214 protein-coding genes, 1 tRNA gene and 1 other RNA gene (2 of these 216 running past the window's edge) are annotated in these 227,289 nt (G+C 72.1%); 147 read left to right on the top strand and 69 right to left on the bottom strand.

What is annotated here, in order from left to right; all coding sequences use genetic code 11:
- Both MUB56_RS24750 and MUB56_RS24745 read left to right on the top strand, forming a co-directional pair.
- A protein-coding gene (locus tag MUB56_RS24750; RefSeq protein ID WP_244929669.1) for a dienelactone hydrolase family protein crosses the window boundary here: on the top strand, positions 1 to 315 show its final stretch. The gene continues 447 nt to the left of window position 1, outside the view; the window shows 315 of its 762 coding nt (coding positions 448–762); its start codon lies beyond the left edge, outside the window; the stop codon is at positions 313 to 315.
- Between the two features lie 182 nt (positions 316 to 497).
- Entirely contained in the window at positions 498 to 1,079 is a 582-nt protein-coding gene (locus tag MUB56_RS24745) for a DNA starvation/stationary phase protection protein (RefSeq protein WP_244929668.1), read from the top strand.
- Between the two features lie 3 nt (positions 1,080 to 1,082).
- Here the strand turns inward: MUB56_RS24745 and MUB56_RS24740 are convergent, their stop codons facing one another.
- A complete protein-coding gene (locus MUB56_RS24740) occupies positions 1,083 to 1,766 on the bottom strand; it encodes an HAD family hydrolase (RefSeq protein WP_244929667.1) in 684 nt (227 codons plus the stop codon).
- Between the two features lie 86 nt (positions 1,767 to 1,852).
- Here MUB56_RS24740 and MUB56_RS24735 point away from each other — a divergent pair, with 86 nt between their 5' ends.
- Together MUB56_RS24735 and MUB56_RS24730 are read left to right on the top strand one after the other, a co-directional pair.
- Positions 1,853 to 2,179 carry a plasmid stabilization protein gene (locus MUB56_RS24735; protein ID WP_244929666.1) on the top strand — a complete coding sequence of 109 codons (327 nt, stop codon included), beginning with the start codon at positions 1,853 to 1,855 and terminating at the stop codon, positions 2,177 to 2,179.
- 104 nt (positions 2,180 to 2,283) lie between these two features.
- Positions 2,284 to 3,084, top strand: a complete 801-nt coding sequence (locus MUB56_RS24730; RefSeq protein ID WP_244929665.1) for a sigma-70 family RNA polymerase sigma factor — start codon at positions 2,284 to 2,286, stop codon at positions 3,082 to 3,084.
- Between the two features lie 152 nt (positions 3,085 to 3,236).
- On the opposite strand, the gene MUB56_RS24725 is transcribed toward MUB56_RS24730, so the two are convergent.
- Both MUB56_RS24725 and MUB56_RS24720 read right to left on the bottom strand, forming a co-directional pair.
- Positions 3,237 to 4,115, bottom strand: a complete 879-nt coding sequence (locus tag MUB56_RS24725) for a crotonase/enoyl-CoA hydratase family protein (RefSeq protein ID WP_244929664.1) — start codon at positions 4,113 to 4,115, stop codon at positions 3,237 to 3,239.
- Positions 4,112 to 5,380 (bottom strand): LCP family protein, encoded by a 1,269-nt coding sequence (locus tag MUB56_RS24720; RefSeq protein WP_244929663.1) that lies wholly within the window; start codon positions 5,378 to 5,380, stop codon positions 4,112 to 4,114. The genes MUB56_RS24725 and MUB56_RS24720 overlap by 4 nt, the downstream gene beginning before the upstream one ends.
- A 23-nt stretch (positions 5,381 to 5,403) precedes the next feature.
- Here MUB56_RS24720 and MUB56_RS24715 point away from each other — a divergent pair, with 23 nt between their 5' ends.
- The 9 genes from MUB56_RS24715 (at position 5,404) to MUB56_RS24675 (ending at position 11,826) form a co-directional block, all read left to right on the top strand.
- Entirely contained in the window at positions 5,404 to 5,913 is a 510-nt protein-coding gene (locus MUB56_RS24715; RefSeq protein ID WP_244929662.1) for an acyl-CoA thioesterase, read from the top strand.
- Positions 5,914 to 5,936: 23 nt separating this feature from the next.
- A complete protein-coding gene (locus MUB56_RS24710; protein ID WP_244929661.1) occupies positions 5,937 to 6,500 on the top strand; it encodes a GNAT family N-acetyltransferase in 564 nt (187 codons plus the stop codon).
- A gap of 155 nt (positions 6,501 to 6,655) precedes the next feature.
- The gene (locus MUB56_RS24705) at positions 6,656 to 8,104 is read left to right on the top strand and encodes an LCP family protein (protein ID WP_244929660.1); all 1,449 of its coding nucleotides are present in this window, start codon (positions 6,656 to 6,658) and stop codon (positions 8,102 to 8,104) included.
- Positions 8,105 to 8,142: 38 nt separating this feature from the next.
- On the top strand, positions 8,143 to 8,622 hold the full coding sequence (gene smpB, locus MUB56_RS24700; protein WP_244929659.1) for an SsrA-binding protein SmpB: 480 nt from the start codon (positions 8,143 to 8,145) through the stop codon (positions 8,620 to 8,622).
- A complete protein-coding gene (locus MUB56_RS24695) occupies positions 8,615 to 9,499 on the top strand; it encodes an amidohydrolase family protein (RefSeq protein WP_244929658.1) in 885 nt (294 codons plus the stop codon). Before smpB ends, MUB56_RS24695 begins: the two co-directional genes overlap by 8 nt.
- Positions 9,500 to 9,516: 17 nt before the next feature.
- The gene (locus MUB56_RS24690) at positions 9,517 to 10,428 is read left to right on the top strand and encodes a hypothetical protein (protein ID WP_244929657.1); all 912 of its coding nucleotides are present in this window, start codon (positions 9,517 to 9,519) and stop codon (positions 10,426 to 10,428) included.
- A gap of 55 nt (positions 10,429 to 10,483) precedes the next feature.
- Positions 10,484 to 10,854: a transfer-messenger RNA gene (gene ssrA / locus MUB56_RS24685) on the top strand.
- Between the two features lie 255 nt (positions 10,855 to 11,109).
- The gene (locus MUB56_RS24680) at positions 11,110 to 11,469 is read left to right on the top strand and encodes a hypothetical protein (protein ID WP_244929656.1); all 360 of its coding nucleotides are present in this window, start codon (positions 11,110 to 11,112) and stop codon (positions 11,467 to 11,469) included.
- 9 nt (positions 11,470 to 11,478) lie between these two features.
- Entirely contained in the window at positions 11,479 to 11,826 is a 348-nt protein-coding gene (locus MUB56_RS24675) for a hypothetical protein (RefSeq protein ID WP_244929655.1), read from the top strand.
- 75 nt (positions 11,827 to 11,901) lie between these two features.
- Here the strand turns inward: MUB56_RS24675 and MUB56_RS24670 are convergent, their stop codons facing one another.
- Entirely contained in the window at positions 11,902 to 12,666 is a 765-nt protein-coding gene (locus MUB56_RS24670; RefSeq protein ID WP_244929654.1) for a hypothetical protein, read from the bottom strand.
- A gap of 120 nt (positions 12,667 to 12,786) precedes the next feature.
- On the opposite strand from MUB56_RS24670, the gene MUB56_RS24665 reads away from it, so the two are divergent.
- From MUB56_RS24665 to MUB56_RS24655, 3 genes are all read left to right on the top strand, one after another.
- Positions 12,787 to 13,227, top strand: a complete 441-nt coding sequence (locus MUB56_RS24665; protein ID WP_244929653.1) for a DUF6325 family protein — start codon at positions 12,787 to 12,789, stop codon at positions 13,225 to 13,227.
- Positions 13,228 to 13,241: 14 nt separating this feature from the next.
- A complete protein-coding gene (locus MUB56_RS24660) occupies positions 13,242 to 13,541 on the top strand; it encodes an SHOCT domain-containing protein (protein WP_244929652.1) in 300 nt (99 codons plus the stop codon).
- Between the two features lie 164 nt (positions 13,542 to 13,705).
- Positions 13,706 to 15,196: an MFS transporter gene (locus tag MUB56_RS24655; RefSeq protein WP_244929651.1), complete on the top strand. Its 1,491-nt coding sequence runs from the start codon at positions 13,706 to 13,708 to the stop codon at positions 15,194 to 15,196.
- Between the two features lie 21 nt (positions 15,197 to 15,217).
- Here MUB56_RS24655 and MUB56_RS24650 read toward each other — a convergent pair whose 3' ends face one another.
- Entirely contained in the window at positions 15,218 to 16,744 is a 1,527-nt protein-coding gene (locus MUB56_RS24650; RefSeq protein ID WP_244929650.1) for a Ppx/GppA family phosphatase, read from the bottom strand.
- 358 nt (positions 16,745 to 17,102) lie between these two features.
- Between MUB56_RS24650 and MUB56_RS24645 the strand changes: the two genes are divergently transcribed.
- From MUB56_RS24645 to MUB56_RS24615, 7 genes are read left to right on the top strand one after another with little or no spacing between them, the layout of a single operon-like run.
- Positions 17,103 to 18,356 (top strand): MFS transporter, encoded by a 1,254-nt coding sequence (locus MUB56_RS24645; RefSeq protein ID WP_244929649.1) that lies wholly within the window; start codon positions 17,103 to 17,105, stop codon positions 18,354 to 18,356.
- A complete protein-coding gene (locus tag MUB56_RS24640; RefSeq protein ID WP_244929648.1) occupies positions 18,353 to 22,114 on the top strand; it encodes a nitrate reductase subunit alpha in 3,762 nt (1,253 codons plus the stop codon). Before MUB56_RS24645 ends, MUB56_RS24640 begins: the two co-directional genes overlap by 4 nt.
- 17 nt (positions 22,115 to 22,131) lie before the next feature.
- The gene (gene narH, locus MUB56_RS24635) at positions 22,132 to 23,781 is read left to right on the top strand and encodes a nitrate reductase subunit beta (protein ID WP_244929647.1); all 1,650 of its coding nucleotides are present in this window, start codon (positions 22,132 to 22,134) and stop codon (positions 23,779 to 23,781) included.
- Complete coding sequence (gene narJ, locus MUB56_RS24630; RefSeq protein WP_244929646.1) at positions 23,778 to 24,488, top strand: nitrate reductase molybdenum cofactor assembly chaperone; 711 nt, start codon at positions 23,778 to 23,780, stop codon at positions 24,486 to 24,488. The genes narH and narJ overlap by 4 nt, the downstream gene beginning before the upstream one ends.
- Positions 24,485 to 25,213, top strand: coding sequence for a respiratory nitrate reductase subunit gamma (gene narI / locus MUB56_RS24625; protein ID WP_244929645.1), 729 nt, complete (start codon positions 24,485 to 24,487; stop codon positions 25,211 to 25,213). The genes narJ and narI overlap by 4 nt, the downstream gene beginning before the upstream one ends.
- Before the next feature lie 28 nt (positions 25,214 to 25,241).
- Positions 25,242 to 25,703 carry a hemerythrin domain-containing protein gene (locus MUB56_RS24620; RefSeq protein WP_244929644.1) on the top strand — a complete coding sequence of 154 codons (462 nt, stop codon included), beginning with the start codon at positions 25,242 to 25,244 and terminating at the stop codon, positions 25,701 to 25,703.
- Between the two features lie 14 nt (positions 25,704 to 25,717).
- A complete protein-coding gene (locus MUB56_RS24615; protein WP_244929643.1) occupies positions 25,718 to 26,074 on the top strand; it encodes a cupin domain-containing protein in 357 nt (118 codons plus the stop codon).
- Positions 26,075 to 26,179: 105 nt separating this feature from the next.
- On the opposite strand, the gene MUB56_RS24610 is transcribed toward MUB56_RS24615, so the two are convergent.
- Entirely contained in the window at positions 26,180 to 28,048 is a 1,869-nt protein-coding gene (locus MUB56_RS24610; RefSeq protein WP_244929642.1) for an ATP-binding protein, read from the bottom strand.
- Between the two features lies 1 nt (position 28,049).
- The gene (locus MUB56_RS24605; RefSeq protein ID WP_244929641.1) at positions 28,050 to 30,374 is read right to left on the bottom strand and encodes a DUF4157 domain-containing protein; all 2,325 of its coding nucleotides are present in this window, start codon (positions 30,372 to 30,374) and stop codon (positions 28,050 to 28,052) included.
- Between the two features lie 131 nt (positions 30,375 to 30,505).
- Here MUB56_RS24605 and MUB56_RS24600 point away from each other — a divergent pair, with 131 nt between their 5' ends.
- From MUB56_RS24600 to MUB56_RS24580, 5 genes are all read left to right on the top strand, one after another.
- Positions 30,506 to 31,921, top strand: coding sequence for a M15 family metallopeptidase (locus MUB56_RS24600; protein ID WP_244929640.1), 1,416 nt, complete (start codon positions 30,506 to 30,508; stop codon positions 31,919 to 31,921).
- A gap of 52 nt (positions 31,922 to 31,973) precedes the next feature.
- Positions 31,974 to 33,866, top strand: a complete 1,893-nt coding sequence (locus MUB56_RS24595; RefSeq protein WP_244929639.1) for a hypothetical protein — start codon at positions 31,974 to 31,976, stop codon at positions 33,864 to 33,866.
- 9 nt (positions 33,867 to 33,875) lie between these two features.
- Entirely contained in the window at positions 33,876 to 34,286 is a 411-nt protein-coding gene (locus MUB56_RS24590; RefSeq protein ID WP_244929638.1) for an HIT family protein, read from the top strand.
- A gap of 46 nt (positions 34,287 to 34,332) precedes the next feature.
- Positions 34,333 to 35,088, top strand: coding sequence for a glucose 1-dehydrogenase (locus MUB56_RS24585; protein ID WP_244929637.1), 756 nt, complete (start codon positions 34,333 to 34,335; stop codon positions 35,086 to 35,088).
- 126 nt (positions 35,089 to 35,214) lie between these two features.
- Positions 35,215 to 36,231 (top strand): DUF3048 domain-containing protein, encoded by a 1,017-nt coding sequence (locus MUB56_RS24580; RefSeq protein WP_244929636.1) that lies wholly within the window; start codon positions 35,215 to 35,217, stop codon positions 36,229 to 36,231.
- Here MUB56_RS24580 and MUB56_RS24575 read toward each other — a convergent pair whose 3' ends face one another.
- Positions 36,232 to 36,939: a TetR/AcrR family transcriptional regulator gene (locus tag MUB56_RS24575; protein ID WP_244929635.1), complete on the bottom strand. Its 708-nt coding sequence runs from the start codon at positions 36,937 to 36,939 to the stop codon at positions 36,232 to 36,234. It abuts the gene before it with no gap.
- Between the two features lie 130 nt (positions 36,940 to 37,069).
- Here MUB56_RS24575 and MUB56_RS24570 point away from each other — a divergent pair, with 130 nt between their 5' ends.
- From MUB56_RS24570 to MUB56_RS24550, 5 genes are all read left to right on the top strand, one after another.
- Entirely contained in the window at positions 37,070 to 37,600 is a 531-nt protein-coding gene (locus MUB56_RS24570; RefSeq protein ID WP_244929634.1) for a hypothetical protein, read from the top strand.
- Positions 37,601 to 37,661: 61 nt separating this feature from the next.
- Positions 37,662 to 38,219 carry a YqgE/AlgH family protein gene (locus MUB56_RS24565; protein ID WP_244929633.1) on the top strand — a complete coding sequence of 186 codons (558 nt, stop codon included), beginning with the start codon at positions 37,662 to 37,664 and terminating at the stop codon, positions 38,217 to 38,219.
- Positions 38,220 to 38,367: 148 nt separating this feature from the next.
- Positions 38,368 to 38,643: a DUF3039 domain-containing protein gene (locus tag MUB56_RS24560; RefSeq protein WP_244929632.1), complete on the top strand. Its 276-nt coding sequence runs from the start codon at positions 38,368 to 38,370 to the stop codon at positions 38,641 to 38,643.
- Positions 38,640 to 40,451: a DEAD/DEAH box helicase gene (locus tag MUB56_RS24555; RefSeq protein ID WP_280637335.1), complete on the top strand. Its 1,812-nt coding sequence runs from the start codon at positions 38,640 to 38,642 to the stop codon at positions 40,449 to 40,451. The genes MUB56_RS24560 and MUB56_RS24555 overlap by 4 nt, the downstream gene beginning before the upstream one ends.
- A 99-nt stretch (positions 40,452 to 40,550) precedes the next feature.
- Complete coding sequence (locus tag MUB56_RS24550; protein ID WP_244929631.1) at positions 40,551 to 41,213, top strand: helix-turn-helix domain-containing protein; 663 nt, start codon at positions 40,551 to 40,553, stop codon at positions 41,211 to 41,213.
- Here MUB56_RS24550 and MUB56_RS24545 read toward each other — a convergent pair.
- Positions 41,189 to 41,707, bottom strand: coding sequence for an Lrp/AsnC family transcriptional regulator (locus MUB56_RS24545; RefSeq protein ID WP_244929630.1), 519 nt, complete (start codon positions 41,705 to 41,707; stop codon positions 41,189 to 41,191). The two genes, MUB56_RS24550 and MUB56_RS24545, sit on opposite strands and share 25 nt — an antisense overlap.
- A 95-nt stretch (positions 41,708 to 41,802) precedes the next feature.
- Between MUB56_RS24545 and hppD the strand changes: the two genes are divergently transcribed.
- A complete protein-coding gene (hppD, locus tag MUB56_RS24540; RefSeq protein ID WP_244929629.1) occupies positions 41,803 to 42,996 on the top strand; it encodes a 4-hydroxyphenylpyruvate dioxygenase in 1,194 nt (397 codons plus the stop codon).
- Positions 42,997 to 43,107: 111 nt separating this feature from the next.
- Here the strand turns inward: hppD and MUB56_RS24535 are convergent, their stop codons facing one another.
- Both MUB56_RS24535 and MUB56_RS24530 read right to left on the bottom strand, forming a co-directional pair.
- Positions 43,108 to 43,773, bottom strand: a complete 666-nt coding sequence (locus MUB56_RS24535) for an SIMPL domain-containing protein (protein ID WP_244929628.1) — start codon at positions 43,771 to 43,773, stop codon at positions 43,108 to 43,110.
- Positions 43,774 to 43,808: 35 nt separating this feature from the next.
- On the bottom strand, positions 43,809 to 44,459 hold the full coding sequence (locus tag MUB56_RS24530; RefSeq protein ID WP_244929627.1) for a slipin family protein: 651 nt from the start codon (positions 44,457 to 44,459) through the stop codon (positions 43,809 to 43,811).
- 341 nt (positions 44,460 to 44,800) lie between these two features.
- Between MUB56_RS24530 and MUB56_RS24525 the strand changes: the two genes are divergently transcribed.
- The gene (locus MUB56_RS24525) at positions 44,801 to 45,331 is read left to right on the top strand and encodes a DUF1697 domain-containing protein (RefSeq protein ID WP_244929626.1); all 531 of its coding nucleotides are present in this window, start codon (positions 44,801 to 44,803) and stop codon (positions 45,329 to 45,331) included.
- Here the strand turns inward: MUB56_RS24525 and MUB56_RS24520 are convergent.
- The 4 genes from MUB56_RS24520 to MUB56_RS24505 all read right to left on the bottom strand — a co-directional run bounded on the left by MUB56_RS24520 (position 45,294) and on the right by MUB56_RS24505 (position 49,520).
- Positions 45,294 to 46,559, bottom strand: a complete 1,266-nt coding sequence (locus MUB56_RS24520) for an MFS transporter (protein WP_244929625.1) — start codon at positions 46,557 to 46,559, stop codon at positions 45,294 to 45,296. The genes MUB56_RS24525 and MUB56_RS24520 overlap by 38 nt on opposite strands.
- 252 nt (positions 46,560 to 46,811) lie before the next feature.
- A complete protein-coding gene (locus MUB56_RS24515) occupies positions 46,812 to 47,573 on the bottom strand; it encodes an enoyl-CoA hydratase-related protein (protein WP_244929624.1) in 762 nt (253 codons plus the stop codon).
- Positions 47,566 to 48,141: an isochorismatase family protein gene (locus MUB56_RS24510; RefSeq protein ID WP_244929623.1), complete on the bottom strand. Its 576-nt coding sequence runs from the start codon at positions 48,139 to 48,141 to the stop codon at positions 47,566 to 47,568. The genes MUB56_RS24515 and MUB56_RS24510 overlap by 8 nt, the downstream gene beginning before the upstream one ends.
- A gap of 80 nt (positions 48,142 to 48,221) precedes the next feature.
- Positions 48,222 to 49,520, bottom strand: coding sequence for a nicotinate phosphoribosyltransferase (locus tag MUB56_RS24505; RefSeq protein WP_280637334.1), 1,299 nt, complete (start codon positions 49,518 to 49,520; stop codon positions 48,222 to 48,224).
- 25 nt (positions 49,521 to 49,545) lie between these two features.
- Here MUB56_RS24505 and clpS point away from each other — a divergent pair, with 25 nt between their 5' ends.
- Complete coding sequence (gene clpS / locus MUB56_RS24500) at positions 49,546 to 49,839, top strand: ATP-dependent Clp protease adapter ClpS (RefSeq protein WP_244929622.1); 294 nt, start codon at positions 49,546 to 49,548, stop codon at positions 49,837 to 49,839.
- 7 nt (positions 49,840 to 49,846) lie between these two features.
- Entirely contained in the window at positions 49,847 to 50,434 is a 588-nt protein-coding gene (locus MUB56_RS24495; protein WP_244929621.1) for a DUF2017 domain-containing protein, read from the top strand.
- A gap of 185 nt (positions 50,435 to 50,619) precedes the next feature.
- On the opposite strand, the gene gdhA is transcribed toward MUB56_RS24495, so the two are convergent.
- The gene (gdhA, locus tag MUB56_RS24490) at positions 50,620 to 51,957 is read right to left on the bottom strand and encodes an NADP-specific glutamate dehydrogenase (RefSeq protein WP_244932468.1); all 1,338 of its coding nucleotides are present in this window, start codon (positions 51,955 to 51,957) and stop codon (positions 50,620 to 50,622) included.
- A gap of 264 nt (positions 51,958 to 52,221) precedes the next feature.
- On the opposite strand from gdhA, the gene MUB56_RS24485 reads away from it, so the two are divergent.
- From MUB56_RS24485 to MUB56_RS24460, 6 genes are read left to right on the top strand one after another with little or no spacing between them, the layout of a single operon-like run.
- Entirely contained in the window at positions 52,222 to 52,689 is a 468-nt protein-coding gene (locus MUB56_RS24485; RefSeq protein ID WP_244929620.1) for an NUDIX domain-containing protein, read from the top strand.
- Between the two features lie 44 nt (positions 52,690 to 52,733).
- A complete protein-coding gene (locus MUB56_RS24480; RefSeq protein ID WP_244929619.1) occupies positions 52,734 to 53,210 on the top strand; it encodes a MarR family winged helix-turn-helix transcriptional regulator in 477 nt (158 codons plus the stop codon).
- Positions 53,211 to 53,263: 53 nt separating this feature from the next.
- Positions 53,264 to 54,508 carry an MFS transporter gene (locus MUB56_RS24475; protein ID WP_244929618.1) on the top strand — a complete coding sequence of 415 codons (1,245 nt, stop codon included), beginning with the start codon at positions 53,264 to 53,266 and terminating at the stop codon, positions 54,506 to 54,508.
- On the top strand, positions 54,502 to 54,936 hold the full coding sequence (locus MUB56_RS24470; RefSeq protein ID WP_244929617.1) for a M67 family metallopeptidase: 435 nt from the start codon (positions 54,502 to 54,504) through the stop codon (positions 54,934 to 54,936). Before MUB56_RS24475 ends, MUB56_RS24470 begins: the two co-directional genes overlap by 7 nt.
- A gap of 27 nt (positions 54,937 to 54,963) precedes the next feature.
- Complete coding sequence (locus MUB56_RS24465; RefSeq protein ID WP_244929616.1) at positions 54,964 to 55,242, top strand: MoaD/ThiS family protein; 279 nt, start codon at positions 54,964 to 54,966, stop codon at positions 55,240 to 55,242.
- Between the two features lie 4 nt (positions 55,243 to 55,246).
- Positions 55,247 to 55,810, top strand: coding sequence for an NYN domain-containing protein (locus MUB56_RS24460; protein ID WP_244929615.1), 564 nt, complete (start codon positions 55,247 to 55,249; stop codon positions 55,808 to 55,810).
- A 91-nt stretch (positions 55,811 to 55,901) separates the two neighbouring features.
- Here the strand turns inward: MUB56_RS24460 and MUB56_RS24455 are convergent, their stop codons facing one another.
- Genes MUB56_RS24455 through MUB56_RS24440 form a run of 4 tightly spaced genes read right to left on the bottom strand, consistent with a single transcriptional unit; the run spans position 55,902 to position 59,482 of the window.
- The gene (locus tag MUB56_RS24455; RefSeq protein WP_280637333.1) at positions 55,902 to 56,540 is read right to left on the bottom strand and encodes a response regulator transcription factor; all 639 of its coding nucleotides are present in this window, start codon (positions 56,538 to 56,540) and stop codon (positions 55,902 to 55,904) included.
- Entirely contained in the window at positions 56,537 to 57,781 is a 1,245-nt protein-coding gene (locus MUB56_RS24450) for a sensor histidine kinase (protein ID WP_244929614.1), read from the bottom strand. Before MUB56_RS24450 ends, MUB56_RS24455 begins: the two co-directional genes overlap by 4 nt.
- Positions 57,782 to 57,794: 13 nt before the next feature.
- On the bottom strand, positions 57,795 to 58,550 hold the full coding sequence (locus tag MUB56_RS24445; protein WP_244929613.1) for an ABC transporter permease: 756 nt from the start codon (positions 58,548 to 58,550) through the stop codon (positions 57,795 to 57,797).
- Positions 58,547 to 59,482, bottom strand: a complete 936-nt coding sequence (locus MUB56_RS24440) for an ABC transporter ATP-binding protein (protein WP_244929612.1) — start codon at positions 59,480 to 59,482, stop codon at positions 58,547 to 58,549. Before MUB56_RS24440 ends, MUB56_RS24445 begins: the two co-directional genes overlap by 4 nt.
- Before the next feature lie 89 nt (positions 59,483 to 59,571).
- Between MUB56_RS24440 and MUB56_RS24435 the strand changes: the two genes are divergently transcribed.
- From MUB56_RS24435 to dtd, 3 genes are read left to right on the top strand one after another with little or no spacing between them, the layout of a single operon-like run.
- Complete coding sequence (locus tag MUB56_RS24435) at positions 59,572 to 60,519, top strand: pyridoxal-phosphate dependent enzyme (protein ID WP_244929611.1); 948 nt, start codon at positions 59,572 to 59,574, stop codon at positions 60,517 to 60,519.
- On the top strand, positions 60,510 to 61,619 hold the full coding sequence (locus tag MUB56_RS24430) for a DUF3152 domain-containing protein (RefSeq protein ID WP_244929610.1): 1,110 nt from the start codon (positions 60,510 to 60,512) through the stop codon (positions 61,617 to 61,619). Before MUB56_RS24435 ends, MUB56_RS24430 begins: the two co-directional genes overlap by 10 nt.
- 1 nt (position 61,620) lies before the next feature.
- Positions 61,621 to 62,052, top strand: coding sequence for a D-aminoacyl-tRNA deacylase (dtd, locus tag MUB56_RS24425; RefSeq protein WP_244929609.1), 432 nt, complete (start codon positions 61,621 to 61,623; stop codon positions 62,050 to 62,052).
- Here dtd and MUB56_RS24420 read toward each other — a convergent pair.
- The 3 genes from MUB56_RS24420 to MUB56_RS24410 are packed head-to-tail and all read right to left on the bottom strand — an operon-like array spanning position 62,024 to position 64,638.
- Positions 62,024 to 62,701 carry a PAS domain-containing protein gene (locus tag MUB56_RS24420; protein WP_244929608.1) on the bottom strand — a complete coding sequence of 226 codons (678 nt, stop codon included), beginning with the start codon at positions 62,699 to 62,701 and terminating at the stop codon, positions 62,024 to 62,026. The genes dtd and MUB56_RS24420 overlap by 29 nt on opposite strands.
- Positions 62,698 to 63,741, bottom strand: a complete 1,044-nt coding sequence (locus tag MUB56_RS24415) for an alkaline phosphatase family protein (protein ID WP_244929607.1) — start codon at positions 63,739 to 63,741, stop codon at positions 62,698 to 62,700. The genes MUB56_RS24420 and MUB56_RS24415 overlap by 4 nt, the downstream gene beginning before the upstream one ends.
- Before the next feature lie 39 nt (positions 63,742 to 63,780).
- Positions 63,781 to 64,638 (bottom strand): SDR family oxidoreductase, encoded by an 858-nt coding sequence (locus tag MUB56_RS24410; protein ID WP_244929606.1) that lies wholly within the window; start codon positions 64,636 to 64,638, stop codon positions 63,781 to 63,783.
- 95 nt (positions 64,639 to 64,733) lie between these two features.
- Between MUB56_RS24410 and MUB56_RS24405 the strand changes: the two genes are divergently transcribed.
- The 4 genes from MUB56_RS24405 to MUB56_RS24390 all read left to right on the top strand — a co-directional run bounded on the left by MUB56_RS24405 (position 64,734) and on the right by MUB56_RS24390 (position 69,473).
- Entirely contained in the window at positions 64,734 to 65,123 is a 390-nt protein-coding gene (locus MUB56_RS24405; protein ID WP_244929605.1) for a helix-turn-helix domain-containing protein, read from the top strand.
- 96 nt (positions 65,124 to 65,219) lie between these two features.
- Positions 65,220 to 66,008: an MBL fold metallo-hydrolase gene (locus MUB56_RS24400; protein ID WP_244929604.1), complete on the top strand. Its 789-nt coding sequence runs from the start codon at positions 65,220 to 65,222 to the stop codon at positions 66,006 to 66,008.
- Positions 66,009 to 66,060: 52 nt separating this feature from the next.
- Positions 66,061 to 67,719: an ABC transporter ATP-binding protein gene (locus tag MUB56_RS24395; protein ID WP_244929603.1), complete on the top strand. Its 1,659-nt coding sequence runs from the start codon at positions 66,061 to 66,063 to the stop codon at positions 67,717 to 67,719.
- The gene (locus MUB56_RS24390; RefSeq protein WP_244929602.1) at positions 67,716 to 69,473 is read left to right on the top strand and encodes an ABC transporter ATP-binding protein; all 1,758 of its coding nucleotides are present in this window, start codon (positions 67,716 to 67,718) and stop codon (positions 69,471 to 69,473) included. Before MUB56_RS24395 ends, MUB56_RS24390 begins: the two co-directional genes overlap by 4 nt.
- 101 nt (positions 69,474 to 69,574) lie before the next feature.
- On the opposite strand, the gene MUB56_RS24385 is transcribed toward MUB56_RS24390, so the two are convergent.
- The gene (locus MUB56_RS24385; protein WP_244929601.1) at positions 69,575 to 70,228 is read right to left on the bottom strand and encodes a response regulator transcription factor; all 654 of its coding nucleotides are present in this window, start codon (positions 70,226 to 70,228) and stop codon (positions 69,575 to 69,577) included.
- A complete protein-coding gene (locus tag MUB56_RS24380; RefSeq protein ID WP_244929600.1) occupies positions 70,225 to 71,379 on the bottom strand; it encodes a histidine kinase in 1,155 nt (384 codons plus the stop codon). Before MUB56_RS24380 ends, MUB56_RS24385 begins: the two co-directional genes overlap by 4 nt.
- A 132-nt stretch (positions 71,380 to 71,511) precedes the next feature.
- Between MUB56_RS24380 and MUB56_RS24375 the strand changes: the two genes are divergently transcribed.
- The 4 genes from MUB56_RS24375 (at position 71,512) to rdgB (ending at position 74,709) form a co-directional block, all read left to right on the top strand.
- Positions 71,512 to 72,426, top strand: coding sequence for an ATP-binding cassette domain-containing protein (locus MUB56_RS24375; RefSeq protein ID WP_244929599.1), 915 nt, complete (start codon positions 71,512 to 71,514; stop codon positions 72,424 to 72,426).
- Positions 72,423 to 73,220 carry an ABC transporter permease gene (locus MUB56_RS24370; protein WP_244929598.1) on the top strand — a complete coding sequence of 266 codons (798 nt, stop codon included), beginning with the start codon at positions 72,423 to 72,425 and terminating at the stop codon, positions 73,218 to 73,220. Before MUB56_RS24375 ends, MUB56_RS24370 begins: the two co-directional genes overlap by 4 nt.
- Before the next feature lie 143 nt (positions 73,221 to 73,363).
- Positions 73,364 to 74,080, top strand: a complete 717-nt coding sequence (gene rph / locus MUB56_RS24365) for a ribonuclease PH (protein ID WP_244929597.1) — start codon at positions 73,364 to 73,366, stop codon at positions 74,078 to 74,080.
- Positions 74,077 to 74,709: an RdgB/HAM1 family non-canonical purine NTP pyrophosphatase gene (rdgB, locus tag MUB56_RS24360; RefSeq protein WP_244929596.1), complete on the top strand. Its 633-nt coding sequence runs from the start codon at positions 74,077 to 74,079 to the stop codon at positions 74,707 to 74,709. Before rph ends, rdgB begins: the two co-directional genes overlap by 4 nt.
- Here the strand turns inward: rdgB and MUB56_RS24355 are convergent.
- Complete coding sequence (locus MUB56_RS24355; protein WP_244929595.1) at positions 74,660 to 75,541, bottom strand: bile acid:sodium symporter family protein; 882 nt, start codon at positions 75,539 to 75,541, stop codon at positions 74,660 to 74,662. The genes rdgB and MUB56_RS24355 overlap by 50 nt on opposite strands.
- A 65-nt stretch (positions 75,542 to 75,606) precedes the next feature.
- Between MUB56_RS24355 and MUB56_RS24350 the strand changes: the two genes are divergently transcribed.
- Positions 75,607 to 76,194, top strand: a complete 588-nt coding sequence (locus MUB56_RS24350) for a lysophospholipid acyltransferase family protein (protein ID WP_244929594.1) — start codon at positions 75,607 to 75,609, stop codon at positions 76,192 to 76,194.
- Positions 76,195 to 76,203: 9 nt separating this feature from the next.
- Here MUB56_RS24350 and MUB56_RS24345 read toward each other — a convergent pair.
- Positions 76,204 to 76,277, bottom strand: a tRNA-Leu gene (locus tag MUB56_RS24345).
- Positions 76,278 to 76,357: 80 nt separating this feature from the next.
- On the opposite strand from MUB56_RS24345, the gene MUB56_RS24340 reads away from it, so the two are divergent.
- From MUB56_RS24340 to MUB56_RS24325, 4 genes are all read left to right on the top strand, one after another.
- Positions 76,358 to 81,208: an NAD-glutamate dehydrogenase gene (locus MUB56_RS24340; protein WP_244929593.1), complete on the top strand. Its 4,851-nt coding sequence runs from the start codon at positions 76,358 to 76,360 to the stop codon at positions 81,206 to 81,208.
- 168 nt (positions 81,209 to 81,376) lie between these two features.
- Positions 81,377 to 82,069 carry an excalibur calcium-binding domain-containing protein gene (locus MUB56_RS24335; protein WP_244929592.1) on the top strand — a complete coding sequence of 231 codons (693 nt, stop codon included), beginning with the start codon at positions 81,377 to 81,379 and terminating at the stop codon, positions 82,067 to 82,069.
- 75 nt (positions 82,070 to 82,144) lie between these two features.
- Positions 82,145 to 82,978, top strand: coding sequence for an ABC transporter ATP-binding protein (locus MUB56_RS24330; RefSeq protein ID WP_244929591.1), 834 nt, complete (start codon positions 82,145 to 82,147; stop codon positions 82,976 to 82,978).
- Complete coding sequence (locus MUB56_RS24325) at positions 82,975 to 84,054, top strand: ABC transporter permease (RefSeq protein WP_244929590.1); 1,080 nt, start codon at positions 82,975 to 82,977, stop codon at positions 84,052 to 84,054. The genes MUB56_RS24330 and MUB56_RS24325 overlap by 4 nt, the downstream gene beginning before the upstream one ends.
- Before the next feature lie 108 nt (positions 84,055 to 84,162).
- On the opposite strand, the gene MUB56_RS24320 is transcribed toward MUB56_RS24325, so the two are convergent.
- Positions 84,163 to 84,921 (bottom strand): sulfite exporter TauE/SafE family protein, encoded by a 759-nt coding sequence (locus tag MUB56_RS24320; RefSeq protein WP_244929589.1) that lies wholly within the window; start codon positions 84,919 to 84,921, stop codon positions 84,163 to 84,165.
- Positions 84,918 to 85,628 carry a FadR/GntR family transcriptional regulator gene (locus tag MUB56_RS24315; RefSeq protein WP_244929588.1) on the bottom strand — a complete coding sequence of 237 codons (711 nt, stop codon included), beginning with the start codon at positions 85,626 to 85,628 and terminating at the stop codon, positions 84,918 to 84,920. The genes MUB56_RS24320 and MUB56_RS24315 overlap by 4 nt, the downstream gene beginning before the upstream one ends.
- Positions 85,629 to 85,736: 108 nt before the next feature.
- Here MUB56_RS24315 and MUB56_RS24310 point away from each other — a divergent pair, with 108 nt between their 5' ends.
- Genes MUB56_RS24310 through MUB56_RS24300 form a run of 3 tightly spaced genes read left to right on the top strand, consistent with a single transcriptional unit; the run spans position 85,737 to position 89,676 of the window.
- Entirely contained in the window at positions 85,737 to 87,056 is a 1,320-nt protein-coding gene (locus MUB56_RS24310; protein ID WP_280637332.1) for an SLC13 family permease, read from the top strand.
- A 5-nt stretch (positions 87,057 to 87,061) separates the two neighbouring features.
- Complete coding sequence (locus MUB56_RS24305; protein ID WP_244929586.1) at positions 87,062 to 88,249, top strand: CoA transferase; 1,188 nt, start codon at positions 87,062 to 87,064, stop codon at positions 88,247 to 88,249.
- On the top strand, positions 88,246 to 89,676 hold the full coding sequence (locus MUB56_RS24300; RefSeq protein WP_244929585.1) for a carboxyl transferase domain-containing protein: 1,431 nt from the start codon (positions 88,246 to 88,248) through the stop codon (positions 89,674 to 89,676). Before MUB56_RS24305 ends, MUB56_RS24300 begins: the two co-directional genes overlap by 4 nt.
- A 193-nt stretch (positions 89,677 to 89,869) precedes the next feature.
- On the opposite strand, the gene MUB56_RS24295 is transcribed toward MUB56_RS24300, so the two are convergent.
- On the bottom strand, positions 89,870 to 91,666 hold the full coding sequence (locus tag MUB56_RS24295; RefSeq protein WP_244929584.1) for a hypothetical protein: 1,797 nt from the start codon (positions 91,664 to 91,666) through the stop codon (positions 89,870 to 89,872).
- An 83-nt stretch (positions 91,667 to 91,749) separates the two neighbouring features.
- On the opposite strand from MUB56_RS24295, the gene MUB56_RS24290 reads away from it, so the two are divergent.
- Entirely contained in the window at positions 91,750 to 92,511 is a 762-nt protein-coding gene (locus MUB56_RS24290; protein WP_244929583.1) for a MerR family transcriptional regulator, read from the top strand.
- A 213-nt stretch (positions 92,512 to 92,724) separates the two neighbouring features.
- Here MUB56_RS24290 and MUB56_RS24285 read toward each other — a convergent pair whose 3' ends face one another.
- The 4 genes from MUB56_RS24285 to MUB56_RS24270 are packed head-to-tail and all read right to left on the bottom strand — an operon-like array spanning position 92,725 to position 96,864.
- Positions 92,725 to 93,672, bottom strand: coding sequence for a Ku protein (locus MUB56_RS24285; RefSeq protein ID WP_244929582.1), 948 nt, complete (start codon positions 93,670 to 93,672; stop codon positions 92,725 to 92,727).
- Positions 93,673 to 93,677: 5 nt separating this feature from the next.
- Entirely contained in the window at positions 93,678 to 94,610 is a 933-nt protein-coding gene (locus MUB56_RS24280; RefSeq protein ID WP_244929581.1) for an SDR family oxidoreductase, read from the bottom strand.
- Complete coding sequence (locus tag MUB56_RS24275) at positions 94,607 to 95,536, bottom strand: bile acid:sodium symporter family protein (RefSeq protein ID WP_244929580.1); 930 nt, start codon at positions 95,534 to 95,536, stop codon at positions 94,607 to 94,609. Before MUB56_RS24275 ends, MUB56_RS24280 begins: the two co-directional genes overlap by 4 nt.
- Positions 95,533 to 96,864 carry an NAD(P)-binding domain-containing protein gene (locus tag MUB56_RS24270; protein ID WP_244929579.1) on the bottom strand — a complete coding sequence of 444 codons (1,332 nt, stop codon included), beginning with the start codon at positions 96,862 to 96,864 and terminating at the stop codon, positions 95,533 to 95,535. Before MUB56_RS24270 ends, MUB56_RS24275 begins: the two co-directional genes overlap by 4 nt.
- Before the next feature lie 1,513 nt (positions 96,865 to 98,377).
- Here MUB56_RS24270 and MUB56_RS24265 point away from each other — a divergent pair.
- From MUB56_RS24265 to MUB56_RS24230, 8 genes are all read left to right on the top strand, one after another.
- Positions 98,378 to 99,091: a hypothetical protein gene (locus MUB56_RS24265; RefSeq protein ID WP_244929578.1), complete on the top strand. Its 714-nt coding sequence runs from the start codon at positions 98,378 to 98,380 to the stop codon at positions 99,089 to 99,091.
- 122 nt (positions 99,092 to 99,213) lie between these two features.
- The gene (gene ligD / locus MUB56_RS24260) at positions 99,214 to 100,134 is read left to right on the top strand and encodes a non-homologous end-joining DNA ligase (protein ID WP_244929577.1); all 921 of its coding nucleotides are present in this window, start codon (positions 99,214 to 99,216) and stop codon (positions 100,132 to 100,134) included.
- Positions 100,131 to 100,868: a L,D-transpeptidase family protein gene (locus MUB56_RS24255; protein WP_244929576.1), complete on the top strand. Its 738-nt coding sequence runs from the start codon at positions 100,131 to 100,133 to the stop codon at positions 100,866 to 100,868. Before ligD (MUB56_RS24260) ends, MUB56_RS24255 begins: the two co-directional genes overlap by 4 nt.
- A complete protein-coding gene (ligD, locus tag MUB56_RS24250; protein WP_244929575.1) occupies positions 100,868 to 101,764 on the top strand; it encodes a non-homologous end-joining DNA ligase in 897 nt (298 codons plus the stop codon). The genes MUB56_RS24255 and ligD (MUB56_RS24250) overlap by 1 nt, the downstream gene beginning before the upstream one ends.
- A 186-nt stretch (positions 101,765 to 101,950) precedes the next feature.
- Positions 101,951 to 102,442, top strand: coding sequence for a hypothetical protein (locus tag MUB56_RS24245; RefSeq protein ID WP_244929574.1), 492 nt, complete (start codon positions 101,951 to 101,953; stop codon positions 102,440 to 102,442).
- A gap of 173 nt (positions 102,443 to 102,615) precedes the next feature.
- On the top strand, positions 102,616 to 103,311 hold the full coding sequence (locus MUB56_RS24240; RefSeq protein WP_244929573.1) for a response regulator transcription factor: 696 nt from the start codon (positions 102,616 to 102,618) through the stop codon (positions 103,309 to 103,311).
- Entirely contained in the window at positions 103,304 to 104,503 is a 1,200-nt protein-coding gene (locus MUB56_RS24235) for a histidine kinase dimerization/phospho-acceptor domain-containing protein (protein WP_244929572.1), read from the top strand. The genes MUB56_RS24240 and MUB56_RS24235 overlap by 8 nt, the downstream gene beginning before the upstream one ends.
- A 21-nt stretch (positions 104,504 to 104,524) precedes the next feature.
- Positions 104,525 to 105,256, top strand: a complete 732-nt coding sequence (locus MUB56_RS24230) for a hypothetical protein (protein ID WP_244929571.1) — start codon at positions 104,525 to 104,527, stop codon at positions 105,254 to 105,256.
- 21 nt (positions 105,257 to 105,277) lie between these two features.
- On the opposite strand, the gene MUB56_RS24225 is transcribed toward MUB56_RS24230, so the two are convergent.
- Positions 105,278 to 105,871, bottom strand: a complete 594-nt coding sequence (locus MUB56_RS24225) for a TetR family transcriptional regulator (RefSeq protein WP_244929570.1) — start codon at positions 105,869 to 105,871, stop codon at positions 105,278 to 105,280.
- A 48-nt stretch (positions 105,872 to 105,919) separates the two neighbouring features.
- Here MUB56_RS24225 and MUB56_RS24220 point away from each other — a divergent pair, with 48 nt between their 5' ends.
- Positions 105,920 to 106,795, top strand: a complete 876-nt coding sequence (locus MUB56_RS24220) for an oxygenase MpaB family protein (RefSeq protein ID WP_244929569.1) — start codon at positions 105,920 to 105,922, stop codon at positions 106,793 to 106,795.
- Between the two features lie 162 nt (positions 106,796 to 106,957).
- Positions 106,958 to 108,925 carry a glycoside hydrolase family 18 protein gene (locus MUB56_RS24215; protein WP_244929568.1) on the top strand — a complete coding sequence of 656 codons (1,968 nt, stop codon included), beginning with the start codon at positions 106,958 to 106,960 and terminating at the stop codon, positions 108,923 to 108,925.
- Here the strand turns inward: MUB56_RS24215 and MUB56_RS24210 are convergent.
- Positions 108,908 to 109,753: a fused MFS/spermidine synthase gene (locus MUB56_RS24210; RefSeq protein ID WP_244929567.1), complete on the bottom strand. Its 846-nt coding sequence runs from the start codon at positions 109,751 to 109,753 to the stop codon at positions 108,908 to 108,910. The genes MUB56_RS24215 and MUB56_RS24210 overlap by 18 nt on opposite strands.
- A gap of 179 nt (positions 109,754 to 109,932) precedes the next feature.
- Between MUB56_RS24210 and MUB56_RS24205 the strand changes: the two genes are divergently transcribed.
- From MUB56_RS24205 to MUB56_RS24170, 8 genes are all read left to right on the top strand, one after another.
- Positions 109,933 to 114,078, top strand: a complete 4,146-nt coding sequence (locus MUB56_RS24205) for an Ig-like domain-containing protein (RefSeq protein ID WP_244929566.1) — start codon at positions 109,933 to 109,935, stop codon at positions 114,076 to 114,078.
- Between the two features lie 161 nt (positions 114,079 to 114,239).
- The gene (locus tag MUB56_RS24200) at positions 114,240 to 115,505 is read left to right on the top strand and encodes an ATPase, T2SS/T4P/T4SS family (RefSeq protein ID WP_244929565.1); all 1,266 of its coding nucleotides are present in this window, start codon (positions 114,240 to 114,242) and stop codon (positions 115,503 to 115,505) included.
- The gene (locus tag MUB56_RS24195; RefSeq protein ID WP_244929564.1) at positions 115,505 to 116,374 is read left to right on the top strand and encodes a type II secretion system F family protein; all 870 of its coding nucleotides are present in this window, start codon (positions 115,505 to 115,507) and stop codon (positions 116,372 to 116,374) included. The genes MUB56_RS24200 and MUB56_RS24195 overlap by 1 nt, the downstream gene beginning before the upstream one ends.
- A complete protein-coding gene (locus tag MUB56_RS24190) occupies positions 116,371 to 117,303 on the top strand; it encodes a type II secretion system F family protein (protein WP_244929563.1) in 933 nt (310 codons plus the stop codon). Before MUB56_RS24195 ends, MUB56_RS24190 begins: the two co-directional genes overlap by 4 nt.
- A gap of 22 nt (positions 117,304 to 117,325) precedes the next feature.
- Positions 117,326 to 117,523, top strand: coding sequence for a hypothetical protein (locus MUB56_RS24185; protein WP_244929562.1), 198 nt, complete (start codon positions 117,326 to 117,328; stop codon positions 117,521 to 117,523).
- Positions 117,520 to 117,906 carry a TadE/TadG family type IV pilus assembly protein gene (locus MUB56_RS24180; RefSeq protein ID WP_244929561.1) on the top strand — a complete coding sequence of 129 codons (387 nt, stop codon included), beginning with the start codon at positions 117,520 to 117,522 and terminating at the stop codon, positions 117,904 to 117,906. The genes MUB56_RS24185 and MUB56_RS24180 overlap by 4 nt, the downstream gene beginning before the upstream one ends.
- Positions 117,903 to 118,355, top strand: coding sequence for a hypothetical protein (locus tag MUB56_RS24175; protein ID WP_244929560.1), 453 nt, complete (start codon positions 117,903 to 117,905; stop codon positions 118,353 to 118,355). Before MUB56_RS24180 ends, MUB56_RS24175 begins: the two co-directional genes overlap by 4 nt.
- On the top strand, positions 118,352 to 118,798 hold the full coding sequence (locus MUB56_RS24170) for a pilus assembly protein TadG-related protein (RefSeq protein ID WP_244929559.1): 447 nt from the start codon (positions 118,352 to 118,354) through the stop codon (positions 118,796 to 118,798). The genes MUB56_RS24175 and MUB56_RS24170 overlap by 4 nt, the downstream gene beginning before the upstream one ends.
- Before the next feature lie 11 nt (positions 118,799 to 118,809).
- Here the strand turns inward: MUB56_RS24170 and MUB56_RS24165 are convergent, their stop codons facing one another.
- Both MUB56_RS24165 and MUB56_RS24160 read right to left on the bottom strand, forming a co-directional pair.
- On the bottom strand, positions 118,810 to 119,163 hold the full coding sequence (locus tag MUB56_RS24165) for a VOC family protein (protein WP_244929558.1): 354 nt from the start codon (positions 119,161 to 119,163) through the stop codon (positions 118,810 to 118,812).
- A 9-nt stretch (positions 119,164 to 119,172) separates the two neighbouring features.
- Positions 119,173 to 120,342 (bottom strand): glycoside hydrolase family 6 protein, encoded by a 1,170-nt coding sequence (locus MUB56_RS24160; RefSeq protein ID WP_244929557.1) that lies wholly within the window; start codon positions 120,340 to 120,342, stop codon positions 119,173 to 119,175.
- A 117-nt stretch (positions 120,343 to 120,459) separates the two neighbouring features.
- Here MUB56_RS24160 and MUB56_RS24155 point away from each other — a divergent pair, with 117 nt between their 5' ends.
- The 5 genes from MUB56_RS24155 (at position 120,460) to MUB56_RS24135 (ending at position 125,241) form a co-directional block, all read left to right on the top strand.
- Positions 120,460 to 120,855 (top strand): SgcJ/EcaC family oxidoreductase, encoded by a 396-nt coding sequence (locus MUB56_RS24155; protein WP_244929556.1) that lies wholly within the window; start codon positions 120,460 to 120,462, stop codon positions 120,853 to 120,855.
- A 93-nt stretch (positions 120,856 to 120,948) separates the two neighbouring features.
- Positions 120,949 to 121,392 carry a CAP domain-containing protein gene (locus MUB56_RS24150; protein ID WP_244929555.1) on the top strand — a complete coding sequence of 148 codons (444 nt, stop codon included), beginning with the start codon at positions 120,949 to 120,951 and terminating at the stop codon, positions 121,390 to 121,392.
- Between the two features lie 45 nt (positions 121,393 to 121,437).
- Positions 121,438 to 122,556, top strand: a complete 1,119-nt coding sequence (prfB, locus tag MUB56_RS24145; protein ID WP_244929554.1) for a peptide chain release factor 2 — start codon at positions 121,438 to 121,440, stop codon at positions 122,554 to 122,556.
- Positions 122,557 to 122,827: 271 nt separating this feature from the next.
- The gene (locus MUB56_RS24140) at positions 122,828 to 124,114 is read left to right on the top strand and encodes an HNH endonuclease signature motif containing protein (protein ID WP_244929553.1); all 1,287 of its coding nucleotides are present in this window, start codon (positions 122,828 to 122,830) and stop codon (positions 124,112 to 124,114) included.
- Between the two features lie 293 nt (positions 124,115 to 124,407).
- Positions 124,408 to 125,241 (top strand): DUF72 domain-containing protein, encoded by an 834-nt coding sequence (locus tag MUB56_RS24135; protein ID WP_244929552.1) that lies wholly within the window; start codon positions 124,408 to 124,410, stop codon positions 125,239 to 125,241.
- Positions 125,242 to 125,247: 6 nt separating this feature from the next.
- Here the strand turns inward: MUB56_RS24135 and MUB56_RS24130 are convergent, their stop codons facing one another.
- From MUB56_RS24130 to MUB56_RS24105, 6 genes are all read right to left on the bottom strand, one after another.
- On the bottom strand, positions 125,248 to 126,321 hold the full coding sequence (locus tag MUB56_RS24130) for an aldo/keto reductase (protein WP_244929551.1): 1,074 nt from the start codon (positions 126,319 to 126,321) through the stop codon (positions 125,248 to 125,250).
- On the bottom strand, positions 126,318 to 127,664 hold the full coding sequence (locus tag MUB56_RS24125) for an LLM class flavin-dependent oxidoreductase (RefSeq protein WP_244932466.1): 1,347 nt from the start codon (positions 127,662 to 127,664) through the stop codon (positions 126,318 to 126,320). The genes MUB56_RS24130 and MUB56_RS24125 overlap by 4 nt, the downstream gene beginning before the upstream one ends.
- 2 nt (positions 127,665 to 127,666) lie before the next feature.
- Positions 127,667 to 128,446, bottom strand: a complete 780-nt coding sequence (locus tag MUB56_RS24120) for an ABC transporter ATP-binding protein (RefSeq protein WP_244929550.1) — start codon at positions 128,444 to 128,446, stop codon at positions 127,667 to 127,669.
- On the bottom strand, positions 128,422 to 129,258 hold the full coding sequence (locus MUB56_RS24115; RefSeq protein ID WP_244929549.1) for an ABC transporter permease: 837 nt from the start codon (positions 129,256 to 129,258) through the stop codon (positions 128,422 to 128,424). The genes MUB56_RS24120 and MUB56_RS24115 overlap by 25 nt, the downstream gene beginning before the upstream one ends.
- Positions 129,258 to 130,349: an ABC transporter substrate-binding protein gene (locus MUB56_RS24110; RefSeq protein ID WP_244929548.1), complete on the bottom strand. Its 1,092-nt coding sequence runs from the start codon at positions 130,347 to 130,349 to the stop codon at positions 129,258 to 129,260. The genes MUB56_RS24115 and MUB56_RS24110 overlap by 1 nt, the downstream gene beginning before the upstream one ends.
- Positions 130,350 to 130,460: 111 nt before the next feature.
- Positions 130,461 to 131,096 carry a hypothetical protein gene (locus tag MUB56_RS24105; protein WP_244929547.1) on the bottom strand — a complete coding sequence of 212 codons (636 nt, stop codon included), beginning with the start codon at positions 131,094 to 131,096 and terminating at the stop codon, positions 130,461 to 130,463.
- Positions 131,097 to 131,165: 69 nt separating this feature from the next.
- On the opposite strand from MUB56_RS24105, the gene ftsE reads away from it, so the two are divergent.
- The 10 genes from ftsE (at position 131,166) to MUB56_RS24055 (ending at position 143,473) form a co-directional block, all read left to right on the top strand.
- The gene (ftsE, locus tag MUB56_RS24100; protein WP_244929546.1) at positions 131,166 to 131,855 is read left to right on the top strand and encodes a cell division ATP-binding protein FtsE; all 690 of its coding nucleotides are present in this window, start codon (positions 131,166 to 131,168) and stop codon (positions 131,853 to 131,855) included.
- Positions 131,856 to 131,907: 52 nt separating this feature from the next.
- On the top strand, positions 131,908 to 132,822 hold the full coding sequence (ftsX, locus tag MUB56_RS24095; RefSeq protein WP_244929545.1) for a permease-like cell division protein FtsX: 915 nt from the start codon (positions 131,908 to 131,910) through the stop codon (positions 132,820 to 132,822).
- A gap of 54 nt (positions 132,823 to 132,876) precedes the next feature.
- Positions 132,877 to 134,145, top strand: coding sequence for a M23 family metallopeptidase (locus tag MUB56_RS24090; protein WP_244929544.1), 1,269 nt, complete (start codon positions 132,877 to 132,879; stop codon positions 134,143 to 134,145).
- Positions 134,146 to 134,218: 73 nt separating this feature from the next.
- Entirely contained in the window at positions 134,219 to 135,142 is a 924-nt protein-coding gene (locus MUB56_RS24085; RefSeq protein WP_244929543.1) for a glycosyltransferase, read from the top strand.
- The gene (locus MUB56_RS24080; RefSeq protein ID WP_244929542.1) at positions 135,139 to 136,041 is read left to right on the top strand and encodes a glycosyltransferase family 2 protein; all 903 of its coding nucleotides are present in this window, start codon (positions 135,139 to 135,141) and stop codon (positions 136,039 to 136,041) included. The genes MUB56_RS24085 and MUB56_RS24080 overlap by 4 nt, the downstream gene beginning before the upstream one ends.
- A 6-nt stretch (positions 136,042 to 136,047) precedes the next feature.
- Positions 136,048 to 137,244, top strand: coding sequence for a UDP-galactopyranose mutase (gene glf / locus MUB56_RS24075; RefSeq protein ID WP_244929541.1), 1,197 nt, complete (start codon positions 136,048 to 136,050; stop codon positions 137,242 to 137,244).
- Positions 137,241 to 139,268, top strand: a complete 2,028-nt coding sequence (locus tag MUB56_RS24070) for a glycosyltransferase (protein WP_244929540.1) — start codon at positions 137,241 to 137,243, stop codon at positions 139,266 to 139,268. The genes glf and MUB56_RS24070 overlap by 4 nt, the downstream gene beginning before the upstream one ends.
- Entirely contained in the window at positions 139,261 to 140,157 is an 897-nt protein-coding gene (locus MUB56_RS24065; RefSeq protein WP_244929539.1) for an ABC transporter permease, read from the top strand. The genes MUB56_RS24070 and MUB56_RS24065 overlap by 8 nt, the downstream gene beginning before the upstream one ends.
- Entirely contained in the window at positions 140,154 to 140,939 is a 786-nt protein-coding gene (locus MUB56_RS24060) for an ABC transporter ATP-binding protein (protein ID WP_244929538.1), read from the top strand. The genes MUB56_RS24065 and MUB56_RS24060 overlap by 4 nt, the downstream gene beginning before the upstream one ends.
- Positions 140,940 to 141,289: 350 nt before the next feature.
- Positions 141,290 to 143,473 carry an N-acetylmuramoyl-L-alanine amidase gene (locus MUB56_RS24055; RefSeq protein ID WP_244929537.1) on the top strand — a complete coding sequence of 728 codons (2,184 nt, stop codon included), beginning with the start codon at positions 141,290 to 141,292 and terminating at the stop codon, positions 143,471 to 143,473.
- Positions 143,474 to 143,490: 17 nt separating this feature from the next.
- On the opposite strand, the gene MUB56_RS24050 is transcribed toward MUB56_RS24055, so the two are convergent.
- Complete coding sequence (locus tag MUB56_RS24050) at positions 143,491 to 144,228, bottom strand: TIGR03089 family protein (RefSeq protein WP_244929536.1); 738 nt, start codon at positions 144,226 to 144,228, stop codon at positions 143,491 to 143,493.
- Between the two features lie 52 nt (positions 144,229 to 144,280).
- On the opposite strand from MUB56_RS24050, the gene MUB56_RS24045 reads away from it, so the two are divergent.
- A complete protein-coding gene (locus MUB56_RS24045) occupies positions 144,281 to 145,381 on the top strand; it encodes a sugar phosphate nucleotidyltransferase (RefSeq protein ID WP_244929535.1) in 1,101 nt (366 codons plus the stop codon).
- Between the two features lie 167 nt (positions 145,382 to 145,548).
- Here MUB56_RS24045 and MUB56_RS24040 read toward each other — a convergent pair whose 3' ends face one another.
- The 4 genes from MUB56_RS24040 to cofD form a co-directional block, all read right to left on the bottom strand.
- Positions 145,549 to 146,490, bottom strand: coding sequence for a hypothetical protein (locus MUB56_RS24040; protein WP_244929534.1), 942 nt, complete (start codon positions 146,488 to 146,490; stop codon positions 145,549 to 145,551).
- Positions 146,491 to 146,812: 322 nt separating this feature from the next.
- Positions 146,813 to 147,580, bottom strand: coding sequence for a DUF3105 domain-containing protein (locus MUB56_RS24035; RefSeq protein ID WP_244929533.1), 768 nt, complete (start codon positions 147,578 to 147,580; stop codon positions 146,813 to 146,815).
- Between the two features lie 75 nt (positions 147,581 to 147,655).
- Entirely contained in the window at positions 147,656 to 148,618 is a 963-nt protein-coding gene (gene cofE / locus MUB56_RS24030) for a coenzyme F420-0:L-glutamate ligase (protein ID WP_244929532.1), read from the bottom strand.
- Positions 148,615 to 149,613, bottom strand: coding sequence for a 2-phospho-L-lactate transferase (gene cofD / locus MUB56_RS24025; RefSeq protein ID WP_244929531.1), 999 nt, complete (start codon positions 149,611 to 149,613; stop codon positions 148,615 to 148,617). Before cofD ends, cofE begins: the two co-directional genes overlap by 4 nt.
- A gap of 196 nt (positions 149,614 to 149,809) precedes the next feature.
- Here cofD and MUB56_RS24020 point away from each other — a divergent pair, with 196 nt between their 5' ends.
- The 3 genes from MUB56_RS24020 (at position 149,810) to MUB56_RS24010 (ending at position 154,412) form a co-directional block, all read left to right on the top strand.
- Positions 149,810 to 150,067 carry a WhiB family transcriptional regulator gene (locus MUB56_RS24020; RefSeq protein WP_244932465.1) on the top strand — a complete coding sequence of 86 codons (258 nt, stop codon included), beginning with the start codon at positions 149,810 to 149,812 and terminating at the stop codon, positions 150,065 to 150,067.
- Positions 150,068 to 150,153: 86 nt separating this feature from the next.
- The gene (locus tag MUB56_RS24015) at positions 150,154 to 153,036 is read left to right on the top strand and encodes a glycosyltransferase family 2 protein (protein ID WP_244929530.1); all 2,883 of its coding nucleotides are present in this window, start codon (positions 150,154 to 150,156) and stop codon (positions 153,034 to 153,036) included.
- Positions 153,033 to 154,412 carry a DUF5719 family protein gene (locus MUB56_RS24010; protein ID WP_244929529.1) on the top strand — a complete coding sequence of 460 codons (1,380 nt, stop codon included), beginning with the start codon at positions 153,033 to 153,035 and terminating at the stop codon, positions 154,410 to 154,412. Before MUB56_RS24015 ends, MUB56_RS24010 begins: the two co-directional genes overlap by 4 nt.
- A 2-nt stretch (positions 154,413 to 154,414) precedes the next feature.
- Here MUB56_RS24010 and MUB56_RS24005 read toward each other — a convergent pair whose 3' ends face one another.
- Positions 154,415 to 154,867 carry a metallopeptidase family protein gene (locus tag MUB56_RS24005; protein WP_244929528.1) on the bottom strand — a complete coding sequence of 151 codons (453 nt, stop codon included), beginning with the start codon at positions 154,865 to 154,867 and terminating at the stop codon, positions 154,415 to 154,417.
- Between the two features lie 49 nt (positions 154,868 to 154,916).
- Between MUB56_RS24005 and MUB56_RS24000 the strand changes: the two genes are divergently transcribed.
- From MUB56_RS24000 to secA, 15 genes are all read left to right on the top strand, one after another.
- On the top strand, positions 154,917 to 155,276 hold the full coding sequence (locus tag MUB56_RS24000; protein ID WP_244929527.1) for a DUF3499 domain-containing protein: 360 nt from the start codon (positions 154,917 to 154,919) through the stop codon (positions 155,274 to 155,276).
- A 123-nt stretch (positions 155,277 to 155,399) separates the two neighbouring features.
- Positions 155,400 to 156,776: a phosphomannomutase/phosphoglucomutase gene (locus MUB56_RS23995; RefSeq protein ID WP_244929526.1), complete on the top strand. Its 1,377-nt coding sequence runs from the start codon at positions 155,400 to 155,402 to the stop codon at positions 156,774 to 156,776.
- On the top strand, positions 156,773 to 156,964 hold the full coding sequence (locus MUB56_RS23990; protein WP_244929525.1) for a Trm112 family protein: 192 nt from the start codon (positions 156,773 to 156,775) through the stop codon (positions 156,962 to 156,964). The genes MUB56_RS23995 and MUB56_RS23990 overlap by 4 nt, the downstream gene beginning before the upstream one ends.
- 17 nt (positions 156,965 to 156,981) lie before the next feature.
- Positions 156,982 to 158,013 carry an SIS domain-containing protein gene (locus MUB56_RS23985; RefSeq protein WP_244929524.1) on the top strand — a complete coding sequence of 344 codons (1,032 nt, stop codon included), beginning with the start codon at positions 156,982 to 156,984 and terminating at the stop codon, positions 158,011 to 158,013.
- Positions 158,014 to 158,043: 30 nt separating this feature from the next.
- Positions 158,044 to 159,147 carry an acyltransferase family protein gene (locus MUB56_RS23980; RefSeq protein WP_244929523.1) on the top strand — a complete coding sequence of 368 codons (1,104 nt, stop codon included), beginning with the start codon at positions 158,044 to 158,046 and terminating at the stop codon, positions 159,145 to 159,147.
- 92 nt (positions 159,148 to 159,239) lie between these two features.
- Complete coding sequence (locus MUB56_RS23975) at positions 159,240 to 160,187, top strand: DUF808 domain-containing protein (RefSeq protein ID WP_244929522.1); 948 nt, start codon at positions 159,240 to 159,242, stop codon at positions 160,185 to 160,187.
- Between the two features lie 113 nt (positions 160,188 to 160,300).
- Positions 160,301 to 161,731 (top strand): adenosylhomocysteinase, encoded by a 1,431-nt coding sequence (gene ahcY / locus MUB56_RS23970; RefSeq protein WP_244929521.1) that lies wholly within the window; start codon positions 160,301 to 160,303, stop codon positions 161,729 to 161,731.
- Positions 161,732 to 161,796: 65 nt separating this feature from the next.
- Positions 161,797 to 162,516, top strand: a complete 720-nt coding sequence (gene mtrA, locus MUB56_RS23965) for an MtrAB system response regulator MtrA (protein ID WP_244932464.1) — start codon at positions 161,797 to 161,799, stop codon at positions 162,514 to 162,516.
- Positions 162,517 to 162,518: 2 nt separating this feature from the next.
- Complete coding sequence (gene mtrB, locus MUB56_RS23960) at positions 162,519 to 164,147, top strand: MtrAB system histidine kinase MtrB (RefSeq protein WP_244929520.1); 1,629 nt, start codon at positions 162,519 to 162,521, stop codon at positions 164,145 to 164,147.
- On the top strand, positions 164,144 to 165,898 hold the full coding sequence (locus tag MUB56_RS23955) for an LpqB family beta-propeller domain-containing protein (RefSeq protein WP_244929519.1): 1,755 nt from the start codon (positions 164,144 to 164,146) through the stop codon (positions 165,896 to 165,898). The genes mtrB and MUB56_RS23955 overlap by 4 nt, the downstream gene beginning before the upstream one ends.
- Positions 165,899 to 165,964: 66 nt before the next feature.
- Positions 165,965 to 166,684 (top strand): phosphoribosyltransferase family protein, encoded by a 720-nt coding sequence (locus MUB56_RS23950; protein WP_244929518.1) that lies wholly within the window; start codon positions 165,965 to 165,967, stop codon positions 166,682 to 166,684.
- A gap of 380 nt (positions 166,685 to 167,064) precedes the next feature.
- Positions 167,065 to 167,694: a ribosome-associated translation inhibitor RaiA gene (gene raiA, locus MUB56_RS23945; RefSeq protein WP_244929517.1), complete on the top strand. Its 630-nt coding sequence runs from the start codon at positions 167,065 to 167,067 to the stop codon at positions 167,692 to 167,694.
- A gap of 115 nt (positions 167,695 to 167,809) precedes the next feature.
- A complete protein-coding gene (locus MUB56_RS23940; protein ID WP_244929516.1) occupies positions 167,810 to 168,490 on the top strand; it encodes a response regulator transcription factor in 681 nt (226 codons plus the stop codon).
- A 165-nt stretch (positions 168,491 to 168,655) separates the two neighbouring features.
- Positions 168,656 to 169,885, top strand: coding sequence for a crosslink repair DNA glycosylase YcaQ family protein (locus tag MUB56_RS23935; protein WP_244929515.1), 1,230 nt, complete (start codon positions 168,656 to 168,658; stop codon positions 169,883 to 169,885).
- Positions 169,886 to 169,938: 53 nt separating this feature from the next.
- On the top strand, positions 169,939 to 172,758 hold the full coding sequence (gene secA / locus MUB56_RS23930) for a preprotein translocase subunit SecA (protein WP_244929514.1): 2,820 nt from the start codon (positions 169,939 to 169,941) through the stop codon (positions 172,756 to 172,758).
- 217 nt (positions 172,759 to 172,975) lie between these two features.
- Here the strand turns inward: secA and MUB56_RS23925 are convergent, their stop codons facing one another.
- Positions 172,976 to 173,509: an Rv3235 family protein gene (locus MUB56_RS23925; protein WP_244929513.1), complete on the bottom strand. Its 534-nt coding sequence runs from the start codon at positions 173,507 to 173,509 to the stop codon at positions 172,976 to 172,978.
- Positions 173,506 to 174,147, bottom strand: coding sequence for a LysM peptidoglycan-binding domain-containing protein (locus MUB56_RS23920; RefSeq protein ID WP_244929512.1), 642 nt, complete (start codon positions 174,145 to 174,147; stop codon positions 173,506 to 173,508). The genes MUB56_RS23925 and MUB56_RS23920 overlap by 4 nt, the downstream gene beginning before the upstream one ends.
- Before the next feature lie 103 nt (positions 174,148 to 174,250).
- Between MUB56_RS23920 and MUB56_RS23915 the strand changes: the two genes are divergently transcribed.
- The gene (locus MUB56_RS23915; RefSeq protein WP_244929511.1) at positions 174,251 to 174,787 is read left to right on the top strand and encodes a hypothetical protein; all 537 of its coding nucleotides are present in this window, start codon (positions 174,251 to 174,253) and stop codon (positions 174,785 to 174,787) included.
- Positions 174,788 to 174,791: 4 nt separating this feature from the next.
- Here the strand turns inward: MUB56_RS23915 and MUB56_RS23910 are convergent, their stop codons facing one another.
- From MUB56_RS23910 to MUB56_RS23885, 6 genes are all read right to left on the bottom strand, one after another.
- Positions 174,792 to 175,127, bottom strand: coding sequence for a sec-independent translocase (locus MUB56_RS23910; protein WP_244929510.1), 336 nt, complete (start codon positions 175,125 to 175,127; stop codon positions 174,792 to 174,794).
- A gap of 3 nt (positions 175,128 to 175,130) precedes the next feature.
- The gene (locus MUB56_RS23905) at positions 175,131 to 176,294 is read right to left on the bottom strand and encodes a P-loop NTPase (RefSeq protein WP_244929509.1); all 1,164 of its coding nucleotides are present in this window, start codon (positions 176,292 to 176,294) and stop codon (positions 175,131 to 175,133) included.
- Positions 176,295 to 176,305: 11 nt separating this feature from the next.
- On the bottom strand, positions 176,306 to 176,833 hold the full coding sequence (locus MUB56_RS23900) for a DUF1003 domain-containing protein (RefSeq protein WP_244929508.1): 528 nt from the start codon (positions 176,831 to 176,833) through the stop codon (positions 176,306 to 176,308).
- On the bottom strand, positions 176,826 to 178,109 hold the full coding sequence (locus MUB56_RS23895) for a CBS domain-containing protein (RefSeq protein WP_244929507.1): 1,284 nt from the start codon (positions 178,107 to 178,109) through the stop codon (positions 176,826 to 176,828). The genes MUB56_RS23900 and MUB56_RS23895 overlap by 8 nt, the downstream gene beginning before the upstream one ends.
- The gene (locus MUB56_RS23890) at positions 178,106 to 180,067 is read right to left on the bottom strand and encodes an alkaline phosphatase family protein (RefSeq protein WP_244929506.1); all 1,962 of its coding nucleotides are present in this window, start codon (positions 180,065 to 180,067) and stop codon (positions 178,106 to 178,108) included. The genes MUB56_RS23895 and MUB56_RS23890 overlap by 4 nt, the downstream gene beginning before the upstream one ends.
- A 99-nt stretch (positions 180,068 to 180,166) precedes the next feature.
- Positions 180,167 to 181,249, bottom strand: a complete 1,083-nt coding sequence (locus tag MUB56_RS23885; protein ID WP_244929505.1) for a glycosyltransferase family 2 protein — start codon at positions 181,247 to 181,249, stop codon at positions 180,167 to 180,169.
- A 242-nt stretch (positions 181,250 to 181,491) separates the two neighbouring features.
- Between MUB56_RS23885 and MUB56_RS23880 the strand changes: the two genes are divergently transcribed.
- Positions 181,492 to 183,063 carry a class I SAM-dependent methyltransferase gene (locus tag MUB56_RS23880; RefSeq protein ID WP_244929504.1) on the top strand — a complete coding sequence of 524 codons (1,572 nt, stop codon included), beginning with the start codon at positions 181,492 to 181,494 and terminating at the stop codon, positions 183,061 to 183,063.
- Complete coding sequence (locus tag MUB56_RS23875) at positions 183,060 to 183,275, top strand: DUF6752 domain-containing protein (protein WP_244929503.1); 216 nt, start codon at positions 183,060 to 183,062, stop codon at positions 183,273 to 183,275. The genes MUB56_RS23880 and MUB56_RS23875 overlap by 4 nt, the downstream gene beginning before the upstream one ends.
- 48 nt (positions 183,276 to 183,323) lie before the next feature.
- Here MUB56_RS23875 and MUB56_RS23870 read toward each other — a convergent pair whose 3' ends face one another.
- Entirely contained in the window at positions 183,324 to 184,559 is a 1,236-nt protein-coding gene (locus MUB56_RS23870) for an endonuclease/exonuclease/phosphatase family protein (RefSeq protein WP_244929502.1), read from the bottom strand.
- A gap of 157 nt (positions 184,560 to 184,716) precedes the next feature.
- On the opposite strand from MUB56_RS23870, the gene MUB56_RS23865 reads away from it, so the two are divergent.
- The 5 genes from MUB56_RS23865 to MUB56_RS23845 all read left to right on the top strand — a co-directional run bounded on the left by MUB56_RS23865 (position 184,717) and on the right by MUB56_RS23845 (position 189,336).
- Positions 184,717 to 185,913 (top strand): acyl-CoA dehydrogenase family protein, encoded by a 1,197-nt coding sequence (locus MUB56_RS23865; protein WP_244929501.1) that lies wholly within the window; start codon positions 184,717 to 184,719, stop codon positions 185,911 to 185,913.
- 5 nt (positions 185,914 to 185,918) lie between these two features.
- Positions 185,919 to 187,016 carry a hypothetical protein gene (locus MUB56_RS23860; protein WP_244929500.1) on the top strand — a complete coding sequence of 366 codons (1,098 nt, stop codon included), beginning with the start codon at positions 185,919 to 185,921 and terminating at the stop codon, positions 187,014 to 187,016.
- A gap of 46 nt (positions 187,017 to 187,062) precedes the next feature.
- Complete coding sequence (locus tag MUB56_RS23855) at positions 187,063 to 188,451, top strand: phospholipase D-like domain-containing protein (protein ID WP_244929499.1); 1,389 nt, start codon at positions 187,063 to 187,065, stop codon at positions 188,449 to 188,451.
- A 98-nt stretch (positions 188,452 to 188,549) separates the two neighbouring features.
- Complete coding sequence (locus MUB56_RS23850) at positions 188,550 to 188,735, top strand: DUF5302 domain-containing protein (protein WP_244929498.1); 186 nt, start codon at positions 188,550 to 188,552, stop codon at positions 188,733 to 188,735.
- 79 nt (positions 188,736 to 188,814) lie between these two features.
- Positions 188,815 to 189,336 carry a MaoC family dehydratase gene (locus MUB56_RS23845; protein WP_244929497.1) on the top strand — a complete coding sequence of 174 codons (522 nt, stop codon included), beginning with the start codon at positions 188,815 to 188,817 and terminating at the stop codon, positions 189,334 to 189,336.
- 36 nt (positions 189,337 to 189,372) lie between these two features.
- Here MUB56_RS23845 and MUB56_RS23840 read toward each other — a convergent pair whose 3' ends face one another.
- Positions 189,373 to 190,647: an MFS transporter gene (locus MUB56_RS23840; protein ID WP_348536703.1), complete on the bottom strand. Its 1,275-nt coding sequence runs from the start codon at positions 190,645 to 190,647 to the stop codon at positions 189,373 to 189,375.
- Between the two features lie 26 nt (positions 190,648 to 190,673).
- Here MUB56_RS23840 and MUB56_RS23835 point away from each other — a divergent pair, with 26 nt between their 5' ends.
- The 5 genes from MUB56_RS23835 to MUB56_RS23815 all read left to right on the top strand — a co-directional run bounded on the left by MUB56_RS23835 (position 190,674) and on the right by MUB56_RS23815 (position 195,205).
- On the top strand, positions 190,674 to 192,644 hold the full coding sequence (locus tag MUB56_RS23835; protein WP_244929495.1) for a hypothetical protein: 1,971 nt from the start codon (positions 190,674 to 190,676) through the stop codon (positions 192,642 to 192,644).
- Positions 192,645 to 192,740: 96 nt separating this feature from the next.
- Positions 192,741 to 192,995, top strand: coding sequence for an amphi-Trp domain-containing protein (locus MUB56_RS23830; RefSeq protein WP_244929494.1), 255 nt, complete (start codon positions 192,741 to 192,743; stop codon positions 192,993 to 192,995).
- Between the two features lie 22 nt (positions 192,996 to 193,017).
- The gene (locus MUB56_RS23825) at positions 193,018 to 193,578 is read left to right on the top strand and encodes a histidine phosphatase family protein (RefSeq protein WP_244929493.1); all 561 of its coding nucleotides are present in this window, start codon (positions 193,018 to 193,020) and stop codon (positions 193,576 to 193,578) included.
- A 32-nt stretch (positions 193,579 to 193,610) separates the two neighbouring features.
- Entirely contained in the window at positions 193,611 to 194,246 is a 636-nt protein-coding gene (locus MUB56_RS23820) for a DUF6758 family protein (RefSeq protein WP_244929492.1), read from the top strand.
- Positions 194,247 to 194,329: 83 nt separating this feature from the next.
- Positions 194,330 to 195,205 (top strand): PHP domain-containing protein, encoded by an 876-nt coding sequence (locus MUB56_RS23815; protein WP_244929491.1) that lies wholly within the window; start codon positions 194,330 to 194,332, stop codon positions 195,203 to 195,205.
- Between the two features lie 61 nt (positions 195,206 to 195,266).
- Here the strand turns inward: MUB56_RS23815 and MUB56_RS23810 are convergent, their stop codons facing one another.
- Entirely contained in the window at positions 195,267 to 196,055 is a 789-nt protein-coding gene (locus MUB56_RS23810) for an SDR family oxidoreductase (RefSeq protein ID WP_244929490.1), read from the bottom strand.
- 59 nt (positions 196,056 to 196,114) lie between these two features.
- Between MUB56_RS23810 and MUB56_RS23805 the strand changes: the two genes are divergently transcribed.
- Together MUB56_RS23805 and MUB56_RS23800 are read left to right on the top strand one after the other, a co-directional pair.
- Positions 196,115 to 196,906, top strand: coding sequence for a ParA family protein (locus tag MUB56_RS23805; RefSeq protein ID WP_244929489.1), 792 nt, complete (start codon positions 196,115 to 196,117; stop codon positions 196,904 to 196,906).
- Positions 196,903 to 197,589: a L,D-transpeptidase gene (locus tag MUB56_RS23800; RefSeq protein WP_244929488.1), complete on the top strand. Its 687-nt coding sequence runs from the start codon at positions 196,903 to 196,905 to the stop codon at positions 197,587 to 197,589. The genes MUB56_RS23805 and MUB56_RS23800 overlap by 4 nt, the downstream gene beginning before the upstream one ends.
- 112 nt (positions 197,590 to 197,701) lie before the next feature.
- Here the strand turns inward: MUB56_RS23800 and MUB56_RS23795 are convergent, their stop codons facing one another.
- Entirely contained in the window at positions 197,702 to 199,087 is a 1,386-nt protein-coding gene (locus tag MUB56_RS23795; protein ID WP_244929487.1) for a DEAD/DEAH box helicase, read from the bottom strand.
- A 256-nt stretch (positions 199,088 to 199,343) separates the two neighbouring features.
- Between MUB56_RS23795 and MUB56_RS23790 the strand changes: the two genes are divergently transcribed.
- The gene (locus tag MUB56_RS23790) at positions 199,344 to 200,069 is read left to right on the top strand and encodes a ferritin-like fold-containing protein (protein ID WP_244929486.1); all 726 of its coding nucleotides are present in this window, start codon (positions 199,344 to 199,346) and stop codon (positions 200,067 to 200,069) included.
- Positions 200,070 to 200,096: 27 nt separating this feature from the next.
- Here the strand turns inward: MUB56_RS23790 and MUB56_RS23785 are convergent, their stop codons facing one another.
- The 3 genes from MUB56_RS23785 to MUB56_RS23775 form a co-directional block, all read right to left on the bottom strand.
- Positions 200,097 to 200,372, bottom strand: a complete 276-nt coding sequence (locus MUB56_RS23785; protein ID WP_244929485.1) for a hypothetical protein — start codon at positions 200,370 to 200,372, stop codon at positions 200,097 to 200,099.
- Between the two features lie 16 nt (positions 200,373 to 200,388).
- Positions 200,389 to 200,610 (bottom strand): DUF3107 domain-containing protein, encoded by a 222-nt coding sequence (locus MUB56_RS23780; RefSeq protein ID WP_244929484.1) that lies wholly within the window; start codon positions 200,608 to 200,610, stop codon positions 200,389 to 200,391.
- Positions 200,611 to 200,674: 64 nt separating this feature from the next.
- The gene (locus MUB56_RS23775) at positions 200,675 to 201,262 is read right to left on the bottom strand and encodes a TetR/AcrR family transcriptional regulator (RefSeq protein ID WP_348536733.1); all 588 of its coding nucleotides are present in this window, start codon (positions 201,260 to 201,262) and stop codon (positions 200,675 to 200,677) included.
- Between the two features lie 227 nt (positions 201,263 to 201,489).
- Here MUB56_RS23775 and moeZ point away from each other — a divergent pair, with 227 nt between their 5' ends.
- From moeZ to MUB56_RS23760, 3 genes are all read left to right on the top strand, one after another.
- On the top strand, positions 201,490 to 202,689 hold the full coding sequence (moeZ, locus tag MUB56_RS23770) for an adenylyltransferase/sulfurtransferase MoeZ (RefSeq protein ID WP_244929482.1): 1,200 nt from the start codon (positions 201,490 to 201,492) through the stop codon (positions 202,687 to 202,689).
- Between the two features lie 114 nt (positions 202,690 to 202,803).
- Complete coding sequence (locus tag MUB56_RS23765) at positions 202,804 to 203,112, top strand: MGMT family protein (RefSeq protein ID WP_244929481.1); 309 nt, start codon at positions 202,804 to 202,806, stop codon at positions 203,110 to 203,112.
- Positions 203,113 to 203,228: 116 nt separating this feature from the next.
- The gene (locus MUB56_RS23760; protein ID WP_244929480.1) at positions 203,229 to 203,822 is read left to right on the top strand and encodes a DoxX family protein; all 594 of its coding nucleotides are present in this window, start codon (positions 203,229 to 203,231) and stop codon (positions 203,820 to 203,822) included.
- Between the two features lie 58 nt (positions 203,823 to 203,880).
- Here MUB56_RS23760 and MUB56_RS23755 read toward each other — a convergent pair whose 3' ends face one another.
- The 4 genes from MUB56_RS23755 to MUB56_RS23740 all read right to left on the bottom strand — a co-directional run bounded on the left by MUB56_RS23755 (position 203,881) and on the right by MUB56_RS23740 (position 209,856).
- A complete protein-coding gene (locus MUB56_RS23755) occupies positions 203,881 to 206,244 on the bottom strand; it encodes a hypothetical protein (RefSeq protein ID WP_244929479.1) in 2,364 nt (787 codons plus the stop codon).
- A 71-nt stretch (positions 206,245 to 206,315) separates the two neighbouring features.
- The gene (locus MUB56_RS23750; protein ID WP_244929478.1) at positions 206,316 to 207,734 is read right to left on the bottom strand and encodes a DUF1116 domain-containing protein; all 1,419 of its coding nucleotides are present in this window, start codon (positions 207,732 to 207,734) and stop codon (positions 206,316 to 206,318) included.
- The gene (locus MUB56_RS23745; RefSeq protein ID WP_244929477.1) at positions 207,731 to 209,137 is read right to left on the bottom strand and encodes an FdrA family protein; all 1,407 of its coding nucleotides are present in this window, start codon (positions 209,135 to 209,137) and stop codon (positions 207,731 to 207,733) included. The genes MUB56_RS23750 and MUB56_RS23745 overlap by 4 nt, the downstream gene beginning before the upstream one ends.
- Positions 209,134 to 209,856, bottom strand: a complete 723-nt coding sequence (locus MUB56_RS23740) for a DUF2877 domain-containing protein (protein WP_244929476.1) — start codon at positions 209,854 to 209,856, stop codon at positions 209,134 to 209,136. Before MUB56_RS23740 ends, MUB56_RS23745 begins: the two co-directional genes overlap by 4 nt.
- A 76-nt stretch (positions 209,857 to 209,932) precedes the next feature.
- On the opposite strand from MUB56_RS23740, the gene MUB56_RS23735 reads away from it, so the two are divergent.
- From MUB56_RS23735 to MUB56_RS23675, 13 genes are all read left to right on the top strand, one after another.
- Positions 209,933 to 211,204 carry a helix-turn-helix domain-containing protein gene (locus tag MUB56_RS23735; RefSeq protein WP_244929475.1) on the top strand — a complete coding sequence of 424 codons (1,272 nt, stop codon included), beginning with the start codon at positions 209,933 to 209,935 and terminating at the stop codon, positions 211,202 to 211,204.
- Between the two features lie 193 nt (positions 211,205 to 211,397).
- Positions 211,398 to 212,756 carry a solute carrier family 23 protein gene (locus tag MUB56_RS23730; protein ID WP_244929474.1) on the top strand — a complete coding sequence of 453 codons (1,359 nt, stop codon included), beginning with the start codon at positions 211,398 to 211,400 and terminating at the stop codon, positions 212,754 to 212,756.
- Positions 212,753 to 213,592 (top strand): FAD binding domain-containing protein, encoded by an 840-nt coding sequence (locus tag MUB56_RS23725; protein ID WP_244929473.1) that lies wholly within the window; start codon positions 212,753 to 212,755, stop codon positions 213,590 to 213,592. Before MUB56_RS23730 ends, MUB56_RS23725 begins: the two co-directional genes overlap by 4 nt.
- Positions 213,589 to 214,122 carry a (2Fe-2S)-binding protein gene (locus tag MUB56_RS23720; protein WP_244929472.1) on the top strand — a complete coding sequence of 178 codons (534 nt, stop codon included), beginning with the start codon at positions 213,589 to 213,591 and terminating at the stop codon, positions 214,120 to 214,122. Before MUB56_RS23725 ends, MUB56_RS23720 begins: the two co-directional genes overlap by 4 nt.
- Positions 214,119 to 216,530: an aerobic carbon-monoxide dehydrogenase large subunit gene (cutA, locus tag MUB56_RS23715; protein WP_244929471.1), complete on the top strand. Its 2,412-nt coding sequence runs from the start codon at positions 214,119 to 214,121 to the stop codon at positions 216,528 to 216,530. Before MUB56_RS23720 ends, cutA begins: the two co-directional genes overlap by 4 nt.
- Positions 216,527 to 217,165 carry a carbon monoxide dehydrogenase subunit G gene (locus tag MUB56_RS23710; RefSeq protein WP_244929470.1) on the top strand — a complete coding sequence of 213 codons (639 nt, stop codon included), beginning with the start codon at positions 216,527 to 216,529 and terminating at the stop codon, positions 217,163 to 217,165. The genes cutA and MUB56_RS23710 overlap by 4 nt, the downstream gene beginning before the upstream one ends.
- A 133-nt stretch (positions 217,166 to 217,298) precedes the next feature.
- Positions 217,299 to 218,717: an amidase gene (locus tag MUB56_RS23705; RefSeq protein WP_244929469.1), complete on the top strand. Its 1,419-nt coding sequence runs from the start codon at positions 217,299 to 217,301 to the stop codon at positions 218,715 to 218,717.
- Between the two features lie 18 nt (positions 218,718 to 218,735).
- Entirely contained in the window at positions 218,736 to 220,025 is a 1,290-nt protein-coding gene (locus tag MUB56_RS23700; RefSeq protein ID WP_244929468.1) for a cation:proton antiporter, read from the top strand.
- A 13-nt stretch (positions 220,026 to 220,038) separates the two neighbouring features.
- On the top strand, positions 220,039 to 220,398 hold the full coding sequence (locus tag MUB56_RS23695; RefSeq protein WP_244929467.1) for a hypothetical protein: 360 nt from the start codon (positions 220,039 to 220,041) through the stop codon (positions 220,396 to 220,398).
- A 130-nt stretch (positions 220,399 to 220,528) separates the two neighbouring features.
- Positions 220,529 to 221,200, top strand: a complete 672-nt coding sequence (locus MUB56_RS23690; RefSeq protein ID WP_244929466.1) for a lysophospholipid acyltransferase family protein — start codon at positions 220,529 to 220,531, stop codon at positions 221,198 to 221,200.
- A gap of 162 nt (positions 221,201 to 221,362) precedes the next feature.
- Positions 221,363 to 223,441, top strand: a complete 2,079-nt coding sequence (locus MUB56_RS23685; RefSeq protein WP_244929465.1) for a hydantoinase/oxoprolinase family protein — start codon at positions 221,363 to 221,365, stop codon at positions 223,439 to 223,441.
- 7 nt (positions 223,442 to 223,448) lie between these two features.
- Positions 223,449 to 225,359, top strand: coding sequence for a hydantoinase B/oxoprolinase family protein (locus tag MUB56_RS23680; RefSeq protein WP_244929464.1), 1,911 nt, complete (start codon positions 223,449 to 223,451; stop codon positions 225,357 to 225,359).
- Between the two features lie 186 nt (positions 225,360 to 225,545).
- On the top strand, positions 225,546 to 227,289 hold the 5' portion of the coding sequence (locus MUB56_RS23675; RefSeq protein WP_244929463.1) for a M14 family metallopeptidase. It continues 1,520 nt past the right edge of the window; only the first 1,744 of its 3,264 coding nucleotides appear in the window; the start codon lies at positions 225,546 to 225,548; the stop codon falls past the right edge of the window.

Raw genomic sequence — 227,289 nt, 5'->3', positions numbered from 1 at the left:
GGCTTCCACGGTGGCGGCCTGGTCACCGACGCCCCCGACAGCCCGCACCGCGCGGTCGCCGGTGCCCGCGCCGAGTTCCTCTTCGGCCACGCCGACCAGGACGCCTCGATGCCGCCGGAGGCGATCGAGGCCCTGGCGGCCGCGCTCGACGAGGCCGGGCTCGCCCACCGGGAGGCCGTCTACCCGGGGGCCCGGCACGGCTACACGATGGCCGACTCCATGTCGTACGACGAGGCCGGCGCGGAGCGGCACTTCGTCGAGCTGCGCGAGCTCTTCGACCGGAGCATCGGCGCGGTGGTCCAGACCGGCGCATAGGCGGCCGTCGACGGGGTACGACGAAGCTGGGCCGGGACCGCCCGATACCCCCCACTTCGGCGGTCCCGGCCCGTTTCGCTGTCCCGGACCCAGCCCGGCCCAGCCCGGCCCCGAGCCGGATTGTCGGCGGCGGCGGGATTCGAGGTCGTTTCCCGGCTCGCGGGCCGGGTTACTGACAGGTCATGACGACCTCCAAGCTGAAGTACACCGTTCCCGGCATGACCGAGGCCGACGCCGAGCGTGTCGTGACCCTGCTGCAGAGCCGCCTGAACGCGGCCAACGACCTCCACCTCACGCTCAAGCACGTGCACTGGAACGTCGTCGGCCCGCACTTCATCGCCGTACACGAGATGCTCGACCCGCAGGTCGACGCCGTGCGCGGCTTCGCCGACGACCTGGCCGAGCGGATCGCGACCCTCGGTGGCTCCCCGGTCGGGACCCCCGGCAAGCTCGTCGCGGCCCGCACCTGGGACGAGTACAGCATCGGCCGGGCCACCACCCAGGAGCACCTCGGGGCGCTCGACCTGGTCTACCAGGGCGTGATCACCGAGTACCGCGACGGCATCAAGGAGCTCGAGGAGCTCGACCCGGTCACCCAGGACATGTTCGTCGCGCACACCGAGCAGCTGGAGCTGTTCCACTGGTTCATCCGCGCGCACCTGGAGGACAAGGGCGGGAACCTCTCGACCACCGGGGCCACCACCGAGAAGGCCGCTGCGAAGAAGGCCTCCACCAAGAAGACCGGCGGCAAGAAGGCCGGCTGACCGCTACGTCCGACGACTGGCCCGCGCGGCCTGGTCGAGTGCCTCGTCGAGGTGCTCGGTCAGGCCGCGCGGGTCGTCGTACACCGCGACCGCACCGGCCTCGATGAGCTCGGCCGCGCCGACGCCACCGCTGCGCAGGCCGAGCGTGGGGATGCCGCGCTGCTGGGCCGCGGCCACGTCCCAGACCGAGTCGCCCAGCATCACCGCGCGCCCGCCGCCGACCCGGTCGAGGGCGACGTCGAGGAGCTCGGGGTCCGGCTTCGTCTCCGACGCATCGCCCGCCGTGGTCCACGCGTCGGTCCGAGACCGGGCGTCCAGCAGCTCCAGCGCGTGCTCCGCGTGCCGGGGGATGCTGGAGCTGGCCAGCACCACCGCCAGGCCGGCGCCGCTCAGGGCGTCGAGCAGACCTCGGGCGCCGTCGAGGAGCACGGTCTCGTCGATGAGGCCGTCGTACTCCTGCTCCCAGCGCTCGCGCACCTCGTCGCCGACCCGCGCCTCCGCCTCGTCGCCGGCCACCGCCGTCACCAGGCGGTCGCCGCCCATGCCGAGGTGCCGGTGGATCCGCCACACCGGGACCGGGTGGCCGACATGTGCGAAGGCGCGCGACCACGCCAGCGCGTGGTGGTAGTTGGAGTCCAGCAGGGTGCCGTCGATGTCGACGATCGCGGTGTCGAGGTCGTGGGACATGGCGGACCGTTACCCCGCTCCGGGCCCGGGTACCGGCCGGCGTACGACGGGGGCAGTCGGGGGCAGTCGTGGGCAGGAGGAGACCGATGCCGCAGCAGGCCTGGAGCAAGAAGCGCGAGCGCCAGTACGAGCACATCAAGGAAGGCCTGGAGGACCGCGGGCGGAGCGGGGAGCAGGCCGAGGAGATCGCGGCCCGCACCGTCAACAAGGAGCGGGCCCGCGCCGGCGAGGCCGAGCAGCGCAGCCGCACCTCCACCGACGACCTGTCCTCCTCGCGCCGGGGCGGCCTGCGCTCGCACCGTGGCGCCGGGGGGCGTACCAAGGCCCAGCTGTACGCCGAGGCGAAGCGGCAGAACGTCAAGGGCCGCTCCTCGATGAACAAGGCCGAGCTGGAGCGAGCCGTCGGACGTTGACTCGCTGATCCTGTCGGTCGGTTGTCTCCCGATCGCCGCGTCTGCGACGATCTGCGGGCGGGGTCCGTAGCCGGGCCGGTCATGGGACGCACCAGGGGGAGGGTGTGTTCGTCGTGGGGTCGGACCGTGATGCCCGGGGGGCGACGGCGCTCGCCGATGCCCGCCGTCGCGCCGAGACCGCCCGCCTGCTGTCCCGCGCGCGGGCCAGTGCCGGCGAGGTCCGCGCCCACTACGAGAACGACGCCGTCCGCCTCAACCTCGGGGTGGCCGCCGACGTCGCCCGCCGCTACCACGGCCGCGGTGTCCCCGACGACGACATCGACCAGGTCGCCTGCCTGGGGCTGGTGAAGGCCGTCCGCGCCTTCGACCCGACCCTGGCCGAGGACTTCCTCAGCTACGCCGTGCCCACGATCCGCGGCGAGATCCGCCGCTACTTCCGCGACGCCGGCTGGACCGTCCGGCCTCCGCGCTCGGTCCAGGAGATCCAGAGCCGCGTCGCCGAGGCCGAGTCCACCCTGACCCAGCGGCTCGGCCGCACCCCCCGGCCCTCCGAGATCGCGGTCGATCTCGACGTCCCGCTGCTGCTCGTCCTCGACTCCCTCGGCGCCACCGGCTGCTTCGCCCCCATGTCCCTCGACGCACCCCGCCCCGACGACGACCGGACCGGCCTCGCCGACCTCCTCGGCGGCCCGGACCCGGCCTTCGCCTCCGCCGAGGCCCGCCTGGCCCTCCAGCCCCTGATGCGCGACCTCACCGACCGCGAGCGCACCATCATCGAGCTGCGCTTCTTCGACAACCGCACCCAGGCCGAGATCGGGGCCGAGGTCGGCGTCAGTCAGGAGCAGGTCTCCCGCCTCCTCACCGCCATCCTCGCCCGGCTGCGGGAGCGTCTCGCCGTCGCCTGAGCCCTCCCGCCCGCCGACCTGTCACTTTCTCGGCACTTTTCGCGGTGTGTCGTGGCACGAGTGACGGTTCGCTCAGAGGTACGTCGTACGTCGCTCACCGAACCGTCAACCCTGCGGTGACACGCCGCAATTTCTGCCGAGAAAGTGACGGGTCAGCGCTCGGGATAGATCCGAGGCAGATCTGAGGCGCGGCCGGAGAACGAGGGGGGACGCTTCTCGAGGAACGCCGCCACGCCCTCCTTCCCGTCGGCCAGCGAGGTGTAGTACATCGCGAGGGAGTCGGAGAGGTGGGCCTCGAGGGGGTCGGCGGCGGCGCCGTTGCGGTAGAGCAGCTGCTTGGCCAGGCCGAGGGCGACGGGGGAGCGGTCGACGACGAAGGAGCGGGCGAGGTCGAGGGCCGCGGGGAGCAGGTCGTCGGGCTCGTGCAGCGAGCGCACCAGGCGGCCGGCGAGGGCCTGCTCGGCGGTCAGGATCTCGGCGGAGTAGATCCATTCCAGGGCCTGCTGGATGCCGACGATGCGCGGCAGGAACCACGACGAGCAGGCCTCGGGGACGATGCCGAGCCGGCCGAAGACGAAGCCGATCCGGGCCTTGGTGGAGGCCAGCCGGAGGTCCATCGCGAGGGTCATGGTGGCGCCGATGCCGACGGCCGGGCCGTTGATCGCCGCGATGACGGGCTTGGGCAGGGCGTGGATGGCCAGGGTGACCTTCCCGCCGGTGTCGCGGACGCCGGCGTCGTACGGCGCCTGGTCGTACGACGCCCGGAACTCCTCGGGGGAGGGGAGGAGCGACTCGTCGAGGCCGAAGACGTTGCCCTCGGCGGACAGGTCCATGCCGGCGCAGAAGGCGCGGCCCGCGCCGGTCACGACGACGGCGCGGACGGCGTCGTCGTGGGCGTCGGTGCGGAAGACCTGCTCGAGCTCGCGGGCCATCGTCAGGTCGAACGCGTTGAGCTGGTCGGGCCGGTCCAGGGTGAGGGTGGCGACGCCGTCGTCGTCGACCGACCAGCCGAGGGTGTCGTACGACCTCATCCCGTGACCGACTTGGGCAGGCCGGTGGGCGTGCACAGACTCTCGTCCAGCTCATCGACCTTGTCCTCCTTGATCGCGCTGAACATCTGCGCGGAGCGCTCGTCGTCCCAGTGCACGGCGAGGTCGGCGATCGGGATGGTGCAGGTCAGGCCGTTCTCGCCGTTGACCCGGGTCATCGCCAGCGCCCACATGCCGGCGCGGACCGGGCCGGTGCCCTCGCCGAACCCGAAGAAGCCGGGGATGGCGTCGTTGAGCTGCCAGTAGCGGACCGGGTTGAGGACGGTCCACGGGGAGAGGACCTTCTTGCCGACGGCCGAGACGACCTCGCGCTGGTGCTTGACCCGGGTGATGTCGCCGAGGGCCGCGTCACTGTGCCGGGAGCGGGCGTAGCCGAGGGCGGTGACGCCGTCGGCCTCCTGGCAGCCCTTCTTGATGTCGAGGTTGGCGAGCTTGTCCTTCATGTCCTTCTCGGGACAGATCTCGATGCCGCCGACCGCGTCGACGACACCGGCGAGGCCGCCCATCCCGATCTCGACGTAGTGGTCGACGCGGATGCCGGTGTTCTCCTCGATGGTGCGGGTCAGCAGCTTCGGTCCGCCGAAGGCGTAGGCCCCGTTGATCTTCCCCGTGCCGCGTCCGGGGATGGGCACGATCGAGTCGCGGGGGATCGACATCAGCAGGTTCGGGCCGGAGCCCGTGTGCAGCAGCATGATCGTGTCGGTGCGCTGGCCCTCGGCGCCACCGGTGCCGAGCCGCTTGCGCTCCTCCTTGCTGAGGTCGCCGCGCGAGTCGCTGCCGACCAGGAGGTACGTCGTGCCCGGCTGGTCGTCGGGCCGGTTGCCGCTGGGCTCCCACTCGATCTTGTCGACGCTGGTCCAGGCGTAGATCGGCACACCGACGAGGAAGACGAGCCAGGCCAGGAGTACCAGCAGGACGTAGCGGAACCGGAAGCGGGGCCGTCGCAGCCGGGGCCCGGAGCCGCCGGCACCGGAGGGAGGCGGCGGCGTCGGCGCGGGGCGCGGCGCCCGCGGGGGAGCCGGGGGAGCCGGGGGAGCCGGGGGAGCCGAGCGAGGCGGCTCGGAGCCGGACGGCTGGACCCGCATCACCCGGGTCTCGTCGGGCCGCGGCTCGCGCTGCTGGCGGGGAACGGGACGGGTGGGACCGGGGTCCCTGCTGGTGTCACTGTCGGGCTGGTCCTTGCCGTAGAGCCAGCCGAACTCCGGGTTCCCGCCCCCGGAGCCGTCGTTCCGGGGACGGTCTGCCATGGCGCTGACGCTACCGTGCGTGCATGACCTCGGAGCTGACCGCCAGGTCGCCGTCCTTCGCCCGCGTGTCGCTGGCGATGATGACGTCGGCCCGCGAGGCGAACCTGCTCGGCAACATCCACGGCGGCGAGATCGTGAAGCTCGCGGACTCCACCGCGGGTGCCGTGGCCCAGCGGCACAGCGGCGGGCCGGCGGTGACGGCGGCCCTCGACGAGATGGCGTTCCTCGCGCCCGTCCACGTCGGCGACATCGTGCGCACGCAGGCCCAGGTCAACTGGGCGGGCCGCTCGTCGATGGAGATCGGCGTACGGGTCGAGGCGCAGCCGTGGAACGACCCGTCGGAGACCGGGCTGCACGTCGCGTCGGCGTACTTCGTGTTCGTGGCGATCGATGCCGAGGGTCGGGCGCGCGACGTGCCGCCGCTGGCACCGGAGACGCCCGACGAGGTACGCCGGCTGCGCGAGGCCGAGATCCGGCGCGCGCACCGACTGGCGAGACGCCAGGAGATCGAGTCGGGACGAGCGGGTACCTAAGCCATGTGATGAAGTGGCGGCACGTGCGCACCCAGCGACTCTGGCTCGACGTGGCGACCGAGGGCGACGTCGACGACCTCCACCAGATCCACGCGGACCCGCAGTCGTGGGTGCACTTCCCGCCGGGCCGGCACGCGGACCGGTTGATGTCGGAGCAGATGATCGTCAACGGCGCCCGGCAGTGGGCGACCCACGGGCTCGGCTACTGGTCGGTGCGCGACCGCGAGGGCGGGGCGGTGGTGGGTCGCGGTGGCTGCGCCGTACCTCCCGGCCGGCCGTGGTGGAACCTCTACTACCGCTTCGACACCGCCGTGCAGGGCCGGGGCTACGCGACCGAGATGGCGCGCGCGGCGATCGAGGCGGCCCACGACGTCGGCCCGGAGCTGCCCGTGCTGGCCTACCTGCTGGAGCACAACGTGGCGTCCCGGCGGACGGCGGAGCGGCTCGGTCTCGGGCTCGTCTGGCGCGGCCCCGACGCGGGCAATCCCGACCGCGGCGCGGTCCGGCTCGTGTACGTCGACCGCGAGCCCGGCGCCGAGCTGATGGAGGCGATCTCGTTCCATTGCGGGCCGCCCGGCGCGTCGTGACCCGATGTGACGGGTGTGGCTGGTGATACTGACCGGGCAGCACTGACCTTCCCTTCAGTACTCACCAGCAGTACGCAGCACAGAGAGGCATCTCGATGCCTACGCCACCCGCTCCTTCCCCCGGGTCGGACCACGCCGGACCCACGCGCGGCCCCGTGCGGGTCTCGGTCGCCGAGCGCGCCGCCCGCGTGCGGTTCCGTCGGGCCCTGTCCCTGATGGCGATGACGCTGCTCGTGCCCGGCTCGGCCCAGCTCAGCGCCGGCAACCGCCGGGTGGGCCGGATCGCCGTGGCGACCTGGCTGGTGCTGGTGGCGGTCGGCCTGGTCACCGCCCTCGTCCTGGCCGTGCACCCGACCAGTGCGGTCTCCCTGGCGACCAAGCCGGGGCTGCTGCTGCTGGTCCGGCTCGGTCTGATGGTCGGGGCGATCGCGTGGGCGTACCTCTTCGTCGACGCCTGGCGGATCGGCCAGCCGCTGACCCTCGGCCTCGGCCACCGGCGGGCGATCGTCGGCGTCAACGGGCTGCTCTGCTTCACCGTCGCGGGCGTGATGCTCTTCGGCGCCCACCTGGTCGCGGTGCAGCGCGACTTCATCCTCACCACCTTCGGCAACGGCTCCGCGAGCGACGCGGCCGACGGCCGCTACAACGTGCTGCTGCTCGGCGGCGACTCCGGTGCCGACCGCTGGGGGCTGCGCCCCGACTCGATGACCGTCGCCTCGATCGACGCCGAGACGGGCAAGACCGTGCTGATCGGGCTGCCCCGCAACATGGCGAACTTCCCGTTCCGCAAGGGCACGGTGATGCACGAGCAGTTCCCCGACGGCTTCGACTGCGACGGCTGCTACCTCAACGGCGTCTCTACCTGGGCCGGCGACAACACCGAGCTGTTCCCCGACTCCGAGAACCCCGGCGTGGACGCCACGATCATGGCCATCGAGGGCATCACCGGGCTGGAGATCAGCTACTGGGCGATGGTCAACATGAAGGGGTTCAAGAACCTCGTCGACGCGGTCGGCGGCGTGACCCTCAACGTTCGCTCCCGGATCCCGGTCGGCGGCCTCGGCAGCGACGTCACGGGCTACATCGAGCCCGGCACCCGCAAGCTCACCGGCTTCGAGACGCTCTGGTACTCCCGGGCCCGCGAGGGCTCCGACGACTACTCGCGGATGGCGCGGCAGAAGTGCGTGATGAGCGCGATGCTCGGCGAGATCAGCCCGCAGGTCGCCGTACGCAACTTCGAGAAGATCGCGAAGGCCTCCTCGGCGATGATCTCCACCAACCTGCCGGCCTCCGAGATCGACACCTTCGCCTCGCTCGCGATGAAGACCCGGGACCACAAGATGGCCTCGCTGTCGCTGGTCCCGCCGCTCGTCAACACCGCGCACCCGGACGCCAAGAAGATCCGCGCCCAGGTCCGCAAGGCGATCGACCGCTCCGAGGGCGACGCACCGAAGCCGAAGAAGCCGAAGGACACCGCGCAGGCCGGGCAGGACAAGCCCACCACGCCCTCCGGCACCCAGACCCCGGTCACGGGCGGTTCGCTCGGCTCGCTGAAGCAGGGGTACGCCGCGAACCAGGCCGAGGACCTCTCCGCCGCCTGCTGAGTGTCAATCCGATTGCCTGACTCTGGGACACTGGGGACATGGCGAAGGAGCAGGGGCAGAAGATCGTCGCGCAGAACAAGAAGGCGCGCCACGAGTACGCCGTCGAGGACACCTTCGAGGCCGGTCTGGTGCTCCAGGGCACCGAGGTGAAGTCGCTGCGCCAGGGCCGGGCGTCGCTGGTCGACGGGTTCGTCGACATCGACGGCGGCGAGGCGTGGCTGCACAACGTGCACATCCCGGAGTACTCCCAGGGCACCTGGACCAACCACTCCGCCCGCCGCAAGCGCAAGCTGCTGCTCAACCGGGTCGAGATCGACAAGATCGAGCGCCGCGTCAACGAGAAGGGCCTCACGGTCGTCCCGCTGTCGCTCTACTTCAAGGACGGCCGGGCCAAGGTCGAGATCGCGCTCGCCAAGGGCAAGAAGTCGTGGGACAAGCGCCAGTCGCTCGCCGAGCGCACCGCCAACCGCGAGAAGGAGCAGGCCCTCGGGCGGCACCTGAAGGGCATGAGTGACTGACGACCGGCGCGGCGACGTCCCCGCGGTCCGCTCCTTCTGGGAGGGGCTCGGCCTGCCGGGGCTGTACGACGTGCACGTGCACTTCCTGCCGCCGAACATCCAGCGCGCCGTGTACGCCGTCTTCGACGCGGCCGGGCCGAAGATCGGCCGGGAGTGGCCGATCCGCTACCGGCAGTCGCACGAGGACCGGGTGGCCCTGCTCCGCGATCTCGGCGTACGCCGGTTCCCGACGCTGCCGTACGCCCACAAGCCCGGCGTCGCGGCCTACCTCAACGACTGGGCGCGCGGCTTCTCCGCCGACGTGCCGGAGTCGCTGTGGTCGGCGACCTTCTTCCCCGAGCCGTGGGTCGGGGCGTACGTCGCGGACCTGGTCGGCGCCGGCGTGGAGATCTTCAAGGTGCACCTGCAGGTGGGGGAGTTCCACCTCGACGACCCGCTGCTCGACCAGGCGTGGGGCGTCCTCGAGGACAGCGGCACCCCGGTCGTCGTGCACGCCGGCTCCGGTCCGGTCGCCAGCGACTTCACCGGGCCGGAGTCGACCGCGCGGCTGCTGCGCCGCTTCCCCCGGCTGACCCTGGTCCTGGCGCACATGGGCGCACCCGAGTGCGCGGAGTTCCTGGCGCTGGCCGAGACGCACGAGCGGGTGCACCTGGACACCACGATGGTGTTCACCGACTTCTTCCCGCCGTACCCCGCCGACCTGGTGCCGCGGCTGGTCGACCTGCAGGACAAGGTGCTGCTCGGCAGCGACTTCCCGACCATCCCCTACCCCTACGCCCACCAGCTGGACGGCCTGGCCCGGCTGGACCTGGGCGACGACTGGCTGCGGGCGGTCTGCTGGGGCAACGGGGTGCGGCTTCTCGGTGCGCCGGCGTGACGTGGCACCGTGACGTCATGCGATCGACGAGCGCCCGGACCTCCGGCTCCTTGTTCGCCGCTCTGGTGCTGCTCGTCGGCACCACCTTGACGGGGTGCAGCGGAGGCGGGGACCAGTCCGACTCGGGTCCCGAGGGCTCCCCGGGGGCGACGACCAGCGCGCCGCCGAGGCCCACCGACGCCGAGTACGACGAGGCGTACGCGCTCTACCACGGGCTCGCCGGGGTGCTGAACGAGACGAACAAGCGCTCCTCGGCGTACCAGGACCTCGTCCGGAAGGCGTGGCAGCAGGACCCGGAGGGCTTCCGGAAGGCACCGCGGGTCATCAAGGCGGTCCGCAAGCAGCGGGCCGCGGCCGCCGACCGCGACGCCGCGCTCGCCGCTCTCGCGGCGCAACCGGCGATGGCCGACGCCGAGCTCGGCGCGGCGTACCAGACCTTCGCGACGCAGTACGCCGCCGCCGCGGCGTACCAGGACGGCTTCGACGACTCCTTCCCGCTCTTCCTCGCCGTCGGGACCCAGTGCCAGCAGATCTTCGGGGTGGAGGCGACCGAGGCGGAATCGTTCGAGGCCTACGCCACCACCTGGCTGGAGCGGCACCGCGAGGCCTCGGCCCCGTGCCTGAAGCAGGGCGCGGGCCTGGCCTCGTCCGGGAACGAGGACGTGGCCCGGCTCCCGGCCCGCTACGCGCGGCTGGTCGAGGAGCGGAAGGCGGCCGTCGTCGGGCTGCGTGACCAGACGGCGACCGCGCAGCAGTCGCTGAAGGCGCTCGCGAAGGCCGACAAGCGCTTCACCCGCGACTACGCGCGGCTGACGAGGTTCAGCGAGCGGCTGGCCGAGCTGGTGCCGGTGGCCGCCTACGAGGCGGTGGACCCGATCTTCGAGGATCGGGTGGGGGAGACCCCGTCCGCGGACCCGACGCCGGAATAGTGGTTCGACCGGCGCCGTTGGACCCGTAGACTGCTTCGTGCAGGACAACTCAAGAGGGGCTGATCGGTTTCGACTTGGGACGTTAGTTCCAGGGGAAGCGGGTCGAGAAGCCAGCGCCATCTCGTAAACGATCGCTGGAAACTTATAACTGCCAACAACACTCGCAGTTCCTTCGCTCTCGCTGCCTGAGCAGTGATCGAAGCGTCAGACCGGGCATCCGTCTCCGTCCCGGACCCTGGCGTCATCTAGGAGACTTGCTGGTCACTTTCCGTCAGGAGGGGTGACCGGGACTTTTTCCTGACTGGGCCTGTCGGCGACGTGTCTGTGCGAGCGCCGGGGCCGAGAAAAGCGACAACACTGACTGCACCCGGAGAAGACCTGGATCGACGCTCGAGGACCGGGGTTCGATTCCCCGCAGCTCCACCACCACAGTGCTCTTCGCAGCATTGCCGGTCCCGGTGACGGTGGTTGAGGAGGTCGCGCAGCGACCGGCTCGACACCCCGCCGAGAGCCAGCCCTCTTGAACGAGAGCCGCTCCGACAGCAGTCGGAGCGGCTCTCGTCTTCTGTGCCGGACGGCGTGCGGCGTGGCGCTGGCCTGCGTCGCCGACCCGGCGTGAGCTTGGTCGCGACCGGGCGTGAACTCGCGCCGGCTCGGCCCGTTTCTGGGACGCTTCGGCGCGTGGACGACGACCTCACCCTCAAGCAGTACTTCGTGCCGGACTACGTGCTGGTCAGCGTCATCATCGAGGTTGCGGCCTGCGTCGGCGTCCTGGTGGCGTGCCTGGTGCTGGTGCGACGCGGTCGGGCGGCTCGCCTGGGCGCCCTCGGCGCATTGCTGGCCGGAGCCTCGACGACCCTGGCGCTCGCCAACATCCTGGCGATCCTCTACCGCGACGACGGACCGTGGCAGTGGTCGGACTGGGTCTGGTACCTGGTGAACTACGGCAGGTCGGGCGGCCTCGCACTCATCGGCTTGGCGGTGCTGCTCGCGCTCGCCCGGACCAGCCGGCCAGCGCCCGCGCCCCTCGTGTCGGCGTAGGAGGCTGCCGTGGAAGACGAGACCCAGGCGACCTTCCTGGACGTCCCGATCTACGTTCTGGTCAGCGGCCTCATCGAGATCGTCGGCTGCCTGCTGGTCGTGGTCGCCTGCCTGACCGTCGTACGGCGAGGTCCGGCCGCCCTGCTCGGGGCTCTCGGCGCGCTGCTGGCCGGGGCCTCGAACGCTCTGACCCTGGCCGCCTACCGCAACGACGAGTGGTGGCTGCACGAGCGCTTCTGGGAGCTGACGACGTACGGCCGGGCCGTCGGCCTCGCCGTGCTCGGCCTGGCCCTGGTCTTGGCCCTCCTCCGCGCCCGCCGAGTCAGCACAAGCAGCGGGCCGAGTCAGCACCAGTAGTGCTGACTCGGGCATCCACTTCTGCTGACTCGGCGATCAGGGGGGTGAGGGTGGAGGGGGTGGTGAGGGTGCGACTCACTCCTGCGCGAGGGTGGCGGCGAAGACGGCTAGCGCGGTCTGGGTCTTCGCCTCCTGGGGCGCGTCGAGGTCGATGCCGCGCCCGGCGAGGAACACCTTGGTCTCTGCGGCCGCCTGGAGCGCCTGCGCGGGCTCGGCCTTCGTGGACAGCTCGAGGATCCGGCCGCCGTCGGGCAGGAACCAGACCTCGGCGACCATCCGACGCGGGTAGCCCTTGGGGGCGAACTTGCCCTTGAGCAGGTGCACGGGCCCCAGCACCCGCAGGTCGGCCGGCGCGACGCCGTCGGGCAACCGGGCGGCCAGCAGGTCGCGCTGGTCGCGGTCGAGCACGTCGTCGAGCGTCCGGGTGCCGGCGAACAGGCGCTTGACCTTGCGGTCGGAGACCTCCGCGGTCAGGGAGCACGAGCAGGTGAATCCCGCCGGGGAGGCGTCCACCTCGACCTTGAAGCCGCGGAGCGTGCGCAGCCCCTCCGGGGCTTCGTCCGGGAGCATGGGACGCAGCTTCACGGTCACGTCGCCCGGCTTGCGCTGGGTACGCCGCGCCCGGACCACCAGACCCGCGGCGGACAGCCGCAGGTCGGGCGTGTCGAAGAACGCGACCTGGCGGATCTCGGCGTCGAGGGAGTCGATGCCGAGGCTGCCGAGCACGCGGCGCTGATCGGCATCGGGGACGGTGAGCTTCAGCTCGACCGCGTCCACGTCGGGCAGGAGCGCCAGCACGGCGGCGAGTTGGTCGGCGTCGTACGTCGGCAGGGTGCCCATGTCCTCGATGGTGACGGCGTCGCGGGTGGTCCCGCCTCACCCGTGCCGGGGTGGGGTCGAACCACCCGGGTGCATGTGAGCGTGAGCGCGTCAGGATCACATCGGCCGAGGAGGAACCCGATGACCCAGCTCGACGTAGGACCGATCGACTATCTCGCCGTGGAGCTTCCCGGCGCGAAGCTCCAGGGGAAGGGCCTCGCCGCACTGATCGACCTGACCGAGCAGGGGATCATCCGGATCCTCGACCTGGTCGTCGCCACGGTGGCCGACGACGGCAGCGTCGCGGCGCTCGCGCTCGCCGACCTCGACGGTGACGGGGAGCTGGACCTGACGCTCTTCGAGGGCGTCCGGTCCGGACTGCTCGACGATGACGACGTGGCTCAGAGCGCCGCGCTGCTGGCGCCCGGCGACGCCCTCGCCCTGCTCGTCTACGAGAACACCTGGGCCGGTCCCTTCGTCACCGCGATGCGGGAGGCCGGCGCCGAGGTCATCGCCAGCGGCCGGATCCCGGCCGACGACGTACTCGCGGCGCTCGACGCGCTCGAGACGGCCCAGGCCTGAGAGGAAGGACCGACATGGGACTCATCGGTGGAATGGCCCGCACGGCCGTCGTCGCCGGCACCGCCACGGCGGTGTCCAACCGCGTGTCGCGCCGTCAGGCCGGCCGCTGGGCTGCGCAGGACCAGCAGCAGACGGACCAGCAGTACTACGACCAGCAGCAGAACCAGGCGCCGGCGTACGCAGCCCCTCCGCCGGCCGCGGCGGAGCCTGACGACCTGATCGAACAGCTCCAGAAGCTGGGCGGGCTGCGCGACCAGGGGATCCTGACCGACGCCGAGTTCGCGGCGCAGAAGGCCAAGCTGCTCGGCGGCTGACGCGTGGCTGACCTACCCGCTGGCGGGTGGTGTCGGCCCGCCCCGCCCGGCCCTACCGTCCGCGGCATGATCGGCATGAGGCGACGGCGCGCGAGGACGGTTCGGGAGTCCGAGCCGATCCGGTCGAGGGTCCTGGCTCGTGGCCTCGACGGCGCGGTCGGCCGATGACCGGGGGCAGCCGGACCGGGGTGCTCCTGGCCACCTGCATCTCGACGCTGGTCGTCAACGCGAACACGTCCGCGGTCGCCATCCTGCTCCCGGCGATCAGCGAGGACACCGGCACCTCGGTGAACACGCTGCAGTGGGCGGTCACCGGCTACTCCCTGGTCGGCGCCGCCGTGATCATCACCTCGGGCTCGCTCGGCGACGTCTTCGGCCGCAAGCGGATCTTCCAGCTCGGGCTGCTGCTCTTCGTCGCCTCCTGCGTGCTGATCGCCCTGGCCGGGTCCGGCGAGATGGTGATCGCGGGCCGGATGATCCAGGGCGCCGCGGGGGCGACGATCCTCGCCTGCGGGATGAGCCTGCTGACGGTCGCCTACACGGGGCAGGAACAGGTGCGCGCCGTGTCCCTGTGGGGCGCCGCAGCGGCGGTCGGAGCGGCGGCGGGCCCGCTCGTCGGCGGGGTCCTCGTCGACACCACGGGATGGCAGGGCCTGTTCTGGATCGACGCCGCGATCGCGGTCGGCTGCATGGGACTCACCTTCGCGACGGTCGTCGAGTCCCGGGACGCCGACCGTCCGCGTTCGGTGGACTACGTCGGCACCGTCCTGGTCGCCCTCACGCTCGGGCCGCTCATCCTCGCGCTCAGCCAGGGCGGCGACTGGGGGTGGGTCTCGGGCCGGACGATCGGGTGCGTGCTCGTGGCGCTCGCCGCCGGCGTCGGGTTCGTGGCGGTCGAGCGCCGGATCGCACTCCCACTGCTCGACCTGGGGCTGCTGCGCAACCGGGTGCTCGTCGGCGCCACGGTCGCCATCCTGATCGGAGCCGGCACCATCAACGCGCTCATGTACGTGCTCAGCCTGTACTTCCAGGACCCGAGCACGCTCGGCTTCAGCCCGCTGGAGGCGGGCCTCGCGACCCTGCCCGCCACGGTCGGCCTGGTGATCTCGGCACCGCTGGTGCCGCGGCTGGCCGCGAAGCTCGGCGGTCGTCAGGTCGTCGGCATCGGCTTCCTCGTCACCACCGTCGGCTTCGCCTGGATCGGGTTCGCGGACCAGTCCTGGGCCTACGGCGCGTTCTTCGTGCCCCTCATCGCCGTCGCCGTCGGCATGGGACTGTCCAACGGCCCGTCGTCGGCCGCCGCGACCGCCACCGTGCCGGCCAACCAGGTCGGCGAGGCGTCCGGCGTCTCCAACATGGCGCGGTACGTCGGCGCCGCGGTCGCCACGGCCCTCGCGGCGACCATCTACAGCAGCGTCACCGCGAACCGGGTCGCCGACGGCGACACCTCCGCGGTGGCCCTCAGCGCCGGGTTGGGCACGACCGCGTGGGTGATGGCGGCCCTCAGCCTCGCCGGAGTGGTGATGGCCGTCGTGATGGGCCGGCACCCCCAGGCGCGCGGCACCCTGGGCGACTCGGCTGCCGCGGCCGCCTCGTCCGCCCACACCCTTCCGACCACCGCGACCCCGACCCTGGAGCCCGCCGCGACCTCCTGAGCGCGGCCCGAGGTGGCGGCCTCAGACGTGCGCCGCGAGCCGCTCGGCCGCGACGCCGTGCCGCAGGCCGCGGTCGCTGACCGTCAGCCGGTCCTGACCCGAGATCGTCACGATGGTGCGCACGATGCAGGCACCGGCGAGGATCACGGCCGCCCGCGCCGGCTGCAGTCCGAGGATCTCGCGCCGCTCCTGCGCCGACCGGCACCGGTACAGCTCGATCTGCCGGTCCACCTCGGCCAGGTCGACGACCGTGCCGTGGACCACGTCGGGGTCGTACACCGCGAGTCCGCGGCTGACTGCCGCGAGGTTGGTCGAGGTCCCACCGATGGCGATCACCGTGTCCGGCCGCGGTCGCCCCGCCAGCCGGACCAGCTCGGTCTCGACCGCGGCCAGGGCGGCGTCGACCGTGTCGCGCGAGACGGCGCCCGTCAACGCGAACCGGTCGGTGAGGTGCACCGCGCCCACGTCGAGGCTGAACTGCTCCGCGATCGCGTCCGGGCTGCCGAACGTGAACTGGCTGCTGCCGCCCCCGGAGTCGAAGACCAGCAGGCGCCCGCCGGTCCGGGGCAGGCTGGACACGGCGGCGCGGTAGGCGAGACGGGCCTCCTCGGGCCCTGAGATCACCTGCACCACCACGTCGGACCGGGCCAGGACGAGGTCGAGGAAGTCGCCGCGGTTCGGCGCCTGGCGCAGGCCCGCCGTACCCACGGCGACGATCTCGGTCGGTCCCTCCGCGCGGACGGTCTCCACCAGGCGAGCGATGGCGTTGCCGGTACGGCGCATGGCCGCGGAGCTCAGCCTGCCGGACTCCGCCTGTCCTTCGCCGAGCCGGGTGACGACCGCGGTGTCGAGCTCGGTGCGGGGTACGCCGCCGTCGCGCCGGTCGCTGACGTTCAGCTTGACCGAGTTGGTGCCGACGTCGAGGACGGCGAGCCGCGTCGGCTCCCAGCCCAGGAGCGACCGGAGGCCCTTGGCGACGCAGGTGTTGGGTCGCCCGTCGAGTCCGAGTCCGCGGATGGTCGCGGACACCAGCTCGCTGTCGGGAGACTCGACGGCGACGGTGCGGGTGGTGAGCCCGTCCGCGGTGAGCTCGGTGTACTCCACCATGCAGCCGTCCAGGACGGAGCGGTGCCTGGACTTGTGGACGTCCAGGACGCGCACGTCGTCGCGTGATCCGAGGGCTTCGCGGACGAGCTCCTCGAGGGTGTACCGAGGCCGTCGAGGCGTCGGCAGGCCGAGCGCCTCGAACGCCGTGGCGGCCGCGCCCTCGCTGACGGGGAATCCGGCCTTCAGCGTCGGCACCCACAGCTGCAGCCCGGCTCCGTCCACGTGCTGGAGGACCTTGAGGTCCAGCAGACCGGCGCGAACCTTGACCGAGGCGTCCCGGGACCGCGACAGGAGATACGTCTCGTCACTCGTCACGGCGGGGTGCGCCCGCAGGGACGCCAGCACGTCGAGGGCCTCGTCGAAGTTTCCGAAGCCGCGCCACTCCCACCGCGGCACCACTCCGGGCGCCACGGGGTCGTTCGGGTCTGTGTCTGCGTTCATCTCGTCCCCTCCTCGGGAGTAGGGGTGCAGCCGGCCTCTGATCGGCACCAGGGCCCGCCATGGCGTCTGGATGGAACCGGCACGGTTCTGGCTCACGAACGCTCACTCCCACGCCCGCCGCGGAAGCCGGGGCTCTCCGAGAGTCGCGCCCGAGCAGGTGGACCCGCACCACCCCCGGGCGGGTGGCTTTCGGGCAGCGCCGGGCAGGTCGGGACCAAAGACCCTGACGGGCGGACGGTCGGCGGACGAGGCTGAGACCAGACACTCTCCGATCGCCTCGGGTTCGTGCCAGGGTCATCCCTCTGTGCCAATCTATGGGCTCCGTGTGATCGGGCACACATAAGGAGACAACACAGTCGTGAGCGACGCCGTCGAGACCCATCGAGTGCCACCAGCCGCACCGGACGGGTCGTCGTCGGCCTGGCTGATGCTCACCGTGGCGACCATCGGGTTCGCCCTCAACTTCTGGGCCTGGGCGCTGGTCAGCCCGCTCGGCCCGCTGTTCCGCGACAACGGCCGGCTGGGGGAGCTGAGCGAGTCCGACGTCTCGCTGATGGTCGCCGTGCCGGTGATCGTGGGCTCGCTCGGTCGGATCGTCGTCGGCGCGCTCACCGACCGGTACGGCGGGCGGGTGATGTTCCCCCTCGTCTCGGCGGCGACCGTGGTGCCGGTGCTCTTCCTGGCGTTCTTCGCCCTCGACTCCTACGCGCTGATCCTGCTGGGCGGCTTCTTCCTCGGCATCGGCGGCACGGCCTTCGCGGTCGGTGTCCCGTTCGTGAACGCGTGGTTCCCACCGGCCAAGCGCGGCCTCGCGGTCGGGATCTTCGGCGCCGGCATGGGCGGTACGGCGATCAGCGCCCTCACCACCGTGCGCCTCTTCGAGGACGTCGGTGAGACCGCGCCGTTCCTGATCACCGCTGCCGCGCTCACGATCTACGCGATCGTGGCCTGGCTGGTCCTGCGCGACGCACCGGGCCGGGTCGTGCCCACCACGTCCCTCGCGACCCGGCTCTCGGCCAACGCACGGTTGAGCATCACCTGGCAGGCCTGCATCCTCTACGCCGTCGCCTTCGGCGGGTACGTCGCGTTCTCGGTCTACCTCCCGGCGTACCTCAAGACGGCCCACGACCTGAGCGCCACCGATGCCGCCAACCGGATGGCCGGCTTCGTGGTGGTGGCCGTCCTGATGCGCCCGATCGGCGGCTGGCTGGCCGACCGCCTGGGTGCGATCCCGGTGCTCAGCGCGGGCTTCGCCGTCGTCGTCGTGGGGGCCGCCATCTCGGCGGGCACCCCGCCGCTGGACGGGATCGGCACCGTCGCGTTCCTCGCGATGGCGGCCGCCCTCGGGTCCGGGAGTGGCGCGACGTTCGCCCTGATCGCCCAGGTCAGCGAGCCGTCCCGGGTCGGTGGCATCACCGGCCTGGTGGGCGCGGCGGGCGGCCTCGGCGGCTTCGTCCCGCCGCTGATCATGGGCTACGTCTACGGCCGCACCGACTCCTACGCGATCGGCCTGTGGCTGCTGGTGGTCGCGGCCGCGCTCGCCCTGCTGCTGACCGTCACCGTCGTCCGCCGTACCGCCCAGCAGTCCACCGACGAGAGGACTCCCGCGTGACCACGCACTCCGACGACACCCGCCGACCCGGCCTGGACGGCCCCCTGTCCGAGGCGCTCGTGGGGAGCCGCAGGTTCTTCACCCGCGGGGAGGTCTCCGCGGACCGGCGCACGCTGAGCAAGAAGGGCGGCCGCGAGGCCGACGACTTCTACCGGGACCGCTGGAGCCACGACAAGGTGGTGCGCTCCACCCACGGCGTCAACTGCACGGGCTCGTGCTCGTGGAAGGTCTACGTCAAGGACGGGATCATCACCTGGGAGACCCAGCAGACCGACTACCCCTCCGTCGGGCCCGACTCCCCGGAGTACGAGCCCCGCGGCTGCCCGCGCGGCGCCGCGTTCTCCTGGTACACCTACTCGCCGACGCGGGTGCGCTACCCCTACGTCCGGGGCGTGCTGCTGCAGATGTTCCGCGAGGCGAAGTCGCAGCACGGCGGAGACCCGGTCAAGGCCTGGGAGCACATCGTCGAGAACCCGCAGCGAGCCAAGGCCTACAAGTCGGCCCGCGGCAAGGGCGGCCTCGTGCGGGCCACCTGGGACGAGGCGGCCGAGATCGTCGCCGCCGCGCACGTGCACACGATCAAGACGTACGGCCCGGACCGGGTGGCCGGGTTCTCGCCGATCCCGGCGATGTCGATGGTCTCCCACGCGTCGGGGGCACGGTTCGTCAACCTCATCGGCGGCTCGATGCTGAGCTTCTACGACTGGTACGCCGACCTGCCGGTCGCCTCGCCCCAGGTCTTCGGCGACCAGACCGACGTCCCGGAGTCGGGGGACTGGTGGAACGCCGGCTACCTGATCATGTGGGGCTCCAACCTGCCCGTGACCCGCACGCCCGACGCGCACTGGATGACCGAGGCGCGCTACCGCGGCCAGAAGGTCGTCGCGGTCGCACCCGACTACGCCGACAACGTGAAGTTCGCCGACGAGTGGCTGGCCGCCAAGCCCGGCACCGATGGTGCCCTGGCGATGGCGATGGGCCACGTGGTGCTCCAGGAGTTCTTCGTCGACAAGCAGACGCCGTACTTCACCGAGTACGTCAAGAGCTACACCGACCTGCCCCACCTCGTGCGCCTCGACGAGGGCCCCGACGGGACCCACACCGCGGGCAAGTTCCTGACGGCCTCCGACCTGCCCGGGCACGCGGGCGACGAGAACGCCGAGTTCAAGACCGTCCTGATCGACGCGCGCACCGGCGAGGCCGTGGTGCCCAACGGCTCGCTCGGCCACCGCTACGGCGAGGCCGGGGTCGGCAAGTGGAACCTCGACCTGGGCGACGTCGACCCGATGCTCACCCTGCTCGACGACGCCGCGGAGACGGTGACGGTGCGGATGCCGCGCTTCGACACCGCCGACGGCGCGGCGGCGGACCTGCCGCGCGGGGTGCCGGTGCGGCGCGTCGACGGTCACCTCGTCACCACGGTCTTCGACCTGCTCCTCGCCCAGTACGGCGTGGGGCGCAGTGCCGGCGGGCGCAGCCTCCCCGGCGAGTGGGCGAAGGGCTACGACGACGCGACCGCGCCGTACACCCCGGCGTGGCAGGAGGCGATCACCGGCGTGCCCGCCGCGACGGCCGCCCGGATCGGACGCGAGTTCGCGGCCAACGCCGAGGAGTCCCGCGGTCGCTCGATGATCGTGATGGGCGCCGGGACCAACCACTGGTTCCACTCCGACACCATCTACCGAGCGTTCCTGACCCTGACCAACCTCACCGGCTGCCAGGGCGTCAACGGCGGGGGCTGGGCGCACTACGTCGGCCAGGAGAAGGTCCGCCCGATCACCGGCTACACGCAGATCGCCAACGCGCTGGACTGGAACCGGCCGCCGCGCAACATGATCCAGACGGCGTTCTGGTACCTCCACACCAACCAGTTCCGCTACGACCAGTTCGGCGCCGACACCCTCTCGGCCACGACCGGCCAGGGCCAGCTCGCGGGCAAGTCCACGGCCGACGTGATCGCGCAGAGCGCGCGGATGGGCTGGATGCCGTCGTACCCGACCTTCGACCGCAACCCGCTCGACCTGAGTGACGACGCGGCGGCCGCCGGCCAGCCGGTGGGGGAGTACGTCGTCGACCAGCTCAAGTCCGGGGAGCTGGACTTCGCCGGGGAGGACCCCGACGCGCCGCAGAACTACCCGCGCATCCTGTCGATCTGGCGGGCCAACCTGCTCGGCTCGTCGGGCAAGGGCAACGAGTACTTCCTGAAGCACCTGCTCGGCACCGACTCCTCGGTGCGGGCCACCGAGACCCCGGAGGAGCACCGCCCCGTCGACGTGAAGTGGCGCGAGCAGGCCCCCGAGGGGAAGCTCGACCTGCTGATGACGATCGACTTCCGGCAGACCAGCACGACGATCTTCTCCGACGTCGTGCTCCCGGCGGCGACCTGGTACGAGAAGCACGACCTCAACACCACCGACATGCACCCGTTCGTGCACTCGTTCAACCCCGCGATCGCCCCGCCGTGGCAGACCCGCACCGACTGGGACGCCTGGCAGACGATCGCCAAGCGGTTCAGCGAGCTGGCCGAGACCCACCTCGGCGTCCGCAAGGACGTGGTCGCGGTGGCGCTGACCCACGACACCCCGGACGCCATGGCCAACCCGCACGGCGTGGTCCGCGACTGGAAGAAGGGCGAGTGCGAGCCGGTGCCGGGCGTCACCATGCCCAAGCTGGTCGAGGTGGAGCGCGACTACGGCGCGGTCTTCGAGAAGATGAACGCCCTCGGTCCGCTGATGGACAAGCTCGGCGCGACCACCAAGGGCGTGACCTTCGAGCTCGGCAAGCAGGTCGACTACCTGCGGCACAAGAACGGCGCCGTGCGAGGCGGCGTGGCCGACGGTCGGCCGTCGCTGAAGCGCGACGTCCACGTCTGCGAGGCGATCCTCGCGCTCTCCGGCACCACCAACGGTCACCTCGCGGTGCAGGGGTTCAAGACCCTCGAGAAGCGCACCGGCGTCGAGCTGGCCGACCTGGCCGCCGAGCACGAGGGGAAGCAGATCACCTTCGCGGACACCCAGGGGCCGCCGGTGCCGGTGATCACCTCGCCGGAGTGGTCGGGCTCCGAGACCGGCGGACGGCGCTACTCGCCGTTCACCATCAACGTCGAGCGCAAGAAGCCCTGGCACACGCTGACCGGGCGCATGCACTTCTACCTCGACCACGACTGGATGACCGAGCTCGGGGAGGGGCTGCCGATCTACCGGCCGCCGCTCAACATGGCCGCGCTCTTCGCCGAGCCGCAGCTCGGGACTCTGTCCGATGGGAAGGGGGGCTCCGACGGCGCCGGCGGGGCCGAGGTCGAGGGACTGACGGTGCGCTACCTGACGCCGCACAACAAGTGGTCGATCCACTCGGAGTACCAGGACAACCTGTTCATGCTGTCGCTCTCCCGTGGCGGGCAGAACATCTGGATGAGCGACCGGGACGCCGCGAAGGTCGGCATCGTGGACAACGACTGGATCGAGGCGGTCAACCGCAACGGCGTCGTCGTCGCCCGGGCCATCGTGTCGCACCGGATGCCCGAGGGCACGGTGTACATGTACCACGCGCAGGACCGGCTCATCGACGTACCGATCGCCGAGACGTCGGGCAAGCGCGGGGGCATCCACAACTCCCTGACCCGGCTGCTCGTCAAACCGTCCCATCTGATCGGCGGCTACGCCCAGCTGGCCTTCGCCTTCAACTACCTCGGCCCCACGGGCAACCAGCGCGACGAGGTCACGATCATCCGCAAGCGATCCCAGAACGTGACCTACTGAGATGGGGGAGTACTGACATGCGCGTGATGGCTCAGATGGCCATGGTCATGAACCTCGACAAGTGCATCGGGTGCCACACCTGCTCGGTGACCTGCAAGCAGGCATGGACCAACCGCACCGGCACCGAGTACATCTGGTTCAACAACGTGGAGACCCGGCCCGGTCTCGGCTACCCCCGGACCTACGAGGACCAGGAGAAGTGGAAGGGCGGCTGGGAGCTCAACAAGCGGGGCCGGCTCGCGCTCAAGGGCGGCGGCCGCTTCAAGAAGCTGGCCACGATCTTCTCCAACCCCAAGCTGCCCTCGATCGGCGAGTACTACGAGCCGTGGACCTACGACTACTCCACGCTCACCGACGCCCCGGCCCAGGAGCACACCCCGGTCGCCCGCCCGAAGTCGCTGATCTCGGGCAAGGACATGAAGATCGAGTGGTCGGCCAACTGGGACGACGACCTCGGCGGGTCCACCGCCACCGCGCACCTCGACCCGATGCTGAAGAAGATCGGCGACAAGGTGAAGTTCGAGTTCGAGCAGACCTTCATGTTCTACCTGCCGCGGATCTGCGAGCACTGCCTCAACCCGTCGTGCGCGGCGTCGTGCCCCAGCGGCGCGATCTACAAGCGCGAGGAGGACGGCATCGTCCTGGTCGACCAGGAGAAGTGCCGCGGCTGGCGGATGTGCGTGTCGGGCTGCCCGTACAAGAAGATCTACTTCAACCACAAGACCGGCAAGGCCGAGAAGTGCACGTTCTGCTTCCCGCGCATCGAGGTCGGCCTGCCGACCGTCTGCTCGGAGACCTGCGTGGGCCGGCTGCGCTACATCGGCCTGATGCTGTACGACGCCGACAAGGTGCTCGAGGCGGCGTCCACGACCGACGACCACGGTCTCTACGAGGCACAGCGTGAGGTCTTCCTGGACCCCTTCGACCCCGAGGTCATGCGGGAGGCCGAGAAGGCCGGCATCGCCCGCGACTGGATCGACGCCGCGCAGCGCTCGCCGATCTACGCGCTGATCAACACCTACAAGGTCGCGCTGCCGCTGCACCCGGAGTACCGCACCATGCCGATGGTCTGGTACATCCCGCCGCTCTCGCCCGTGGTGGACGTCGTGCAGGAGACGGGGGAGGACGCCGAGGACACGGGCAACCTCTTCGCCGCCATCGATGCCCTGCGGATCCCGATCGAGTACCTCGCCGAGCTGTTCACCGCCGGCGACGTCGCGCCGGTCGACGCGGTGCTCAAGAAGCTCGCCGCCATGCGCTGCTACATGCGCGACATCAACCTGGGCCGCGAGCCCGACGGCTCGATCCCGGCCGCGGTCGGGATGAGCGAGGAGGACATGTACGACATGTACCGCCTGCTCGCGATCGCCAAGTACGACGAGCGCTACGTCATCCCGCCGGCCCACGCCGAGCAGGCCCACGCGCTGGAGGAGCTGGCGACCGAGTGCGCGGTCTCCGACTACGGCGGCGGGCAGCAGGACCTGTTCGGCGAGGGCTCCGGGATGCCGACCCCCATCGCGGTCGAGAACTTCCAGATGCTCCAGGACCGGCAGACCTCCGACACCCTGGCCGCACCGGCCGACAAGAGTGGCCGGGTCAACCTGCTCAACTGGGACGGCAAGGGTGCGCCTCCGGGCCTCTTCCCGCCGAAGGAGCGCGACTCATGAGTCGCCGACCCAAGGCCGGCCTGGCGCCGCACCAGCTGACGATCGCCTGGCAGTCGGTGTCGCTGCTGCTCGACTATCCCGGGCCCGAGATGCTGGCGCGCCTCGACGTGATCCGGGCGGCCTCGCACCGCCTGCCGGTGGCCATCGGGGACTCCATCCGCGGCTTCGCGGACCACCTGGAGCGGGCGTCGCTGCCCGAGCTCCAGGCCGAGTACGTCGAGACCTTCGACAACCGTCGGCGCTGCAACCTGTTCCTGACCTACTTCGCCCACGGCGACACCCGCAAGCGCGGGATGGCCCTGCTGCGGTTCAAGCAGACCTACCTCGAGTCCGGCTTCGAGCTCGACCCTGAGCCTTCTAGAGGAGGGGAGCTGCCCGACCACCTGTGCGTGGTGCTCGAGTTCGCCGCGACCATCGACCAGGAGCGGGGCCGCGGCCTGATGCTCGACCACCGGGCCGGGCTCGAGCTGCTGCGCGTCTCGCTGGCGGACATGTCCTCCCCGTGGGCTGCGCTGCTCGACGCCGTCACCGCGACCCTGCCGCCGCTGCGCGGCGACGAGCGCGACGCCGTACGCCGGCTCGCCGCCGAGGGCCCGCCCGAGGAGGAGGTGGGGCTCGCGCCGTTCGCCGCCCCGCAGTTCAGTCCGGGAGCCACCGCTGAGAAGACCCTGCTGCCCATGCCGTCCTTCCCAGGAGCGCGCCGATGAACGTCTTCCTCTTCGTCGTGGTGCCCTACGTCTGCCTGACGACCTTCGTGGTCGGGCACGTGTGGCGCTATCGCTACGACAAGTTCGGCTGGACGACCCGCTCCAGCCAGCTCTACGAGAACCGGCTGCTGCGCATCGGCAGCCCGCTGTTCCACTTCGGGATGCTCGGGGTGGTCGGCGGCCACGTCATCGGCCTGCTGATTCCCCAGTCCTGGACCGACGCGATCGGCATCAGCCACGAGATGTACCACGTCGCGGCCGTGGGCGGCGGCCTGCTCGCGGGCGTGATGGCCGTGGTCGGGATGGTCATCCTGATCTACCGACGGCGCACCACCGGGCCGGTCTTCTCGGCGACCACGGTCATGGACAAGGTGATGTACGCCTTCCTGGCGGCCGCGATCGTCCTGGGCATGTGGAACACCGTCGCCGGCTCGATCCTGACGATCGGCGGGGAGTACAACTACCGCGAGGGCGTCTCGGTCTGGTACCGCTCGTTCCTGGCGTTCCAGCCCGACGCCTCGCTCATGGGCGAGGCCCCGATCGGCTTCCAGCTGCACGCCCTGGTCGCGTTCGGGCTCTTCGCGATCTGGCCATTCACCCGCCTGGTCCACGTCTTCAGCGCCCCGCTGGGCTACCTCACCCGGCCCTACATCGTCTACCGCAGCCGCGACGACCAGAGCCTGGGCAGCCACCGCCCGCGCCGGGGCTGGGACCGGGTGGGCTGAGATGTGCGGACACTGCGGGTGCCACGGCGTGGACGCCATCGCCGAGCTGAACGCCGAGCACGCGGCGCTCGTCGACGAGGGCACCCGGCTGCGCGCGGCCCTCTCGGCCGGCGACCGCGACACCGCCCGCGACCTGCTCGCCCGGCTGGTCGAGCACCTGGGCGGGCACGTCCACCGCGAGGAGCAGGGGATCTTCACGGCGCTGCGCCAGCACGGTGAGTTCGCCGACGAGGTCGACGCGCTCGAGGGCGAGCACCAGGACCTGGACGTGGCCGTCGCCGCGCTCGATCCCGACGCCGACGGCTTCGACGCCGCGGTGCGCCTGCTGCTCGCCGATCTCGAGCAGCACATCGAGCGCGAGGACCTCGGCATCTTCCCCGTCTCCGTCGTCACCCTCGGTGCCGACGGCTGGGACGTCGTCGACCGCGCCCACGCGGCCATCCCGACCTTCCTCCCCGGAATCGCGACCCCGAGCCCCACCTCACCCTGAGCAGGAGAACCACCATGCAGAGCGACGACCAGCCCCAGTCCCTTCTCCGGATCTCACAGGAGCTGCTGGAGACCGCCCGAGCGGCCAGCAGCGGACGCGCCGCCCGCACGCTCTACGGCGGTCAGGAGCACGACCTGCGCCAGACCCTGATCGCCCTCGCCGAAGGCCGCTCCCTCGGGGAGCACGAGTCGCCGGGCGAGGCCACCCTGCAGGTCCTCGAGGGTTCGGTGCGGCTGAGCGCCGACGCGGAGAGCTGGACGGCCGACCTGGGCGACCACCTGGTGATCCCGCCCAGCCGCCACGACCTGCACGCGGCGACGGATGCCGTCGTCCTGCTCACCGTGGCGACCCGGGCGCCGCGTACCGACTGACATCCCCCACCGCCGACCCGTCACATTCTCGGCGCTTTTCGCGGCGTGTCGGAGCAGGCTTGACGGCTCGGATCCGGTGAGTCGAGCGGCCGGGTCGGACAGGCCTCAGCCGAGGGCGGTGACCTCGTCGGCCCACCGGCCCAGCAGCTGGGGCGTGACCCGCTGCCGCAGCTTCGCGAGCTCCTCGCTGACCGCCGCGAGCACCTCGACCATGCCGATCGGCGCGCCGCGGGCGGCGGCGAGGTGGGCGGCGGTCAGTGCGGCGTTGCGGATCGACCCGCCCGAGAGCGCGAAGCCGGTGGCGACGTGGTCGAGGTCGAGGTCGCCGATCGGTGCGCCGGCCAGGCTGCGGGTCCAGATCCGGGCGCGGTCGTCCGGCCCCGGCACCGGGAAGGAGATGGTCGCGTGGATCCGGCGCAGGAACGCGTCGTCGATGTTGCCCTGGAAGTTCGAGGTGAGGACGACGAAGCCGTCGTACGTCTCCAGTCGCTGCAGGAGGTAGGAGACCTCCATGTTGGCGTAGCGGTCCCGGGAGTCGGAGACCTCGGAGCGGCTCCCGAACAGCGAGTCGGCCTCGTCGAAGAGCAGCAGGTAGTCGCCGGAGTGGGCCGCGGAGAAGATCTCTTCGAGGTTCTTCTCGGTCTCGCCGATGTACTTGCTCACCAGCGCCGAGAGGTCGACGCGGAACAGGTCGACGCCGAGCTCGTGCGCGATCACCTCGGCGCTGGTCGTCTTGCCGGTGCCGGAGGATCCGGAGAAGAGCGCGACGATGCCGGGGGAGGGGAAGAGCGGCAGGCCCCACTCGGTGTGCACGAGGTCGCGGTTGCGGTAGCGGTCGACCAGGGCGCGCAGTCGACGCTCCTGGGCCGGCGGCAGCACCAGGTCGTCCCAGGTCGCGCGCGCCTCGACCCGGCGAGCGTGCCGCAGCAGGGCGCCGGAGGCGAGTCGGCGCAGCGCCTGGTGCGGGTCCGGTACGTCGAGCACCCGCATGGCGTGGACCTGCTCGGCGCTCGGGCGCCGGGCGGTCGGCGGTGCGTCGCCGTACGCCTGCTCCCACTCGGTGTCGGTCACCGGCGCCGCGGCGGCGTGCACCTCGGCCCAGCCCTGGTGGGTGAGCGACTCGAGATCGAGCGGGTCGCTCGAGCAGAGGGCGATCGGCAGATGCCCGGCCCGCTCCAGCCAGCGGCGGCCCGTCGTGCCGAGCCGCTGGGGGCTCTCCGGGTCGGGTGGGGGGACGTCCAGCACCAGGCCGACCCCGGCCGCGGTCGCCTGGGAGACGACGGCGACCCAGCCCCGCTCGGTGGTGGGCAGTGCGGTGACGAGGAAGCCGAGGCCCGCGGTCGCCGCGGCCGCCGCCTGGTTCCGGCGCACGCGGTCGGCGCCGACGACCAGCACCCGCATCGAACCGTCGGGATCGTCGGTCACGACCGCGTCGGCGCCGGGGGGCAGGTCAGGGTCGAGGGAGAGGTCGCCGAGCAGCGCCCAGGCGGTACGACGCGTCAGCTGGACCCGTGCGCCGCCGAGCGGTCCGGTCGGCTCGAGCGCGATCAGCGCCGCCGAGCGGAGCTGACCGTCGTCGGCCAGCGCGGCGGCGCCGGCGTCACCGAGCATGCGCCGCACGGCGCTGAGCGTCAGCGGCTGCCGGAGCAGCGCGGCAGCCTCGTCGTCCAGCTCGGCGCTCGCCACGACGGCGAGGACGGCGAGGGAGGTCTCGGTGAGGCCGGCGTACCGGGCGATCCGGACGAACGGGGAGCTGCCGTCCAGCTCGGCGACCAGCGCGACGCGGGCCTGCTCGATCGCCTCCTCGAACGCGGAGCCCACCGCTTCCGGTGACACCGGTGCGGACCCGGCGCGGCCGGTCAGCGAGCCGATCTCCGCCGGCGAGAGGATGCCGCCTCCCGGCGTGCGGTCGACGGCGGCGACGAGGGCGGACCGCTCGACGACCAGGCGCCCGTAGCGTTCCCAGCCCTCCATCTCAGCGCTTGCCGCCCCTGCCTCGTCCGGGGACGGTGCGCTTGCCCACGACGAGGGTGACCGCCTGGGCCATCAGCGCGGCTGCCGCCTGGTCCACCTGCTTGCCCACCATCGAGGTCGACTGCAGGGCCGCGGTCATCGACGACTTGCCCGGACCGTTGAGGTAGTTGACGAACATCTGGACGGCGGCGCGCACCTCGTCCGGGGACATCTCGTGGTCCTGGAAACCGGCGACCAGGGCCAACTCGACGGCGTGGTTCCAGCTGCTGGCGAGGTTGTCGGTCAGCACCTTGCGGAGCGCCTCGTCCTTGCAGTCGGCGAGCTTGGCGGTCAGCGTCTCGGTGGCGATCTTGTTCGCGGTCCCGACGTTCGAGAACTGGAGGTTCTGGAGCTGGGTGCGCAGCTTCGGACGACCGGTGATCTCGGTGCCGCTGACCTTCTCGCGGCGGGCGGTGCTGCCGTCCCACTTGTCGACGAGCTGCCCGGCCTGCTCGGCCTGCCGGATCGCGTCCTGCACCTTGGTGAACCGGGTCACAGTGGCGGCGATCTCCGCGGGACTCAGCAGTCCGGTCAGGGCGGTCTTGATCTGCTCGGGCGAGATCTGCAGCAGCCGCTCGGCGAAGGGCCGGTCGATGGACTCGGGCATTCCTCGATAGTTCTGGGCCCCGAGCTGCTCTCCGTCCTCGTAGGTCGTCCCGGTGAAACTCTCGCCGAACGCCATGTCCAGATCGATCCCGGTCACGCCGGTGACGGTGCCCGTCTGCTGGTCGGTCTCGATGAAGTAGTTGCCGGAGTGCCGGTCGAGCTGGCCGGCGATGACGTCGAGGATCTGCAGCTTGTTGAGGGACCGCTGGAGCACCTCGTCCTCCAGGTTCACCGCTCCCGGCCCCATCGCCTTGGTGTGCTCGGTGCCGAACCCGTAGCTGCGCTTCGCACCGGCCGTGCCTTTCGCCTTCTCCAGCACGGTGCCCATGGTGGACTTGCCCTGGGGATCGGTGTGGACCGCGAACTCGGCCCGGGCCGTCACGTCGGCACCGAGCAGCCGGTCGAGCCGGTAGAGGGCGACCGAGCGGGCGCCGTAGTTGGGGTCGGCCCGCTGGATGCCACTCTCGACCTCGTGCTGCTGGGCCAGGCCGTGATAGCCGTGGTCCTCCTTGAAGAAGCCGGAGAACGCGACGTCGTCGCCCCCGCCGTGGGCGCCCTCCAGGCTGTAGCTGAGCTCCTGGACGGTGTTGACCCCGCCGCGGTCCTGCTCGCCCGAGGAGGTCAGCTTGCCGTCGGAGAGACCCAGGCTGGCCGTCCAGGCGGCCGAGTCGGAGGAGGTGAGCAGGCCGATCTCGTTGCCGACCCGGGGGGCCAGCATGCCGACGGCCTGGCGCCGGCCGGCCTTCGTGCGGTTGTCGGTGTCGTAGGCGTTTGAGCTCTTCTGCTTGGCGTCCTGCTTGTCCGCGTCGTTGCTCGTGCGCCACTCCTTGATGTGCGCCTGGACCTTGGTGAGGATCTTCAACAGGCCCTGCTTGGCCTGCATGAGCGTGGCCGGGCCGGGATTCTTGCCCGAGTTGAGCAGCACCTCCTCGGACTTCTCGTACGCCTTGACCCCGGCCACGATCTTGTCCCAGTTGGTCAGCTTCCCGACCAGCTTGCGCACTCCACCGCTGGTGCCGCCGCCGCCCTGCGACTCCAGCGCCTGGGCCGTGCCGCGCAGCTTGCGTCGTACGCCCGAGTCCTGGCGGGTGTGCGCGATCTCGTGCGCGAGCACCCGCTTGCCCTCGGCAGTGCCGGGGGAGAACTCGCCCTTGTCGAAGAAGATGTCGCGGCCGGTCGTGAAGGCCCGGGCCGACATCTGCCGGCTCAGGCCGGCGGCTCGGTCGTCGGTGTGGATGCGGACGTCGGAGAGGCTGTGGCCGAAGCCCGCCTCCATCTCGCGGCGTACGCCGACCGGGAGCGCAGCGCCACGGCCGCGGGCGCCCTCGATGGCTGCGGAGGAGCTCGCGTCGAGGTCGCCGCCCGCGGCGCCGATCGCCCCGGCATGGCCGGGGGCACGCCGGACCTCGCCGAGCACCGGGCCGTGCTCGTGACCCTCGTGCTCGTGCGTCTCGGACTCGGCGTCGTCCTGGTGACCGGCCAGCCGGGTGAGCACCTGGGCGGCGACCTGGTCGGCCTCTCGCTCCTCGCGGTCGTCGGCGGCCCCGACCTGCAGGGGACGGCGTACCGGCTGCTCCTGCTCGGCCTCGTGCTCGGGGCTCTCCCGCTCCAGCGCGGTGTCCTCGACGAGACGGCGGAGGGGATCCCCGAGGAGCGGGCGGGCGAACTGGGTCCTGGGCATGGCGAACCCTCCTTCTCCCGAGACACACGGCACGGTAGCGAAGTCGTCGCGCTCCCGGGTGCGACTTCCGCGGACTTTTACCCGGGCCGGTGGAGGCGGCGTCGCGAGCGGGCCGTGGCACCATGCCAGACATGCATCTCGGGCGTCACCTGTTCCTCGTCCTGCTCGCCCTGGCCGTCGCCGGCGGGGTCCTGGCCGGGCCGGCCTCGGCGGCGACCCCGACCACGCTGACCGTCTCCGCGGCCGCCCACCCGGCCGACGCGGACGCCGCCGTCCAGCTCGACCTCCGCACGTCCACCGGCGTCCCGGTGCCGGGTGCGGTGCTGAGCGTCGAGCGGCGGGTGCAGGGGGTGTGGCAGCCGGTCGGGTCACTCGTCACCGACGCCGCCGGCCACGCCCAGCTGTCGGCGAGGGTCGGCCGGCTGGCCCCCGACAACCTCTTCCGGGCGTCGTACGCCGGCGACGCGACGTACGACCCAGCCACCGGGAGCGGTGCGATCCCGATCACCCGCCGCCCGTCCCGGCTGCTGCTGGATGCCGCCAAGCGGGTCGTCGACGGCCGGGCCACGACGGTGCGGGTCCGCTGGCGCACCACCGCCGGGCAGCCGGTGGCCGGCGGCCGGATCACGCTGTTGCGCAAGGCGCCGGGCGAGCGGCGCTGGCGGCGGGTGACGACCCTGACGGCCGATGCCCGGGGCCGCGCCACGCTCCGGGCCCGGCCGCGCGCCGACACCGTCTGGATCGCGAAGGGCGCGACCAACGACTGGGTCCGCGGCGACACCAGCGCCCGGCGTCGCATCGACAACCGGCCGCCGGGCCGTCCGGTCTCCCTGCCGAAGGGCGCCCCTCGCCCCCGGGTCGGCCTGCCGCGCCAGCAACGGGCCGTCGGAAGGGGCGCCAACGCGACGATCACGCCCATCCCGGACCAGGTCTGGGGGACCATGACCGGCCGCTCCTGGCACGCCGGCTGCCCGGTCGGGCGCAGCGGGCTGCGCCTGGTGCGCGTCAACTACTGGGGGTACGACGGCTACCGGTACCGCGGCGAGCTGGTCGCGGCGGCCGACGCCGCCGACAACATGGCGGGTGCGCTGGCCGAGTTCTACCGCCGCCAGCTCCCGATCCGGGCGATGTACCGCGTCGACCGCTTCGGCTGGTCCGGCCGGCTCGGCGGGGCCGACGACTACCGGTCCATGGCGGCCGACAACAGCTCCGCCTTCAACTGCCGTTCGGTGGTCGGCCGGCCCGGGGTGCGCTCGCCCCACTCCTACGGCCGCTCGCTGGACATCAACCCCTGGGAGAACCCGTACCACTCCCGGCAGGGGGTCGTTCCCAACGGCTGGTGGCTCCGCCACTCGCACCCGCTGGTCGCCTGGCGGTCGCGGTCCCACGAGGTGGTGCAGGTGATGGCCCGGCACGGCCTGCGCTGGACCTACGGCACCCGCGACGCCCATCACTTCGACGTGGTCGGATCCGCGGGCCGGGCCCTGCGCACCGACCTCAGCCCGCGCCGGCTGCATCCGCAGTGCGCGGGTTTCGTCTGCGACTAAGCGGGGATCTTAGCCAGGTGGGGAGCGACCCCACTGCTCTCGGAAGGTCCCCATGTCACGCACGTCCAGTCGGCTCTCGGCCGTCCTCCTCGCCGTCGCCACCGTCCTCGTCGTCGCCGCCGGCCTGCTGGTCGCCTCGCCCGCGAGCGCGGCCGGCACCGGCTCCCTCGCGGGTGAGGTGCAGGCCAAGCCCGCCGGCGGGGCGGTGGCGCCACTCGCCGACGCCAACGTCCAGTTCTACCGCTCCGACACGCCGGACGGGGCCTCGGAGGCGGCCGGATCCACGACCACCGGCGCGGACGGGACCTGGAGCGTCTCGAACCTCGAGGACGGCTACTACGTCGTGTGGGTCATCGCGCCCGACGACTCGCTGGCCGACGAGTACTGGGACGACGCGGTCAGCGTCTCGGAGGCCACGCCCGTCCACGTCACGGGAGGCGCGGTCACCCTGCCGCGCCCGATCGTGCTGGAGACCCCCGGCTGGGTGACCGGCCGCGTCCTCGACGAGGCCGGCCAGCCGGTTGTCGGGGCCTCGGTGTCGTTCCGTGAGTCGGAGATGGCCGGTGGCGCCGGTGTGACGACCGATGCCGACGGCCGCTACGACAGCCGGGTCGGCGACTTCCCCAGGGATCTCATTCCGGGCGACTACATCGTGAACGTCACGGCCTACAGCAACGACCTCGACGACCCCGTCTACTACGACCACGAGGTCAAGGTGCCGGTCACGGCCGGAGCGGGCACGACCCACGACGTCATCCTCGCGGAGCGACCCTCGGCCGTCATCACCGTGCTCGACGCGGCGGGTCAGCCGCTGGCCGAGGCGCCCATCGGGATCCAGTTCCGGATGCCCGACTTCATGAACGGGTGGTGGGGCCCGATCCAGTCCGGCCCGCACGAGACCGACCTCACCGGTCGCTACCGCATCACCGACCGGTTCGACGAGGTCAAGGTCTTCGGCGGGCTGCCCGATGGGCACACCGGCCCCGAGGTCGGGGAGTGGTACGACGGCGCGTACGCCGCCTCCGAGGCTCGCGCGATCACCTTCCCTGCGGGCGTCGAGAAGCGCCGCGAGCTGACCATCCGGCTGGGTGCGGCCCCGACCGCCGTCCAGGCGGCCACTCCGACCATCACCGGCGTCGCTCGCGTCGGCCGCCGACTGACGGCCACGCCCGGCTCCTGGGGGCCCACCGGCGTCGAGCTGTCCTACCAGTGGCTCGACCGCGGCTTCGAGATCCCGGGCGCGACCGGCTCGACGCTCACCATCCCCGCGTCCGTCGAGGACGGGCGCCTCGCGGTGCGGGTCACGGGCAAGGTCCCCGGCCAGCCCGCGGTCGACCGCACCAGCGCCGAGACCACCGTCGTCCTGCCCTCGGACGGTTCCACGGACCCCGACCCGGACCCGGAGCCCGAGCCCGACCCGGAGGTCGCCGCCGCCACCCCGCGGATCTCCGGCACTCCTCGGGCCGGCCGGGTCCTGACCGCGGTCCCGGGCGCCTGGGGACCGGCTGGCGTGGCGCTGGCCTACACCTGGACCGCCGACGGTGTCCCGGCCGGCACCGGCCCCACCCTGCGCGTCACCAACGCTCTCGCGGGCCGGGCGATCACGCTCACCGTGCGGGGAGACCTCGGCGGCGCGAGCACGGTGCGCTCCTCGACCCCGACCGCCGCGGTCCGCGGCGTCCTGTCCACCGCTCGACCGAGGATCGTCGGGAAGGCCAAGGTCGGACGGGCCCTACGGGCCCGAGCCGGGTCGTGGGGCCCGGGACGGGTCACGCTGCGGCTGACCTGGTTCCGCAACGGGACCAAGGTGCGGACGGGCACGGCGTACCGCCTCACCCGCAGGGACGTCGGCAAGCGGATCAGCGTCCGGGTGACGGGCAGCCGACAGCACTTCGACACGGTGACCGTGCGCAGCGCCAAGACCGCCCGGGTGACCCGCCGCTAGCCTGCCGTCATGACCTGCGTCTTCTGCTCGATCGTGGCCGGCGAGACCGACGCCGACCTGGTCTGGGAGGACGCCGACCTGGTCGCCTTCCTCGACCAACGGCCGGTCTTCAAGGGCCACGTCCTGCTCGTCCCGCGCGAGCACGTCGTCACCCTGCCCGACCTGCCAGCCGGCCTGCGCGACGGCTTCCTGGCCGCCGCGCAGCGGCTCTCGACCGCGGTCGTCGCCGGGCTCGGCGCGCAGGGCAGCTTCGTCGCGATGAACAACGTCGTCAGCCAGTCCGTGCCGCACCTGCACCTGCACGTCGTCCCGCGCACCAAGGGCGACGGGCTGCGCGGCTTCTTCTGGCCCCGGACCACGTACGCCGACCTCGCCGAGCGGGGGGAGTACGCCGCCCGGCTCCGCACGGCCCTCCTCTAGAGTGACGGAGGCTGCCGGCCAGTCACCATCTCAGGAGGAGCTCACCATGGGTCGATTCGACGGACGCGTCGCCGTCATCACCGGAGCCGCGCGCGGCATCGGGTTCGGGACCGCCACCCGGTTCTCCGAGGAGGGCGCGGCGGTCGCGATCATCGACCTCGACGAGACCGCGGCGGCGGAGGCCGCGGCGTCGCTCCCCGGCAAGGCCGTGGGCATCGGGGCCGACGTCAGCAACGCGGAGTCCGTCGACGCCGCCGTGGCTCGGGTGGTCGAGGAGCTCGGCGGCATCCACATCCTCGTCAACAACGCCGGCATCACCCGCGACAACCTGCTGTTCAAGATGACCGAGGTCGACTGGGACCTGGTCATCGGGGTCCACCTCAAGGGTGCGTTCCTGATGACGAAGGCCGCGCAGAAGCACTTCGTCGAGCAGCGCTACGGCAAGGTCCTCAACCTCTCCAGCATCTCGGCGCTGGGCAACCGCGGCCAGGCCAACTACTCCGCGGCCAAGATGGGCATCCAGGGCTTCACCCGCACCCTCGGCATCGAGCTCGGCCCGTTCGGCATCAACGCCAACGCGATCGCGCCCGGGTTCATCGCCACCGAGATGACCGACGCCACCGCGGCCCGGCTGAAGATGGACGTCGAGGAGTTCCGCAAGCTCAACGCGGACGCCAACCCGGTCAAGCGGGTCGGCTTCCCCGAGGACATCGCGGCCGCGGCCGCGTTCCTGTGCAGCGACGAGGCGTCGTACATCACCGGCCAGACCCTGTACGTCGACGGCGGGTCCTCGCTCGGCTGAGCAGGACGCGTCAGCGGACTCCTGGACGGGGGGCCGGGCGCGCCTCCCCCCACGCGGACCGGTCGCGCCGCACACTCGAAGTCGACCACCCCACTACACCAATCCCGCTACGAACGGAGCTGCCTCGTGCGCCGTGCCCGCCTGCTCGCCTCGACCCTGGTCGCCGCCAGTCTGGTCCTCTCCGCCTGCGGTGGCGACGAGAAGAAGTCCGACGACGACGGTCCCGAGGCCCAGGAGATCGCCGGTGGCTCGGTCCTCGACTCCACCTGGCCGCTGACCGGCCTGCCGGTCGAGGGCGACGACAGTGCGGCGCAGGAGCACCCGGTGATCGTGGCGAAGATCGACAACACCGCCTCGAGCTCCCCGCAGCAGGGTCTCGGCAGTGCCGACCTGGTGGTGGAGGAGCTGGTCGAGGGCGGGGTGACCCGGCTCGCCGTGATGTTCTTCTCGAAGATCCCCGGCGAGGTCGGTCCGGTCCGGTCGATGCGGGCCAGCGACATCGGCATCGTCAAGCCCACCGGCGCCACCGTGGTGACCAGCGGCGCGGCCGGGGTCACGATCGACCGGATCAACAAGGCCGGCATCAAGTTCATCCAGGAGGGCGGCCCCGGCTTCTCCCGCAACACCTCGCGCAGCGCGCCGTACAACCTCTTCGCGGACCTGAAGAAGACCGTGAAGTCGACCGAGCGCGACGAGGCCAGCCGCCCCGACGACTACCTCCCGTGGGGCGAGGCCGCCGATCTGCCGCAGGGTCAGCCGGCGAAGACGCTCGCCGCGTCGTTCGGCAGCCACACCACCAACTGGACCTTCGACGGCAAGAAGTACGTCAACGAGAACACCTTCGCCGCCGAGGGTGACGAGTTCCCGGCCGACACCGTCCTGGTGCTGCGGGTCAAGGTCGGCGACGCCGGCTACACCGACCCCGCCGGGAACCCGGTGCCCGAGTCCAAGTTCGAGGGTCGCGGCCAGGCCATGCTCTTCCACGACGGCCGGCTGGTCCGCGGCACCTGGACCAAGAAGGACCTCGGCGACTCGGTCACGCTCGCGACCAAGGCGGGCGAGCTGACCGTCCCGGCCGGGCGCACCTGGGTCGAGCTGGTGCCGGTCGACGCCGCCAACGGCTCCGTGACCGTCGGCAAGTAGCTATCCGGCTTCCGGCCCGGCGTCCGTCGGGGCGCCGGCCGGCAGCGCGACGCCCGCGTCGGCCAGGGCCTGGAAACCCTGGAGGATGAACCCGATCGCGGTCTCGACCCGCTGCGCGGCCTCGATCGGGTCGTCCGCGCTCGCGACCGACTCGCCGGCCGAGGACATCGCGCCGAAGAAGATCCGCGAGAACGTCTGCAGCATGTCCTCCTCGAGCTCCCAGGTGCCCGCGGAGATCACCGAGCGGACGATCTCCAAGACGTTGGCGAAGGTGGAGCGCTCCTCCTGCTCGCGGTAGCGCTCGTAGCCGAGCACGGCCGGGCCCTCCTGGATCACGACCCGGCGGTAGCGCGGCTCCTGGACGACGGAGAGGAAGGCCCGCAGACCGGCCAGCGCCTTGTCCCAGGGGTCCTGCTTCCCGCGCAGCGCCTTCTGGATGGACTTCGACGCATCGGTCTCGACCCGTTCGAAGACGGCCTCGAAGAGCGCCTGCTTGCCGCTGAAGTGGTGATAGAGCGCGCCCTTGGTGACCCGGGCGCCGGCGACGATCGCGTCGAGCGACGTCGCGGCGTAGCCGTGCTCGGTGAACAGCTCCTCGGCGATGTCGACCAGCGCCTTCTTGGTGGAGGCGGAGTACTGCTGCCGGCGACTGGCGCCGGACACGTCCGACACCTGGGGGTCCAGCTTGGCGGCGGGCGACTTCGGCATCCCGACAGCATAGAACCGACCGTCGGTACGACGTGGCGGGCATCACGCGGAATGGCTTGCATACCGTCGGTATGTGGGAGTACCTTGGGTACGTACTCACGGTATGTGAGCGACCTGCGAGGAGCTGATCATGACCCTGAAGACCCTTCCGAGCCGCAGCGAGACGCTGCGCGCTGTCATCGCCGAGGCCGACCGACGCCTCGACGGTCACCTGCCCATGGACGTCGAGGGCGTTGCCGAGACCTTCGGTGACGAGCTGACCCTCCTCGGCGCCTTCCTGCTCCGCTGGCACGCCCGGCTCTCCGGCCGGATCGAGCGCGAGCTCCTGCTGCACCAGCCGATGGATCTCGAAGCCGCCGTGGTGACCGCGTGGCGGGCCGCCGCGGCCGACCTGCCGGGCACCCGCGCGATCCTCGACCGCTACCGCGACAACCCGCAGGGCGCGGAGATGGCCGCGGCGCTCGCCCGCGCGACGGCCAACGAGCACGCGATGCTCGCGGTCACCGCGGGGCTCGCCGCTCCGCACGACGCCAGGGCTGCGCGGATCGGTGCACGGATCGAGGCAGAGGCGCGGGCGACGTACGCCGGCGCCCCGCGGGAGCGTCGCCAGCACGGTTGGGCGTCGTTCCTGGACCGTCTTCGTACGACCATCGCCGTCTGATCGCACCCACCTGGCACCGCGTCCTCGCGCCGCCCCTCCTCGGCGGTGCGAGGATGGGGCCATGACCGAGCTCGGCGTGGGGATGCTGCTGGTAGCGACGCCTGCGCTGGTGGACCCCAACTTCGCCGACACCGTCGTGCTGATCCTCGACGCCGACGACGACGGCGTGCTCGGGGTCGTCCTCAACCGGCCCTCGCCGGTGCTGGTCTCCGAGGTGCTGACCCCCTGGGACGACGTGGTCAGCGAGCCCGAGGTGCTCTTCCTCGGCGGCCCGGTCAGCACCGAGGGCGCGCTGGCCGTCGCCCTGCTCCGCGCCGCCGACGACGTGCCGGTCGGCTTCCGGGAGGTCGTCGGACGGCTCGGCCTGCTCGACCTCGACACGCCTCCCGAGCTCGTGGAGGGCACCGTCGACCGCCTGCGGATCTTCGCCGGGTACGCCGGCTGGGGTGCCGGCCAGCTGGAGGGCGAGATCGAGGAGGGGGCCTGGTACGTCGTCGCCGCGCAGGCCCCGGACGTCTTCCGCCGCGACCCCGGCGAGCTGTGGCGCGACGTGCTGCGCCGTCAGCCCGGCGACCTGGCCATGCACTCCACCCGCCCCGGTGACCCCGGCCTGAACTGACGGGCGCCGGCGGACCCGTCGACGGTGGCGAGCGGCGCGACCGGGGGCGAAGTCGCGACCCGCGTGTCCGAGATCGCAGGGGATGTCAGGGCGCAGCGGCCACCGGCGGAGGTTCGGACGCGAGCTCGTCCTGCCGTAGGCTGGACCAGTGAGCACCATCGGATTCGGGACCGGCACCGCCGTCGACGAGCGGGTCCGCGAGGACCGGCGTACCGTCCCCACGGACGACGGCGACCACGAGCGGTTCTCGCACTACGTCGACAAGGACAAGCTCACCGAGGCGATGGTCATGGGCACGCCCGTGGTCGCGCTGTGCGGGAAGGTCTGGGTGCCGAGCCGGGCGCCCGAGAAGTACCCCGTCTGCCCGGACTGCAAGGAAGTCTGGGAGTCGATGAACGACGGCGGCTCGGGTTCCGACGAGTGACCGGGCGTCCTGACGACGCCGCCCTCCAGCCCACCGCGCTCACCCCGGCGTGGCCGGAGCGTGCGGCCTGGGGCACGGCGCCGTCGCTGCGCGCCTGGCAGACGGCGGCGATGAAGCAGTACTTCGAGACCCAGCCGCGCGACTTCCTCGCGGTGGCGACGCCGGGTGCCGGCAAGACGACCTTCGCGCTCTCGGTGGCCGCCGAGCTCCTGGGCCGGCGGATCGTCGACCGGATCATCGTCGTGGCGCCGACCGAGCACCTCAAGCTCCAGTGGGCCGAGGCCGCCGAGCGGGCCGGGATCCCGATCGACCCGACGTACTCCGCGGGCAAGGGCAAGACCTCGGCGGACTTCGTCGGAGTCGCCGTGACATACGCCGGAGTCGCGGTGAACCCGCTCGCGATGCGGATCCGGGCCGAGCGCTTCAAGACGCTGGTGATCCTCGACGAGGTCCACCACGCCGGTGACGCGCTCTCCTGGGGCGAGGGGGTGCGCGAGGCGTTCGAGCCGGCGGCGCGCCGGCTGTGCCTGACCGGCACGCCGTTCCGCTCCGACGTCAACCCGATCCCGTTCGTGACCTACCAGCCCGGCCACGACGGCATCCCGCGCTCGGCGGCCGACTTCACCTACGGCTACGCCCACGCGCTCGCCGACCACGTGGTCCGACCCGTGCTGTTCATGGCCTACTCCGGCGACATGTCGTGGCGCACCAGCGCCGGTGACGAGATCTCCGCGCGGCTCGGGGAGCCGCTCACCAAGGACCTCACCAACCAGGCGCTGCGCACCGCCCTGGACCCGCAGGGCTCCTGGATCCCGTCGGTGCTGGCGGCGGCGGACAGCCGGCTGACCGAGGTACGCCGGCACGTCCCCGACGCGGGCGGCCTGGTGATCGCCACCGACCAGGAGTCCGCGCGGGCCTACGCCAAGACGCTGAAGCAGATCACGGGCGAGCTGCCGACGATCGTGCTCTCCGACGAGAAGCTCGCCTCGAAGCGGATCTCGGCGTTCAGCGCCGGCGAGCAGCGCTGGATGGTCGCGGTCCGGATGGTCTCCGAGGGCGTCGACGTACCGCGCCTCTCCGTCGGCGTCTACGCGACGACGACCTCCACGCCGCTGTTCTTCGCCCAGGCCGTCGGCCGCTTCGTGCGCTCGCGCTCGCGCGGCGAGACCGCCTCGGTGTTCCTGCCGAGCGTGCCGGGCCTGCTCGGCTTCGCCTCGGAGATGGAGGTCGAGCGCGACCACGTGCTGGGCAAGCGGGTCCGCGACGAGGACGACATCTTCGCCGCCGAGGACCGGCTCCTGGAGCAGGCGAACCAGGGGGAGTCGGCCTCCGACGAGCTGGGCCAGTCCTTCGAGGCGCTCGGCTCGGAGGCGCGCTTCGACCGGGTGCTCTTCGACGGCGGCGAGTTCGGCCACGCCGGCGAGGTGCACGTCGGCTCGGAGGAGGAGATGGACTTCCTCGGCATCCCGGGGCTGCTCGAACCCGACCAGATGCGCGAGCTGCTGCAGCAGCGGCAGCACGACCGGGCCCGGAAGCAGCAGTCCGCCATGTCGGCGCGGGCCGACGAGGCCAAGGTGGCCGTCGACGAGGTGGCCGAGGTCGCCACCCACGAGCAGCTGGCCGTGCTGCGGCGCGAGCTCAACGGCCTGGTCGCGGCCTGGTACCACCGGACCGGCACGCCGCACGGCATGACCCACGCCAAGCTGCGCAAGGAGTGCGGCGGGCCGGCCGCGGCCGTCGCGAACGCCCAGCAGCTCGCCACCCGGATCGACCGGGTCCGCGAGTGGGCGATCAAGAAGACCTCCTGACGCCGCTGGGGCTCCCGGCGGCGTGAGGAGTCGTCTTGGTCCCCGGGAAGACCGCTCGACAGGCTGCGGAGATACTGTCGGTATGCCAGACTCGGGCGCATGCCCGCCGAGACCTCCCAGACGCTCGACCGCGGGTTGCGGGTCCTCACGGTGCTCGCCGGGTCGCCCGGCGGCCTGACCGTCACCGAGCTCGCCGGCCGCCTGGAGGTCAACCGCACGGTGGTCTACCGCCTGGTCAGCACCCTCGAGCAGCATGCGCTGGTCCGCAAGGACGTCCGCGGTCGGCTGCACGTCGGGCTGGGCGTGCTGCACCTCGCGTCCGCCGTCCAGCCGGCCCTGCGCGACGTCGCCGTACCCGTGCTGCGTCGGCTCGCCGAGGAGGTCGGCTGCACCGCCCACCTCACGGTCGCGGACGGCGAGGAGGCGCTCGCGCTCGCGGTCGTCGAGCCCTCGTGGACCGACTTCCACGTCAGCTACCGGGTCGGCGCGCGGCACCCGCTCGAGCAGGGCGCGGCCGGCAAGGCGATCCTCGCCGGCCGGGACGGCGGGGTGGCCGACGGCCGCGACGCCGGGTACGTCGTCACCAGCGGCGAGCTGCAGCCCGGAGCGCGCGGCATCGCCGCCCCGGTGCGCGGCATGGACGGCTTCGAGGCGAGCGTCGGCGTCGTCACCCTGGGCGACCTCGACCCCGACACGGTCGGCAAGCGGATCCTCTCCGCGGCCGCCGACCTCTCCGATCAGCTCGCGTCGGTCTCTGCGTGACCTGCCTGACCTGACTGGCCCGCCTGCCCGGCCTTCCGGGCCAGGGGCAGCACTCGGTAGCCCACCTGGGTCGCCAGCGCGATCACGGTCGAGGACCTCACGATCGCCGGGTCCGCGAGCACCCGGTCGATGACCCGCTGTAGGTCGGTGTTGCTGCGTGCCACCACCCGCACCCACAGGTCGCCCGCGCCGGTGATGGTGTGCGCCTCCAGCACCTCCGGGATCCGGGCCAGGTGCGCCCCGACCGTGTCGTGCCCGCCCCCGCCCGCGGTGTCCTGGCGGATCTCCAGGGTCAGGAAGGCGGTCACGGGGTAGCCCAGCGCACCCGGATCCAGGTCGGGTCCCCAGCCGGACACCACGCCGGCCGTCGCGAGCCGGTCCAGCCGGGCCTGCGCGGTGCCGCGCGCGACCCCCAGCCGCCGGGACGCCTCGAGCACCCCGATCCGCGGCTCGGCCGCGAACAGCTCGATCAGGCGAGCATCCAGGTCGTCCACTGCACACCCTCCTGAGGGGCTCGCGACTGGACAGGTTGACCAGTGCTTCGTCGTACTGTTGCACAGCCTGTGTGGCGCAGACCACGCTGGCGCGCATGATGCTGACCCCCGACGAGCTCCAGGCCGACCTCACCCTCGAACAGCTCCGGCAGCTGGTCGGCCTCGTGGAGTACGACGCCGCGAACGACGTCTTCCCGGTGACCGGGTGGGACGCGATCGTCTTCGTCGTCGGCAACGCCACCCAGGCCGCGCACTACTACCAGTCGGCCTGGGGGATGGAGCTGGTCGCGTACGCCGGCCCGGAGACCGGCCGGCGCGACCACAAGTCCTTCGTGCTGCGCTCGGGGTCGATCACCTTCGTGCTGAACGGCGCCGTCGACCCCGACAGCCCGCTCGCCGACCACCACCGCCGACACGGCGACGGGGTCGTCGACATCGCCCTCGAGGTGCCCGACGTGGACCGCTGCATCGCCCAGGCCCGCCGCGCCGGCGCGACGGTCACCCGCGAGCCCGAGGACGTCACCGACGAGCACGGGACGGTCCGGATCGCCGCGATCGCGACGTACGGCGAGACGGTGCACACCCTCGTCGACCGGAGCCGGTACGACGGCCCGTACCTGCCCGGCTACGTGACCCGGCGCGGCTCCTGGGTGCCGCGCGAGGGTCAGCCTGCGCGGATCTTCCAGGCCCTCGACCACATCGTCGGCAACGTCGAGCTCGGCCGGATGGAGGAGTGGGTGCGGTTCTACCGCCGGGTGATGGGCTTCGTGAACCTGGCTGAGTTCATCGGCGACGACATCGCCACCGACTACTCCGCGCTGATGAGCAAGGTCGTCGCGAACGGCAACCACCGGGTGAAGTTCCCGCTCAATGAGCCGGCGATCGCCAAGAAGCGCTCGCAGATCGACGAGTACCTGGAGTTCTACCGCGGCGCCGGCGCCCAGCACCTCGCCGTCGCCACCGGCGATATCCTGGCCTCGGTCGACGCGCTGCGCGCCAACGGCGTGGAGTTCCTGACGACGCCGGACTCCTACTACGAGGACCCCGAGCTGCGCGCCCGGATCGGCGAGGTCCGGGTGCCGATCGAGGAACTGCAGCGGCGGGGCATCCTGGTCGACCGCGACGAGGACGGCTACCTGCTGCAGATCTTCACCAAGCCGCTCGGCGACCGGCCGACGGTGTTCTTCGAGCTGATCGAGCGGCACGGCTCGCTGGGCTTCGGCAAGGGCAACTTCAAGGCGCTCTTCGAGGCGATCGAGCGCGAGCAGGAGCGCCGCGGCAACCTGTGAGCCCTGCCCGGCGAGCGTGCGAGCCGGGCAGGACCAGCGAAACAGGTTGAGGAGCGTCGGCATGCACCGGAGCGCAGCGACGGGGCGTGCGCCGCGTCTCGAAACCTAGGCTCACGCCAGGAACCGGGCGTCGACGGTCGCCGAGACCGCGATGTCCTCGGGCGTGAACGACAGCCCACCCGGCTCCTCGGCCTTGCCGGCTCGGGAGTACGCCGCCGCGGTGATGCCGCCCTGGGCGTTGCTGTGGTCCCCGAGCATCCCCGGGTCGGCGATCGCGGCGCAGCGCACCGGGCCCAGGCCGAGTGCGTCGGCGTACCCCTGGGCCTTGTGGCGGGCCTCCTCGACCGCGCGGGCGCGCACGCCCTCGACGACGTTCCGCTTGGTCTGCTCGGTGAGCGCCCACTCGATGCCGGCGACGCTGACGCCGGGGTGGCCGGCCGCGGCCTCGATCCAGCGTGCCAGCTCCTCGAAGTCGCGGAACTTGGCGCGCGTCGTGGTCTGTGCGTGGTGCACGAGCGGCTTCTGCTCGCCCTTGTCGTGGAACGGCCGCGTCGACCAGACCCGGAGCCGGTCGGTGGCGTGCCAGGTCACCGGTCCGCGCTCGGCGTCGTGCCGCTCCGCGATGCCCGCCACCAGTGCGGCCGTCCCCGCGGTGGTGCGCGCGACGACCTGGCCGCGGTCGGCTCCTTCGAAGCCGACCGCGACCGTCACGGTCGCGCGCTCCGCGGGGTGGAACGCGTCGTAGCTGCCCTGGACGGTGATCACGGTCTCCGACATGGGCACAGTCTGCCGGGCCGGGCCAGACGGCGCGCTCAGCCGAGCTCCACGGTCGAGCCCGGCGGCAGCGCCTGGACCAGGCGCAGCCGGGCCAGGGCCGGGTGGTCGTCGAGCAGCTTGGCGCCGTTGGCCAGGGACCGCAGCGCGGCGGTCTCCGCCCGGGCGGCCTCCAGCTGCGCCAGGCCGCGGGTCCGGGCGGCGACCAGGTCGGCGTACGCCGAGCGCAGCTCCGGCGGCAGGATCACGTCCTTGACGACGACCGACCGGACGCCGATGCCGACCTCGGCGCCGGCCGCGCGGGCCGCCGCGGTCAGCGAGTCGGCCAGCCCGGTCCGAGCCAGGTGTACGGCGTCCTCGGCACCGGTGCCGACCAGGGCGTCGCGCAGGGCGATCTGCACCGCGAGGTAGACCACGGCGGAGGCGTCCACCGCGGTCTCCGCGAACGCGCCGGGGTCGTCGACGCCCCAGCGGACGGCCGCGCTCACCCGGACGGTCACGCCGTCGGAGGTCGGCACGTCCTGCGGCGCGACGGTCTCGATGCGGTCGGCGACCAGCACGGGCTGGTACTCGGCCCGGCGGGCGCGACGGTGCCGACCGGGCCCGAGGACCCGGGTGAGGGCGCCGTCGACGTACTCCAGCAGCCGGAGCTGGGAGCGGACGGTGATGGTGCTGCGGAACGGGGACATGGCGTCCTCCTCTCGTGTCGTGGAGCCGGGTCGGGGCGAGGTGGTGCTGGGCTGGGCTGGTCGACGGGCGGACGGGGGCGCGGGACCGCGCGGGGTGCCGGACGTCGTGCTGACCGTCCGGGCCGCTGGCGTGGCCCCGCTGCCGCCCCCGTCCGCCCGCCGGTTGAAGGAGTCGAACCTTCGCGCGAGGAGCGCGTGTACCGGAGGACATGGGCGAGGTACGACGCGCAGGACCGACCGTTGGCACACCGGGCCGGCTGCTGATCTCGCCCGGACCGAGGGTAGGCGCGGGGCCCGTGCGACCGCGACGGGTTTTCGGCGCGGAGTGCGATGATCGGCCGGTGGCGACGTGGATCGGGTTCCTGCGGGCGATCAACCTGGGGGCGAAACGGAAGTTCCCCAAGGGCGACATCGTCGCGGCGGCCGAGGCCGCCGGCTTCACGAACGTCGAGACCTACATCAACACCGGCAACGTCCGCTTCGACACCACGATGCGATCACGGGCTCGGATCGAGGCGGCGCTGGAGCAGGCGTTCCGGGACCGGGCCGGCTTCGAGGTGCCGACGATCTGCTTCACGAAGGCCGAGCTGCGCGAGGTCGCCGAGCACGCGGAGTCGTTCGGGCACGGGGGACGGCACTACGTCTCGTTGCTGAAGCAGCCTCCGTCCGAGGCCGCGGTCGCCGCGCTCGAGGACGCCAGCACGGCCGAGGAGGTCGCGAAGGTCGGCGGCCGGGCGGTGCACCTGCTGCTGGGGGAGAACTACCGCGAGGCACGGCTGACCAATGCGACCGTCGAGAGGAAGCTGGGTGTCGCGACCAATCGCAACCTGACGGTCATCCGGACACTGGCTCAGAAGTGGTGCTCGGACTGACCGGCACCCGGGGCAGGGTCCGCACCGAGCGGGAGAGCAGCGTGGCCAGGGCGATCAGCAGGTAGGCGATCCCGGCCACGACCAGCACCCGTCGTACGCCGAGCGCCGCGGCCAGCGGACCGAACGCGAGCTGTCCCACGGGGATCGCCACGAACGAGCCGAGCATGTCGTAGGAGTAGGCGCGCGAGAGCATCTCGGCCGGCACGTGCTCCTGCATGGCGAGGTTCCACCCGAGGCCGAACAGCTCGATCCCCATGCCGGCCAGGACCGCCGTGAGCATCACCGCGACGGTGTGCGGGTAGGCGCCGAGCACCACGATCGGCAGCCCGAAGACCGCCACGCCGAGCATCCCCCACAGCAGCGGCCGCTGCAGGGTGAAGCGCATCAGCAGCAGGGTCATCGCGAACAGGCCGACCGCCTGGGCCGACATGATCAGCCCCCAGCCGTGCTCGCCGATGTCGGAGTCCTGGGCGAGCACCGGGCCGAGGGTGTTCAGCCCGCCGGCATGGATCGCGTTGAGGACGCTGAAGGCCAGCACCACGACCCACAGCCAGGTGGTGCCGCGGAAGTACGTCCAGCCCTCGCGCAGCTCGACGAGCACCGACGTCGGCTCGGGGGAGACCACCCGTGGCGGGATCCGGATGGGCAGCAGCAGGACCGCGGACGCGGCCCAGGTGGCCGCGTCGACCGCGAGCGCCCAGCCCGGGCCGACGGTCACGACCAGGGTCGCCGCGATGCTCGGTCCGAGGATCGCCAGGGCGTTGCGCGACATCGAGCTCAGCACGTTGGCCGGCTGCAGCTGCTCGCGCGGCACCAGCTGGGGCACCAGCCCGGCGAGGGCCGGGAGGCTGGCCGCCGAGACGGTGCCGTTGAACGCCGAGAGCGCCACGAAGTGCCACAGCTCCGCCTGACCGGTCAGCAGCAGGGTGGCGAGGGCGCCCTGGCTGAGCGCGGAGAGCACGTTCGAGCCCTGGATCACCAGGGTCCGGCCGAGCCGGTCGGCGATCACACCGCCGGCGAGCACGAAGACGACCATCGGGATGCTGTGCGCCGCGAGCACCAGGCCGAGGTCGCCGGGGGAGTCGCTGATCTCGAGCACCGCGAAGGCCAGGGCGATCGGGGCCATCGTCGTACCGCAGAGGTTGACGACGCGGGAGAGGAAGTACCACCGGAAGTTCGGCTCCCGCAGCGGCGCGAGGGCCGCCGCCCGGGTGTGCTGCTGCTCCACCACTGCCTCCCCGATGTCGCCGGGAGTCTAGGTGAACCGCCGGCTCAGCGCCGGTCGTCCACCGGCGTCGGCACCCGGCAGCCGCTCATCGGCTGGGTCCTGGCGGCACAGCAGCCCCAGGTTCATCACGGTATGTAGGTCAGTTCGCACTGCCCATGGTGGGTACGCCGTGGGATCTGCCGACTCGCCTGCATACCGTGATGAATCCGCGAGCGCCCCGCCGCCCCGACCGCCCAACCGGCCGGCCGGCCCTCAGCTGCCCCGGAAGACCGGCCGCCGGCGCTCGGCGAACGCGGCGACGCCCTCGGCGACGTCGGCGGTGCGGAACAGCAGCTCCTGGCCCGACCTCTCGCGGTCCAGGGCCGCGTCCAGCTCGGGGAGGGTCGCGGCGTTGATCGCCCGTTTGGTGGCGGCGTACGACAGCGGCGGCCCGGAGGCGAGCCGGCCGGCGAGCTTGTCGACGAGCGTCTCGAAGGCGTCGTCCGACGCGAGGTGCGTGACCAGCCCGGCGTCGTACGCCTCCTGCGCGGAGAGCGGCTCGGCGAGCAGCGCCATCCGCATCGCCCGCGCCCGGCCGACCGCCGCGGCGACGGTGGCCGAGGAGCCGCCGTCGGGCATCAGGCCGACCCGGGTGAAGGCGAGCAGGAACGACGCCGACCCGGCAGCCACCTGGAGGTCCGCGGCCAGCGCGAGCGAGCAGCCGATGCCGGCCGCGACGCCGTTGACGGCGGCCAGCACCGGCTTGTCGCAGGAGACCACGGCGCGGACCATCCGATTGGCGGTCGGCATCGTCTCCGCGTCGAAGCTCTCGCCCCCGGAGATGTCGGCACCGGCCGAGAAGGCCGCTCCGGCACCGGTCAGCACCACGGCCCGGACGTCCTCGCGGTGGTGGGCGGCCTCCAGCTCGGCGGCGAAGCTCAGCGCCATCTCACGCGAGAAGGCGTTGAACACCTCCGGGCGGTTCAGCCGCAGCCGGAGCACGCCTCCGGCCAGGTCCGCCTCCAGCTCAGGCAACGCCGGCTCCCGCGTCGATCATCTCGGCCATCGCGGCCTCGCTCGTCTCCGGCGCCACTCCCGCGCACAGGCCGGGCAGCAGGCGGACCGCGAAGCCCTCCTGGACCGCGTCGAGGACCGTGGCCCGGACGCAGTGGTCGGTCGCGATCCCGCACACGTCGACGTCGGTGATCTGGTGGTCGCGCAGCCAGGTCGCGAGCGGGACCCCCTCCGCCGTACTGCCCTCGAAGCCGGAGTACGCCGCCGCGTGCTCGCCCTTGAGGAAGACCGCGTCGAACGGCTGCGGGTCGAGATTGGGGTGGAAGGCCTCCCCGTCGGTGCCGACCCGGCAGTGCACCGGCCACGAGTCGACGAAGTCGGGCTCGCGCGACCAGTGGGCGCCCGGGTCGATGTGGTGGTCCTTGGTCGCCACCACGTGGGCGTAGTCCGGGGCGTCCGGGAGCCTCGCCTGCCAGCGTCGTACGAGCCGGTTCACGTCGTGGGCTATCTGCGCGCCCCCCGCCACCGGCAGCGAACCGCCCTCGCAGAAGTCGTTCTGCACGTCGACCACGATCAGCGCACGCGTCATGCTCCGACCCTACGGTGCCGAGTCAGCAGAAGTGGATGGCCGAGTCAGCACCAGTGGTGCTGACTCGGCGAGGACGGGGGTCACACGTGGAGGGTCGGGATCACGGGCTCACCGCGCGACATCGACTGGGCGGCGACGGGGAGCTCGGCGCGGGCGAGCAGGTGCCGCTCACGGGCGGTCTCGAGCGACTCGCGGCCGACGACCTCGCCGTCGCGGACCAGCGGCACGAGCAGGGCGCGGTCGTCGCCGTCGTCGGTGGGCGGGGCGCCGATGCCGACGATCTCCGCCTCCGCCACCCCGGCGGGGGTACGCCGGCGCAGCGCCCACTTGCGCCCGCCGACCGAGACCTTGTCCTTGCTCCGCTTCGCCACCGAGACCAGCTCGCCGTCGTCGCCCTCGCGGGCCACCAGCTTGTAGACGAACCCGCACGTCGGGTGGCCGCTGCCGGTGACGAGCTGGGTGCCGACGCCGTACCCGTCGACCGGTGCGGCGGCCAGCGAGGCGATCGCGAACTCGTCGAGGTCGCTGGTGACGATCACCCGGGTCGAGGTCGCCCCCAGCTCGTCGAGCTGGGCGCGCACCTCGTGGGCGAGCACCCCCAGGTCGCCGGAGTCCAGGCGCACTGCGCCCAGCTCCGGGCCGGCGATCTCGACGCCCTGCCGGACCGCCTCGCGGATGTCGTAGGTGTCCACGAGCAGGCTGGTGCCGCGTCCCAGCGAGGACACCTGGGCGCGGAACGCGTCGGCCTCGGTGTCGTGGAGCAGGGTGAAGCTGTGCGCGCTGGTGCCGGTGGTCGGGACGCCGTACCGCTGCCGCGCGGCGAGGTTGGAGGAGCTCGCGAAGCCGGCGACGTACGCCGCCCGGGCGGCCGCGACCGCCGCCTCCTCGTGGGTACGACGCGAGCCCATCTCGATGCAGGGCCGGTCGCCCGCGGCGGCGGTCATCCGCGAGGCGGCCGAGGCGATCGCGCTGTCGTGGTTGTAGATCGAGAGCAGCAGGGTCTCCAGCAGCACCGCCTCGGCGAAGGACGCCTCGACCACCAGCAGTGGGGAGTACGGCAGGTAGACCTCGCCCTCGGGGTAGCCCCACACGTCGCCGGAGAAGCGGTACGACGCCAGCCAGTCGAGCGTCGGGCGGTCGACGACGTCCGCCAGGACCGCGAGCACCTGCTCGTCGAACCGGAACGCCTCGATCGCGTCGAGGGCGCGACCGACACCGGCCACGACGCCGTACCGCCGGCCCTCGGGGAGACGTCGTGGGAACAGCTCGAAGACCGAGCGCCGCTGGGCGGTGCCCGAGCCGAGCGCGGCCTGGAGCATCGTCAGCTCGTAGTGGTCGGTGAGCAGGGCGGTGCTCGTGGTGGCACTGGAGATCGGCACGACCACAGTGTGCCAACATGGGGTGGTGTCCTCCGCCCCCGTCGAGGTCGAGCCGATCCTCACCCCGGACGAGCTCACTCTCCGCTCCACGCCCTGGGTGACGATCGTGTGGAACGACCCGGTCAACCTGATGTCGTACGTCACCTACGTCTTCCGCAAGTACTTCGGCTACGAGAAGAAGAAGGCCGAGAAGCTGATGATGGAGGTCCACGAGGACGGCAAGTCGGTGGTCAGCTCCGGCTCGCGCGAGGAGATGGAGCGCGACGTGCAGGCGATGCACGAGTACGGCCTGTGGGCCACGATGGAGAAGCAGGAGTGATCCCGGTTTGAGTGGTTTCCACCGGCACCGGCGCAGCCAGCGGATCATCGCGACGTTCTCGGGCCTCGAGGCCGACCTGCTGCGCACGCTGGCGTCCCAGCTGGTCGAGCTGCTGCGCAACGAGGCGGCCGTCCCGCGCGACGACCGCGACCCGTTCGAGGCGCTGATGGACTTCAGCGGCCCGACGAGCGAGCCCGAGGACCCGGTGCTCGCGCGGCTGTTCCCGACGGCGTACCCCGACGACGAGGAGGCCGCCTCGGAGTTCCGCCGGTTCACCGAGGGCGGGCTGCGCGACGGCAAGGCCGCCGCGGCGGTCGCGATCATCGACGGCCTCGAGGAGGCCGGCCTGCCGCCCGAGCTGGCCGAGGACGGGCTGATGATCGACGTGGAGCTGGAGGAGCCCGAGGCCGTGGCCTGGATGCGCTCCTTCACCGACCTGCGGCTCGCGCTGGCCACCCGGCTGGGGATCGAGGAGGGCGACGAGGAGTTCTGGTACGCCCTGCCCGACGAGGACCCGCGCGCCCAGATCCACGACATCTACGAGTGGATCGGCCAGCTCCAGGAGACCCTCGTCCTGGCCCTCAGCGGCGACTGACGCAGCGCCCCCTGAAGCCCCGCCGACCCGTCAATCAATCGGCACTTTTCGCGGTGTGTCGTACCAAGATTGACGGTTCGCTGAGCAGTACGGCGCGTCCGGTCATCGAACCGTCAATCCTCGCCCGACACGCCGCGAAAACTGCCGAGAATGTGACGGGTCGGCGAGCTGGAGCAGGGGGAAGGTCAGACCACGCCCTGGGCGAGCATGGCGTCGGCGACTCGCAGGAAGCTGGCGATGTTCGCGCCCGCGACGTAGTTGCCGGGCAGGCCGTAGTCGTCGGCCGCGGTGGCGCAGCGCTCGTGCAGCCCGACCATGATGTCGTGCAGGCGGGCCTCGGTGTGCTCGAAGCTCCACGAGTCGCGCGAGGCGTTCTGCTGCATCTCCAGGGCGCTGGTCGCGACGCCGCCCGCGTTGGCGGCCTTGCCGGGTGCGAAGAGCACCCCGGCCTCCTGGAAGACCCGCACCGCATCGGGGGTGCACGGCATGTTGGCGCCCTCGGCGACCGCGCGCACGCCGTTCTCGACCAGGGTCCGGGCCGCGGCGCCGTCGAGCTCGTTCTGGGTGGCGCACGGCAGCGCGACCTCGCACGGCACGTCCCACACCCGGCCGCCCGCGACGTACGACGCCCCGGGCCGCTGCTCGGCGTACGCCGAGATCCGGGCCCGGTCGACCTCCTTGATCTGGCGCAGCAGCGCCAGGTCGAGGCCGGCCTCGTCGACGACGTAGCCGGCGGAGTCGGAGCAGGCGACGACCTGGGCGCCGAACTCGATGGCCTTCTCAGCGGCGTAGATCGCGACGTTGCCGGATCCCGACACGATCACCCGGCGGCCCGAGAGCGAGGAGTTCGCCGTGGCCAGCATCTGCTCGGTGAAGAACACCGTCCCGTAGCCGGTGGCCTCGGTACGGACCTGGGAGCCGCCGTACGACAGGCCCTTGCCGGTCAGCACACCGGACTCGTAGCGGTTGGTGATCCGCTTGTACTGCCCGAAGAGGTAGCCGATCTCGCGGCCACCGACGCCGATGTCGCCCGCGGGGACGTCGGTGTACTCGCCGAGGTGGCGGTAGAGCTCGGTCATCAGCGACTGGCAGAACCGCATCACCTCGGCGTCGCTCTTGCCCTTGGGGTCGAAGTCCGACCCGCCTTTGCCGCCGCCGATCGGCAGCCCGGTGAGGGCGTTCTTGAAGATCTGCTCGAAGCCGAGGAACTTCACGATGCCGAGGTAGACCGACGGGTGGAAGCGCAGGCCGCCCTTGAACGGGCCGAGGGCGGAGTTGAACTCGACGCGGAACGCCCGGTTGATCTGCACCTGGTTGGCGTCGTCGGTCCACGGCACCCGGAAGATCAGCTGGCGCTCGGGCTCGCAGATCCGCTCGATGACGGCGTGGTGGAGGTAGTCGGGGTGCCGTCGTACGACGGGCCCCAGCGACTCCAGCACCTCGGCGACGGCCTGGTGGAACTCCGTCTCGCCGGCGTTGCGGGCCAGCACGGTCTCGTAGTGGCTCTCCAGGAGCGGGTCGATGACGGCCATGGCCAGCAGGTTAGGTGGCGTCCGTCACCGGGCCTCGAGGGGGCCGGGCACGGGGCCGCCCGAGTGTGATCTGTGCTGCCGAGTGCCGCGGGTCGGAAGTTCTTGTGCGCTTCGCACCCGGAGCACGCACCTCGCGGCGTTGCCGACGCTCGCAGGACGAACGAGTACGGCGTCGCGCCGGCGCCTGGCGAGCCACCCACCCTGAGCACGCCAACCGGTCAACAACCTCCAACCCGCGACACTAGGCTGACCGGCATGCCGATCCCGCCGTTCGTCGTCGAGCTCCGCAAGCTGGTCGGAAGCCATGAGCTGTGGCTGCCCGCGGTGACCGCCGTGGTCGTGCGCGACGACCGGATCCTGCTCACCCTGCGCGCCGACAACGGCCAGTGGGCGCCGATCACCGGGATCGTCGACCCGGGGGAGGAGCCCGGGGTCGCCGCCCGCCGGGAGGCGCTGGAGGAGACCGGGGTCGAGATCTCGGTCGACCGGCTGGCCTCGGTCAGCGTGAGCCCGCAGATCACCCACGGCAACGGCGACCTCGGCGTCTACCTCGACCTGACCTTCACCTGCTCGTGGCTCTCGGGCGAGCCGTACGCCGCCGACGACGAGAACACCGACGTGCGCTGGTGGCCGGTCGACGACCTGCCGCCGATGAGCGACTTCCTGCTGCCCCGGATCGAGGCCGCGCTGTCCGGGGAGATCACGCCGCGATTCGCCGTCTGAGTGCGGAACAGTTCCACTGACGAACTATTTGCTAACGTCGGGACATGAGCTCCGACGGACGCCTCGACCTGTCCTTCCTGCTGAACCAGTCCTCCTACGCCTTCGCCGCCCAGCTGGGCGGGGCGCTGAGCGGACTGGGCCTCACGGTCCGCGAGTTCTGCGTGCTGATGAAGGCGGCCGAGGGGGAGCGCACCCAGAACGCCGTCGCCGAGCTCGCCGGGTTGGACAAGACCACCATGGTCTCGACCCTGGACGGCCTCGAGAAGGCAGGGCTGGCCGAGCGGAGAGTGTCGAGCTCGGACCGGCGGGCGCGGGTCGTGGCGGTCACCCCGAAGGGCCGCAAGCTGTTGCAGCGGGCCTATGAGGTGGTCGACGAGGCGGTCGAGTCGTCGCTGTCGGTGCTGGACGACGCGACCCGTCGTACCTTCCTCGAGGCGCTGACGGTGCTGGTTGTCGGACCGTGGGCGACGCCGCAGCACACCGCGCCCCAGCGGCGCCGTCAGCCCAAGGCTGCTTCCTGAGGTGAATCCACAAAAGATAGTTTTGTAAGGAACGATCTGTTACGGTCGCTTTCATGACCGGAACTCGCCGCCTCCTCGCGCTGACCGTGCTGGCCACGACCCAGCTGATGGTGATCCTCGACGGCACGATCGTGAACGTCGCACTGCCCGCGATCCGCCGAGACCTCGGCTTCTCCGATGCCGGGCTGGCCTGGGTCGTCAACGGCTTCTTCGTCGCGTTCGCCGTCCTGCTGCTCCCGGCCGGCCGGCTCGGTGACCTGATCGGGCCGCGTCGGGTCTTCCTGGCCGGCGTCGCTCTCTTCACCCTCGCCTCGCTCGCCTGCGGACTCGCCTGGAGTCCGGCGTCGCTGGTGGCCGCGCGGGTCGTCCAGGGGGTCGGGGGAGCGCTGAGCACCGCCGTGGTGCTCGGGCTGATCGCCCAGCTGTACGACGACCCCGCCGCGCGCGGGCGTGCCTTCGGGCTGCTCGCCTTCGTCGGGGCCGCGGGCGCCTCGGTCGGCGTGGTGGCCGGCGGGGTGCTGACCGAGCTCGCCGGCTGGCGGTGGGTCTTCCTCGTCAACGCACCGTTCGGGCTGGCCGTCCTGGTCGCCGGTCTGCGGTTCGTCGACGAGCACCCGGGCACCGGGCTACGCGCCGGCCTGGCGGCGCGGGTGCCGCTGGTGCCGCGCCGGGTGCTCGCCGACCGACGCTTCCTGGTCGCCAACGCGGTGCTGTTCACGATGACGGTCGCAGGCTTCAGCTTCCAGTTCCTGAGCGGGCTCTACCTGCAGGACGTGCTCGGCTACCCGCCGCTGCGCACCGGCCTGTCCTACCTCACCGTCACCGCCGCCATCGCCGTCTCCTCGCTCGTGGTCTCGTCCCGGCTCGCCGAGAGGTACGGCGCCGAACGCGTGCTCACCGGCGGGCTGGTCGCGTTCGTGGCCGGGCTGGCGGTGCTGGCCCGCTTCCCCGAGGACGGCCGCTACTGGGTCGACGTCGCGCCCGCGCTGGCGGTGGTGGGGGTGGGCTTCGGGCTCGCGATGCCGCAGGTCACCGGCATCGCCATGGCCGCCGTCGGGGCGGGCGACACCGGCGCGGCCAGCGGACTGGTCAGCACCACCCAGCAGCTCGGGGGAGCGGTGGGGCTGGCCGTCGTCGCAGCGGTCGCCGCTGCCAGCGGGCAGAGCATCGGGCTGCTGCTCGCCGCCGGGGTGCTGGCCGTCGGGACCGCGGCGTCGTCGTACCTCTGGACCGGCCGTCCGGTGGCCGGGCCGATAACCCCCACGACCGCGTCGGCACCTAGTCTGGAGCGGTGCTGACCATCTCCCAGGCGACCTACGACGCCATCGTCGCGCACGCCAAGCGGGACCATCCCGACGAGGCCTGCGGGATCGTCGCCGGCCCGGAGGGCAGCGACCGGCCCGAGCGGTTCGTCGAGATGGTCAACGCCGCCGGCAGCCCGACCTTCTACGAGTTCGACTCCACCGACCTGTTCCAGCTCTACAAGGACATGGACGCGAACGACGAGGAGCCGGTGGTCGTCTACCACTCGCACACCGCGACGGAGGCCTACCCCAGCCGCACCGACATCGGGCTGGCGAGCGAGCCGAACGCGCACTACGTGCTGGTCAGCACCCGTGAGCACGGGAATAACGAGGGTCCCGTGGAGTTCAGGTCCTACAGAATCGTCGACGGCGAGGTGACCGAGGAAGTGGTCACCGTCGTCCCCGAGCTCAGCGCCCGCTGAGCAGAGCTACCGAGGAGCACCCACGTCATGGCCATCGAGGTCCGGATCCCGACCATCCTGCGCACGTACACCGACGGCGAGAAGGCGGTCAGTGGCGACGGCGCCAGCCTGAGCGCGCTGATCGACGACCTCGAGGCCAACCACCCCGGCATCAAGGACCGCCTGCTCGACAACGGCGACCTGCGCCGGTTCGTCAACGTCTACATCAACGACGAGGACGTCCGCTTCATCGGCGGCCTCGAGGCCACGCTGAAGGACGGCGACCAGGTCGTCGTACTCCCCGCCGTCGCCGGTGGGTCGGTCTGACCTCGTGAGCGCCGCCGAGCGTCGTACCTTCGTCCTCGTCGACGGCGAGAACATCGACGCGACGCTCGGCAACTCCCTGCTGGGCCGCCGCCCCACCCCGGACGAGCGGCCCCGCTGGGAGCGGGTCACCCAGTTCGCCGCGCAGGTCCTCCAGCAGCCCGTCACCGGGCTGTTCTTCCTCAACGCCTCCAACGGCACGCTGCCGCACTCCTTCGTGCAGGCGCTGCTGGCGATGGACTACCGCCCGATCCCGCTGTCCGGCTCGGGCGACGAGAAGGTCGTCGACGTCGGCATTCAGCGCACCCTGGAGGCGCTGGCGGCGCACGACGACGCCGACGTGCTGTTGGCCAGCCACGACGCCGACTTCGTGCGCCAGGTCGCGGGCCTGATCGACGGGCACCGCCGGGTCGGCCTGATCGGGCTGCGCGAGTACATGAGCACCCAGCTCACCGCGCTCGGCATCCCGATGTACGACCTCGAGGACGACGTCAACGCCTTCAACCAGCCGTTGCCGCGGGTGAAGATCATCCCGCTCGCCGACTTCGACCCCGAGTACTTCCTGCGCTGACTCGCCGAGTCAGCACCAGTAGTGCTGACTCGGCGCGCTACTTCTGCTGACTCGGCCCACCATTGGTGCTGACTCGGCGGGTGCGGGAGGGTCACCCGCCGAGAATGCCTCGGTCGTAGGCGATGGCCACGGCGGCCGCGCGGTCGGCGGCGCCGAGCTTGTCGTAGACGTGCACCAGATGGGTCTTCACGGTGGCCTCGCTGACGAAGAGCGCCTCGGCGATGGCGCGGTTGGAGGTGCCGCGGGCGACCAGCGCCAGCACCTCGCGCTCGCGCGCGCTGAGCGCCGCGCCACCGGACGGCGAGCGCACGTGCGAGGCGAGCCGGGCGACGACAGCGGGGGAGAGCACGGTCTCGCCGGCCGCGGTGGCGCGGACGGACTCGAAGAGCCGCTCGGCCGGCGTGTCCTTCAGCAGGTAGCCGGTCGCGCCCGCCTCGATGGCGGCCACGGTGTCGGCGTCGGTGTCGTACGTCGTGAGCACCAGCACCGCTGCGCGGGCACCGAGTCGCCGCAGCTCCCCGACGGCGGCGACGCCGTCACCACCCGGCATCCGCAGGTCCATCACGACCACGTCCGGGTCGCTCGCGAGCACCTGGGTCACGGCCTCGGGACCGCTCGCCGCCTCACCGACGACCTCGAAGTCGGGCACCGAGCTGAGCATGCTGCGCACCCCGTCGCGCACCACCGGGTGGTCGTCGGCCACCACGATCCGGATCGTCGCGCCGCTCACGCGGCCTCCCGGGCGAGGGCCGGAAGCCGGACCGACACGGCGGTGCCGCCGCCCGGCCGGGACTCCAGGGCGAGTACGCCGGCGAGCCGCTCGGCGCGCTGGCGCATGGCGCGCAGCCCGAACGAGCCCTCGGGGGCGGGACGGTCCGGGTCGAAGCCGACGCCGTCGTCGCGCACGTCGAGCACCACCTCGTCGCCGTCGTACGACAGGGTCACGCCGACCCGGGCGGCGGCGGCGTGCTTGGCCACGTTGGTCAGCGACTCCTGGGCGACGCGCAGCACCGTCGCCTCGACCTCGGGGTGCAGCGTCTCGGGGGTGCCGGTCACGACCACGTCGGCGCGCACCTCGGCGCGGTCGCCGGCCCAGTCCCGCACGACCAGCTCCAGCGCGTCCGGGAGCGAGGCGCCGTCGAGCGGCTGCGGCGCCAGGTCCAGCACCGAGCGGCGCGCCTCGGCGAGCGCGCCGCGCGCCAGCTCGGCGGCCCGGGCGATCCGGGACGCCGGCTCCGGCTCCTGCTCGGCGGCCTGCAGCTGGGCGACCACGGCGGCGAGCGACTGCGCGAGGGTGTCGTGGATCTCCCGGGCCAGGCGCTGCCGCTCCTCCTGGACGCCGGCGACCCGGGCCTGGGCCACGACGGTCTGCTGCAGCGCCTCGTTGCGGGCGATGGCCGCCTCGAGGCTGGCGTTGACCCGCTCCAGGTCGGTGATCGCGACCGCGCGATCCTCGCTCGTCCGCTCGACGTGGATCGCGTACCGCCCCATGGCGGCCGCCAGGCCGAAGTTCAAGGCGAACAGCGCCAGGTAGAACACGACCTGGCCCACGGAGCCGATGGGCAGGCCGCCCGACTGACCGGTGGCCATGACCACCGCGGTCGCGGCGAACGCCAGCCACACCCCGCGTCCGCGGAAGGTGTCCGTGGCGTCGGCGAACCCGATCCAGCCGAAGACGCAGAACAGCGGGTTGAGCACGGTGAGCGCGAAGGCCAGGAGGGTCCGCAGGGTGTATCGGAACGGGGTGCTGGCCGAGGCCGTCGCGAGGGGCCGGACGTAGGCCCACCAGGCCAGGCAGGCTCCGGTCACCGCGGCGAGTGCGAGCTGGGCGACCAGGCGCCAGCCGGGCGAGGTCGCGCCCGCCACCGGTCCGGTCGCGAGGGCGACGACCGTGGCGACGGCGAGCAGCACCAGGGGGAGGTGTCGGAAGGCGCGGTCCCAGTCCTGCTCGCCGGCGACGGTCGCGCTCATGCGTCGTACCCTCTCACTCCCAGCGGAAGGTGCGCACCGCGAGCAGCGAGAGCACCGCTGCCCAGACGGCGACCACCAGCAGGTGCTGCCCGTCGGGGAACCCGCCGTCCAGCGCCTCGGTCATCGCCTCGGCGGCCGCGGTCAGGGGCGTGTAGCCGAGGACGTCGCGCAGCGGGTCCGGCATCGCCTGGACCGGCAGGTACACGCCCGCGGTGAACATCGCCGGGAAGAACACGAGCATGCCGATCACGTTGCCGGTCCGAGCGTCGGGGGAGACCGAGGTGACGACGGCGCCGATCGAGAACGCCGCGGTCAGTGCGAGCACGTGGGCCAGCCCGTAGCCGAGGAGGGAGTCGGGGAACGGGACGTCGAGGACCAGCCGGCCCACCACGAGCGCGAGCAGCGACGAGGTGACGACGGCGGCGGCGTGCAGCAGCACCTGGGCGCCGAGCAGGGCGCCCGGCCCGAGCGGCGTCGTGCTCAGCCGGCGCAGCACCCCGCTCTCGCGGTAGGCGAAGACGACGGGAGGCATCGACATCACCGCGGCCATGATCATCGACAGCAGGATCGTGACCGGGAGGTACAGATCGACGAGGCGCAGCCCGCCCAGCTCCGGGTCCGGCTCGCGGAAGCTCGGGATCGCCCCGAGGATGCACAGCAGCGCGGTGGGGAAGACCAGGATCCAGAAGAGCGAGGTGAGCTCGCGGCCGAAGAGCCTCGCCTCGGTGCGCAGCACGGCGCGGGCGCCGGGGGTGATGAGGGTGCTCACGCGGGCTCCTCCGTCCGGTCGGTGGCGGTGAGGTCCAGGTAGGCGGTGTCCAGCGAGCCGGAGGTCACGTCCAGCCGCTTGGGTACGACGCCCTGCGCGACGAGGGTCGTCACCACGGTGACGGCGACGTCCTCGTCGCCCGTGACGACCACGGTGCCGTCCTCGGCGTGCACCGAGCGCACGTCGGACAGCGCGCGCAGCGCCCCGAGGTCGATCGGTGCCGACGGCACGAACGTCATCGTCGTCGCCTCGCCCGCGGTGCGGATCAGCCCCGCGGGGGTGTCGAGGGCGCGGATCCGCCCTCCGTCGATGATCGCGACGCGGTCACACAGCGCCTGGGCCTCCTCCATCGAGTGGGTGACCAGCAGCACCGTCACACCCGCGGCGCGCAGGTCGCGCACCACCTGCCACACGTCGCGGCGGGCGCGGGGGTCCAGCCCGGTGCTCAGCTCGTCGAGGATCACCACCTCCGGACGCGCGACGAGGGCGAGCGCGACGGAGAGCCGCTGCTGCTGGCCGCCGCTGAGGTCGCCGAACCGGCGGCCGAGGTGCTCGGTGAGTCCGAGTCGCTCGGCGACCTCGCCCCAGGGCACCGGTTCGTCGTACAGCGCCGACCAGAGCTCCAGCGCCTCCCGGACGGTGATCTTCGCCTGCAGGCGGCTCTCCTGGAGCTGGATCGACAGCACCCGGGTCAGCGCCTCGCGCTCGGTCCAGGGGTCGATCCCGAGCACTCGGATCCGGCCGGCGTCGCCGACCCGGATGCCGGCGATCGCCTCGACCGTCGTGGTCTTCCCCGCGCCGTTCGGGCCGAGGATGCCGAAGACCTCACCGCGCTGAACGGTGAAGCCGACGTCGGCGACGGCGACTTTCGCGCCGTAGGTCTTGCGGAGGCCGTCGACCTCGACGGCGGGCTCGGTGGGTGGGGTGGGCATGGCTCCAGCCTCCCGGTCGGCGACGTCTCGCACATCGGGCATCCGGCGGCGAGACGGGTCAACCGATCGGTGGATGTCATGCTGGGGACATGCGCTTCGACAACCTGCTCGCCTCGGTCGGCGGCACCCCGCTGGTCGGTCTGCCGAGGCTCTCGCCGAGCCCCGACGTACGTCTCTGGGCGAAGCTCGAGGACCGCAACCCGACCGGCTCGATCAAGGACCGCCCGGCCCTGAAGATGATCGAGGAGGCGGAGAAGAACGGCGCGCTGCGCCCCGGCTGCACGATCCTGGAGCCGACGTCCGGCAACACCGGCATCTCGCTGGCGATGGCGGCCAAGCTCAAGGGCTACCGGATCGTCTGCGTGATGCCGGAGAACACCTCCGAGGAGCGCCGCCAGCTGCTGCGGATGTGGGGCGCGGAGATCATCTCCTCGCCCGCCGCCGGCGGCTCCAACGAGGCCGTCCGGGTCGCCAAGCAGGTGGCCGCGGAGCACCCCGACTGGGTGATGCTCTACCAGTACGGCAACGCGTCCAACGCGCTCGCGCACGAGGAGGGCACCGGCCCCGAGCTGCTCGCCGACCTGCCATCGATCACCCACTTCGTCGCCGGCCTCGGCACCACCGGCACCCTGATGGGCGTCTCCCGCTACTTCCGCACCGCCAAGCCGGAGGTGCGCATCGTCGCCGCCGAGCCGCGGTACGGCGAGCTCGTCTACGGCCTGCGCAACCTCGACGAGGGCTTCGTCCCCGAGCTGTACGACGCGGACCTGATCGACGCCCGCTTCTCCGTCGGCCCGCGCGACGCCGTGCGCCGGGTCCGGGAGCTGCTGGAGCTCGAGGGCATCTTCGCCGGCATCTCCACCGGCGCGATCCTGCACGCCGCGCTCGGCCAGGCCGCCAAGGCGGTCCAGGCCGGCGAGAGCGCCGACATCGCGTTCGTGGTCGCCGACGGCGGCTGGAAGTACCTCTCCACCGGGGCCTACGAGGGCACCGTCGACCAGGCCGAGGACCGGCTCGAAGGGCAGCTGTGGGCCTGAGGGCCCTCGCGCTCGCCGTCGTCCTCGCGCTCGCGGGGGCGGTGCTCCCGGCCACGCCCGCGGCCGCTGCACCCGTCAGCACCAGCCTCCCGGTGGTCACCGGCGTGCCGACGTACGACGAGGTGCTGGCCGCCGACGTCGGGGGCTGGACGCCGGCGCCGGCGTCGTACTCCTTCCAGTGGCTGCGCGACGGTGCCCCGATCGGCGGCGCCACCGAGCGGCGTTACCGGATCGCGCTCGACGACCTGGGCGCGCGGCTGGCCGTCACGGTGACCGCGACCGACGGCTCGGGAGCCGGGTCCGCCACCTCGGACGAGACCGCGCCGGTGCGCCGGGCCGTACTCCGGAACCGCCAGCGTCCCGCCGTCACCGGCACGCTGCGCTACGGCCGCACCGTCCGCGCCGACCCCGGCCGCTGGTCGACCCGCCCGACCCGGGTGCGCTACCAGTGGCTGCGCGACGGTCGGCCCATCCAGGGCGAGACCGGCCGCCGCCACGAGATCTCCCCGCGCGACGTCGGCCGCTCGCTGCGGGTCCGGGTCGCCGTCCGCGCGCCGGGCCACGGCTGGGCCTCGCGCACGTCGCGCCCGCGCGGTCGGGTCGACCACCGGGTCGGCGTACGCCGCACGGTGACGTACGACGTCCAGACCCGCGGCCGGGTCACCGCGAGCCTGAAGACCTTCCGCCGCCTGGTCCAGCAGACGTACGACGACCCGCGCGGCTGGCGCGGCGCCGGGGTTCGCTTCCGCCAGGTCAAGGGCGGTGGCACGTTCACGGTGGTGCTGGCCGAGGCGAGCCGGGTGCCCGGCTTCTCGCCGGTGTGCAGCGCCGAGTGGAGCTGCCGGGTCGGTCGCTACGTGGTCATCAACCAGACCCGCTGGCAGCACGCCTCGCCGGCCTGGAACGCAGCCGACGGGTCGCTGCGCGACTACCGCCACATGGTCGTCAACCACGAGACCGGCCACTGGCTCGGCTTCGGCCACGCCGGCTGCTCCGGGCGCGGCCGGCCGGCGCCGGTGATGCAGCAGCAGTCCAAGGGCCTCGGGGGCTGCCGGTTCAACCCGTTCCCGACCGCGGCCGAGCTCGGCCGGGTGCGCTGAGGTGCGCGCGGTCGTCCAGCGGGTGAGCAGCGCCCGGGTCCGGGTCGACGGCGAGGTCGTCGGTGCGATCGAGGAGCCCGGCCTGCTGGTCTACGTCGGGATCACCCACGACGACGGACCGACCGAGGTCGCGTGGCTGGCCCGCAAGACCTGGGAGCTGCGCATCCTGCGCGACGAGCGGTCGGCCTCCGACGAGCGGGCGCCGGTGCTGGCGGTCAGCCAGTTCACGCTGTACGCCGACGCCCGCAAGGGCCGCCGGCCGACCTGGCAGCAGGCCGCGCCCGGCCCGGTCAGCGAGCCCCTCTACGACGCGTTCTGCGCGGAGCTGAACCGGCTCGGCGCGCACGTCGAGCGGGGCGTCTTCGGCGCGGACATGCAGGTCGAGTCGGTCAACGACGGGCCGGTCACCCTGCTGCTGGAGACTCCGTCCTGAGCGTCGCCGCGGTGGAGCGGACCAGGTCGCCCGGTGCGAGCTCGCCGTCGATCGGGCTCACCAGGTCGCCCATCATCCGGCGGGCGGCCTCCAGCGTGTGCGTGAGGTACGACGTGCACCGCTCGACGTCGTCGAGCTCGAGGGCGTAGAGCGCGGCGGTCAGCCCCTGCACCACCTTGTCGTTGATCTCGACCGCCTGCCGGCGCCGCACGTTGGCCTCGGCGAGGTGGGCGGCGTGCTCCTCCCGGGCCTCCTCGGCCCGGACCCGGTCGGTGATGTCGACGCAGGTGCCGCGCATCCGCACCGGCGTGCCGTCGGCGTCGGTGACGACCTGGCCGTTGGTGGACAGGTGCCGCACCTCGCCGTCGGCCCGCACGATCCGCTCCACGATCGTCCAGCCCTCGCCGGTGGCGTGCGCGTGGGCGTGCACGGCCCGGACCATCTCCCGGTCGTCGGGGTGCACGTGCGCCAGGAACACGTCGTACGACGGGTCGATGCCCTGCGGCTCGTAGCCGTAGATCCGGAACAGCTGGTCGGACCAGCGGTTGGTGTCGGTCGGGATGTGCCAGTCGTAGTCGCCCATGTCGGCGAGCCGCTGGGCGTTGTCGACGCGCTGGACGAGCGTCGCCAGCTCCTCCTCGGCGCTCACCGGACCACCAGGTCCTGGCCGTCGTCGAACTCGCTGCCGGGCACGGCCGGCAGGCCGAGCAGCCCGGTGACCAGGTTGGCCAGGTCGCCGTTGCGGACCGGCTGGCGTCGCGCGTCGTACGACGGACGCCCGTGGCCCGGGTCCGCGCGCTGCGGGTTCAGGGCGTAGAGATCCCCGGCCGTGACGCCGGCGCCCCAGACGACGAACGGGATCCGATAGTTGGCCAGCCGCATGCGGTCGCCGTGATCGGCGCCGCGGCCGCCGTGGTCGGCGGTGAGGACGAGCGTGAGGTGCTCGGCGAGCGCCGGGGTCCGCTCGATCGTGCGGACCACCCGGCCCAGCAGCCGGTCGGTGCGGGCGACCTCGTCGAGGTAGCGGGTGGACATGAAGCCCGCGTCGTGGCCGGCCTTGTCGGGCAGGGCGAGGTGGAGGAACGTGAGCTCGCGGTCGGCGCGCCGCAGGTCGGCGCGCGCCGCCCGGACCAGCGCGACCGGGTCGGTGTCGATGGTGGACCGGTCGACCGCAGCCGGCCACGAGCGGTCGAACAGGCTGAACTTGGTCTTGCCGGCGAACACCGCCGACTCGCCCCCCGCCCGGGCCACGACGCTGAAGACCGAGGAGACCCGGTGCTCCGCCGCGCCGTGCACGGTGCGGCCGGCGAGGTCGTCGTTCCAGGTCACGCCGTGGCCGCCGGAGCTCTTGGCGATCCGGCGGCCGGTGACCATCGTGGTGTGGTTAGGCAGGGTGATCGTCAGCTCGCGCGAGGACCGGGCGTTGAGGGTGGCCGCCCCCTCGGCGAGGAGCCGGGTCAGCACCGGGGCGCGCGTCGGTCCCAGCCGGCGGATCGCCGCGGGGTTCAGCCCGTCGACCGAGATCGCCAGCACCCGGGCGCCCGCGTCGGCGCGAGCGACCGGGGCCGGTGTCTCGGTCGTGGTCCGGGCCCGGAACGGCTCGGGGATCGCGATGGCCGGTCCGCTCGCCACCGCCCCGCCGGTGAGGACGAGGGTCGCGGTCAGGACGAGGGCAGCAGAGGAACGCACCCGGCCAACGGTACGGCGCCGGGCCGTTGGTCGGGTGGGTTACAGCGCGGTGTCGCGCAGCGCGTCGGCGAGCGGCGTGGTGGGCCGGCCGATCAGGCGGGCCAGCGTGCCGCTGTGATCCTCCAGGTCGCCGGCCGCGATACCTCGGTCGGAGCCGGCGAGCAGCTCGGCGAACGGGACCGGCACGCCGGCTGACTCCAGGACCGAGGCGTACTCCTCGGCCGGCAGGTCGGTGTAGCCGATCTCGTGTCCGGTCGCGGCGCTCAGGGCGGCGGCGTACTCGGTCATCGTGAACGCGTCGTCGCCGGCGAGCTCGTAGACCGCGCCCGCGTGCTCGCCGTCGGCGAGCACCACCGCGGCCGCGTCGGCGAAGTCGCGCCGGGTGGCGGCGCTGACCCGGCCGTCGCCGGCCGCGCCGAGCACCTGGCCGGTCGCGACCGCGGGGGCGGCGTTCGCGGTGTAGTTCTCGGTGTACCAGCCGTTGCGCAGCAGGGTGAACGGCACGCCGCTCTGCTTCAGCGCGTCCTCGGTGGCGAGGTGGTCGGCGGCCAGCCCGAGGCTGCTGGTGTCCGCGCGGAGCACGCTCGTGTAGGCGAGCAGCGCGACGTCGGCGCGGGCCGCGGCGTCGATGACGTTGCGGTGGTGCTCGAGACGGGCGCCGACGGCGTTGGAGGAGACCAGCAGCACCCGGTCGACGCCGGCGAGGGCGGCGTCCAGGGAGGCCGGGTCGCCGTAGTCGGCGCGGCGGGTCTGCACACCCCGCTCGGCCAGGTCGGTGATCGCGGTGAGGTCGCGGGCGGTCGCGACGATCTCGCCGGCGGGCACGCCGCGGTCCAGGAGGGCGAGGACGGTGAGGCGGCCGAGGTGGCCGGAGGTGCCGGTGACGAGCACGGTCATGGGAGCGCCTTTCGATGGGGTGTCACCGGACCCAACGGACCACCTGGCTCAATACTTCCCTACGGTTAGTACCCACTTTCAAGTAAGGTACTGGCATGGCAGTAAGTACTCCCGGCCGCCTCGCGTCCGCCTTCCCCGACCAGGCCTTCACCCGCGACTGCCCGACGCGCGTCGTCCTGGACCACGTGATGAGCAAGTGGGCGCCGCTGGTCCTCGCGTCGCTCTCGGACGGGGAGCCGCTGCGCTGGAGCGAGCTGCGGCGGCGGGCCGAGGGGGTCAGCGAGAAGATGCTCGCCCAGACCCTGCGGACCCTCGAGCAGGACGGGCTGGTCCGCCGCGACGCCCGGCCGGTCGTCCCACCGCACGTGGAGTACTCCCTGACGCCGCTGGGGCGGGGACTCGTCGAGCGGCTCGTCCCGCTGATGGCCTGGATCGCCCAGCACGCCGACTCGATGCTCGATCGGAGTGACGACCAGCACGCGTGACGTGGATCGCCGTCCCGTGCGCGGACGTGACCGTTCGCCTAACGTTGCTCTGGTGCTCGCCATGACCGTTGCTGGGACCCGCGCCGGAGGACCCGCGTGAGGCTCACGATCGTCGGCTGCTCGGGCTCCTACCCCGGCCCCGACTCGCCCGCGAGCTGCTACCTCCTCGAGGCCGAGCACGACGACGGCACCGGCCTGCGCACCTGGCGGGTGCTGCTCGACCTGGGCAACGGCGCCCTCGGCACCCTGCACCGGTACGCCGACCCGCTCACCATCGACGCCGTGCTGCTGAGCCACCTGCACGCCGACCACTGCCTGGACCTGTGCGGCTACTACGTGCTGCGCAAGTACCACCCCACGGGCCCGCAGCCGCGGATCCCCGTCTGGGGCCCGGTCGGGACCGCCGACCGGCTGGCCCGCGCCTACGACCTTCCCGTGGACCCGGGCATGAACGACGAGTTCGACTTCCGCGAGTGGGTCGGCCCGATCGAGGTGGGCCCCTTCTCGGTGCTGCCGGTCGCGGTCGACCACCCGGTCCCGGCGTACGCCCTGCGGGTCAGCGTGGACGGCGTCGTCGTCGGCTACAGCGGCGACACCGGACCGTGTGCCGCGCTGGACCAGGTCGCCGCCGGAGCGGACCTGATGCTCGCCGAGGCGTCCTTCCGCGTCGGCGTCGACAACCCGCCCAACCTGCACATGACCGGCGCCGACTGCGGCGAGTTCGCCTCGCGGGTCGGCGTGCGGCGCCTGGTGCTCACCCACGTCCCGCCGTGGCACGACCCGCAGGATGCGCTCGCCGAGGCGCGGCCGGAGTACGACGGCCCGCTGGATCTCGCCCGGGCCGGGGCGACGTACGAGCTGCACGCGGTCGGCCGTCAGGTCTGAGCGGGCGGGCCGTCTGCGGTCCCTCGTCGAGGTGAGGCTAGCCTTACCCGTCGTGCCCGGAGCGAGCGAGACCCCGGCGACCGTGGTCGCGCTCTACCGCCGCACCCTGCGGCGCCACCGCGGGCCGATGCTCCGGTCGATCGGCCTGGTGGCCGTCTGGAACATCTGTGAGGCGCTGGTCCCGGTCGCCATCGGCCTGGTGATCGACGACGCAGTGGCGACCGGCGACGGCACCCGGCTGCTGCTGTGGTTCGCAGTCCTGGTGGTGCTGTTCCTGGTGCTCTCGACCGGCTACCGCTACGGCTCGCGGGCGGGCTACGCGGTCGCGCAGTACGAGAGCCACCTCCTCCGTGGCGAGGTGGTCCGGCGGGTCCTCGACCCCCGGGGCAGCACCCGCGGCCGGCTGCCGGGGGAGACCCTCTCGGTCGCGACCTCCGACGCCGAGCTGGCCGCCGACGTGATGCGAATGATCGGCTTCGCCATCGCGGCGGTCGGTGCGATCGCCGTGGCCGCCGTCTACCTCCTGCGCGTCGACCTGCTGCTCGGCCTCGTGGTGCTGCTCGGGGTGCCGCTGGTCCTCGGGGTGGTGCAGCTGCTGGCGCCGCGGATGTCGCGGGACGCCGGCGAGCAGCAGGGGCGGATCGCCCGGGCCAGCGGCCTGGCCGCCGACCTGGTCGCGGGGCTGCGCGTGCTCAAGGGCGTCGGTGGCGAGACCGCGGCGACGCGGACCTACACCGAGGCCAGCGAGCAGGCGGTGGGCGCGGGCATCCTGGCCGCACGGTCCACCGGCCTGATGACCGGCACCACGACCGCGCTCAGCGGCGTGTTCCTCGCTGCCGTGGCCCTGCTCGCCGGGCACCGGGCGCTCGACGGCGACATCACCATCGGCCAGTTCATCGCCGTGGTCGGGCTCGCGCAGTTCCTCGGGGAGCCGCTGCGGAGCCTCGGCGAGATCGCGGCCTACTCCGCCACCTGCTGGGCGTCGGGCCGGCGGGTGGTCGAGGTGCTGGGCGAGCCGTACGCCGTGGTCGACGCCGGCGCGAGCGACGTCGCGCCCGGCCCGCTGGAGGTGCCCGGGCTGCTCCGGGCCGAGCCGGGCGAGCTGGTCGGGGTGGTCCTCGCGGACCCGACGGGCGGGGACCGGCTGCTCGACGAGCTCGCGGGCGTCGTACCCGCTCCGGGGATCCGGATCGGCGGCGTCGCGCTCGACGAGGTCGGGCTGGCCGCCAGGCGCGCGCACGTGCTCGTCGTACGCCATCACGTCGACGTCTTCGAGGGCACCCTGCGCTCCAACGTCCGGACCCACGGCGAGCCCGACTGGCCCACCGTGCTGAGCGCCTCCGCCCTCGACGACGTGGTCGAGCTGGACCCCGCGGGCCTGGACCGCGAGGTCGCTGCCGGCGGGACCTCCCTCTCCGGCGGGCAGCGACAGCGCCTCGCGCTCGCTCGAGCGCTCGCCGCGCGACCCCCGGTGCTGGTGCTCCAGGACCCCACCACCGCGGTCGACGCGGTGACCGAGCACGACATCGCCGCCCGGCTGCGGGCCGCGCTGCCCGCTGACGGGATCGCGGTCGTGCTCACCAGCAGCCCGGCGCTGCTCGCCGTCGCCGACCGGGTCGTGCACGTCTCAGCAGACGGCTGCGTCGGCACCGGCCCGCACGTCGACCTGCTCGCGCGCGACCCGGCGTACCGGACGGCCGTGCTGCGGTGAGTCGCGACCTGCTGCCGGTCGCGACCGCCCGCGAGTCGGCGACCCACCTCTGGCGGCTGCTGCGGCAGCGGCCACTCGCGCTCACCGTCGCGGTGGCGGCGTTCCTCGGGGCCTCGGCCACCGGCCTGCTGGCGCCGTACGTCCTCGGCGACCTGGTCGACCGGCTCCTCGACGGCGGCTCCGGCACGAGTGGGGCGCTGACCCGGGCGTTCTGGCTGATCGCCGGTGCGGCGGTCGTGGGCGGGGTGCTGTCGGCGGTGTCGGTGGAGCTGCTCGCCCGCGCCGTCGAGCCCGCGCTGGCCACGCTGCGCCAGCAGGTGCTCGCCCGGGCGCTGTCCCTGGACGCCGCGCGGGTCGAGGCCGCCGGCTCCGGAGACCTGCTCTCCCGGGTCGGGGACGACGCCCGGGTCGTCGCGCGCTCGGTCAGCCAGTTCGTGCCGCTGGTGCTCGCCTCGCTCACCACGATCCTGCTGACGGTCGGCGGCCTGTTCACCCTCGACTGGCGACTGGGGCTCGCCGGACTCGTGACCGTGCCCTTCTACGTGCAGGCCCTGCGGTGGTACCTCCCGCGGTCCGCGCCGTACTACGCCCGCGAGCGGGTCGCCACGGGCGAGCGGGCGCAGGCGCTGGTCTCCGCGCTGCGCGGACTGCCGACCCTGCGCTCCTTCCGCACCGAGGAGCCGGCCGCCGCCGAGGTCGACGCCCGCTCCCACGACACCCTGCGGATCTCGCTCGACGTCTTCCACCTCTACGGCCGCTTCGGCGGGCGCACCAACGGTACTGAGTGCCTCGGGCTGCTCGTGATCCTGGGCGTCGGCTACCTCCTGGTCGACGGCGGCGAGGCCAGCGTCGGTGCGGTCACCACCGCCGCGCTCTTCTTCCACCGGCTGTTCAACCCGATCAGCCTGCTGCTGTTCCTGGTCAACGACCTGCAGGTCACCGCCGCGTCGCTGACCCGGCTGGTGGGCGTCGCCGCGCTCCCCGCGCCGACGTACGGCGCCCCGGCGGAGCCGGCCGCGGGTCCGCTGGTGCTCAGCGGGATCGGTCACCAATACGCGCCGGGGCGGCCGGTGCTCGGCGGCGTCGACCTCGTCGTCGAGCCCGGGCAGCGGGTGGCCCTGGTGGGCGCGAGCGGGGCCGGCAAGACCACGCTCGCGGCCGTCGCCGCCGGGGTGCTCGTGCCGACGACCGGATCGGTACGGCTGGGGCCGGTGGACCTCGGCACCCTCGACCCGGCCCTGCTGCGCCGGCGGGTCGGCCTGGTCAGCCAGGAGGTGCACGTCTTCGCCGGCACCGTGCGCGAGAACCTGCTGCTGGCCGCGGTCGACCAGCCCTCCGACGCCGAGCTGACCGAGGCACTGGCCGCGGTGTCCGCGAACGGCTGGGTCGCCACGCTGCCCGACGGGCTGGACACCCTGGTCGGCGAGGACGGGCACGCGCTCACGCCCGCGCAGGCCCAGCAGGTCGCTCTGGCCCGGGTGCTGCTGGTCGACCCCGCGGTCGTCGTACTCGACGAGGCGACGGCGGAGGCCGGCTCGCTCGGCGCCCGCGAGCTCGACACCGCCGCCGACGCCGTCACCCGCGGTCGCGCCGCCCTCGTCGTCGCCCACCGACTCAGCCAGGCCCAGCGCTCCGACCTGATCCTGGTCCTCGACCACGGCGCCGTCGTCGAGTCCGGCTCGCACGACGACCTGGTCGCCGCCGGCGGCCGGTACGCCGAGCTGTGGGCCGCCTGGGAGAGCCCGACCGGCTAGGTCCCCCCGGGGGAGATCCCGTCGGGGTACTCCGTCACACCAGGGGGACGATCGGTCCGCCAGACCACCCCTGTGTGACGGACTACCCCGACCCCCGCGCCTCAGGCCAGGCCGGCGTGGTGCACGCAGATCGCGATCTGGACCCGGTTGGTGACCGCGAGCTTGTCGAAGAGCCGGGAGACGTGCGCCTTGACGGTGGGCACCGACAGGTGCAGCTCGCCGGCGATCTCGGCGTTGCTGAGCCCGCGGCCGACGGCGAGCGCGACGTCACGCTCCCGGTCGGTGAGCAGCGCCAGCCGGACCGTCGCGGCCGCGACCCGCTCGCCGTCCGGACCGGACCGCAGCCGGTCGATGAGGGTGCGGGTGGCCGACGGGGAGAGCATCGGCTCGCCGAGCGCGACCGCGCGGATCGCGTCGAGGATCTGGGCGGGCGGGGTGTCCTTGAGCAGGAACCCGTCGGCGCCAGCGCCGAGCGCCTCCACCACGTGGTCGTCGGCGTCGAAGGTCGTCAGCACGATCACGTGCGGCGGCTGCGGCCGGCGGTGCAGCTCGCGGGTCGCGGTCAGCCCGTCGAGGACCGGCATCCGGATGTCCATCAGCACCACGTCGGGACGCAGCGACGCCGCCAGGGCGAGCCCTTCGCGCCCGTTCTGCGCCTCACCGACGACTTCGACGTCCGTCTGGCCGCCCAGCATCAGTCCGAGCGCGGACCGGACCAGCGGGTCGTCGTCGACGACCAGGACGCGGATGCTCACGTGGCCCACGGTATCCAGGCGTGCAGGACGAACGTCGACCCGTCGCGCCCGTGCGTGAGGTGGCCGCCGCGCAGCTCGGCCCGTTCGCACAGCCCCACCAGGCCCAACCCCGAGCCGGGGGTCCCGGTCGGTCCGAAGCCGATCGGGTTGCGCATGATGACGTCGACGCCGTCGTCGGGGGAGCCGCTGACCCGGATCGCCAGCAGCGCCCCGGGGGCGTGCTTGCGGGCGTTGGTGATGCCCTCCTGGACGATCCGGTAGAGCGTCCGGCCGACCACGTCCGGCACCGTCTCGGTGCGGGGGATCAGGTCGTCGTACTCCACCCGCGGGCCTGCGGACCCGGCCTCGTCGACCAGGGCGGCCAGGTCGGCGTACGTCGGCTGCGGGACGCTGGTGAGCTCGCCCGTCTCGCGGTCGCGGAGCACGCCGAGCACGCCCCGCAGGTCGGTGAGCGCCTCGTGGGCGGTCTCCTGGATGACGACGGCGCTCGCCCGCATCTGCTGCGCGGTGAGGTCCTCGCGGAAGCCGAGCGCGCCGGCGTGCATCGAGATCTGCGAGATCCGGTGGGCCAGCACGTCGTGCATCTCGCGGGCGATCCGGGCGCGCTCGTTGTCACGGGCGTGGGCGGAGCGCAGCTCCTGCTCGGCCTCGGCCCGCTCGGCCCGGTTGCGCAGCGTCCAGAGCAGCTCGCGCCGGGAGCCGAGGTACATGCCCCAGGCGGTCAACGCCGCGATGAAGATGGCGTTGGTGGAGACGGTGAGCCACCAGGGCTCCGACTGCGCCGGCGGGTTGATCATCGCGAAGGCCTGGGCAGAGACGAAGCCGAGCACGGCGAGCGGGATGACCTGCTTCCAGCGCCGCCCGGTGGCCAGCGAGACCAGGGACAGGGAGGCCGGCCCGGCCGCGGTCGCGGAGACGATCCCCAGGACGTTGGTCGCGATCGCGATCGCGAGCGGCCAGCGGCGCCGGAAGGACACCAGCACGAACGACACCAGCCCGAGGGCCAGGTCGAGCACGAAGACGAGCTCGGACTGCTGGTCGACGACGGTTGCCCACACCATGCCGCTGACGAACAGCATGACGAGGTTCCGCCAGATGTGTCCCCACGCCGACAGGGACGGCTGGTACTCCTCGGGGGTCGGCCGGTCCACCCGGCCAGGCTAGGGGCGTCGTACGACGGGCGCAGGCGCCGGGGGTCGTCGTACGCCCCCTCCCTAGGTAGGGGGTCGGCACCTCCGCGCGTCCGATGCGCGGGGGCGACCCGTTCGGGCAGGGTGGGCGCCATGATCAACGTCGAAGGACTCACCCGGACGTACGGCGCGTTCACCGCCGTCGACGACGTGAGCTTCGTCTGCCAGCCCGGACGGGTCACCGGATTCCTCGGTCCCAACGGTGCCGGCAAGACGACCACCATGCGCGTCATGGTGGGGCTCACGCCCGCGACCCGAGGGCGGGTCACCATCGGTGGCCACCTCTACACCGACATCCCCAACCCCGGACGGCACGTCGGCGTGCTGCTCGATGCCTCCGCCCAGCACGCCGGCCGCACCGGTCGGGAGATCCTGACCCTCGGGGCCCAGACGATGGGGCTCCCGAAGTCGCGGGTCGACGAGATGCTCGCCCTGGTGTCGCTGACCGACTCCGAGGCCAGGCGTCGGCTCCGCAACTACAGCCTCGGCATGAAGCAGCGCCTCGGCATCGCCCACGCGCTGCTCGGCGACCCGTCGGTGCTGATCCTCGACGAGCCCGCCAACGGCCTCGACCCGGCCGGCATCCGCTGGATGCGCGGCCTGCTGAAGGGGTACGCCGACCGCGGCGGCACGGTGCTGCTCTCCAGTCACCTGCTGCACGAGGTCGAGATCATCGCTGACGAGATGATCCTGATCGGCCGCGGCAAGATCGTCGCCCAGGGCAACAAGCAGTCGCTGCTCGCGGGCAGCACCACGGCCTCGACCCTGGTGACGTCGCTGGCGAACGACCAGCTGGCCCGGGCGTTGCAGGCCAAGGACCTCAAGGTCACCGCGGCGGGTGAGGGTCTCCGGGTCGAGGTCGCCCCGGTCGAGGTCGGCCGCGTCGCGGCCGAGCACCAGATCGTCCTGACCGACCTGCGGTCCGGCGAGGGCGGTCTCGAGGACCTGTTCCTCGAGCTCACCTCCGACACCCAGCGCGAGACCCTGCCGGAAGGAATCCCGTCATGAGCACCGTCGCTCCGGGCTACATCGACTTCTCGGGCACCGAGAAGGTCCCGCTCTCCCGCCTGGTCAAGGTCGAGCTCCGCAAGGCGCTCGACACCCGGGCCGGCCTCTGGTTCACGGTCGCGATCGTCGGCCTGGTGCTCGCGGTCCTGGTGATCTACGCGTTGGTCGCCCCCGAGGGCGACAAGGACTACGGGGACTTCCTGAGTGTCGCCGGCGGCGTGCTCGGCTACTTCCTGCCGATCCTGATCATCATGCTCGTCACCAGCGAGGCCAGCCAGCGCAACGGGCTGGTGACCTTCACCCTCGAGCCCCGGCGGCCCCGCGTCGTCGCGGCGAAGTTCCTGGCGGGCCTGTGCCTCGGCGTGGCCGTCATGCTGATCGCCGTCGTGGTCGCCGTCTTCGGCACCCTGCTGGGCGCGGCGACCGGCGGGACCCCGGAGTGGTCGGTCGACGGCAACCTGCTGTTCAACGGCTTCGTGCTTGCCAACATCATCGGGATCTTCATCGGCTTCGCGATCGCCATGCTGCTGATGAACACGCCGGCCGCGATCGTCGGCTACTTCGCGTACAGCCTGATTCTGCCGATCGCGGTCGGCATCCTCGGCGCCCTCAGCGAGGGCTTCGAGAAGGTCGCGCCCTGGATCGAGTTCAACACCGCCCAGATGCCGCTCTTCAGCGGCGACTACACGCCGACCGGCGAGGAGTGGGCGCAGATCGCCGTCACCGGCACGATCTGGCTGATCCTCCCGCTCGTGCTCGGCATCCTCCGGCTGCTGCGGATCGAGTTCAAGTAGCCCTGCACCCTGGATCGACCGACCCGACCCCCGTGGCGGCAGGCACGCACCGTGCCTGCCGCCACGGGGGCGTCCGGCACCTTCGACCGCCGGACCCGAGGGCGTCAGCGACCGTGTCCCCGGCCCCCACTAGCCTCGTGGGCATGACACGTGCCGACGGTCGCGCCGACGACGAGCTCCGCCAGATCAAGATCACCCGCAACTGGCTCGACCACGCCGCCGGCTCGGTGCTCGTGGAGTTCGGCCGCACCCGCGTGCTGTGTGCCGCGTCCGCCTCCGAGGGCGTGCCGCGCTGGCGCAAGGGCTCGGGCCTGGGCTGGGTGACGGCCGAGTACGCCATGCTCCCGGCCTCGACCAACACCCGCTCCGACCGCGAGTCGGTCAAGGGCCGGATCGGCGGACGCACCCACGAGATCAGCCGGCTGATCGGCCGCTCGCTGCGCGCGGTCATCGACTACAAGGCGCTCGGCGAGAACACCATCCAGCTCGACTGCGACGTCCTGCAGGCCGACGGTGGCACCCGCACGGCGGCGATCACGGGCGCGTACGTCGCCCTCGCCGACGCGGTCGCCCACCTGCGCTCGACCGGCGCGCTGAAGGGCGAGCCGCTGGTCGGCTCGGTCGCGGCGGTCAGCGTCGGCATCATCGACGGCACCCCCCGCCTCGACCTGCCCTACGAGGAGGACGTGCGCGCGGAGACCGACATGAACATCGTGATGACCGGGGACGGCAAGTTCATCGAGGTGCAGGGCACCGCCGAGGGCGCGGCCTTCGACCGCCGCGAGCTCGACGCGCTGCTCGCGCTGGGCGAGAAGGGCTGCGCCGACCTGACCCGGATCCAGCGGGAGTCCCTGGCGTGACCTCCCCGGTGGTCGAGCCCGTCGAGATCTTCCTCGCCTCCCGCAACGCCAAGAAGCTCCGCGAGATGGAGCGGATCCTCGCCGAGCACCTTCCCGACGCGAAGGTCGTGGGCCTCGACGACGTCACGCCGTACGACGAGCCGGTGGAGGACGAGCCGACCTTCGAGGGCAACGCGCTGCTGAAGGCGCGAGCCGGCTTCGCGGCGACCGGGCTGCCGTCGGTCGCCGACGACAGCGGGCTGTGCGTCGACGCGCTCAACGGGATGCCCGGCGTGCTGTCGGCCCGCTGGTCCGGCCCGCCCAAGGACGACGCGCGCAACAACCGGCTGCTGCTCGACCAGCTGGCCGACGTGCCGGACGAGCGCCGGGGCGCCCACTTCGTGTGTGCGGTGGCGTTCGTGCACGCCGGCGGCGAGCTGGTCGTGCACGGCCGGATGGACGGCACCGTCGTCCGCGAGGTCCGGGGGACCGGCGGGTTCGGCTACGACGTGCTGTTCGTCGCCGACGACCGTCCCGGGGTGACGACCGCCGAGCTGTCGGTCGAGGACAAGGACGCCGTCTCCCACCGCGGCAAGGCGCTCAGGGAGCTCGCACCTCTGCTGGCGCAGCAGCTCGGATCCGCCGGCTGATCAGGGCGCCCCAGGCGGCCGCCAGCACGAACATGAAGACCGAGTAGACCGCCGCGGGGACCGAGATCGTCGTGCTGTCGAGCACCTCGACGGCCACGTAGATCGCGAGCGTCCCGTTGTGCACGCCGATCTCCATCGACGAGGCGATCGCCTGCTCCTCGCGGATGCCGGCCGCGCGCGGGACGACGTACCCGATCACCAGGCTCGCGGCGCAGAACAGGCCGGCGGCGAGCCCGACGTCGGCGATGTAGTCGCCGACGTTCTCGCGCTGGTCGAGCAGGATGCCGAGGACGAGCACGGCCAGGATCACGGCCGAGCCGGTGCGGACCGGACGGTCCATCCGATGCGCGAAGTCGGGCTTGCGGGCGCGCACCAGCATGCCCAGGGCGACCGGGACGAGGACCACCGCGAACACCTCGACGACCTTGCCGAACTGGAGGTCGACGGTCTCGCCCTGGTCCCAGTGCTCGATGGCGAGGTTGGTGATGATCGGCAGCGAGACGATCGCGATCACCGAGTTGATCGCGGTCAGCGTGACGTTGAGGGCGACGTCGCCGCGGAACAGGTGGCTGAACAGGTTGGCGCTGGTGCCGCCGGGGGAGGCCGCCAGCAGCATCATGCCGATCGCGAGCAGCGGGTCCAGGTCCAGGAGCTTGACCAGGCCGAAGCAGAGTGCGGGCAGGAGCAGCAGCTGACAGGCCAGTGCGACGGCGACCGCGCGCGGGTGCCGACCCACCCGGCGGAAGTCGTCGGGGGTCAGGGAGAGCCCGAGACCGAACATGATGATGCCGAGGGCCAGGGGCAGGCCGACCGTCGTGAGCGCGGAGTCCATGGCCGGACGCTAGTGGATCGCTGTGATCGGCGTCACAGTGTCCCGGAGGCCGCTACCTTCTCCGGGTGAACCGACACTTCCTCCTCCGTCGTACCTTCGCGCGAGCGGCCCTGCGCCTCACCGGATGGAAGACGGTCGGCACCGTGCCGAGCAAGGGCATCCTGGTCGGCGCCCCGCACACCTCGAACTGGGACTGGGTGCTCACCATGCTCCTGGCCTGGGACAACAGCGTGCAGATCCGGCTGCTGGTCAAGCACTCGTTCTTCAAGGGCCCCGCGGGTCCGTTCATGCGCGCCACCGGCGCCGTGGAGCTGGACCGGGCCAACCCGGGCGCCACGATCCGCACCCTGCTCGCCGAGTCCGCGTCCGACGAGGCGTTCCTGCTCGGGATCGCCGCCGAGGGCACCCGGAGCAGGGGGGAGTACTGGAAGTCCGGCTTCTACCGGATCTCCCAGCAGACGGGCATCCCGATCACCCTGGCCTTCCTCGACGCCCCGTCGAAGACCGTGGGCTGGGGCCCGACCTTCTCGCCCACCGGCGACGTCGGCGCCGACATGGACCGGATCCGCGAGTTCTACGCCGACAAGACCGGCATCAGGCCGGAGGGCACGACGCTCCCGCGGCTGCGCGAGGAAGGCCGCGCCGCAGACTGAGGTGGGGAGTGCGCCCGGAGAGACTCGAACTCTCACTGGCCAGGACCTAAACCTGGTGCCTCTACCCATTGGGCTACGGGCGCTCGTGGACGCGCGAAGTCTAGGGCGCGTACGTGCGCTGCGACATCTTGGTACGGCGAGCGCAGCGGCCTAGGGTCAGAGGGTGTCAACGGCGACGCACGTGGTGGACAAGTCCGAGCTCCTCGAGAGGGCGGCTGCGCTCGCGCGGTCCGGGACCGGGTCGGGAGGTCCGCCCCATGATCAGGTGGCCGAGCTGTTGCGGGCCTACTACCGCCACGTGGCCCCCGAGGACCTCACCGACCGCTCCGAGGTGGACGTGTACGGCGCGTTCGCGTCGCACTACGGGCTCGCTAGCCGGCGGCCGCAGGGGACGGCCCAGGTGCGGGTACTCACGCCCACCCTGGGCGACCAGGGTTGGTCGGCGAACGGCCACTCGGTGGTGGAGGTCGTCATCGACGACATGCCGTTCCTGGTCGACTCGCTCACGATGGAGCTCTCCCGACAGCTGCGGGACGTGCACGTGGTGGTGCACCCGCACTTCGACGTCGAGCGCGACATCACCGGCGAGCTGCAGGCCGTCCACGTCATCGACGACGGGTCGCTCGACCCGCACGAGGGCACGGTCCGCGAGTCCTGGATGCACGTGGAGATCGGCCGGGTGCCCGAGGGCGAGGACCTCGACGCGATGGTCGACCAGATCCACCTGGTGCTGCGCGACGTCCGGGAGGCCACCGAGGACTGGCCGCGCACTCGGGGCCGGATGCTCGAGATCGTCGAGGAGCTCGGAGCCGCCGGCCCGGCGGGGCTCGACCCCGAGGAGGTCCGCCAGGCGCGCGAGCTGCTGACCTGGCTGACCGACGACCACTTCACCTTCCTCGGCTACCGCGAGTACCAGCTCACCGCCGACGACCACCTGCAGGGTGTCCCGGGCACCGGCCTCGGGATCCTGCGCAACGACCCCGACCTCACCACGAGCACCCGGCTGCCCGACAAGGTCCGCGACAAGGCTCGCGAGGCCACCCTGCTGGTGCTGGCGAAGGCCAACTCCCGGGCGACCGTGCACCGCCCGGCGTACCTCGACTACGTCGGGGTGAAGACGTTCGACGAGGCCGGCGTCGTCACGGGGGAGCGGCGCTTCCTCGGCCTGCTGTCGAGCACCGCGTACGCCGAGTCGCTCACCCGCATCCCCCTGCTCCGCGAGCGGGCGGCCGACGTACTGCGCCGCAGCGGCTACGACCCGCGCAGCTACGCCGGCCGGGCCCTGATGGACACCCTGGAGAGCTATCCGCGCGACGAGCTGTTCCACACCCCGGTGGAGGAGCTCGCGCCGATGGCCGAGGCGGCGATGCACGCCCGGGAGCGCCGGGCGGTGCGCGCGATCATCCGGCGCGACATCTACGGGCGCTACGTCTCGGTGCTCGTCTACCTGCCCCGCGACCGCTACAACACGGGCGTCCGGGAGAAGTTCTCCCGGATCCTCGAGGACCGGCTGGGCGCTGCGTCGGTGGAGTTCACCGTGCGGATCAACGAGTCCACGACCGCGCGGGTCCACTTCGTCGTCCACCTGCACCAGGGCGCCGACCTGCCCGACATCGACACCGCCGACCTGGAGCGCCGACTCACCGACGCGTCCCGCTCGTGGCACGACGACTTCCTCGGCGCCGTGATCGCCGAGTACGGCGAGGCGGCCGGGTCGATCCTCGGGCGGCGGTACGTCGACGCGTGGCCGGAGGCGTACAAGGAGGACTTCGCGCCGCGCACCGCGTCGGTCGACCTCGGCCGGCTGGAGGGGATCCAGGGTGAGGAGGGCATCGACCTCTCGCTCTACCAGCCGCTGGACGCCGGCCGCGGCGAGGCCCGGCTGAAGGTCTACCGGGTCGGGGAGCCGCTGTCGTTGTCGGCCGTGCTGCCGATGCTCTCGTCGATGGGCGTGGAGGTCGTCGACGAGCGGCCCTACGAGCTGGCCGGCTCCCCCGACGAGAAGGGGGGACGCCGCTCGTTCGTCTACGAGTTCGGGCTGCGGTACGGGCAGCACCTGCGGCCGGAGGCGCGCGAGCTGTTCCAGGACGCCCTGCGCGCGGTGTGGGACGGCTTCAACGAGACCGACGGCTTCAACACGCTGGTGCTGGGCGCCGGGCTGACCTGGCGGCAGGCGACCGTGCTGCGGGCCTACGCGAAGTACATGCGCCAGGGCGGCTCGCCGTTCGCGCTGGACTCGATCGAGGGGGCGCTGGCGGCGAACGTCGACATCACCCGGCTGCTGGTGCGGCTCTTCGAGGCCCGCTTCGACCCGGCGGTCGCCGACCGGGAGGCCGCCGAGGACGACCTGGTCGCCCGGATCGGTGCCGCGCTCGACGACGTCGCCAGCCTCGACCACGACCGGATCCTGCGCTCGTACCTCACCCACGTGCGCGCGACCCTGCGCACGAACTACTTCCAGCGCGTCGACGGTCGGCCGAAGCCGTACATCAGCTTCAAGCTGGAGCCCTCGGCGATCCCGGACCTGCCGCACCCGCGGCCGAAGTTCGAGATCTTCGTCTACAGCCCGCGGGTCGAGGGCGTGCACCTGCGCTTCGGTTCCGTCGCCCGGGGCGGGCTGCGCTGGTCCGACCGGCGCGACGACTTCCGCACCGAGGTGCTCGGCCTGGTCAAGGCGCAGATGGTGAAGAACACCGTGATCGTGCCGGTCGGTGCCAAGGGCGGCTTCTACGCCAAGAACCTGCCCGACCCGGCGGTCGACCGGGACGCCTGGCTGGCGGAGGGCGTCGGCTGCTACCGCACGTTCATCTGCGGCCTGCTCGACATCACCGACAACCTGGCCGAGGGCCAGACGGTGCCGCCGGCGGACGTCGTACGCCACGACGGCGACGACTCCTACCTGGTCGTCGCAGCCGACAAGGGCACCGCGACGTTCTCCGACATCGCCAACGGCGTCGCGGGCGACTACGGCTTCTGGCTGGGCGACGCCTTCGCCAGCGGCGGCTCGGTCGGCTACGACCACAAGGCGATGGGCATCACCGCCCGGGGTGCCTGGGTCTCGGTGCAGCGACACTTCCGCGAGCGCGGGATCGACTGCCAGGTCGAGGACTTCACCGCGGTCGGCATCGGCGACATGTCCGGCGACGTCTTCGGCAACGGGCTGCTCTGCTCCGAGCACACCCGACTGGTGGCCGCGTTCGACCACCGCGACATCTTCCTCGACCCCGCCCCCGACGCGGCGACGTCGTACGCCGAGCGCAAGCGGCTCTTCGAGCTGTCCCGGTCCAGCTGGAAGGACTACGACACGGCGCTGATCTCGGAGGGCGGCGGCGTCTACCCCCGCTCGGCCAAGAAGGTCAGGATCACTCCGCAGGTCCGCGAATCGCTCGGGATCGCGGCCGGCGTCGAGTCGATGACGCCGGCGGAGCTGATGCGGGCGATCCTCACCGCGCCGGTCGACCTGCTGTGGAACGGCGGCATCGGCACCTACGTCAAGGGCGCCGCCGAGACCCACGCCGACGCCGGCGACAAGGCCAACGACCCGATCCGGGTCGACGGTGGCGAGCTGCGCGCGGCCTGCGTGGGCGAGGGCGGCAACCTGGGCTTCACCCAGGCCGGCCGGATCGAGTACGCCGGCGCGGGCGGACGGATCAACACCGACTTCATCGACAACTCCGCGGGCGTCGACACCTCCGACCACGAGGTGAACCTGAAGATCCTGCTCGACCGGGTGGTCCGCGACGGCGACCTGACGACCAAGCAGCGCAACGTCCTGCTGGCCGAGATGACCGACGAAGTGGCCGCGCTGGTGCTGGCCGACAACTACGACCAGAACCTCGCGCTCGCCAACGCCCTCGACCACGCCCCGTCGCTGCTGCACGTGCACGAGGACGTGATGCGCAAGCTCGAGACCGACGGGGTGCTGGACCGCGAGATCGAGGGGCTGCCGTCCAGCAAGGAGGTACGCCGCCGCCTCGACCGCGGCGAGGGCCTCACGGCTCCGGAGCTGGCGGTGCTGCTGGCCTGGACCAAGATCGTGCTGGCCGACCAGCTGCTGGCCTCGGACCTGCCCGACGACCCGTACCTCGACCTGGACCTGCGCGCCTACTTCCCGGGTCCGGTCCGCGAGGGCTTCGCGGCCCAGGTCTCCGCGCACCCCCTGCGCCGCGAGATCATCGTCACCCAGGTCGTCAACGACCTCGTCAACGGCGCCGGCATGACCTTCTGGCCGCGGCTGGGTGGCGAGACCGGTGCGGACGCGGCCGAGCTGACCCGGGCCAACTTCGTGGCCCGCGAGATCTTCGGCTCGCTGCCGCTGCGCCAGGAGCTCGCGAGCCACGACAACCGCCTCGACGCCGGGGTGCAGACCCGGATGCGCCTGGAGATGCGCACCCTGGTCGAGCGGGCGTCGCGGTGGCTGGTCACCAACCGGCGACCGCCGCTGGACAGCCAGGCGACCGTCGACCAGTTCCGGGGCCTGGTACAGGCCGGGATGGCCGCGCTGCCCGACCTGATGACCGGACGCGAGCTGGACGCCTACGCCGCCCGGCGTGACCGGCTGGTCGAGAAGGACGTCCCCGAGGACCTCGCGAGCCGGGTCGCGGTGCTGCCGCCGGCGTACATGCTGCTCGGCATCGTCGAGAACGCCCAGCGCGAGGATCTCGACCCGCGCGACGTGGCGCGGGTGCACTTCGCGCTGGGGGAGCGGCTCGGCCTGCCGGCGCTGGTGCAGCGGATCCTGGCCCTGCCGCGCGAGGACCGCTGGCAGACGATGGCGCGGGCCGCCCTGCGCGACGACCTGCACGCGGTGCACTCCCAGCTCACGGCCCAGGTGCTGCGCGCCACTCCGGCCGACGAGCTGGCACCGGGGCGGATCGCCAGCTGGGAGGACGGCGACGCCGTGACGGTCGCCCGCGCCGCGTCGACCCTGGACGAGATCTGCGCCGACGACCAGGCCGACCTGGCCCGGATGTCGGTGGGCCTGCGGGTCGTGCGCGGGCTGCTCTCGGGCTGAGCGCCGTTGCTGCGGACGTCATACGAATCGAGCCTCCGGATGCTCGGTTCGTATGACCTCTCTTCGGCAACCCCAGTTCCGCTCGGGCTATCGACGGGCTACAGACGGCCGCCCGATCGACTGCCTAGCATCGCCGGGATTCTCGGCCGGGCGACCCCGATTGGCGACATGTACTCACGACTGGTCCACCTGCTCACGGCTCTGGCTCTGGTTCTCGTGGGGGTGGTCGGGTTCTCGATGGTCACCGCAGCACCCGTGCAGGCCAAGGACCTCAACTGCGACGACTTCCCGAACCAGGCGGCGGCGCAGCAGAACCTCAACGACAACCCCAGCGACCCCAACGGGCTCGACCGCGAGGGAGACGGGATCGCCTGCGAGTCGCTTCCCTGCCCGTGCGCCGGTCCAGGTGACCCGGAGCCGGCAGACCCGGAGCCGACCAAGCCGAAGCCGAAGCCGAAGCCGGCACCCGTGATCAAGGTCGTGAAGGTGATCAGCGGCGAGCTCGTCAAGGTGCGGGAGGGCAAGCGTGCGGCGACGACGCTGCACCTGCTCGGCGCCAACGTCCCCGACGACGACAGGTGCAGGGTCAGGGCGGCCAAGAAGGACCTCCGGAGCTGGATCAAGCGCGGCATGGTGGTCGAGGTGTTCTCCGACAAGGCGTCGCCCAACCGTGACGCCGACGGATACCCGCTGCGCCACGTGGTCCGGGTCAAGGGGAACTACGACGTCGGCGGCAGTCAGGTCGCCACCGGTTTCGCGGACGCGGACCACCGGATCAAGTACTCGAGCAAGAAGCGCTATCTCCGCTGGGAGGAGAAGGCCATCGCTCGCGGCGAGGGCTACCACGGGAGCTGCCCCTGACCCCGCGCCGGGCGTGAGCCGGCGAGCCTGGGATCTCGCCCGCTGGTTGTGGCTAACAACCAGTAGGGTTCCTGCGTGCCAGCGATCGAGGTCGTCGACCTGACCATCACGTACGGCGACCTGCGGGCGGTCGACGGCGTCAGCCTGGAGGTCGGCGAGGGCGAGTTCGTCGGCATCCTCGGCCCCAACGGCGCCGGCAAGACCACCCTGCTGGAGATCGTCGAGGGTCTGCGTCGACCCGACTCCGGTACGGCCACGGTGCTCGGGCTCCCGGTGTGGCCGCGCAACCCGGCGCTGCTGCCGCGGATCGGGGTCCAGCTCCAGGCGTCGGCGTTCTTCGAGCGGCTCACCGCCCGCGAGCAGATCCACACGTTCGCGGCGTTGTACGGCGTACCCCTGCGCGCCGCCGATGAGTGGCTGGAGCGGGTCGGCCTGGTCGAGAAGGCCGACTCGCGGGTCGAGGACCTCTCCGGCGGTCAGGCCCAGCGGCTCTCCATCGCCTGCGCGCTGGTGCACGACCCCGACGTCGTGTTCCTCGACGAGCCGACCGCGGCACTCGACCCGCAGGCCCGGCGCAACCTGTGGGACCTGCTGTCCGGTCTCAACGACTCCGGTCGCACGGTCGTCCTGACGACGCACTACATGGACGAGGCAGAGGTCCTGTGCGACCGCGTGGCGATCATGGACGCCGGCCGGATCCTGCACTACGACAGCCCGGACGCACTGATCCGCGGCTTGGACGCCCCGACCCGGATCCTGCTCGCCGACGGCGAGGTGGTCACGACCCACGACCCGGCCGCGGAGATCGCCCGGCTCGCCGACGAGCACCGCCTCGACGGGGTGCGGGTGCAGACGGGCACGCTCGAGGACGTCTTCCTCGACCTGACCGGCCGGGAGTACCGCGCATGATCGCCACGATGATGCGCTCGCCGTTCCTCGCGCTGTCGCTCGCGATCGTGCGCGGCTTCGTGCGCGACAAGGCGTCGGTGTTCTTCGCGCTCATCTTCCCGCTGATGTTCCTGGTGCTCTTCGGGGGACTGTTCGGCGACCAGACCCAGTCCAAGGTCGACCTGGTCCAGGTCGGCAGCGTCGCGCTGCTCGATGAGATGCCCGAAGGGGCGCGGGCCGCCTTCGACGAGACGTTCGACGTCGAGCAGTCCGACGACCTCGAGGCCGCGATCGCGGAGGTCCGCAAGGGCGACGCCGACGTGGCGATCGAGATGCAGGGCGACACGATCGTCGCCCACTACACCCAGACCGACCAGGTGAAGGCGGCCGTCACGCAGGGAGCTCTGCGGGCCTTCGTCGACGGGACCAACGTGGCGCTCTCCGGTCAGCCGCCGCGGTTCGCGCTGGAGGTCGAGCGGGTCGAGGACGACTCGCTCTCGACGATCCAGTTCGTGACCCCGGGGCTGCTGGGCTGGGCGGTCGCCATGAGCGCGGCCTTCGGTGCCGCGGCGACGCTGCAGGGCTGGCGGCAGTCCAAGCTGCTGCGCCGGCTCCAGCTCGCCCCGGTCTCGACCCGCACCGTCGTCGGCGCCCGGGTCACGGTCACGCTGGTGATCGCGCTGGTGCAGATGGCGATCTTCATCGGCCTGGGCGCCGCGGCCTTCGACCTCACGCTGACCGGGTCGTGGTGGATGTCGATCCCGCTGCTGGTCGTCGGCACCCTGTGCTTCATGGCCCTCGGGCTGCTCGCGGGCGCGGTCACCCGGACCACCGAGGGTGCGGTGAACGCCGCCAACTTCATCGTGCTGCCGATGGCCTTCCTGAGCGGCTCGTTCTTCCCGCTCGACAGCGCGCCCGGGTGGCTGCGCGGGATCTCGAACCTGCTGCCGCTCAAGCACCTCAACGAGGGGATGCTCGACGTGATGGTCCGCGGCGAGGGTCCGGGCGCGGCGCTGCTGCCCCTCGCGATCCTGGCCGGCTTCGCGGTCGTGGTGACCCTGATCGCCGCTCGGCTGTTCCGCTGGGAGACCAGCTGAGGGACGCCCGGACCGGACTTCTCGGGCATCGCGTGACGTTCTGCGGGGTCGCGATGGCGCAGGAGGTCCAACTTCCCCGGTGAACCGGGGAAGTTGCAGCGCGCCCTCTCAGGCCAGCATCGTGACCGCGGCGGTCACGCCGGCGATCACGATCAGCACCCGGAACAGCGTGGGCGGCAGACGACGACCGACGCGGGCACCGACGTACCCGCCGACGACGGAGCCGGCGGCGAGCAGGCCGGCCGCGGCCCAGTCGACCTCGGCGACGAACACGAAGATCAGGGCGGCGACGACGTTGCCGGCGAAGATCGCCAGCGTCTTGAGACCGTTGACGATCCGCAGCTCCAGGTCGGTGCCGAAGCCCAGGACGGCGACCATCATCACGCCGGAGCCGGCGCCGAAGTAGCCGCCGTACACCCCGACGACTCCGGCGAAGAACGTCGTGACGGGGGAGAGGTGGTGGCGCGGCGTCCGCGGCCCCTTCCCACGGCGCAGCAGCCGGGTGATCGTCGGCTGGGCGCCGACGAGCAGGCAGGTGAACAGGATCAGGTACGGCACGACCGACTCGAAGACGTCGGGCGGCAACCCGAGCAGCAGGATCGCGCCGAGCACCGAGCCGACCATCCCGGTCCCGAGCACGACCAGCGTGACGACCGGGTGCTCGCGCAGCTCGGCGCGGTAGCCGAACGAGCCGCTGATCCCCGCCGGGGTCATGCCGATCGTGTTGGAGACGTTCGCGACCACGGGCGGCAGCCCGACCGCCACCAGCACCGGGAAGCTCAGCAGCGACGCGACCCCGACGGTCGAGGTGAGCACGCCGGCGCCGAGGCCGGCGGCGAGGACGGCGAGCTGCTCCCAGCCCGTCACGAGGCCCCGGTGGCGGGGTCGCGGAGCACGGCGACGTCGCTGACCATCTCGACGTGCGCGTGCATCGCGGTGGCCGCTGCCCCGGGGTCGCCGGCGCGGATCGCGTCGGCGATGGCGCGATGGCCGGCGAGGGAGTTCTGCGGGCGCCCCGGCTGGGAGAGGGACTCGATCCGGGTCTCCCTGATCAGGTCGCCGATCTCGTCCATCAGCCGCGCGAGCAGCAGCGAGTGGGCGGCGGCGGTGACGGCGCCGTGGAAGCGCTCGTCGCCCTCCACGCCGCGCCCGCCGGCCTCGATGTCGGCGGCCATCGCCTCCAGGGCGTCGTCGATACGGGCCAGGTCCTCGTCGGTACGACGGACCGCGGCGAGCCCGGCGATCTTGGTCTCCAGGGCGTCGCGGGTCTCGATCACCTCGGGCAGCCGGTCGGCGTGCGCGCGGATCGCCTCGACGATCCGCTGCTGTCCGTGCGAGGCGTCGGTGAGCACGGTGCCGTCGCCGTGCCGGACCACCACCACGCCGATCACCTCCAGCGCGACCAGGGCCTGGCTCAGGGTGGCGCGGCTGACGCCGAGCCGGGTCGCCAGCTCGCGCTCGGGCGGCAGTCGGTCGCCGGCGCGCAGCCCGTTGGCCTCGATCCAGGCGGTTATTTGTCCCGCGACCTGCTCGTACAGGCGGGTGCGCAACAGCCGCTGGGGGAACTCGGTCATGAGCGCATCCTATTGACAGTTGGCATGTTGGGCTATTGGCTAGGCCACTGAGCCATTTGCGTGACCGGGGTCACTCGGCCCGGGCGTGGGAGGCGCAGGAAGGAAGTCATGGGACCGGAATGGGTAGCGATCCTCGCGTTGATCGCACTCTTCGTGATCGGCACCGTGTTGCCGATCAACATGGGCGCGCTGGCCTTCGTGGCCGCGTGGCTGGTCGGGATGTACTCCCTCGACCTGGACGAGAAGGAGATCATCTCGGGGATCAGTGGTGACCTGATCCTGACGATCGTCGGCGTCACGTACCTGTTCGCGATCGCGCGCAACAACGGCACCGTCGACCTGATCGTGAGAACCGCGGTCAAGGCCGTCGGCGGCCGGGTCGTGCTGATCCCGTGGGTGATGTTCGCGGTGACCGCGGTGCTCACCGGCGTGGGGGCGGTGAGCCCGGCGGCCTGCGCGATCATCGGCCCGATCGCCCTCGGCTTCGCCGGCCGGTACGGCATCAGCCCGCTGATGATGGGCATGTTCGTCGTCCACGGCGCGCAGGGCGGCGGCTTCTCGCCGATCAGCATCTACGGCTCGCTGACCAACGCGGTGATGGCCGATGCGGGCCTCCCGAACAGCGAGCTGACCATCTTCCTGGCCAGCCTGATCGTGAACCTGGTGATGGCCGCGATCCTGTTCGTGGTGCTGGGCGGTCGCAAGCTGATGGGCGTCCGGATCGACCCCGACGAGCCGGACACCATCTCCGAGGACCTGCACCGCGGCGGCGCCACCGTGCCCTCCCGGGGGACCGGCGCCTCGGCGTCCACCACCACCCGCGCCGTCGGGATGAGGCACGACCAGATCCTCACCCTCCTCGCTTTCGTCGGCGTCGCCGGCGTGGCGCTGGCCTTCGACAAGAACATCGGCTTCGTCGCCATCACCGCAGCCGTCATCCTGGCGATGCTGGCTCCGAACGAGCACAAGGACGCCGTCAAGCAGATCGCCTGGCCGACCGTGCTCCTGGTCGCCGGCATCAGCACCTACGCGACCATCCTCGAGGCCGCCGGCTCGCCGGAGTTCGTCGGCAGCTGGGCGGCCGGCCTCGGCGTCGCCGCCCTCGGCGCGCTGGTGCTCTGCTACGTCGGCGGTGTCGTCTCGGCCTTCGCCTCCTCGACCGCGCTGCTGCCCGTGATCATCCCGATCGGGCTGCCGCTGATCGCCGACGGCGGCATCAGTGCCGGCCTCTTCGTGGCCGCGCTCGCCGTGTCCTCGACCATCGTCGACGTGAGCCCGTTCTCGACCAACGGTGCCCTGATGCTGGCCAACAAGCCCGACTCCATCGCCGAGCCGGTGTACTACAAGCAGATCCTGACCTACAGCGTGATCGTCGTCCTCGCCGGTCCGCTCCTCGTGTGGGCAGCCCTCGTGCTGCCGGGATGGTGATAGCCGTGACCGGACCCCTCAGCGACGTCCTCGTCGTCGACCTCTCCCGCGCCCTCGCGGGACCCCACGCCACGATGATGCTGGGCGACCTCGGGGCCCGGGTGATCAAGGTCGAGGCCCCCGGGGCCGGCGACGACACCCGCGGCTGGGGGCCGCCGTTCGTGGGGCCCGAAGACGACCGGCAGTCGACGTACTTCCTCTCCGCCAACCGCAACAAGGAGTCGGTGGCGCTGGACCTGAAGGACGAGCGCGACCGCGACCTGCTGCTCCGGCTCGTCGACCGGGCCGACGTACTGGTGGAGAACTTCCGCACCGGCGTCCTCGAGCGGCTCGGCCTCGGCATCGCCGAGCTCCAGGCGCGCAACCCGCGGCTGGTCGTGCTCTCCATCACCGGCTTCGGCCACGACGGTCCGGAGGGCGGGCGCGCCGGCTACGACCAGATCGCCCAGGGCGAGGCCGGGCTGATGTCGCTGACCGGCTCCGGGCCCGACGACCCGCAGCGGGTCGGCACCCCGATCGCCGACCTGCTCTCCGGCATGTACGGCGCGTACGGCGTCCTCGCGGCGCTGCACGAGCGGCAGACGAGCGGCGTCGGGACCGTGGTCCGCACCTCGCTGCTCGCGGCGGTCGTCGGCGTGCACGCCTTCCAGGGCACCCGCTGGACGGTCGCCGGGGAGGTCGGCCGCGCGCAGGGCAACCACCACCCGTCGATCGCGCCGTACGGCCTGTTCCACTGCCGCGACGGCTTCGTGCAGATCGCCGTCGGCAGCGAGGGGCTGTGGAAGCGGCTGTGCGCCGGCTTCGAGCTGGACCCCGCCGCCCCGGGGCTCGCCACCAACGCCGAGCGGGTCGGTGCGCGCGAGCGGGTGATCGAGGTCGTCGAGGCGGCGTTCGCCGACTGGGACGCCGAGCCACTGCTGGCCAAGCTGGCGGAGATCGGGGTTCCCGCTGGCAAGGTCCGCAGCATGGACGAGGTGTACGCCTGGGACCAGACGGCCAGCCAGGGGCTGCTGCTCGACGTCGAGCACCCCACACTCGGCACGATCACCCTGCCGGGCGGGCCGCTGCGCTTCTTCACCGCCGACGGCGCCGAGACGACCCGGCGCGACCACGCCGCGCCGCCGACGCTCGACCAGCACGGCGGCTCGGTGCGCGAGTGGCTGGAGCGGCTCCCGGACGAGGGGCCCGCGTGAGTCCGCAGCGCCGCTGGGGCGCCGACGACCTGCTCGACCTGGTCCTCGACGAGGACTCGTTCGAGTCGTGGGACGAGCCGGTCGACGTCTCGCAGCACCCCGAGGCCTACCGGCAGGCGCTCGCGGCCGCGGCCGAGAAGGCGGGCACCGACGAGTCGGTGCTGACCGGCCGCGGGCTGGTGCGGGGTCGGCCGGTGGCGGTGGTGGCGAACGAGTTCCGCTTCCTCGCCGGGTCGATCGGGGTGGCGGCGGCGCGGCGGATCGCGGCCGCCGTACGACGGGCGACCGCGGAGGGCCTCCCGGTGCTCGCGACGACCGCGTCGGGCGGGACCCGGATGCAGGAGGGCACCGTCGCGTTCGTGGAGATGGTGGAGATCTCGCGGGCGCTGATGGACCACCGGGCGGCCGGACTGCCGTACCTCGTGCACCTGCGGCACCCGACCACCGGCGGGGTCTACGCGTCCTGGGGGTCGCTGGGCCACGTCACGGTGGCCGAGCCCGAGGCACTGGTCGGCTTCCTCGGCCCGAAGGTGTTCGAGGCGCTGAACGGGCGGCCGTTCCCGCCGCGGGTGCAGACCGCGGAGAACCTCGCCGCGAAGGGGGTCATCGACGGCGTCGTGGCCGCAGACGAGATCCCGGCCCTGGTGGACGCGGCCCTGGGGATCCTGGTGGACCCGCCGTCGGCGGCCACGCTCGAGCGTCGTACTCCTCGAGAGGCGCGGGACCTGCCCGCCTGGGAGTCGATCCAGCGCACCCGCGAGCCCGGTCGGGCCGGGGTGCGGGAGCTGCTGAGGTACGGCGCGACGGGGACCCTGCGGCTGCGCGGCACCGACGAGGGCGAGCGGGACTCGACGGTCGTGGTCGCGCTGACCCGGATCGACGGTCAGCCGTGCGTCCTCGTGGGGCAGGACCGCAGCCGGCAGCGGCCCGGGCACGAGATGGGCCCGGCGGCGCTGCGCGAGGCCCGCCGCGGGATGCGGCTGGCCGACGAGCTCGGGCTGCCGCTGGTCACGGTGATCGACACCCCCGGCGCCGAGCTGTCCCAGCGGGCCGAGGAGGGCGCGATCGCGGGCGAGATCGCCCGCTGCATCGCGACGATGACGACCATGCGGGTGCCGACGGTGTCGGTGATCCTGGGGCAGGGTTGCGGCGGCGGTGCGCTCGCCCTGCTCCCGGCGCGGACGGTCGTCGCGGCCGAGCACGGCTGGCTCTCGCCGCTCCCGCCCGAGGGGGCGAGCGTGATCGTGCACGGCGACGTCGAGCACGCCGCCGAGATGGCGAGTGCCCAGCAGGTCCGGGCCCGCGACCTGCTCGCCGCCGGCACCGTGCACCACGTCGTACCCGAGGTCGACGGCGAGCCCGCTCACGACCTCGCGGTCGCGGTCGCGGCGGAGATCGGGCATCAGATCCGAGCAGCGGCGGGGTAGTCCGTCACACCAGGGGGGCTAAGAGGGCTCTTACCCAACCCTGTGTGACGGACTACCCCGACGAGCGGTCCATCACCCGCGCCAGCGCAGGTACAGCACCGTGGCGACGGCGACGAGCATCGGGCCGAGGGCGAGCACGAGCACCGCGAACCCCTCCGCGCCGTGCAGCGCGCCGAGGTGGAGCGGGACCATCTCAGACTCCCGCGGGGGTCGGGTGCTCGACCTCCGGCCGGGGCGAGCGGGCGTAGCGACCGACACCCCAGCCGAGGCCGAGCACGAGGACCAGGCTGCACAGGAGCACCACGAGTCCGGCGACCGTCCAGAGCCAGCCCGGAACGTCGTCCTTCAGCTCGCGCTGGAGGATCAGCTTCTCCTCGCCGAAGGCGCGCACCGAACCGTCCGCGACGGGTACCGCGGGCTCGTCGAGGGCGGCGTCCTCGGGCAGGTAGATCGGCATCGCGCGCAGCGACCGGCCGTCGTGGACACGGACCATGGTCTTCCAGGTGCCGTCGACCGGCACCGGCTCGGTGGTCCGCCACAGGGTGGGCGAGACCTCCTCCAGTGGTTGGACGTGCAGGCCCGCCGAGCCACGCCCGCCCTGCCATGCCGTGACCGTCAGCCAGGCCTCCTCGCCGTCGACCGGGGGCTCGGAGAAGCGGAACTCCGCCTGGACCTCCCGGCCGTCGGGGCCCTGCTCGTCGGCGACGATCGTCGTCTCGGCCTCCAGGCCGGAGGGGGCGAGGGCGAGTACGCCGTTGGTCACCGCCCCGACGAGCACCAGCAGTGCGGCCCCGAAGACCAGCCGCGGCCGGCGTACGACCGGCAGCTCGCGCCGCAGGCCGAGCACCAGCAGACCGGCGAGCACGCCGCCGGCGACCCCGCCGAGGGTCGCGAGCAGGAGCCCCTCCACCACGATGTCGGTGGTCCAGACGAGGGTGAACGCGACCTGGGTCCAGGCGTACTCCGCGGCGAAGCCGACGGTCCCGATCAGAGCGCCGCTCACCGCGCCGACGAGCATGGGTCGGTGCGCCCAGCGGGCCGCGACCGCCTCCACGATCAGGGCCTCGACGAGGTAGAGCGGCACGGCGGCCCACAGTTCGCCGAGCACCGGGCCGACGATCACGCTCACCCCGCCGCGGATCGCGAGGTAGAACACGACCGCCCCGACGGCGGCCCCGCGGCCGACCCACAGTCGGGCGACGACCAGGCTGAACGCCGCCGCAGCGGCGATCATCAGCGGCTGGAGGACGAGGCGGAACTGCTCGACGCCGAAGTCGTACTCCGCCTGGAAGACGCTCATCCCGATGAGCAGGCCGCCGGTGAGAGAGCACCCGAGGAGGTACGCCGCGCGCCCGCCCCGGCCCTCGGTCCGACGGCCGGCGCGGCCCTCCTCCAGCAGCACGGCCATCGCGACCAGCGAGAGCCCGGCCCCGCCGATGAGCATCAGGTGGGTCGGCCCCCACAGCGTGACGTCCTGGCCGAAGATCCGGTGCCAGACGTCGTCGAGCGGGAAGCCCAGCAGCGCGTAGCTGCCGGCGCCGGTCAGCAGCAGCCCGCCGGCCGGCGCCCGCCAGCCGGGCGCCAGCTGGATGCCGGACGGGCCGATCTCGTCCTCCCGGGGGAGGGCGCACGCGAGCACGCCGGCGGCGGAGATGCCGAACAGCCCGAAGAGGATGGGGTAGTGCGCGGGGTTGGCCAGCGGCCCCTCGTCGCGACCGACGCCGATGTGCAGCGAGATGTCCCAGTACATGCCGAAGAGCGCCGTGACGAGCGAGATCATCGCGACCATCAGCGGGAGGCTCGCCCAGGCGGCGACGCCGCCGAAGAGCGGGGAGCCGTCCATCCGGCGCAGCAGGCGCTCCAGCACGCGCAGCCGGCCGGTGCGGTGGGCCAGGACGACGACCAGCAGGGCGACGGTCAGCACCAGGGCGAGCCCGGAGGCGATGGCGACCTGGTCCAGGGAGGCGGCCCCGGCGGGTCGGTCCTCCACGACGGCGGGGAGCGTCCGAATTGCTTGCATCTCTTTATGTAACATCGAATGATGTAACAATGTCCAGAGGTACGATCGCCCTCGTGTCAGCGGGGGAGTCCGAGGAAGCCGACGAGTTCGTCGTCGAGGAGCTCTCCCGGCGCACCAGCGTCTCGGTCCGCTCGCTGCGCTCCTACCAGTCGCGCCGGCTGCTGCCGCCGCCCGAGGTCCGCGGACGCACCGGCTTCTACGGCCCCGAGCACGTCGCCCGGGTCCGGCTGATCCAGGACCTGCGAGCCGCCGGGCTCAAGCTCGACGGCATCGCCCGGATGCTCGACGACGACGTCCGCGCCGACGACCAGCTGCTCGCGTTCACCCAGCAGGCGCGGGGGATGTTCGGCGACGACCAGCCCCGGACGACCACCGTCGAGGAGCTCGTGGCGCGGTTCCGGATCCGCCCGGACGAGGCGGCCGAGGTGCTGGGAGCCGCCGTACGACTCGGCCTGCTGCGCGAGGGCGCCGACGGGCAGCTCGAGGAGCTGGCGCCCCGGCTGCTGGCCGCGGGGGAGGCGGCGATGGCCTCGCTCGGCCTGAGTGTGACCGAGGCGCTCGACCTGCTCGCCCGGCTGCGCAAGCACGCCGACGGCGTCGCGCGGATCTACGTCGAGCTCTTCGTGGCGCGGGTCTGGGAGCCGTTCGTGGCCGCCGGCCGACCACCCGAGCAGTGGTCCGACGTGCAGCGCTCCCTCAACGCGCTCCGCGAGCTCGCGACCGAGGCGCTGGACGCGACCTTCGAGCTCGCGATGGCCCGCCGGGTCGATCAGACCCTCGGTCGGCTGCTGGACGTCGGGGGTGCGGGCGGCTGACGCTGGTCGGTGCGATGAGTTTCTCCGCCTGGGTGGAGAAACTCGTTCCTGTGTCGTGAAGTATCTCGACACAAGCGCGAGTTCCTCGACACCGCAGTGACGCCAGGGACTGCAGGTACGACGCAGGACCTCCGCAACGCCGCCGACCCATCCCGTGCTCGACGTCCTCTCGAACCACTGTTCGTACGACCGGACGAGCGACGAGGGCAGGACTCAGCTGGCCTTCTTGGCCGCGGCCTTCTTCGTGGTGCTCTTCTTGGCCGCGGGCTTCTTGGCGGGGGCCTTCTTCGCAGCCGTCTTCTTCGCGGCAGACTTCTTGGCCGGGGTCTTCTTCGCCGGCTTCGAGTCGCTCTCGCTGTCGTCGGCGTCCCCGGAGTCGGTCGACTCGCCGCGCGAGGTCTTGGCCGCGTCGACCGAGCGCTGCAGGGCGGCGAGCAGGTCGACCACCTCGCCGGAGGACTTGGTGGAGGTGGGGGTGCGCTTGACCTCGCCACCCTCGACCTTGGCCTTGACCAGCGCCTCGACGGCACCGGCGTAGTCGTCCTCGAACTCGGCGGCGTCGAAGTCGCCGGCGAGGGTCTCGACGAGCATGTTGGCCATCTTGACCTCGGCCGGCTTGATCTCGCCGGACTCGACGGAGAAGTCGGGGGTGCGGACCTCGTCGGGCCACATCATCGTCTGGAGCACGATCACGTCGTCGCGGACGCGCAGCACCGCCACCGAGGTGCGCTGGCGCAGCGCGATGGTCACGACGGCCATCCGGTCGGCGTCGAGCAGGGCCTGGCGCAGCAGGGCGTACGGCTTCGCGCCGGTCTTCTCGGGCTCGAGGTAGTAGGACTTCTCGAACATCATCGGGTCGATCTGCTCGGTCGGGACGAACTTCTCGACCGCGATCTCCCGCGAGGACGTCGACGGCAGCTCGGCCAGGTCGTCGTCGGTGAGGATGACCATCTCGCCGTCCTCGGTCTCGTAGCCCTTGGCGATGTCGGCGTACGCCACCTCCTCGCCGTCGATCGCGCAGACCCGCTGGTACTTGATCCGCCCGCCGTCCTTGGCGTGCACCTGCCGGAAGGACACGTCGTGGGACTCGGTGGCGGCATAGAGCTTCACGGGCACGCTCACCAGCCCGAAGGAGACGGCACCCTTCCAGATCGCACGCATAGTGATCAGTATGACCGGCGGGAGTGACGCCAGTCATCGAAGGCTTCCCGCGACGTCCGCGACGGGGTGTAGCCGAAGACCGTCTTGAGTCGGTCGTTGGCGAGCACGGGGCGGTACTGCAGGAACATCGTCTGCTCGGGTCCGTACGCCGTCAGCCCCAGCCGCTTGCCGACGGCGAGCGCCGCCCGGATCACCGGCTCGGGCAGGGTCAGCACCGGCTTGCCGAGCAGCCCGGCGATCTCGGTGATGGTGAGCGCGCCGTCGCCGGCGACGTTGAAGACACCCGTCACCGGCCCGGTGACGGCCTGCTGGACGATCGCGACGACGTCGGTGTCCCAGATGAAGACGAACGGCGACTCCGAGCCCCGGATCCGCAGCAGCCGCCTGCGCTCGAACAGCGCCGTGATCTGGTTGTCGACGCTGTTGCCGAGGATCGTGCCGATCCGCAGCACCACCTGCTCCAGCGAGCCGTAGGAGCCGAGCAGCTCCTCGACCAGCCGCTTGTGGTGGCTGTAGGCGAACTCCTCGTTGCCGCGCACCGGCTGGTCCTCGGTGATCCACGCCGGGTTGTCGGGGTGATAGCCGTACGCCGCGCCGCTGGACGAGACGACGACCCGGCGTACCCCGTGGGCCACGCAGGCGTCGAGCAGGTGCCGGGTCCCGTCGACGTCGACGGCCCGCTCCAGCGCGCGGTTCGACTCGCCTCCGGGTGTCACGATCGCCGCGAGGTGTACGACGACCTCCGGTCGGGCCTCGGCGACGACCGCGTCGACCAGGGCCGGGTCGGTCACGTCGAGCCGGACGTGGTGGACCCCGGGCGCGGCAGCGGAAGGCTCCCTCAGGTCGGCGCTCGTGACGTCCAGCCCCGCGGCGGCCAGGCCGCGGACGACCGAGGAGCCGAGGAAGCCGCTGCCGCCGGTGACGAGAACCCGGATCACGCCGGCACCTGCTCGGGGGTCACGACCGCCGGGCCGCGCAGTCGGCGCCAGGTGATCGCCACCGCGAGGCCCGCGACGATGTCCCAGATGCCCCACCAGGCGGCGACCAGGGCCATGCCGCCCAGACCTTCGAAGTAGCTGAAGACCAGCAGCAGGCCCAGGCCGGCGTTGCGGATCCCGACCTCGAAGGTCATCGCGCGGACGCTGGCGTCGGGCAACCGGGTCGCCCGCCCGATGCCGTAGCCGAGGGCCAGGGACAGCGCGTCGTGGAGGAAGACGGCGAGCAGGACGATGCCGATGTAGTCGACGAAGATGTCCCAGTTGCGGGCCACGCCGACGGCGATGATCGCCGCGAGGCCGACGTACGACAGCGGGCCCACGATGCGATGGGCGACCGCGGCGACCCGGGGCCAGAAGCGGGCGATGGTGATGCCGGCCGCGAACGGCACCCCGATGACCAGGGCGATCTCGACGAGCATGTCGACGGCGCTCAGGTCGATGTCCTTCAGCAGCTCGTCGCCGGTGGGGTGCAGGCCGCCCCAGAACGCCATGTTGAGCGGCATCAGGAAGATCGCCAGCACGTTGCTGACCGCCGTCATCGACACCGACAGTCCGACGTCGCCGCCGGAGCGGTGGGTGAGGATGTTGGACACGTTGCCGGGCGGGCAGCAGGCGACCAGGATCAGGCCGAGCGCGACGGAGCCGCGCAGGTCGAGCACCAGGGTCAGCACGAAGGTGATCGCGGGCAGCAGCAGGAACTGCGCCACCACCCCGATCGCGATCACCCCGGGGCGCTTGAGCGCGGCGGCGAAGGACTCCAGCTTGGTGTCCAGGGCGATCCCGAACAGGATCGCCCCGATCACGATCTTCAGGGTCGTCAGCGACGACTCCTCGAACGCGATCCGGATGTTGTCGACATCGGTCACGGCTGCAGCTCCTCGATCTCGGCACGCACCGCGGACCGGTAGGCGTCCTTGTTGACGTAGTAGGACATCCGCTCGAGCCCGAGGTAGCGGTAGCCGCCGGAGAGGTCCGGCCGCGGCCCGGAGACCCGGGCGTCGAAGGCGGCGACGGCCGCGGGGTCCTCCCGCCGCGCCCGGAGGTACGCCGCCACCAGCTCGGCCTGCTCGTAGCGGCCCTGCCAGCCGATCCCGGACGCCTCGATCATCCCGAGCACGAACAGGTCGCGGTGCGCGGCGCTGAAGATGTTGAGGTAGAGGTCCGGCGCCGAGCCCCGGCCCCGCCAGCGCAGCAGCGCCGGGTCCAGGAACGGGTAGTGCAGGTGGTAGCCGGTGGCCAGCACCACGACGTCGTACGAACGGCTGCTTCCATCGACGAAGTCGACGTTCCCTCCCGCGAACCGACGTACATCTGGCCTGACGGCCAGGTCGCCGTGGCCGAGGTGGTGCAGCACCAGCGAGTTCACGATCGGGTGCGACTCGTAGATCCGGTGGTCCGGCTTCGGGAAGCCGAACCGGGTCGGGTCGCCGGTGAACATCCGCAGGACCCGCGAGTCGACCGCCTGCTTGATCCGCGGCGGCAGCGGCCTCTTGCGCTGGTTGAGGGTGTCCGCGGGCTTGCCGAAGACGTACTTCGGCACGAAGTGGTAGCCGCGGCGCACCGACAGGTCGACGGACGCGGCGTGGTGGACGGCGTCGACGGCGATGTCGCAGCCGGAGTTGCCGGCGCCGACGATCAGCACCCGCTTGCCGGCGAAGACGGTGGCGGACTTGTACGCGCTGGTGTGGAACAGCTCGCCGTCGAAGGAGCCCGCGAAGGTCGGCACGTTCGGCTCGCTCAGGGTGCCGTTGGCGACCAGCACGCCCGCGTGGCGGGTGTCGTGGCTGCCCGCCGCCGACCGGGCGGTGACCGTGAAGCCGCCCTCGGGGTGCGGGACGACCGCCGTCACCTCGGAGCCGAACTCGAAGCCCGGGGTCAGGTCGAAGGCGGTCGCGAAGTCGCGGAAGTAGTCGAGCAGCTCGCGGTGCGACGGGTAGTCGGCGACGCCCTCGCGCATCGGGAACTCGCTGAACTGGGTCGTCGTCCGCGACGAGATCAGGTGCGCCGAGTCGTAGACGGTGCTGCGCGGCGCCGAGGCGTCCCACAGGCCGCCGACGCCGGCGGCGAGCTCGTAGCCCGCCCAGGGCAGCCCGGCCTGCTGCAGGTTCCGGGCCGCGGCCAGGCCCGAGGGTCCCGCGCCGATGACGGCGTACGTCAGGTCGCGGTCATTGTCGACCGGTCCGGTGGAGTTCACGATGGGCATGATGTCCGAATCCGCCACCCCTGACCACCCCGCGGAGGTCAGGCAGCCTTCGTCGGACCGGCGCGCCGGCCTCGCGGAATTCTCGACAACGGGCCCGAGCGAATCGATCGAATCTTGTCATGAAAGTGACAAATCTGGCGTGTATCAAGAAGTCTCGAGCGCCATTCAAGTAGCGCTCTTGACAGTATTGTCAGGGCAAACTTGACTCTTGTTCGAGTCGTTCGGCATCGTCCGAAGCTGAGGTGGAGATCCGGGTGACGTTCCCGGAGCGGGCGCGGCGAAGGCGATGCACGAACTTGCGTCGGCCGCGACTGTCGTCAGGTTCCTCATCTCGATCCTGGGTGCAGGGATGGTGTGGAAAAGTTGTTCTCAAGTCGATCGAATTCGCCCAACTGGAAGGCATTCGGATGAGTCGATGTGCGGAAACGGGTTGGTCTGTGGGCTGGTTCCTCGCGGGTGTGGCGATCGCAGTTAGTGCCACAAGTGCATTCGGGATTGGCTTCCTAAGTTCAGCCGCAGAGGCCGCGCCTCCGCCTTGTGTCGCGGACGGCGACTACGGAACGATAACTTCTGTCGAAGATATTGGCGGCCCGGCATCTACTAGTGCGCGAGGCACTATCTCGCGAATGGCTGTCGGGTCCGCGCCAACCAACTGTCAGCACATCAGCAGTATCTACGTCGGGAGCGCCACCGGGGCTGGAGGATTCGAAGCGGGGTGGGTCATCGGCTACTCGAACTGTACCGACCAGACCTATACGACGCCACGCCTATTCTGGTGGGCGGAGCGAGCGAATGGCTCACACCTGTGCAACGTCCTTGGAGTCCTCGCGGAGGGCCAATTTGACACCTTCAGAGTTTCTGATATCAACGCGGATACGCAGTGGGGAGCCGAGCTCAACGATTCGTCGATGAATCCAGGTTTCGTTGACTTGGACTTCGCCCAAGGTCGGTCGTACGCAGCGATGGAGCGCGGAGCGTCGGCGGACAATGGCGGAGCTCGCTGGTACGACTTGAGCGAATATCATGACGCCAACGGTTGGACCAACTGGGACAATGCGATGAACGGATATGACTCCGACCCTGGATACCGCCATCTACGAGTGAATGCGAATAATACCCGCAGTGTTCCAAATTGATGGGATCTGCGTTGCGAGTCCCCAACAAGAGACTGTCTCGGTGGATGTGGCAATTCAATTCGCGGGGTAGGCGTCTTGGAACTTGGCCGCTTGATCTGCCTTGCTCATGCTGCGACGGGATTCTTGAAAACCCGAAGTTCGATAGCCTCACCCTCCTCGAGGACCCTCGACAGACTGGCGCCACGAGACGGTCTGAGCTTGACCATTCGGTGATGCCGGGAGATCTCCGCGACGAATATTGCCCTACCTTAAAGATGGTCAAGGTGCCCGTCCGAGCGACAATGATGCGCGAACTGCGGCGCCATGCTCAGCTCTCGTAGTTGATCATTCCAACTTATGTATCAGCCCACTGCGAAGAAGGTCCAGTCATGAGCGATCTTGATCGGTCAGTCCGAAATTACCTGGATGACGCTGCAGGTAGTAACGACCCGCACGGCGAGCAGAGCAGGCTCGACCGTTCTGCTCGAGGTGCCGGTACTCGGCGCCGACGAAGGGCGGGAATCGCGATGGTTGCTGGAATAGCTGCCACCGCTGCGGTCTTCGCTGGCCTCAGTGCGGGAACAACGGAGGAAAGCGACCAGAGCTCGGGCACCCCCAACGCTCAAGCCGACTTACGCGGGCACGCCCCACTTGGGCCCGGAATCGACTTCGTTCAGGTAGTGGAAAAGCTGGGAGAGCGCTGCCCCGGGGCAGTCGAAGCCGCGAGTCCGAGTGAGCTTCAGACGCAGGTGAAGGCGCAGGTGAGCGCGCCGCGAGTTGGCGAGCTGACCGGCGCGTGGTCATGCGGGGAGGACGGCGTCTTGATGTACAGCAACGGTGTCCAGGTCTCCTTCGCACCCGGCTGGAGCAAGGTCGACGCCTCGACCAAGTGGGAGCTTCGCATCAAGGAGGATGGCGGTCGTGTGGAGACCGTCAACGGTCGTCTCACCTACATCGCCCCTGCCGAAGACGCGGCAACTCGCCATGTGGTGGCGATCGTGAATGGCGATACCGGGATCCTCCTTCTCTCCGAGAAGGATGTCTCGATCGATGTTCTGGTCGAGATGGCTCAGTCGATGGATCTGAGCCGCACGCCGAGATAGCTCGCTGAAGAAGCGTCGCGAAGCCCGTCCCGGGGCAAGCGACAGGAGCGAGGAACAACGGGCGCATGGGCGCGCCGTCGCCGTACGACGGCGAGGGAGTCCGCGACGGGCATGATGTCCGCATGCGTCCCATGCTCGCCACCCCGGGGACTCGCGTGCCGCCCGGAGCGGAGTGGTCGCACGAGGTGAAGTGGGACGGCGTCCGGGCGCTCACCGAGGTCTCGGGCGGCGAGCTGCGGATGACCAGCCGCAACGAGAACGCCATCACCACCGCCTGGCCGGACCTCGCCACCAGCCCGCTGGGCGAGCGGGACCTGCTCGTCGACGGCGAGATCATCGCGCTCAACGAGCGGGGCCGGCCCGACTTCCGCACCCTCCAGGAGCGGATGCACGTGCGGAAGGCGACGACGGCCGCCCGACTGGCCGAGGCGGTCCCGGCGACGTACATGGTCTTCGACCTGCTGCGCCTCGACGGGGCCGATCTCACCGGGCTCCCGCTCGAGGAGCGCCGGGAGCGGCTGACAGGGTTGGAGCTGACCGGCTGGCAGGTGCCCGTGTCGTACGACGACGGCGCGATGCTCTTCGACGCCACCCTGGCCCAGGACCTCGAGGGCGTCGTCAGCAAGCGCCGGACCTCGCGCTACCGGCCCGGCGAGCGCACCCCGCACTGGCAGAAGCTGGCGCACCGGCACCGGCTGTCGTACGTCGTCGGCGGCTGGCGCCCCCAGGCGGGCACCACCGACCGGCTCGCGGCGCTGCTGGTGGGGGAGCCGACGCCCGACGGGCTGGCCTACCGTGGCCGGGTCGGCAGCGGGATCGGGCCCAGGCAGGGCAAGGCGCTGGGCGAGCTGGTCGCCGGGCTCGGCCGGACCGCGAGCCCGTTCGACGACGAGGTGCCGGCGGTGGACGCCCGGGGCACGCACTGGCTGGAGCCGGTGCTGGTCGTGGACATCGACACCCACGGGCGTGGGTACACCCGGCTGCGACAGCCCTCGTTCCAGGGGGTCCGCAGCGACCTGACCCCGGAGGACCTGCTCGCATGAAGAGAGTCCTGCTGCCGATCCTGCTGCTCACTGTGCTGCTGCCCGCGACGCCCGCCCCGGCATCGGCATCCGCTCCGGCGTACGCCGCCGACCCCGCGGCGTCGTATCGCGCCCGGACGGTGACCCTCGACGGCGTGCCGGTGCGACTCGGACCGCGGACCCGCCAGGTCGTCACCGTCAACCGGACTGCGGGCCACCACGCCCGCCTGGTCTTCTGGGTGCAGCGCCAGAGGCGCTGGGTGGAGCGGTTCCGGACCACCGACGCCCGGATCGGGTACGGCGGCCTGGTGGCCGGCACCCAGCGCAAGCAGGGCACCGGCACCACCCCGCTCGGCAGCTACGACCTGCGCTCGGCGTTCGGCACCCACCGGCGAGACGCCGACTGGGCGCTGCCGTACCGGATGACCCGCGCCGGCGACTTCTGGGTGCAGGACAACGCCTCGGACTTCTACAACCGCTTCCGCAACCAGCGCCGGGGCGGCTTCCGCTGGTGGCTGCCGAGCAGCGACGACAACGCCTCCGAGCGGCTGACCGACTACGGCAAGCAGTACGAGTACTCGATCGTCGTCGAGTACAACTGGCGCCAGGTCCGCCACCGAGGGTCCGGGATCTTCCTGCACGTGAACGGCCGGGGGGCCACCGCCGGCTGCGTCAGCGCCCCGCGCTCGGTGCTGAGCCGGCTGATGGCCCGGCTGGATCCCGACCGCGACCCCGTGATCGCGATCGGGCGCTGATGGCCGGCACCGAGGTGCACGTCGACGTCGACGGCCGCACCCTGAGGCTCAGCAACTTGGACAAGGTGCTCTACCCGCGCACCGGCACCACCAAGGGCGAGGTGCTGCACTACTACGCGCAGGTCGCGCCGACCCTGCTGCCGCACCTGCGGGACCGGGCCGTCACCCGGATCCGCTGGCCGCACGGCGTCGCGGACGGCAGCTTCTTCGAGAAGAACGCTCCGCCCGGCACGCCGTCGTGGGTGCGCACCGTGAAGGTGCCCAGCACCGGCAGCCGGTCCGGCAAGGGCGAGACCGAGCTGGTCTTCCCGATCGTCGACGACCTCGCCACCCTCACCTGGCTGGTCAACCTGGCCGCGCTCGAGCTGCACGTCCACCAGTGGAGCGTCGGTCGCAACGGCCGGCCCCGCAACGCCGACCGGCTCGTGATCGACCTCGATCCGGGCGAGCCGGCCGGCCTGCACGAGTGCTGCCAGGTCGCGCTGCTGGTGCGCGAGCGACTGGCCGAGCGCGATCTCGACTGCCGCCCGGTGCTGAGCGGCAGCAAGGGCCTGCACCTGTACGCCGATCTCCCGAAGCGGCTGCCGTCCGACGACTCGACCGCGCTGGCCAAGGAGGTCGCCGAGGAGCTGCAGAAGGCCGACCCGAGCCAGGTCACGGCCACCATGACCAAGGCCAAGCGGGGCGGCAAGGTCTTCCTCGACTGGTCGCAGAACGCGGGCTCGAAGACGACCATCTCGCCGTACTCGCTGCGCGGCAAGGACCGTCCGTACGTCGCCGCCCCCGTCTCCTGGGACGAGGTCGCCGAGGGGGCCGAGGACCCGCTCGGCCTCGAACAGCTGACCTTCGACGAGGTGCTCGCGCGGATCGCCGAGCACGGTGACCTGTTCGCCTGAGAACCCGCCCGACCCCGCTCTCGGAACGGGTCCGACGACGGTCCGACGACGGCCTGAGACCCGCCTCACGTGCCTGTTACCGAACCGTGGCAGCTGCGTGTAGTCGGCGTGCACGCTGCGTGAAGCGCGTCTCCGTAACGTTCCTGTCATCACCGAGAGACACGTTCACAGGACGGGGGACCGACCATGAAGATCACGCTGAACCGCAAGCTGCTGCTGTCCGTGGCCTCGGTCCTGGGGGCCGGCGTGCTGGCCGTCGCGACCGGCGTCCTCAGCAGCGGCGCGAGCGCTGCCCCGGACGGGGTCCGGCTGGTCGGCGACGAGTCCGGTGGGGCGGTGCTGGTCGTGACCGCTCTCGAGCCGGGTGACTCCGTGACCCGGACCGTGACCATCGAGAACACCACCGACGCCGAGAGCCGGATGACCTTCACCGAGCAGGGCGGCCCCGCGACCTTCGCCGACGGCGAGCTCCAGGTCGTCATCGACCGCGACGGCGACGAGCTGTACGACGGTCGGTTCGGCGAGATGGGCGACTTCGCCCAGGACGTCGGGCTGCTGCCGGCAGGGGGGAGCGCGACGTTCTCGTTCACGGTCTCGCTGCCCGACGATGCCGAGTTCGTGCCGGCGGGCACACAGCGCGCCGAGGCGTCGTACACCTGGCTGACCGGGAGGTCGTAGCCACACCAAGCTGGCCGGTCCGCCCCGGGGGGAGCGCGGAACGGCTGAAACGGGGGACGACGGTCCGTCCGGCGGTTCTGGGGGGACTGCCGGCCGGACCGATCGTCACCTGCACCCGGTCCGTGTCGCGGGTACTGACCGAGTCCGGAACCGGATCGCTCTATGCTGCACGCATGGCCCCGAGAGTGCTCGTCGTCGAGGACGAGGAGGACATCGCGTTCCCCTTGGTCCGCACCCTCGAGCGCGAGGGCTACGCGGTGGTCTGGGTCGACTCCGGACAGAAGGCCCTCGACGACCTGGAGAAGGCCCCGGCCGACGTCGTCATCCTCGACCTCGGGCTGCCCGACATGGACGGGCTCGAGGTCTGCAAACGGGCCCGCGAGGCGGGCTTCGGTGGCGCGATCATGATCGTCACCGCACGCGCCGGCGAGCTCGACCGGGTGGTCGGGCTCGACTACGGCGCCGACGACTACCTGTCCAAGCCGTTCGGTCTGGCCGAGCTGCAGGCGCGGGTGCGGGCGCTGCTGCGTCGTACCTCTCCGGGTGGCGGCTTCGGCCACGACGACGTCCCCGAGGGCGGGCTCCGCATCGACGTGGCCGCCCGGCGGGTCTACGCCGGTGACGACGAGGTGCCCCTGACGGGCAAGGAGTTCGACGTCCTCACCATCCTCGCGTCCAACCGCGACAAGGTGGTCTCGCGCGGCCGGCTGATGTCGGACGTCTGGGACGAGAACTGGTACGGCTCGACGAAGACGCTGGACGTGACCATCGGTCGACTCCGGCAGAAGCTCGAGAGCGTCGGGGTGTCCGAGAAGGTCGTAGCCGTTCGAGGTGTGGGATTCCGCCTCGAGGGCGCGCCCGATGCGTGAGCGGCTCGCTGCCTCTTTCGCTCTCTTCACGCTTGTCCTGCTGATCGCCGGCGGCGTGATCCGCAGCTACACCCTCGGTCACGAGCTGCGCGAGCAGCAGAGCGACCGGCTCCACCAGGAGGCGACGCTCGTCGCCCGGGTGGTGGACGCCCGGGTGGGCGAGGGCGAGCCCGTGGACGCCGCGTTCCTCTCGGAGCTGGTCCACGACCGCGCTCGGATCGCCTACACCCCCGGGGTCGCCGGCGACCCGGTCGAGGCCCGCGGACCGTCGTACGACGCCGAGGGCGACGACGTCACCGCGAACGTCACGGTCGACGGCGGCACGGTCACGGTCGCCGAGGACGACCGGCTGGTCTGGAACCTCGTGGTCGGCGACCCGTGGGCGCTGGCCGGGCTGGGGATGCTCGCGCTGGTCGGCTCCGGCCTGGCGGGGCTGCTGGTCGCGCGGCGGCTGTCCGCTCCGTTCCAACGGCTCGCCGACGCCGCCGGTGCGCTCGGACGGGGGCGCTTCGACCTCGACCTGCCCCGCACCCGGATCCCGGAGGCCGCGGCGATCGCCCGGTCGCTCAGCACCAGCGCGGACGAGCTGCGCGATCGGCTGCGCCGCGAGCAGGAGTTCGCCGCGCACACCTCGCACGCGCTGCGCTCACCCCTGACCGGGCTGCGCCTGGAGCTGGAGGAGACACTGCTGCGCGACGACCTGCCGGACGAGGTGCGAACGACCCTGCGCCGAGCCCTCGACGGCATCGCGCACGTCGACGAGGTGGCCGGCGAGCTCGTCGAGCTGCAGCGCGGCAGTCTCGTCGAGGGTGCCCAGGTCCCGCTGCGGGACCTCGCGGTCCAGGTCGCCCAGCACTGGGGCGACGAGCTCGCCCTCGTCGACCGGGACCTGAGTGCCGCGGTCCAGGGCGAGCTGGACGACGGCTACACCCCGGGCCCCGTCGAGCACCTGCTCGACCTGGTCCTCGCCGCGGTGCTCGACGCGAGCGCGGGTGCGGTCCGCCTGGTGCTGGCGGGCGACACCGACGGCCACCTGCGGATCTCGGTGACGCTCGATCGGCCCGCGTCCGAGCAGCCCACGTCCGACCAGGACCCGTTCGGCGCCGCGCGCTCGGTGTGTGCCGCGCTCGGTGGACGCTGGGTCGGCTCCGAGCCGACGGCCGGCATCGAGATTCTGCTGCCGCGGCGCTGACGGCCCCCTAGGCTCGCGCGCATGACCGCGACCGTCGCCGCGCCGGTGCCCGTCGAGGCGTCGTCCGGACCGACGCCCTGGCACGTGGCCGCGCGGTGCCTCTGGCTCGCGCTCGTCCTCGGCTGGGTCGCTCTGGCCGCCGTCGTGCCGGTCGTCGGTGCTCGCTCCACCTCCTTCGACGACCTCGAGCGGGCCGTGGCCGCCGGCGAGGTCGACGAGGTCCGGGTGGCCGGCGGCCTCGGTCCGGGGTCTCAGGGATTCGCGACCGTCCGGGTGACCTGGCGCGACGGGCTGATCGGCGACACGACGCAGGTCCTAGAGGCACGACCGCGGAGCCGGGCGGAGGAGGCGGGCACCCGCGACGAGGTCAGCGCAGTGCTCGACCGGAGCGTCGCCGACCGGCTGGAGGCGATCGATCCCGACGTCGAGATCCAGCAGGCCTCCTTCGACGAGCGGTCCACCGAGATGGCCGGCTGGCACCTGCCCGGCTGGGTCTGGTGGCCGCAGGCCGCGCTGGCCATCGCGACGCTCCTGTCAGTGATGGGCTCGCCACCGCCGTGGCGGGCGACCCGGTGGGCGTGGTTCTGGCTCGTGGGGAGCGGTCCGGTGGGCCTGGCGGCGTACCTCCTGCTGGCCGGCCCGCTGCCGTTCCTTCCCGCCCCGCGTCCCGGACGGTGGCGCCTCACCGGCGGGTGGGCGCTCCTGCTGGTGATCGGATCGGGCTGGCTCCTCGGCCTGGAGCAGTGGAACTGACCGCTCAACCCTGATCCGGGGTCAGCGTGCGAGCGCGCCGACCGCGCGGGCGACCGCGTCCGCGAACGCCGCCCGGGGGAGCTGGCCGGGCGAGACCTGCTCGTCGTCGAAGAGGGCCTGGGCGGCGCCGAGCGCGAACAGGATCCGGTACGCCGCCTCCGCGTCGGCCGGGTCGGTCCCGAAGCGGCTCCGCAGCCAGCCGACCACGGTGCCGGCGAGCAGGTGGCTGCAGCGCACGTTGCGGGCCTCGAACGCCGACTGGTTCCGGCCCTCGACCAGGTAGGCCCGCATCGCGCCCCGGTGCTCGGCGAAGATGTCGAGCGCGGCCGCGGCCAGCAGGCCCAGTGCCCGGTCGTCGTCGGGCTCGGCGTCCGCCCGGGCGAACGCGGCGGCGGTCGCGCTCTCGATCTCACCGAGGGCGACGTCCTGGGCCGCGAGCAGCAGCCCGGTGCGATCGCCGAACCGGTGGTAGAGCGAGCCGTTGGAGGCACCCGCAGCCTTGGCCACCGCGGCGACGGTGACAGCCCCGAGACCACCGGCCGCGAGCAGGTCCAGGGTGGCCGCGAGCATCCGGTCGGCGGAGGACTCGCTGCGGGCCTGCACGGGGGTGCGCACGGCGACGACTCTAGCCAGAATGGAGCGAGTGCTCTAGTTTTGGCCGGCATGAGGCGTGACCACTGGCGGCGCGTGAACGACGCGCTGGACCCCGAGACGTCGTACGTCGAGATCTACCGCAACGTCGTCGCCCACGAGTTCCCGTGGGACCTGAACCAGGCGCTGAGCTTCGCGCTCTTCCGCACCTACGCCGTGCCCGGCATCGGCCGGCTGCTCGACGCGACCGGTCAGTTCACCGGCGACGTGCAGAAGCGGTACGACGACACCGCGCTGCTCCTCGAGCCGCCGACGCGTTACGGCTTCGACCATCCCGAGGCGCGTGCGGCGATCCGCCGGATCAACCAGATGCACCGCGCCTACGACATCCCCGAGCACGAGTTCCGCTACGTGCTGTCGACCTTCGTGGTGGTGCCGAAGCGCTGGCTCGACGACTACGGCAAGCGGCCGCTGACGCCGGTCGAGGAGCGGGCCTCGGTCAACTACTACCGACAGCTGGGCAGGCACATGAACATCCCGGACATCCCGGAGACGTTCGCCGAGTTCGCCGAGCTGATGGACTCCTACGAGGCCGAGCACTTCGCCTACGACGCCGGCGCCCGCCGGGTCGCCGACGCGACGCTCGCGCTGATGCAGACCTTCTACGCCAAGCCCGCCCAGCGTCCGGCCGGCCTGTTCGCCCGGGCGCTGATGGACGACCCGCTCCGCGAGGCCTTCCGGTACGACGCGCCTCCGGCCCTCGTGCAGCGCGCGAGCCGGGCCGCCCTGCGGGCCCGCGGCCGGCTGCTGCGTGCGTTCCCGGCCCGCCGGGAGCCGAAGCTGATCGAGGACATCTCCTGGATCCGCAGCTACCCCGACGGCCACGACGTCGAGCAGCTCGGCACCTTCCCCACCCCCGGCCTCGCCGGCTGCCCCGTCCGTCACTGACCCGCCATCTCCTGCACCCTCATTGCCGAGTCGGCACTACTGGTGCTGACTCGGCCCACCATTCGTGCTGACTCGGACGGCTGGGGGGTGGGGGGAAGGTGCCCGGCGGGCCGGGACATCCGGCCCTGACGGCCGGGTCGCGGGGCCGCCGATGATCACCCGGTGAGAACGACGTCCCTGCCTGCCCTGATCGCCGCCACCGCCCTCGGCGCCGGCCTGTTGACCACCGTCCCGACCGCGAGCGGCACCGCGGCCCCGCAGCCGCCGGCCCCGGGCGCCGCGACCGCCACCGAGAGCATCACCGAGAGCACCGCCGACGCCGCGAGCGCCGACGGGGTGGCGACCCGCGCGGTCACCTCCGCCGTCCTGGTCGAAGGAGAGTCGACCAGCATCGCCGGGAAGGCGCGCAAGCGCGTCCCGGTCCAGCTGCAGCGCCGGTCCGGGAAGCGGTGGGTGAAGGTCGCCCAGCGGCGCACCGACCGGAAGCGGCGCTACGTCTTCGCGATCACCGCGCCCGAGGCCACCACGACGTACCGGGTCAAGGCGACCCGGGGTCGCTGGAGCTCGGCGAAGCGGGTCGTCCGGGTGACGGCACAGACCGGGTCGCTCACCGCCCCCGCCACCACGCAGCCGAAGACCGTGCTGCCGGTGAGCGCCGACTTCGCCCCGGCCCGCCCGGGTCGCCCGGTGCGGCTGGAGGCGCGGATCGCCGGCGGTGCGTGGACGGCGGCGGGCAGCGGCGTCCAGGACGCCCGAGGCGGGGTGGCGTTCACCGTCGAGCCGGCTGCGACGACGTCGTACCGCGCGGTCACCGACGCCTGGCGCGGCGCGACCGCCACCACCTCCACGACCGCCACCGTCGAGGTGCAGCGGGCCGCGGGGCGGACACCGTGGGTCACCGGCTACTACGCCGGCTGGTTCTGGGAGGGGCACTACGGCCCGACCGACGTCGACTTCGACGCGATGACCCACCTGGTCCTGGGCCGGGTCACCCCCGGGGGCGGTGACGTCTTCGGCGGGGAGCCGGGCGACATCGTGGAAGCGGGTGGGCAGACCTTCCACGAGCCCAGCCCGTGGTCGCCGTACAAGCCGGACAGCGTCGAGGAGTGGATGGTCGACGAGGCGCACCGGCACGGCACCGAGGCGCTGCTGATGCTCGGCGGCGACGCCGAGGCCGGCATGGGCTTCGTGGCCTCCAGTGCCGACGACGTCCGGGCCGACTTCGTGCGGAACCTCGTCGACTACCTCGTGGAGCACGACTACGACGGCGTCGACGTCGACTGGGAGAACTGCTTCGGCGGCCTGGCCTGGGAGTGCGGCATCGATATCACCGAGGACGAGGCGGTCCGCCGGCTGCTGGCCCTGCTGCTGGAGATCCGGGCCGAGATGGCGACCCGACCGCGCTACGCCACGGACCCCGGGATCATCACCTTCCCCGGCTACGCCCTGAACCTCAACTGGCTCGAGCCCGGCGACAAGGCGAAGCAGTGGCAGGCCGACGTCGCGAACCGGGTCGACCAGTTCAACCTGATGTCGTACGGCATCGGCACCACCTGGAACAAGGACGGCTGGAGCTCGTGGTTCTCCGGTGCCCTGGACGGCGCCAGCCGGGAGAACGGCACGCCGATCAGCATCCACAGCAGCATCGAGGCCTACGTCCGCACCGGCGTCCCGCGTTCGCGGCTCGGCATGGGGATCGGCTTCTACGGGATCTACTTCGGCCCGCTCATCACCGGCCCGCGCCAGCCCACCTGGGCGGACCCGGAGCTCGAGCGGCCGGCCAACGAGATCTACGAGACCAACGACGTCGCCCTGGCCTACTCGGAGCTGAAGGAGATGGGCTACCTCGACCACGGGAGGCTCGGCTGGGACGAGGCGGCGAAGTCGTCGTACATCAGCTATCTCGACGAGCCGGACCTGTACGGCGGCTACGTGCCGGCGTCCGATCCGGCTCGAAACCCGGCGGGCTTCCTGTCCTTCGAGGACGAGCGCTCGATCGCGGCCAAGGGCAAGTACGCCCGCGAGACCGGCCTGGGCGGCACCATCCTCTGGGTGCTCAACTACGGCGGCCTCCCCGACGGCAGCAACCCGCTGCTCGCCGCGGTCAAGAGGTCATTCCTGGGCCGGTGACCGCTCCGCGTCGGCATCGGTGAACGCACGGCCGCCGCCGACGGTGTCACTCACCTGCGCGCCGTCCAGGACGCGGTACGGCGCGGGGCTGCTGGTCGCCCGGCCGCGCAGCGCCGCCACGGGGACGGCGCTTCGCCCGGCGACCAGCAGCAGGTTGCCCGGCCGGCGGCCCCGCAGGGTCGCCGGCTCGGCGCTCAGCATCAGCGCCGGCAGGACGGTGCGGACCGCGGCGACGACCCGGCGGGTCCAGGCGAACGGCGCCCGGTCGGTGAGGTTGAGCAGCAGCAGGCCGTCCGCCTCGAGCACCCGGGAGTACGACGCCGCGCACTCGACCGTGACCAGGGAGCCCGGCACCCGGCCCTCGGCGAAGGCGTCGACCACCAGCAGGTCGACCGAGTCGTCGCGGACCGCGTCGAGGCCCGACCGGCCGTCGACCGGCCGCACCTTGATCCCGCTCTGCCGGGGGAGCGGCAGCTCGCGGCGGACCAGCTCGGTCACCTCGGCGGCCGGCTCCAGCACGATCTGCGCGGAGCGCGGCCGGGTGTGGGCGACGTACCGCGGCAGGGTCATCGCGGCCCCGCCCACGTGCAGCACCCGCACCGGCGCGCCCGGCTCGCCCCAGGTGTCGAGGACGTCGCCGATGCGGCGTACGTAGTCGAAGTCGAGGCGCGCCGGGTCGTCGAGGTCGACGTGGGACTGGTCGTGGCCGTCCATCCGCAGCACGAAGGCGCCGGGTCGCTCGGTCGGGACGATCTCGGCGGGTCGCTGGTCGGGCACGGTGGTCATCATCCGCCAGCCGCCGCCGCCACGGGCGCGACGGGGGACCATGCGTGATCCGGGCCACCCGACGGGCGCGCGACGCGCCGTACGAAATGCCTCTGAAACGAATCAAGGGTCTGTGGTCACTCTCGTTAACGCGAGTGACGCAGGCGGTTGATCACATGTCTTTACGGTCTAGCCCGGCGTCCGACTACCGGACCCGGACTAGAACAGGAGAAGTCGTGAAGGTGACCGCCTCCACGCGCTGGCGCACGTTGGCCCTGGTCCCGCTCTTCGCGGGACTGGCGCTACCGGGATATGCCCCGACGCAGGCAGCAGCAGCAGAACCCCAGATCCAGAGCGCGGCCGACGAGCTCGTGCTGCCCGACCCGATGGACCGCGGCGACTACACGCCGAAGGTGATCCAGGAGGCCAAGCTCGGCACCGTCGCCCTGCAGGAGCCGAGCTCCGCGGGGGGTGCGCCCACGCCGGGCTCTGCCGCCGCCGCCGAGGACCTCGAGATCCGCGGCCAGCTGTACTACCCGGACTTCACTCAGCGCACCGAGAAGTCGCCGGTTCTCGTCCTGGTGCACGGAAACCACGGCTCGTGCGACGCCGGGCAGAACTCGGCGACCGCCTCGTGCACCCAGTTCAAGCGCAACGAGGCCGGCTACGCCTACCTCAGCGAGAACCTGGCGACCTGGGGCTACACGACCTTCTCGGTCTCCCAGGACCAGCTGATGATGCGCCAGGACAACAACAAGGGGAAGGGCATGCACCAGCGGCGCCTGCTCATCGCGGCCACCCTGGACGCCCTCAGCGCCGCCGACGCCGGCACCCTGGTCGACGGCGAGCACGTCAACGTCGGCGACACTCTCGCCGGCAACCTCGACCTGACCCGGATCGGCCTGATGGGCCACTCCCGCGGCGGCGACGCGGTCACCAACTTCATCGACTACAACCGGATCCGCACCGACGGCCCGCGCTACCCCCTGCGCGGCGTGATCTCGCTGGCGCAGACCGACTACGAGCGCAAGGCGCCGTACGGCGTGCCGTACATGTCGATCCTGCCGTTCTGCGACGGTGACGTCTCGAACCTGCAGGGCGCGCGCACCTACGAGCGCGGCCAGTACCTCGCCGGCAACGACCCGTTCCCGCGCATCCAGTCCTCGCAGCTGGGCGCGATCCACAACTGGTACAACACGGTCTGGTACGCCGACGGCGGCGCCGACGGCCAGGGCAACAACGACGCGGCCTGTGGCAACTCGGCGCCGTTCGCCACGAACAACGTGCACCCGAACAACCTGCGGCTCAGCGGCGCGGCGAGCTACACCGACCCGGCGCTGAACTACAAGATCGACAACTCCGACACCTACAACCCGCTGGTCAACACCAAGATCTCCGGTGACCCGGCGCGGATGGGCGACCAGGAGAAGATCGGCCTCGCGACGATGGCCGCCTTCTTCCGCCGGTACGTCGGCGGCGAGGGCGCGTTCGAGCCGTACATGACCGGTGAGCTGTCGAACACCGAGTCGCACCTGCAGATCCCTGCCTCGGCCTGCCCGACCGGCCCGCTGAACCCGGCCGGCAAGCGGATCGGCTGCGAGGAGTACGTCTCCACGAGCTACTTCCCGTCCGCCTCCGAGCGGGTCGACGTGATCCGTCCCGAGGTCCAGAACCCGCTGGGTCTCAACGCCCTCGGCGGCACCCTGAGCGGCAGCGGCTTCGCGAACCCGTACGTCGACGGCAACGGTGTCTCGCCGAAGCCCAAGACGACCGCCGGCGGCTACGACTGGTGCAACCCCGAGCCCGACGACTTCGCCCCGGCGCAGCTCGGCAAGGGCACGCAGCCGACCGCGGCCAAGGCCTGCCCGCTGCCGGGCAAGGCGGACCTGGGTGGCCAGAACGGCACCCGCGAGAACTCGCCGATCAACCACTCCTACGGCCGTCAGCTGGCGCTGGCGTGGGAGAAGAGCGAGAGTGCGCGACTGACCGCGGACATCCCGGCGGCCTCGGCCGACGTGAGCGGCCTCAAGGCACTCAGCATGGGCGCGGACGTCAACTTCTTCGACCCCCGGAACCCGGGGGCCAACGACCGCGGCGACAACAAGCGCGTCCCCGCGTCGGCTCAGGCTCCGGTGGAGGGCGACTGCACCAACCTCCTCCCGTGCTGGCCGAACGAGAAGCCGACGTCGTACGACCCGGCGAGCACGACGCAGGACTTCGTGATCGCGCTGAGCGACACCTCGGGCCGCGAGGCCACCGTCAAGGCGGGCGACGAGCGCTGGGGCAACGCCCTGCACATGTCGACCGGCACCAACACGGCGAACACGCACATCGTCCTCGACCAGATCCGCGTCCCGCTCAGCGAGTTCGCGGCCCAGGGCGTGGACCTGACCTCGGTGGACAAGGTGGAGCTGCGCTTCGGCGTGGCCGGCACGCCGGCCTCCGGCTCCATCCAGCTGGCCGACGTCCGCTTCCAGGAGGGCGTCGACGCTCCGCTCGTCCTCTCCGACGGCACCGCCCTCGACCAGGGCGCCGGCTCCGGCCCGGTCAGCTCGGGTCCCGACCCGGCGGACGTGATGGCGGCGTACGACAACACCCCGGGCAACGTGAAGCTGAACGACAACGTCGCCGACCCGTTCGCGAACACCTCCTGGGTGGTCGACGACGACAAGGCACAGTGCCCGACGGCGAACTTCACCTCGATCCAGCAGGCCGTCGACTTCGCCTCCCCGTGGGACACCATCGTGGTCTGCGAGGGCGTCTACGAGGAGTCGTCGACCCCGGTCTCCGGAGCGGGCAACCCGGTCTCGACCTCGGCGACGAACGGCCTGACGATCACCAAGCCCCTGAAGATCAAGGGCGCGGGCGCCGACAAGGTCACCATCAAGCCGGACCAGTCGGTCGACTCGCTGGCGGGCCTCAAGCCCTACCTGCGTGACGGCGGCGGCAACGTCATCACCGTGTCCCGGCAGTCGCTGGGCTCGACCGACACCAACGAGCTGTTCGTGGACATCTCCGGCGTGACGGTCACGGCCGGCGACACCTGGGCCGAGGCCGGCATCGCCTACTTCGGCGCGGCCGGGCGGGTCTCGCAGAGCGTGGTGGGCCCGATGAAGGCCGCCACCACGGCCGACGAGCTGGCCGAGCACCCGCACGGCTGGGGCATCGTGAAGACCGGGGTCGTCGAGGGTGCCGGCACCGGCACCGTCGAGACCGAGCTGACCGTCGCCGACAGCGTCGTCACCGGCTACCAGAGCGGCGGGATCCTGATCGACGGCGCCAAGGGCGTCGACGGCGGGCCGAAGAACGTGGTCCGCACCGGCGTCGAGCAGCACGGCTACGTGAGCGGCACGGTCGTCAAGGGCAGGGCGAACAGCCTCTACCCGCAGACCGGCGTCACGTTCACCAGCGGCGCGGACGGTTTCGTGAAGTCCAGCCGGATCACCGGCAACTACTTCCGGCCCGACCCGACGAAGTCGTACGGCATCCTGCTCACCGACGCCCGCACCGAGGGTGCCGTGCCGCTGACTGCCTCCGGCAACGTCCTCACCGGCAACGGCTGGGCGGCGTACAACGCGAACGCCGACAACACGGCGGTCCGCACCGACGCCCCGTTCGTCGTCTCGTCGAGCTACTTCGGTCCGGCTGCGCCGGTCACCGGTGGGCCGGCCGACCCGGACGCCAACACCGAGGCGATCTCGGGCTCCGGCTCGATCACGGTCGCCTCGCGGGCCACCAACGCCCCCGTCGGGATCCCGACGTCGTACGGCGTGGTCGCGGACGCGGCTCCGACGGCCGCGCTCGTCGACCCGTTCGCGGGTTCCGAGGTTGCTGTCGGGGCGACGGTCAGGCCGCTGGCCCGGGCGTCCGACGACTTCGCGGTGCGCAAGGCGACGCTGCTGGTCGACGGCGAGCCGGTCGCGGACGCCGACACGGCGCCGTACCTCTTCCGCTGGACGCCGAGCAAGGCGTACGCCGGCAGGAGCGTCAGCCTCACGACGGTCGTCACCGACTCGTCGGGCACGCAGACGACCTCGGCGCCGCTGAAGATCTCGGTGGCGAAGGAGCCGGTGGTCGTGACCCCGGCGCCGACGAAGCCGACGGTGGCGGTCTCGATCGCCAAGCGCGACACGAGGAAGGGCGTCGTGGTCCTGAACGTCAAGGTCAGCGACGCCGGCACGATCCGCCTCGCCGGTGGCCGGATCGCGGCCATCCGCGTCAAGGCGAGCGGTCCCGGCACCGTCAAGGTCCGGGTCGCCGCCAAGGGCGCCTACCGCAAGCTGCTGGTCCGGAAGGGGCGGATCTCCGCCCCCGTCCGGGTCACGTTCACCACTGAGGGCGGCACCGCCGTCACCAAGCGGACCGTGACGATCGTCCGGAAGCGGTAGCCCCACCCGCACGACGGAAGGCCCTCGGCACCCGCCGGGGGCCTTTTCCGTCGTCAGGCGGGTCTTTACGTTCTCCACAGATTCGATCGCCACCGGTCGGGGTAGACCGCTGGGACCTAGCTTCGTGGCAGCACTCCCGTTCCCGGGTTCGAGGAGCCGTCATGGCGATGATCCACGCCACCCCACCGCATGGTCAGGGCCTGGTGGTCGACCTGCTCGACCAGCACGTCCGGGAGCAGGTGCGCCGCGAGGGGGTCGACCCGCAGCGCGACACCCAGCTGGTCCGTCGGATCGCGGAGTCGGTGGTGCGCGAGCACGACGAGCGCAGCCTCACCGGCCAGGTGGTGCCGGTGGCCGACCCGGGCGCGATGGTGGGCGAGCTGGTTGCGCGGGTGGCGGGCTACGGCCCGTTGCAGGCGTTCCTCGACGACCCGTCGGTGGAGGAGGTCTGGATCAACGACCCGTCGCGGGTCTTCGTGGCCCGCAACGGTCGCCACGAGCTGACCAACCTGATGCTGACCCAGGACCAGGTCGACGAGCTCGTCGAGCGGATGCTGAAGTCCAGCGGCCGGCGGATCGATCTCTCGCAGCCCTTCGTGGACGCGATGCTTCCCGACGGCCACCGGCTGCACGTGGTGCTGCAGGGGATCAGTCGCGGCTTCTCGGCGGTCAACATCCGGAAGTTCGTCCTGAGGGCGACCCGGGTGGGTGACCTGGTCGAGCTCGGGAGCCTGAGCGCCCGGGCCGCATCGTTCCTCGACGCGTCCGTGCGCGCGGGGCTCAACATCCTCGTCGCAGGCGGCACGCAGGCGGGCAAGACCACGCTGCTCAACTGCCTGGCCGCCGCGATCCCGGGCGGGGAGCGGGTGGTGAGCGCCGAGGAGGTCTTCGAGCTGCGCTTCCCCCATCCCGACTGGGTGCCGATGCAGACCCGGCAGGCGGGGCTCGAGGGCACCGGAGAGATCCGGCTGCGCGACCTCGTCAAGGAGAGCCTGCGGATGCGGCCCAGTCGAGTGATCGTGGGGGAGGTGCGCGCCGAGGAGTGCCTCGACCTGCTGCTCGCGCTCAACTCCGGGCTCCCGGGCATGTGCACGCTCCACGCCAACAGCGCCCGCGAGGCGTTGGTGAAGATGTGCACCCTGCCGCTGCTGGCCGGCGAGAACATCTCGGCGCGATTCGTGGTGCCGACCGTCGCCGCTTCCGTGGACCTCGTGGTCCACCTCGGCGTCGACCAGCACGGCGTACGCCGCGTCAACGAGATCGTGGGCGTGCCCGGGCGGGTCGAGAACGACATCATCGAGACCGAGCCGATCTTCGAGCGCCGCGGCGGCGAGCTGCGCCGCACCCGCGGGATGCCGCCGCGGGTGGAGTCCTTCGAACGGGCCGGCATCGACGTGCACCGACTGCTGAGCGAGGACGCCGGCTGATGGGGGCGCTGGTCGGGCTGGGGGTCGGCGTCGGACTGATGCTCGTCTGGTCGGCATTCTTCGTCCCGCGCCGGCCCCGGCGCGCGGGTGAGGAGTCGGGGGAACGGTCGGGCCAGCGCACCTCCGAGCTCCTGGCGCGGGCCGGCCTCGGCAACGTCTCGCCGACCGGGTTCGTGCTGCTCTGCCTCACCTGCGCGCTGGTCTGCGGGCTGGCGGTCCAGGTGATCGCGCGCACCCCACCGGTCGCGGTGGTCTTCGCCATCCTGGGCGGCTACCTGCCGGTCGCGATCGTGTCCGGGCGGGCGCGCCGGCGTCAGCGCGAGCTCGCCGAGGTCTGGCCCGAGGCCGTGGACAACCTGGCCTCCGCCGTCCGGGCCGGGATGTCGCTGCCCGACGCGCTGTCGGCCCTCGGCACCCGCGGCCCCGAGGCGCTGCAGGAGCCGTTCGCGCAGTTCGCGCTCGACTACCAGGTGACGGGCCGGTTCGGCGACAGCCTCGACCGGCTCAAGGCTCGGTTGGCCGACCCGGTCGGTGACCGGGTCGTGGAGGGCCTCCGGATCGCGCGGGAGGTCGGGGGCGGCGAGCTGGGCCGGCTGCTGCGCAGCCTCTCGGGCTACCTTCGCGACGAGGCGCGGACCCGATCGGAGCTGGAGTCCCGCCAGGCCTGGACCGTCAACGGAGCCCGGCTCGCGGTCGCCGCGCCGTGGCTGGTGCTGCTGACCATGTCCTCCCAGCCCGACGTGATCGGCCGCTACAACTCCACCACGGGGGTCCTCGTGCTCGGCGTCGGCGCCGGCACCTGTGTCGCCGCCTACTGGCTGATGATGCGGCTGGGCCGGCTCCCCGTCGAGCGGCGGATCCTGTCATGACCCTCGCCGTGTGGGGCGCTGTGCTGGGCGGGCTGTTCGGCGCCGCGTTGGTGCTGGTCGGGAGCCGGGTCGTGGCCCTGCGCCGTACCCCCATCGCCGTGCGGGTCCTGCCGTTCGTGCGGGACCTGCCCCAGCTCGAGCGGGTCGGAGGCCGGGTGTCCGCCTCGACCCCGGCCGCCGTCGGCGTATTCGGGCCGGTGCTGCGCTCGGCAGCCGACCTGGTCGAGCGGGTGCTGGGCGGCGCGACCTCCGTACGCCGCCGCCTCGAGCGCGCCGGCCTCGACAAGACGGTGCACGAGTTCCGGATCGAGCAGGTGCAGTGGGGCGTGGCCGGTTTCGCGGTGGCCGCCGCCTACGCGTTGGCCAAGGCGCTGACCGACCCCGGTGGAGTGGTGTTCGGGCTGGTGCTCTGCGCGATCGGGTTCGTGCTCGGGGTGCTCGGCCGCGACACCCACCTGTCCGGCCAGGTCAAGGCACGGGAGCGGCGCATCCTCGCGGAGTTCCCGACGATCGCCGAGCTGCTCGCCCTCGCGGTCGCCGCGGGTGAGGGGCCGGTGGCCGCACTCGATCGGGTCGTCCGCCGCAGCGGTGGCGAGCTCTCCGACGACCTCGCCCGCGTGCTCGCCGCGGTCCGCACCGGCGAGCCCGTCACGACCGCCTTCGACGAGCTCGCCACCCGCACCGGACTGCCCCTGGTCGCCCGCTTCGCCCAGGGCATCTCGGTCGCCGTCGAGCGCGGCACCCCGCTCGCCGACGTACTGCACGCCCAGGCGGCCGACGTCCGCGAGGCGGGCCGCCGCGAGCTGATCGAGATCGCCGCCCGCAAGGAGGTCCTGATGATGATGCCCGTCGTCTTCCTGGTGCTGCCGGTGACCATCCTCTTCGCCTTCTGGCCCGGCGTCCTCGGCCTCTCGCTCACCGCCCCCTGACCCCTCACGGAACGGAACCCTCATGTCCAGACTCCTGCTGCTCCTCCTGCGGCTGCACGCGACCCTCGTCGCAGGCGCACGCCGGCGCGACGACCGCGGCGACGTGCCCGGCTGGGTGATGGTGGCCGTGATGACGGCAGGAATCGTCGTCGTGATCGGTGGCGTGGCCCGCGAGCAGCTCTCCGGGTTGTTGACCGAAGCCCTCAGCTCGGTGAGATGACCTGCCGACGCCGGCTCGACGACGGGTCCGCCGTCGTCGACTTCGTCCTGGTGCTGCTCGTGCTGGTGCCGTTCGTCCTGGGCGTCGTCCAGGTCGCCCTGGTGCTGCACGTGCGCAACACCCTGGCGGCCGCGGCGGCGGAGGGGGCGCGGTACGCCGCGACAGCCGACCACGGGCCGGCCGCGGGGGAGGCGGTCACCCGGGAGCAGGTCGACGATGCGGTCGCGGGGCGGTTCGCCCAGGACATCTCGGTGACCCGGACGAGCGTCGGCGGCCAGCCCATGGTGGCGGTGACGGTTCGCGCGAGGGTCCCGGCGCTGGGGCTCGGCGGCCCGGGCGTCGCGCTCGAGGTGACCGGGCACGCGGTGGAGGAACAGCGGTGAGCCGGCCGGGTCGGCGCCGCGACGATGCGGGCAGCGCCGTCATCGAGCTGGTGTGGGTCGGGATCCTGCTGATGGTGCCGTTGCTGTGGATCGTGCTCTCGGTCTTCGAGGTGCAGTCCGGGGCGTACGCCGTCACCTCGGCCGCCCGGGCGGCGGGCCGGGCCTACGCGCTCGCACCGGACGACGGCCAGGGCCGGGAGCGAGCGACCGCCGCGGCCCGGCAGGCGCTGGCCGACCAGGGACTGCCGGACGACGCGCCCTTGCAGGTGACGGTGACCTGCACGCCGTACCCCCAGGACTGTCACAGCGGCACCTCGGTGATCACGGTCCAGATCGAGTCGAGCGTCGACCTGCTGATCCCCGATGTGCTCGGCGGCGGGCGGCCGTCGTTCGCGCTGGACGCGACGCACGCCGTGCCGATCGGGCAGTACCAGGAGATCGCCCGATGAGCCGTCCCAGCCGTCGTGACGAGTCCGGTCAGGTCACGCTGCTGGTGATCGGTTTCGCGACCGTGATCGCGATGGCGATCGTGCTGGTGGTCGATGCCTCCGCGGCGTACCTCCAGCGCTCCGGCCTCGACACGCTCGCCGACGGTGCCGCGCTCCATGGCGCGGATCTCGGTGCGACCGGGGTGGACGTCTACACCGGGGGCGTGCCCGAGCAGCGGCTCGCGCTGACCCAGGCCGACGCGCAGCGGGCGGTCGAGGAGTACCTCGGCTCGGTCGGTGCCTACCGCAGCTATCCCGGTCTGGTCGCCCAGGTCGCCGTCGCTGACGGCGACACGGTTCAGGTCGAGCTCAGCGCCCCGCTCGACCTGCCGCTGAGCTTCCCCGGTTCGCCCGCCGGGGGCAGGGTCGCCGCCACCGGCTCGGCCGTCTCGACGATCGAGTGATGCGGGCCGGCTCAGCTCAGGCAGAGACAGAACGGATGGCCGGCGGGGTCCAGGAAGACCCGGAAGGTGGTGCCGGGCTGGTGCTCGGCCAGGGTGGCGCCGAGGGCGAGCACCTGGGGCTCGGCGGCGTCGAGGTCGTCGACGACCACGTCGAGGTGCAGCTGCTGCGGCACGTCCTGGCTGGGCCAGGTCGGCGGCCGGTAGTCGTCGACCTGCTGGAAGGACAGGCACTGGCCCTCACCGCGGAGGTCGATCCAGCCGTCGGCCGGCTCGACCGGCCAGTCGAGCAGGGCGCCGTAGAAGGTGGCGAGGGCCAGGGGATCGGGGCAGTCGAACACGATGCTCGGAGTGCGGGCGATGGCCATGGCCGAACGCTACGCCGGACCGGGCCAGGGCGTCGTCCGCGCCATCGCGATCGCCCGGCTCCGCACGAACGGGTCGGCCTGGTTGAACAGCCACGGCCGGCCGAACCACAAGAAGCCGTCGACGTACGTCGCCGCGGCCCTCCGGACGTCCTCCGGCAGGCCCAGGTCGGTGCTGCCGGGCCGGGCGGTCGGCGGGATGCCGAGGGTCACGCAGCGGCGCATCGTCGGGCGGGTGCAGACCCGGGCGTTGTCCTTGAGGTCCTTGCCGGAGGCGGGGACGACCTCGGGCCACGTCATCGGGCGGCCGCTCTTGGCGGTGTCGACGACGAAGTGCTTGGTGCCGTAGCCGTCGCGGCGCAGGATGTCGACGATCGCGACGCCGTGCCGGACGTTCTCGGCCGGGCCGTTGTAGTGGGTGGAGTCCAGGGCGAACCCGCGGGCATAGCGCACGCCGGTCAGCTTCAGCGCCTGCGCGCACGTCTCGGGATCGGCGCCCCGGCCGTTCTGGCACCAGTCGGCGGCGCCGGCGTCGAGGTAGACGCTGGTGCGGGGGAGCGCGGAGAGGAGCTGGGTCGCCCAGGTCAGCAGCCGAGCCTTCGCGCTCCGGTCGGGCGCGCACCACAGGAACGGCAGGTCGGGCTGCATCACGACGGCCATCGGGGTCGACCCGATGCCGGCGGCCAGCTCGCGCATCCACTTCTTGTAGCTGCGCTTCTCGGCCGCGGTCGACGGGCGCACGCACGCCTCGCCCGCCCACGGCTTCATCCGGAAGACCGCGAGCTGGACCAGCTTCTCGGGGTCGCCGCCCTGCGAGGCGGCGACGTACTTGGTGACCTGGTCCCGGATCGAGGCGTCGGGGACGAACGCGCCGTACCACTTCGCCCGCGGGCGCAGCGCGATCTTCCCGATCAGCCGCTTCCGCTCTCCCCGGGCGCGCTGGTAGGGGCCGGTGACCTGGTCCTGCGGGCCGGCGTACACACCCCACAGCCGCCCGGCGAGCGGGTTGGTCGGGTTCTCGTCGTGCGCCGGCTGCGCCTGCTGCCAGACCTCGGCCGCCACCGCCCGGGCGAGCGGGGTGGGCGTCGTGCTGGTCGCGGGCGGCGTCGCTCCGAGCGCCACGGCGGCGACGGAGATCGCGAGCGCGAGGAGTCGGGCGGTACGGCGGTTGCGGTGGGTCATCGTGTCCGCGCTCCTTCCCGATCCGGCCGGGCAATTGAAGCCCGGACCGGACCCGGGGACTCGAGAACGCCGAAACCGGTTGACTTCAAGTGCAGGTGAGGTTCTTCACTGGTCGGCATGAACGCCACCGCCCCTGCCGAGATCACCGCCCTTCTCGACGACGTCGCCGCCGGCATCACCGCGCGCGACCCCGACCGGTGCGTGGCGCGGTTCGCCCCCGACGCCCGGTCCGTGATCGCCAACGGTGCACGGGCGGTCGGCCGCGACGCCATCCGCGCCGCGCACGTCGCCGCGTTCGCGGCGGGCGGGCCGCCCAAGTCGGCGCGGTTCGCGGTGCTCGACCTGCACCTGCCGTGGCCCGGCCTGGCGATCGTCACCACGGGCGCCTACGCCGCCGGCGCCGGCGACGAGGTCGACCTCGACCGCCCGCCGACCGTGGTCACCTGGACGCTGCTGCGCGCGGACGACGGCTGGTGGGTGGCCGCGCGTCAGTTCACGCCGGTCGCCGGCTGACCGTCCACCACGTCGTACCGGTTCGGCCCGCGGGCGCTCCTCGTCCGGACCGGCCCGTTCGCGCGCATGCGTCGTCCGCCGTACGGTGAGGCGATGCGTCTCATCCGACTGCTGACCCCCCTCCTGGTCGTGCTCCTCGTGGCGACCACGGTCCCCGCCCAGGCTGCGACCCCCGAGCAGCGCCACGCCAACGTCGCCCACCGGGCCACCAACGCCGAGCGCGACCAGCGCGACCTGGTGGACCTGCGCAAGCACAAGTGCCTCCAGCGCTTCGCCGTCAAGCAGGCGAAGCGGATGGCCGCGCAGCGCCGCATGTTCCACCAGGATCTGAGCCCGGTCCTGCGCCGCTGCGGCATGTCGATGGTCGGCGAGAACGTCGCCTACGGGTTCCCCAACGGGCGGGCCGTGGTGCGCGGCTGGATGAACTCCGAGGGCCACCGCGCCAACATCCTCCAGCGGCGCTACCGGCTGATGGGGATCGGCGCCCGCAGGGGCGGCGGTCAGTGGTACGTCGCCCAGGTCTTCGGCGTCCGCTGAACCACGAGTAGGCGTACGCCCGGGCGCGCCGTAACCTAGCTCCTTGTGGCGGGCCCCGACTTCGACGTACAGATCAAGCAGCTCCAGGCGACGATGAAGACCATCGGCCAGGTGCTCGACCTGGACGCGATGCGCACCGAGATCGCCGACCTCGGCGAGCAGGTCGCCGCGCCCGACCTCTGGGACGACGTCGACCGGGCCACCAAGGTCACCGGCCGTCTGTCCGCTCTGCAGGGCACGCTCGACCGCTTCAACGAGCTGCTCGGCCGCATCGAGGACGCCGGCATCATGGCCGAGCTCAGCCAGGAGGAGGGCGACGTCGACTCGCTCGCCGAGGCCGAGCGCGAGCTGGAGAAGGTCAAGAAGGCCGTCGAGTCGCTCGAGGTCCGCACCCTCCTCAACGGCGAGTACGACGCCCGCGAGGCGCTGGTGTCGATCCGCGCCGGCGCCGGTGGCGTCGACGCCGCCGACTTCGCCGAGACGCTGATGCGGATGTACATCCGCTGGGCCGAGCAGCACGACTACAAGGTCGAGGTCTTCGAGACGTCGTACGCCGAGGAAGCGGGCCTGAAGTCCGCCACCTTCGCCATCCACGCGCCGTACACCTACGGCACTCTCTCGGTCGAGGCCGGCACGCACCGGCTGGTGCGGATCAGCCCCTTCGACAACCAGGGTCGTCGCCAGACGTCGTTCGCCGCCGTCGAGGTCGTGCCCGTGCTGGAGCAGACCGACGAGATCGACGTGCCCGACGAGGACATCCGCGTCGACGTCTACCGCTCCGGTGGTCCCGGGGGCCAGTCGGTCAACACCACCGACTCGGCCGTCCGGCTGACCCACATCCCGACCGGCACCGTGGTCTCCTGCCAGAACGAGAAGAGCCAGCTGCAGAACAAGGCGAGCGCGATGGTCGTGCTCAAGGCCAAGCTCCTCGCCCGGAAGAAGGCCGAGGAGAAGGCCCACCTCGACTCGATGCGCGGCGACGTCCAGGCCAGCTGGGGCGACCAGATGCGCAACTACGTGCTGAACCCGTACCAGATCGTCAAGGACCTGCGCACCGGCTACGAGGAGGGCAACCCCTCCGCCGTCTTCGACGGGGACCTCGACGGGTTCCTCGAGGCCGGCATCCGCTGGCGCCGCGGCGCCGAGAAGGCCGCCGAGAACTGACCCCCGCTCCGACCGGTGATCGAGCAGGAAGGCGCTCTGGCGCCTGACGTTGTCGAGATCCGGTGAGCTTCCGTATGGCGGTGGGTTGGGGTCTCCTCTTGGCACCAGGCTGGTTCGAAGACTCTCAATGAAATAAGGGGCTCGTCGTTCGCAGCACTCGTCGTACCTGGTCGCGGCTGCTGGTCGGCTCACGGTTGCGTCGGGTCGAGCGTGGTGGTCACCGCTGTGGAGAACGCTCTGGACTGTCGGTGGCCTCGAATACATTACTGGTATGGCCAACGGTGAGCTTCACGACTGCGAGGACGCATCCGCGTTGCTTGCGTTCGTGCGCGCCGAACGGCAGGCCGAGGCCCGGGCCGCTGCGAATCTGTTGGCGTCCGCGGTGGCCTGGGCGGCGATGCACTCCACCGAGTCCTTCGACGAGGCCGCGAGCCTGGTCCCGGGCAGTCAAGAGCCGGTCGCGATCGCCGGGGAGGGTGCGCCGTTGGTGGCGGAGTTCTCGGTGTTGGAGTTCGCCGCCGCGCTGGGACTCTCGACCGATGCCGGGCGGATCTACCTCGGGGATGCGGTCGAGCTCGCGCACCGGCTCCCGAACCTCTACGGCCGGGTCCAGGCGCTGGACCTGCCGGTGTGGAGGGCCCGGCGGATCGCCAAAGCCACCAGTGACCTGCCGATGGAGGGTGCGGCCTACGTGGACGCGCACCTGCACGCGGTGGCGCACAAGGTCTCGATCGCCCAACTCGACCGGACCGTCGAGGAAGCCCGGGTGACGTACGACCCGGCCGAGGCCAAGGCCCGGTGGGAGGCGGCGTTCGAGGCCCGCCACTTCGACATCGAGTCCCAGCAGGTCTCCTTCGACGGCACCGTCGACGTGCACGGCACCCTCGACCTGGCCGATGCCCTCGACCTCGAGGACGCCGTCGCGCGGCGGGCCCGCGAGCTCGGCCAGCTCGGCCTCGACGTGGCGCTCGACATCCGCCGCTCCATCGCTGTCGGCGACCTCGCCCGCCGCCAACTCGCGTTGGAGCTCAACACCGAGGAGCCCGAGGACCGGCAGCGGAAGCGGCCGCGACAGGTGGTGCTGCACGTGCACCTCTCCGACGCAGCCCTCGGCACCACCACCAGCGACGACCTGCATCTGGCGCGCGTCGAGGAAACTCGGTCCTTCGTCTCCGCCGACCAGGTGAAGACCTGGTGCGCCAACTCCGACACCCAGGTCACCGTGAAGCCGGTCATCGACCTCGACGGCCACGTCCACGTCGACGCCTACGAAACTCCGGACCGGCTCCGCGAACGCCAGGTCCTGCTGCAGCACGCGTGTGTGTTCCCTTGGTGCCGCAAGCCGGCCCGTCGGTGCGACTGCGACCACATCGACCCGGCTGCCCGGGGCGGACCGACCTGTGACTGCAACATCGGGCCGCTCTGTCGGCGGCACCACCGGGCGAAGACCCACACGCGATGGCGTTACGACAAGCTCGACGACACCACCTTCGTGTGGCAAACCCCGAACGGTCTGCTGTTCAGACGCGACCACATCGGCACCACCGAGCTCACCTGACCGACCCCACAGCCTCAGCCCTGACGAGCGTCGTCCCGTCAGGGTTGCCGGCACGCCCCGACCTACCGCCGCAGTCGGCCCACGGGGAGTTCGAGGATCGCTTCGCTTCGCTCGCACCGCGCACCTCGTACCTCGTCACGCACCGACCTCGTCGCGGCGCTGACCACGACGGTCGACCCGCGGCGACCGGAGCCGAGAAGCAGCCGCGACCAGGTGCGACGAGTGCCGCCGACGGTGACCTCCTCGTCTCACTGAACAAGCCGGCGCGGGAATGCTCCGGGTACCGGTGCGGCATGGGCGAGATCAGGGTCGGCATCTCCGGGTGGTCGTACCCCCGCTGGCGGGGCGACTACTACCCGCGCGGGCTCGTGCAGCGCCAGGAGCTCGCGTACGCCGCCGGGCGGCTCGGGAGCATCGAGATCAACGGCTCCTTCTACTCGCTGCAGCGGCCCACGTCGTACGCCCGGTGGGCCGCGGAGACGCCCGACGACTTCGTCTTCGCGGTCAAGGGCGGGCGCTACGTCACGCACATGTTGCGGCTGCGCGACGTCGAGGCGCCGCTGGCGAACTTCTTCGCCAGCGGCGTGCTCGCGCTGGGGAAGAAGCTCGGGCCGGTGCTCTGGCAGCTGCCCGAGACCCTCGAGTACGACGCCGGGCTGCTCGCCGCGTTCTTCGAGCTGCTGCCGCGCACGACCCAGGAGGTGGCCGAGCTGGCCAGCCGGCACGACGACAAGCTCGCCGACGACCGCACCGTGACGAGCGCCGACCTGGACCTGCGGGTGCGGCACGCGCTGGAGTTCCGCAGCCCGACGTACTGCACCGACGAGGCGTTCGACCTGCTCCGCGAGCACGACGTGGCGTGCGTGGTGGCCGACACGGCGGGTCGGTTCCCGATGGCCGAGGCGGTCACCAGCGACCTGGTCTACGTGCGGCTGCACGGCGACACCGAGCTCTACGCCAGCGGGTACGACGACGCCGCCCTGCGCCGGTGGGCCGAGCGGTGTCGGACCTGGGCGGAGGGCGGCGCGGGCGGTGCCGGCTGCGACGTGGTCGTCTACTTCGACAACGACGCGCGGGGACACGCCCCGCACGACGCCGAGCGGCTCCAGGCGCTGCTCGGGGCCTAGGTACGGCTAGGGGCTCCGTCGCCGCAGCGCCGGGTCGACCAGGGCCGGCGGCGCGGAGCCCCGGTCGGCCTCGTTGAGGGTGGTGCCGGGCGGCACGATCTCGTCGATGCGGTCGAGCACGTCGCGCGAGAGGCTGACCTTCTCGACGCCCAGCTGCGACTCGAGCTGCTCCAGGGTCCGCGGCCCGATGATGGCCGAGGAGACCGCCGGGTGCTCGAGCACGAAGGCCAGCGCGAGGTGGATCAGCGAGACTCCGGCGTCGTCGGCGAGGTCCTGCAGGGCGTGCACGGCCTCCAGCTTGCGCCGGTTCTCGGGCAGCGCGGGATCGTGCCGGGCGGGCTGGCGCTGGGCCCGCGAGGACGCCACGTGTCCCTCGCCGTCGCGCCGGTAGCGCCCGCTCAGCCAGCCCCCGGCCAGCGGGCTCCACGGCAGGATGCCGAGGCCGTAACGCTGCGCGGTCGGGAACAGGTCGCGCTCCACCTCCCGGGCGAGGATGGAGTACGGCGGCTGCTCGGTCACCGGGCGCTCCCGGTGCCGGCGCTCGGCGGTCCACTGGGCCTCGACGACCTGCGAGGGCAGGAAGGTCGAGGTGCCGACGTACCGGACCTTGCCCTGGTGGACCAGGTCGGACAGCGCGGACAGGGTGTCGTCGATGGCGATCTCGGGGCGCGGCCGGTGCACCTGGTAGAGGTCCAGGTGGTCCGTCTGGAGGCGCCGCAGCGACGCCTCGACCGCCCGGATGATCCAGCGGCGCGAGTTGCCGCCCTGGTTGGGGTCGGCGTCGGACATCGCGCCGTGGAACTTGGTGGCCAGGAAGACGTCGTCGCGCCGGCCCTTGATCGCCTTGCCGACGATCTCCTCCGACTCCCCGCGCGAGTAGACGTCGGCGGTGTCGATGACGTTGATGCCGGCGTCGAGCGCGCGGTGGATGATCCGCACCGACTCGTCGTGGTCGGGGTTGCCCCAGGCGCCGAACATCATGGCGCCGAGGGTCAGCGGGCTGACCTTGACCCCGGTGCTGCCGAGGTCGCGCCAGGCGGCGGGGTCGGTGGGATCGGTGGGGCCGAGGGGGGAGGTCATGCGGTCTCCTTCGCGATGGTGCGCTGGTAGCGGGGGGTCTGGGCGTACTGGCTCGCCGGCCGGGGCAGCCCGAGGTGGTCGCGCAGGGTGCTGCTGCCGTACTCGTAGCGGAACAGGCCGCGCTTGCGCAGCAGCGGGAGCACCTCGTCGGCGAACAGCTCGAAGCCGCCGCTCAGCCACGGCGGCATCACGTTGAAACCGTCCGCGGCACCGTTCTCGTACCACTCCTGCATCTGGTCGGCGATCAGCCCCGGCGTCCCGACGACCACCCGGTGCCCCCGCGCGCCGGCGAGCCGGTGCAGGAGCTGACGGATGCTCGGCTGCTCGCGATCGACGATGTCGAGGACCAGCTGCGAGCGGCTGCTCGCCGCCCGGTCGCCGCGCACGTCGACGAGGTGCCGGGGGAACGGCCCGTCGAGGTCGTACGACGACAGGTCGGCGCCGGTGAGCCGGTGCAGTTGCTCCAAGGAGTACGCCGGCTGCGTGAGCGCGTTGAGCTGGTCGTGCCGTTCCTCGGCCTCGCGGGTGGTGGAGCCGATCACCGGGCTGATGCCGGGCAGCACCTTCAGCTGGTGCGGAGCCCGCCCGAGTCGTCGGGCCCGGTCCTTGATGTCGCGGTAGAACTCCTGGGCGTTGCCGAGGGTCTGGTGGGCGGTGAAGATCGCCTCCGCCCAGCGGGCCGCGAAGCCGCGGCCGTCGTCGGAGGAGCCGGCCTGCACGTAGACCGGTCGGCCCTGCGGCGAGCGGGCCGTGTTGAGCGGGCCGGCGACCGAGAAGTGCTTCCCGACGTGGTCGATCGAGTGGATCCGGTCGGTGTCGGCGAACACCCCGCTCTCGGCGTCGGCGACGAACGCCTCGTCCTCCCAGCTGTCCCAGAGCTTGGTGACGACGTCGACGAACTCGTCGGCGCGGGCGTAGCGCTCCGCGTGCACCGGGTGCTCGGCCAGCCCGAAGTTCTGGGCGGCGTTGGGGGCGCCGGTGGTGACGATGTTCCACCCGGCCCGGCCGCCCGAGAGGTGGTCGAGCGAGGCGAAGAGCCGGGCCAGGTTGTACGGCTCGTAGTACGTCGTCGAGGCGGTGCCGATCAGCCCGATCCGGCTCGTCACGGCCGCGATCGCCGACATCCAGGTGAGCGGCTCGATCCGGAAGCGCGAGGCGTAGCGGATGTTGTCGGCGAGTGCCGGCCCGTCGGCGAAGAAGATCGCGTCGAGCTTCGCCTCCTCGGCCCGCTGGGCGAGCTCCTGGTAGTAGGCGATGTCGAGGACCCGCGACGGGTCGGAGTCGGGGTGTCGCCAGGCGGCCTCGTGGTGGCCGCCGGGGTAGATGAACAGGTTGAGGTGCATGCTCACGATGCCGCCCTCCGCTCGTAGTGGTTCTCGGTGATCTCGTGGTCGTCCTCGACGCCCAGCTCGGCCAGCAGCCGGGCGCGCAGCGCCGCGAACTGCGGATCGGCCTGCGAGCGGCGCCCGCCGATGTCGACCCGCAGGTCGGAGGAGACGACGCCGTCGTCGAGGACGATCACCCGGTCGGCGAGGACGATGGCCTCGTCGACGTCGTGGGTGACCAGCAGGACGGCGGGCCGATGGGTCGCGCACAGCTTCTTCAGCAGGACGTGCATCCGGATCCGGGTCAGCGCGTCGAGGGCGCCGAACGGCTCGTCGGCCAGCAGCAGCTGGGGCTCGCGGACCAGCGAGCGGGCCAGGGCGGCCCGTTGCTGCTCGCCGCCCGACAGCTCGTGCGGCCACGCCTTCTCGCGGCCCGCGAGCCCGACCTCGGCCAGCGCCTGTCGGCCACGTGCGGCGGCGTGCTTCTCGCGCAGGCCGAAGACGACGTTGTCGAGGACCCGGCGCCACGGCAGCAGCCGGGAGTCCTGGAAGACCACCGAGACCTGCTCGGGCACCTCGACCGAACCGGAGCCAGCGACGCCGCGGTCGAGACCGGCAAGGGCACGCAGCAGCGTGCTCTTGCCGCTGCCGCTGCGGCCGATCAGCGCGACGAACTCGCCGGCGGCGATGTCCAGGTCGAGGCCGTCGAGCACGCCCCCGGCCTCGCTGAAGCTGCGGCGCAGCCCCCGGACCCGGACCGCGGTGGTGGGGGAGCTCAGCTCCCCAGGGTGCGACGCCATGCCAGTGCCTTCCTCTCGACGAGCCGGACCGCTCCGTCGGCCAGCAGGCCGAGCGCGGCGTAGAGCACCAGTCCGACGACGATGACGTCGGTCTGGCCGTAGCTGGAGGCCAGCGTGATCATGTAGCCGATCCCGCTGGTGGAGTTGACCTGCTCGACGACCACCAGGGCCAGCAGCGCGGAGGTGACCGCGAAGCGCAGGCCGAGCAGGAAGCCCGGCAGGGCGCCGGGCAGTACGACGCTGCGCACGAACTCGATGCGACCCACGCCCACCGTCTCGGCGAGCTCGGCGTACCGGCTGTCGATGCCGCGCAGGCCGTTGTGGGTGTGGATGTAGACCGGCACCAGCACGCCCAGCGCGATGGTCACGACCTTCATCTCCTCGTTGATGCCGAGCCACAGGATGAGCAGCGGGATCAGCGCCAGGCTCGGGATCGACCGCTTGATCTGCACGGGGCCGTCGATGAGCGCCTCGCCGAGCCGGGACAGGCCCGCTGCCAGCGCGAGCCCGACGCCGACCACCACGCCGAGCGCGAGACCGAGGCCGGCCCGGGTGGCCGAGGTGAGGAGGTTGTCCTGCAGCCGCCCGCTCTCGAGCAGCTCCCGGGCGGTCGCCACGACCGTCCACGGCTCCGACAGCGTGCGCGGGTCCAGCAGACCGGTCGCGGACCCGACGCACCAGGCGACGACCAGCAGGACGGGACCGAGCGCGATGGCGAACGGCACCCGGGGGCCCGGTCCGAGCCGCCGGCCGGTGACCCGCCGGTCGACGACCGGTGAGGTGCGGGCGGGTGCCTCGAGGGTCACGGTCATCACGCACCCCCGCTCGCTGCGACCGACGCGGCGATGACCTTCTCGAACCGCCGGTCGTAGAGGTCGTCCAGGTCGAGCGGCTCGCGGTCCTGCTCCTCGGCCAGCAGGTCGGCGATCTCCTGGTGCCGGGCGATGACGTCGGACCAGTCGGTGGGCACCTCGAACGTGCCGAGTGCCTCGACGATCGCCCGCGCGTCGGCCTCCGCGAGACCCTCGTGCTCGACGTAGAAGCCCTGGGCGAACTCCTCGGGGTGCTCGGCGATCCACTGCTGCGCGAGGGCCCAGACCGCGACGTACTCCTTGATCGCGGCGGCCTTGTCGGCGTCCTCGATCACCTCGGTCGGGGTGTACAGCGTCCACGCGTCGTCGCGGACGCCGGGCGAGATCGTCGTGCCGCCGTCCTGCTCGTACTTCGCGAGGTACGGCGGGACCAGCGACTGGCCCAGCGGCGCCACGTCGACCTGGCCGCTGCCGAGGGCGTTGACGTAGACGTCGTCGACGCTGGCCATCTCGACCAGCTCGACGTCGTCCTGGGTCAGGCCCGCCTCCCGCAGCACCCGCAGGACGACCGAGCCCTGGGCCTGGCCGGGGGAGTAGGCGATCTTCTTGCCCCGCAGGTCGGGGAGCTCCGCGACGTCGACGCCCGGCGCGACCCCGAGCTCGTACGTCGGGTGCTCCAGCGGGTCGACGGTCTCGCGGGCGGCGACGACCTTGACGTCGGTGCCGGTCCACTGGGCGAACAGCGGCGGTATGTCGGCGACGGCGCCGAGGTCCAGCGCGTCCCCGCGGAACGCCTCGAGGGTCTTGGGGCCGCCGCTGATGTTGGCCCACTCGACCTCGATGTCGAGCTCGTCGTCGAGGCCGGAGAGCTCCAGGGCGGTCTGGGTCGCGGGATCGCCGACGCGCAGGACGGTGTCCTCGGCGGGCTCCTCGGGGAGGGCGGCGCTCAGCGCGAGCTTGGGTCCGGCCTCGTCGCCGCCGCACCCGGCGAGCCCGAGCGGCAGGGTCAGGCAGGCCAGGGTCAGCGCCAGGGTCGGGAACCGACGGCGGCGGGCGGTGGTGCGGCCCGAGGTCTGCTGCGGGGGGTGCATGGCTCTCCTTCGCGTAAATCCGACAAAGTCGAGCAAATTAATACACATATGTTCGGGGATGGCTACCTTCGTCCACCCAGCGAGAGTGGCTCGGCGGTCCGGACGGCGCGCTCAGCCGGCGTCGGAGGTGCTCGCGACGGCGACCGCCGCGCACCAGCGGTCCGCCCGGTCGACGAGCTCGGCGCGGGCGACGGCGGCCGGAGCGCTGAGCGAGCAGGACAGCCACGCGTCGCCGAACAGGCCGCGGTACGAGACCACCCGGCCGTCGCCGTCCGCGCACACGACGGCGACCGACGGGGCGCCGTACGCCTCGGCCTCCGGCAGCGCTCGGCATCCTGGGGTGCGGACGGCGGCGCGGGCGAGCCGGCGGGCCCGCTCGGCCGGGACCGGCGGGGCGAACACCCAGCCGCGGGCGACGGCACCGTCGGCGCCCGTCCACGAGCAGCCGAACTCGTGGGCGACGTCGGTCACCTCCTCGGCCATCGCCACCTGCTCGCCATTGTCGTACGACGCACTCGCGGTCGGCTCGCCCCCGAGCGCGCCGGCGACCTGCTCCGCGGTGATCCCCGGGCAGAAGCCCGCCCGGCGCGCCGCCAGGACGGAGGTGTCGAGGTCGGCCAGCGTCAGGTCCGCCGTGACCCTCGGCGCCGGGTCCGACTCGTTCGGGCCGACCACCGCGATACCGACCCCGACGCTGGCGACGGTCGCCAGCAGGGCAGCGAGCAGCGAGCGGACGGCGGTGGGCACGCTCACAGCGTAGAGAAAGTGTGGCCGGGGTCCGCGCCGTCCTCAGGATGCTCGCGTACCGTCACTCGGGTGATTCGCTTCGAGAAGGTCACCAAGTCCTACCCCGGCACGGGCAGCCCCGCGCTCGACCAGGTGTCGGTGGACGTGGAGAAGGGCGAGTTCGTCTTCCTCGTCGGCACCTCGGGATCCGGGAAGTCGACGGCCCTGCGGCTGGTGCTGCGCGAGGCGCGGCCCACGAGCGGCCGGGTCTACGTGGCCGGCAAGGAGATCAACCGGCTCGCCAGCTGGAAGGTGCCGCGGCTGCGCCGCCAGATCGGCACGGTCTTCCAGGACTTCCGGCTGCTGCAGAACAAGACGGTCAGCGAGAACGTCGCCTTCGCCCTGCAGGTGATCGGACGCTCGCGGGCCGACATCCGCAACCTGGTGCCCGAGACCCTGGAGATGGTCGGGCTCGACGGCAAGGGCGACCGGATGCCCGACGAGCTCTCCGGCGGCGAGCAGCAGCGGGTCGCGATCGCCCGGGCGTTCGTGAACCGGCCGATGATCCTGATCGCCGACGAGCCCACCGGCAACCTCGACCCGACCACCTCGGTCGGCATCATGAAGCTCCTCGACCGGATCAACCGCACCGGCACCACGGTCGTGATGGCCACCCACGACCACGGCATCGTCGACCAGATGCGCAAGCGCGTCGTGGAGCTCGACCACGGTCGGGTGATCCGCGACCAGGCCCAGGGCGTGTACGGCTTCCAGCACTGACCCGCCCGCCCGCGACCCGCCGTACCCCCGAGCCAGGAGTCCTTCCACCCTCATGCAGCTGCGCTACGTCTTCACCGAGCTCGGACAGGGGCTGCGCCGCAACCTGTCCATGCACATCGCCGTCGTCCTGACCCTGTTCGTCTCGCTGTCCCTGGTCGGCGCGGGCGTGCTGCTGCGCGACCAGGCCCGGCTGGTCGAGGACCGGTTCGGCAACGAGTTCGAGATCGCGGTCACGCTGTGCCGGGACAACGACCGGAGCAACCCGGCCTGCGCGGCCGAGGCCGACCAGGCCCAGATCGACGCGGTCCAGGCCGTCATCGACGACAGCCCCGAGGTCGAGAGCACCCGCTTCGAGACCAAGGAGCAGGCGTTCGAGGAGCTCAAGGAGATGTACGACGAGGACTATCTCGAGGGTCCGAACGCCGCCATCACCGCCGACGACATGCCGCAGCAGATCTGGATCACGCTGAAGGACCCACAGCGCTACGAGGGCGTCACCAGCTCGGTGCAGGGCCTCGACGGGGTCGCGGGCGTCAACGACCAGCGCGAGCTGGTGGAGCCGATGTTCGACATCATCGACACCCTGCGCGACGGCTCGCTCGGCGTCGCCATCGTCCTGGTGGTGGCCGCCCTGCTGCTCGTCGCCAACACGATCAGGCTCGCCGCGTTCGCCCGGCGCAAGGAGATCGGCATCATGCGCCTGGTCGGCGCCTCGACCGTCTACATCACCCTGCCGTTCCTGCTCGAGGCGGTGGTGATCGCCGCGGTCAGTGTGCTGCTGGCCGGTGGGGCGCTCGCCGGGCTGATCCACTTCGGGGTCGAGGGGCGACTGGCCGACACGCTGGAGTTCATCCCGTGGATCAGCTGGAGCGACGCGACCACCGCCGCGATCGTCATCGCGATCCTCGGGCCGGTGCTCACCCTGCTGCCGACACTCCTGCTGACCCGCAAATACATCAAAGTCTGATCCGCGCGGGTTACCGTCGCTGCGCCCTCTTCCCCGATCTCGAAGGCAGACCCGGTGCGCTACTTCCCCAGCGCCTCGCGCCCCCGCCTGTCCGCTGCCGTCCTGGCCTGCGCACTCGCTCTCGGCGCGACGGCCGTCCCGCTCGCTCAGGCCGCTGACGACGACCTCAAGGGCAAGCAGGAGAAGGTCGAGCAGCAGCTGGACCACGCCCACGACGACCTGGAGCACTCCAGCAAGCAGGTCCGCCGCGCCGCCGCCCGGCTCGAGGCCGCGCAGGCCGAGCTCGACGCCGCCCAGGGCGCGTACGCCGTCGCTCGCGGCAAGCTGACCGCCGCCCAGGCCCGCGACACCGAGCTGCGCGCCAAGCTGGCCGAGGCCGAGGCCCGCCTGGCCGAGGCGCGGGCCGACCTCACCGCGGGGGAGCAGGCGGTCACCGACCAGCGGGCCCGCTTCGTCGACCGGGTCACCGGCCTCTACACCGAGGGTGACCCGCGACTGCTGGGGCTCGCCTCGATCCTGGAGGCCAACGACCCCAACGACCTGCTCCGGCGGGTCCAGGCCAACGACACGATGGTCGCCAAGGAGGACTCGGCGTACGACGAGCTGCGCAGCATCGAGGTGCTGCTCCGGGTCCGCGAGACCCAGGTCGAGAGCGCGCAGCAGGCGGTCGCCGAGCAGCAGGCCGCCGCGGCCGACCACGTCGAGACGATGCAGACCCTCACCGCCGAGGCCGCGACTGCGCGCGCCCAGGTCGCCGGGCTGTTCGACCAGGCCCGCGCCGCCCGCCGCGATGCCGGGGCCGCCCAGCGGCAGGACCGTCTGGTGCTGCGCCAGCTGAAGAAGCGCGAGGCGAAGATCAAGGAGCAGATCCTCGAGGCGGCCCGCCGTGCGGCGCGTCGGGGCGGGGGCTTCACCGGGCAGAGTGACGGGTTCCTCAGCTCCCCGGTCGCCGGTGCCCGGGTGACCTCGCCGTTCGGCTACCGCGAGCACCCGATCTACCACTACTGGGGCCTGCACGACGGCACCGACTTCGGCGCCGGCTGCGGCACCCCGCTGCGCGCGGTCGCCGACGGCACCGTGATGCAGGCGTACTGGTCCTCGGTCTACGGCAACCGGCTCTACGTCAACGTCGGCCGTGCGAACGGACAGTTCCTCACGGCTCTCTACAACCACGCCACCCGCTACACCGTCGGCCCCGGCGACCGGGTCCGCCGCGGCCAGGTGGTCGGGTACGTCGGCTCGACCGGCTGGTCGACCGGCTGCCACCTGCACTTCACCGTGCTGGCCAACGGCGACGCCGTGAACCCGATGAACTGGATGTGACCCGCTCCGGTGGTTGAGCAGTGCGACACGGTCGCTGCGCGACCTGCTCCACCACCGACCTAGGGTGGTCGCCGTGACCGCGCCGACGAACGACCCCCGCCGCGTGGTCGCAGTCGTCGTGACGTTCAACCGGCGGGAGCTGCTGGAGCGGCTGCTGACCCGCCTGGGCGAGGTCGACCGGCTGGCGGAGGTGCTGGTCGTCGACAACGCCTCCACCGACGGCACCGGCCCGTGGCTAGCGGCGTACGACGACCCGCGCGTGCAGGTCCGGATCCTCCCCGAGAACCGCGGCGGCGCGGGCGGCTTCCACGCCGGCCTGGCCTGGGCGATGGAGCGCGGCGCCGACCTGGCCTGGCTGATGGACGACGACGGGCTGCCCGACCCCGACTGCCTGGCGCTGCTCCTGGCCGAGCCCGACCTGGACTTCTGGGGGCCGGTCGTCGTCGACCAGGACGACCCCGAGAGGTTGGTCTTCCCGATCCGGCTCCCGGGCTCGGCGAGCGTCGCCCACCGGGTGGCCGACGTCGAGCGCGCGGCGCGCGGCGGCCGGCTCGACGGCATCGTCATCCCGTTCAACGGCGTGCTGGTGACGCGCGAGCTCGTGGAGCGCATCGGCCTGCCCCGCTCCGAGTTCTTCATCTGGGGCGACGACCACGAGTACCGCCTGCGCGCCGAGGCGGCCCGGGCCCGCATCGCGACGGTCCCCGCCGCGCGGGTCCGCCACCCCAGCGTGGGCGAGCTCGGCACGCCGATGGCGTTCGGGCGCACGACGTACAACCACACCCCGAGCGACCTGAAGCACTACTGCATGGCGCGCAACAACCTCGTCAACCTGCGCACGTACCGCGGCTGGCCGCACGCGCTGGCCTTCGTCGCCAAGACGCTCTGGTTCTACACGCTCACCCGCCCGAGCGCGGCCCGTCTGGCGCTCAGCGCCCGTGGGATGTACGCCGGCCTGCGCGGCGACTTCACCGGACACCGGAAGTACCTCAAGTGAGCACCGAGACCGTCGCCGTCGTGGTCGTCACCTACAACCGGGCCGACCTGCTCGAAGGGATGCTCGCCGGCCTGGCCGCGCTGGAGCGCACCCCGGACGGCATCGTCGTCATCGACAACGCCAGCACCGACCACACTCCCGAGGTGCTGGCCCGCGCCACCAACCCGGGCCTGGTCGTGCTCCGCACCGCCGAGAACCTCGGCGGCGCCGGCGGCTTCCACCTCGGCGTCCAGATCGCCCACGAGAAGGGCTTCGACCGGTTCTGGCTGATGGACGACGACGTCGTCCCCGCCCCCGACTGCCTGAGCGTGCTGATGGCCACCGACGAGCCCTGCCTGGCGGCGGTCCGCGAGGACCGCTCCGGCCGCCTGGTCGAGAAGGCCGCGCTCCGCTTCGACCTGCGCAACCCGCTGGCCGTCCGGCCCAAGACCGCCATGGTCGAGACGACGTACGGCGAGCGCGGCCGGATGCCCGAGCGGGTCGAGCTCGAGAACGTCGCGTTCGAGGGCTTCCTGGTCCGCCGTGAGGTGATCGACCGGATCGGGCTGCCGGACCCGTCGTACTTCATCTTCTACGACGACGTGGACCTGGCCATCCGCGCGCGGCGGGCCGGCTACCGGATCTGGGGGGTCCGCGACGCGGTCCTGGTGCGCCAGCTGGACTTCGACCAACAGCACGACCTGTCGGGCTGGAAGGGGTTCTACATGTACCGCAACCTGTTCGTCGTGCACTTCCGGTACGGCGAGAACGCCCTGGTCCGACTCAAGCCCTGGCTGGTGGCGGCGGTCGTCGTGGCGCTCAGTCCGCTGCGCGGTGGGCGGGGTGAGGCACGCAACGTGATCCACGCCATTCGCTCGGCGCGTGGAATGCGGGGGCTTCCGCCATCCTCCGTAGACTGACGGATCGTGTCCACCGCTGATCTCCCTGACCTGGTCGTCGTCGGCTCCGGCTTCTTCGGCCTGACCGTCGCCGAGCGCTGCGCGACCCAGCTGGGGCTGAAGGTCCTGGTCCTGGAGCGCCGCCACCACCTCGGCGGCAACGCGTACAGCGAGATCGACCCGGAGACCGGGATCGAGGTGCACAAGTACGGCACCCACCTGTTCCACACCTCCAACAAGAAGGTCTGGGACTACGTCAACGGGTTCACCGACTTCACCGGGTACCAGCACCGGGTCTTCGCCCGCTACCAGGGCCAGGTCTACTCCTTCCCGATGAACCTCGGGCTGATCAACCAGTTCTTCGGGAAGTCGCACACCCCCGCCGAGGCTCGCACGCTGATCGCGGAGCAGGCCAGCGAGATCGCCACCGAGGACGCGACGAACCTCGAGGAGAAGGCGATCAGCCTGATCGGGCGACCGCTCTACGAGGCGTTCGTGAAGGGCTACACCGCCAAGCAGTGGCAGACCGACCCGACGGAGCTGAGCGCCGACATCATCACCCGGCTGCCGGTGCGCTACACCTTCGACAACCGCTACTTCAACGACACCTACGAGGGGCTGCCGGTCGACGGCTACACCGCGTGGCTGGAGCGGATGGCCGAACACCCGAACATCGAGGTGCGGCTCGAGACCGACTTCCTGGACGCCTCGAACGGCGTGGCCGAGCAGCTCAAGGGCAACGTCCCGATCGTCTACACCGGTCCGGTCGACGAGTACTTCCACAACTGCGAGGGTCGGCTGTCGTGGCGCACGATCGACCTGGCGGCCGAGACTCTCGACGTCGACGACTTCCAGGGCACCGGCGTCGTGAACGCCAACGACGCGGACCTGCCGTACACCCGGACCCTCGAGTTCAAGCACCTGCACCCCGAGCGCACCTACCTGCCCGGCAAGACGATCGTGGTGCATGAGTACAGCCGGTTCGCCGAAGAGGGCGACGAGCCGTACTACCCGGTCAACACCGCCGAGGACCGCGCCAAGCTGCTGAAGTACCGCGAGCTGGCCAAGCGTGAGCCGATGGTCCTCTTCGGCGGCCGACTGGGCACCTACCAGTACCTTGACATGCACATGGCGATCGGCTCGGCCCTCTCCATGTTCGAGAACAAGCTCAGGCCGCACTTCGCGGAGGGTGCCCCCCTGACGAGCGGAGGAGTCGACGAGTGAGCACCACCAGTACGGGCATGGCCACGAGGCTGCTGCAGCGGCAGATCATGCCGCTGGACCGGGACTTCGACGTCCTCGCGCTCTACCTCGACCCCGAGGACGCGCGACTGGACGCCGACAAGTACGAGGTCGGCGGCAACCAGGCCGCCAAGGACCTCAACAACGCGGCGCTGCGCCAGTCGACCTCGACCGGCCGGTCGCTGCACCCCGACCAGATCGAGTCGCGCACCGCCTTCCGGGTGAAGTCGGGGGAGCGCGTCTCGTTCGGCACCTACTTCAACGCCTTCCCGGCCAGCTACTGGCGGCGCTGGACCGTCGTCGACGAGGTCGCCCTGACGGTGAACCTGGTCGGCCGGGGGGCCACGGTTCTCGTCTACAAGTCGACGGCCAACGGCCGCTCGCAGCGCATCGACGCCGCGACCACCGAGTCGGCGGCCGGTGGCACCTTCACCTTCGACCTGACCCTCAAGCCGTTCGTGGACGGCGGCTGGTACTGGTACGACGTGGTCGCCAGCGACGAGGACGTGGTCGTCGCATCGGCCGAGTGGACCGCGGAGGTCCCCGCGGACCGAGCCGCCCACGGCACCGCCGACATCGCGATCACCACCATGAACCGGCCCGACTTCTGCGCCAAGCTGCTGGGTCAGATGGGTGCGGCCGAGGAGCTGCAGCCCTACCTCGACACGGTCTTCGTGATGGAGCAGGGCAGCGACAAGGTCGTCGACTCGGAGTTCTACCCGAAGGCCGTCGCCGCCCTGGGCGACACCCTGCGGATCGTGGAGCAGGGCAACCTCGGTGGCTCGGGCGGCTACGCCCGCGGGCAGCTGGAGTCGGTCCGCAAGGGCAGCGCGACGTACGCCCTGATGATGGACGACGACGTCGTGTGCGAGACCGAGGGCATCATCCGCGCGGTCACCTTCGGCGACCTGGCCCGCCGGCCCACGATCGTCGGCGGTCACATGTTCAGCCTGTTCTCCCGCTCCAGCCTGCACAGCTTCGGCGAGATCATCCAGCCGTGGCGGTTCTGGTGGCAGACGCCGACCGACGGCTACAAGGACTGGGACCTCGCGGCCCGCAACATCCGCTCCGCCCGCTGGCTGCACAAGCGGGTCGACGTCGACTTCAACGGCTGGTTCTCCTGCCTGATCCCGCGGGTCGTGCTCGACGAGATCGGCCTGTCGCTGCCGCTGTTCTTGAAGTGGGACGACTCGGAGTTCGGCCTGCGGGCCAAGGCGGCGGGCTTCCCGACGGTCACCCTCCCCGGCGCCGCGGTCTGGCACGTGCCGTGGGTCGACAAGAACGACGCCCTCGACTGGCAGGCCTACTTCCACGTCCGCAACCGCTTCGTCGCGGCCCTGCTGCACTCGACGTACCCCCGGGGCGGGCGGCTGATCCGGGAGAACCTCAACCACTCGATCGCGCACCTGGTCTCGATGCAGTACTCCACGGTCGCGATCCGGCACCTCGCCCTGGAGGACGTGCTCGCCGGCCCCGACCGGCTGCACGAGCTGCTGCCGACCCGGCTGGCGGAGATCAACGCGTTCCGCAAGGAGTACCTCGACGCGCAGCTGCACGAGGACCTCGACGACTTCCCGCCGGTCCGGCGCGAGAAGCAGGCCCGCAAGGGTCGCGACATCGCCGAGGTCCCGAGTCGCCTCTCCCGCCTGATCACGGCGGGCCTGGCCCCGGTGCGGCACCTCAAGCCGGCCCGCGAGCTGTCCCGGACCCACCCCGAGGCGGAGGTGCGGGCGATGGACGCCAAGTGGTACCGCCTGGCGGCCTTCGACTCCGCCATCGTCTCCATGAACGACGGGACGTCGGCCGCGCTCTACCGGCGGGACCCGGAGCAGTACCGCGACCAGCTCAAGCACACGCTGGAGATCCACGAGCGGATGCGGCGCGAGTGGCCCCGACTGTCGCGGGAGTACCGCGACAAGCTGGGCGAGATCACCTCGCCCGAGACCTGGGACAAGACCTTCGCGCCCTGGACGGGTGCCGAGCCGAATGCGGGCACCGATGACTGAGACCGTCGCCCAGCGCCACCACCTCGAGCACATCCCGCTCGCACCGCCGGGGACCACGAGCGGCCTGCTGGAGGTCTTCCGGCGCCGGTACCTGCTGCGGTTGATGGTGCGCCGGGAGATCCAGGCGCGCTACGCCCGGTCGTTCTTCGGCCTGGCCTGGTCCTACATCAACCCCGCGGTCCGATTCCTGACGTTCTACTTCGTCTTCGGCCTCGTGTTGGGTCGCGGCATGGGGGTCGAGAACTTCGCCATCCACCTGTTCGCCGGGATGGTCCTGGTGCACTACTTCACCGAGTCCATCACCTCGGGGACCAGCTCCTTGTTGAAGAACAAGGGCGTCGTGCAGAAGATGGCGATGCCCCGAGAGCTCTTCCCGTTCGCCTCGATGCTGGTCTCGCTCTACCACACGCTCCCGCAGCTGGTGATCCTCAGCGGCGCCTGCGTGATCGCAGGCTGGGACCCCGATCTGGTGGGCTTCGCGGCCGCCCTGCTGGGGTTCGCGATCGTGATGCTGTTCGGCACGGCGATGGGGCTGATGTTCTCGGTGTTCAACGTGCTGCTGCGCGACTTCGGGCGGATCGTGCAGACCTTCATCAACATGCTGCCGTTCACGGTGCCGATGATGTACCCCTACTCGATGATCGAGGCCAAGTTCGGCGGCGGCATCGGGCACACGATCTACATGATGAACCCGGCCACCGAGGCGGTGCTGCTGATGCAGCGAGGCTTCTGGTACACCACGACCGACCAGACGACGTACGCCGAGTCCTTCCCCGACGACCTGTGGTCGCGGGGCCTGATCATGCTGGCGATCGGGCTCGTCCTCCTCGTCGTCGCGCAGTGGGTCTTCACGCGGTACGAGAGCAAGGTCCCGGAGATGATGACGTGAGCGTGACCTCGATCGTCGTCGACGACGTCTCGAAGCAGTTCTCGCTGCAGTACCAGCGCACGCTGAAGAAGAAGATCATGGCTCGGATGCACGGCCAGCAGACGAGCGACACCTTCGCGGCGCTGTCGAACGTCTCCTTCGAGGTCCCGCAGGGCCAGTCGATCGGGCTGATGGGGCTCAACGGCTCGGGCAAGAGCACCCTGCTGAAGCTGATCTGTGGCGTGATGAAGCCCGACGAGGGTCAGGTGCTGACGCGCGGGCGGATCTCGGGCCTGATCGCCACCGGTGCCGGCTTCCACCAGCAGCTCACCGGGCGCGAGAACATCTACATGAACGCCGCCATGCTCGGCATGAGCCAGCAGGAGACCGAAGCCAAGTTCGACGACATCGCGGCCTTCGCCGACGTCGGCCGGTTCCTGGACACCCCGGTCGGCAACTACTCCTCCGGCATGTTCGCCCGGCTCGGGTTCTCGGTGGCCGTGCACGTCGACTGCGACATCTTCGTGGCCGACGAGGTGCTCGCGGTGGGGGACCGGCCCTTCAAGCGCAAGTGCATGAAGCGGATGCAGGAGATCCGCGAGAGCGGGATCACGATGTTCTACGTCTCGCACTCCGCCGGCTCGGTCCGCAAGATGTGCGACCGGGTCATCGTGCTGGAGAAGGGTCGCGTCGGGTTCGACGGCGACGTCGCCGAGGGGATCCGGTACCTCCACTACGACGACGCCGGCGAGGAGCCCGACACCGAGGAGCAGGTCGACGAGGAGCTCGCCTCAGACATCTGAGCGCGCCTCGTCCTGTGCGCGCCTCGTCCGAGCCTGCGAGGACGAGGAAGCAGCGCCAGGTCGAGTAGCCCCCGCGACCGACGAAGGAGGTCGCGACGGGGCGTATCGAGACCCCACCCACCTCTCGCAAGACGTTCACCACGAGAACGCCGGTTCGGCACGCAACAGCGTGCCGGATCGGCGTTTTTCGCGCGTCCGGACCAGGCATCGGCTTGACAAATCTCGGAAACGTCGGCGTGTCGACTGGAAATTACACGATTGTAGTTACTCAGTCCTTCTTCCCCGGGCCTGTTACTCATGTGAAAGTTGCGTCACGTGTGAACTTCCCCGCGCACTAGAAGGACCCCCGCATGCCTGCTTCCAAGACCCGTTTCGTCACCGCCTGCCAGCAGCTGCTGGCGCTCGGTGTCGTCCTCGCAGTACTGACCCCCGCCGCCAGCGTCGTCACGCTCGACGTGATCCACACCGACCCCGCGGGGAGCTCCTCCGGGTCGTCGACGGGCGCCCTGGCGGCGTACACCGCCGCGTCCGCCCAGGCCTCCCTCGTGCCGACCGCGCCGGTCGAGGCGAGTGTCGAGGAGGTCCCGTTGACCGCTCCCGAGGCGACGGTGTCCGCTCGCGCCAAGGCCGTCGAGGCCCCGGCGCTGCAGGCCCGTGAGCGCGCCGCCGGCGCCGGCCGGGCAGCGCTCGTCAGCACCCCGCAGGAGGTCACGGGCTACGGCACCGTCGGCGTCACCTGGGCGCACGACGAGCAGGTCCCCGACGACGAGATCAGCCTCGAGGTCCGGACGCTCGAAGCCGGCGCGTGGTCGGAGTGGAAGCCGCTGACCTACCACGACGAGCACGCGCCCGACCCGGACAGCGCGGAGGCCGCTCGGGCTCGTCCCGGCACCGACGAGCTGATCGTCGGCGACGTCGACCAGGTCCAGGTCCAGGTCACGTCCGAGACCGGGACGCTGCCCGCCGACATGAAGCTCGCCGTCGTCGACCCGGGCGTCGCCTCCGGCGAGGAGCTGGAGAAGGCGGCGATCGACACCGCCGAGCTCCCCAGCGCCCCGTCCGCTGCCGCTGCGCCGGTCCCGGCGCCGACCGCCGTGCCGGCCCCCGAGGTTCCGGCGGCCCCCGCCGCCGGTGCCGAGGACGTTCTCGAGGAGGGGGTCGAGACCGGGCTGCAGCTGCAGGCGGCGAGCTTCACACCGAGCCCGACCATCTACTCGCGGGCCCAGTGGGGCGCCGACGAGCGGCTGCGCGACAAGAGCTCGCTGCGCTACTACGAGGTGCACGCCGGCTACGTCCACCACACGGTGAACGCGAACGACTACAGCAGGGCCGAGGTCCCGGGCATCCTGCGCAGCATCTACGCCTACCACACCAAGTCCCGGGGCTGGAGCGACGTCGGCTACAACTATCTCGTCGACCGGTTCGGCCGGATCTGGGAGGGCCGCGCCGGTGGCGTCGACCGTCCGGTGGTCGGCGCGCACACCCTGGGCTACAACGACTACTCGTTCGCGATGTCGGCCATCGGCAACTTCGACGTCGTGCAGCCGACGGCGGCGATGGTGCAGGCCTACGGCGCCCTGTTCGCGTGGAAGCTCTCGCTGCACGGCGTCTCGGCGGCCTCGACCAGCCAGCAGGTCGGGCCGAAGGTCTTCCAGGCGATCAGCGGGCACCGCGACGCGGGCTCCACGGCCTGCCCGGGCAAGTACCTCTACGCCCAGATCCCGCAGATCCGGGCGCTGGCCGCGGCGGCCCAGCAGGGCTGGAGCGGGCGCGAGCTCGAGTCCAACCTCGCCCGTACGGCGCAGCCGGACCTCGTCGTACGCCGGGCCTCGGACAAGCAGCTGATGGTCTGGCCGATCAGCCTCAACGCAGGCAAGCTGAAGATGGGGAAGCCGAGGGCCGCCGGCCGTCGGGTCGGTCGCGCCGACACGCTCCTGAACGCCGGTGACTGGAACCGCGACGGCTTCGGCGACGTGATCATGCGCCGCAAGTCCGGAGTGCTCGTCGCACTGTTCGGCGACGGCAAGGGCAGGTTCCCCGGCGCCGTGCGGATCGGGAGCGGGTTCAGGGGCGTCAAGCTCCTGGCCGCGGTCGGCGACATGACCGGCGACGGCTTCCCGGACCTGATGGGTCAGAGCGGCAGCACGATGAAGCTCTGGCCCGGCCGGGGTTCGGCGGCGCTCGGCGCCAGCTACGTCGCCCGCAAGGCCATCTCCGCGAGGTCCCAGGTCGGCATCGGCAAGTGGGACGCGGACGGGTCACCGGACACCCTGATCCGGCGGGGCGGGAAGCTGATCTCCTACGCCGGCAACGGCCCCGGTGGCCTGACCTTCGAACGGGTTGTCCCCGGCGTCAAGCTCGGGCCGTACGACTGGATCATCGGCATCTCCGACGTCGAGCTCACCGGGCACGCCGACGTGGTGGTCCGGGCGAGGACGTCCGGCCGGCTCTACCTGCTGCCGGGCTCGACGGCGGGGGTCGGCGCCCCGATCCGGATCGGGGCGGGGGCCAAGGCCTTCGACCTGGCGGGCTGAGCCCGTTCCTTCCCTGATCAGTCCTGGTCGACAGTGCGTGGGAAGCGTGCCGTGGCGCGCTCGGCGGCGTACGTCGTCTCGAGCCGCTCCGGCGCGGCGTGCGCGACCAGGACCAGAGAGCCGCTCCTCGCGAGCGGCTCCGTGAAGGAGGCGATCCCCGGTGGGGAAGCCGGGTTCGCCTCCGACAGGAGGCGGCCGCCGTCGGTGAGGTGACTCCCGGCGGCGGCTGCCGCCCACAGCTCCGCCTGGGTGGTGGTGCGGCCCGCCCAGGAGAGTGCGGCGTCGTCGCCGGTCGCGGGGTCCCACGGGATGAACGAGTCCGGCTGCGACCAGACGTCGATCCCGACGTCGTGGACGCCGGCCGGCAGCGGCTCGCGGAACCGGACCCCGAGCGGCAGCAGCGAGCAGGCCAGGACCGGCAGCTCGGCCGCGTGCGGCGTCCAGCGCGCCAGGGTGTCCGGGCCGCAGACCACGGCGTCCGGGGTCTCCTCGTCGGTGACGACCAGGCCGGCGGTCCACGCGGCGCCGAGGAACACCGGCCCCAGCCAGTGCGGCGGCAGGTCGACGCGCAGCCGTGCGCCGCGCTCCAGGTCGTGCTCCTCCACGAGCAGTGAGGCGACCTTCGCGACCCAGTTGGCGTACGTCGTCACCGACAGCTCCACGCGTTCGTCGGTGCTGTGGTCGTAGAAGGTCACCAGGGGGCGGCCGGGTTCGCGGCGGAGCTGGTTCGCGAGCAGCTGGGAGAAGGTCGTCACATCGGCCAGACTAGGCACCGGCGTACGTCGGGGACCCCCTAGGCTCCTCGCCATGACGACCGGGGGAGACATGCTGTCCGAGATCGACGGGTTCTGGGCGGTGATCCCCGCGGGCGGCGCCGGCACCCGGCTCTGGCCGCTCTCGCGGTCCTCCTCGCCGAAGTTCCTGCGCGACCTCACCGGCAGCGGTCGCTCCCTGCTGCAGGAGACGTACGACCGGCTGGCGCCCCTGGTCGGTGACCGGTTCCTGGTGGTCACCGGTGCCGCGCACCGCGAGGCCGTGGTCGACCAGCTCGACCTGCTGAAGTCCGCCTCGATCCTCGGCGAGCCCTCGCCGCGCGACTCGATGGCCGCGATCGGCCTGGCCGCGGCGCTGCTCGAGCGCAGCGACCCGGACTCGGTGATGGGCTCCTTCGCCGCGGACCACGTGATCGCCGACCAGGCGGCGTTCGGTGCCGCGGTCGCCACCGCGGCGGCCGCCGCGCGCGACGGCTGGCTGGTCACCCTCGGGATCGAGCCGACCTTCCCGTCGTCCGCGTTCGGCTACATCCACCTCGGCGAGGACCTCGCCGGCCACGACGGCGCCTACCGGGTCGTCGAGTTCGTGGAGAAGCCCGCCCGCGACACCGCCGAGGGCTACCTCGCCTCCGGCCGCTACCGCTGGAACGCCGGCATGTTCGTGGTCCGGCCGACGGTGCTCCTGGACCTGCTGGCCGAGGGCGACCCGGCCTTCGCCGCCGAGCTGCGGGCGATCGCCGCCGACCCCACCCTGCTCGAGGAGGCCTGGCCCCGGCTGCCGAAGATCGCGCTCGACCACGCCGTCGCCGAGCCTGCCGCCGCCTCCGGCCGGGTGGTGACCGTCCCGGCGTCCTTCGGCTGGGACGACATCGGCGACTTCGACTCGCTGGCGACCCTCCTCGCGGACGCCTCCGTCGACACCGCCGTCCTCGGCGACGACGCCCTGGTGCACGCCCTGGACTCCACCGGGCTGGTCATCCCGCGCAGCGGTCGCACCATCGCGGTGGTGGGTCTCGACGACATCGTCGTCGTGGACACCCCCGACGCGCTGCTCGTCACCACGCGCGCTCGCGCCCAGGAGGTCAAGCAGATCGTGGCCGCGCTCAAGGAGAGTGGGCGCTCCGACCTGACCTGAGCGGGTCGCTCGATGGGTTTGCGGGCGGGCGGGTTGCCGGCTCATCACGGTATGCAGACGAGCCTGCGGTTTCCACGGCGTACCCGCCATGGGAGGTGCGAACCGACCTGCATACCGTGATGAACCTGCGACGGGTGTGACAGTGCGACGGGTCGCCGCTCAGCAGCTCAGCCGGCGAGCCGGAGTGCGCTGATAACCCGCTTCCCGAGCAACCGGGGCCGGTCGTAGTCGCTCCAGACGATCCGGATCATGCGGAATCCGGTGATCTCGCGCACCAGGTCCTCGCGCCGCTTCTCGGCGAAGACCACGTCGCCCGGCTCCTGACCCGGAGCCAGCAGGCGGCCGTACTTGAGGCGACCGTCGAACTCGCCGAGCAGTCCGTGGCCGGGCCATCCCCAGTCGCAGGTCGCGATGAGGCTGCCCGTCTCGTCGACCACCTCGAACTGAAGCGCGGGAGCCGGCACGCCCTCGGCGCGGAAGAACCAACGGCCACGCGATTCCCCCACCGAGCCGGAGCGGCCGTCGGCCATGTGAACGGGCACGTGGAGGCGTCGCATCCGGGGCCAGAACTGAAGGAGTTGGTGGCACTCGATCAGCGTCTCGTGGTCGAAGAGACCCAGGCGCAGGGCATCGTCGAAGAGAGCGAGGGCGACCTCCGGGGTCGCCATCGATCCTGCCTCCAGCACACAGCGCTCCGGCCGGACGACCAGGAGCCCGTCGACCTCGACGACGTCGCCGTCGATGCAGACTCCTTCGTGGTGGACGACGTCACCCTCGACCCGGCCCGCTCCGCCGTCCAGTCGGGTCACGTGGACGCGATCGAGGTCGAGACCCCAGTCGACGACGCCGTGCGCGAGCACGGCGGAGACGTGGCTGAGCGCGACAGCCGCGCCGAGGGAGTCGAGGACGGCGCGAGCGCGGACCAGGTGGCGCTCGCGAGGGTCTAGGGAGTCCCAAATGGGGGTGATCGCGTAGTAGCCGCGTCGGAAGCGGGTCCATTGTCGCTGGCGTACTTGAGCCGCGATCTCACGGTCGTCGAACCCCGCACGGAGCGCGTGCTGGCGGGTGAAGAAGCCCTGGCTGCCGGCGATGATGTGGAGCGGATCCATGGGTCGAGCGTGGGGCAGATCGCCCTTCTCGACGCGCCGCTCGAGCTCGCCTGTGGAGATCGAGGCCCGGGGGGAGCCTGTGGGCGAGAGATGGTCCGGCGGAGGGAGCTGCGCACCAGGAGTCGCAGGCTCATCACGGTATGCAGACGAGCCTGCGGTTCCCACGGTGTACCCACCATGGGAGGTGCGAACTCACCTGCATACCGTGATGAAGCTGCGACTGCCGAGCCTGCCGCGACGAACCCAGCGAGCACCCCTCAAGCGACGAACGGCCCCGGTGGCATCGCCACCGGGGCCGTTCGTCGGCAGACCGTCTCGCGAGCTACATGACGTTCGGCTCGGGGGAGTCGAGGTACGGGTAGTCGATCGTGAACTTCTCGAAGGCGGCGCCGGAGACCTTGCCGCAGTACTGCCAGACACCGACCTGCTTGGTGGTGTCGGCCGCGCCGACCCCACCGACGGACCAGTGCGTGAAGGCGATGTGCTGGCCCTTCGGGAAGTCCCCGGCGCTCTCCTTGTCGTCGTCCTTGGTGAACGGGGCGACGATGACCTTCTGGCGGAAGTTGCCGGTGCCGGCGTACTTCTTCGCGATGGCGCGCAGGTCCTTGATGGCGTCGTCGTCGGCGGCGATCGTGTCGTCGTACCAGATGATGTTGTAGCCGTGCTCCAGGTTGTGCACCAGGGACTCCAGCTCGGGGCGGTCCTCCTCGGTGTAGAACTTCCGCTCGAACGGCGCGGGCGAGCCGATCGCGTTCCAGTGCGCACCGAACGCCGGCGGGGAGTGGTCGTAGGTGACCTGCTGGGTCTCCTGGACGTGGTCGCCGGAGCCCACCGCGCTCACCGTCGTGATCTCCTGGCAGGTGTCGGCCGCCACGCCGATCTCGTTGAGCGCGACGTCGGAGTACTCGCGCTCGTCCCACTTGTCCTTCAGTGGGCCGTACGCGGCGGCGCCGATGATGAGAAGTGCGACGGCGGCGCAGACTCCTACGATCGCGAAGCCCCGGCGCTTCTCGGCGCCCTTCTGCTTCTTGCGGATGTCGTCGATGACCGCCTGGCGGTCGGACTTGGCGGACTTCGGGGTCTTGGCCACGGCTGAGCATTCCTCGCGGTCGGTGGGCGGCACAGGGACGTCCAGGCGTTGCCGCGGTGGGGTCCAGGCGGGAGTCTACGGACCCAGCGGTAGGAGATGTGCAACGGACGAGCCGTCGCTGGTACGGACCACCCAGCCGTGCGCGAACGCCAGGACCGCCACGGCACCGTCGCCAGGTGCCTCGATGTGCAGCCCGCCGTCGGCCGGGCGTACGACGGCTCCGGTGACGAGCCGCAGCGCGTCGGCCAGCTCCTCGGCGCTCGCCGGCGCCCCGAACGGCGTCCGGTCGGCCGGCTCCCCGACCAGGGCGCGGACCACCGCCTCGCGGGCACCGAAGCCGAACAGGTCGCCGCCCTCGGCCCGGACCAGGGCCACCGCGCCCGGCCCGTCGTCGCCCGGCGCCAGCACCAGGTCGGCGCGCCCGCGGACCAGCGCGAACGGCCGGCCGGCGAGCTTGCCCTGCGCGAGCTCGGCCGCACCGGCCAGCTCGTCGGCGACGGCGGGCGCGGTAACGGCCAGCGGGTTGCCGTGCGGGTCGGTGCGGCCGGCGTACTCCTCGGCGACCAGCAGCCCCGCGGCGCCGACCGCGATGTCGGTCTGTCCCTCGCGCCAGGCGCGCCCGGCGGTGTCGGTGACGATCACGCCGACGTTGCGACCGGTCCGCTCGCGCAGGGTGGCGCGCAGCGCCCGGGCCGAAGCGTCGGGGTCCTCCGGGAGCAGCACGATCGAGCCGAGCTCGACGTTCGAGGCGTCGATGCCGGCGGCGGCCATGGTCAGGCCGTGCCGGGTCCGGACGATGGTCGTCGGCCCGCGGCGGGCGACGACCCGGACCGTCTCGGCGGCGATCGCGTCCTCGCGGTCGCCGCTGCGGACCCGGCCCTCGGACTTGCTCACGACCTTGCTGGTGACGACGACGACGTCACCGTCGGCCAGCCCGACGCCGTCGTCGGCGAGCGCACCGAGCAGCAGCGTCGCCAGGTCGTCGCCGGCGCGGACCTCCGGGACGCCGTCGGGCGAGAGGACCTCGAGTCGATTCACCGGCGGACCAGCTCGATCGCGGCGCTCGCCATCGCCGCGGTGGCGTCGTGGTCGGTCATCATCAGGGGTACGGCGGCCGCGGCCAGCCCGGCCTCGTGCAGCCGGCCCAGCTGCTCGGCGTCGCGCTCGTCGACGAGCCAGCCGTCGAGGAGCCCGCCGGCCGAGCGCGCGCCGTAGTGCAGGCCGACGCCGGCCGCGCTGACCTCGACGCCGATCGAGGTGAGCAGCTGCTCGGCCATGCCCCGCACGTGGCTCCCGCCGACGATGGGGGACAGACCCACCACCGGCGCACTGGTGGCGGTGAGCGCCTCGCGCACCCGCGGCACGCCGAGGATGGTGCCGACGCTGACGACCGGGTTGGACGGCGGCAGCACGACCAGGTCGGCGTCGGTGATCGCGTCGATCACGCCGGGGCCGGGGGTCGCGTCGTCGAGCCCGACCACGATCACGGCCTCGGCCGGGACCGACGCCCGCAGCCGGACCCAGTACTCCTGGAAGTGGATGACCCGGCGGCCGCTGGGGGACTCGGGATCGGCGATCGCGACGTGGGTCTCGACCCGGTCGTCGGTCATCGGCAGCAGGGTGACCCCGGGCTGCCACCGTCGGCACAGCGCCTCGGTGACCTGGGAGAGCGGGAAGCCGGCCTCGAGCATCTGGGTGCGGACCAGGTGGGTCGCGACGTCCCGGTCGCCGAGCCCGAACCAGGTCGGCTCGACGCCGTACTCGGCCAGCTCGGTCTTGACGCTCCAGGTCTCCTCGCGCCGGCCCCAGCCCCGCTCGAGGTCGATGCCGTCGCCGAGGGTGTACATGACGGTGTCGAGGTCGGGACAGACCTTCAGACCGTGCACCCACAGGTCGTCGGCGGTGTTGGCGACCACCGTCACCGTGGCGTCGGCGGCGACACCGGGGAGCGTCCCGGAGGCGATGCCGTGGAGGAGCCCCTGCAGGAATCGGGCGCCGCCCATGCCCCCGGACAGGACCGTGATGTTCTGCATGCGCCTACTCTCCCTCACCGCGTCGTCGCCCACCGTGCCGGGACCAGCACCGGGACGAGGGTCCGGGCCGGTGACGGCCATACCAGATGCGCGCTTGACTAAGTGGGTACGACAGGCATGTAATTCCACCAGTGTTGTGAGGATGTTGGGTCGGGCAGGACCGGGTCGCTGGGTCGACGAAGAAGGGGCGAGGGCCGTGAGAGAACTTTTTCTCCTCGACGGGGACGCCGAGGAAGAAGCGGGATGGCAGGAGCGCGCCCTGTGCGCTCAGACCGATCCCGAAGCGTTCTTCCCCGAAAAGGGAGGATCGACGAGGGAGGCCAAGAAGGTCTGCCTCACCTGCGAGGTGCGCGACGACTGCTTGGAGTCCGCACTGATGAACGACGAGCGTTTCGGCATCTGGGGCGGGCTCTCCGAGCGGGAGCGACGCAAGCTGAAGAAGCGCGCAGTCTGAGCACCACCTGAGAGGAAGCCCCGGTCGAAGCCCGGGGCCTTCTCTCATTTCGGGGTCCCTTCTCGGACCCTCTAGGGTCGGGGACCGTGCCTGGTCCTCGCTCCGTCGCCGTGCTGCTGGTCAGCCACGACGGTGCCCGCTGGCTGCCGGCCGTCGTCGACGGGATCCGCAGCCAGACCGTCCCGGTGGACCGCGTCGTCGCGATCGACACCGGCAGCAAGGACGAGAGCGCCGACCTGGTCGAGCAGGCCTTCGGTGCCGTACGACGCGTCGGCGGCGGCACGTCGTACCCCGAGGCCGTCCGGCTGGGGCTCGACGCGCTCGGGCCGGTCGACGGGGACGGACCCGAGTGGGTCTGGCTGCTCCACGACGACAGCAACCCGGATCCGACCTGCCTCCAGGCGCTCCTCGCGGCCGCCGACGAGGACCCCGGCGCCGACCTGCTCGGCCCGAAGCTGCGCGAGTGGCCCTCGCTGCGCCGACTGCTGGAGCTGGGCGTCACGATCTCGGCGACCGGGCGCCGGGAGACCGGGCTGGAGCGCGGCGAGTACGACCAGGGCCAGCACGACGAGGTCCGCACGGTGCTGGCCGTCAACACCGCCGGCCTGCTGGTGCGCCGGTCGGTGCTGGAGGCACTCGGGGGGCTCGACCCGCACCTGCCGATGTTCGGCAACGACCTCGACCTCGGCTGGCGGGCCGCGCAGGCCGGGCACCGCACCCTCGTGGTGCCGCAGGCCGTGGTCTTCCACGCCGAGGCCGCCCACCGCGGGGTCCGGCGTACGCCGCTGACCGGGCGGCACACCCACTACCAGGAGCGTCGGGCCGCGCTGTGGACGCTGCTGGCGAACGCACCCGGGCGCGCGCTGCCGTTCCAGGTCGTGCGGCTGGCGCTCGGGACGGTCCTGCGGGTGCTGGGCTTCCTGCTCGTCCGCTCGGTCGGCCAGGCGCTCGACGAGCTCGCGGCGCTGGTCTCGGTCTACTCCCGTCCCGGTGAGCTGCGCGCCGCCCGGAGGTCGCGCCGGGCCGGACGGGTCGCCGAGCACGAGGAGGTACGCCGGCTCCTCGCGCCCTGGTGGCTGCCCTATCGGCACGGCCTCGACTTCCTCGGCGACCTGCTCGCCGCGGCGACCGACCAGGCGGCCGACGTCGCGGAGCGTCGGCGCGCCGCCCAGGCGGAGGCGGACCCCTCCTCGTTCGCGGCCCGGCGGGTCGCGGTGGACGACGAGGACGCGCTGGGGGAGGACACCGGCCTGGTCGCCCGCTTCTTCACCAACCCGGTCGCGCTGCTGCTGACCGTCTTCGTCGTGATCGCGCTGGTCGCGGCTCGCGAGGCCGTCGGCCGGGTCTCCGGCGGCGGACTCTCCCCGGCGCCGGACTCCGCCGGCGACTGGTGGGACCTGCACCTGGCCACCTGGCACCCGCTCGGCATCGGCACCGCGGTCCCCGCCCCGGCGTACGTCCTGCCGCTGGCGCTGCTCGCCACGCTGCTGCTCGGCAGTGCCGGTGCCGCAGTGAGCGCGGTGCTGCTGCTCGCCGTACCGGTCGCGCTCTGGGGCGCCTGGCGGCTGCTCCGGGTGGTGGGCCGCCTGGTCTCGCCGCAGGGTGCGCCGCGCTGGCTGATCCTGTGGGGCGCGACGTCGTACGCCCTGGTGCCGGCGGTGAGCGGCGCCTGGGGCGACGGCCGGCTGGGCCTGGTCGTCGCCGGCGCGCTGCTGCCCTGGCTGGTCCACGCCGCGCTCGGCTTCGCCGACCCGGACGCCGACCGCCGGTGGCGTGCCGCCTGGCGCGTCGGCCTCCTGCTGGCCGGCGTGTCGGCCTTCGCCTCGGTCGCCTGGCTGCTCGCCGTGGTCGTCGGCCTCGTCGTGGTCGCGACCGCGACGCTCGTGGTCCGCTCGGCCGTCCGGGACCGGTCGGTCTGGGGGCCGCCCGCCACCGCGGTCGGGATCGTGCCGGTGCTGCTCGCGCCGTGGTGGATCCCGGCGGTGCTGGAGCGCGCCGCGGAGGGCCTGCTGCTCGACACCGGCCGGCTCCCCGGCCTCACCGCGTCCGGCCTCGACCTGCTGGCGGGCCGGTTCCACGAGCTCGGCGCGCCCGCCTGGGCGGGCCTGGTGCTCCCCGTCCTCGCCGTCCTGGCCCTGGTGCCCCGGGCGACCCGGATCCCCGTGCTGGTCTGCTGGGTCGTCGCGCTCGTCACCGCCGCGACCACCGCCGTCCTGTCCACGATCACGCTCGACCTGGCCGCGATCTCCGCGCCCGCGGCCACCGGCTTCCCCCTGCTGATGCTGCAGGGCATCATGATCGTGGCGGCGACCCTCGGCGGTCAGGGCCTGGTGCTCGCGGCCCGCCGCGACGGCTGGCCGATGCTCGCCCGCGTCGCGACGGCCGTGCTCGCGGTCGCGGCGGCGCTCGTCCCGCTGGTCGGCCTCGGCTGGTTCGCGGCCGGCGGTCACGACGAGCTGAGCACCGAGGCCGAGGGTGGCATCCCGGCGTACATGGTCCAGAGCTCGCAGACGGGCCCCGAGCACGGGATCCTCGTGGTCCGCGGCGACGTGGCGACCGGCCTCGACTACGTCGTACGACGCGGCGACGGGGTGACCCTCGGCGAGGACGAGGTGCTCGCCCTGACGCCCGAGGACGACGAGCTGACCCAGGTGGTCCGCACCCTGGTCTCCCGGCCCACCGGCACCGAGGTCGCCGCGCTCGCCGACTACGGGATCGAGTACGTCGTGCTGCCGAGCCCGGCCGACCCCGAGGTCGCCGGCGCCCTCGACGCGACCGCCGGCCTCGTGCAGGCCAGCGCCGAGAACCGGTCGACGCGGGCCTGGCAGGTCGAGCAGGCCCTCGACCCCGAGGCCGTCGCCGGACCCCGCTCCTGGCTGCGGGTGGTGCTGCTGGTCGTCCAGGGGCTCGCGATCGTCGTCGTCCTCGTCCTCTGCGCCCCCACCACGGACTGGAGGAGGCAGCCGTGACCGACGCTCCCGCTCCCGGCCGCCGCAGTCGGTCGAGCTCGTCCGGTCGACGCGTCGACGTCACCGTGCTGCTCGCGGTGCTGCTCCCCGTGCTCGTCCTGGCGCTGCTGGCCGTGGCCGGCACCGAGCCCGTCGAGCGATCGCAGCGCCCACCCACGACCACCGGCCTGACGAGCGCGACCCTGGGCTGTCCCACCGGCCTGCCCGGCGCGCCGAGCGTCCGGGTCGCCAACGCCGACGACGCCGCCGGCGAGGTGAGCATCGGCGAGGACCAGGCCACCCTGGAGGCCGGTCGCTCCGCGCAGCTCGAGGTGAGCGGGTCGGCCGTCGTCCGGGCCACCGGGGACCTCGCGCCGGGCCTGGTCGCCGGCCGCAGCGGTACGACGCCGCTGGCCGCCACGGAATGTCCTCGGCCGATCGCCGAGCAGTGGTTCACCGGCGTCGGCGCCGGCGCCCGGCACTCCTCGGTGCTGGAGCTGGTCAATCCCAACACCGGACCCGCGGTGGCCGACGTCGTCGTACTCGGCAGCGCCGGTGCGGTCGACGCGCCCGAGCTGCGCGGCGTGCTCGTCCCGGGGAGTGCGACCCGGCGCCTGGAGCTGGGGAGCCTGCTTCCGCAGGAGGGCGAGCTCGCGCTGCAGGTCACGACGACCCGTGGTCGCCTCACCGCCTCGGTCGAGGACACCGACGACCGGCTCGGCTCGGCGGAGCCGACCACCGATTGGCTCGGAGGCCAGGCCGAGGCGCAGCCGACGAGCACGCTCCTCGGCGTGCCGTCCGGGGCGGGCCGACGCAGTCTGGTGCTGGCCAACCCCGGCGAGGACGAGCTCCGCGCCGAGCTGCGGTTCGTCACCGCCGACTCGGTCTTCGCCCCCCAGGGCCTGGAGGAGGTGCGGATCGCCCCGCGGTCCACGACCCGGGTCACGCTCTCCGAGCAGCTGGGGACCGCCACGGCGGACGGGACGTACGGCGTCCAGGTCAGCGCCACCGGCCCGGTGACGGCCAGCCTGCGGAGCGTGGTGCGGCGCGACGTCTCCCACGCCATGCCCGCGGAGCCCGTGACCGCTCGGACGGTCGCGGTCGTGCCCGAGGGGCGCAAGCAGCTGCAGCTGGCCGACGCCTCGGGCGTCGGGGTGGTCGGCGTGGTCGCCCGCGACGCCGAGGGCCGCGAGGTCGCGCGGGAGAAGGTCGAGGTGACCCCTGGCGCGGGCGGCACCCTCGACCTGCCGTCGAGCGCCGTCGTCGTCGAGGTGACGCCGCGGCGCGTCTCGGTGCTCGGCGCCGTGCTGGTGACCGGCACCGGCTCGACCGTGCTCCGGCTGCACGACCTGACCTCCGCCGGGCTGGTCCCGCAGGTCGGGCCCGGACTGCCCTGACGTCAGTCGTCGCCCTCGTAGCGCGGGTCGACCTCGGAGGCGTCGATGCCGAGCAGCTCCGCGACCTGCTCGACCACCAGGGTGAGGACCAGCGCCTCCAGGTCGCTGCGGGTCTCGCAGCGGTGCTCGATCGGCCGGCGGAACAGCACCAGCCGGGTCGGGTCGCCGCCCGTGCCGCGCACCAGGGACGACAGCGGCACGGTGGCGGAGTCCCAGTCGTCGGGCACCTGCGGGGTGTCCTCGACGGCGTACTCCACCAGCCCGAGGCGGTCCTGCCAGCGACCGTCGACCTCGGTCACGATGCCGAGGACGAGATCGTCGAAGCGCTCCCGCCCGGTCCGCAGCGCGGGAGTCCCGGGGTGCTGAGGCAGGACGCCGGGACCGCGCATGCCGCGTCCGCGGCGGTCGCGGGTGCGCCGCTTCCGCTCCGGGGGTCGGGTGCCGGGCCTGTCCACGCCGCGAGCCTAATCGGGGCCGGTCCGGACGGGGGGTACCGTCTGCCGCGTGAGTCCCACCCGTCGCTGTTCGCGCACCGCGTGCGGCCGTCCCGCGGTCAACACGCTGACGTACGTGTACGCCGACCAGACGGCCGTCCTGGGCCCGCTCGCGACGTACGCCGAGCCGCACGCCTACGACCTGTGCGAGACGCACTCCGAGCGGCTCTCCGCACCCCGCGGGTGGGAGGTGCTCCGGCTGGCTCCGGACCCGAAGGCGCAGGGCCCGTCCAACGACGACCTGCTCGCGCTGGCCGACGCGGTCCGCGAGGCCGCTCGCCCGGTCCCGCCCCCGCGGACCGCCCCGGCCGAGGAGACCGGACGTGAGACCGGTCGCAAAGGTCACCTCCGGATGCTCAGCACCGACTGATCCGCCACCACCTCGCCGAGTCAGCAGAAGTGGAGGCCCGAGTCAGCACCAGTAGTGCTGACTCGGCGAACGGGTCACCCCGCGTCAGCGGGTCCGCTGCGCGTCCCCGCTAGGGTGCGGCGCATGGCCGACACCCTCGACCCCGCCAACGTCCACGCCATCTTCAAGGCCTACGACGTCCGCGGACTGGTTCCCGAGCAGATCGACGAGGAGCTCGCCCGCGCGACCGGCCGGGCCTACGTCCAGGTGGTCGGGGCCGAGACCGTGGTGGTCGGTCACGACATGCGACCCAGCTCGCCCGGCATGGCCGGCGCGTTCGCCGAGGGTGCGACCGAGGCCGGCGCCGACGTCATCCTGATCGGCCTCGCCTCGACCGACCAGCTCTACTTCGCCTCCGGCCACCTCGGCCACCCCGGCGTGATGTTCACCGCCAGCCACAACCCGGCCGAGTACAACGGCATCAAGATGTGCCGCGCGTACGCCGTCCCGATCGGGCTGGAGACCGGTCTGGCGGAGATCCGCGACCTGGTCGTGACGCCGCGACCGGTCACCGCCACGGTCCCCGGCGACGTCTCCGAGCACGACGTGCTGGAGGCGTACGCCGCTCACCTGCTCTCACTCGCGCCGGTCGAGGGGCGGTCGCTGAAGGTCGTCGTCGACGCGGGCAACGGCATGGCGGGCTACACCGCGCCGGCCGTGTTCGCGCGGCTCGGCGCCGACCGGGTCGAGATCGTGCCGATGTACTTCGAGCTCGACGGCACCTTCCCGAACCACGAGGCCAACCCGATCGACGCCGACAACCTGCGCGACCTGCAGGCCAAGGTGCTCGAGGTGGGCGCCGACGTCGGGCTCGCCTTCGACGGCGACGCCGACCGGTGCTTCCTGGTCGACGAGCTGGGCCGGGCGGTCTCGCCGTCCACGCTGACCGCGCTGATCGCCGCCCGCGAGCTGGCCAAGGAGCCGGGCGCGACGATCATCCACAACCTGATCACCTCGCGGGCCGTGCCCGAGATCGTCACGGAGCTGGGCGGCAAGCCCGTTCGCACCCGGGTCGGCCACTCCTTCATCAAGGCCACGATGGCCGAGACCGACGCGGTCTTCGGCGGCGAGCACAGCGGCCACTTCTACTTCCGCGACTTCTGGCGCGCCGACTCCGGCATGCTCGCCGCGCTGCACACCCTGGCCGCGCTCGCCGAGACCGACCGGCCGCTGTCGGAGCTGCTGGCGTCGTACGAGCGCTACCCAGTCAGCGGCGAGATCAACTCCGAGGTCGCCGACCAGGTGGGCATGATGGCCGCGCTCGAGGGGGAGTACGCCGTACGCCCCGGGGTGAGCACCGACCGCCTCGACGGGCTTACGGTGTCCCACGCGGACTGGGTCTTCAACGTGCGGCCCTCCAACACCGAACCGTTGCTCCGGCTGAACGCCGAGGGGAAGGACCACGACACCATGGCGACCATGCGCGACGAGGTACTCACGAAGATCCGGAGCGCCCGGTGAGCGAGCAGGGCGGCGCGGCCGCGAAGCTCGACCCGGCGCTGCTGTCGATCATCGTGTGCCCGCAGTGCCGCGGCCAGCTGGCCCCGGTCGCCGACGAGCTGGTGTGCCAGGGCGAGTGCGGCCTGGCCTACCCGGTCCGCGACGGCATCCCGGTCCTGCTCGTCGACGAAGCCCGCACCCCCGCCTGAGGGCGGGCGGACCACCCATGGCGACCTGGTTCGACGAGTCCCGCCTGGACGACGAGACCGCGATCGGTGCGGCCGACCTGCGGCTGCGCACACTGGCGGAGTCCGGTGCGCGGGTCCGCCGTGAGGTGGGTGCCGCCGCCGAGGCGATCGAGGAGGCGGTCTCCCGCAGCCTCTCGCAGGCCCGACCGCGCGCGGTGATCGCGGCGGGTCCCGACTCCCGCCTGCTGCGGGCGGTGCTCGAGCCGTGGTGCCCGGTGCCGTTCGTCGCGTGGCCCGGGCCGGCCCTGCCCGGCTGGGCCGGCAGCCTCGACCTGGTGGTCGTGCTGGCCCCCGAGGGCTCCGACACCGGTACGGCGTCCGCCGTCGCCGAGGCCGTACGCCGCGGCTGCCAGGTGGTCGTCGCCTGCCCGTCCGCCTCCCTGGTCGCCGAGCACGCCGCCGGCCGGTGGAGCACGATCCTGCCCACCGCGACGGCCGACCAGCTCGCGACCGCCGTGGCCATGTTGACCTTCCTCGACCGGGTCTCGCTCGGTCCCGCCGCGGACCCCGAGCAGGTCGCCGCCGCGCTCGACGAGGTGGCGACCGCCTGCTCGCCGTACCGCGACCTGGCCGTCAACCCGGCGAAGGTGCTGGCGATCGCGCTGGCCGACGCGAACCCCCTCGTGTGGGGCGGGTCGGTGCTGGCCGCCCGGGCCGCTCGTCGGGTGGCCGAGTCGATCCGCCGGGCCAGCGGCCGCACCGCCCTGGCCGGGGACGCCGAGCACCTGCTGCCGGTCCTCGAGGCGGCCCGCGAGCGCGACGTCTTCGACGACCCGTTCGCGGGGGAGGGCGGTGAGCTCCGGCCGGTGCTGCTGGTGCTCGACGACGGCGCCGAGGACCCCGTGGTCCGCGAGCAGCGCGGCCGGCTCCAGGCCGCGGCGACCTCCCGCGGCGTCCGGGTCGAGAAGGTGACGACCGAGGCGCCGAGCGAGGTGGCTCGCTACGCCTCGCTGCTGCTCACCGGCACCTACGCCAGCGAGTACCTCCGGCTCGGTCTCACCGAGGACTGAGCCCCTCGGGCAACGGGTACCCCGACCCCCGTGCACGCGCCGTCCCCCGCCTCGAAGCCCCGGACCCGCGACCCCTGGTTCGACAACGCCAAGATGGCCCTGGTCACCCTCGTGGTGATCGGGCACGCACTGCCGCTGCTGCCCGGCACGACCTTCAACAACCACGTCTACGACTTCCTCTACGCCTGGCACGTGCCGGCGTTCGTCCTGGTCACGGGCTACCTGTCGCGTTCCTTCGAGTGGGAGCGGCGCCGGATGTGGCAGCTGGTCCGCACCGTCGTCGTGCCCTACGTCATCTTCGAGTGCGCCCTGGCGCTCTTCCGGGTGCACGTCGGCGGGGAGCAGCTGGAGGATCTGTTCGCCGACCCGCACTGGCCGATGTGGTACCTCTCGGCACTCTTCTTCTGGCGGCTGCTGACCCCCGTCTTCAAGCGGCTCCCGGCCGCGGTCCCGGTCGCGCTGGTGATCAGCCTCGTCGCAGGTCTGTACGCCGGCGACACCCTCGACGCCGCGCGCGTCCTGGGACTGCTGCCGTTCTTCGTGATGGGTCTGGCGGCGACGCCCGAGCGACTGGAGCGGCTGCGCAGCAGGGGCGCGCAGCTGGCCGGCGTCCTGGTCCTGGTGGCGATCTGGGTGCTGACCACCTGGACCGACCGGTGGGCGGCCACCGAGTGGCTCTACTACCGCTCGCGCTACGCCGACCTGGACGTCAGCGACTCCGAGGCCTTCCTGATCCGGGCCGTCGTCCTGCTGGTCGGCACCCTCGGCGCCTGGGCGTTCCTCGCCCTGGTCCCGCGGATGAGCGGCTGGTTCACGCAGATGGGTGCCTGGACCCTGGTGGTCTACCTCTTCCACGGCTTCGCGGTGAAGGGGGCCAGCTACGCCGGCTACTCCGAGTGGGCGGCCGCGCACGACACCCTGGCGCTGCCGGTCACGCTGGCGGCGGCCCTCGCGCTCGCCTTCCTGCTGGCCTGGGATCCGGTGGCCCGGGCGCTCTCCCACCTCGTGGACCCCGTCGGGTACGCCGAACGTCACGTCCACGAGGCGCACTCGATCGCCAACGCCAAGGCGGAGGCCGACGTCATCAGCGAGGCCGTGGAGGACGCCGCCGAGCGGGCCCACCTACGCTCGTGAGCGTCGTACAGCGGCGTCCGGAGCGCGGGGGAGATGCCCTAAACTCCGACCATGCCTGACGCAGCCGCCGCCTCCTTCGACCGAGCCACGCGGTGAGCGCCGGTCTCTTCGGGCTCCTCGACGACGTCGCCGCGATCGCCCGGCTGGCCGCGGCCTCGATCGACGACGTCGGTGCCGCCGCAGCCAAGGCGACCGCGAAGGCGGCTGGTGTGGTCGTCGACGACACCGCGGTCACGCCGCAGTACGTCCACGGCGTCACCGCCGACCGCGAGCTGCCGATGATCAAGCGGATCGCGATCGGCTCGATCCGCAACAAGCTGCTCATCATCCTCCCGGTCGCCCTGCTGCTCAGCCAGTTCCTCCCCGACCTGCTCACGCCGATCCTGATGTGCGGTGGCGCGTTCTTGTGCTACGAGGGCGCGCACAAGGTCTGGGGCAAGATCCGCGGGCACGACGGCCACGCCGTACCGGTCGCCGAGGCCGGCCCGGACGCCGAGAAGACGATGGTGGCCGGCGCCGTCCGCACCGACCTGATCCTCTCGGCCGAGATCATGGTCATCGCCCTCAACGAGGTCGCCGACCAGGGCTTCTGGGCGCGCGCGGCGATCCTGATCGTGGTGGCCCTCGTCATCACCGTCGTCGTGTACGGCGTGGTCGCCCTGCTGGTGAAGGTCGACGACGTCGGCCTGCACCTCGCCGAGCGTCCCTCGGCGTCGTCGCAGAAGCTCGGCCGCGGCATGGTCGTCGCGATGCCGCACATCCTCAACGTCATCTCGGTCGTGGGCACCGCCGCGATGCTGTGGGTGGGCGGTCACATCCAGCTCGTCGGACTCGACGACCTCGGCTGGCACCCGCTGTACGACTTCGTGCACCACCTGGAGCTCGACGTGGAGCACGCCGTCGCCGGCATCGGCGGCGCCCTGGGCTGGCTGGTCAACACCGCCGCCTCCGCGGTCTTCGGCTTCGTCCTGGGCAGCGTGATCCTCGGGATCGTCAGCGTGCTGCCGTTCGGCAAGAAGGACCACGCGCCGGCTCATTGAGCCTCGGCGACCGGCTCACGCTCCGGTGTCGGTGCTCACGAGGATTCCCCGTTGACCGACGGACCGTTCTAACCTCGGACGACGCGAACCGCCGCCACCATCAGGAGCATTCCATGGACTACAAGGTCGCCGACCTCAGCCTGGCCGACTTCGGCCGCACCGAGATCTTGCTCGCCGAGCACGAGATGCCCGGCCTGATGGCCATGCGTGAGCGCTACGGGGCCGACAAGCCCCTCGCCGGCGCCCGGATCGCCGGCTCGCTGCACATGACGATCCAGACCGCCGTCCTCATCGAGACGCTGGTCGCGCTCGGCGCCGAGGTGCGCTGGGCCTCCTGCAACATCTTCTCCACCCAGGACCACGCCGCCGCCGCGATCGCGGTCGGCCCGAACGGCACTCCCGAGGACCCGCAGGGCGTCCCGGTCTTCGCCTGGAAGGGCGAGTCGCTGGAGGAGTACTGGTGGTGCACCCAGCAGATCCTCAACTGGCCCGGCGACACCTTCGCCAACATGATCCTCGACGACGGTGGCGACGCCACCATGCTGGTCCACCTCGGCGTCGACGCCGAGAAGACGGGCCAGGCGCCGGACCCGGCCACGGCCAAGAGCCACGAGCAGAAGATCGTGTTCGACGTCCTCAACGCCTCGCTCGCCGAGAGCAAGGACCGCTACACGAAGATCGCCGGTGAGCTCAAGGGCGTCACCGAGGAGACCACCACCGGTGTGCTGCGCCTCTACGACATGATGCGCGAGGGCTCGCTGCTCTTCCCCGCCATCAACGTCAACGACTCGGTCACCAAGTCGAAGTTCGACAACAAGTACGGCTGCCGCCACTCGCTCATCGACGGCATCAACCGCGCGACCGACGTCCTCATCGGCGGCAAGGTCGCGGTCGTCTGCGGGTACGGCGACGTCGGCAAGGGCTGTGCGGAGTCGCTGCGTGGCCAGGGTGCCCGCGTCATCGTCACCGAGATCGACCCGATCTGCGCGCTGCAGGCCGCGATGGACGGCTACCAGGTCGACACCCTCGACAACGCGCTGGCCATCGCCGACATCATCATCACGGCGACCGGCAACAAGGACGTCGTCTCGGTCGAGCAGATGTCGCGGATGAAGCACAACGCGATCCTCGGCAACATCGGTCACTTCGACAACGAGATCGACATGGCCGGTCTCGAGGCCGACGGCGTCGCGACGCGCAAGAACGTCAAGCCGCAGGTCGACGTGTGGACCTTCCCCGCGGGCAACGCGATCATCGTGCTCTCCGAGGGCCGCCTGATGAACCTCGGCAACGCGACCGGTCACCCGTCGTTCGTGATGTCGAACTCCTTCACCAACCAGGTGCTCGCCCAGATCGAGATCTTCACCAAGCCCGAGGAGTACCCCGTCGGCGTCTACGTGCTGCCCAAGCACCTCGACGAGGAGGTCGCACGCCTCCACCTCGACGCGCTCGGCGTGAAGCTGACGACCCTGTCGGAGTCGCAGGCCTCCTACCTCGGCATCCCGGTCGAGGGCCCGTACAAGTCGGAGCAGTACCGCTACTGAGCGCCGGAGTTCCCCTCGGTGGCAGGATTGGGCCCATGAGCCAGTCCGCCGGAGGTCAGACCGGCATGCCCACCGGGCAGCCGAGCAACCTCTCCAGCGATTACGCGACCAAGGGACGCGTCCTCGTCGTCGACGATGACGCGTCCCTCGCGGAGATGCTGACGATCGTCCTGCGCCAAGAGGGCTTCGACAGCCGGATGTGCGTGCGGGGCGACCTGGCGCTCGGTGAGTTCCGCGACTACCGGCCCGACCTGGTGCTGCTCGACCTGATGCTGCCGGGCAAGGACGGCATCGACGTGTGCAAGGAGATCCGGGCGGAGTCGGGCGTCCCGATCGTGATGCTCACCGCGAAGGGCGACACCGTCGACGTGGTCGTCGGTCTCGAGTCGGGCGCCGACGACTACGTCGTCAAGCCCTTCAAGCCCAAGGAGCTCGTCGCCCGGATCCGGGCGCGGGTACGTCGCTACGAGACCGCCGGGCCGGAGACCTTGACGATCGGTGACCTCGTCATCGACGTCGCGGGCCACGCGGTCGCCCGGGCGGGCGCCTCGATCAGCCTGACGCCGCTGGAGTTCGACCTGCTGGTCTGCCTGGCCCGCAAGCCCTGGCAGGTCTTCACCCGCGAGGTGCTGCTGGAGCAGGTGTGGGGCTACCGGCACTCGGCGGACACCCGGCTGGTCAACGTGCACGTGCAGCGGCTGCGCTCGAAGGTGGAGCACGATCCGGAGAACCCCGAGATCGTCGTCACCGTCAGGGGCGTCGGCTACAAGGCCGGCCACGCCTAGCCATGACGCGGGTCCGCTCGCCGCTGGGGATGCCGCCCGGACTCCGGCGCGGACTGACCTTCTGGCGGCGCTCCATCCAGGCCCGGGTGGTCGCCTCCACCCTGCTGTTGTCCGCGACCGTGGTCGGAGTCGTGGGCTGGTTCCTGCTCCAGCAGGTCCGGGAGGGCCTCCTGGAGCAGCGCGTGGACGCGGTGGTGGCCGAGGCCAACACCGAGCGCGCGGACGCCGAGACCCGGCTCGGGTCGGTTCCCGGCACCGATGTGGACGCCACCGCCCAGCAGGCGGAGCTGATCGACCCGATCATCCAGCGCGGCCTGACCCGCGGCTTCTCGGTCGTGCTCGCCGGTCCGCTCGGTGAGAACACCGGCCGGATCGCCCAGCGCGGGACCCGGTCCTCGCCGGGGGTCGACACCGCCAGCGTGCCGGGCTCGCTGGAGGGTCACTTCCAGGAGCCGGCCGGGACGGCGTGGACGTACACGACCATCCGGACCGTGGCGGCGAGCGGAGCCGCGCGCAGCGAGGAGCCCGGCATCGTGGTCGGCACCCAGGTGGCCCTGGTGGCCGACGGCGGCACCTACACCCTCTACTTCCTCTTCCCGCTCGACGAGCAGCAGGAGACGCTCGCCCTGGTCACCCAGGCCCTGCTCACCGCCGCCGTGCTGCTGCTGGTCCTGGTCGCCGGCGTCACCTGGCTGGTGACCCGCCAGGTGGTCACCCCGATCCGGATGGCCCGCCGGGTCGCCGAGCGGCTGGCCGCCGGCCGGCTGCAGGAGCGGCTGCGGGTCTCGGGTGAGGACGACCTGGCCCGGCTGGCGACGTCGTTCAACCAGATGGCGAGCAACCTCCAGCGCCAGATCCGGCAGCTGGAGGAGCTGAGCCGTGTCCAGCACCGCTTCGTCTCCGACGTCTCCCACGAGCTGCGCACGCCGCTCACGACCGTGCGGATGGCCGGGGACGTGTTGTACGACGCCCGCGCCGACTTCGACCCCGTCACCTCCCGCGCCGCCGAGCTGCTGCAGACCGAGCTGGACCGGTTCGAGACGCTGCTGGTCGACCTGCTCGAGATCAGCCGCTTCGACGCCGGCGCCGCGGTGCTCGACGCCGAGGACCTCAACCTCGTCGACGTCGCGCACCGGGTGGTCGAGGCGACCCGCCCGCTGGCCGAGCAGCGCGACGTCCGGGTCGTCGTACGCGCCCCGGACCATCCCTGCCTCGCGGAGGCGGACGCCCGGCGGGTCGAGCGCGTCGTCCGCAACCTGATCACCAACGCCATCGACCACGCCGAGACCGGTCGGGGCGAGGAGATCGTGGTCTCGGTCGCCGGCGACGACCATGCGGCGGCGATCACCGTGCGCGACTTCGGGGTCGGGCTCGGACCGGGGGAGTCGGCCCTGGTCTTCAACCGGTTCTGGCGCGCCGACCCGGCTCGCGCCCGCACCAGCGGAGGCACCGGGCTCGGCCTGTCCATCTCGCTGGAGGACTCCCACCTGCACGGCGGGTGGCTGCAGGCCTGGGGGCGGCCGGGCGAGGGCGCCCAGTTCCGGCTCACCCTGCCCCGCCGCGTCAACGCCCCGCTGCGCCGAAGCCCGTTGCCGCTGGTCCCGGCCGACGCCCGGGAGCCGGTGACATGAGACGTCCGTCGCGCGTGGGCGCCGCGGTCCTGACCGCCGTGCTGCTGGTCCTGGCCGCGGGGTGCGTGGGCCTGCCCGAGAGCGGACCGGTCGTGGAGACCGACAACTCGCGCGGCACCCCCGAGACGACGGGCGTGAAGTACGACCCGCTGCCGCCGCTGCCCGACGCCTCGCGCTCGGAGATCGTCAAGGGCTTCCTCGACGCGATGACCGCGGTGCCGATCCAGACCACGTCGGCCGCGGAGTTCCTCACCCAGGAGGCCCGGGCATCCTGGCGCCCCGAGCGCGAGACGATCACGTACGGCGACCGCTCGCCGGCCCTCGACATCAGCTCCGTCGTACGCGTCCGGATGCTCGACGGCAGCAACCGGTTCGACGCCCGGGGTGCCTGGCGGGGGTCGTTGAGCGGGAGCGACCTCGACCTGAGGTTCGGCCTGGAGATGGAGCGGGGCCAGTGGCGCATCGCCGACGTCCGCGACGCGCTGATCGTGCCCGAGTCGTGGTTCGAGGCGCGCTTCCGGCGGCTGTCGCTGTCCTTCTTCGACCCCAGCGCCGAGATCCTGGTGCCCGAGCCGGTGTTCGTCGCCGACGACGACGCCCTGGCCACCCGGCTGGTCGAGGGCCTGCTCGACGGTCCGGGACCCGCGCTCGCGCCCAGCTCTCGCAGCTTCTTCCCGCCCGGGGCCCGGCTCGGTGACCTGTCGGTGCCGGTGTCCCCGGACGGCGTGGCCGAGGTGTCGCTCAGCGACGTCGGCCAGCAGCCTCCCGAGAGCCAGCGACTGATGGTGGTGCAGCTCGCCGCCACGCTGCGCCAGGTCGCCGGCGTCACCTCCGTGCGGGTGAGCGTCGACGGCGACCCGGTCCAGCCGCCCGGCAGCGAGGAGGGTCGGTTCCCCGTCGGCCTCGGCGCGCAGTACGACCCCGCGGTCCCGGGCGCCAGCGCGGTCGTCTTCGGCATCCGGGAGCGGCGGCTGGTCTCGGGGATCCCCGAGGACCTCGACCCCGTCCGTGGGCTCTTCGGCACGGGCGAGGTCGCGTTGCGCTCAGCGGCGGTCAGCCTCGACGGCAGCACCGCCGCGGCCGTCACGACCGCCGGCGCCGTCCTGGTCGCTCCGGTCAACGGCGACGCCGACGACGTACGCAGCATCCTGGACCGCGGCACCGACCTGCTGGAGCCGGCATGGGACTTCGCCGACCGGATCTGGCTGGTCGACCGCCGGGCCGACGGCGCCCGGGTCCGCTACTACGAGAACGACCGGCTCCGCGCGCTCGAGGTGCCCGGGGTCACCGGGCAGCTGGTCCGATCCTTCCTGGTGTCGCGGGACGGGTCGCGGATGGTGGCCGTGGTCGCCGGCCGGTCGGGCGACGAGCTGGTGGTGAGCCGGATCCGCCACCGGGCCCGGGGCGACGTCCGCAACGCGACCCCTGCCCAGGTGATCCTCGGCGGGGCGCTGGAGGCCCCGTCGATCAAGGACGTCGCCTGGCGCTCACCGACCAGCGTCGCGGTGCTGACCGGGGTGGCCGGCGAGCTGTGGGAGGTCCGCTCGGTCGCCGTCGACGGCGCACCGACCAGTGTCGAGAGCATCGCCAACCTCAACGGCCCGGTCCGGTCGCTGGCCGGCTCGCCCGTCGAGGGCCAGAGCCTGCTGGTGCTCGCCCCGGACGGGGCGCTCGACCTGTCCCGCCCGGTCGCCCGCGAGATCGAGCTCGGCGAGGGTCGGCGGCTGCGCTCACTCGGGTACGTCGGCTGACGGCGCCCTCCACAGGCTGGCTCGACCCCGGTTGAGCCGGGGCGGCCGGCGTGGTGCGCTGGGCCGGTGCGCGACGCCGTCACCGACCTGCTGCTCGGCGGCCGCTGCGTCGGGTGCGGTGACCCGGGCCGGCTGCTCTGCGTGACGTGCGCGCAGGAGCTCCCGACCGGAGCCCGGCTCGCCTGGCCGGTCCCGACCCCGCCCGGGCTGGTGCCGCCGTGGGCGGCGACGTCGTACGACGGTGTCGCGCGGGCGATGGTGCTGGGCCTGAAGGAGCGCCGGCTGCTCGGCCTGGGCCGCCCGCTCGTCGGGCTGCTCACCCAGGCCGTCGCCGCCGCGGCCCCACCGGGCCCGATCGTGCTCGTGCCGGTCCCGTCCCGACGCGTCAGCGTGCGCGCCCGCGGCCACGACCCGACGTACGCCCTGGCCGCGGGAGCGAGCGCCCGGCTCCGGCGGGAGGGGTACGACGTCCGCGTGGCCAGGCTGCTGCGCACCCGGCCCGGCCTGGTGGACCAGGCCGGCCTGGACGCCGCCGCGCGGGCCCGCAACCTCGCCGGGTCGATGACCTGCCCGAGCGGTCCGCTGCACCGGCTCGCGGCGGTGCTGCCCCGGGCCCGGGTCGTCATCTGCGACGACGTGCTGACGACCGGTGCGACCGCACGGGAGGCCCAGCGGGCCCTCGAGGCGGTCGGTCTGCAGGTGACTTCCGTGGCCGCCGTGGCGGCAACCCGGAGACGTCACACCGAAGTGGGGACCTCGGTCCCTTTTGTGCGGGCCGGGAAGTGACTACGTTCTTTGCATGGAGTCCGTCCGGGTCCGTGGTTGCACCGCTGGTGTGCCGCAGGCACGCCAGCGGCTAGCCGAGGCCAGTCGCAGGCGAAACGGTCCACGTAAGGACGCCCTCGGGCGTCTGATCACGGTGCGGCTTAGAGGTAAGTCCTGCCCCGTCCTCTCCGTCAGACACGGAGAACGGCGGGAGAAGGCCGGTAGTGGCAGAGAAGCTGCGGGAGCCTCAGCAGGCGATTGTGGGGTCGAAGACCAGGTCGGCCGGGCGGGCTCCATCTCGTCCTCGACCGGGGTGCGGGCCATACCGGCTCGTGCTCCGGCCTGCCCTCGGAGGGCATGGGCGAGCTGAAGAGAAACCAACTGTCTAACGGGAGGTTCACATGGAAGTTGTGGTCACGGGTCGTCACTGCGAGATCTCGGACAGGTTCCGCGAGCATGCGACGGAGAAGCTGACTCGACTGGAGAAGCACGACCACCGGATCATGCGGGTGCATGTGGAGGTGGACAGTGAGCCCAACCCGCGCCAGCACGACCGTTCCATCCACGTGCAGCTGACTGCGTTCTCGAAGGGCCCGGTCATCCGGGCCGAGGCCGCTGCCGACGACAAGATGGGGGCGCTCGACCTGGCCCTGGACAAGATGGCCTCACAGATGCGCCGGGCCGCCGACCGGCGTCGAGTGCACCGGGGCCAGAAGACCCCGGTCTCGGTGGGGCAGGCGCTCGCCGACACGTCGGCGGAGCCGATGGCCGACACCCTCGAAGAGGAGCTGTCGACGACCCAGGAGCGGCACGTCGGACCGATCGCCGTGACGGGCGACGGACCGTTGGTGGTCCGGGAGAAGACGCACCCGGCGAGCCCGATGACCCTCGACCAGGCCCTCTACGAGATGGAGCTCGTGGGTCACGACTTCTACCTGTTCGTCGACAAGGAGAGCGAGCGGCCCGCTGTCGTCTACCGGCGTCGCGGGTACGACTACGGCGTCATCTCGCTGGAGCTCGGGGAGGACTGAGCAGCCGGCTGATCGGTGCTGAAGTGGTCGGGGTGGCCCGTTCGGGCCACCCCGTCCTGCCGTCATGTGGTCCGCCCGGGCGCGAGAGGGGGCCCGTTCGTGCCATGATCTGCGCGTGGCCGATTCAGACACAGACGGCTCGGAGCCCATCCGGGTGCTCGTGGTCGATGACCAGGAGCTCTTCCGGCGCGGGCTCACGATGCTGCTGGGTGTGGAGTCGGGCATCGAGGTGGTCGGCGAGGCCGGCGACGGCGTCGAGGGCACCAACCTCGCCACGACGGCCGCTCCCGACGTGGTGCTGCTCGACATCCGGATGCCCAAGCGCTCCGGGATCGAGGCCTGCCTGGCCATCAAGGAGGCCGTGCCCTCGGCCAAGATCATCATGCTCACCGTCTCCGACGAGGAGGCCGACCTCTACGAGGCGGTCAAGAGCGGAGCCTCGGGCTACCTGCTGAAGGACTCCTCGATCGACGAGGTCGCCCAGGCGGTCCGCGTGGTCGCCGACGGCCAGTCGCTGATCAGCCCGTCGATGGCCGTGAAGCTGATCGACGAGTTCAAGCAGATGTCGCGCCCCGAGCGCGACCACGTCCCGGGCCTGCGGCTGACCGAGCGCGAGCTCGAGGTGCTGCGGCTGGTCGCGCGCGGCATGAACAACCGCGAGATCGCCCGCCAGCTGTTCATCTCCGAGAACACCGTCAAGAACCACGTGCGCAACATCTTGGAGAAGCTCCAGCTGCACTCCCGCATGGAGGCCGTGATGTACGCCGTCAAGGAAAAGCTGCTCGATCTCCCATAGCGGCGGAGCCGCTATGGGAGATCAATGGTGGTCGAGCGAGCGGCACGGCTGAGCCTGCGAAGCCGTGACCCGCGTGTCGAGACCCATTCCGATCTCGCGAGCAGAACCGTCGGCACCTCAACCAGCGGCGGGGAGTTGTCGGCGCCCCGCCGTACCCTCTCGCCCATGACGTCGCAGACGCTGAGCACCGCGCAGGCACGCCGGATCGCGCTCGCAGCCCAGGGCTTCCTCGACCCGCGCCACGCGGTGCCCACGATGCGCACCCTGCAGCGCACCCTCACCCGCACCGGCGTGCTCCAGGTCGACTCGGTCAACGTCCTGCAGCGCGCGCACTACATGCCGCTCTACTCCCGGATGGGCCCCTACGACGTCGAGCTGCTGCGCCGCGCGTCCGAGCAGCGGCCCCGCCGCCTGGTGGAGTACTGGGCGCACGTCCAGGCGTTCATGCCCGTCGAGCTGTGGCCGCACATGCAGCACCGGATGGAGCGCTACCGCCAGCGCCGGGGCAAGTGGGCCGTCCTGGAGGAGAACCCCCAGCTGGAGGCGTCGCTGATCGACGAGATCCGCGACCGGGGCGCCTCGACGGCCCGCGAGCTGGACGACGGGCTGCCGCGCACCAAGGAGCAGTGGGGATGGAACTGGTCGACGACCCGGCAGGTGCTCGACTACCTCTTCACCGTGGGCGACCTGGCCATCGCCGGCCGCAACAGCCAGTTCGAGGTCCGCTACGACCTGCCCGAGCGGGTCATCCCGGCTGACGTGCTGGCCCGGCCGACGCCGTCCCTGGCCGAGGCGTCGCTGGAGCTGGTGCGGCGGGCCGCGGTCTCGCACGGCGTCGCGACCGCCCAGTGCCTCAAGGACTACTTCCGGATGCACGTCGACGACGTCCGGCCGGCCGTCGCGACGCTGGTCGAGTCGGGTGAGCTGATCCCCGTGACGATCGAGGGCTGGAAGCGGCCGGCGTACCTCCACCGCGATGCCCGGCTCGCGCGCCGGATCGGTGCCCGGGCCCTGCTCAGCCCGTTCGACCCGCTCGTGTGGGAGCGCGAGCGCACCGAGCGGATCTTCGACTTCCACTACCGCATCGAGATCTACACCCCGGCCGAGAAGCGCGTGCACGGCTACTACGTGCTGCCGTTCCTGCTCGGCGACCGGATCGTGGCCCGGGTCGACCTCAAGGCGGACCGGAAGGCGGGCGTGCTGGTCGTCCAGGGTGCGTACGCCGAGCCCGGGGCACCGGGTGAGACCGCCGAGGAGCTCGCCGCCGAGCTCCGCGTGCTGGCCGGTTGGCTCGGTCTCGACTCGGTGCGGGCCGAGCCGCGTGGCGACCTCGCGCCGGCGCTGCTGCCCGCGCTGTCCGCCGCCGGGCTCATCGGATTGGCCCAGCCCCGATAGCATGGCCCCGGCCCGGTCCGGGCCTGCCCGAACTACCCAGGGAGATTCCTCTCATGCCTGCCATCCTCGACAAGCTCCTTCGCATCGGCGAGGGCAAGATCCTGCGTCAGCTCGAGGCCGTCGCGAAGGCCGTCAACGCCATCGAGGACGACTTCGTCGCGATGAGCGACGAGGAGCTGCAGGGGATGACGGTCGAGTTCAAGCGGCGGCTGGCAGAGGGCGAGACCCTCGACGACCTGATGCCGGAGGCCTTCGCCACGGCGCGTGAGGCGGCCAAGCGGGTCCTCGGCATGCGCCCGTTCGACGTCCAGATCATGGGCGGCGCGGCCCTGCACCTCGGCAACATCGCCGAGATGAAGACCGGTGAGGGCAAGACCTTGGTCGCGGTGCTGCCGTCGTACCTCAACGCGCTCGCGGGCAAGGGCGTCCACGTCGTCACCGTCAACGACTACCTGGCCAAGTACCAGTCCGAGATGATGGGCCGCGTCCACGGCTTCCTCGGGCTGACCACGGGCGTGATCCTCCCCGAGATGCGTCCGGCGCAGCGCCGCGAGCAGTACAACTGCGACGTCACCTACGGCACCAACAACGAGCTCGGCTTCGACTACCTGCGCGACAACATGGCCGGCTCCATCGAGGAGTGCGTCCAGCGCGGTCACGCCTTCGCCGTCGTCGACGAGGTCGACTCGATCCTCATCGACGAGGCGCGGACCCCGCTGATCATCAGCGGTCCGACCCAGGACGAGGTCAAGTGGTATGGCGAGTTCGCCAAGCTCGTCAGCAAGCTCGAGAAGGACGTCGACTACGAGACCGACGAGAAGAAGCGCACGATCTCGGTCCTAGAGCCCGGCATCACCAAGGTCGAGGACCACCTCGGGATCGAGAACCTCTACGAGGCGGTCAACACCCCGCTGATCTCGTTCCTGAACAACTCCATCAAGGCCAAGGAGCTGTTCCGCCGCGACAAGGAGTACGTCGTCATGAACGGCGAGGTGCTCATCGTCGACGAGCACACCGGCCGGATGCTGTCGGGCCGCCGCTACAACGACGGCCTGCACCAGGCCATCGAGGCCAAGGAGGGCGTGACGGTCCGCGAGGAGTACCAGACCCTCGCCACCGTCACCCTGCAGAACTACTTCCGCCTCTACGAGAAGCTCTCCGGCATGACCGGCACGGCGATGACCGAGGCCTCGGAGTTCGACAAGATCTACCAGCTCGGCGTGGTCCCGATCCCGACCAACAAGCCGATGCAGCGCGTCGACCAGGCCGACCTCGTCTACCGCACCGAGGAGGCGAAGTACGACGCCGTCGCCGACGACATCGCCGAGCGCAACGAGAAGGGCCAGCCGGTCCTGGTCGGCACCGTCTCGGTGGAGAAGTCGGAGTACCTCTCCGACCTGCTGAAGAAGCGCGGCATCCCGCACACCGTCCTGAACGCGAAGGTGCACGCAGCCGAGGCCAAGATCGTCGCGATGGCCGGCCACAAGGGCGCGGTGACAGTCGCGACCAACATGGCCGGTCGAGGCACCGACATCATGCTCGGTGGCTCGGTGGAGTTCCTCGCCGACGCCGAGCTGCGCAAGCAGGGCCTCGACCCGGTCGAGCACGCGGAGGAGTACGACGCCGCCTGGCCGGCCATGCTGGAGCGGATCAAGGCGCAGGTCGGCGCCGAGCACGACGAGGTCCGCGAGCTCGGCGGCCTCTACGTCGTCGGCACCGAGCGGCACGAGTCGCGCCGGATCGACAACCAGCTGCGCGGGCGCTCCGGCCGTCAGGGCGACCCGGGCGAGTCCCGGTTCTACCTGTCGCTGCAGGACGAGCTGATGCGGCTGTTCAAGTCCGAGTGGGTCGACCGTGTCCTGACGATGCTGAAGATCCCGGACGACGTCCCGATCGAGAACAAGCGCGTCACCAACGCGATCGCGAACGCCCAGGGCCAGGTGGAGTCGCAGAACTTCGAGTCCCGCAAGAACGTCCTGAAGTACGACGACGTGATGGACCGCCAGCGCAAGGTCATCTACGGCGAGCGGCGCGAGGTGCTCGAGGGCGCCGACCTGCAGGACCAGATCCGCACCTTCATCGACGACGTCGTGACCGGTGTCGTGACCGGGCACACGCAGGGCTTCGGCGAGGAGTGGGACCTGGAGCAGCTGTGGACCGACCTCGGCCAGATCTGGCCGGTCTCCGTCAGCCTCGAGAAGGTCCTGGCGGACGCCGACGGCGAGGTCGCCCACATCGACCGCGACGAGCTCATCGAGCAGCTCAAGGCCGACGCCCACGCGTGCTACCAGGCCCGGGAGGCCGAGGTCGGCGAGGAGGTCATCCGCGAGCTGGAGCGGCGCGTGCTGCTCTCGGTGCTGGACCGCAAGTGGCGCGAGCACCTCTACGAGATGGACTACCTCCGCGAGGGCATCTACCTGCGTGCCTACTCCCAGCGCGACCCGCTCGTCGAGTACCAGCGCGAGGGCTTCGACATGTTCGCGGCCATGATGGACGGCATCAAGGAGGAGGCGGTCGGCTTCCTGTTCAACCTCGAGGTCTCCGTCGAGGACGAGGTCGAGGAGGACGAGGAGACCGAGGAGGTCTACGAGCCGCTGCTGCAGCCCGAGGGCACGGTCCAGCAGCGCGCGGCCGTGCCGACGATCAAGGCCAAGGGCCTCGATCGGCCCTCGCAGCCGCAGAACCTCACCTACTCCGCCCCGGACGAGGACGGCGAGGCCGAGGTCCGCGGCGTCACCGCCACCAACGCCGACAACGAGTACGCCGGGGTCGGCCGCAACGACCGGTGCCCCTGCGGCTCGGGCAAGAAGTTCAAGCAGTGCCACGGCGCTCCCGGTGGCCCGAGCGGCCTCACGGCTCGCGCCTCGGGCTGATCGCGACCGCGCCCGCGAGGTCGCGATCGTCGGTCGTCGAGTAGGCGGACGACGTATCGAGACCCAGCAGGCCGACCGTCGGCCGCAACCCCCGCGGGTTGCGGCCGACTGTCGTCTCACCGGGTTTCGACGCGCGGTCGCGGCTTCGTTCCTCAGCCGCGCGCTTGCTCAACCTGCTTGACCCCACGGAGCGGGCTCGTTCCTCGCACGCTCCTGGTCAAGCAAACTCCAGGGCGGTGCAGATCCAGCGCGGGGTGGACTCGTGCCGGCTCCGCTTCAGCTCGAAGCGGGCGGCGACGGCGCGGGAGCGGTCGCCGTACCGCACGTGCACGCCGGCCTCGACGGCGCCGTGCTCCACGAAGCAGGTGCGGACGCTGAGGACCTGGGGGCGGACGGGCTGGACCCGGGCGGCGCCGGGCTGGTGCCCGCCGGCCCGGGCGACGAGCAGGGCGCGGCGGTGCAGGTCGGTGTAGACCTCGCCCGTCGTCCAGCGCAGCAGCTGGGTCGCCGGACGGTCGCCGCCGACGATCTCCACCGCCGCCTGGGCGAAGCGGTGCGCCCAGCGCTCGACCTCCCGGCGGCGTCGGACGTCGACCGGGGTGGCGTCGTCACCCGAGCCCCGGTCCTGCGGAGGTACGGCGCGCGGCGGGTCGTGCCGGGGCTGGAGGTCGAGGGCGAGCGTGCCCTGCACGCTCGCGACCGGGACCGGCACCCGGAGTCGGACGACGTTGTCGGGACGCGACTGGTTCATGACGACTCCTGAGGGGGTGCGGGCAGCCGCAGCTGCTGGCCGGGGTGGATCAGGTCGGGATCCGGGCCGACGACGGGCCGGTTGAGGGCGTAGAGGTGCCGCCAGTGCCGCTCGACCTCGGCCGGCGCGGCGCTCGGACCGAGCTGGGAGGCGGCGAGCTCCCACAAGGAGTCGCCGCGTCGCACGGTGACCGGTGCCGCCGGCGGTGCCGCCAGGGAGACGCGGGTCGCCGGGTCCGGGACCGGACGGGTGGCCGCGCCGGTGGCGCGGTCGGGCAGTGGCAGGCCGGTCAACCCGGGGTCCGCCGACGCGGGGACGCTCAGGCCGGCCGCGAGGGTCGTGCCGCAGGCCAGGAGCACCAGCCGCCGCCAGGAGGCGGGGACTCCCGGCACGGCCCACCCGGCGCGTCCGCGGGCCGCCTGGAGGACCAGGGTCGAGGTCGCGAGCCAGGCCCAGGCGGCACAGCCGAGCAGTACGGCGGAGCAACAGCGCACCAGTGCGCTCTCCAGGTCGGGTCCCGGCCCGCCCCGCAGCGCCAGGGCGTCCGCGTGCAGCACGGCGGTGGCGAGGACCGCGGCGATGCTGCTGGCCAGCCACACGAGGGTGCAGCGCAGCAGGCGTGCGCAGGTGGCGTTCATCCGAGAACCTTTGCGTTTGCGTCTGTTTGCATCAGTCAACGCATATTTTGCAAAGTCGTCAACGGCTTGTCCCCAGGCGGAGGACGTGTGGCAGGGTCGGGGCATGGCCTGGGAGGACGAGCTCTTCGCACTGCTCGACGACCTCGAGCAGCAGGCGGACGCGCTCTACGACGCCGAGCGGGCGCCGGAGCTGGCCGACCGCAGCCGCGCGGAGTACCAGCACGTCACCCTGGCCAGCCGGCTGGTCGCCTCGGCCGGCCTGGAGGTGAGCCTCGAGGTGAGCGGGGTCGGTGCGGTCGCCGGCATCCTCGAGCGGGTCGCCGCGGAGTGGTGCCTGGTGCGCGCCGCCGATCAGGACTGGGTGATCGCCCTCGACGCGATCCGCTCGGTCAGCGGGGCGTCCGCGCGCTCGGTCCCCGAGCTGGCCTGGTCACCGCTGGCCCGGCTGGGCCGCGCGTCGGTGCTCCGCCGGCTGGCCGACGCGGGGGAGCGGTGCGTGCTGCACGACACCGACGGGGGCCGGGTCGACGGCGTACCCCGCCGGGTGGGCGCGGATTTCGTGGAGGTCGTCGTGGGGGAGGCGGGGCGCACCGTGCTGGTGGCCTTCGCGACCCTCGCCGCGGTGCAGAGCCGGGACTGAGCCGTCAGGTCGCGTCGACGTCGTACGGCGGGATCTCGCCCTCGCCGAGAGTGCGCAGGCCCCGCCGACGAGGCGCCTTCTCCTCGGCGTCGGCGTCCTCCATCGCCTCGACGATGTGCTTGCGCACGATCGTGCGGGGGTCGAGGTCGCGCAGCTCGAGGTCGGAGTACTCCGGTCCGAGCTCGTCACGCAGCTCGTCGCGGGCCGCGTTGGCGAAGCGACGGGCCTTGCGGACCATGGCGCCCGCCTGCTTGGCCAGGTCGGGCAGCCGGTCCGGGCCGAAGACGAGTACCGCGACGAAGGCGATGACTGCGAACTCCGGCAGACCGACCCCGAACACGAGTCAGAACTTACTGCTCGGGGTCAGCCCGAGCTGCATGCCCGCGAGGCCCCGGCCCCGACCCGACAGCTTCTCGGCGATGCCGGACAGCTCCCGGGCCGCCGGAGCGGTGGGGTCCGACTCGACGATCGGCTTGCCGACGTCGCCGCCCTCGCGCAGGGAGAGGTCGAGCGGGATCCGGCCGAGCACCGGCACGTCGTACCCGAACCGGGCAGAGAGGGTGGCCGCGACGCGGTCGCCGCCGCCGCTGCCGAAGATCTCCAGCCGGTGCTCCTTGCCCTCCGCGGTGCAGTGCGGGCAGGGCAGGAAGCTCATGTTCTCGACGACGCCGACGACGCGCTGGTGCATCATCGAGGCCATCGTGCCGGCCCGCTCGGCGACCTCGGCCGCCGCCTCCTGCGGCGTGGTCACCACGATGACCTCGGCGCCGGGCAGGTGCTGCCCGAGCGAGATCGCGACGTCGCCGGTGCCGGGCGGCAGGTCGAGGAGGAGTACGTCGAGGTCGCCCCAGTAGACGTCGGCGAGCATCTGGACCAGGGCCCGGTCGAGCATCGGACCACGCCAGGCCACGACCTGGTCGCGACGCGGCTTCAGCATGCCGATCGAGATCACCGAGACGCCGGAGGCCGTGGGGACGGGCATGATCAGGTCGTCGACCTGGGTCGGGCGGGCGTCGGCCACGCCGAGCATCGCCGGCACCGAGTGGCCGTAGATGTCGGCGTCGACGAGGCCGACCTTCAGCCCCTGCTTGGCCAGCGAGAGCGCGAGGTTGACGGTGACCGAGGACTTGCCGACGCCGCCCTTGCCGCTGGCGATGGCGAAGACCTTCGTGAGCGAGCCGGGCTGCGCGAACGGGATCTCGCGCTGCGCCTTGCCGTCGCTGAGGATGTCCTTGAGGCCGGCCCGCTGCTCTGCGGTCATCACGCCCAGGGTCAGGTCGACCCCGGTCACGCCCGCGACGCCGCCGGCGGCCGCCGTGACGTCGCGGTTGATGGTGTCCTTGAGGGGGCAGCCGGCCACCGTCAGCAGCACCGTGATGTGCGCGAGACCGGCATCGTCGATCTCGACGGAGTCGACCATCCCCAGCTCGGTGATGGGCCGCTTGATCTCCGGGTCGTTGACCGTGGCGAGCGCGGCGTTGACCTGCTCGAGAAGGGTGTTGCTCATGATCCCCGAGTCTAGGCGGTAGGTCGTCCGGGATCCTCGTCGGCGACGTGAGACTCCGCACGCTCGTCGAGCTCGCTCAGCAGGGCACGCAGCTCCGAGCGCATGAAGTCGCGGGTGGCGACCTCGCCGACGGCCATCCGCAGGGACGCGACCTCGCGGGCCAGGAACTCCATGTCGGCGTGCGCGCGGGAGTCGGCCTGGCGGTCCTGCTCGGCGATCACCCGGTCGCGCGCCTCCTGGCGGTTCTGCGCGAGCAGGATCAGCGGAGCGGCGTACGACGCCTGCAGGCTGAGCATCAGGGTCAGGAAGATGAACGGGTAGCCGTCCCACTTCAGGTCCGCGGGGGCCAGGGCGTTCCAGGCCACCCAGATGATCACGAACCCGGTCATGTAGAGCAGGAACCTCGCGGTCCCCATGAAGCGGGCGAACTGCTCGGCGAAGACGCCGAACGTGTCGGAGTCGTACGCCGGCCGCCGCACCAGGGTCCGGCGCAGCTCGCGGGGCGCGTCGAGCCGGCTCCGCGGCGGCCGCTCAGCCACGAGAACCCGCCTGGCGGCCCTGGCGGCGCTCGTTCGACCGGATCGCCTGGTCGCGCCAGCCCTCCGGCAGCATGTGGTCGAGCAGGTCGTCGACGCTCACGGCCCCGACGAGGTGCCCGTTGTCGTCGACGACGGGCGCGGCGACGAGGTTGTACGTCGCCAGGTGGGCGGCGACCTGGTCGATGGTGGCCTCCGGGCGCAGCGGGTCCATGGAGTCGTCGAGGGCCCCGGCCACCAGGGTGGACGGCGGCTCGCGCAGCAGCCGCTGGATGTGGGCGACGCCGAGGAACTTGCCGGTCGGCGTCTCCAGCGGCGGCCGGCAGACGTAGACCAGGGCGGCCAGGGCGGGCGTCAGCTCGGGGTTGCGGACATGGGCCAGCGCGTCGGCGATGGTCGCGTCCGGACCGAGGATCACCGGCTCGGGCGTCATCATCGCGCCGGCGGTGTTCTCGACGTACGACATCAGCCGCCGCACGTCCTCGGCCTCCTCGGGCTCCATCAGCTCCAGGAGTGCCTCGGCGGTCTCGGGGGAGAGCTCCGCGATCAGGTCCGCGGCGTCGTCGGGCGACATCTCCTCCAGGACGTCGGCGGCACGCTCGGAGTCGAGGTGGCTGAGGATCTCCACCTGGTCCTCCTCCGGCAGCTCCTCGAGGACGTCGGCGAGCCGCTCGTCGTCGAGCGCGGCCACGACGGCAGCGCGTCGCTCGACCGGGAGGTCGTGGATCATGTTGGCCGCGTCGGCCGGTCGCATCTCGTTGAGCGCGTGCACGAGGTGGGTGGCGCCCTGGGACTCCTCGCGGCGACTGAGCCCCTCGACGTCGCGCCACTCGACGACGTGGGTCTGACCGCGGCGGCGCAACCCCTTGGCCGGCTCCTGGATGGCCACCCGGCTGAGCACCCAGTCGCGGTTGCGGGCCTGCTCCATGGCGACGTCGTAGACGACTCCGGTGACGCTGCTCGACGAGATGGTGACGGTGCGGTCGAGCATCTGGCCGATCACCAGGGTCTCGGTCGAGCGCTGCTCGAAGCGGCGCATGTTGAGCAGCCCGGTCGTGTAGACCTGCCCGGCGTCGATGTTGGTCACCCGGGTCATCGGCACGAAGATCCGGCGCCGGCCGAAGACCTCGGCCACCAGTCCGAGGACCCGCGGCTGACTCACCTCCGAGCGGATCGCCACCACCAGGTCGCGCACCTTGCCGACCTGGTCGCCCTGCGGGTCGAAGATCGGCAGACCGACCAGGCGGGCTGCGTAGACCCGCGAGGGTGCGGTGCTCATGACCGTGGCACGGAGCTTCTGGGCGGCGCGGTGAGGGCCGGATCGAACACGTCGAGATCCTGCTTGCTGTTGATCCCGCTCCCGTCGACCACCGGCAGCCGGAGCACGCTCGTCACCAGGTTGGCGACGGCCGCGGACCGGATCGGCTGGCGGCCGGAGTACTTCGAGCGCCGCGCGGTCGCGGTGGTGTACGTCGGGTTGAGGGCGTAGAGGTCGGCGGCCCGGGCGACGCCCGGCCCCCAGACCAGGAACGGCACGACGCGACTCGAGGTCGGCGACGGGCCGGTGCCGCTCGCGGTCACGATGACCATCGTGGAGCCGGCCGTGCGCGAGTTGCTGCTGATCGTCTTCACGATCCGCTTGACCCGGGCGTCGGCGAGCCGGAGCGCCGCGAGGTACTTCCTGCTGCGGGGGCCGTACTTCTCGGCGGCCCGGGCGGCGTCGTCGAACTGGACGAAGGTCAGCGTGGGGGCCGACTTCGCGAGCTGCTTGCGCGCGGCGCGGAACGCGGCGTTGTCGCGGTCGCCGACATAGGAGCGGTTGATCTTGTCGCGACCGTTGTTCCTGCCGATCCGGTCCGCGGCGCCGTACTTGGCGTTCCAGGAGCGCACGAGCAGGCCGGAGCGGGCGTCGCCGGAGTAGAACCCGGTCGTCATGCCCACGTCGTGGGCGACGTCGAACATGCTCGCGACGTAGCGGCCCGCGGCGCCGTGGACCGTTGCGTTGCCCCGCGTCGATGCCGTCGCGATGCCGTGCCCGCCGTCCTTGCGTCGGACGGGACGGCCGGTGACCATGCTGACGGTGTTCGGCAGCGACGTGGTCCGCTCCTCCAGGGTGCGGGCGGACAGCGTGGAGGCACCCTTGCTGCGCAGCCAGGCCAGCGTCGGGGTCCGGCGGGCGCTGATGACGGGGGAGCGCAGGCCCTCGACGTCGATGACGACGACCCGCTTGATCCCCGCCTTGGCGGCGGCGTCCGGGGGGATGGTGGCTGTGGCGTAGATCAGTGCGTGGTCGGAGGTCTTCTTGATCAGGCCCTGCTCGAGGCTGGTGTAGCCCGACCAGAAGATGTCGGGCGTGCCCATGATCCAGTCGACCTTCATCGGCTTGGCCGGCAGGCAGGCGCCACCGGGGACGTCTTCGTGGTAGCCGCCGCTGGCCGACTCGAGCTCGGTCAGGTAGGTCATCGGGCAGTAGAAGCGCTCCCGGTCGTTCATGTCGCCGACGAAGATGACCGGGATCTGCGGGTTCTGGCGGCGCAGGTTGTTGATCAGGGCGGCCTGGATGCGCTCGCCCTGGTCGCGCCACTTCTGGGCGTCCCCGCGGGTGTTGGCCGGGTTGTGGGTGTTGAGCACCCAGATCAGCTGGCCGGTGGCGTTGTTGCGCAGCTGGATGAGGGGCCGAGCCTGCATCTGGCCGCCGAAGTACGGCGACATGAAGGTCGTCTGGCTGACCAGGGTCCAGTCGGCGGTCCGCCAGGCGATGGCCTTGGACTGCGCGTAGCCCGAAGCGTCCAGGCCCGGCGCGATCGACCAGGTCGCGCCCATCAGCTTGGTGAACGCGGCGTACTGCTGGGGCTCGAACTCCTGGAAGCCGACCAGGTCGACGCCGGTCTCCTCCAGGAGCTGGGTGGCGTACCGCATCCGCTTGGGGCCGCTCTCCCAGCCCTTGCGGTCGCCGCCGGGCTTGGTGTGGCTGTGACCGAGCGCGTTGAACGAGGCCACCTGGAACGAGGTGTTGCCCGACCGCAGTGCGGCGGCCGATGCCGCGACGGGGGCTGCGGCGGCTGCGGCGACGGGGGCTGCGCTCGACGATCCGGTCGGGGCGGCGGCGACGGCGCCCAGCGCGAGAGCTGCGGCGAGGGCCCCGACGAGGGCCCGGCGGCGACCGGGGATGCGACCGGCAAGGTGGCCGGCGATGTGAGGAGCCGAGGGCTCGGAGGATCGGCTCGACTGGCGCATGGCAAGACTCCCGGTGACGGCGGCGACGGGTTCATGGTAGGTGATGTTGTTGGGATTGTTGTGGTTCGTGTGACTCGCCGGGTCGCACGGACCGGCGGGTCAGGACCGCCGGAGGCGACCCAGTCGGCGGCGCGGCGGGTCCTCGGCGGGGCCGGTCTCCCGGCTGGGGTCCTTGGCCTTCGCCTTCTCGGCGTCGGCCCGGCGGTCGCTGTCGGGCAGGAACTGCCACTTGTCCTGGTCGCGGAGCTCCTCCAGGAACCCGACGAGGCGGGATCGCTCGCCCTCCGGCAGCGGCTGCGGGGTGTGGCCGCCCTGGAGCGGGTCGACCTCGCGCAGCAGGCCGAGGTCGCGGAGCAGGTCGACCGGGTCGGCCATGTGGCGCTCGTAGATCAGCTCGAAGAACCGGGACCGCTGCTCGGGCGGCAGGTCCTTGTCGACGACCGCCTTCAGCGCGGTCGCGAGCTGCATCCGGTGGGTGCCGAAGTGCATCCGCGGCCCCGAGCCGACCATCGCGGTCCACTTCCGGACGAACTCCTCGCCGGAGTACGACTCCAGGTGCAGCATCTCGAACCCCGGGCGACGGACCAGGGGGAGCCGGTTGTCCTCGTTGTCGGTGGCCTTGTGGATGCCCAGCCACACGTCGGCCTGGGGTCGGACCCCGACCTTGCCGGCGATGTGGCTGCGGAAGTAGAGGGAGTTGCTCGCCTCGGGCAGGGCGCCGAGGGCCAGCAGGAGCGCCAGGTCGTCGTCCCCGAGCAGGGGCTTGAACAGCCGCGGCTCGCCGACGGGGTGCATCTGGCTGACCACCTCGAGCGGTCGCAGCCCCACGGCCGGGCGGCGGCGCGGCACCTGGGTGAGCGCCTCGCGGTCGATCCGCACGATCTCGTCCGCGTCGATGTGGAAGAGCCACTCCGCCCAGTCCAGGCGCCGCAGTACGGCGCGGGCCAGGTTGGCGTTGACCCGCTGGCGCTTGTTGAGCAGCTGGGGGCGCTGGTCGTGCCACCACGAGTCGTCGGTGACCACGACGGTCACCTCGCGCTGGTCCGTCAGCCACGCCAGGACCTCGTCGTCGGGGGCGTCGAGGAAGACGATCAGGTGGTCCACCCCGCCGGCGAGGTTGCCCCGGACGAAGCGCTGGACGTTCGTCAGGCGGTCCTTGAGGGTGGTCACGGTGACGATCACGCCGGGCACTCTAGCGAGCGAGCCCGCGGGCGGCACCGCGACCGGCGGCCCGGATCCCCGGTGACCAGTGGTCACCACCAGTGATTCGTCAGGTGTCCCGCACCCCGGGCACGCACCTCGCTGCGTTGCCGTCGCTCGCCAGACAAACCCGGTCTGCCTCGCTCCGGCGCCTGGCGATGCACGCACCCGGAGCACGGGCCACCCCCGACGAATCACCGGCGGTGACCACTAGCATGACCCGCATGCCACCCCGGACGACGGCGCCCGTCACCGACCTCGCCGTCGACGACCGAGGGCTCACCTTCGCCGTCACCGACGACGTCCCGGCCAACGTGCTCTTCGACGGTCAGCGGGTCTTCTCCTTCTGGCTGGAGCGGGACACGACGCAGCAGGACGAGCGCCGGCACTACCCCTGGCCGCCCGCCCTGCGCCGCTTCCTCGACGGCTCGGTCGAGGTCACGCTGGCCGACCCGGTCGACGGGACGGTGTGGCTCTCGGCCCCGGCCCGGCTCGGCACGGGCGAGGGGCCGGTCAGCGTGCGCGACCGGCAGGGGAACCCGCTCGCGCTGGACAAGAGCCTGCGGCTGACCCGGCTCTTCGGGGACCGCGACCCCGAGCAGATGCTGCCGCTGCTCGACACCATCGAGGTCGTGCTCGGCGCCCTCGAGGCGGCGGGCGTCGAGCCCTTCGTCGCGTACGGCACCCTGCTCGGCGCGGTGCGCGACCAGGACTTCATCGGCCACGACTCCGACGCCGACCTCGGCTACGTGAGCCGGTTCGAGCACCCCGTCGACGTCATCCGCGAGTCCTTCCAGCTGCAGCGGCGGCTGCGGGAGATGGGCTTCCCGGTGCACCGCTACAGCGGACTCGGACTGAAGGTCGTCGCCAAGGAGGCCGACGGCTCGCCCCGTGGCCTGGACGTCTTCGGCGGGTTCCTGCGCGAGGACATGCTCTACCTGATGGGCGAGGTGGGCCACCCGTTCCGCAAGGAGTGGCTCTACCCGCGCAGCACCGTCGTGCTCGCCGGCCGGGAGCTCCCTGCGCCGGCGGAGCCGAGCCACCTGCTCGAGGCGATGTACGGCCCCACGTGGCGTACGCCGGACCCGGCGTACCAGTTCACGACCCCGCGGAGCACCCAGCGCCGGCTGTCCGGCTGGTTCCGCGGCACCCGGGTCGGCATCGACGAGCGGTGGAACCGGCGCCGGGGCGCCACGTCCGAGCCCGCTCGGCGTGCCCCGAGCGACTTCGTCCGGTGGGTCGGCCGCCGCGAGCGCGGCGCGGCCACGTTCGTCGACATCGGGTGCGGCGAGGGCACCGACGCCCTCTGGCTGAGCCGGACCGGAAGCCGGGTCGTAGGCCTGGACTTCTTCGGACCGGACCTGCGCAGGGCCCGGGGCCGTGCCGAGCGGAAGGGGCTCCGGGCCGAGTTCGCCTGGGTCAACCTGCACGAGCTGCGCTCGGTGCTGTCCGTGGGCGCCTGGCTCGCCCGCGAGGAGGGACCGCGGGTCGTCGTCGCCCACCACGTGGTGGACGCCGTGGACCTGACCGGACTGACCCACCTGCTGCGCCTGGCCCGCACGATCACCCGCGACTCGGGCCGGTGCTACCTGCAGTTCCACACCGCGGCCACGGCCCACTCCCGGGAGGCCGGCCTGCGCCCCGTGCCGTCCGAGCGGGTGGTCGAGGCCGTCCGCGCCCTCGGCGGCCGGGTGGACGAGCTCACCGAGCTCACCGAGGCGCAGGTGGGGATCCCCGGGGCAGTGGCGGACGCCGACCCCACGTTGTGCAGGATGGTGGTCTCATGGAGTCGATGAAGAGGTTGTTCCGCAGCCGGGCCGCGATGCAGGAGCGCATGCGCGTCCTCGAGGAGGAGGTGCAGGAGTGCCGCCAGCTCAACGTACGCCTCGCCGAGCTGTGCGACGTCGTCACCGAGCTGCTGCTCCCGCTCGCCGACCGTGACGAGGCCGCCGTACACGCGATCCTCGACAAGTACCGCGCCGACGTCGGCGACCCGCTGTCCCGCTGACCTCTCTCGGGCTCGCGGGCCCGCGCTCAGCCGCTGGCCGGGCCGTGCTCAGCCGGTCGGGCAGTACCAGACGACCCCGTCGCGGGAGATCCGCGGCTCGCACCCCGGTCGGTCCTCGACCCCGGGCAGGGCCGCCGTCGCGGTGATCAGCGGGTGGTCGCTCAGCTTGCGGCCCTGGCTCTGGGCGTCGGACTCGAAGGCCGAGAAGGTCAGGTCCTGGGTGCCGAAGATCCAGTCCACGTCGAGCTTGCCGGGCAGGACGCACGAGGAGTCGCGGATCGTGACGCCGTTGGGGGAGTGCATGCCGCTCGCCGAGGCGAACGGGCAGGCGAACTCCTTGCGGTCGTTCATGTCGCCGGTGACGACGACCGGCGTGCCGTCGGCGCTGAGCTCCTTGGCCAGGCGCGCCTCGATCTCCAGGGCCTGGGCGCGCAGGTGCCGCGCCTCGCCGGCGACGTTGGCGGGGTTGTGGAAGTTCGCGAACCACACCCGCCGGCCCGAGGCGATGTGCTGGAGCAGCACGTACGGCATCGGGGTCGGCTTCCCGCGGAAGTAGGGGATCTGCACGGTCCGCGTCGTGAGTGCCTGCCACTGGTCGGTGCGCCACACGATCGAGTTGTCGGCGAGCCAGTTGCCCCGCTCGACGCCCGGGAAGATCCCCCAGGTGTCGCCGGTGCGCTCGCGCAGCTGGTGCACCTGGGGGTACTGGAACTCCTGCAGACCGGCGACGCTCACCTCCTTGGCGCCGAGCAGCTCCAGCTGTGCGGGGAGCCGCTGTTCGGCGCCGGCGTACCCCTTGCGCCGCTTGGGGCCTCGGGTGTGGCTCGCGCCGAGGACGTTGTACGACGCCACGTTGAACGTCGCCCCCTGCCAGGCCTTCGGCGGCACCCGGGTGAGCCCGCGCTCGCCCATCACCTCGTCGAGGCGCGCGATCGACGGGAACGACGTGGCCGGTGGGGTGATCGCGGGGGTCTCGGCCGGCGGGGTGGGCGGGACCGGGGCCGAGGTGGTGGGCGAGGCCGGGACGGACTCCGACGGGGACCCGGCGGGTGACGCCTCGGGCGCCGTCTGCGGCGAGTCGGACGGGGTGATGGCATCGAGCGCCGACGGCACCAGGGTCACCACGAGGGCGGCGATCATCGCGCCCACCGCGGCGAGGCCGACGACGTACTCCAGGGCCGAGGGGCGCGAGCCGCGCCGGGCCCGCCTGCCGTCGGAGGAGTCGGCCTGGTCGGCCGGGTCTCGACGAGCGCCGAGGCCGAGGGCACGGAGCCAGCTGGTCACACGAATCGCTCCTCCGAATGCTGCTCTCCGACACCAGAGGGTAACCGGTGGACGGTCGCCGTACCGTCGTGACGGCCGTCCTCGAACCTCGCCGCGTCGCTAAGTGACTGGCCGGTATCCTTCCCGCGTTCGAGCCGCCACACATCGAGGAGCACTCATGGGTCGTCTGTGCCAGACCGAGGGACTGTCCGAGGACCAGAGCGAGATCCTCAAGGCGGTACGGACGTTCGTGGAGGAGAAGATCCTGCCGGTCGCGACCGAGCTGGAGCACGCCGACGAGTACCCGACCGAGATCGTGGAGGGGCTCAAGGAGCTCGGGATCTTCGGGCTGATGATCCCCGAGGAGTACGACGGTCTCGGGGAGTCGCTGCTGACCTACGCCCTGTGCGTGGAGGAGATCGCGCGCGGCTGGATGAGCGTCTCGGGCGTCATCAACACCCACTTCATCGTGGCCTACCTGCTGATGAAGCACGGCACCGAGGAGCAGAAGCGGAAGTACCTGCCGCGGATGGCCACCGGTGAGGTGCGGGGCTCGTTCTCGATGTCGGAGCCGGGTCTGGGCTCGGACGTGGCGGCGATCAAGACCAAGGCCACCAAGACCGGCGACGGTTATGAGATCACCGGCCAGAAGATGTGGCTGACCAACGGCGGTACGTCGAACCTGATCGCGGTGCTGGTCAAGACCGACGAAGGCGCCGACAGCGTCTACAAGAACCTGACGACCTTCCTGGTGGAGAAGGAGGTCGGGTACGGCGAGACCGCCCCGGGCCTGACCATCCCCGGGAAGATCGACAAGATGGGCTACAAGGGCGTCGACACCACCGAGGCCGTCTTCGAGGGCCACCGGATCGCGGCCGAGCAGGTCTTGGGCGGGGAGCCCGGCAAGGGTTTCTACCAGATGATGGACGGCGTCGAGGTCGGCCGCGTGAACGTCGCCGCCCGGGCCTGCGGGATCGCGAACCGGGCCTTCGAGCTCGCGATCGCCTACGCCCAGCAGCGCGAGACCTTCGGCAAGCAGATCGCCGACCACCAGGCGATCCTGTTCCGGCTCGCGGAGATGGCGACCAAGGTCGAGGCCGCGCACGCGATGATGGTCAAGGCCGCGCGGGGCAAGGACAAGGGCGAGCGCAACGACGTCGAGGCCGGGATGGCCAAGATGCTGGCCGCGGAGTACTGCAACGAGGTCGTCGCGGACTCCTTCCGGATCCACGGCGGCTACGGCTACTCCAAGGAGTACGAGATCGAGCGGCTCTACCGCGAGGCCGCGTTCATGCTGATCGGCGAGGGCACCTCAGACATCCAGAAGATGATCATCGGTCGCAGCCTCCTCAAGGACTACGCCCTCAAGGGCTGAGCGGCATGGTCGCGCGCGTCTTCCTGCACATCGGGCTGCCCAAGACGGGCACGACCTACCTCCAGAAGATCCTGTGGGAGAACCGGGACCGGCTCCGGGGGGACGGCGTCGTACTCCCCGGGAGCGGGCACCGCGAGCACCTCTGGGCCGCGCTCGACGTCCAGGAGCGCAAGCACCTCGCGCGGCGGGACCCGCAGGCCCCCGGCACCTGGGAGCGGCTGTGCACGGAGCTCGAGGCCGTCGAGGGCGGCTCGGGCCTGGTCACCCACGAGTTCCTCTGCGGCGCCGACGCGGACCAGGTGCGCCGGGCCGTACGCCGGCTCGCGCCCGCCGAGGTGCACGTCGTCGTCACCGCGCGGCACGCGGCCGGCATGCTGGCGGCCGGGTGGCAGGAGATGGTCAAGAACGGCAGCGGCCTGGCGATCCACGACCTGGCCACCGCCAAGACCTTCCCGGAGTTCGGCTGGCAGACCTGGGACCTCGCCGGCGTACTGGAGCGCTGGGGCCAGGACGTGCCCGCGGACCGGGTCCACGTGCTGCCCGTCCCTCCGCGGACCGAGGCGCCCGACCGGCACTGGCGCAACTTCGCCGGGGTGCTCGGCCTCCGGGAGGAGTACCCGCTGCCCGACGAGCCGGTGAACCCGTCGCTCGGCGCGGTGCAGGTCGAGCTGCTGCGCCGCCTCGACCGGCACCTCGGCTCCTTCCACTCGGCGCGCGACCGGGGCGACTGGATCCGCGGCCACCTGGCCGAGCGGCACCTGGCGGCGCAGGCGGGGGAGCGCTTCGTCCTCGATGAGGATCTGCTGGCGGACTGCCGTCTCCGCAGCCGTCGGGCCGTCGACCTGATCGTGGCGCGCGGCTTCCACGTCGTCGGCGACGTGGACGACCTGTTGGTCCCCGACGAGCTCCCCGCGGGACGGGCGCTGGCCTCGGTCACCGACGGCGAGCTGCTGGAGTCGGCGTCCCGGTTGGTCGCGGCGCTCCTCGAGGACGTCCGGGACCTGGCGACGGAGGCGGAGCGCCGGGACGCGGAGGCCGCCGGCCGCTCCGCGACGCCCCTGCGACGGGCCGCGCGGGCGCTGCGCCGAGGACGCGGCGACTGATCCGGGGATCGTAAAATCTCGCGGAGGCTCAGGTAGGTTGCAGCGCGTGCCGCAGTCGAACTTGCTTACCTCCGCCCGCCCTCGGTCCCCGAGGAGGACGGTCCGCGCCCGGTTCGCGGCGCTGCTCGTCGCGGTGGTCGCCGGGGCCGTGATCGCCCCCATCGCCGCGGCTCCGATCGCCTCGCCGGCCGAGGCGGCGTCGGCCCGCAAGGGCGGGTGGCGCCCGACGCCCGGGGTCAAGTTCAACACCCCCCGGGTCGGTGGCGAGCGACAGTTCCGGCTGGAGAACCAGGTCATCGCGGCGGTCCGCCGGGCCAAGCCGCGCTCGACCATCAAGATGGTGATGTTCTCCTTCGACCGGATGCAGGTCGCGGACGCGCTCATCGAGGCCCGGCGCAAGCGCAAGGTCCACGTCCAGGTGATCGTCAACGGCCACGAGCTCCCGGCGGCGCAGAAGAAGCTCCGCTCCGAGCTCGGCGGCAAGCGCAGCAAGCGCAGCTTCTTCTACCAGTGCAAGGCGAGCTGCCGCGGCCAGGGCGACGTCCAGCACAGCAAGTTCGTGCTCTTCTCGCAGACCGGTGTCGCCAAGAACGTCGTCATGCTCGGGTCGCTGAACATGAAGCTCAACGGTGCCGAGAACCAGTGGAACGACCTGCTGACCCTGAACAACAAGCGCCGGCTCCACCGCACCCTGGACTTCGTGTTCAACGAGATGCGACACGACCGGCTGGCCAAGCGGGCCTACCTGCGCCGGTCGTACGGCAAGTTCGGGCTCTACATCCTGCCGTTCCCGCGCCAGGGTGCCGCGAACGCGCGCACCAGGTGGACGCCGTCGCGCGACCCGATCTCCCGCCTGCTCGCCCCGATCAAGTGCACCGGTGCGCGCACCGACAGCGGGCGCACCATCGTCCGGGTCAACATGCACGCCTGGGACGGCGACCGCGGCCTGATGATCGCCAAGCGGCTGCGTGATCTCCACGCCAAGGGCTGCGACGTCAAGATCATGGTCGGGTACGCCGGCGGCAAGGTGCGCGACGTCTTCGCCAGTCCCACCAAGCGCGGGCTGATGCCGACGCGCAGCACCGGTTTCGACACCGACGACGACGGCGAGATCGACCTCTACAGCCACACCAAGATCCTGCTGGTCAACGGCAACTACGACGGCAAGCGGGACCGCAAGATGGTGGTGACCGGCTCCAGCAACTTCCAGAACGGCGGCCAGTACGGCGACGAGCTGATCCTGCGGGTCTTCGACAGCGGCCTCTACCGCAAGTACGCCGACAACTGGGGCATGGTCTGGCGCGACCACACCCACGGCTTCTCGTGGGGCGGCGCCGGCGTGATCACCGGCGGTGCGATCGCCGGTCGCTGGATGATGCCGCGGATCTACGCCGACGACCTGGGCACCGACAGCCCGGAGTGGCGCAACGAGTGAGCTCGGCGCCGTCTTCTCGGTGGCGTTAACCCGTCGACGCGCGCTCACCGGCATGCTTGGCTGAGTAGACAGATCGCCCACCACCCTCGGAGGACCCCATGACGGACGCCCCAGGCGCCAACGACGACCTCAAGGCGAAGATGCGCGAGGCGCTCGAGCGCAAGCAGGCCAATGACCGCGGCGTGCCGCAGGACGGCCCGGTCAAGGAGAAGGCCCACGGGTCCGAGGTCGCCGACAGCGCCCCGAAGATGCACCGGCGCAAGGCCGGCGGCGGCGGCTCCTGACGCGGCTCCTACGCGTGGGTGACATTACCCACGCGTAGGGGCGATGCGCCGCACGCGACGTAGGAGGCATCATCGGCGCATGCAGTTCGGACGCAGCTACGAAGAGTTCGAGGTCGGCGCGACCTACAAGCATTGGCCCGGCAAGACGGTCACCGAGTACGACGACCACCTGTTCAGCCTGCTCACGATGAACCACCACCCCCTGCACATCGACGAGAACTACGCCGTCGAGACCACCCAGTTCAAGAAGAACGTCGTGGTGGGCAACTACATCTACTCGATCCTGCTCGGGATGAGCGTCCCGGACGTCTCGGGCAAGGCGATCGCCAACCTGGAGGTCGAGTCGCTGCGCCACGTCGCACCGACCTTCCACGGCGACACCATCTACGGCGAGACGACCGTTCTCGACAAGTTCGAGTCGAAGTCGAAGGACGACCGGGGCATCGTCTACGTCGAGACCATCGGCTACAAGCAGGACGGCACGGTCGTCTGCATCTTCCGCCGCAAGGTGATGGTCCCGAAGAACAGCTACCTCGAGGCGCGCGGCGGCGAGCAGCCCGGCCGCCCGGTCCCGCAGCCGGACCGGAACTGGCCGGGCTGAGCTGGCCGCCACGGGTCGTGCCGGCGGGGTAGTCCGTCACACAGTGGGGGTCTTCGAGTCGGATCCCCCCGCTGGTGTGACGGAGTATCCCGACGATCCCCGCCGGGCGGCGAACGCCGGCGCGAGGGGGATGATCCCCAGCACCAGGATCATCGGTACGGCGAAGCCGACCCGCAGCGAGTCGGCGCCGATCAGGCCGGTCAGCACCGAGCCGAGCAGCGCGCCGGCGTAGTTGAACTGGTTGAAGCGGGCGATCACGGCGTCGACCCGGGCCTGGCGGACCGCCGGGTCGAAGCCCTCGCCGCCGGCGATCCGCGCCGCGGCCGAGAAGCTCAGCGGCGCGACGACGGCCACGCCCGCGCCGAGCAGCGAGAAGCCCACCACGGCGAGCTGCCAGCTGGTCGAGAAGACGACCACGGCGAGAGCGGCCGCGCCGAGCAGCGAGCCGGCCCGGAGCACGAGGACGGCCCCGTAGCGTCGTACGAGCGTGTCGCCCGCGATCCGCACCACCCCGCTCGCGAGCAGGTAGCCGAGCGCGGAGAGCGAGACGTAGCGCTCCGGGGTGCTGAAGGTGTGGTCGAGGAACAGCGGGCCCCAGGTCTGGACGGCCGTGTCGACCATGTAGAAGAGCACCATCGCGGTGCCCACCAGCACGATCGGGCGCCACGGGACCGCGACCTCGACGGCCAGCTCGGTCGGGCCGTGGTCGCGGGGGAGGAAGGCCCCGAACGCCACCGCCAGCGGCACCACCCCGAACACCGCGGCGGCGGGCAGTGGCAGGTCCGCGGTCAGCAGGGTGAGCGCGGCGCCGAGCACGCCACCGAGGGTCCAGGCGCCGTGGAAGGACGGCAGGATCGGCCGCTCGTAGCGGTGCTCGAGCGCGACCGCCTGCATGTTGGTGCTGGCGTCGACGACGCCCAGGGCGAGGCCGTAGGCGCCCACGCCGGCGACGAAGACCACGGTGGACGGCGCCACGCAGATGACGGGTACGGCGAGCGCCACCAGCAGCAGTCCGGTCCGCAGCAGCAGGGCGCTGTCGCGCCGCTTCGCGAGGGCCTCCGCGACCACCGACCCGGCCCCGGCCAGCAGGATCATCATCAGCAGCACCAGGGACAGGGACACGTCCGAGAGGCCCCACTCGTCCTGGAACTCCGGCAGCCGGGTGGTCAGGCTGAGCAGGACCAGGCCCTGGGCGAGGAACGCTGCGGCGACGGCCACACGGGCCCGGGTGAGCGGCATGGGGTTCAACCTAGGACGTTTCGCCATCGCGACGGGCTCAGTTGAGGGACGATCTCGGTAGGTAAAGAGCACGACCACTCACTGAGGAGCACCCACGCATGGCACGGACCGGGCAGCAGCTGCGTCGACGCACCGCCAAGGCGGTGCAGGAGCGCGCGAGCGGCAGCTCCCAGAAGAAGGCGGCGTCCGCGCCGAGGTCCGATCTGGGGGACAAGCTGCGCTACTGGTTCGACAACAGCATGTCGCGCGGGACGCCCGCGCTGATCGCGTGGCTGACGGCTGCGACCCTCGTGCTGATCGTGGTCTTCTCGGTCGCCACCCTCGTCCTCGGGCTCCGCGACGGTGACACCTCGACCGGGGAGGGCTTCTTCGCCGAGCTGTTCCAGAGCCTGCTGCACGCCCTCGACCCCGGCACCGTGGCGGGCGACACCGGCAAGTCGTGGCAGTTCATCGTCACCATGCTGCTGCTCACCATCGGCGGCCTGTTCATCGTCAGCGCCCTGATCGGTGTCATCGCGGCCGGCATCGACGAGAAGCTGGCCGAGCTGCGCCGGGGCCGCTCCATGGTGCTGGAGTCCGACCACACGGTGATCCTGGGCTGGTCGGACTCGATCTTCACGATCGTGCGCGAGCTGACCCTGGCCAACGAGAGCCGCAAGCGGCCGGTCGTGGTCGTCCTCGCCGACCGCGACAAGGTCGAGATGGAGGAGCAGCTCGCGGCCAAGGTGCCCGAGCGGCGCGGCACCCGGGTGGTGTGCCGCTCCGGCTCGCCGATGGACATCGACGAGCTCGCGGTCGCCTCGCCGGGCCGTGCCCGGTCGGTGATCCTGCTCGCCCCCGACTCCGAGGACCCCGACTCCGAGGTCATCAAGACCCTGCTCGCGCTCACCCACGGCAGCCCCGACCCCGAGACCGGCCCGCGGATCGTCGCGGAGATCCGCAACCCCGGCAACCTGGAGGCGGCCCGTCTCGTCGGCCACCGTCGTACCGCCCTGCTCGACATCCGCGAGACCGTCGCGAAGCTGGTCGTGCAGACCTCGCGCCAGTCGGGTGCCGCCGCCGTCTACACCGAGCTGTTCGACTACGACGGCGACGAGATCTACTTCTTCGACGACCACGGCCTCGCGGGCCTGACGTACGGCGAGGCGCAGCTGTTCTTCGAGAGCGCCTCCGTCATCGGCCTGGCCGGCCCGAGCGGTGCCAAGCTGAACCCGCCCGTCGACACCCTCATCGGCCCGCAGACGCTGATCATGGTCGCCGAGGACGACAGCGCGCTCGCCGCCACCGCTCCCTCCAGCGCCCGACCCGACCTCGACGCGCTCGGCGAGGAGAGCGGCACCGACGCGCACGCGACCGCCGCCGTGCTGATCGGCTGGAACGAGCGGGCGCCGATCGTGCTCCGCGAGCTCGACCACTACGCCGAGCCGGGCTCGACGCTGACCGTCGTGACGTCGTACGGCACCCCCGACATCCCGGCGCTCGACCACCTGGCCGTCACCGTCGTCGTGGCCTCGACGACCGACCGTGCCGTCCTGGAGGCGCACCTGACCGAGGGGCTCGACCAGGTGCTGGTGCTCTGCTACTCCGACGACCTCGACGTCCAGGCGGCCGACGCGCGGACCCTGGTGACGCTGCTGCACGTGCGCGACATCGTGTCCCGTTTCGAGGAGCAGCCGCCGATCGTCAGCGAGATGCTCGACGACCGCAACCGGGTGCTCGCCCAGGTCGCCGACATCGACGACGTCGTCGTCAGCGGCGAGATCGTCAGCCTGATCGTCACCCAGCTCTCCGAGGACCAGCGGCTGGAGGCCGTCTTCGGCGAGCTGCTCGGTGCCGACGGCAGCGAGATCTACCTCCGGCCCGCCGAGTGGTACGTCGTCCCCGGCCGCGAGGTCACCTGGGCCACCGTCGTCGCCGGCGCGGTCCGCCGTGGGGAGACCGCCATCGGCTTCAAGTCCGCCGCGCTCGCCGAGGGCGGTGCCGAGTTCGGCGTCGTGGTGAACCCCGCCAAGTCCGAGCTCGTCGTCGTCGAGCCGGGCGACCGGGTCGTCGTCCTCGCCGAGGTCTGACCCCCCGTCTCGCCGAGTCAGCAGAAGTGGGCGGGTCGAGTCAGCACCAGTGGTGCTGACTCGGCCGGGACGCCGACGGTGGGGCATGCTGGACTCATGAGCAAGCCGGATCGCGACATCGAGAAGATCTACGCCACCGAGGAGGTCGTCGCGAAGCTGCGCCGGCTGGCCGACGCACTGGAGTCCGGGAAGTCGTTCCGGATCCAGATCGCGGGGGAGCGGTTCCGGGTGCCGGTGCGCGCCGAGTTCTCCATCGAGCACGAGCGCGGCGACGGCGAGGAGGAGGTCGAGTTCCAGCTGCGCTGGACCCTCGACGACGAGGTCGACGACGACGCGGGCCCGGTCGTCTGACGGCCACCGACGAGTGTCCGGTATGGGTGACGAGCTGTGGCTGGTCCGGCACGGACAGACCGAGTGGAGCCGGGACGGCCGGCACACCTCGATCACCGACCTGCCGCTGCTTCCGGAGGGTGAGCAGGTTGCTCGTGAGCTGCCCGCGAAGCTGGCCGGCGTCGACTTCGGGCTGGTGCTGACCAGTCCACGGCAGCGGGCCCGGCGTACCGCCGAGCTGGCGGGGTACGCCGACGCGGAGGTCGACGACGACCTCGTCGAGTGGGCGTACGGCGACTACGAGGGGATCACCTCCGCCGAGATCCGCGAGCGGGTGCCGGGGTGGTCGATCTGGACCGACCCGGTGCCGGGAGGCGAGTCGGCCGCGCAGGTCGGCGAGCGCCTGGACCGGGTCGTGGCCCGCGCGCGGGCCGTCGACGGGGCGACGCTGGTCTTCGCCCACGGGCACTCGCTGCGGGCGCTCGCCGCCCGGTGGCTGGAGCTGCCGGTCAGTGAGGGGCGGCTGCTCCGGCTCGACACCGCGACCGTCTCGGTGCTGGGGGAGGAGCGCGGCCAACCGGTCGTGCTGCGCTGGAACTCTTGACGAGCCGCGGCCCGATCCGCACGGTGGTCTCCATGCCCGACCCCGGTTGTCCCCGCTGCCCCACGCCGGTCGCCCCCCTCGACGCGGACGGCTTGGTCGCGTGTCCCGAGCACGGGGAGGTCGCGCCGCTGTGGCACCCCGCGGAGTCGTCGTACGAGCTGTTCACCGAGCACCTGAGGCGTGCGGACGGCCTCCCGTCGTACCTGCCCTGGCCGCTGAGCCCGGGCTGGAGCATCACCGACTTCGCGGCCGTGGGCGGGCCGGAGCGGCCGCGGGCGACGATGACCTGCTGCTCCGGCACCAGCGAGCCGGACGGTCCGGTCGACCTGCTGGTCGTGACCGAGGAGGCCGGCACCGGCCTGGGCGCGCGGGTCGCCGGCACCGTCCACGACGACCCCGGGGCCGACATCGTCGCGGGCCCGCCCGTCGTCCAGGTCCGGATCGGCAGCCAGGCCGTGCGGCTGTGGTCGGTGTCGACCAGTCGCAGCCTGGGTGAGTGGGATCGCTCGGTGGTCGCGGGCGAGGCGGCCGGCCGGTGGCTGTGGATCGTGCTCCGGCCCGCCTCCGCGATGCTGCTGCTGCAGGACGAGTGGATCCTGCGCGACGTCTCGGGCCTGGGTCCGCCGCTGCTCGCCCTGCCGTTCGGGGGGCCCCGCCCGCCCTGGTGAGCAGGTGGTGAGCAGCTGGTGAGACGGCCCACAGCAGGGCTGCGGAATCGGCGCCGGGCTGGCGTTCTCACTACCCTGGGCGGGTGCGCATCGACCTCCACACCCACTCCCGGGCGAGCGATGGCACCCAGACCCCGCGCGAGCTGGTGCACGCGGCGGCCGCGGCCGGTCTCGACGTGCTGGCGATCACCGACCACGACACCTCCGCGGGCTGGGCCGAGGCGGCCGAGGCCGCCGACGAGTGCGGCATCGAGCTGGTCCGGGGGATGGAGATCAGCACCAAGCACGGCCGCCGCGGCGTGCACCTGCTGGCCTACCTGCCGGACCCGACGTACGCCCCGCTCCTGGACGAGCTCTCGTCCGTGCTCGACGGCCGCCGCGCCCGGGTCCCGATGATGCTCGACCGGTTGCGCGCGCTGGGCATCGACATCGGCGCGGACGACGTACGACGGGCCGCCCGGGGCACCGCGGCGACCGGCCGGCCGCACGTCGCCGACGCCCTGGTGACCCTGGGTGTGGTGGCCGACCGGACCGAGGCGTTCGACCGCTTCCTCGGGGCCGGGCGGCCGGCCAACGTGGACCGGTACGCCACTCCGCTGCTCGACACGATCCGCCACGTCGCCGCAGCGGGCGGCGTCAGCGTCATCGCCCACCCGTGGGGGCGCAGCCTGCACCGGTTGTCCGAGGCCGACCTGGCCGGCTTCCAGGACGCCGGGCTGTCGGGCCTGGAGGTCGACCACCAGGACCACGACCCGCAGGCCCGGGCCGAGCTGCGCGCCATCGCGAACAACCTCGGCCTCGTCGTCACCGGCTCCAGCGACCACCACGGTGCGGGCAAGAACGACCACGAGCTGGGCGTGAACACCACCGCCCCCGACCAGTACGCGCGCCTCCTCGAGCTGGCCGCCGACGCGGCGTCCGCCGCGGGCCGGGCGACCCCGGAGATCATCCGGGGCTGAGCGTCCTCGACACGGGCCCCGCGACCGGCGGGTCGAGACCGTCGGCGTGGACGGGATCGTCCTACTTCCGCCCGAGCGCCTGGAACCGCTGGAGCAGCGAGCTCGGCACCAGCCGGGCGGCGGCCGCGATGACCTTGTACTGCGCGCCGGGGATCGAGTAGACCCGGCCCTTGTCGAAGTCGGCCAGCGCCCGCGCGACCAGGTCGTCGGCCTCGAGCCACAGGAAGTCGGGCGCCGAGCCACGGCTGACGTCCATCCGCTGGTGGAACTCGGTCCTGGTGAACCCCGGGCACAGCGACATGACGGTGATGCCCTGGTCGCGGTACTCGTTGGCCGCCCACTCGCTGAAGCTGTTCACCCAGGCCTTCGCCGCGGAGTAGGTGCCGCGGGGCAGGAAGGCCGCCACGCTCGAGACGTTGATGACGCCGCCGTGACCCCGCTCGCTCATCGGGCCGAGCGCGGCGTGGGTCAGCCGCAGCACGGCGGTCACGAGCAGGTCCAGCATCGCGGTCTCGGCGTCGGCGTCGTTGTGGAGGAAACGGTGCTTGAGCCCGAAGCCCGCGTTGTTGACCAGCAGCTCGACGGGCCGCTCCGGATCGCGCAGCCGGGCCTCGACCGTCGCCAGCGCGGCGCGGTCGCCCAGGTCGGCCGTCAGCACCTCGACGCTCACGCCGTACGACGACCGCAGCCCGGCCGCGACCTCCTCGAGACGACGGGTGTCGCGGGCGACCAGGACCAGGTCGTGCCCGCGGCGGGCGAGCTGCTCGGCGAAGGATCGCCCGATGCCGGCGGTCGGACCGGTGACGAGGGCAGTCCCGGGGGAGGTGCGGGAGCGAGTGCTGGAGGACATGCGGACCAGTCAAGCAGTGCGTCCCCGAGGCGTGCCCTCCGTCGGGCATGATGGACCCGATGACGACGACACTGGCAGTCGCCAACCAGAAGGGCGGCGTCGCGAAGACCACCTCGGTGGCCTCGATCGGCGCTGCGCTCGCCGAGCTGGGCCACTCGGTGCTGCTCGTCGACCTGGATCCGCAGGCGTGCCTGACGTTCTCCCTGGGCGTCGACCCCGAGGACCTCGAGCTGTCGGTCCACCACGTGCTCACCAAGGGCGTCGAGCCCGGTGACGTGATCCTCCAGACCGAGGACGGCGTCGACCTGCTCCCGGCCACCATCGAGCTGGCCCGCGCCGAGGCCGACCTGCTCACCCGCACCGGCCGCGAGCACGTCATCAAGACCGCCATCGAGGACCTGGACGACGAGTACGACTGGATCCTCCTGGACTGCCCGCCCTCGCTCGGCGTGCTGACCGTCGCCGCCCTGACCGCCGCCACCGGCGTCCTGGTGCCGCTGCAGTGCGAGACGCTGTCCCACCGCGGGGTCGGCCAGCTGCTCGACACCGTCCACGACGTACGCCGCTTCACCAACAAGAAGCTCGAGGTCTGGGGCGTGCTCCCGACCCTGTACGACGGCCGCACCAACCACTCCCGCACCGTGCTGGAGACGATCTCGGAGACCTACGACCTCGAGGTCGTCGAGCCCCCGATCCCGAAGACGATCAAGTTCGCCGAGGCCCCCGCCGCCGGCCGGTCGATCCTCGCCACCAGCCGGTCGAGCAAGGGCGCGGCCGCCTACCGGGAGGTCGCCGCCAACCTGGTCGTCCGTTCCCAGCGCAAGCCGACCCGGCGGGCGAAGAAGAAGTGAGCCGGCACAAGGCGACCTCGGTCCGGCCCCGCTACGGCCGGATCTCGGTGCTGGGAGCCTCGCTGGCGGTCACCGCCGTCGCGGTGCTCGGCGGCACCGGCGCGCTGCCCGCCGCCCTGTCGGGCTCCGGCGGCCCCTCGGCCGCGATCGTGCAGGACAAGCAGGCCGACCAGCAGCCCGCGGCGGCCGAGGTCGCCGCGGACCGGGCGAGCGCGGCGGAGCCGACCCCGCAGGCCGAGCCGGTCGCTCCGGTCGTGGTCGACCCCGCCGCCGACACCACCCTGCCGGCGGACTCCGGCAGCGGTCGCCGCATCGTCTTCAGCGAGAGCAGGCAGCGGGTGTGGCTGGTCGAGGAGGGCGAGCAGGTGCGTCGTACCTATCCGGTCTCCGGCAGCCTCTCCGACAACCTGGACCCCGGCACGTACGACGTCTACTCGCGCTCCGAGGACGCCGTCGGCATCGACGACTCCGGGACGATGAAGTACTTCGTGCGGTTCACCCGCGGGGACACCGGCGCCGCCATCGGCTTCCACGACATCCCCGTCGACGAGGGCAAGCAGGTGCAGACCGTCGCCCAGCTCGGCACCCCGCAGTCCCACGGCTGCGTCCGGCAGCGCCGCGCGGACGCGATCGCCCTGTGGGAGTTCGCGCCGCTCGGCACCACGGTCGTCGTGACGGCGTAGGCCGGAGCCCCGGGCGTACGACGTGCGCTCCGGCGTCGAGTGCGAGCCGGCCGACGACGACGGAGCCCCCGGCGTACCAGGTACGCCGGGGGCTCCGGGTCGATCGTCAGGCTCAGGCGTCCGCGGGGGCCGGAGCGGCGTCGGAGCCGCCACCACCGGAGGATCGGCGGCGGCGCCGGTTGCGGCTCGCACCGGCGGGGCGCTCGCCACCCTCGGCGGGCGGAGCGGTCTCGGAGGCGGCTGCGGCGGGGGCCGAGCCTTCGGAGGCGACCTTGTCGCCGCTGCGGGTGCGCGTCCGGTTGCGGTTGCCGGAGCGCGCGGCACGATCGCCGTCCCGCCGCTCGCGGTCCTCGCGCGGCTTGCGCTCGACCGGCGCCGGGTCGACGATGCGGCCCTTGGTGCCGGGCGGGATGCCCTGGTCGTGGAAGAGGTGCTCGGAGGTGGAGTACGTCTCCTGCGGCTCGTCGAAGGGCAGGTCGAGGGTCTTGTTGATCATCTTCCAGCGGTGCAGGTCCGCCCAGTCGACGAAGGTGATCGCGATGCCCGACGCGCCGGCGCGGCCGGTGCGGCCGATCCGGTGGACGTAGGTCTTGTCGTCCTCGGGGCAGGTGTAGTTGATGACGTGCGAGACCCCGCGGACGTCGATGCCGCGCGCCGCGACGTCGGTCGCGACCAGGACCCGGATCTTGTCCTCGCGGAACTTCGTCAGGGCCTTCTCGCGCGCCACCTGGGCCATGTCGCCGTGCAGGGGACTGGCGCTGAAGCCGCGCTCGGCCAGGTCGTCGGCGATCCGCTGCGACTGCCGCTTGGTGCGGGTGAAGACGATGATCTTCTCGGCGTCCTCGGCCTGCAGGATCCGGCCGATGATCTCCGGCTTGTCGAGGTCGTGGGCCTGGTAGATGAACTGCGCGGTCGCCGGCACCATCGAGGTGTCGTACGACGACTCGGCGCGGATGTTCATCGGGTGCCGCATGTGGATGCGGGCCAGCGCCACGATCGCCGACGGCATGGTGGCCGAGAACAGCATCGTCTGGCGGGTCTCGGGCGTCATCCGCAGGATCCGCTCGACGTCGGGCAGGAAGCCCAGGTCGAGCATCTCGTCGGCCTCGTCGAGCACCAGCGCGTGCACGTGGGACAGGTCGAGGGCGCGACGGTTCGCGAGGTCGATCAGCCGGCCCGGCGTGCCGACGACGATGTCGACGCCGGACTCCAGCGTCTCCAGCTGCGTGTCGTAGCCGACGCCGCCGTAGACGGTCAGGACCCGGAGACCGGTGTCCTTGCTGGCGATGGAGAGGTCGCTGGAGACCTGGAGCGCGAGCTCGCGGGTCGGGGCGACGATGAGGGCCTGCGGCTTGCCCTGCGGCAGGTCGGCGTACGCCGGGTCGGTCGGCGAGACGCTGCGCTGCAGCACCGGGATGCCGAACGCGAGGGTCTTACCGGTGCCGGTGCGGGCCTGGCCGATCAGGTCGGTGCCCATCAGGGCGACGGAGAGGGTCATCTCCTGGATGGCGAAGGGGGTCGTGATGCCGTGGCGGTCCAGGGCATCGCAAATCTCGGGGATAACCCCGAGCTCTCGGAACGTGGTCAGGATCTTGTCGCTTTCTGGAGTCAGCCGGGATCGACCGAGGGAGAAGTCGGAAGCGGCGGACTCAGGTGCGGTCTGCCGCGCACATACCGGGGCGGCTCGCTTTAGGTCGTGATGACCACGGGCGGGCGCGCCCTCTTGCGGACCAGTCTATCGGTAGGGTGCGTGGGTGGCCCCATCGACAGCCGACACGCCCGAGGGCTCCCTCGACGACGGAACGCCCCTGGCCTTCCAGGACCCGGTCTACCGCGAGGCCGTCGTCGACCTGCTCGGCGTCATCGCGTACGGCGAGATCTCGGCGTTCGAGCGGCTGGCCGAGGACGCCAAGCTCGCGCCGACGCTCGAGGACAAGGTGGCCATCGCGACGATGGCCAGCAGGGAGTTCACGAAGGTCGCCGCGGTCCATGCGCGGATCACCGAGCTCGGCGCGGACCCGTTCGCGGCGATGAAGCCGTTCCGCGAGGCGATCGACCTGTTCCACGAGCACACGGCCCCCTCGGACTGGTTCGAGGGCCTGATCAAGGCGTACGTCGGCGACGGGCTCGCCAACGACTTCTACCGCGAGATCGCCGCCTACCTCGACAGCGCCACGCGCGACCTGGTGGTGGCCTCTCTGGAGGACACCGGGCACGCCGCGTTCGTCGTCGACCGGGTCCGCGCCGCGATCGTGGCCGACCACCGCCTCGGCGGCCGGCTGGCGCTGTGGGGCCGGCGACTGATGGGGGAGGCCCTGATCCAGGCCCAGCGGGTCGCGGCCGACCGCGACGCGCTGTCGTCGCTGTTGGCCGGCGGGGTGGACCGGCCCGGGCTCGACCTGGCGGCGATCGGCCGGATGTTCGCCCGGCTCACCGAGCGGCACACCGACCGGATGACCGAGCTCGGCCTCGACAGCTGAGCGGGCCGTCGTACCAGCTGACCCGCGCTAGCGGTCCCGCCGGCGGCCGGAGGCGGCCGCCGCGGCGGTGACCAGCACGGCGGCGACGCCGACCTGCCAGACGTGTCGCCACCAGTCGAAGCCGGGGGTGGTGGGCGTCCAGACGCTGATGTAGATCGCGTTGCCGACGAAGACGCCGCCGACTCCGCAGAGCACGGTGACCCACAGCGGCACCTCGTCCCGCCCGGGCGGGGCGAGCCACTTGCCGAGGATCCCGATGCCCGCGCCACCCAGGAGGGCCCACAACAGGTCGCTGACGAGCATCGGGGTCGGTTCGGTGCTAGCTGCGGAAGCCGACCTGGCCGGAGACGCCGCCGCCGATCTCGACGTACGAGATCCCGACCGCGGGGACGATGGTCTTGCGGCCCTTGGTGTCGGTCAGGACGAAGACGCCACCGGCCGCCACGGCGTCCGCGAGCAGCTTCTCGACGCTCTCGGCGGACTCAGCAGTGTCCACGACCAGCTCGCGCGGCGAGTGCTGGACGCCGATCTTGACCTCCACGGGTACTCCTTCGGTTCGGGGTTCGTTCGGTGGGTGGTGCAGGTGGCTCGGGGGTTGTCGCGGCTCAGTGCTCGTCGGTCTTCGGGTAGCCCCGGATGCCGCGCCAGGCCAGCCCCGCGACGAGCGCGGCCGCGTCGGGGCGGCTGATGCCGCCCGCCTCGGTCAGCCAGAACCGCGCCGAGACCTGGGCCATTCCCACCAGGGACACCGCGAGCAGGCGGGACGCCTCGTCGGGCAGCCCGGTGTCGTCGTGGATGACCTCCGCGATCAGCGTGGCGCACTCGGTGGTGACCCGCTCGACGTGCGTGCGCACCGCCGGCTCGTTGGTCAGGTCGGACTCGAAGACCAGGCGGAACGCGCCGGTGTCCTCGGCGACGTAGGCGAAGAAGACGTCGATGGCCGCCGCCACCCGCTGCTTGTTGTCCTGGGTGGACTCCAGCGCCTGGCGGCAGTTGTCGATGATCTGGTCGCAGGAGACGTCGAGCAGGGCGAGGTAGAGGTCGAGCTTGCCCGGGAAGTGCTGGTAGAGCACCGGCTTGGAGACACCGGCCCGCTCGGCGATGTCGTCCATCGCCGCCGCGTGGTAGCCCTGGGCGACGAACACGCCGAGCGCCGACTCGAGCAGCTGGGCGCGGCGCTCGCGCCGCGGCATCCGGCCACCCCGGGGGCGGGTCCCCTCGACGTCGTACTGCCCTGCGCTCACCTGTGCTCCTGACGTGTGTCCTGCAGCGCAGAACCCTACCCGCAGGTACGTCGAGTCCGGATGACGGGACGCGGTACGGCGAGGCGCGGCGCCGCGGGGAACATGGGAGGGAACACGGACGGGCCGCCCGGTGTTGCCCGAGCGTTCGACGACCAACGCAACACGAGGAGAGAGCCGTGTCCTTCCCGCCCCTGGTGGAGCCCGCAGACGAGCTGACCATCGACGAGGTGCGTCGCTACAGCCGCCACCTGATCATTCCCGACGTCGGGATGAGCGGGCAGAAGCGGCTCAAGAACGCCAAGGTGCTGGTGATCGGGGCCGGTGGCCTCGGCAGCCCGGCCCTGCTCTACCTGGCCGCCGCCGGGGTCCACACGCTCGGCATCGCGGAGTTCGACGAGGTCGACGAGTCCAACCTGCAGCGCCAGATCATCCACGGCCAGTCCGACATCGGGAAGTCCAAGGCCCAGTCGGCCAAGGAGTCGATCGCCGAGGCGAACCCGTACGTCGAGGTGATCCTGCACGAGCAGCGCCTCGACAACGACAACGTCATGGACGTGTTCAGGGGCTACGACCTGATCGTCGACGGCACCGACAACTTCGCGACCCGCTACATGGTCAACGACGCGGCGTACTTCCTGGGGATCCCCTACGTGTGGGGCTCGATCTACCGCTTCGACGGCCAGGCCTCGGTCTTCGCGCCCAGCATGGCCCCGGACGCGCCGTGCTACCGCTGCCTCTACCCCGAGCCCCCGCCGCCGGGCATGGTCCCGAGCTGCGCCGAGGGCGGCGTGCTCGGCGTCCTGTGCGCCGCGATCGGCTCGATCCAGGTCAACGAGGCCATCAAGGTCCTGACCGGCATCGGCGACCCGGCCATCGGCAAGCTGGTCATCTACGACGCCCTCGAGCTGGAGTGGCGCAAGCTGAAGGTCCGCAAGGACCCCAACTGCGCGCTGTGCGGCGAGAACCCCACCGTCACCGGCCTGATCGACTACGACGCCTTCTGCGGCGCGATCTCCGACGAGGCGGCCGACGCGGCCGCCGGCTCGACGATCTCGGTCACCACCCTGGAGCACATGCTGAAGGAGCGCGAGGAGGGCACCCGCGACTTCGTGCTCGTCGACGTGCGCGAGCCCAACGAGTACGAGATCAACAAGATCCCCGGCTCGGTCCTGATCCCCAAGGGCGAGTTCCTCAACGGCTCCGCGCTGGAGAAGCTGCCCGCGGACAAGCAGGTCGTCATGCACTGCAAGTCCGGCGTCCGCTCGGCCGAGACGCTCGCCATCGTGAAGGGCGCCGGGTACGCCGACGCCGTCCACGTCGGCGGTGGCGTGGTGGCCTGGGTCAACCAGATCGACCCGTCGCAGCCGACGTACTGACGCACGGAGCCTCCGGGCACCGCCCGTCCCGAACGACCCGTCCGCATCCGCGGGCGGGTCGTTCGCGTCGTCGGGGCAGCACGCTGCCCGGAGCCGGCCGCTAGCGTTCGGGGCGTGAGGCATCCCGAGGAGTACGTCGAGGCGGTGCTCGCGATCGTCGAGCAGGTGCCGCGCGGCCGGGTCACGACGTACGGCGCCATCGCGGACGCGCTCGGCCGGTACGGCCCGCGCCGGGTCGGCAACGTGATGGCGACCCACGGCGGCGGGGTGCCGTGGTGGCGGGTGGTGCGCGCCGACGGGTCGCTGCCGCCGAGCCATCTCGACGAGGCGCGCCAGACCTATCTCGAGGAGGGCACCCCGCTGCGGCCCTCGGGGAGCGTCGACATCAAGGCCGCCTTCTGGCTGCCGCCGCAGCAGGCCTGACCGGCTTCGGGACCTAGGTCCTCCACCCGCGCGACGTCCGGCACTGACCGGGAGCGGCGCGCGCGGCGAGAGTGGTGGTGTCAGAGAACGTCACCACCGGAGCAGGAGGTCACACCATGTCGAACATCCACCTCACCCACCGAGGACGTCACGAGGGCGGGGCCGCGACCCTGCCCGACCCGAACTTCGTCCACCCCGAGCTGATCGCCCCCGAGACCCGCCCCGCGCGTGCCGCCCGCTACGTCGGTGCCGGCCTGCGGATCGCCCTCGGCTGGGTCTTCCTCTGGGCCTTCCTGGACAAGCTCTTCGGCCTCGGCTTCGCCACCGAGCGGGACTCGTCCTGGCTCAACGGCGGCAGCCCCACCGAGGGCTTCCTGAGCTTCGCGACCAAGGGCCCCTTCGCGGACGCTTTCAACTCGCTGGCCGGCTACGCCGCCGTCGACTGGCTGTTCATGGTCGGCCTCGCCGGCATCGGTCTGGCGCTGATCACCGGCGTCGGCATCCGGGTCGCGGCCGTCTCGGGGGCGCTGATGATGGTCCTGATGTGGGCCGCCGCGCTCTGGCCGGAGAACAACCCCTTCATGGACGACCACCTCGTCTACGCCGGTCTGCTCGCGATGCTCGCGCTGACCGACGCCGGCCGGACCCTCGGTCTCGGCGGTCTCTGGGCCAAGGTCCCGTTCGTCCAGCGTCACGGCTGGCTGAAGTAGCCGCAGCAGTCACACCCCAGGCCCCGGTGCTCGGCACCGGGGCCTTCGGCATGCCGGCTCACCGCAGCCGGCCGACGTACGCCCCCGCCCGGTGCAGCTCGACGGAGCGGCGCTCCCAGGTGACGCCCACGACCGTGAGCAGGGCTCCGGCGGTGCCGATGAGGATCCACTGCGGGGTCTCGGCGAGGTACGGCGCGGACTCGCGCAGCACGACGAGCGCACCGACGGTGCCGCCGACCAGCAGGGGAGCGCTCCAGCCCAGCCGGGCGCCGAGCAGCACCAGGGTCAGGCAGCCGGCGCCGAGCAGCACCGCGCGCGGCGTGAGCGGGTCGGCGAGCACCCACAGCAGGCTCGGGACGGTGGCGAGCACCAGGCCGGGCAGCAGCGCGGTCGCGGTGCCGGCGCGACCGTCGCGGGTGAGCCGGTACAGACCGACCAGCACGAGCGCGACGGCGCTCGGCAGCGTGTAGGCCTCGGGCGCCTCGACGCCGATCTCGGCGAGCCGTACCCAGGTCGCGGCCGCGAGCAGCAGCCCGCCCGGCCAGGCCAGCGGCCGGCGGTCGCGGTGCAGCAGGGAGTGGATCGTGAGCAGGGCGCCGGCGAGGGTCAGGTGCACCGCCAGCGGGGTGCTGTCGTCGATCCCGGCAAGCGCAGCGGCCACCGCCGCCACGACCGCCGCGAGCTCGACCTCCGGCCGCGGGCGGGGCAGCGCGAGCGCCGCGACCAGCGCCAGCACCAGCAGGGAGCGGTACGACGGGTCGAGCCCGGCGACCTCCCCGCCGGCCCAGGCGGCGGTGGCGAGCGCGAGCGGCAGCGCGGCGCCGCCGAGCAGCCGGACCTCGGCCGGCCCGCGGAGGGCAACGGAGGCGGCGACGACGCTCAGCACCACCGCGGTCGCGGTCGTGAGACCGGCGCTCGGCAGGGCGAGGGGCACCGCGGCTCCGGCGGCCGCGACGGCGACCAGCCCCAGGAGGCCGGTGCGGACCCGGCGGACGAGCAGCACGGCCGCGCCGGCCGCGGACAGCGGCAGCACGACCGCAGCCAGGGGAGCGGCGAACAGCGCCACGCCGCCGAGGCCGGCGAGGCCGAGTGGTCCGGCGGCTCGGGCCGCTGCGGTCCGCCGGTGGGCGCGCGGCACCAGGCTCGCGATGGCGACGGCGATGGTGAGAGCTGCGATAGGCAGCACCAGCGGGTGCGGCTGGTCGAGCCGCGCGGCCAATCGGACATCGGCGGTCGCGGAGTACGGCGTCCCGATGTCGAGCGTGCGGGACAGGGCGAGCAGGCCGAGCGTGATCGTGGCTCCCGCCACGGGGACGCACGCGATCAGCAGCGGCACCTGCGCGACCAGGGACCAGCGGGAGCCCAGCAGCAGGAGGAGCACGCCCGACCAGGCGACGACCACGGCGGAGGCGACCAGGACCAGGACCGTGGCGGTCTCGTCGACGACCGGCACCGCGAGCGCACCGGTGACCGCGGCAGCGGCCAGCGCCAGGCACGGCTCGAGGGCCACGGGCCGGAGCGGGCGGAAGGCCGCCGGAAGCAGGAGCAGCGCCGCGGCGGCGAGCAGGCCGGCCACCCGGCCGTCCGCCCACTGGCCGGCCAGGGTCGGATCCTCGAGCGCGTGCGCCGCCGAGGTGCCGGCCAGCACCAGCCAGCTGACGCCCGCGCCGGCGAGCGCGAGCCACCGGAGGGCCGCCGCCCGCAGCGCCCGGCCGGTCCACGCCAGTGCGGCGAACGCGAGCACGCCGACGAACGCCAGCAGCCGGAGCCGGTCGGTCTGCTCGCCCAGCCCGGCGAGCAGGACGCCCACGCCGGTGGCCGCGGCCAACTGCGGGACGATCAGCCGCGACGGGTGGGTGAGGAGCGCGAGACCGGCGACGGCCAGCGCCCCGCCGTACACCGCGAGCGGGACGCCGTCGGGATGGGTGCCGAGCCAGCCCGCCCGGCCCGCGCCGGCGACGTCGAGCAGGACCAGGCCCAGTGCGACGACGGTGAGCGCCTCCCCGGCCGCCCGCAGGCCGCGCCCGCCGAGCACCAGCCCCGCCGCCGCGCTGCCCGCGGTCAGGCCGAGCAGGACCGTCGTACGACCTCCCACGCCGAGCCAGGACCAGGCGACGGCCAGGAAGATCAGTGCCGCGACGAGCAGGCAGAGCGCCCCGAGGCCGAGCAGCACGGCCGGCACCGAGGTGGTGCGCGGACCGCGGCGCTCGCGCTCGCGCGGCGCTGGGGCGGGGTACGGCGCGATCGCGGACGGGGCCGGCCGGCGGAGCTGGCCCAGCAGCTGGTCGGCGTACCGCAGCACGCTCTGCAGCTGGACGGCGGTCTGGCCGGTCAGCGGCAGGTCGCAGGCGTCGCACCGGCTGGGGACGGCGGGCAGGTCGGCCCCGCAGTCGGGGCACCGCGTCGGGTCGTAGAAGGGCATGCCCCCATCCAGCCACCCGGTCCGGTGCCGGCGTCAGCGGCGGCCTACTCGACCGGCCTGAGTGTGCGTACTCAGCCCCGGCCCCGGGCCAGCTCGGCCAGTCGCGCCAGCGCCTTCGGGAAGATCTCGGCCGGCGGGGTCACCAGGCCGGCACCGACCTGACCGGTGCCGGCGACCTTGCCGGCCATGCCGGTGTTGATCTGCGGCAGGATGCCGGTGCGGCAGACCCGGGTGACGTCGATGCCGGTCGGGGTGCCCTGGAAGTCGAGCACCGGCACCGACCAGCGCGGGTTCTCGCCGAGGGTGATCTCGTGCATCCGGCGGGTGGTCGCGAGCGCGTCCGGGACGCTGCCGCCGACCAGGCGCACGATCGCGGGGGCGGTGGCCATCGCGAAGCCGCCGATGCCGGCGGTCTCGGTGATCGCGGAGTCGCCGATGTCGGGGTTGGCGTCGTCGGGTCCGTAGTCGCCCAGGTAGAGCCCGTCGGCGACCTGGGCCGGACCGGTGAACCACTCGTCGCCGGTGCCCGCGACCTGGATGCCGAAGTCGGTGCCGTTGCGGGCCATCGCCACGACCATCGTCGAGCCCTCGATGCCGCGGGCGGCGTCCAGCGCGAGCTTGCAGGCCGGCATCGCCAGGTTGAGGAAGAAGTGGTCGTTGGCGCCGACGAACCGGATCGCCTCGGCGACGTCGGCGGTGGCCGCGCCGGCCTCGTGACTGCTGAGGACCATCGCCGGGGCGAGGTCGCGCAGCAGCATCAGGGTCCCGGCGCGGTTGCGGTTGTGGGCCTCGTCGCCCATCTGCAGCATCTGGGTGAGGATGCCGGTCACGTCGACGGGCTCGCTGGCGCGCACGGCGGCCTGCAGCAGCGGGCCCAGCACGTCGCCCATCCAGCGCAGCCGGGTGAGCACCTCGGGGGAGTAGGCGCCGTACCGGAGCACCTTGCCGAGGCCCTCGTTGAGCGAGCAGTGGGTACGACGCCCGCTCGCCGGATCCTCGAGCACGAACATCCACATGCCCGGGGTGACCACCCCGGCCATCGGCCCGACTGTGGCGCGGTGGTGGCACGGCTCCAGGCTCACCGAGGAGCCGGACTCGAAGAGCGCGACGGCGTCCTCCGGGTCGTCGACGAGCCCCTCGAGCGCGGCACCGGCCATCAGCCCGCCGCGCAGCGGGCCGGACGCGCGGTCCCAGGTGATCGGCGGGCCGGCGTGCAGGAACTCGCCGCGCTGCAGGCCGAGCACCTCGGCAGCCGGGGCGACGTCGACCAGCCGGGCGGTCACACCGAGCATGGCGTCGAGGGCGCGCCGGTTGGCGTCGTGGCGCAGCGGGTCCGCGGCGACGGTGGCCAGATCGGACTCCGTGCCGGGCATCGGCGGGCGCCAGTCGACGCGCTGGACCTCGACCGCCTGACCGGCGAGGGCATCGGCGAGCAGGTCGGTGCCGACGGAGACGACGGTGCTGGTGCTGGTCACGACGGTGCTGGTCATGACAGGGCCTCCAGGCGCTGCTCGACGAGGGCCACCGCGCGCCGGGCCGCGCCGGCGTTGGACAGGTGCACCTCGGCACCGGCGCCGGCGAGCGCGTCGGCCTGGCGGGCCAGGTCCTGCGGGTCGGCGGCGGTGCCGACCAGGCTGACGACGACGGGGACATCGAGCCCGGTGATGGCCGGCGCGAGGAGCGCGGCCGGGTCCGGCTCCGCGCCGTGGCCCAGCACGACGTCGAGCAGGAGCACCGCCGTGTCCGGGTCGGCGGCGACCCGGGCGAGGTGCTCCAGGCGCAGCGTCGGGTCGATCATCGGATGGGCCCGGCCGGCGGTGTAGGCGTCGTCGCCGAAGTCGGTGAACGGGTGGTCGGTGCCGAGCCGCTCCTCCGCGATCAGCCTGGCCTCCTGGCAGAGCGTGCCGCCGACGAAGAGCCCGTGCAGCCGCCGACCGCGGGTGGCCGGACCGGTGCTCCCGGTGACCGGCCAGGTGGGGACGGCGTGGCCGAGCCGGCGCAGCACCGCCTCGGCGGCCGCGGTCAGGTCGGGGCGGCCGGCACCCAGGAGCGCGAGCTCGACCGGCGTGCCGAGGCGGTCGGCGTACTCCTGCACGGTGGCGGCGACCTCGGGGGCCGGGGGCTTGGAGACGAGGACGACGAGCTCGACCGACGGGTCGAGGTCGAGCCGGCGCAGGGCCTCGGTGGTGGACCGGCCGCCGACCTCGGTGGACAGGTCACGGCCGCCGACGCCGAGCGCGGAGGAGACGCCGACGCCGGCGTGGTCGAGCAGCGCGAGGAGCTGCTGGCAGCCGGTGCCGGACGCGGCGACCAGGCCGACCGGTCCGGGGCGGACCACGTTGGCGAAGCCGAGACCGACCCCGTCGACGACGGCCGTCCCGCAGTCGGGGCCCAGCACCAGCAGCCCGCGCTCGGCGGCGGTGCGCTTCAGGGCGATCTCGTGCTCGAGCGGGACGTTGTCGCTGAAGACCATCACGTCGCTGCCCGCGTCGAGGGCGTCCATCGCCTCGACGAGGGCGTGCTGGCCGGCGACGGAGACCAGGACCAGCCCGCCGGGGGCGTCGCGCAGCGCGGTGGCCGTGGTGCGGTGGGGTGCCACCTCGCCACCGCCGGTCGGTCGGCGGCTCGTCGCGGCCAGCGCCTCGGCGACCGCGGCCAGGGCGCGTTCGACGGCGGCGTCGTCCGCGACGCGCAGCGCGACGACGAGGTCGTTGGTGGTGGCCTCGGCGGGCACGTCGAAGCCCATGCCGGCGAGCACCTCGAGGTTCAGTGCGGTCGCCATCGCGACCTGGGCCGCGAGCACGCCCTCGACCTGCTGGACGCTGCGGCTGACCTGGAGCAGGGCGACGGAGTCGGCGTACGCGCCGGGACGGAGCTCGACGTGGGTCCTCATGCCGCGCTTCCGCTGCGCCGTGCGAGTCCGGCGAGGGCACGCCGGCCCCCGGTGAGCAGACCGCGGCCGGAGGTGTGTCCGATCGCCGCCAGCGCCGCGGCCCGGCCTCGCTCGGCAGGGGTGCCGACGACCCGCAGCCAGTCCCCGAACTCGGGCAGTGCCTCCCCGTGCAGGGCGCAGTCGAGCAGGGTGGCGGAGAGCAGCGTGGTGCGGTACGCCATCGCCCGCACCGCCGCGTCGACCTCGGGGGTCGCGACGCCGGCGGCCCGGTGCACGGCCAGCCAGCCGCAGAGCTGGTCGTCGCCGTACGGCGTGAGCCCGTCGCCGGCGCCGACCAGGCTGCGCACCTCCTCGACCCCCAGCGGTGCCGGCCGGTCGGCGGTGAGCGCCAGTGCGGGGACGCCGACCCGGACGAACCGGCCCACGACCAGCGGCCGACCGTCGAGGTGGAGCACGCCGTCGCGGACCTCCGCGGTCCGCGCCGGGAGCTCGGCGAGCACGCCGGCCGCGGCGCGCAGGGCGCACGGCACCTGGGCGGCCTGCGCGTCGACGACGCCGGTGCACCAGCCGTGCAGGTCGACGTACACGGCGTGCGGACCTCGGTGGAGCACGGTGACCGGGCCGTCCGGCGCGGCCCGGAGCCGCTCGTGGACGCGCGGCGGTGCGCTGACCGGAAGGGGGGCCCGGTGCTGGGCCGGGAGCGGGCGGTGGGGCCTCACGCTGACAGACGCTAGCGGGTCATTCTAGGGTTGACCGATGTGAGGATGTGCCAACGATCTCCCGAGGAGGGCGCAGATGTTGATAGGCACCGGTGACGGTGGCGCCGCCGAGGCGCTGGCCCGGGTCGACGCGCTGCACACCGGCCTCACCCAGATCGCCCTCGAGGGTGGCGACCTGCGGGGGATCGCGGCCGAGGTGGCGCGGGTGCTCGACGTGGGCGTCCTGGTGACCTCGACCGACGGCCGCGAGCGTGCCGGTGCGCTCTCCGAGGCGCAGCGCACCCAGCTCGCCGACCACGATCTCGTCGACCCGACCGGCCGGGTCCGGGTCGAGCGGATCGGGGGCCACGGAGCGGTGGTGGGGGACGGCGAGGTGCGCACGCTGCGGGTCGCGGCGGCCGGCACCGACCTGGCCCGGCTCGTCTGCGTCCGGCCGGGCGCGCCGATCTCCTCCGACGACGTGCACGCGCTCGAGCGGGCGGCGGCCGTGGCGGCCCTGGTCATCATCCGCGAGCAGGCCGTCTCCGCGGTCGAGAACAAGTACCAGGGCGACTTCCTGCGCGACGTCTTCCTGCGCCGTGCCGGCGGGGAGGAGTACGTCGCCGAGCACGCCGACACCTTCGGCTGGGACCTGCTCCGGCCGGTCGTCGTGGTCGCCGCCGAGATCGACCCGCCCGGACCGGACGAGGCGCCGGTCGCGCGCGCCGTCCGCCGGCAGTGGCAGGAGCGGTTCGCGGCGGCCTGGCGGCAGGTCGGTCGCGGCGTCGACCCCGGCATCCCCTGCGTCGACTTCTCCTCCGAGGTCGTCAGTCTGCTGCCGGTCCCGTCCGGCGCCGAGGAGTCGGTGGCCGGCGAGGCCGTCGTACGACGGGTGGTGACGGCCGTGGCCGGCGACAAGGGCGGTGGCCGCCGGCCGTTCTCGGTCGGGGTGAGTCGGGTGGCCGTCGATCTCGAGGACCTGCCGGGCGCCTACGCGCAGGCCCGGCGCGCGGTCGAGGTGGGGCGCCGGGTGCACGGCGGCGGCTCGACGACCTTCTTCGACCAGCTCGGCCTGCACCGGCTGATCGCGCTGATCACCGACGACCGCGAGCTGGAGGCCTTCACCCGCGACGTGCTCGGCCCGCTCGCCCTGGCCACGACCGAGGCCGCGGACCTGCGCGAGACCCTCCAGGTGCTGCTGGACACGAACTTCAACGTGGCCGAGGCCGCTCGCGTGCAGTTCTTCCACTACAACACGATGCGCTACCGGGTGGCCAAGCTCGAACGTCTCCTCGGCCCGCTCTCCTCCGACCCGCACCTGCGCCTCGACGTCGCCGTCGCCCTCCGCGTCCTGGAGATCGCCTCCTGAGCTTGCCTCCTGAGCTTGCCGAGTCAGCACCAGTAGTGCTGACTCGGCCCACCACTTCTGCTGACTCGGCGGTCAAGTGGTGCCAGCGGATTCGGCGTTCCTTCGGCAGGAGTGGCCGTCGAGGGTGTGTCATGGGGATCACTACGTTGTGGTTCCTCTGCGGCCGCGGGCCGCCGGTGATGGAGGTGCGGGCATGTCGTTGTTCTCGTGGGAGAAGGTCGACCCGGCTCCGGGGGTGGCGGTCGCGCCGCACCAGCGGCTGAGCTGGGGGAAGACGGCGGGCCTCGGCGCCCAGCACGTCGTGGCGATGTTCGGGGCGACGTTCGTCTTCCCGCTGGTGATGGGGCTCGACCCCAACCTCGCCATCATGTTCTCCGGGATCTGCACGATCATGTTCCTGCTGGTGTGCAGCAACAAGGTGCCCAGCTACCTCGGGACCAGCGCGTCGTTCGTGGGCGGCGTCGTCGCGATCCGGGGCCAGGACGGTGACTCCGCGGACGTGACCGGGGCGATCCTGGTCGCCGGCCTGGTGCTGCTGGCGGTCGGCGTGCTGGTGCACTTCGCCGGCGCGGGCCTGATCCACAAGATCCTGCCGCCGGCCGTCACCGGCGCGGTCGTCATGCTCATCGGCTTCAACCTGGCGCCGGTGGTCGCGGACGTCTACTGGCCGCAGGACCAGTGGGTCGCGCTGCTCACCGCCACCTTCATGGTGGCCGCCGCGGTGCTGCTCCCCGGCTTCTGGTCGCGGATCGCCGTGCTGCTGGCGCTGGTCTTCGGCTACCTGGTCTCGTGGCTCTTCGACGGCGTCTTCGGCCCGATCACCTCGGTGCTCGGCGGTGCGACCGAGGCCACCGAGCACGACCGGGTGACCTGGGCGGGCGTGCAGGCCGCCGACTGGATCGGCCTGCCGAGCGGCACCCTCGCCGACGGCGTGGACGTCGTACACGGCCCGAGCTTCTCGCTGACCTTCATCCTGCTCGTGCTGCCGGGCGTGATCGCGCTGATCGCCGAGAACACCGGCCACGTCAAGGCGGTCGCCGAGATGACCGGCGAGAACCTGGACCCCTACATGGGCCGGGCCCTCGGCGCCGACGGTGCCGCGACCGCCCTGGCCAGCCTGTTCGGGGGCAGCCCGACGACGACGTACGCCGAGAACATCGGCGTGATGGGTGCGACCAAGGTCTACTCGACCGCCGCCTACTACGCGGCGGCCATCGTGGCGATCCTGCTGGGTCTGTGCCCGAAGTTCGGCGCCATCGTGAACGCGACCCCGGGCGGCGTCCTCGGCGGCATCACCGTCGTCCTCTACGGGATGATCGGCCTGGTCGGCGCCAAGATCTGGGTCGACAACCGGGTCGACTTCGCCAATCCCGTCAACCTGGTCGGTCTGGCCGCCGGCATCATCATCGGCGTCGGCGACGTCACCTTGGAGATCACCGACGACTTCGCGCTCACCGGCATCGCGTTCGGCACGATCGTCGTCATCGCCTACTACCACCTGGTGGCCCGCAACCTGAACGCCTCCGCGGGCGAGGTGACCCGGAACCTGTGAAGCCCGCACCGTTCGCGTACCACCGCCCGTCGACCCTCGACGAGGCGATCGCGACGCTGGCCGCCGACCCGCACGCCAAGGTGCTGGCCGGCGGCCAGAGCCTGGTGCCGCTGCTGTCGATGCGGCTGGCCCAGCCGAGCGCGCTGGTCGACATCAACGGGCTGGCCGAGCTGGCCGGCATCCGGGTCGACGACCGGGGGGTCCGGATCGGGGCGCTGGCCCGGCACGCCGACGTCCTCGCCTCGGCGGAGGTACGACGCACGCAGCCGCTCGTCAGCCTGGCCCTGGCCCACGTCGCCCACGCGACGATCCGCAACCGCGGCACCACGGTGGGCTCGCTGGTGCATGCGGACGCGGCCGCCGAGATGCCGGTCGTGCTCACCCTGCTCGGCGGCTCGGTGGAGGTGGCCTCGGTGCGCGGCCGACGCACGATCGCCGCGGCCGAGCTGTTCCTCGGTCCGCTGGAGTCGTCGCTGGCCCCCGACGAGATCGCGGTGTCGGCGGACTTCCCGGCTCTTCCGGCCGGGGCCGGCGTGGCCTTCGAGGAGATCGCGCGGCGGCACGGCGACTACGCGCTGTGCGGGGTCGCGGCGCTGGCCGACGGCGAGACGGTCAAGGCGGGGTTCGTGTCGGTCAGCGACGTGCCGACGGTCGTCGACCTGAGCGGCGTCCCGGCCGGGGAGCGGGGCGCGGCCGCGCTGGCCGAGCTCGATCCCGTCGGCGACATCCACGCGACCGCGGCGTACCGCTCCCAGCTGGTGCGGGTGCTCACCGAGCGGGTGGTCGGGTCGGCGGTCCGGGACGCGGAGCTCCGATCCCGGGAGGGGGCACCGTGAGCGAGGAGCTGCACGACGTACGCCTGAGTGTGAACGGTGCGTCGTACGACGTCCGGGTGCCGGGTCGGCGGCTGCTCTCGGACGCGCTGCGCCACGACCTCGGCCTCACCGGCACCCACGTCGGCTGCGAGCACGGCGTGTGCGGCGCCTGCACGGTGCTGCTCGACGGTGCCCCGGTGCGCGCCTGCCTGATGTTCGCGGTCTCCGCGCAGGGCCAGGAGATCACCACCGTCGAGGGGCTGGCCCGTCCCGACGGCACCCTGAGCAACGTGCAGCAGGCGTTCGTGGAGTGCCACGGCCTGCAGTGCGGCTTCTGCACGCCGGGCTTCCTGACCACCATCACCGCGGGGCTGCGGGCCAACCCGACCCCCACGCACGAGGAGTGCCGCGAGATGGTCGCCGGCAACCTGTGCCGCTGCACCGGCTACCAGAACATCGTCAGGGCCGTGGAGCGAGCCGCCGAGCTGGGTCTCGATACGCCCTCGCTCGTTCCTCGCGAGGGCTCCTCGACCAACGAGGAAACGCCGTGACCACGAAGCTGATGGGCCAGGGGGTGCAGCGGGTCGAGGACCAGCGGTTCCTGCGCGGACAGGGGCGCTACGTCGACGACGTGGCTGTAGGCCCGGCGACCCTGCACGCGGCGGTGCTGCGCAGCCCGCACGCGCACGCCCGGATCGTCGACATCGACGTCGACGCGGTGCTCGACCTCGAGGGCGTGCACGCCGTCTGGACCCACGACGACCTGACCGGTCCGATGGCCGAGCCGCTGCCGCTGCTGATCCCGCACCCGGCCCTGACTCACGGCCGCACGCAGTACGCCCTGGCCAAGGACGAGGTGAACTACGCCGGCGAGGCGGTGGCGTTCGTGGTCGCCGAGGACCGCTACGTCGCCGAGGACGCGCTCGACCGCATCCGGGTGACGTACGACGTGCTGCCGCCCGTCGTCGGCATCGACGCCGCCCGCGCCGCGGACCGGCTGGTCCACGAGGACGTGCCGGGCAACGTCGGCGCCCGGATGGAGCAGCAGACCGGCGACGCGCAGGCGGCGATCGCGAAGGCGCCGCACCGCCTCGAGCTCGACCTCACCGTCGAGCGCAGCGCCTGCACGCCGATGGAGGGCCGCGGCACGGTCGCCCGCTGGGACCCCGACCTCAACCGGATGCAGGTGTGGACCTCGACCCAGAGCTCGACCGGCGTGCGCGCGGTCGTCGCGGTGAAGCTGGAGCTCGACCTCGGCCAGGTCGACGTGATCACCCCCGACGTGGGCGGCGGCTTCGGCGTGAAGATCAACCACCCGTGGCCCGAGGAGCTGCTCGTCCCGCTGGCGGCCCGCGCGCTGGGCCGCACGGTGAAGTTCACCGAGGACCGCCGCGAGCACTTCATCTCCAGCGCCCACGAGCGCGGCCAGGTGCACCACGTCGAGGTCGGGTTCGACGACGACGGCCGTCTGCTCGGGCTCGACGTGGCGTTCTGGCACGACCACGGCGCGTACACGCCGTACGGCCTGATCGTCCCGATCATCACCTCGACCCAGCTGCTCGGGCCGTACAAGCCCGAGGTCTACCGGGTCGTCTTCGAGTCGGTCTACACCAACACCGTGATGGTCACGCCGTACCGCGGCGCCGGGCGGCCGCAGGGCTGCTTCGTCATGGAGCGCACCATGGACGCGATCGCCGAGTACCTCGGCAAGGACCGCGCGGAGGTGCGGGCCACGAACTTCATCCAGCCCGACGAGTTCCCCTACGACCAGGGGCTGATCTTCCAGGACGGGCGGGAGCTGGAGTACGACTCCGGCGACTACCCGGCCTCGCTGGAGAAGATCAAGGCGCTGGTCGGCTGGGACGAGTTCCCCGCGTTCCAGAAGGAGATGGCCGCGGTCGGTCGGCGGGTCGGCATCGGCCTGGCCTGCTACGTCGAGGGCACCGGCGTCGGCCCCTACGAGGGCGCGCACGTGCACATCGAGACCACCGGCAAGGTCAAGGTCGCCACCGGCCTGACCACCCAGGGCCAGGGGCACGCGACCGTGTTCGCGCAGCTGGTCGCCGACGAGCTGGGGGTCCGACTGGAGGACGTCGAGGTCGTCACCGGCGACACCCGGCGGATGCCGTACGCCGTCGGCACCTTCGCCTCGCGGGCCGCCGTGATGAGCGGCTCGGCGATCCACCTGGCCGCCAGGCGGGCCAAGGAGAAGGTGCTGAAGATCGCCGCCGAGGCGCTCGAGGCGTCCGAGGAGGACCTGGAGATCGTCGACGGCGTCGTCTCGGTGAAGGGCTCGCCGGGCAGCTCGCTCGACCTGGGCACGGTCTCGGTGCTCTCGAACCCGCTGCGCTACGCCTTCGACGAGGCGTCGAAGGCGGCGACCCAGTTCTCGGTCGGCGACCCGGGCAAGCCGCCGGTGCCCGAGGACGAGGAGCCGGGCCTCGAGGGCCGCGACTTCTACAGCCCCGAGCGGGCGACGTTCGCCTCCGGCATGCACGCGGTGATCGTCGAGACCGACCCGGAGACGGCGGAGATCACCATCCTGAAGTACGCCGTCGTCCACGACTGCGGGAAGCTGATCAATCCGATGATCGTCGAGGGCCAGATCCACGGCGGCGTCGCCCAGGGCGTGGCCGGCGCGCTCTACGAGCGGATGGCGTACGACGAGAACGGCCAGCTGCAGAACGCCTCCTTCATGGACTTCCTGATGCCGTACGTCACCGAGGTCCCCGACGGCATCGACATCGACCACCTCGAGACCCCGTCACCGCTGAACCCGCTCGGCATCAAGGGCGCGGGGGAGGCGGGCGTGATCCCGTCGGCCGCAGTGTTCGCGGCCGCGATCGAGGACGCCGAGAGGCTGTCCATCCCGGGCCTGGCGATCACCGCGATGCCCATCTCGCCGTCCGAGCTCTTCCACCTGCGCCAGTCCCACCCCAGCCAGGAGCACACCGCATGAGGATCCAGGGTTCGAACGTCATCGCCGCGCCGATCAACCAGGTGTGGGACGCCCTGCTCGACCCGGCCGTGCTCGTGGCCACCATCCCCGGCTGCGAGCGGCTGGCGGCCCGCCCCCCGATCCCTGGGAACGAGCACGCCTACGACATGACCGTCACCGCCGGCGTGGCCGCGATCAAGGGCACCTACGCCGGCACCTGCACGCTCTCCGACCTGGTCCCGGAGCGCTCGCTGGTGATGACGCTGTCGGGGTCCGGTGCGCCGGGCACGGTCGACGCCCGGGTCGCCGTCTCGTTCGCCGAGGTCGACGGCGGCACCGAGGTGTCGTACGACGCCGACGCGACGGTCGGCGGGATGGTCGGCGGCGTGGGCCAGCGGATGCTCACCAGCGTCTCGAAGCGGATGGCCGGCGAGTTCTTCGGCAACGTCGGCGCCGCGATCGCCGGCCCAGCGCTCGATCAGTCCGGCGCGCCGGCGCCGGCCGGTGTCGAGACCCCCGCAGCCCCCGGGACCACGGTCTTCACCGCTCCCGCGAAGGCATCCGCCCCCGACGACTTCCTCAAGGGCATCGCCGTCGGCGCCGGCCTGGTGCTGCTGGGCGTCGTCGCGGGCTCGCTGTTCGGGCGGCGGCGGTGAGGCAGCCACCGATGCTGCGGCCGGAACGGTGCCCAGCTCACCGCCCGACCGGGTCGCGCCGCGTCGGCGGTGCGCCAGCCACCGATCCGCTGCCACGAACGGTGGACAGCTCACCGCGCACCCCGGGGCCCCGGTGAGCCAGCCACCGATCACCCCTGACTCGTCCGCCCGCGCGATGGTCGCGGCGGTGCGGGAGCGACGGGTCTCCGCCCGCGAGCTGCTGGAGCTGCACCTGGAGCGGATCGATGCCCGCAACCCGGAGCTGAACGCGATCGTCAGCCTCGATGCCGACCGGGCGCGGGCCGGGGCCGACGAGGCCGACCGCTACCAGTCCGACGGCGGCCGGCTGGGTGCCCTGCACGGCCTGCCGTTCGCGGTGAAGGACACGCACGCGACGGCGGGTTGGCGCACGACGTACGGCTCCCGGCTCTTCGCCGACCACGTCCCCGACGAGGACGAGCTGATCGTCGAGCGGATCCGCCGGGCCGGCGTGGTCCTGCTCGGCAAGACCAACGTGCCGGAGTTCGCGGCCGGCTCGCACACCTTCAACCGGGTCTTCGGCACCACCCGCAACCCGCACGACCCGACCCGCAGCGCGGGCGGCTCCAGCGGGGGAGCGGCGGCCGCGCTCGCGTCCGGGATGGTGCCGCTCGCCGACGGCTCCGACATGGGCGGTTCGCTGCGCAACCCCGCGTCGTTCTGCGGCGTGGTCGGACTGCGCCCGAGCCTGGGCCGGGTGCCGGAGTGGCCGCTGTACAACCAGTGGGAGACCACCTCGGTCGGCGGCCCGATGGCCCGCGACGTGGGCGACCTGGCGCTGCTGCTGGGCGTGCTGGCCGGACCCGACCCTCGGGCGCCGCACGCGCTCGGCGACCCCGGCCGGGTCTTCGCCGAGGCGCTGCCGCCCGGCGCCGGGGCACTCGACGGCCTCCGGGTCGCGCTCAGCGTCGACCTGGGCGGCGCGTTCGAGGTCGACGACGAGGTCGCCGCGGTCGTCGAGTCGTCCGCCGCGACGTTCGCCGGTGCGGGCGCCCGCGTCGCGGCGGCGTACCCCGACCTGCGCGAGGCCGACGACACCTTCCGCACCCTGCGCGCCTGGCACCTGCACGCCAAGCTCGGCCCGCTGCTGGCCGAGCACCCCGGCGAGCTCAAGCAGTCGCTCGCCGACAACATCCGGCTCGGCGAGCACCTGAGCGGCGCCGACGTCGCCCGCGCCTACACCCGGCGCACCACGCTCGCCGAGCGGATGCGCCTGTTCTTCCAGCAGTACGACGTCCTGGTGCTGCCGGTCTCCCAGGTGCCGCCGTTCCCCGCGGACCAGGAGTTCCCCGCCGAGATCAACGGCCGCCCGATGGCGACGTACCTGGACTGGATGCGCTCGGCGTACCTCATCACCGTCACCGGCTGCCCCGCGATCTCGGTGCCCGCCGGGTGGACGGCCGCCGGCCTGCCGGTCGGCGTGCAGCTCGTGGCCCCGCACGGCGCCGACCGGCGGCTGCTCGAGGTGGCGGCGGCGTTCGAGGGGGCCGCTGGCGTACGACCGCGGGCGTAGCCCCGGGTACCGGGGGACGTGACCGCCGATCTCGTCTACGTCGTCGCCGGCGGCAGCCTGCTGCTGGCGATCGTCCTGCCCGACCTCCTCAGCCGCTGGGCCATCTCGGCCCCGATGGTGCTCGTCGGCGTGGGGATGCTGCTCGGGCTCACCTCGCTGCCCGACGGCCTGCCGATCGACCCGCAGCAGAACCGGGCGGCGATCGAGCACGTCACCGAGCTGGTGGTGATCGTCGCGCTGATGGGGGTCGGCCTGGCGCTGGACCGGCCGCTGTCGGTGCGGGACCCGCGGACCTGGGGTGGCTGGGCGCCGACCTGGCGGCTGCTGGGGATCGCGATGCCGCTGTGCATCGGCGCGGTCGCGCTGCTCGGCTGGTGGGCCGGCCTGGCGGCACCCGCCGCGATCCTGCTCGGTGCGGTGCTCGCCCCGACCGACCCGGTGCTGGCCAGCGACGTCCAGGTCGCCGGCCCGCAGACCGGGGAGAAGGAGCACGAGGTCGACGAGCGCGACGAGCTGCGCTTCACGCTCACCTCCGAGGCCGGGCTGAACGACGGCCTGGCCTTCCCGTTCGTCTACCTGGCGATCCTGCTCGCGACCGAGGGCACCCTGCACCTGTGGGGCCTGGAGTGGTTCGCCTTCTACGTCGTGGCCAAGATCCTGATCGGCGTCGCGGTCGGCATCGTGATGGGTCGACTGCTCTCCTTCGTCGCGTTCCGCTCGGCCAGCGCCTCGCTGCGGGTGGCCGAACGGGGGGAGTCCCTGCTCGCCCTGGCGGCGCTGGTCGGGTCCTACGGGGTCGGGGAGATCGCCGGCGGCTACGGCTTCCTGGCCGTCTTCGCGTGCGCGATGACCTTCCGCTCCGCCGAGCGGTCGCACGACTACCACGCGGCGATGCACGAGGTGACCGAGCGGCTGGAGCGGCTGCTGACCCTCTTCGTGCTGCTAGTGCTGGGCATCGCGCTGACCCGGGGGCTGCTCGACGCGCTGGACTGGCGGGGCGTGGCGATCGGGCTCGCGCTGCTGCTGGTGATCCGGCCGCTGTTCGGGTTCGTGGCGCTGGCAGCGTTCGCCCGTCGTACCCACCAGACGGGCGGGCTGGACCGCGGCCAGCAGGCCGCCGCGGCGTTCTTCGGGGTACGCGGGATCGGGTCGATCTACTACCTGGCCTACGCCGCGGGGGAGCACCCGTCCCTCGGTGCCGACTGGCTGTGGTCCACGGTCGGGTTCACGATCGTTGCGTCGGTGCTCCTGCACGGCGTGCTGGCCGCTCCGGTGCTCAAACGGGTGGGCAGCCTCGACCGGGCCTGAGTACCGTCCGCCCATGACCGACTCCGCGCTCCGCGCCGACCTGCGCGCCCGGCTGACCCGTGCCCGTCTCGACCGCGACCGGGCGGGTGCCGCGGCGCTCCGCTCGGCGATCGCGGCCCTGGAGAACGCCGAGGCGGTGCCGGTCGCGTCCGGGGCGGCCGGGCCGGCCGAGGTGTCGTCGGAGCACGTCGCCGGCGCGGCCGCCGGGCTCGGCGCGGCGGAGGCCGAGCGCCGGGTCCTCGACGACGCGGAGGAGCGCGCCATCGTCGCCCGCGAGCGTGCGGAGCTGCTCGACGCCGCCGCGTCGTACGACGCCGCCGGGGACCCGGTCGCGGCCGTGGCGGCCCGCCGGGCCGCCGACCTGCTGGGCTGACTCAAGTCGAGCCGAGCCGACCAGACCGGCGCGTCGGCGGTCCACGGTCTGCGGTCAGCGGCCGGGTCCGCCGCCCAGGTCCTGATACGGCGAATCCGTGGACCGGCCGGTAACCGCCATGCTGGGCCGCATGGACGTCTACTCGGTGATCCACACCGTCGTCGCTCCGGCGGCCAAGGCCCTGTGGCGACCGACGGTGCGGGGCCTGGAGAACATCCCGTCGACGGGCCCGGTCCTGCTGGCCAGCAACCACCTGAGCTTCGCCGACTCGCTGGTCATCCCGATCATCGTGCCGCGCAAGGTGGCCTTCCTGGCGAAGTCCGACTACTTCACCGGAACCGGCGTGAAGGGCACCATCAGCCGGCTGTGGTTCGAGGGGATCGGGATGCTGCCGGTCGACCGCGACGACAGCAGGGCCGCGCTGGCCAGCCTCGACACCGCGCTGGAGGTGCTCGGCCGGGGCGAGGCGTTCGGGATCTACCCCGAGGGCACCCGCTCCCGCGACGGCCGCCTCTACCGCGGCCGCACCGGTGTCGCGCACCTCGCGCTCACCGCCGGCTGCCCGATCGTCCCGGTCGGCGTGCGCGGCACCGAGAAGCTGCAGCCGATCGACGCCCGGCTGCCGCGGATCGTGCCCGTGACCGTCGCCTTCGGCGAGCCGATCCAGGTCGCCGGCCGCTTCGACGGCAAGCCGCTCGGGCGCGCTCGCCGCGAGCTGACCGACGAGGTGATGACCGCCATCCAGGCCCTGTCGGGACAGGAGATGGCGGGCGTCTACAACGAGCGCGCCGCCGACGTCTAAACAGGTCAGCACAGAGCACGGAGCCTCCGGCGTACCTGGTGCGCCGGGCGCTCCGCGCAAGGGCGGGACATCGCCCCGAGAACGTGGTCCACAAGATCTGCGAGGGCCAGCCGTCAACCTGTGCCGATGGCCAGGGCGAGCGGGGACCGCTTGGATCGAGGGATGGCTGAGGACCGACGGATCCGGATCGGGATCGACACGGGCGGCACGTTCACCGACGTGGTGGCGCTCGACGAGGACAGCGGCGAGCTGGTCACCACCAAGACCCCGTCCACGCCGGGCAACCCGGCGGACGGCTTCCTGACCGGCATCGCGAAGGTGCTGGAGCTGCTCGACGCCACCGACGACAGCGTGAGCTCAGTCAGCCACGGCACCACGGTGGCGACCAACCAGCTCCTCGAGGGCAAGGTCGACCGGCTGGGGTTCATCACCAACACCGGCTACGAGGCGATGCTCGAGATCGCGCGGCAGTCGGTGCCCGACGGCTACGGCAACTCCTACTTCTGGGTCAAGCCCGACCGGATCGTCCCGCGCGACCTGGTCCGCGGTGTCGAGGGCCGGCTCGACCCGACCGGGGCCGAGGTGCGGCCCTTCGACGAGTACGGCGCCCGCGAGACCGCGCGCTGGTTCCGCGACCGCGGGGTCGGCACCCTCGGCGTCTGCTTCCTGCACGCGTACGCCGACCCCGCCCACGAGCTGAGGATGCTGGAGATCCTGCGCGAGGAGCACCCGGACGCGGTGGTCAGCATCAGCAGCGAGGTGCTGCGCGAGTACCGCGAGTACGAGCGCGCGATGACCACGCTCGTCGACGCGGCGGTCAAGCCGCGGCTCTCGGCGTACGTCCGCAACATCGCCGAGCGCTTGGAGACCTACGGCAGCCCGCCCTTCTATGTCATGAAGAGCAACGGCGGCGTGCTGAGCGCCGCTGAGGTCGTGCACCAGCCGATCACCACGGTCCTGAGTGGACCCGCTGCGGGCGCGCTGGGGGCCGCGCTGATCGCCAAGGTCGCGGGCTTCGACCGCGTCCTCACGAGCGACGGCGGCGGGACGTCGACCGACGTGAGCGTGGTCATCGGTGGTGAACCCACCCTCACCACCGAGGGCAGCGTCGGGGCGTTCCCGAGCAAGATCCCGATGATCGACGTCGTCACGGTCGGTGCCGGCGGCGGCTCGATCGCCTGGCTCTCGCCCGAGGGCACGCTGAAGGTCGGCCCGCAGTCGGCCGGGGCCGACCCGGGCCCGCTCTGCTACGGCAAGGGCGGTGCCGACGTCACCATCACCGACGCCCACGTCGTCCTGGGCCGGATCCCGCCGCACCTGCTCGGCGGGGAGATCCCGCTCGATGTCGACGCCGCCCGGGCCGGCGTCGAGGCACTCGCGAGCCGGCTGGGGCTCACCCCGGAGGCGTGCGCGGCCGGCGTACTGGAGATCTCCGCGTGGAACCAGGCGAACGCCCTGCGCCAGGTCACGGTCAAGCGTGGGCTGGACGTCCGCGACTTCGTGCTGGTCACCTTCGGCGGCTCCGGGTCGCTGCTGCTGTGCCGGCTGATGGACGTGCTCGGGCTGTCGACCGTGCTGGTGCCGCCGAACCCGGGCAACGTCTCGGCGTTCGGCCTGCTCACCGTCGACGTCAAGAACGACTACGTGCAGACCCACGTCGCCCTGGCCGACGCCCTCGACCCCACCGTCGTCGAGGGCGTGTACGACGACCTCACGGCGCGGGCGGCCGTCGCCCTGTCGGGTGAGGGGTTCGCCCCGGAGCAGCACGTCTTCGCGCGCACCGCCGACCTGCGCTACTTCGGACAGGCCTTCGAGGTGCGGGTCCCCGTCGGGGCCGGTCCGCTCGACCCGGACGCGGTCGCGGACGCGTTCCACACCGAGCACCGGGCGACGTACGGCTACGACTTCGCCGGCGACCCCACCCAGCAGGTCGAGTGGGTCAACCTGCGGGTGTCGGGGATCGGGCCGATCACGCGGCCGGAGATCGCGCGGCACGAGGGTCTCGATACGCCGCCTCCTTCGTCACCGGCTACTCGACCGACGAGGAGCGTCTGCTTCGACGCCGACGAGGGGTACGTCGACACCCCGCTCCACCAACGCACCGACCTGCCGCCGGGGACCGAGGTGGTCGGCCCGGCGATCATCGAGGAGTTCGGCTCGACGGTGCCGCTGCACCCCGGGTTCACCCTCCGCGTGGACGAGTACCTCAACCTGATCGTGACGAGGAGCCCCCAGAAATGAGCCGAGCATGAGCCGTCGTGCCCCCACCCAGTTCCCGTTCGGCTTCCTCACCGACGACCGGGGCGCATCGGCCGACCCGGTGCTGGTCGAGATCGTCCAGGGCTCACTGGCCAGCGTCGAGATGGAGGTCGAGACCGCCATCGCGCGCACCAGCCGCAGCCCGATGATCCGCGACGCCCACGACTTCCGGGCCGGCATCCACGACCGGCTGCTGCGCAAGCTCACCGGCCGCTCGTACTCCGCCCTGGTCCACCCGATCGCCCGCGACTTCCCGATCGAGGACATGCAGCCCGGCGACGTGTTCTTCCACAACGACGTCTACCGCTCCGAGGGCGGCATCGGCCACCTGCCCGACCTCTGCGTCACCGTCCCGGTCTTCGGCGAAGGCGCGGTCGTCTCCTTCGTCCAGGCCTTCGGCCACCACGACGACATCGGCGGCGCCGTACCCGGCTCGATGCCCTCCAACGCGACCAGCGTGTTCGAGGAGGGGCTGATGGTCCCGCCGATCAAGCTCTGGGATGCCGGCGTCCCCAACCGGGCTGCGCTGGCCATCATGACCCGCAACAGCCGGATGCCCGAGTCGCTCTCCGCCGACCTGGACGCGGAGTGCTCGGCCTGCCTGATGGGCGCCCGCCGGCTCGGCGAGCTGTTCGACCGGTACGGCGTGGCGACCGTCGAGTCCTGCTTCGACGCCATCATCGACCGCACGACCACGACGTACCGCCGCGAGATCCTCAGCCAGATCCCCGTCGGGTCCTGGACCTGGGAGGACTACGCCGAGCACGACGGCGTCGACGAGCCGATGCTGCACACGCAACGGATCACGCTCACCCGCACCGACGTCGACGACCCCGACGGCGAGCGGCTGATCCTCGACTTCGACGGGACCGGTCCGCAGGCCAAGGGGCCGATCAACCACTGCGGCGACTACAGCGACGGCGTCTTCCTGAAGAAGTGGCTCGCGCCGATCCTGCGCAACCTCGCCGACAGCCCGGAGCGGATGGCCGAGCTCGACGTCAACGAGGGCATCGTGCCGCTGATCGAGATGCGCTTCCCCGAGCCCGGCACCCTGCTGACGCCGGTCTTCCCGGCGCCGACCAACGCCCGGACGTTCGTGATCCTGCGGCTGCTCGGCGTACTCGCCGGTGTGGTCGCCAAGGCGGTCGACGGCCGGATGCCGGCCGACCAGGAGACGATCCGCTACACCGGCGTGTACGGCGAGGATCTCGACGGCCGGCCGTACCTCATGCGCGAGGTGCTCGGCGGCGGCTCGGGCGGGCGCTACTACGCCGACGGCGAGGACACCATCCACGTGGTGCCCGACAGCCGCAACCTGCCGACCGAGTTCACCGAGGCGCGCTTCCCGTTCCGCGTCGAGTCGCTCTCGCTGGCCGTCGACAGCGGGGGAGCGGGGAAGTACCGCGGCGGTCTCGGCTATGAGAAGCACATCCGGATGCTCAAGGACGGGCACTTCATGTCCATCGCGGACCGCTCGATCCTGGCCTGCTGGGGGGTGCGGGGCGGCCTCGCCGGCCAGCCGTTCCAGGTCGTCATCGACCCGGGCGGACCCGAGGAGCGCGAGGTCGACGCGCTGGCCGACGCCGAGCCGATCCGGGCCGGTGAGGTGGTCCGGATCCGGACCACCGGCGGGGGTGGCTGGGGCGACCCGCGGGAGCGCGACCCCGCGCTGGTGGTCCGCGACGTGGTGTGGCGCAAGGTCTCGCCGGCGGCCGCGCTGGCGTCGTACGGCGTCGTGCTGACGGGCTCGGTCGACACCGACGACCTCTCGTACGACGCAGCGGCGACCGCCGCCGAGCGCGCCGGCCGACCGGCTGCCGCCTCCGCGTTCTTCGACCGCGGTCCCGGCTACGCGCGGCTGGCCGGGGGTGCGACGCACGCCGAGGTGGACGCCCGGTGACGTTCTAAGAGCAGCACTTAGCAGAGGTCCCGACTCCTGGCATCCCCTCGACCACTGGTCGAGAAAGTCTGTGAATGCTCTGTTACGGGACTCCCGCTGGAGCGGATTGTCAGACATCCTGACATTCACAGGGATCCCGGCCGCGTGCGGCCAGGCTCTGTCCCGTCGACAGAATTGAGAACACCAGTGAGGAAATCCCGCGCCCTGATCGGCGTGACAGGCCTGGCGCTCGCCGCGACGTCGGTGCTCGCCAGCACGAGCACGACGGCGGCGGCCGAACCGGCAGGCACGACCGTCTCCGCAGGCGGTCGCGGCGCCGCCACGGCCACGGCCGTCGAGCCACTGTCCAAGGCACAGCTGATCCGCAGGGCGGCCGAGTCCGCGGTCGCCGGCGACCCGATCACGATGCCGACGTCGTACCCCTACCAGCCGGACCTGAAGATCTACCGGGACAACGCCGACGACGCGGCGCACACCGCCGAGCTCATCGGTCACCCGGACATCGCGCCGAAGCTGCTGGACCTGATGGCCGTCAGCGACCGGATCTCCGTCCAGGTGGTCGGCCAGTCGAGCGAGGGCCGCGACCTGTACCTGGTCACGCTCACCGCGCCCGAGACGGTCGAGGAGACCGCGGAGCAGGCCGCGTGGAAGTCCCAGATGAAGAACGACCCGGACGCAGCGGCCGCCAACACCGCGCTGTTGAACGGCTACAAGACGCCGATCTGGATCAGCAACAACATCCACGGCAACGAGTGGGAGGGGACCGATGCTGCGATGCAGTACATCGAGCACCTCGCCACCGCCCCACTGTCCGAGGTCCGCGGCGTCCTGGCCAACAACCGGGTCTACTTCTCGCCCTCGCTGAACCCCGACGGTCGCACCAACGCCACCCGGGCCACCGCGCTGGGCCTGGACCCCAACCGCGACATGATCACCAACACCACCCCCGAGACGCGGTCGTTCATCCGGCAGGCGCAGGCGATCCAGCCGATCTACGCGGCCGACTTCCACGGCTACACCGGTGTGCTGCAGATGGAGCCCTGCGGTCCGCCGCACGGCTCGAACTACGAGTACGACCTCTACATGCCGCACAACTACGCCCTCGCCCTGAAGGTCGAGAAGGACGTCGTCGCCGCGGCCATCCCGGGCAACACCTACTACGACCCGGCCACCGACGACGACACCACGGAGAACACCGGGTTCATCAAGATCCCCTACCGCGACACCCCCGACGGCTGGGACGACTTCCCGCCGATCTTCACCGCGCAGTACGCCGCGTTCTACGGCGCGGCCTCGGCCACGGTGGAGCTGCCCAAGTCCCGCAACGCCCCGGGCGGTCGCCAGTCGCCGGAGAACGCCGTCATCAACACCGAGGTCGCGCTCCAGACGATGGAGAGCATCGTCGGCTACATGAACGTGGCGGGCAACGCCAAGGACATGATCAAGAACCAGATCGAGGTCTTCCGGCGCGGGACTGCCGGCGAGCCGAAGGACAACCTGACGACCGACGAGGTCGGCAGCGTTCCCGGCCCGACCCAGTGGCAGTCGCTGTGGGACGTGGTCGACAACCAGGAGCCGGTCACCCTGCCGCGCGCCTACGTCATCCCCACCGGTGGCGACCAGCGCTCGGAGAGCGACGCCACGAGCCTCGTGAAGCAGCTGCTGCTCCACGACATCGAGGTCGGCACGCTCGCGGCCGACACGTTGGTCGGCGCCACGACGTACCCGAAGGGCTCGTACGTCGTCGACATGCACCAGCCGCTGCGCGGCCTGGCGAACTCGCTGCTCGACCTGGGTGAGGACATCTCCGCCAAGGTGCCGTCGATGTACGACATCTCAGCCTGGAGCTACTCCTACACGTGGGGCGCGACCGTCGACAAGGTCGGCCTCACCACGGACGCACCGCTCGGCACCGTCATCCCGATCGGCA

This window comes from Nocardioides sp. W7 (assembly GCF_022919075.1).
In the GTDB taxonomy this organism is placed as follows: domain Bacteria; phylum Actinomycetota; class Actinomycetes; order Propionibacteriales; family Nocardioidaceae; genus Nocardioides.
This window is presented reverse-complemented; position numbering and strand designations above follow the sequence as displayed.

What these genes read in the sequence shown, in the direction of transcription:
- MUB56_RS24285 (WP_244929582.1), bottom strand. Translation starts at nt 93,672, where the DNA reads ATGCGTGCGATCTGGAAGGGTGCCGTCTCCTTCGGGCTGGTGAGCGTG.
- MUB56_RS24200 (WP_244929565.1), top strand. Translation starts at nt 114,240, where the DNA reads ATGGCGATGATCCACGCCACCCCACCGCATGGTCAGGGCCTGGTGGTC.
- MUB56_RS24575 (WP_244929635.1), bottom strand. Translation starts at nt 36,939, where the DNA reads ATGCCGAAGTCGCCCGCCGCCAAGCTGGACCCCCAGGTGTCGGACGTG.
- MUB56_RS24690 (WP_244929657.1), top strand. Translation starts at nt 9,517, where the DNA reads ATGCGATCGACGAGCGCCCGGACCTCCGGCTCCTTGTTCGCCGCTCTG.
- MUB56_RS24160 (WP_244929557.1), bottom strand. Translation starts at nt 120,342, where the DNA reads ATGACCCACCGCAACCGCCGTACCGCCCGACTCCTCGCGCTCGCGATC.
- MUB56_RS23835 (WP_244929495.1), top strand. Translation starts at nt 190,674, where the DNA reads ATGGCACGGACCGGGCAGCAGCTGCGTCGACGCACCGCCAAGGCGGTG.
- MUB56_RS23685 (WP_244929465.1), top strand. Translation starts at nt 221,363, where the DNA reads ATGGCTGAGGACCGACGGATCCGGATCGGGATCGACACGGGCGGCACG.
- MUB56_RS23985 (WP_244929524.1), top strand. Translation starts at nt 156,982, where the DNA reads ATGGCGACCTGGTTCGACGAGTCCCGCCTGGACGACGAGACCGCGATC.
- MUB56_RS24120 (WP_244929550.1), bottom strand. Translation starts at nt 128,446, where the DNA reads ATGGCGTCGCACCCTGGGGAGCTGAGCTCCCCCACCACCGCGGTCCGG.
- MUB56_RS23850 (WP_244929498.1), top strand. Translation starts at nt 188,550, where the DNA reads ATGACGGACGCCCCAGGCGCCAACGACGACCTCAAGGCGAAGATGCGC.
- ftsX (WP_244929545.1), top strand. Translation starts at nt 131,908, where the DNA reads ATGCAGCTGCGCTACGTCTTCACCGAGCTCGGACAGGGGCTGCGCCGC.
- MUB56_RS24480 (WP_244929619.1), top strand. Translation starts at nt 52,734, where the DNA reads ATGAGCTCCGACGGACGCCTCGACCTGTCCTTCCTGCTGAACCAGTCC.
- MUB56_RS23695 (WP_244929467.1), top strand. Translation starts at nt 220,039, where the DNA reads ATGACCGACTCCGCGCTCCGCGCCGACCTGCGCGCCCGGCTGACCCGT.
- MUB56_RS24585 (WP_244929637.1), top strand. Translation starts at nt 34,333, where the DNA reads ATGGGTCGATTCGACGGACGCGTCGCCGTCATCACCGGAGCCGCGCGC.
- MUB56_RS23825 (WP_244929493.1), top strand. Translation starts at nt 193,018, where the DNA reads ATGGGTGACGAGCTGTGGCTGGTCCGGCACGGACAGACCGAGTGGAGC.
- rph (WP_244929597.1), top strand. Translation starts at nt 73,364, where the DNA reads ATGACACGTGCCGACGGTCGCGCCGACGACGAGCTCCGCCAGATCAAG.
- mtrB (WP_244929520.1), top strand. Translation starts at nt 162,519, where the DNA reads ATGACGCGGGTCCGCTCGCCGCTGGGGATGCCGCCCGGACTCCGGCGC.
- MUB56_RS23865 (WP_244929501.1), top strand. Translation starts at nt 184,717, where the DNA reads ATGGGTCGTCTGTGCCAGACCGAGGGACTGTCCGAGGACCAGAGCGAG.
- MUB56_RS24600 (WP_244929640.1), top strand. Translation starts at nt 30,506, where the DNA reads ATGCATCTCGGGCGTCACCTGTTCCTCGTCCTGCTCGCCCTGGCCGTC.
- raiA (WP_244929517.1), top strand. Translation starts at nt 167,065, where the DNA reads ATGGAAGTTGTGGTCACGGGTCGTCACTGCGAGATCTCGGACAGGTTC.
- MUB56_RS24405 (WP_244929605.1), top strand. Translation starts at nt 64,734, where the DNA reads ATGGCAGTAAGTACTCCCGGCCGCCTCGCGTCCGCCTTCCCCGACCAG.
- MUB56_RS24190 (WP_244929563.1), top strand. Translation starts at nt 116,371, where the DNA reads ATGACCCTCGCCGTGTGGGGCGCTGTGCTGGGCGGGCTGTTCGGCGCC.
- MUB56_RS24720 (WP_244929663.1), bottom strand. Translation starts at nt 5,380, where the DNA reads ATGGCAGACCGTCCCCGGAACGACGGCTCCGGGGGCGGGAACCCGGAG.
- MUB56_RS24595 (WP_244929639.1), top strand. Translation starts at nt 31,974, where the DNA reads ATGTCACGCACGTCCAGTCGGCTCTCGGCCGTCCTCCTCGCCGTCGCC.
- MUB56_RS24170 (WP_244929559.1), top strand. Translation starts at nt 118,352, where the DNA reads ATGAGCCGTCCCAGCCGTCGTGACGAGTCCGGTCAGGTCACGCTGCTG.
- secA (WP_244929514.1), top strand. Translation starts at nt 169,939, where the DNA reads ATGCCTGCCATCCTCGACAAGCTCCTTCGCATCGGCGAGGGCAAGATC.
- MUB56_RS24230 (WP_244929571.1), top strand. Translation starts at nt 104,525, where the DNA reads ATGACCGCGACCGTCGCCGCGCCGGTGCCCGTCGAGGCGTCGTCCGGA.
- MUB56_RS24325 (WP_244929590.1), top strand. Translation starts at nt 82,975, where the DNA reads ATGATCGCCACGATGATGCGCTCGCCGTTCCTCGCGCTGTCGCTCGCG.
- MUB56_RS24265 (WP_244929578.1), top strand. Translation starts at nt 98,378, where the DNA reads ATGAGCGATCTTGATCGGTCAGTCCGAAATTACCTGGATGACGCTGCA.
- MUB56_RS24130 (WP_244929551.1), bottom strand. Translation starts at nt 126,321, where the DNA reads ATGACCTCCCCCCTCGGCCCCACCGATCCCACCGACCCCGCCGCCTGG.
- narI (WP_244929645.1), top strand. Translation starts at nt 24,485, where the DNA reads ATGAACGTCTTCCTCTTCGTCGTGGTGCCCTACGTCTGCCTGACGACC.
- MUB56_RS24670 (WP_244929654.1), bottom strand. Translation starts at nt 12,666, where the DNA reads ATGGGCACCCTGCCGACGTACGACGCCGACCAACTCGCCGCCGTGCTG.
- MUB56_RS23810 (WP_244929490.1), bottom strand. Translation starts at nt 196,055, where the DNA reads ATGTCCTCCAGCACTCGCTCCCGCACCTCCCCCGGGACTGCCCTCGTC.
- narJ (WP_244929646.1), top strand. Translation starts at nt 23,778, where the DNA reads ATGAGTCGCCGACCCAAGGCCGGCCTGGCGCCGCACCAGCTGACGATC.
- MUB56_RS24655 (WP_244929651.1), top strand. Translation starts at nt 13,706, where the DNA reads ATGACCGGGGGCAGCCGGACCGGGGTGCTCCTGGCCACCTGCATCTCG.
- MUB56_RS23915 (WP_244929511.1), top strand. Translation starts at nt 174,251, where the DNA reads ATGGCCTGGGAGGACGAGCTCTTCGCACTGCTCGACGACCTCGAGCAG.
- MUB56_RS24255 (WP_244929576.1), top strand. Translation starts at nt 100,131, where the DNA reads ATGAAGAGAGTCCTGCTGCCGATCCTGCTGCTCACTGTGCTGCTGCCC.
- MUB56_RS24740 (WP_244929667.1), bottom strand. Translation starts at nt 1,766, where the DNA reads ATGTCCCACGACCTCGACACCGCGATCGTCGACATCGACGGCACCCTG.
- MUB56_RS23775 (WP_348536733.1), bottom strand. Translation starts at nt 201,262, where the DNA reads ATGCCGCGGCGCGAGCGCCGCGCCCAGCTGCTCGAGTCGGCGCTCGGC.
- ligD (WP_244929577.1), top strand. Translation starts at nt 99,214, where the DNA reads ATGCGTCCCATGCTCGCCACCCCGGGGACTCGCGTGCCGCCCGGAGCG.
- MUB56_RS24450 (WP_244929614.1), bottom strand. Translation starts at nt 57,781, where the DNA reads ATGAGCGCGACCGTCGCCGGCGAGCAGGACTGGGACCGCGCCTTCCGA.
- MUB56_RS24535 (WP_244929628.1), bottom strand. Translation starts at nt 43,773, where the DNA reads ATGTCGGAGACCGTGATCACCGTCCAGGGCAGCTACGACGCGTTCCAC.
- hppD (WP_244929629.1), top strand. Translation starts at nt 41,803, where the DNA reads ATGATGCTGACCCCCGACGAGCTCCAGGCCGACCTCACCCTCGAACAG.
- cofD (WP_244929531.1), bottom strand. Translation starts at nt 149,613, where the DNA reads ATGCAGAACATCACGGTCCTGTCCGGGGGCATGGGCGGCGCCCGATTC.
- MUB56_RS24565 (WP_244929633.1), top strand. Translation starts at nt 37,662, where the DNA reads ATGACCGAGCTCGGCGTGGGGATGCTGCTGGTAGCGACGCCTGCGCTG.
- MUB56_RS23830 (WP_244929494.1), top strand. Translation starts at nt 192,741, where the DNA reads ATGAGCAAGCCGGATCGCGACATCGAGAAGATCTACGCCACCGAGGAG.
- MUB56_RS24660 (WP_244929652.1), top strand. Translation starts at nt 13,242, where the DNA reads ATGGGACTCATCGGTGGAATGGCCCGCACGGCCGTCGTCGCCGGCACC.
- MUB56_RS24335 (WP_244929592.1), top strand. Translation starts at nt 81,377, where the DNA reads ATGTACTCACGACTGGTCCACCTGCTCACGGCTCTGGCTCTGGTTCTC.
- MUB56_RS24410 (WP_244929606.1), bottom strand. Translation starts at nt 64,638, where the DNA reads ATGACCGTGCTCGTCACCGGCACCTCCGGCCACCTCGGCCGCCTCACC.
- smpB (WP_244929659.1), top strand. Translation starts at nt 8,143, where the DNA reads ATGGCGAAGGAGCAGGGGCAGAAGATCGTCGCGCAGAACAAGAAGGCG.
- MUB56_RS24115 (WP_244929549.1), bottom strand. Translation starts at nt 129,258, where the DNA reads ATGACCGTGACCCTCGAGGCACCCGCCCGCACCTCACCGGTCGTCGAC.
- MUB56_RS23730 (WP_244929474.1), top strand. Translation starts at nt 211,398, where the DNA reads ATGTCGTTGTTCTCGTGGGAGAAGGTCGACCCGGCTCCGGGGGTGGCG.
- MUB56_RS24355 (WP_244929595.1), bottom strand. Translation starts at nt 75,541, where the DNA reads ATGGACTCCGCGCTCACGACGGTCGGCCTGCCCCTGGCCCTCGGCATC.
- MUB56_RS23820 (WP_244929492.1), top strand. Translation starts at nt 193,611, where the DNA reads ATGCCCGACCCCGGTTGTCCCCGCTGCCCCACGCCGGTCGCCCCCCTC.
- MUB56_RS24590 (WP_244929638.1), top strand. Translation starts at nt 33,876, where the DNA reads ATGACCTGCGTCTTCTGCTCGATCGTGGCCGGCGAGACCGACGCCGAC.
- MUB56_RS24235 (WP_244929572.1), top strand. Translation starts at nt 103,304, where the DNA reads ATGCGTGAGCGGCTCGCTGCCTCTTTCGCTCTCTTCACGCTTGTCCTG.
- MUB56_RS24220 (WP_244929569.1), top strand. Translation starts at nt 105,920, where the DNA reads ATGAGGCGTGACCACTGGCGGCGCGTGAACGACGCGCTGGACCCCGAG.
- MUB56_RS23925 (WP_244929513.1), bottom strand. Translation starts at nt 173,509, where the DNA reads ATGAACCAGTCGCGTCCCGACAACGTCGTCCGACTCCGGGTGCCGGTC.
- MUB56_RS24315 (WP_244929588.1), bottom strand. Translation starts at nt 85,628, where the DNA reads ATGACCGAGTTCCCCCAGCGGCTGTTGCGCACCCGCCTGTACGAGCAG.
- MUB56_RS24140 (WP_244929553.1), top strand. Translation starts at nt 122,828, where the DNA reads ATGGCCAACGGTGAGCTTCACGACTGCGAGGACGCATCCGCGTTGCTT.
- MUB56_RS24735 (WP_244929666.1), top strand. Translation starts at nt 1,853, where the DNA reads ATGCCGCAGCAGGCCTGGAGCAAGAAGCGCGAGCGCCAGTACGAGCAC.
- MUB56_RS24610 (WP_244929642.1), bottom strand. Translation starts at nt 28,048, where the DNA reads ATGGAGGGCTGGGAACGCTACGGGCGCCTGGTCGTCGAGCGGTCCGCC.
- MUB56_RS24530 (WP_244929627.1), bottom strand. Translation starts at nt 44,459, where the DNA reads ATGTCCCCGTTCCGCAGCACCATCACCGTCCGCTCCCAGCTCCGGCTG.
- MUB56_RS24725 (WP_244929664.1), bottom strand. Translation starts at nt 4,115, where the DNA reads ATGAGGTCGTACGACACCCTCGGCTGGTCGGTCGACGACGACGGCGTC.
- MUB56_RS24485 (WP_244929620.1), top strand. Translation starts at nt 52,222, where the DNA reads ATGCCGATCCCGCCGTTCGTCGTCGAGCTCCGCAAGCTGGTCGGAAGC.
- MUB56_RS24040 (WP_244929534.1), bottom strand. Translation starts at nt 146,490, where the DNA reads ATGGATCCGCTCCACATCATCGCCGGCAGCCAGGGCTTCTTCACCCGC.
- MUB56_RS24615 (WP_244929643.1), top strand. Translation starts at nt 25,718, where the DNA reads ATGCAGAGCGACGACCAGCCCCAGTCCCTTCTCCGGATCTCACAGGAG.
- MUB56_RS23995 (WP_244929526.1), top strand. Translation starts at nt 155,400, where the DNA reads ATGGCCGACACCCTCGACCCCGCCAACGTCCACGCCATCTTCAAGGCC.
- MUB56_RS24210 (WP_244929567.1), bottom strand. Translation starts at nt 109,753, where the DNA reads ATGGTCCCCCGTCGCGCCCGTGGCGGCGGCGGCTGGCGGATGATGACC.
- MUB56_RS23755 (WP_244929479.1), bottom strand. Translation starts at nt 206,244, where the DNA reads ATGCCCTTCTACGACCCGACGCGGTGCCCCGACTGCGGGGCCGACCTG.
- MUB56_RS23745 (WP_244929477.1), bottom strand. Translation starts at nt 209,137, where the DNA reads ATGAGGACCCACGTCGAGCTCCGTCCCGGCGCGTACGCCGACTCCGTC.
- MUB56_RS24155 (WP_244929556.1), top strand. Translation starts at nt 120,460, where the DNA reads ATGAACGCCACCGCCCCTGCCGAGATCACCGCCCTTCTCGACGACGTC.
- MUB56_RS24370 (WP_244929598.1), top strand. Translation starts at nt 72,423, where the DNA reads ATGAGCACCGTCGCTCCGGGCTACATCGACTTCTCGGGCACCGAGAAG.
- MUB56_RS24245 (WP_244929574.1), top strand. Translation starts at nt 101,951, where the DNA reads ATGAAGATCACGCTGAACCGCAAGCTGCTGCTGTCCGTGGCCTCGGTC.
- MUB56_RS24180 (WP_244929561.1), top strand. Translation starts at nt 117,520, where the DNA reads ATGACCTGCCGACGCCGGCTCGACGACGGGTCCGCCGTCGTCGACTTC.
- MUB56_RS24125 (WP_244932466.1), bottom strand. Translation starts at nt 127,664, where the DNA reads ATGCACCTCAACCTGTTCATCTACCCCGGCGGCCACCACGAGGCCGCC.
- MUB56_RS23690 (WP_244929466.1), top strand. Translation starts at nt 220,529, where the DNA reads ATGGACGTCTACTCGGTGATCCACACCGTCGTCGCTCCGGCGGCCAAG.
- MUB56_RS24665 (WP_244929653.1), top strand. Translation starts at nt 12,787, where the DNA reads ATGACCCAGCTCGACGTAGGACCGATCGACTATCTCGCCGTGGAGCTT.
- MUB56_RS23860 (WP_244929500.1), top strand. Translation starts at nt 185,919, where the DNA reads ATGGTCGCGCGCGTCTTCCTGCACATCGGGCTGCCCAAGACGGGCACG.
- MUB56_RS24435 (WP_244929611.1), top strand. Translation starts at nt 59,572, where the DNA reads ATGCGCTTCGACAACCTGCTCGCCTCGGTCGGCGGCACCCCGCTGGTC.
- MUB56_RS23845 (WP_244929497.1), top strand. Translation starts at nt 188,815, where the DNA reads ATGCAGTTCGGACGCAGCTACGAAGAGTTCGAGGTCGGCGCGACCTAC.
- MUB56_RS23880 (WP_244929504.1), top strand. Translation starts at nt 181,492, where the DNA reads ATGCCACCCCGGACGACGGCGCCCGTCACCGACCTCGCCGTCGACGAC.
- MUB56_RS24065 (WP_244929539.1), top strand. Translation starts at nt 139,261, where the DNA reads ATGACTGAGACCGTCGCCCAGCGCCACCACCTCGAGCACATCCCGCTC.
- MUB56_RS23875 (WP_244929503.1), top strand. Translation starts at nt 183,060, where the DNA reads ATGAAGAGGTTGTTCCGCAGCCGGGCCGCGATGCAGGAGCGCATGCGC.
- MUB56_RS24650 (WP_244929650.1), bottom strand. Translation starts at nt 16,744, where the DNA reads ATGAACGCAGACACAGACCCGAACGACCCCGTGGCGCCCGGAGTGGTG.
- MUB56_RS24195 (WP_244929564.1), top strand. Translation starts at nt 115,505, where the DNA reads ATGGGGGCGCTGGTCGGGCTGGGGGTCGGCGTCGGACTGATGCTCGTC.
- ligD (WP_244929575.1), top strand. Translation starts at nt 100,868, where the DNA reads ATGGCCGGCACCGAGGTGCACGTCGACGTCGACGGCCGCACCCTGAGG.
- MUB56_RS24055 (WP_244929537.1), top strand. Translation starts at nt 141,290, where the DNA reads ATGCCTGCTTCCAAGACCCGTTTCGTCACCGCCTGCCAGCAGCTGCTG.
- MUB56_RS24135 (WP_244929552.1), top strand. Translation starts at nt 124,408, where the DNA reads ATGGGCGAGATCAGGGTCGGCATCTCCGGGTGGTCGTACCCCCGCTGG.
- MUB56_RS24570 (WP_244929634.1), top strand. Translation starts at nt 37,070, where the DNA reads ATGACCCTGAAGACCCTTCCGAGCCGCAGCGAGACGCTGCGCGCTGTC.
- MUB56_RS24150 (WP_244929555.1), top strand. Translation starts at nt 120,949, where the DNA reads ATGCGTCTCATCCGACTGCTGACCCCCCTCCTGGTCGTGCTCCTCGTG.
- MUB56_RS24605 (WP_244929641.1), bottom strand. Translation starts at nt 30,374, where the DNA reads ATGCCCAGGACCCAGTTCGCCCGCCCGCTCCTCGGGGATCCCCTCCGC.
- MUB56_RS24440 (WP_244929612.1), bottom strand. Translation starts at nt 59,482, where the DNA reads ATGCCCACCCCACCCACCGAGCCCGCCGTCGAGGTCGACGGCCTCCGC.
- MUB56_RS23750 (WP_244929478.1), bottom strand. Translation starts at nt 207,734, where the DNA reads ATGACCAGCACCGTCGTGACCAGCACCAGCACCGTCGTCTCCGTCGGC.
- MUB56_RS23935 (WP_244929515.1), top strand. Translation starts at nt 168,656, where the DNA reads ATGACGTCGCAGACGCTGAGCACCGCGCAGGCACGCCGGATCGCGCTC.
- narH (WP_244929647.1), top strand. Translation starts at nt 22,132, where the DNA reads ATGCGCGTGATGGCTCAGATGGCCATGGTCATGAACCTCGACAAGTGC.
- MUB56_RS24715 (WP_244929662.1), top strand. Translation starts at nt 5,404, where the DNA reads ATGACCTCGGAGCTGACCGCCAGGTCGCCGTCCTTCGCCCGCGTGTCG.
- MUB56_RS24745 (WP_244929668.1), top strand. Translation starts at nt 498, where the DNA reads ATGACGACCTCCAAGCTGAAGTACACCGTTCCCGGCATGACCGAGGCC.
- MUB56_RS24465 (WP_244929616.1), top strand. Translation starts at nt 54,964, where the DNA reads ATGGCCATCGAGGTCCGGATCCCGACCATCCTGCGCACGTACACCGAC.
- mtrA (WP_244932464.1), top strand. Translation starts at nt 161,797, where the DNA reads ATGCCCACCGGGCAGCCGAGCAACCTCTCCAGCGATTACGCGACCAAG.
- MUB56_RS24510 (WP_244929623.1), bottom strand. Translation starts at nt 48,141, where the DNA reads ATGACGCGTGCGCTGATCGTGGTCGACGTGCAGAACGACTTCTGCGAG.
- ahcY (WP_244929521.1), top strand. Translation starts at nt 160,301, where the DNA reads ATGGACTACAAGGTCGCCGACCTCAGCCTGGCCGACTTCGGCCGCACC.
- MUB56_RS23795 (WP_244929487.1), bottom strand. Translation starts at nt 199,087, where the DNA reads ATGACCCTCTCCGTCGCCCTGATGGGCACCGACCTGATCGGCCAGGCC.
- MUB56_RS24475 (WP_244929618.1), top strand. Translation starts at nt 53,264, where the DNA reads ATGACCGGAACTCGCCGCCTCCTCGCGCTGACCGTGCTGGCCACGACC.
- MUB56_RS23760 (WP_244929480.1), top strand. Translation starts at nt 203,229, where the DNA reads ATGTCGAACATCCACCTCACCCACCGAGGACGTCACGAGGGCGGGGCC.
- MUB56_RS23895 (WP_244929507.1), bottom strand. Translation starts at nt 178,109, where the DNA reads ATGAGCACCGCACCCTCGCGGGTCTACGCAGCCCGCCTGGTCGGTCTG.
- MUB56_RS23905 (WP_244929509.1), bottom strand. Translation starts at nt 176,294, where the DNA reads ATGAGCAACACCCTTCTCGAGCAGGTCAACGCCGCGCTCGCCACGGTC.
- MUB56_RS23680 (WP_244929464.1), top strand. Translation starts at nt 223,449, where the DNA reads ATGAGCCGTCGTGCCCCCACCCAGTTCCCGTTCGGCTTCCTCACCGAC.
- MUB56_RS23785 (WP_244929485.1), bottom strand. Translation starts at nt 200,372, where the DNA reads ATGCTCGTCAGCGACCTGTTGTGGGCCCTCCTGGGTGGCGCGGGCATC.
- MUB56_RS24375 (WP_244929599.1), top strand. Translation starts at nt 71,512, where the DNA reads ATGATCAACGTCGAAGGACTCACCCGGACGTACGGCGCGTTCACCGCC.
- MUB56_RS24310 (WP_280637332.1), top strand. Translation starts at nt 85,737, where the DNA reads ATGGGACCGGAATGGGTAGCGATCCTCGCGTTGATCGCACTCTTCGTG.
- MUB56_RS24550 (WP_244929631.1), top strand. Translation starts at nt 40,551, where the DNA reads ATGCCCGCCGAGACCTCCCAGACGCTCGACCGCGGGTTGCGGGTCCTC.
- MUB56_RS24045 (WP_244929535.1), top strand. Translation starts at nt 144,281, where the DNA reads ATGACGACCGGGGGAGACATGCTGTCCGAGATCGACGGGTTCTGGGCG.
- MUB56_RS23710 (WP_244929470.1), top strand. Translation starts at nt 216,527, where the DNA reads ATGAGGATCCAGGGTTCGAACGTCATCGCCGCGCCGATCAACCAGGTG.
- MUB56_RS24240 (WP_244929573.1), top strand. Translation starts at nt 102,616, where the DNA reads ATGGCCCCGAGAGTGCTCGTCGTCGAGGACGAGGAGGACATCGCGTTC.
- MUB56_RS23955 (WP_244929519.1), top strand. Translation starts at nt 164,144, where the DNA reads ATGAGACGTCCGTCGCGCGTGGGCGCCGCGGTCCTGACCGCCGTGCTG.
- MUB56_RS24165 (WP_244929558.1), bottom strand. Translation starts at nt 119,163, where the DNA reads ATGGCCATCGCCCGCACTCCGAGCATCGTGTTCGACTGCCCCGATCCC.
- MUB56_RS24110 (WP_244929548.1), bottom strand. Translation starts at nt 130,349, where the DNA reads ATGCACCCCCCGCAGCAGACCTCGGGCCGCACCACCGCCCGCCGCCGT.
- MUB56_RS23805 (WP_244929489.1), top strand. Translation starts at nt 196,115, where the DNA reads ATGACGACGACACTGGCAGTCGCCAACCAGAAGGGCGGCGTCGCGAAG.
- MUB56_RS23735 (WP_244929475.1), top strand. Translation starts at nt 209,933, where the DNA reads ATGTTGATAGGCACCGGTGACGGTGGCGCCGCCGAGGCGCTGGCCCGG.
- MUB56_RS24185 (WP_244929562.1), top strand. Translation starts at nt 117,326, where the DNA reads ATGTCCAGACTCCTGCTGCTCCTCCTGCGGCTGCACGCGACCCTCGTC.
- MUB56_RS23920 (WP_244929512.1), bottom strand. Translation starts at nt 174,147, where the DNA reads ATGAACGCCACCTGCGCACGCCTGCTGCGCTGCACCCTCGTGTGGCTG.
- MUB56_RS23890 (WP_244929506.1), bottom strand. Translation starts at nt 180,067, where the DNA reads ATGCGCCAGTCGAGCCGATCCTCCGAGCCCTCGGCTCCTCACATCGCC.